Source organism: Streptomyces tauricus (assembly GCF_014650955.1).
GTDB lineage: Bacteria > Actinomycetota > Actinomycetes > Streptomycetales > Streptomycetaceae > Streptomyces > Streptomyces tauricus.
Genome location: NZ_BMVY01000003.1, coordinates 114,345 through 341,822, shown reverse-complemented (window position 1 = coordinate 341,822; position 227,478 = coordinate 114,345). Strand labels below are relative to the sequence as shown.

Genomic DNA, 227,478 nt, shown 5'->3' with positions numbered 1-227,478 from the left:
GCCGCGCTCGCCGAGAGCGGGGCGCCCATCGCGGCCGAGTGCGCGGGGCTCCTCTATCTCTGCCGTGAGCTCGACGGGCTGCCGATGTGCGGTGTCATCGACGCCGGGGCCCGGATGGACGCGCAGCTGACGCTCGGGTACCGCGATGCCGTCGCGGTGTCCGACAGCTCGCTGGCCGAGGCGGGCACACGGATGCGGGGGCACGAGTTCCACCGGACCGTCGTGGAGCCGGGCGCGGGCACGGCTGCCGCCTGGGGGCTGCGTACTCCGGTGCGGCGGGTCGAGGGATTCGTACAGCGGGGTGTGCACGCGAGTTATCTGCACACCCACTGGGCGGGCTCGCCCGGTGTCGCCCGGCGGTTCGTGGAGAGGTGCGCCGGGTCATGAGACCGGCTCAGGGCGCCGGGGCCCCGGGCTCACTCCGCGATGCCGACGACCAGCCAGATGAAGGCCACTCCGGCGAGTGTGCACAGCAGGGTGGAGCGGGCGGGGTGTTCGTGGTGGGCCTCGGGGAGGATCTCGGCGGCGGCGAGGTAGAGGAGCGCGCCGCCGAAGAAGCCGAGGTACCCGCCGAGCAGATGTCCGGGAATGCTGAACAGCATCGTCGAGGCGGCGCCGATCACCGGGGCCGCGGCGTCCGCGACGAGCATCGCGACCGCCTTGCGGCGGGCGTTCCCGTACAGGGTCGTGATCGTGTACGTGTTGAAGCCGTCCGCGAAGTCATGGGCGATCACCGCGACCGCCACGGCCGCGCCCATACCGCCGCCCACCTGGAAGGCCGCGCCGATCGCCACGCCGTCCATGGCGCTGTGGCCGACCATCGCGGCGGCGGCGGTCAGGCCCACCTGGGGCGTACGCCCGTCGTGTTCCCCGCCCCCGTGCGAGGCCTGGCGCACGGCCAGCAGCCGTTCCACCATGTGGGCCGCGAGGAAGCCGGCCACGAACAGCAGCAGCGCGGCCGGGACGCCGAAGATCTCCTCGCCCGCCGCTTCGAGTGCCTCCGGCAGCAGGTCGAGGCCGACGACGCCCAGCATCAGGCCGCCCGCCAGGCCGAGTACGAGGTGGCGGCGGTCGGTGACGCGTTGCGCCGTCCAGCCGCCGGCCAGCGTCATGAGGAACGCGCCGAGCGCGACGAACACCGCCATACGCCCTTGCTATCCGATCACAGCGCCTTCACGCACGTTCGCCGCACTTCGGAGCCCGTACGGCTTGCGGAAAGATCCCCGTCCGAGGCCGATCTCGTCGTCGGAGTCGGTGCCTCCGGAGGGGTCCGGGTAGGTGAGGTGCTGCGGCTCGTCGAGGACGCCCTGCGGGACGCCGGGCTGTCCGCGCGGTCCGTCGCCGAGCTGGCGACCGTCGACACGAAGGCCGGCGAGCCCGGCATCCTCGGTGCGGCCGAACGGCTCGGGGTGCCCTTGACGACGTACAGCGCCGAGGAGCTGGCACGGGTCGACGTGCCGAACCCCTCGGGGGCGGCCCTCGCGGCCGTCGGTACGCCCTCGGTCGCCGAGGCCGCGGCGCTCGCCCGCGGCGGTCAGCTCCTGGTCCCCAAGCGCACGTCGTCCGCGCGACCGGCGAGGGCGACCTGCGCGGTCGTACGCCGGACCGGGCGCGGGCCGCTCCCGGCGGTCGAGCCCGGGGCCGGGGTCGAGGTCGGGACCGAGGCGGGGCGGGACCGTGCGGCCGAGGGTGGGCCGGGGCCGGGGTGCACGAGATGAGTGTGGGCGGGACGGCGACCCGCGAGGCCCGCGGTCGTAGGGTGGCGCAGCGCGGCCACCGTCGGCAGGAGGAGCCCAAGTGAGCCACCACAACCGTCGTCAGGCATGCGTCGCCGACCCGCCCGCGGCCGGCGTACCGCCCTGTCGGCCCGCCCAGCCCCCTCACCCCCTTCCGTATCCCGAGGAGACACCGTGACCACCCCCGCCCCAGCCCTGCTCCTCGCCGGCCATGGCACCCGGGACGATGCCGGAGCCGAGGCGTTCCGCGACTTCGTACGGGAGCTGGGCCGGCGCAACCCCGGCCTGCCCGTGGCGGGCGGTTTCATCGGGCTGTCCCCGCCGCCGCTCGGCGACGCGGTGGCCGAGCTGGCCGCCCAGGGGGTGCGCCGGTTCGCCGCGGTCCCGCTGATGCTCGTGTCCGCCGGGCCCGCCGGGAGCGACCTGCCGGCCGCGCTCGCCCGGGAGCAGGAGCGGTATCCGGGGACCTCGTACGCGTACGGGCGTCCGCTGGGCCCGCACCCCGCGCTGCTCGCCGTGCTGGAGCGGCGGCTCGACGAGGCCCTGGGCGGGTCGGCGCGCACGCCGCAGGACCGGGCCGGGGTGACCGTGCTGCTCGTCGGCCGCGGCTCGACCGACCCGGAGGCCAACGCGGAGGTGCACAAGGCGGCGCGGCTGCTGTGGGAGGGGCGCGGTTACGCGGGGGTGGAGACGGCGTTCGTGTCGCTGGCCGCGCCGGACGTGCCGTCGGGCCTGGACCGCTGTGCGCGGCTCGGCGCGCGGCGGATCGTCGTGCTCCCCTACTTCCTGTTCGACGGTGTGCTCCCGGAGCGGATCCGGCAGCAGAGCGAGGGGTGGGCGACAGCGCACCCGGAGGTCGAGGTGGCCTCCGCCGACGTCATCGGGCCGGAGCCCGAACTGCTCGACCTGGTGATGGAGCGCTACCGGGAGACGCAGCCGGCCGACGACGACTCCGCCCCCTCTCATGCGTACTGACAGCGGCGACAGAGACGGGTCCGCGTCCACGAGCGACGGCGGGCAGGGGCAGGGGCACGATCTGCGGCATCACGGGGACGCCGAGGTGCGTGACGACGGCTCCGCGCTCGTCGACCTCGCCGTCAACGTCCGTGCCGGTACTCCCCCGGACTGGCTGCGTGGCCGGATCGCCGCGTCGCTGGGCGGGCTGGCCGCCTACCCGGACGGGCGGGCCGCGCGGGCCGCGGTGGCGGCACGGCACGGGCTGCCCGTGGAACGGGTGCTGCTCACGGCCGGCGCCGCCGAGGCCTTCGTGCTGCTCGCCCGTGCGCTGAAGGTCCGTCACCCTGTGGTCGTGCACCCGCAGTTCACCGAGCCGGAGGCGGCGCTGCGGGACGCGGGGCACACGGTGGACCGGGTGCTGCTGCGTCCCGAGGAGGGGTTCCGGCTCGATCCGTCGGCCGTTCCCGAGGACGCGGACCTGGTCGTGATCGGCAACCCGACGAATCCCACGTCCGTGCTCCATCCGGCCGGGCTGATCGCGGAACTCGCGTGTCCTGGGCGGACGTTGGTGGTCGACGAGGCGTTCATGGACGCGGTGCCGGAGGAACGGGAGGCGCTCGCGGGGCGGACGGACGTACCGGGGCTCGTGGTGCTGCGCAGTCTCACCAAGACGTGGGGGCTGGCGGGGCTGCGGATCGGGTACGTGCTCGCGGCCCCCGAGACGATCGGCGAACTCGAACGGGCGCAGCCGCTGTGGCCGGTGTCCACGCCCGCGCTGGCCGCCGCGGAGGCGTGCATGACGCCGGAGGCGCTCGCCGAGCAGGCGCGGGCGGCTCAGCGGGTGGCCACGGACCGGGCGCATCTCGTCGCGGGGCTGCGGGAGTTCGCGTCCGACGGGGTGCGGGTCGCGGAGCCCGCGGAGGGGCCGTTCGTCCTGGTGTCGCTGCCGGGGGCGGTCGCTGTGCGGGAGCGGTTGCGGCGGCTGGGGTTCGCCGTGCGGCGGGGGGACACGTTCCCGGGGCTCGACGGGACGTGGCTGCGGCTCGCCGTCCGCGACCGCTCGACGGTCAACCGCTTCCTCCAGGCCCTGGACCAGGCGGTCAGCTTGACGAAACCCTAGGGCGGGGGCGACGGGGGGTATGGCTGGTGCGGCCGGTGAGAGCTGGCCGCGCAGTTCCCCGCGCCCCTCAGGGGCAGGAGGTGCCGCCGGTATGGCTCGTGCGGGACGGTCGGGGCTGGCCGCGCCGTTCCCCGCGCCCCTTGAGGGCGCGGGGGTGCGGGGGTGCGGGGGTGCGGCGAGTATGACGTCTGCGGGGCGGTGGGGGGTGCTTGCGTCCTTGCCCGCGCGGCTGCGGGGCTGTTTGGGGGCGCGGGGAACTGCGCAGTCTTTTGGCTTTTAGGGGCGCGGGGAACTGCGCAGTCTTTTGGCTTTTAGGGGCGCGGGGAACTGCGCAGCCCGCACCCCCACCGGGGCCGCGGGGCAAGCCCGGGGTCAGGGCCTGTGGCGGCGGGACCGGGCCAGCGCGCCCGCCCCGGCGAGCAGTAGCGCCGCCGCCCCCGCCACCACGTACGGCGTCGCCGAACTACCCCCCGTCTCCGCGAGGCCGGGCGCCGCCGCGGACGACCCCTGCGGCTTCACCCCCGGCGCGGGCACCGCAGGCGACTCGCACGTCGCCTCCGCCAGAGTGACCGTTCCTTCGACCTCCGCCACGTTCAGCTTCAGCGGGTTCACGGACACCTTGAGCCGCAGCGCCGTCGCCGCCGCCGTACGGGACGTGGTCCGGGTCGAGGAGAGGTCCAGGCGGACCTCACCGACCCCCGGCACCTTCACCTCCGTCACCCCACCGGCGGTGAGCGTCGTCCTCTTGCCGAGCACCGTCACCGCGCCCAGCGGATTCGCCGAGGCGACCGGCTTCTCCCCCGCCGCGCAGACCGCCTTCGCGGTGACCTGGTCGACCTCGATGAGGGACAGCAGAGGCAGCCCCGGAATGTGCACCTTGGCATGGGCGAGGTGCACCGCCCCCTCGGCCTTCTTCGCCGACACGGTCGCGCTCGCTCTGGCGACCTCCGCGCCGAGCACGGTGAACGGCTGTCCGCCGTCGACCCCGTCCAGCTTCGCGGTGAGCGTGGTCTTCTCGGCGCTCCGCGGCGCCTGTACCTCGTTGAGCGAGACCGCGAGCGGGACGTTCACGGTCTTGTTGAGCAGGGAGACGTCGAGTCCGGTGCGGAGCACGACGGCCGAGGCACGACCGTGGTCGCCGGTCGCGTGGGCCGGGCCCGCGCCGGCCAGGACCGCGGGACCCGCCGCCAGGGCGACGGCGACCGCGAGGGCGGCCGGCCTGCGGACAGAGACGCGTGCGGGCATACGGAAATCGGTGCTGTTCAAGGTGGTGGGACCCCCACAGGAGACAGAACTGGAGACGCGACACCACCGGACGCTCCGCTCGCAGGGACATGCGGGGAGCGTCCGGCGGCGTCGATGACGGGAATCCTTACGCACGGAGAGTGAACAGTCAGCGAGCTGACGGGAGTTCACCCGTACGTGGACTTTCCGCGCACGCCTTCGATTCACCCTGCACGTACGTTCCTCAAGGCCACCCAGATCACTGAACTGGCTGGAAAGCGCCCGTCGACGCGCCGGAGCGCGGGGAGGAGTGCGCGCCGCTCGGACCCCGGCCCGCGGTCACTCTCCGTCAGCCGACGACCCTGCCCTCCAGGACCACCCGCCGCGGTGCCGCCAGAACCCTGACGTCCGCCCGCGGATCCTGCTCGTAGACGACGAGGTCGGCCGGAGCCCCCTCCTCCAGTCCGGGCCGGCCCAGCCACGCCCGCGCGGCCCACGTGGTGGCCGAAAGCGCTTCGAGAGGCGGGATGCCCGCCGTCACCAGCTCGGCGACCTCCCCCGCCACCAGTCCGTGCGGCAGCGTGCCGCCCGCGTCGGTGCCGACGAACACCGGGATCCCGGCGTCGTACGCGGCTCGCACGGTGTCGTAACGCCGCTCGTGCAGGCGCCGCATGTGCGCCGACCACCGGGGGTACTTGCCCTCGCCCCCGGCCGCGAGCCGCGGGAACGTCGCGATGTTCACGAGGGTCGGCACGATCGCGACGCCGCGCTCGGCGAAGAGCGGGATCGTGTCCTCGGTCAGTCCGGTGGCGTGTTCGACGCAGTCGATGCCCGCCTCGACGAGGTCCCGCAGGGAGTCCTCGGCGAAGCAGTGCGCGGTGACGCGGGCGCCGAGCCGGTGCGCCTCGGCGATCGCCGCCTCGACCGCGTCGCGCGGCCAGCAGGCGCCGAGGTCGCCGGTGCCGCGGTCGATCCAGTCGCCCACCAGCTTCACCCAGCCGTCGCCGCGCCGGGCCTCCCGGGCCACGTACGCGACGAGGTCCGCCGGTTCGATCTCGTGCGCGAAGCCGCGGATGTAGCGGCGGGTACGGGCGATGTGGCGGCCCGCTCTGATGATCTTCGGCAGGTCGTCGCGGTCGTCGACCCAGCGGGTGTCCGCGGGTGAGCCGGCGTCCCGGATGAGCAGGGTGCCGGCCTCCCGGTCGGCCAGGGCCTGCTTCTCCGACTCGTCGTCGGGGACGGCGCCGTGGGGGCCGAGGCCGACGTGGCAGTGGGCGTCCACGAGTCCTGGCAGGGCCCAGCCGGTGAGGGTGCGGACGTCCTGGGCGGCCTTGCCCTGGGGGCGGTCGTAGGTGACCTTGCCGTCGACGACCCAGAGTTCGTCCCTGGCGTCGTCCGGGGCGACCAGCACCCGGCCCTTCACATGCAGCACCACCGACTGATCGCTCATGTCCGGCAGCGTAGTTCCTCACGGTCGTCCGTCGCCTGCGGCCCCGGTGCGGCCGGTCGCGCAGTTCCCCGCGCCCCTGAAAGCCCAAGGACTGCGCCGTTCCCCGCGCCCCTCAAAGGCCAAAGACTGCGCCGTTCCCCGCGCCCCTCAAAGGCCAAAGACTGCGCCGTTCCCCGCGCCCCTCAAAGACCAAAGACTGCGCCGTTCCCCGCGCCCCTTGAGGGCGAAAGACCGCGCCGTTTCCCGCGCCTCAAAAAGCGCTGCCCTGGAGGGGGAAGAGCGGGGGCGCAGGCCCGGTTTTTGGGGGCGCGGGGAACTGCGCAGCCCGCACCCCGGCCGGGGCTGCGGACGGATTCAACCCCCGGGCTCTTAAACGGACTTGTCCGGCTCGGGCGGTGGGGTGTCTTCCACCTCCGCCATCGCCGGGTCCAGGAGGCGGGAGAGGAAGTGGCGGGTCCGCTCGTGGGTCGGGGAGCCGATCACCTGGGACGGAGGACCCTGCTCCACGATGACGCCGCCGTCCATGAAGACGACCCGGTCGGCCACCTCGCGCGCGAAGGACATCTCGTGCGTGACGACCATCATCGTCATGCCCTCGTCCGCGAGCATGCGCATCACCGCGAGGACGTCCCCGACCAGTTCCGGGTCGAGCGCCGACGTGGGCTCGTCGAAGAGCATCACCTGCGGGCCCATCGCGAGCGCCCGGGCGATGGCGACGCGCTGCTGCTGACCGCCGGAGAGGGAGCCGGGGTACGCCGTCGCCTTCTCCGATAGCCCCACGCGCCGCAGGTTCTCCGCGGCGACCTTCGCCGCGGCCTCCTTGTCGCGGCCCAGCACCCGCCGCTGCGGCAGCGTCAGGTTGTCGGTCACCGTCAGGTGCGGGAAGAGGTTGAACTGCTGGAAGACCATACCGATCCGGCGGCGTACGGCATCGATGTCGACGTCCGGGTCGGTGATCTCCGTACCGCCGACGAATACCTGCCCCTTGGAGGGCTCTTCGAGGAGGTTCACGCAGCGGAGCAGGGTCGACTTGCCGGAGCCGGAGGGGCCGATGACGCACACGACCTCGCCGGAAGCGACCTCCAGGTCGATGCCGCGCAACACCTCGTTGTCGCCGAACGACTTGTGCAGGCCGTGGACCCGGATCTCCGGCGTACCGCTCCTGTCGCCGTTCTCGGCGCCGTTGTTGCCGCCGGCGCTGTTGTCGGTGCTCACTTGGTGGCCTCCCCGGCCTTCGCCTCAAGGCGGCGTACGACGAAACCGAGCGGGATCGTGACCAGCAGGTAGCACAGGCCCGCCACCAGGATCGGTGTGGAGTTGGCGGTCTCGCTGGCCAGGTCGCGGCCGAACTTGGACAGTTCGCGCTCCTCCAGGGTGACCCCGAGGAACAGCACCAGCGAGGAGTCCTTGAAGAGGAGGACCAGTTCGTTGGTGAGCGGCGGGATCACGATCCGGAACGCCTGCGGAATGATGATGGAGACCATGGCCCGCGCGTGCGAGAAGCCCAGCGAACGGGCCGCCTCCATCTGTCCCTTGGGGACGGCCTGGATGCCCGCGCGAATCGTTTCCGCCATGTACGCGGCGGCCACCAGACCGAGCGCGAGCGCGACCTTCCCGTACGTCCCGCCGGGGATCTCCGTGCCGGGGAACGCCAGTGGCACGGCGACGCCCACGAAGATGAAGATCAGCAGGGCGGGCAGGCCGCGGAAGATCTCGATGTAGATGCCGGCCAGCCAGCGGTACGGGCCGACCGAGGAGAGCCGCATCAGGGCGACGACCACGCCGAGGGCGAGGCCGAAGACGAAGCCGGACACCGTGTAGAGGACGGTGTTCTTCAGGGCGAGCGTGATGATGTCCGGGAACATCCGCTCGGCCAGGTCGACCTGGGCGAACTGGTTCCGCAGCTGGTCCCAGTCGGCCGTGAGGCCGAGGGCGACCAGCGCGGCGACGAACACCGCGTACTGGACGCCCCGCGACACGGCACGCTTCTGGCTCCTGGTCAGTCCGCGCCTGCGGGGCTGGACCCGGGTGTCGGTCTCCGTCATGAGGAGGCGGAGGGCGAAGCGGAGGCGGCGGCCTCGTCGTACGGGCCGATCCACTTCTCGTACAGCTTCTTGTACGTGCCGTCGGCCTTGGCGTCCGCCAGCGCCTTGTTCACGGCTTCGAGGAGCTTGGTGTTGCCCTTCTTCATGGTGAAGCCGTACTCCTCACCGGTGTTGATGTTGTCGGCGACCGTGAAGGCGGCGGCGTTGGCCTTGTCCTTCAGCCAGCCCTGGACGACCGGGTAGTCGATGACGACGGCCTTGACCTGGCCGGTGCGCAGGCCGTTGAGGAGGGCGTCCGAGGACTCGAAGGAGACCGGGTTGAGGCCCTTGCTCTTCGCGAACTCCTCGCCGGTGGTCTGCGCCTGCGCGCCGACCTTCTTGCCCTTGAGGTCCGCGAGGGAGGAGATGCCGCTCTTCTTGTCGGCCAGGATGCCCTGGGTGGCCTCGAAGTACGGGTCGGAGAAGTCGACGTTCTTCTTGCGCTCGTCGGTGATCGTCATACCGGCCGCGGCGAGGTCGCACTGGCCGGAGTTGAGGGAGCCGCCGGTCTTGAAGTTCTCGAAGGGCTGGTCGAGGATCTCCTGCTTCACGCCCAGGTCCTTGGCGACCAGGTCGACGAGCGACACGTCGAAGCCCTGGACCTTGCCGTCGATCTCCGACTGGAACGGCGGGTACGGCAGGTGTGTGCAGGTGGTGAGCTGTCCGCCCTTGACGAGCTCGACCCCGTTCGCGGTGGTCTTCTTGCCCCCGTCGTCGTCCGAGGAGCAGCCGGCCACGAGCAGCAGCCCGGCCGTCGCGGTGGTGGCGGCCAGAATGCGGGCTCGGCGCCCGGGGACCATCTTCACGGGTGACCTCCTGTGGGGAAACTGTGACTGCTGATTATAAGGATTCGTTTGAGACGCTCAAACCAATCCCATGGCTGTCGGGCTGTCCGGCCTCGGAAGTCGCCGGTGGGCGGCCACGGGGACGGCGGTTACGCTCGTTGCTGCCTACCCAGTGAGTGACGAGAGCAACGTGAGTGTCGTGAGTGAAGAGAGCAACGCGGTGACCCATCCCTTCCTGGACCTGGCGCCGCTGAGCGCCGCGCGTTTCGCGGCGATCGAGGACCGCGTGGCCCGGCTCCTCTCCACCGAGCAGGACGTCGTGATCATGCAGGGCGAGGCGCTGCTTCCGCTGGAAGGAGCGATTCGCGGCGCGGCCGGTCCCGGTACGACGGCTCTCAACGTGATCACCGGCCCGTACGGGCAGACGTTCGGCGACTGGCTCCGGGACTGCGGCGCGACCGTGTACGACCTGGCCGTGCCCTTCCACACGGCGGTCACGGCCGCGCAGATCCGCGACGCTCTCACCGAGCACCCGGAGATCGACTTCGTCTCCCTGGTGCACGCGGAGGCGGCCACCGGGAACACCAATCCGGTCGCGGAGATCGGCGAGGTCGTACGGGCCCACGGCGCCCTCTTCTACCTGGACGCGGTGGCCTCGGTCGGCGCGGAGCCGGTACTGCCGGACGCGTGGGGCGTGGACCTGTGTGTGATCGGGGCGCAGAAGGCGATGGGCGGGCCCGCGGGGGTCTCCGCGGTGTCGGTGAGCGAGCGGGCGTGGGCCCGTATGGCGGCGAATCCGGCTGCGCCGCGGCGCTCGTACCTCTCCCTCCTGGACTGGAAGGAGCGGTGGGTCGACGCCGGGCGCAAGGTCCTGCTCCATGCTCCGGCGCAGTTGGAGATGCTGGCGCTGGAGGCGTGTGTGGAGCGGATCGAGACGGAGGGGCTGGACGCGGTGATGGGGCGCCATGCCGCTGCCGCGGCTGCCGTCCGGGCGGGGGCGGTCGCGTTGGGCGGGGGGCTTGAGCCGTATGTGCATGCGGCGTCCGACGCCGCGCCGGTCGCGACGACTCTGCGTACCCCTGCCGGGGTGGACGCGGCGGAGGTGGTGGCCGTTGCACTGGCCGCCGATCCTTCGCTTCCGTTGGCGGCGGGTGGGGGTGCGTTGGCTTCGACGATGATCCGGGTCAACCACTACGGGTCCGCTGCGAGCGCGGCGACTGTGGAGGCATGCCTCACCGCGCTGCGCGCGGCGCTGCCGACCGCCTGAGCCCCGGCGGGGGCCGTTCGCGCAGTTCCCCGCGCCCCTGAAAGGCAAAAAGACTGCGCCGTTCCCCGCGCCCCTGAAGGTGCGGCCCGGTGGGGGCTGGCCGCGCCGTTCCCCGCGCCCCTGAAAGCCAAAAGATTGCGCCGTTCCCCGCGCCCTGAAAAGCGGGGCTGCGCCCGTAAGGGGCGCGGGGAACTGCGCGGTCAGCATCCACTCGGCTGCGGGGAATGGATCGGGGAGCTTGAACGTTCACGCACCTGGCGGAGCTGTTCGGATTGGTTGTTGAGGGGAAGGTTCATCGCATGCGCGTCGAGATCTGGAGCGACATCGCCTGCCCATGGTGCTACGTGGGAAAAGCCCGCTTCGAGAAGGCCCTCACCGCCTTCCCCCACCGTGACGACATCGAGGTCGTGCACCGCTCCTTCGAGCTCGACCCCGGCCGCGCCAAGGGCGACATCCAGCCCGTCATCCCCATGCTCACCAAGAAGTACGGCATGAGCGAGGCGCAGGCCCAGGCCGGTGAGGAGAACCTGGGGACCCAGGCCGCCGCCGAGGGGCTGGACTACCGCACGAAGGACCGCGACCACGGCAGCACCTTCGACATGCACCGGCTGCTGCACCTCGCCAAGGAGCACGGCCGCCAGGACGAGCTGATCCAAGGGCTCTACAAGGCGAACTTCGCCGAGGAGCGGTCCGTGTTCGGCGACGACGAGCGGCTCGTGGAGCTGGCGGTCGACGCAGGGCTCGACGCGGACGAGGCCCGCAAGGTGCTCGCCGACCCGGCCGCGTACGCCGACGAGGTCCGCGCCGACGAACGCGAGGCCGCCGAGCTGGGCGCGAACGGCGTGCCGTTCTTCGTCCTGGACCGCAAGTACGGCGTCTCCGGCGCCCAGCCCGCCGAGGTCTTCGCGCAGGCACTGGAGCAGGCCTGGGCGAGCCACTCCCCGCTGAAGCTGATCCAGCCGGACGGCCAGGGCGACGCGGAGGCGTGCGGCCCGGACGGCTGCGCGGTGCCCCAGCAGCACTGAAGCGGCACTGAAGCGGCACTGACCTGCTTTTATAAGCGCTGCTTGGTGGAACCAGTTAAAAGAACGCAATGGACGGGGAGTTCTCCGCGCCGCAGAGTGGTGCCATGGAGACCTTCGAGAGCCTCGTCCGTGCCGAGTTCGCCCCGAAGAACACCTATCTGAACACCGCCAGTACCGGGCTGCTCCCGGCCTGCGCGGTGGCCGCCATGCGGGCCGGCGTTCAGTCCGTGGCGGACGGCCTGCCGCAGGACATGTTCGCCGATGTGGAGGCGGCCCGCGCCTCCTTCGCTCGGCTCGTCGGCGTCCCGGACAGCCGGGTCGCGGCCGGGGCGTCGGTAGCCGTCTACACCGGCCTGATCGCCGCCTCGCTGCCCGAGGGCGCCGAAGTCCTCACCGCTGAGGGCGACTTCACCTCCGTGGTGAACCCCTTCCATGTGCGCCGCGGCCTCAAGGTGCGCACGGTCCCGCTGGAGCGGATCGCCGAGTCGGTGCGCCCCGGCACCGCGCTCGTCGCGGTGAGCGCCGCGCAGTCCGCGGACGGCCGGATCGCCGATCTGCCCGCGCTGCGCGAGGCCGCCCGCACTCACGGCGCCCGTACGTACATCGACGCATCCCAGGCCGCCGGATGGATGTCGGTCGACGCGGACGCGTACGACTATGTCTCCTCCGTCGCCTTCAAGTGGCTCGTCTGCCCGCGGGGCGTGGCCTTCCTCGTCGTTCCGGAGGACTTCGGGGGACTCGATCCCGTCTTCGCGGGCTGGGTGGCGGGAGAGCACCCCTGGGACAGCTGCTACGGGCCGGTCGAGGAACTGGCCCACAGCGCGCGGCGGTTCGACGAGAGCCCCAGTCTCTTCTCGTACGCCGGTGCCCGCCACTCCCTCGCACTGGTCGAGGAGCTGGGCACGGACGCCGTACGCGCCCATGACCTCGGTCTCGCCGACCGTTTCCGGGCGGGGCTCGCCTCGCTGGGACACGAGCCGGTCCAGGCGCCGGGCTCGCCCATCGTGTCCGTGCCGGGCCTCGGCCACCGGCAGCCGGAGCTGAGCCGGGCGGGCATCGAGGTCTCCGACCGTGCCGGAAACCTGAGGGCCGCCTTCCACCTGTACAACTCGCCCGCGGATGCCGACCGGCTGCTGGATGTCCTGTCGGGCTGATTCCCCGACCCACTGGCGCGCGGCGCACGAGAACGCTAGGAAGGGCACCACGAGGTGGTGGTGCCGGTGGAGCCAACTCTCCACACGTCCGAACGGCCGTCCGCGGATGCGGAGTTGCACCGGCGGCTGGTGTACGGCGACGAGACCGCGCTGGCCGAGGCGTACGCGGCGTACGGCGGCCTGGTCCGGCGCGTCGCGGTCCGGGTCACGCGCAGCGCGGCGGCCGCCGAGGACGTGGCGCAGGAGGTCTTCGCCCAGCTGTGGAGCAGGCCGTACGCGTTCGACCCGGGCCGTGGCTCGATGCGCACCTGGCTGTCCCTGCTCGCGCACCGGCGGGCCGTGGACTGGGTGCGCAGCGAGGCCCGGCACCACAAGGACACCCGCGCGGACGACTCGGCGCTGCACTCCATCCCGGACACCGGCCCGGGGCCCGACGAGGCGGTCGTCGACCGCGAACGCTCGCTCCTGCTGCACTCCGCGCTCGCCGAACTCCCCAAGCCCCAGCGGGAGGTGGTCCACCTCGCCTATTTCGCGGGCCGCACCTACCGCCAGGCGGCCGTCGAGCTGGGTATCCCGGAGGGCACCGCCAAGACCCGATTACGGTCCGCGTTGCGCAAGCTGGCCGTGTCCTTGGGCGACCCGTCGGATCCGGCGTGGGAAAGGGGCGCATGATGGCGACAGGGAAAGGAGGCCTCCGGTGAGCGACGACCACGACGGCGTGCCCGAACTGCTGGCCGCCTGGGCCTTCGGCGCGCTGCAGCCCGCGGACGAACAGGCCGTGCCGCTGCATCTGGCCGGGTGCGAGAGCTGCGCCGCGGAGGCGGAGCGGCTGCGTGAGACGGTACGGCTGCTGGACGGGCCGCCGGGAGTACCGGAGCAGGCCGCCATGAACAACGGTTCCGCCCTGTCGGAGGGCGTACTCGGCGCCGCCCTGCGGGCGCGGCCCACCGCGCCGCGCGTCGCCCCGCACGCGGCTCCCTACGCGGCGGCGGTCACCGGTCTCAGCGCGCTGCTCCGCGAGGTGGACGGCCGCCGGCCGTGGGGCACTCCCGTCGTGCACGACTGGGACGTGCGGGACACGGTCGGCCATCTGATCGCGGCCGACGAGGAGTTGGCCCGGCTCCTCGGTGTGGAGGCGCGCACGCCGGCCTCGCGGAGCACGCAGGAGATGCCGTGGGAGGAGGCCTGGGAGACCAGGACCGCCGACATGATCGCGTACCAGCGGACGCGCTCCCCCGAGGAGACGGTGGCCGCGTGGTCCGCGCAGAGTGCCGCGCTGCTGGCCACGCCCGAGGCCCGGGACGCCGAACGGGCCTCGCACGCCACGACGATGCTGGGCGTACGGCTGCCCGTGGCCGACCATTTCCTGGGGCGCGCCTTCGAGACGTGGATCCACACGGTGGACATCGGCCGGGCGCTCGGGCTCGCCGTGCCGCCGCCGATGGAGGCTCATCTGGGGCAGATGGTCCGGCTGGCCGTCCGGATGCTCGGTATGGCGCTGGGGCCCGCGGCGCCGCCGGTGCTGTTCGCCGTGACGGGCGTCGAGGACGATCCCCAGTGGGTGCTCGGCTCCGAGGGCGAGCCGGTCCGGGGTGAACTCGCCCTCACGGCCGTGGACTTCTGCCTGCTGGTGGGGGGACGGCACACGGCCACGTCGGTACCGCGTGGCGCGGTGGGCGACGAGGACGCCGTGCACAACGTACTGGAGCGGGCGGCCTCCCTGGCCTGGCTCTAAGCCTCACCGGCCTGACTCTGGCCTCACTGGCCCGGTTCTGGCACGGTCTCGCTCTGGCCTCACGGTCTGGCTCTGGCCTCACGGTCTGGCTCTGGCCTCACGGTCTGGCTCTGGTCTCGCTGGCCGGGTTCTGGTCTCACCGGCCCGCGTCGACCGTGCCGGCCCGGCGCCGGGCCTCAGGGCCTGTCGCCGCCTGCCGGGCGGGCCGGGCAGTCGGCCGTCTCCGTGCACAGGTTCGCCTCGACGCGCGCGAGGAGTCCGGAGAGCTGTGCGCGCTCGTCGGGGCTCAGCCCGGCGAGGCTGTGCTCCTCCAGGCCGGTCCAGGCCCGCGTGACCTCGTCGTGCAGTCCGCAGCTGTCCTCCGTCGCCTCGACGAGGACCGCCCGGCCGTCCCTGGGGTCGGGGCGGCGGCGGACGTGTCCCGCCTGCTCCAGCCGCTGGAGCATCTTGGTGACCGTCGACGGGTCGAGGTCGACCGCCTTGATCAGCTCCGACTGACGCACCGCGCCCGCGTCCCACAGGTGCATCATCACGAACTCCTGGCCGGGGTAGAGCCCCGCCCCGCGCAGCAGCCTGCCCGCCGCGGCGCGGTGCATCCGGGCCACCCGGGAGATGGCGTAGCTGACCTCACCGCCGCACGCCGCGGAGGGCGTCTCCTCGGTACAGGCGGGGTCGGCCTGAGAGGCCGCGACCTCTTGGGTGGCACTCATCCTGGCTCCTGGTTGCGCGCGCGTCCGTATCGCCCAAGCTTTTCACGCGAAATAACTTGGTCGACCAAGGAATGGTCTACGGTGGGCTCTTGTTCCAATCATTGGCCGACCACATACATTCCCCGTACTCTCCTCAGGAGCAGCCGTGACCACCGCATACGACCCGATCGACCTGTCCGGCACCCCGCTCGCGAACCGCATCGTCATGGCGCCCATGACCCGCAGCCGGGCCGGCGACGGCGGCGCCCCGACCGACCTCAGCGTCGAGTACTACGCCCAGCGGGCCTCCGCCGGCCTGATCGTCACCGAGGGCGTCCAGCCGTCCGTGGTGGGCCAGGGCTACCCGGACACCCCGGGGCTGCACAGTGCCGAGCAGATCGCGGCCTGGCGCAAGGTCACCGACGCCGTGCACGCCGCGGGCGGCCGGATCTTCGCCCAGCTCATGCACGCGGGCCGGATCGGCCACCCGAGCCTGCTGCCCGACGGGCTCGTCAATGTCGGCGCCTCGCCCGTACGGGCCGAGGGGCAGGTCTACACCCACGAGGGCCCCCTCGACTTCGTCGTCCCGCGCGAGCTCACCGGCGACGAGGTCCGCGCCACCATCGGCGAGTTCGCGGCAGCCGCCCGGGGCGCGGTCGAGGCCGGCTTCGACGGGGTCGAGCTGCACGGCGCCAACGGCTATCTGATCCACCAGTTCCTCGCGCCGGGCTCCAACCTGCGCACCGACGAATGGGGCGGCCCGGTCGCGAACCGCATCCGGTTCGCGGTCGAGACCGTCAAGGCCGTCGCCGCGGAGATCGGCGCCGCGCGCACGGCCATCCGCCTCTCGCCCGGCAACCCGTACAACGACATCCAGGAGCCCGAGCCGGAGCCCACGTACACCGCGCTGGTGGACGCGCTGGAGCCGCTGGGTCTGGCCTATCTGCACATCACCGAGGCGACCGAGATCCGTGAGCTGACGCTCGCGCTGCGCAAGCGGTTCAGCGGTACGTTCATCCTCAACCCGGCGACCGAGGGGCCGACCGGTCCCGAGTCCCTGACGCTCGTCGAGGACGGTGTCGCCGACCTGGTCGCCTACGGTCAGCTGTTCCTGGCCAACCCCGACCTGCCCGCGCGGCTGAAGGCCGGCGGCCCCTTCAACGAGGCCGACCCCGCGACGTTCTTCGGTGGGGACGCGAAGGGCTACACGGACTACCCGGCGCTGTAAGGCAGTCGGCCCGGTGCCCGACTCGTCCGAGTCGGGCACCGGGCCGATCACCTTCAGGCGTACGTCACTTCACCCGCAGGTCACCTCACGGGGGTGAAGTCCGTCGACCCGATGAACTCGGGGCGGCGCACCGGCGCCGCGAACGGCTCCACGGCCGCGTTCTCCACGCTGTTGAACACGATGAAGACGTTCGAGCGCGGGAACGGCGTGATGTTGTCGCCCGAACCGTGCATGCAGTTGCAGTCGAACCAGGTCGCCGAGCCGGCCCGGCCCGTGAAGAGCTTGATGCCGTGCTGGGAGGCGAACTTGGTCAGCGCCTCGTCGGAGGGCGTGCCCGCGTCCTGCATCTGCAGCGACTTCTTGTAGTTGTCCTTCGGCGTGGCTCCGGAGCAGCCGAGGAACGTGTGGTGCGACCCCGGCATGATCATGAGGCCGCCGTTGGTGTCGTAGTTCTCGGTCAGCGCGATCGAGACGGACACCGTCCGCATGTTCGGCAGACCGTCCTCGGCGTGCCAGGTCTCGAAGTCCGAGTGCCAGTAGAAGCCGCTCGCGCCGAAGCCGGGCTTGACGTTGATCCGCGACTGGTGCACGTACACGTCGGAGCCGAGGATCTGCCGGGCGCGGCCCACCACGCGCTCGTCGCGCACGAGCTGGGCGAAGATCTCACTGGTCTTGTGGACCTCGAAGACCGAGCGGATCTCCTGCGACTGCGGCTCGACGATCGAGCGCTCGTCCGCGCGGATCGCCGGGTCGGTGACCATGCGCTCCAACTCGGCCCGGTAGAGGGCGACCTCGTCGTCGTCGATGAGCTGCTCGACAGCGAGGAAGCCGTCCCGCTCGTACCCCTGGAGGTCGGCCGACGGGATCGGGCCCGGCGCGCCCGGTTCGCTCCACACGACCGGGTCCTGCCGGGGTACGGACACCTCGCTGGTGCCGCGGCTGGGGTACAGGTCGGTGACGGTCGTCATCGTTCAGACCTCCTCGGGCTCGGTCAGCAGGGGGTAGACGCCGTTCTCGTCATGGTCCTCCCGTCCGGTCACCGGCGGATTGAAGACACAGATGCAGCGGAAGTCCTCCTTGATCCGCATCGTGTGCCTCTCGTGGCCGTCGAGGAGGTAGGTGGTTCCCGGTGTGATCGTGTACTTCTTGCCGGTCTCGTCGTCGGTGAGTTCGGCCTCGCCCTCCACGCAGACGACGGCCTCGATGTGGTTCGCGTACCACATCGACGTCTCCGTACCCGCGTACAGGATCGTCTCGTGCACCGAGAAGCCGACCTTCTCCTTCGCGAGGACGACGCGCTTGCTCTCCCAGGTGCCCGACGCCGACTTCACGTGTCGGTCGGTGCCTTCGATCTCCTTGAACGAACGGACTATCACGGTGGTACGAACCCTCCTTCAGGGTGGTGTGCGGGGAACGGGGTGGGTCAGGCCGTCTCGCGGACGGCCCGGGCGAGGGTACGCAGACCCTCGTCCAGCTCATCGGGGGTGATCGTGAGCGCCGGAAGGAGCTTCACGACCTCGCTCTCCGGACCCGACGTCTCGATCAGCAGGCCGAGTTCGAAGGCGCGGTGCGCCACGCGGCCCGCGCGCGCCTTGTCGTGGAACTCCATGCCCCAGACGAGGCCACGGCCGCGGTACTCCTTCACGTCGGCGAGGTTCTCCTCGGTGATGGAGATCAGCGCCTGCTCGACCTGCTCCCCGCGGGTGCGGGTCTGCTTCTCCATGGCCGGCCCGTCGGACCAGTACGCCTGGAGGGCGGCGGCGGCCGTCACGAACGCGGGGTTGTTGCCGCGGAACGTGCCGTTGTGCTCGCCCGGCTCCCAGATGTCCAGCTCGGGCTTGAACAGGCACAGGGACATGGGCAGGCCGTAGCCGCTGATGGACTTGGAGACGGTGACGATGTCGGGCACGATCCCCGCCTCCTCGAAGGAGAAGAAGGCGCCGGTGCGGCCGCAGCCCATCTGGATGTCGTCGACGATCAGCAGCATGTCCTGGCGCTCGCACAGCTCGGCGAGGGCACGCAGCCACTCGTTGCGGGCGACGTTGATGCCGCCCTCGCCCTGGACCGTCTCGACGATCACGGCGGCGGGCTTGTTGAGGCCGGAGCCCTGGTCCTCCAGGAGCCGCTCGAACCAGAGGAAGTCCGGGACCTGGCCGTCGAAGTAGTTGTCGAACGGCATCGGCGTGCCGTGCACGAGCGGGATGCCGGCACCGGCCCGCTTGAAGGCGTTGCCGGTCACGGCGAGCGAGCCGAGCGACATGCCGTGGAAGGCGTTGGTGAAGGAGACGATGGACTCGCGTCCCTTGACCTTGCGGGCCAGTTTCAGCGCGGACTCGACGGCGTTGGTGCCCGTCGGGCCGGGGAACATGACCTTGTACGGCAGGTCGCGCGGGCGCAGCACCAGGTTCTGGAACGACTCCAGGAAGCCGCGCTTCGCGGTCGTCGACATGTCGAGACCGTGCGTGACGCCGTCGCGTTCCAGGTAGTCGATCAGGGCCCGTTTCAGTACCGGGTTGTTGTGTCCGTAGTTGAGTGAGCCGGCACCCGCGAAGAAGTCGAGGTACGCATGGCCGTCCTCGTCGTACATGCGGCTGCCCTGCGCGCGGTCGAAGACGGTGGGCCAGCTGCGGCAGTAGCTGCGGACCTCCGACTCCAGGGTTTCGAAGACGCTCAGGTCGGGCTGGGTGATGGTCACGGCGGTACTCCTCGGGCGTGGGGGGTTCAGAAGGACAGGGGGCCGATGCGGTACAGCACTTCGGGATCGTGCGGGCCGTCGGGGAACTGTCCTGTCTCGAACAGGACCTCACGCTCGACGGTCGCGCCGTGGCGCGCGGCGTACGAGGTGAACAGCCGCTCGGACGCGGTGTTGCCCGGGGAGATCGTGGTCTCCATGGAGGTCAGCTCGTGCCGGCCGATGACCTGGCGGGTCAGGCCGTCGAGGAGCGCGGCGGCGAGGCCTCGGCCGCGCTGTGCCGCGTCGACGGCCACCTGCCACACGAGAAGCGTGTGGGGGCGCTCGGGCCGGATGTAGCCGGTGACGAAGGCGACGGGCTCGCCGTCGGCCGAACGCGCCACCGCGGAGGTGCCGGCGAAGTCACGGCACCACAGCAGGTAGCTGTAGGAGGAGTTCAGGTCGAGGGTCCCGGAGTCCTTGGCAATGCGCCAGAGTGCGGCTCCGTCGTCCACGTGCGGACGGTCGATCCGCAACCCTTCTGGCATTTCCAGGAATTCCGCTTGCAGGTCTGCTTGTGCGGCGGTCATGTCGATTGAATTTACCCAGCAAAAGTGGAAATTGCATCGCCGAGTGGGGTTACACAAGCAGACCGCATGTGTTATCACGCGGGCGCGGGCCGCGCGTGGAGCTGCTTGAAAGCGCCACTTTGTCCGGGAAATACCGGACAAAGCGGCGCGGTTGTGTATTGCGTCACAAGGACTTAACCGCCGTGAGACCTGCCCGAATTACGAGATCGATCTTCGCAAAACTTTGGTGTTTAGGTTCCGAGAAATCGGGCAGAAGCTTAAGGAAAACCCTAAGCAAATATAAAGCAGAATTGGGCTTGCATTCACAGCGGACCCGAATTGGGGAGGGTCCGGAAATCAGCGGCCGTCCCTCAGGTCCGCGGGCCAGTCCGGGCGGAACTCGATGTGGTCGTACGTGACCACGCAGCCCTCGCCCATGGGCGACTGGGTCATGAATCCGACGAGGGCGGCCCCGGTCTCCTTCTCCTCGCCCAGGGTGAAGAGCCGGACGAAGGTCCAGCGCTCGCCGTCCTTGGAGGCGTGGAAGGCGAAGGCGCGGCCGGTGCGGCTGATCCGGAGCCAGACGGAACTGCCGTCGACGGTGAAGGAGTTCGCGTCGTCGGAGTGGCCCCGGGTGACGACCGTGCAGACGGTGGGTACGTCCGGGGAGTTCTCCAGGCAGAGCTTGGCCCAGGCCCGCTCGCCCACGTGCGCGTAGAGGACGCCGGCGTCGAAGGCCCCGGCGAAGCCGACCGTGACGCGGGCGATGAGCTGGAAGTCCCCCTCGGGCGCCCCCAGCAGCCGGGGCGCGTCGGACGCGGGGTCCAGCCCTTCGTCGGTGGGCGGCACGAACCGGTCCTGCCGTGCACCGGCCCACCCGGTGAGCACCCCGTCCTCGTACGACCAGTGTCCGTCGGGCCCGTACGACCGAAGCGAAAAGGGAAGTTCAGGAATTTTCACGTCCATCCACAGAGTCTGCCAGCTCCCGGCCCCCCGGAGTGGGCCGCAGGCCTCTCGGGGCGTGGGGAACGGCGCAGTCTTTTGCCTTCAGGGGCGCGGGGAACGGCGCGAGCAACCACAGCGGGCCCGCAGCCGACACACCGGCCACGGGCCCGACGGTGGAACAAGCGGAGCGCTACCGTTCGAGCCGCCCGTCGTACCGCCGGGGCAGCCCCAGCGGGTTCTCGTCCCGCAACTCCGGCGGCAACAGCCCCTGAGGCGCGTTCTGATACGCCACAGGCCGCAGCCACCGCTCGATGGCCGTCCCGCCCACGGAAGTGGACGTGGACGTGGTGGCCGGATAAGGCCCCCCGTGCTGCTGAGCGGGAGCCACCGCGACCCCCGTAGGCCACGCGTTCACGACGACCCGCCCGGCCAGCGGCGTGAGCTCCGCGAGGATCTCCGCGCCACGCCCCTCCCCGGCCTCCTCCTCCGTGGACAGGTGCACCGTCGCGGTGAGGTTGCCGGGCAGCCGCGCGAGCACCGCGTTCGCCTCGGCCTCGTCCTCGTAGCGCGCGACCACGGTCACCGGTCCGAAGCACTCTTCGAGCAGCAGGTCGTACTCGCCCTCCGCGGCCAGCTTCTGCGCGGGGACCGTCAGGAAACCGGCGCTCACCGTGTGCTCACCGCCCGCACCCGGCGTCACCGGGGCGTCCACGCCGGGCAGCCCGGCACGCTCGGCGACACCCGCGACGAAGTTGTCGCGCATGCGGTGGTCGAGGAGGACTCCTGCCTCGGTGTCGCTCACCGCGTCCGTCAGCGACTTCAGCAGGCGGTCGCCCGCCGCGCCGGCCGGCGCCAGTACCAGGCCCGGCTTCACACAGAACTGGCCGACGCCCAGCGTCATGGAGCCCGCGAGCCCCGTACCGATCGCCTCGGCGCGCTCGGCTGCCGCGGCCTCGGTGATCACGACCGGGTTGAGCGATCCCAGCTCGCCGTGGAACGGGATCGGCGCGGGCCGCGCCGCCGCCGCGTCGAAGAGGGCGCGTCCACCGCGTACCGAACCGGTGAAGCCGGCGGCCGACACCAGCGGGTGCTTGACCAGCTCGACGCCCGCCTCGAAGCCGTGCACGAGGCCGAGGACGCCGTCCGGGATGTCGTGCTGGGCCGCGGCCCGGCGTACGACGGAGGCGACCAGCTCGGACAGACCGGGGTGGTCGGGGTGCGCCTTGACGACGACCGGGCAGCCAGCGGCGAGCGCGCTGGCGGTGTCGCCGCCGGCCACCGAGAAGGCGAAGGGGAAGTTCGAGGCCGAGTAGACGGCGACGACACCCAGCGGCACCTTGTAGCGGCGCAGATCCGGGATCGGCGGCGTCGCGGTGGCGTCGGGGTGGTTGATCACGACGCCGAGGAACTCGCCCTCGTCGACGATGTCCGCGAAGGCCCGCAGCTGATAGCAGGTGCGGGCGAGTTCGCCGGTGAGCCGGACCGGGCCGAGCGCGGTCTCCGCGTCGGCCGCCTCCACGAGGTGTTCCTTGGCGCCTTCGAGCAGGTCGGCCGCGGTACGCAGGAAGGCCGCGCGGACCGTGCGGTCGGCGAGAGCCCCCCGGGCGGCGTGCGCGGCGCGGACGTCCTCGTCCACCTCCTGGGCTGTGGCTTCCACCGCAACCTGCTCGCGCTGCTTCCCGGTTCGGGGGTCGACACTCCAGACTGGTGCTGCTGCCACCGCGGGTCCCTCCAGATGTAATGCCGAAGTACATGTGCCACTCACCAGGGGCGTTCGATATGCTGAACGCTGTCTCTGATGGTGAATATGCTGTCGAGACTATTTCCCGGCGAACTAGGGGGTCAAGGCCGATGTCGGCAGGCGAGACGGGCGGCGGAGCACAGGTCAAGTCCGCGGTGCGGACGGTTGAATTGCTCGAGTACTTCGCCGGACGCCCCGGCATGCACTCCCTGGCCGCCGTGCAGGAGGCCGTCGGGTATCCCAAGTCCAGCCTCTACATGCTGCTGCGCACGCTGGTCGAGCTCGGCTGGGTCGAGACCGACGCCACGGGCACGCGGTACGGCATCGGGGTACGGGCGCTGCTCGTCGGTACGTCGTACATCGACGGCGACGAGGTCGTCGCGGCGGCGCGGCCGACGCTGGACCGCCTCTCCGACGACACGACGGAGACCATCCACCTGGCCCGCCTCGACGGCACGAACGTCGTCTACCTCGCCACCCGCCAGTCCCAGCACTATCTGCGCCCCTTCACCCGCGTGGGGCGCCGGCTGCCCGCCCACTCCACGTCCCTCGGCAAGGCGCTCCTTGCGACCCACACCGACGAGCAGGTACGCAAGCTGCTGCCGGAGACGCTGCCCGCGCTGACCGAGCACACCATCACCGACCGGGAGAAGCTCATCGAGGAGCTGCACCAGGTACGGGAGCAGGGGTTCGCGGTGGACCGCGAGGAGAACACGCTGGGGCTGCGCTGCTTCGGCGTGGCCATCCCCTACCGGACGCCCGCGCGGGACGCGATCAGCTGCTCGGTGCCGGTGGCGCGGCTGACACCGGCGCACGAACAGATGGTGAAGGACGCGCTGTTCGACGCGCGCGACCGACTGACGCTCGCCACCCGGAGGCTCTGACATGTCCGCCCCGTCCCGTCCGTCCCCCGTCGAGGTCGAGCTCCGCGAGGTCCACGACAGTGACCTGCCGGTGTTCTTCCGGCAGACGAACGATCCCGAGTCCGCGCGGATGGCCGCCTTCACGGCCAAGGACCCGACCGACCGGGACGCCTTCGACGCCCACTGGAAGCGGGTGCTCGCCTCGTCCGCCGTGAACCGCACGATCCTCGTCGACGGGGATGTCGTCGGCAGCGCGGCGGTGTACGGGCCGCCCGAGGAGCGCGAGGTGACGTACTGGATCGATCGCGCGTACTGGGGACGGGGGATCGCCACGGCCGCGTTGCGGGCGCTGCTCGTCGTGGTGCCGGAGCGGCCGGTGTACGCGCGGGCGGCGGCGGACAACGCCGGGTCGTTGCGGGTGCTGGAGAAGTGCGGGTTCGTTGCCACTGGGCGGGATCGGGGGTTCGCGAACGCGCGGGGCGTGGAGATCGAGGAGGTCGTTCTCACGCTTCGGGAGTGACGGGGAGGTGCGTCGTGGCTGGTTGCGCCGTTCCCCGCGCCCCTGACAGCAAAAGACTGCGCCGTTCCCCGCGCCCCTAGGGGGCTGCGCCCCCTGGAAGCAAAGGATTGCGCCGTTCCCCGCGCCCCTGGAAGGTTGCGGTTTATGAAGCGTCGATGAGAAAACGGGGCGAAGGGAACCTTCGGGAGGTTGTTGGGCGTCCTTCTGGGCGGGATGAACAAAACGATCAGGCGCGCCTCCGTCTTCACTCTGCTGCTCGTGCTCGCTCTGCTGGTCAGAGCGACCTGGGTGCAGTTCTACGAGGGCCGGGCGCTCGCAGAGGACAAGGACAACCGTCGGAACGCGATCGAGCAGTACGCGTATCCGCTCGGGAACATCATCGTGGGCGGCGACGCGGTCACCGGTTCCGCGCGGACGTCAGGCGGCGACCTCAAGTACAAGCGCACGTACACCGACGGCAGTCTCTACTCGGCCGTCACCGGGTTCAGCTCGCAGGTGTTCGGGGCCACGCAGCTGGAGGGCGTCTACCAGCAGCTGCTCGACGGCACGGACAACCGGTTGAAGAACCCCCTCGACACGGTCACCGGCAAGCGTTCCGACCCGGGCGATGTGATCACCACCATCGACCCGGACGTACAGAAGGCCGCCTACAAGGCGCTCGGTGACAAAAAGGGCGCGGCCGTGGCGATCGACCCGGGGACCGGCAGGATCCTCGGTGTCGTGTCCACCCCGTCCTACGACCCCTCGGTGCTCAGCGCGGGCGACTCCGACGCCTGGAACAAGCTCACCAAGGACGCCGAGAAGCCCATGACGAACCGGGCGCTGCGCCAGCCGCTGCCGCCGGGCTCGACGTTCAAGCTGGTCGTCGCGGCCGCCGCGCTGGAGGACGGCCTGTACTCCTCGGTGGACGAGAAGACGGACAGCGAGAACCCGTACACGCTGCCGGGCACGACGACGGTCCTGGCGAACGAGAGCAAGTCGGCGCCCTGTGAGAACGCGACGATCCGGGTCGCGCTCCAGTACTCGTGCAACAACGTCTTCGCGAAGATGGCCGTCGACCTCGGCCAGGACAAGGTGAAGGAGATGGCCGAGAAGTTCGGCTTCAACGACACCTCGCAGGACGTGCCCGTGCGGGCGTACACGAGTGTGTACCCGTCGGACATGGACAAGTCGTCCACGGCCCTGACGGGTATCGGGCAGTTCGACGTGACCGCGACGCCGTTGCAGATGGCCATGGTGTCGGCCGCCATTGCCAACGGCGGGAAGCTGGTTTCGCCGCACATGGTGTCGCAGATCAGCGACGCGAACGGCGATGTGCTGGAGAACTACGACGACGATACGGAGAGCAAGGAGATCGTCGGTTCGTCCACCGCCGAGCAGCTTCAGTCGGCGATGCGGACGGTCGTCGAGGAGGGTACGGGGACGAACGCGCGGATCGACGGGGCGACGGTGGGGGGCAAGACCGGTACGGCTCAGCACGGCGAGAACAACAGCAAGACTCCGTATGCGTGGTTCACGTCGTACGCCAAGTCCGACTCCTCCGACAAGGAGGTCGCTGTCGCGGTGGTGGTGGAGCAGTCGGATGCTGCGCGGTCCGAGGTGAGCGGTAACGGACTGGCTGCGCCGGTCGCGGAGGCGATGATGCGGGCCGCGCTCGACGGGTGACCCCAGCGGGGGGGGCAGTCGGCTGCGGGCCGGTGGGGGCGCTCGCGCCGTTCCCCGCGCCCCTGAAAGCCAAAAGATTGCGCCGTTCCCCGCGCCCCCGAAGGGGCGCGGGTGAGCGCTACTTCACGTTCAGGATCTGTTCGATCGGGTCTATTGCGAAGTAGATCAGGAACAGCGCCGACGTTCCCCACAGCAGCCAGTGGACCTCCTTCGCCCGGCCCAGCACCGTCTTGATGAGGACGTAGGACACGAACCCCGCCCCGATGCCGTTCGTGATCGAGTACGTGAACGGCATCACCGCGATCGTCAGGAACGCGGGGATGGCGATCTCGTACTTGTCCCAGTCGATGTGCTTGACCTGCGTCATCATCAGGAACCCGACCGCCACGAGCGCCGGCGCCGCCGCCTGCATCGGCACGATCGTCAGCAGCGGGGTCAGGAAGAGCGCGCAGGCGAACAGCCCGCCCGTGACGAGGTTCGCGAACCCCGTACGGGCCCCCTCGCCGACCCCCGCCGCCGACTCGATGTACGACGTGGCGGAGGACGCGGAGGACGCGCCGCCCGCGACCGCCGCGGCGCCGTCGATGAGCAGGACGCGGCCCAGGTTCGGCACCTTGCCGTCCTCGTCCAGCAGTCCGGCCTCGGCGCTGACGCCGACGACGGTGCCCATGGTGTCGAAGAAGTCCGACAGGATCAGCGTGAAGACCAGCAGCACCACGGTGATCACGCTGACCTCGCCGAACGCGCCGAACAGGCTGAAGTCGCCGAGCAGTCCGAAGTCGGGCGAGGCCACCACGTCGTCGGGCACCTGGGGCGTGGTCAGGCCCCAGCTCTTCACGTCCGCGATCTCGTTGACGACGATCGCGACGGCCGTCATGGTCACGATGCTGATCAGGATCGCGCCCTTGACCTTGCGGGCGAGCAGCCCGATGGTCAGCAGCACCCCGACGCAGAAGACCAGGATCGGCCAGCCGGTCAGCGCGCCCGTGGCGCCCAGCTGCACCGGCACGGTGGTGTTGGCCGCGTCGGGTATGCGGCTGACGAATCCGGCGTCGACGAAGCCGATGAACGCGATGAACAGCCCGATGCCGACACTGATCGCCTGCTTGAGCGGCTGCGGGATCGCGTACATGACGGCCTCGCGCAGCCCCGTCACCACCAGTACGCAGATCAGCAGGCCTTCGAGGACGATGAGGCCCATCGCGTCGTCCCAGCTCATCAGCGGGGCGATCTGGAAGGCGACGACGGCGTTGAGGCCGAGGCCCGCGGCGAGCGCGAGCGGCAGGTTGCCGCCGACGCCCATGATGATCGTCATCACCGCGGCCACCAGGGCGGTGGCGGTGACCAGTTGGACGCTGTCGAGCTGGTCACCGAACTTGTCCTTGGCGCTGCCGAGGATGATGGGATTCAGGACAAGGATGTAGGCCATCGTGAAGAACGTGGCGAAGCCGCCGCGCACTTCCCGGCCGACGGTGGAGCCCCGGGCGGAGATCTTGAAGAACCGGTCGACGCTGTTGGCCGGCGGCGGTCCGGCGGCGGGCCGGTCCTCCACCTGCTGCGTTTCGGGCATGGCGGCTGCTCCTCGTTACCTGCGTGCCTGGTGTGCGGATGCTGGCTGGATTGTTCCCGCGTTGAACCAGTTTCAGGTTTTCATCGTGTTACAGAATGAACCGACAGGGAGAGGTCGCCCGTGGGCACTGTCGTCGACGACGCCGCCTCCGTGGAGTTCCATGACTTCTTCGAGCGGCACTACTCCGAACTGGCCCGGCTGGCCCATCTGTTGACGGGCGAGTCCGACGCGGCCGACGATCTCGCGGCGGACGCGCTGCTCGCGCTGTGGCACCGCTGGGACCGCGTGCGCGCCGCGGACCACCCGGTGGCGTACGCACGCGGTGTGGTCGCCAACATGGCGCGCAGCCGGATCCGCAGCGCGGTACGCGAACGAAGACGGATCACTCTGTTCTGGTCGCAGCGCGAGGACAGGACCGAGAACCCCGACGTACCCGGCATGGTGGACGTCCAGGAGGCGCTGCGCAGGCTGCCGTTCCGCAAGCGGGCGTGTGTGGTCCTGCGCCATTCCTTCGACCTCTCGGAGAAGGACACCGCGCTCGCCCTCGGTGTCTCGGTGGGTACGGTGAAGAGCCAGACGTCGAAGGGGATGGCGGAGCTGCAGCGGCTGCTGGGGTCGCGGGACGCCCCGCGGCGGATGCACGCGGCGGCGCTGCGTGCCGGGGGCACCGGGGGGATCGCCGGGGGGAGGGGGCGATGAGGGACGTGCACGACGAACCGGACGACGAACTGCGCGCCCGGCTGCGGGACTCGGCGCAGTCGTACGAGCCCGATCGCGCCCGCATCCTGGCCCGCGTCGAACGCGGTATGGCCGGTGCGGGGAGCACGCCGGATCCCGCCCCGCGGCCGACCGCCCTCGGCTGGTTCCGTGTCGTCGGCGCCACGGCGGCGGTCGCGGGTGTGCTCGCGGTCGGGGGTTACGCCGTCGCGTCGGCGCTGAGGGACGAGGCGCCGAACGACCAGACGGTGGCGGTCACCCCCAGTCCGGCCCCCTCGCCGGAGCCCGAGCAGGAGGCGTCGAGCCGCGCCCCGCAGCCGCCGGAGCGTTCGAGCCCTCCGGCCTCCCCCACCGCCGGAAACGGTGCCGGTACCGAGGACGGCCCGCTGTGGTCGGACGGGTCGGTCGACCCGCACAGCAACGAGTTCTGGGCGCAGAGCAATGTGACGGTGAAGACGGAGAAGCAACTCACCGCGCTGAGTGTGGTGTTGAAGGTCAGACAGACCGGCGGGGTCACCTCGGCGGGTTCCTGGCGCTCCGCCCCCGAGGACGACTTCACGGTGTCCGTCGCCGAGCGGGACGGCTTCCTCACCTACACGTGGACGCTCAAGCAGGGCCGTACGGTGTGGCCGGGCGAGTGGGTGTTCGCGGGCCAGTACGACCACGACCGCGGTGGCCGCGACGCCGGGGACGACACGTACACGGCCGGCGCCCGGGCCGACGGCCAGGAACTGGCCGTGGCGGGCGACTTCGCACGCGGCGGCTCGTAGGGCCGGGTTGCGTCGAAAAGAATTCCGGCGCGCGGCAACCCCTGCCGTCCGGGTGGCGACCAGGAGACGCAAGATCTCTCCCCACCTGAAGGAACCGGGACATGACCTCACGCGTGGAACCCCGTGCACGTCACCGCCGCAGGACCGACCGCAAGCGTGCCCTCGTCGGTGGCGCGTCCGCGGTCGCCCTGACGGGAGCCGCGATCTTCACCAGTACGACGATGTCGACGGCGAGCGCCGCCACCACCTGGCCGACCGCCACCGGCAGCGAGGCCGTCTCCTCGACGATCGCCGTCTCGGGCACCCGGGACGGGGGCTACAAGCGCTACTACGGCAGCGGCGAGCTGGCCGGTGACGGTCAGGAGGAGGGCCAGGACCCGATCTTCCAGCTCGCCGACGGAGCGACGCTGAAGAACGTCATCATCGGCGCGCCCGGTGCCGACGGCGTCCACTGCCAGGGCAGTTGCACGCTGCAGAACGTCTGGTGGGAGGACGTCGGCGAGGACGCCGCGACCTTCAAGGGCGGCAACTCCGCCGTCTACACCGTGTACGGCGGCGGCGCGAAGAAGGCCGCGGACAAGGTGTTCCAGCACAACGGCGGCGGCAAGCTCGTCGTCTCCAAGTTCGCGGTCCAGGACTTCAAGACGCTGTACCGCTCCTGCGGCAACTGCTCGACGCAGTACAAGCGCACCTCGATCTTCAACACCGTCGAGGTGACCGCGCCGGGCTCGCGGCTGGTCGGCATCAACACCAACTACGGCGACACCGCGGCCCTGCGGAACATCACGGTCGTCGGCGACAGCGGCAAGAAGATCGTGCCGTGCCAGAAGTACATCGGCAACAACACGGGCGCCGAGCCGACGACGAACGGTTCGGGCCCGGACGGAACCTACTGCGACTACACGGCATCTGACATCACGTATCAGTAGGAGCCACCCGGATCTGCTGGCCTGAGCCCCCCCTCGGCCAGTCAGAGCGACGCCCCTCACCGGTGACGACCGGCGAGGGGCGTTCGCACACCCGCTCAGTCCATGGTCGCGCCGATCGTGGTGCTGCCCGTGGTCAGGAAGGTGGTCACGGGCAGCGAGCCGTTCGACTGACGGGAGTTGTACGTCGTCGAGGCGTCCGTGGAGCGGAACGCGGGCGTCGAGACGCCGGAGTCCCAGTTGTTGCCGGCCGAGACCACCGAGCCGCCCTTGCTGACAGCGGTCCCGTTGCCCACGGCCAGGTTCTTGCCGAGCCTGGCCGCGCCGGTGGCGAAGTAGTAGCCGTACTTGACGTTGGCGTAGGCGGTGGTGCGGTTGATGACGATGGCGCCCTTGTTGCTGTTCTCGGTGAAGCCGCTGCCCGCGTTGTCCCAGGCCGCCGAGTTGTTGACGACGTGGGCCACCACCTCGCCGTCGCCGCCGAGTTTGTAGCCGTTGCCGTCGCCCGCGAACGCCGAGTCCGACCAGCGGTTCTTGCCGTTGCCCATGGCCCAGGTGTGCTCGACGGTGACCGGGGACGAGAACGACCAGAAGTCGAGCCCGTCGTCCGCGTTGTTGTAGAGACGCGCCCCGGTGATGAGGTTGCCGCTGCCGGAACCGAACTTCACGGCGATGCCGTCCGCGTTCTCCCCGTGGGTGGCGGCGTCGTAGTGGCCGTAGGAGTCGATGTTCCGGACGGTGTTGTTGGTGGTGCTGTCGCCGGTGAGCGTGAACCCGGAGTCGCCGCCGTTGATCGTCTTGATGTTCTCCCAGACCGTCGAGGCGCACGACTGGCAGACGACCGCGCTGTCGGGCGAGTTCTGGAAGGTGATGCCCGAGACGGTCCAGTAGTCGGCGGTGAGCTTGAAGATCCAGTCCCCGTCGGGGAGGTTCGAGCCGTCGATCTTCACGGTCTCGGAGCCGTAGGGCTGCAGGTGGATGCGGCTGGAGGAGTTGCCGTTGGCGGTCGACTGGAGGGTCGCCGTCGGGTAGTAGGTGCCGGCGCGCACCTGGATGACCGTACCGGCGGTGGCGTTCTTGATGGCGTTGGTCAGGTCGGTGGTGGTGCTGACGACCACGGTGGCGGCCTGGGCCTGCGTGGGGACCACGGCGAGTCCGGCACCGAGGGCGAGGGCCGCGGTCAGGGAGAGAGCGGTACGACGGGGCATGGTGGGGGGGACCTTTCGTCGAACGGCGGGTGAGGGGGGGCGGTACGGGCGGTGCCGGTGGTGTGGGGGCGAGCCGGTCAGAGGACGGCGTCGAGCCAGGTGAAGACCTCGTCCTGCTGGGGCGCGGTGAAAACATGGCCCAGTTCGGGCCAGACCTTGGTGTGCAGCTGCTCCCCGGCGTGCCGTGCACGCCAGACGGCGCGCAGCTTCTCGTACGCGACCCGGACCCCTTCCGCGGGGAACAGGGAGTCCTGGGCGCCGTGGAAGAAGAGCATCGGCCTGGGCGCGGCGATGCTCGCCACGTCGGGGAAGTCGAGGTGACGGGCGAGCCCGGGATGGAGCATGTAGTACGAGGACTGGCCGCGCAGGATGTTGTTGCCGGGCACCATGACCTCCTTCAGCCCGGTCATCCAGCACACGCTCGCCGCGGCCGCGATGTCGTCGCTGAGGGCGGCCGTCTGCCAGGCGCGGAAGGCGCCCATGGAGAACCCGACGGCCGCGACCCGGCGCCGGTCCACCCGGTCGAGACCGGCCAGGAAGCCGGCCGCGCGCACGTCCTCGCGGGCCATGAGCCCGGCGAGCGAGGACCCCAGGTTGAAGAAGTTGCTCGCCAGGGCCTGCTGCTGCTCGTACGTGGTCGGCCCGCGGTCGCCCCAGCCGAGCGCGTCCAGGGCGAGGACCACATAGCCGCGCCGGGCCAGTTCGTCACCGACGAACCGTCCGCCGAAGTAGCGGTCCGCCCAGGCCTGCGCCGAGGCCAGCCGTGTGTCGTCGTCCCAGGGCCGGACCAGCTTCTCCTTCCCTATGTCGAACTTGGCGCCGTGGTCGTGGAGCAGGAGGACGGCGGGGAAGGGTCCTGTGCCGTGCGGAGTGAGCAGGGAGCCGCGGACGCGCTCGTACCGGGTGAGGGAGAGCGTCACCGACTCCCGCGTGTACCCGTCGGCCGCCGACTGCGCCCCGTACTCGGGCTCGTAGGGGGTGCGGTCCCGGTCGACGCACAGGTGCTCCTCGACCTTCGAGCGGGCGGTGCGCCGCCAGGCCCTGAAGTCCCGGACCGGGGAGGTGCCGTAGGCGAGCGGGAAGCGCAGCTCGTCCTTGAGGAGGGGGTGGAAGTCGGGGAGGTTGCCGTCGACGATGCCCGTCACGTGTGCGGCATGGGCGGCGTGGGCCGGGGACGCTGCGGCTCCGGCTCCGGCGACACCCAGCAGCGCCGCCGCGCCCGCGCCGGCGCCTGTCACGAACGACCGCCGGCCCAGGGGCGATCGCTCAGTACCGCTGCTCATACGGCCTCCAGTCACCGAGGTAGGTCCTGCGGGTGTGCGAGGCGGCTTCCGCCGCCGTGAGCAGGGGCCGGTTCTCCGGCACGGAAACCACCGCGCCCGGACCGGAGTTGGCGTACTCCCGAAAGCGCATGGTCTGCCACGGATACGCCTCGCGCATGTCGATGTACGGCGCCACCGCGTCGATGCCCGGCCCGAGCCAGGTGTGCCTCACCACGAGCGACGGCCAGGCGGTCGTCTCGTAGGACGGCACCCACGGCCGGGCGAGCTTGTACGCGCCGTCCTCGGCGCCGGAGGTGACGCGGCACCGCACGGCGAGGAAGCCGTACGGATTCGCGCGGGCCGTGGCGGGGGCGAACACCATGCCCTCCGGCCGGAAACCCACGTCCCGGTCGAGCGTGTGGAGGCGGCAGCCGTCGAAGACCGCACGCCCCCGCCCGAAGACGAAGTCCACGTCCCCTTCGATGTGACAGTCGCGGTAGTACTGCCGGTCGAAGGAGTCCAGTGCGGTGGTGTCCGCGAACAGGGTGTCCTGGTGGGCCAGGAACCGGACCCGCTCGAAGCGCGACCGGTCCCCCGTGACGTACGCGGCGACCGCCTGGGTCCCGGTGATCTCCGGATGGTCGGCGCGCAGCCAGTCGTTGGCGATCGTCAGCCCCCGCACGGTCAGGCCGGGCGCCGCCGAGGTGAAGGTGGCGGAGCCCGCGGTGCCGTAGGTGCCGGAGCCGTCCGGCTTCGGCGTCCCGTTGGCGCGGTCGTACACGATGACCGTGTCCCGTGGGTCGCGGGTGGCCCCGAGAAGCGTCAAGTCCCGAGCACCTGCGGGAATGTTGACGACTTCGCGATAGGTGCCCGGATGCACGACGATCGTCCGGCCGTGTCCGTCGGCGGCTGCGGCGACCGCGTCGACGGCCGCCTGGACGGAGTCACCCGGGCGGACGTGCAGCACCCGGCGGCGCGGCCGGGCCGAGGCGGCGGCCGGGGAGGCACCGGCCGCCACGAGAGCACCGACGGCACCGGTGATCAGGGTGCGCCGACGCATCTCAGCACTCCTCCCGGGACCAGGGAGCCCAGTCACCGAGGTACGTCCGCGGGGTGTGCGAGGCGGCCTCGGCGCGGGTGAGCTGGGGCCGGTTCGCGGGGACGGTGATCTCGGCGCCCGGACCGCTGTTGCGGTACTCGGCGAACCGCTGGCTCTGCCACGGATAGGTGGCCGACATGTTGGTGTACGGCTCCACCGCGTCGATCCCGGCACCGAGGCGGGTCTCGCGCACGGTCAGCATGGGCCGGGCGGTGGGGTCGGACCCGGGCACCCAGGGCCGGGCCAACTTGTAGAAGGCGTCCGGGGCTTCGCTCGTCACGCGCGAGTCGGTCACCAGGTATCCGCGCGGGTTGGCGACGGCGGTCGAGGGCGCGAAGACGAAGCCGTACGGGGCCCCGGCGAGGTCGGTCCGCTCCAGGGTGCGGAAGTGGCAGTGCGCGAACACGGCGGTGGCCCGCCCGAACACGAAGTCCACGTCCCCCTCGACGTAACAGTGCGCGAAGTACTGGCGGGCGAAGGCGGTGAGCGCGAGGGAGTCGGCGTACAGCGTGTCCTGGTGGCCGAGGAACCGGCAGCGCAGGAACGCCGACCGGTCGCCCTGCACCTTGATGGCGACGGCCTGCGTGCCGGTGATCTCGGGATGGTCGGCGCGCAGCCAGTCGTTGGCGAAGGTGATGTCCCGGGCGGTGAACCCGTCGGCCTGCACGGTCGTGGTGGCCGAGCCGGTCGTGCCGTAGGGGCCGGAGCCGTCGGGTTTCTGCGTGCCGTTGGCGTTGTCGTAGACGATCACGACGTCACGCGCGTCCTCGGAGGCCCCGAGCCAGGTCAGCTCCGTACGGGCGGCGCTGACGGCGACCGTCTCGCGGTACGTTCCCGGGGCGATGACCAGGGTGTGTCCGCTGCCGTTCGCGGCGGTCACGGCGGCCTGGACGGTGGTGTGGTCGCCGAGGCCGCCGGGATGGACGTACAGGGTCCGCTCGTCGAGCCGGGTCGCCGGCGAACCGTACCGCCCGAAGGGGTGCCGGCCGTGCGCGTGGGCCCTCCCGCCGGCCCCCAGGGCGAGCGCGGCCCCGACGCCGGCGACGACGAAGGCTCGTCTGCTCGCCCCTCTCCGCAGGGTCATGATCAGCAGACCTTTCCGGCGCCCGCGCGGCCGTCGACGATGCCGGGCACGGCACGCGGTGAGTCGACCTTCGTCCGCAGGGTGGGTGTCCATCCGGCGCCGGACTGGAGGGTCTCGGCGGGGATCTCGGCGTTGTGGACGGCGATGAGGTCGGTCTTGCGGCCGTTGACGTAGTTGTTCTCGGCGGTGAGCGGCGCCTCGCTCCACTTCTTCAGGGTCTTGGCGGCGCTGACCCCGGCGGGCAGCGAGAACGCGTTGTCGGAGGCGTACAGCTGCGAGGAGATCCCGATGCCGAAGGTGTAGCCGTACGGCTGTCCCTCCCGCACCACGAAGTGGTTGTTGTACGAGTCGACCTGGCCGAAGCGGACCCGCGGTGCCCGCTCGACGACGCCCTCGAACTTGTTGTGGTGGAGCGTGACCTTGAGCTTGCCGGCGTCGGTCGCTCCGGCGCTGTCGCTGTTGCCGATGAGCATGGTCTTGTCGTGGTCCTCGACCGAGTTCCAGGACACCGTCACGTAGTTGGCGCCGCGCACGATGTCGAGCAGGCCGTCGTGCTGCTGGTAGGTCTGGCCGAAGTACGTGGGCAGGGTGCTGTCCGGGTAACGGCCGTCGGTCAGGGTGTTGTTGGCGACCCACACATGGGTGGAGCCATACACGACAACCGCGTCGTACTCGGAGTTCCAGGCACCGGTGGCCGTGTCGGTCGGGTCCCACTGCGGGAAGCAGTCCAGCGGGGCCTCGATGGTGAGGTTGCGCAGGATGACGTTGTCGACGCCCTTGATCTGCAGGCTGCCGCCTCTGATGCCGGCGCCCTTGCCGACGCCGACGATGGTGGTGTTGGCGGGGACGTTCACCTTGATGGCGGTGTCCTGGTTGGCGGCGGAGGCGGCCCGCAGCCCCTCGGGGCTGTCGGCGGGCTCCCCGGACAGGTCGGTGTCCAGGCCCCAGTTCTCGGGCGAGTACTTCTCCAGATAGGCGTCGAAGTCGTACCCGGGGGCCGCGAACGACGCACACCCCTCGGCGACCGGGTCGATGACCCCCTTGACCCTGACGATCTTCGGCGCGTCCCCGCCGGCCTTCAGCGCGGCCTTGAACGCGTCCCAGGTGGTGACGGTGTAGACGTGCGAGGCGTCGGCCGCGGCCCCGCCCTTGGTCCCGGCCCCCTCGGACCCCCACCCGTCCCCGACGGGAAGGGCCTCCCGCCCGAGATCCCGCCCGTGGGCGACCTGGGCCACCTGACCGACCTGGGCATGAGCGACGGTCCCGCCCACCCCGAGAGCGAGTGCGGTACACCCGACGAGCGCGGTAATGCCATGCACATGCCACACAGAAGAACGCATAACGACGGTTCCTTCCAAACAGAGAATGGGACAACTCACCCAGGGCCGCGGGGAACGGCGCAGCCTGTCGCCGTCCAGGGGCGCGGGGAACGGCGCAGTCTTTTGTCTTTTAGGGGCGCGGGGAACGGCGCAATCTTTGCGTCTTCAAGAGCGCGGGGAACGCCGCAACCAGCCACAACGCACCGGCAGACGCTCAGGCCTCAGGCCTCAGGCCTCAGGCCTCAGGCCTCAGGCCTCAGGCCTCAGGCCAAGTGATCCACGACTCCGGAATCACCTCACCCAACCGCCGAACATCCCGCGCCCCGATCACCCGGCGCCGGGACAACTCCCCCGCCACCATCCGGGCCACGGCAACCGCCCCGGGCGGATTGAAATGCGTGTTGTCCTGTTCGACATCGGTCCAGTTGAAGTACTTCTTCGTCTCCTCGACCCCCAGCTCCTGCCAGCGGGCGATCGACAGCGCCTGAACGTCGAGGAGAGCCACCCCCTCCTCCTCGGCGAGGCCCCGCATGGCCGCCGGATAGTCGCCGTGGGTCGCCACGGCATTCCCGTCGGTGTCGAACTTCCGCCGCTCCACGGACGTGGCGAGCACGGGCCGCACCCCCCGCGCCCGCGCCCCGTCGACGTACTGCCGGAGATAGTCCTGGTACGTCGTCCACGGCTCGGTGTACCGCGCGGGATCGGCGCTCTTGGAGTCGTTGTGCCCGAACTGGACGAGCAGCAGATCGCCTGGCCGGACCGCGGCGAGAATGACGTCGAGGCGCCCTTCGTCGATGAAGCTCTTCGAACTCCGCCCGTTCACGGCATGGTTGGCGACGACCAGGCCGTCCCGCAGGAAGAACGGCAGCGCCATCCCCCACCCGGTCTCGGGCGCGGCATCGGCGTACTTCTGAGCGGCGGTGGAGTCACCGGCGATGAAGAGCGTCCGGCCACGATGCCGCCCCTGCGAGGCGGCGACAGCGGGCCCGGTCCCGCCGACGGCAAGCGGAACAGCGGCAAGCGCAGCGGTGGTGACCTGTCTACGACTAAGGCTCACAACAATATGCCTTTCGCTTCTCAGGGACACGGGTCTTATGGGTCGCGGGGAACGACGCAGTCTTTCGCCCTTCAGGGGCGCGGGGAACGGCGCAGTCTTTTGTCTTTAGGGGCGCGGGGAACGGCGCAATCTTTACGCTTAAAGGGGCGCGGGGAACTGCGCGACCAGCCACAACGGCCCCGCAGTCACCCACAACCCCAACCAGCGGCCGGCGCTACCCCTTCTGCTCGTTCCACTCCGTCTGAGCCTCATTGAGCTGATCGGCCAACGTGTCCAGGAATTCCTTCTCGCTCAACGACCCGTTCAGCACCTTCTGGAAAGCCGGCTCATTGTCCGTCTTCGAGATGGTGTTCCAGTCGGGCAGGTAGTACGGCAGCTGAACGATCGTCGTGGAACCGTCGGTCAGCGCCTCGGCCGCCAACTTCGTCGGCTCGGCCTCGGAGACCCACGCGTCCTTCGCCGCGTCGGTGTTCGACGGCACCTGCCCCGCGGACTCGTTGAACTTGGAGTTCTGCGCCTTCGCCGTGGCGAACTCGATGAACTTCCACGCCGCGTCCTTGTTCTTGGACGTCTTGAAGATGCCCAGCCCGTCCACGGGGTTGGACACCTGAACCCGCTTGCCCCCGGGCCCGACCGGCTGCGGAATACCGCGGAACTTCTCCGCGCCCAGCGCCTTCACATGGTCCTGGTAGGAGCCCAGGTTGTGGTTGAGCATGCCGATCGTGCCGGAGTCCCACTGCGCGACCATCTTGGTGAAGTCGTTGTTGAGGTCGGCGGCCGGGGTGACCTTCTTGAAGAGGCCTGTGTACTTCTCCAGCGCCGCCACGTTCTTCGGGTCGTTGACCGTGGTCTTCTCGTTGCCCGAGTCCCAGAACGAGGTGATGCCGGACTGCCCGTACATCGCGTCGAGCGCCTGGGCGATGGAACCGGCGCCACCGCGGATGGTGTAACCGAAGGCGTTCTTGTCCTTGTCGGTGAGCTTGTCGGCGGCCTCGTAGAACTTGTCCCAGGTGGTCGGCGCGTCCAGGCCGGCGCTCTTGAACAGGTCGGTGCGGTAGTAGAGCACGCCGTTGTTGGCGGAGGTGGGCACCGAGTACAGGGTGCTGTCGTCGGCACCGCCGCCGCCCGCGGCCTTGAGCGACTTGACCATGTCCTCGTTGAGCTTGCCGTTCAGGGAGGACTTGCCGAGGCGGTCGTCCAGCGGCTCCAGCGCGTTCTGCGCGGCGAAGCCCGCGAGCATCGCCGCGCCGACACCGCCGACGTCCGGCAGCCCCTTGGCCTGGATGGAGGTGTCGACCTTGGACTGGTACTCGGTGGCGGCGATCGGGACGTACTTGACGTCGATGTCCGGGTTCGCCTTCTCGAAGTCGGCGATGATCTCCTTCCAGATGTCGGTGCGGACACCGCCGTTGTTGTCCCAGAAGGTGATCTCGCCCTTGCCACTGCCCTCGGCGCCCTTGTCGCCGGACGAACCGCTGCCGTCGTCACCGCAGGCGGTGGCGGTCAGCGCGAGGACGGCGCTCACGGCGACGGCGGCGGCGGAGCGGCGCGCTCCTCTACTGCTGCTGCGAATGCTGCTCTTCATGATCGGCTCTCTTCTTCTGGATCCAACGAGGGTTGTGTCGCTGTGGAGTGGTGACCGAGCTTCTTCTGCGGCCCGGAGAACCTGGACACGAGCGCGGGGACGGCCGCCGCGGGGTCGGGCCGGTAGTCGTAGAAGTCCTGCGGCTCGAAGGCCGCGCCCCATGCCTCGTGCCGGCCGGTGGTGTCCTTGAGGATCGACCCGCGCTGCACCAACTCGGCCGTCGCGTCGGCCTGGTAGGGGTGCTGGACGCCGTCGTAGTAACTGTTCTCGATGACCATCTTCGTCAGACCGCGGGACCAGTTGCCGTAGGTCCACACCGGGTCGCCGGGGTCCGCCTGCGCGGTCAGGTAGTTGTTGTAGAGGTGCGCGTAGGCGCAGTTGTCGGCGGACGGGTTGCGCTGCTTCGTCCCGCGGAACCAGTTGTGGTCGATGGTGATCTGCGTCCGCACGTTCGGCGTCCAGCCGATGCCGAAGGTCTTGTTGTTGTCCTCGAAGCGGTTGTAGGAGACGGTGACGTACTCGCTGTCCTTGCGGACGTCGAGCTGTCCGTCGCAGATCCGCGAGAAGCGGTTGTGGTCGATCCAGACGTGGTGGGCGGTGTCCAGCTGGATGCCGTCGAAGTCGGTGTCCTTGCAGTCCCAGTCGCCCTCGACGTACGAGTCGCGGATCGTCAGGTTGCGGATGATCACGTTGTGGGTGCCGGGGGCGAGGTGCAGTTCGCCCTGGACGAGTTCCCCCGCCGTGCCGACGCCGATGAGGGTCTTGTCCGAGGCCACGGCGATGTTCGCGCCGAACGGCTCCGCCTTGATCGTCCCGGCCACCCGGATGACGTACGGCTCCTCGGCCGCCGCGTAGCGCTCCAGGTCGGCCTGGGTGGTCACGGTGACGACCTCGCCGCCGGCGCCTCCGGTCGTACCGCCTTCGAGCGAGGCGAACCCGTGCGCGGTGTCGGCGGACCCCGCCGGAGCCCTCCCGGGGGCCGCCTCGGCCGGTGCCAGGGCCCCCAGCCCCAGTGCGGCCACGAGTGCGGCGACCGTGACCAGTACCCGGCCGGAACCGGGACCCAGCCTGGGCCCCGACATCGGTCCCGACCTCGGCCTCGGCCTCGGTCCTGGCTCCGGCCCCGGTCTCGGCAAGCGCTTGCTCCGGAAGTGTGTCATTGCGGCTCCCCACAGGCTTACATCGGTGATGACGTGGTGCGGTCAGACAGGTGACACAGTGCTGCGGCCGGCGGCGCCGCGGTCGGTCTCGCGGGCGGTGACGCGGAACCGCGTGAACGTGGCCGCCCCCGCGTGTCCCCCGCCGGACGGCGCGACCCCGAAGAGGCCGAGCAGGGCGCCGACCCAGCGCCAGGGGGTGGCCGCGAAGACCTGCCCCGAGGACTCCCAGCCGTCGCCGTCGCCGAGGTCGTACGAGAAGCGGCAGCGCGCCCCCGCTCCCACCTCGATCCGCAGCCGGACCCGTCCCCCGGGTGCCATCCGCGGATGCGCCGCGTCGCGCTCCCGCTCCGCGACCGAGTCGCCGAACCGGTGCACGAGGTGGACCGTCCCGTCGGCCCCCCGTTCGAGCCCGATCCAGCTGAACGCGTCGCCCAGTACGGCGAGTCCGGCCCGTGCGCCCGGCTCCTCGGCGTCGAGCCGCAGCTCGACCTCGACGGTGCACGGGGTGCCGGGCAGCCGCTGGGTGAGCACGTTCGCGAGCTTGCGCGGATCGTCCGCGTCCGCCGACCGTACGCAGCTCAGCCGCAGCCCGTCGCCGGAGTGCTGGGTCGCCCAGCCGTCCTGCGGGTTGGCGGTCCACTGCCACTGGCGTCCGAACCGCCCGCCGGGGAAGTCGTCGTCGGTGGCGGGCGCGGAGAGCGGCTGCCGCGGCAGGTCGGGCTTGCGGTGTACGGCCACGGGGGTGCCCTCGTCGCCGATGACCGGCCAGCCGTCCCGGCCCCAGCGCATCGGCTGGAGGTGGACGACCCTCCCGTACGCGCCCTTCTGCTGGAAGTGCGCGAACCAGTGCTCGCCGGACGGGGTGGACACCCAGCCGCCCTGGTGGGGGCCGTTGACGTCGGTGTCGCCCTGCTCCAGGACGACCCTCTCCTCGTACGGGCCGAAGAAGCCGCGCGAGCGGAAGGCGCCCTGCCAGCCGGTCTCTACCCCGCCCGCGGGGGCGAAGATCCAGAACCAGCCGTCGTGCCGGTACAGCTTCGGGCCTTCGAGGGTGAACCAGCCGGGGATGCGGTCGCCGTCCACGATCAGCTTGCCCTCGTCGAGCAGACCGGTGCCGTCGGGCCGCATGCGGTGGCCGGTGAGCCGGTTCTTGACGCCGGAGCGGGATCTGGCCCAGCCGTGCACGAGGTACGCCTCGCCGCTGTCCTCGTCCCACAGCGGGCAGGCGTCGATGAGTCCCTTGCCCGCCTTGATGAGGTGGGGGCGGGTCCAAGGGCCGCGTATCTCAGGTGCGTTGACCTGGAAGATGCCGTGGTCGGGGTCGCCCCAGAAGATCCAGAAGCGGTCGTCGTGGTGCCGTAACGAGGGTGCCCAGACCCCGCAGTCGTGCCGGGGCTTCCTGAAATCCCGTGCCGGTTCGAGGCGTTGGAGCGCGTGGCCGATCAGCGTCCAGTTGACCAGGTCGCGGGAGTGCAGCAGCGGCAGGCCCGGGGCCCGGCCGAAACTGGAGGCGGTGAGGTAGTAGTCGTCGCCGACGCGCAGGAGGTCCGGGTCGGACCAGTCGGCGTCCAGGACCGGGTTGCGGTACGTGCCGTCGCCGAGGTCGGCGGTGACGGCGGGCGCGTCCTGACCGCTGAGGGCCCTCTCCTGACCACTCAAGTCCTTCTCCTGACCTCGCAAGGGGTTGTCCTGGCCTCGCAACGGTGTGTCCTGGCCGTTCACGGGCTCACCGCCTTGCGGACGAGCGCCGCCGCCTCGGCCCGGTCGAGGCGGCCGTCGGCGACCACGGTGACGACCCGGCGTACGACGGTCTCCCCCGCCGGGACCGGCAGCCGCTCCTCGTGGGCCAGGGACGAGCCGACGCCCGGGTACTCGGCGCCGCGCACGAACCACGGGTCGCGCCGGGTGCGGTCCGTGGCCCCGGCGAACACCAGCGTCCAGCCGGTTCCCGCGAGCGCCACCCAGCCGGCGCGCGTGCCGTGCGCCGCGTCCTCGCCCTCGGTGTCCGCCGTGAACACGGCCGGCGGTTCGGCCTCCTTGCGGGCCCGCCAGAAGAAGCCGCCGTACGCCGCGCCGGGCCGGCCGTTGGTCGCCGGGCTGCCGATCGACAGGGGCCCGGAGGTGGTGTTGGTGAGCGAGAAGGTGAAGTCCAACGCCCAGGCGGTGTCGGTCAGTTCGGTCGCCGCGACCGTACGCCGTTCGCGCAGCAGCTCGGCTCCCCCGGCGACCCAGCGCAGCTCCTCCACGAAGCCGTCCGGGTCGCGCAGCTGGAACGCCGCGTGCCGCTGGGCGCCGTGGTTGTCCAGCTCGGTCGGCCCCTGGTCGCGTACGAAGGTGCGGCCGCCCCAGAAGTTGTGACCCTCGACGTCGGGAACGGCTACACCGACGCCGAGGTGATGGAGGTGGTCGGCGGGGCTGAGTTCGGTGACAGCCGTGCCGACCAGGGTGGTGACGGGATGGAGGTACGGACGCGGTGACAGGGTCGGCGCCAGTTCGGGCCGGGCGATGTAACGGCCGACCGGGCGGCCCGCGACGCGCAGGACCAGCGACTCGTTGTTCATCAGGTGCTCACCTCTTTCGACAGTGCCCACGAGGCGCCCAGCTCGGAGTAGAGGGCGAGGGTGTCGGCGGCGGCCGCGACGAGTCCGTCGACCCCGGGCACGACCCGGCGGTGCTCGTCGGCGTCGAGGTACCAGGCGCCGTCGGGCAGCGCGACCGGGTCGGGCGCCTGCCGGATCGCCTCGACGACCTTCATGAAGGCGCCGGTCTCGTCGGGGGTGACCAGCAACTCGGCCCGCCCTTCGAGATGTTCGACCAGGTTCTCCAGAAGGTCGGTCCTGCCGAGGCTGAGCTCCTGCGGGCCGTGCCCCGTGCGCTGCACGAGGACGCGGTCCTGCTTGTACCAGAAGGTGATGCGGCCGCTGGTGCCGTGCACGAGGACGTACGGCTCGTCGGGGTGTTCGGCGCACAGGGTCGCGGCGACGGTGATCCGGCTGCCGCGCGCGGTGGTGACGCGGACGCAGGAGGTGTCGTCGGACTCGATGTCGTTGGCGCGCAGCAGCTCGGTCTCGATGCCGGTGACGTCCTCGGCGCGGGTGGCGCCGTCGAGTGCGAGTGCGGTGGCCACGGCGTGGGCGAGGGGGTTCGTCAGGACGCCGTCGACGACGTCGGCCCCGTTCATCCGGCGCCGTCCCGCCCAGGGCGCGCGGCGGTAGTACTCCTCGGCGCGGCCCCAGGCCCCGGCCCCGCCGATGCCGTGCACGCTGCCGATCGTGCCCCGCGCGATCAGCTCCCGGATCGCGGGCACGGCGTGCGAGCCCATCGACTGGAAGCCGATCTGGCACACCACCCCGGCCGCCGCGACCCCGTCGGCCATCCGGCGGAACTCGGCGTACGACGGGGCCGGCGGCTTCTCCAGCAGGAGGTGTACGCCCCTGGCGGCGGCCGTCAGCGCCAGGTCGGTGTGGGTGGGGATCGGTGTGCAGATCACGGCGATCGCGGCGCCGGTGGAGTCCAGCAGTGCGCCGAAGTCGGCGGATTGCTCGGGGAGTTGCCCGGGTGTGAGGAAGCCGGCCAGTTCCTCGTCCGTGAGCGGGGTCAGTTCGCAGATGCCGGCGAGGCGGACCAGGCCCTTGTCCTGGAGGCGGCGGATGTTTTCCAGGTGCCAGCGGCCGTGCCCGCGGGCGCCCGCGAGGACGACGGGAAAGGGACATTCGAGGTCGCTCATCCCTTCACCGCCCCGGCGCTGAAGCCCGTGATCAGCCACTTCTGGATGAAGGCGAAGACGATCACGACGGGTACGGCCGCGATGATGCCGCCGGCGGCGAGCGCGCCGAGGTCGACGCTGTCGGCGCTCATCAGGCTGTTGAGGCCGACGGGGATCGTCTGCTTCTCCTGGTTGCTGAGGAACATCAGGGCGAACAGGAAGTGGTTCCAGGAGTGCACGAAGGCGAAGGAGCCGACCGCGATCAGTCCGGGCCTCAGCAGCGGCAGGACGACGACCCGGAAGCCGGTGAAGCGGTTGCAGCCGTCGACCCAGGCGGCCTCTTCGAGGGAGTACGGCACGTTCCGGATGAAGCCGCTGATGAGGATCATCGACAGCGGCAGCTGGAAGACGGTCTCGGCGATGATGACGCTGCCCAGCGAGTTGATCATCTGGAGTTCGGCGAAGATCTGGAACAGCGGCACCAGGAGCAGCGCGCCCGGTACGAACTGCGAGCAGAGCAGCGCCAGCATGAACGCGCGCTTGATCTTGAAGTCGAAGCGGGCCAGCGCGTAGCCGCCGGCCAGCGCGACCAGCGTGGTCATGAGGAGCGTGGCGAGGCCGACGTACACGCTGTTCTCGAAGTACGTGCCGAAGCTGCGGTCGTTCCACACCTTGTCGAAGTGCTCGAACGTCATCGGCCAGGGCACGAGCGAGGTCGAGCCGGTCGGCCTGAGCGCGAACAGCAGGATCCAGTAGAAGGGGACGAGGGTGAAGACGAGGTAGATGCCGAGCGGGAGGTAGATCTGCCAGCGCGGGGCCTCGTCCCAGGCGCGCCGATTCTTGCGGGGCCGCTGCGGCGGTTCGTCGGCCACCGGTGCGGACCGCTCGGCCGGGGTGATGGTGTCGATGTCCTTGGTGATCACTTGTCCCCACCCACTCCGAACTTGCTCAGCCGCAGATAGACCATCGAGCAGAACAGCAGGATCACGAACGCGACGGTGGTCAGGGCCGAGGCGTAGCCGAAGTTGTGCGCGTCGACGCTGGTGTTGGCGATGTACAGCGGGAGTGTCGTCGTCTCCCCCGCGGGTCCGCCGCCGGTGAGTGTGTAGAGCAGGTCGACGTTGTTGAACTCCCACACCGCGCGCAGCAGGGTGGAGAGGATGATCGCGTCCTTGAGGTGGGGCAGGGTGATGTGCAGGAACTGCCTCAGGCGGCTGGCGCCGTCGACCTCGGCGGCCTCGTACAGGTCCTTCGACACGGACTGGAGGTCGGCGAGGATGAGGATGGCGAAGAAGGGGACGCCGCGCCAGAGGTCCGCGACCACCGCCGCTGGGAAGACCGTCGAGGTGTCGGAGAGCCAGCTGGTGCCGTACTCCCCGATGCCCATGTCGGCGAGGTAACGGGTGATGCCCGTCTGGGAGTTGTAGAGCAGGACCCAGATCGCGGAGGTGAGCACGCCGGAGACGGCCCAGGGTGAGAAGACCATGGCGCGGCCGAGCGAGCGGCCCACGAAAGTCTGGTTGACGATCAGTGCGAGGGCGAGGCCGAACAGCAGCTGGAGCCCGACCTCCACGACGACCCACTTGGCGCTGAAGACCAGCGTGTCCCAGAACTGCGGGTCCTCGGTGAAGATGCGGGTGAAGTTGTCGAAGCCCGCGTAGCCGTTGCGCCACGGCTTGGTGGGGTTGTAGTGCTGCAGGCTGTAGTAGAAGACGCTGAGCACCGGGTAGGCGATGAAGCCCAGCATCAGCAGTCCCGCGGGGGCGATCAGCAGATACGGGAGCCTGCGGGGCGTCGCCGAGCCACGGCGCCGCCTCGGTGGCGCGGGCTGCTTCGCCACGGCTGCGGCTTGTGCCATGACTGTTCTCCGTTCTCGGGTGTGCGGGTCGAGCCGGTGGTACGGGTCGAGCCGGTCGTACGGATCGAGCCGGTGGTACGGGCGCGCGATCTTGACGGCAAGCGCTTTCACGTACGGCGTGCGGCATCCGGACCGCGAGAGGTGCGAGGCGGTTCAGGCGGTACGGGTCAGCCCGCGTACGGGTCCGGCACCTTGCCCGGCCGGGCCAGGAAGGCGAAGTCGCAGCCGGTGTCGGCCTGGGTGATCTGGTCGTTGTAGAGCGCGCCGTAGCCCCGCTCGTAGCGCTCGGGCGGCGCGGTCCACCGCTCCCGGCGCCGCTCCAACTCCGCGTCGTCCAAGTTGAGTTGGAGGGAGCGTGCTTCGACGTCGAGCGTGATGGTGTCGCCGGTGCGGACCAGGGCGAGCGGCCCCCCGATGTACGACTCGGGTGCCACGTGCAGCACACAGGCGCCGTAACTCGTGCCGCTCATGCGGGCGTCGGAGATCCGCACCATGTCCCGTACGCCCTGCTTCAGCAGGTGGTCGGGGATGGGCAGCATGCCGTACTCGGGCATGCCGGGCCCGCCCTTGGGACCGGAGTTGCGCAGTACCAGCACGGTGTCCGCGGTGATGCCCAACTCCGGGTCGTTGATGGTGCGTTGCATGGTCCGGTAGTCGTCGAAGACGACCGCGGGGCCGGTGTGCTTGAGCAGGTGCGGCTCGGCGGAGATGTGCTTGATGACCGCGCCGTCGGGGCAGAGGTTGCCGCGCAGGACGGCGACGCCTCCCTCGGCGGCGACGGGGTTCTCCCGGGTGCGGATGACCTCGTCGTTGTGGACCTGCGCGGTGGCGAGCTGTTCGCGCAGGCTGTCGTGCGAGACGGTGGGCCGGTCCAGGTGCAGCAGATCGGTGATCCGCGACAGGAACCCGGGCAGTCCGCCGGCGAAGTGGAAGTCCTCCATCAGGTATGTACGGCCGCCGGGCCGTACGTTCGCCAGGACCGGCACCGTACGGGCGATGCGGTCGAAGTCGTCGAGGGTGAGCCGGGCTCCGGCGCGTCCCGCCATGGCGATGAGGTGGATCACGGCGTTGGTGGAGCCGCCGAGTCCGAGGACGGTCGTCACGGCGTCCTCGAAGGCCTCCTGGGTGAGGATGTCCGACAACTTGCGGTCCTTGCGGACCAGTTCGACGATCCTGAGCCCCGAGGCGGCGGCCATCCGGTCGTGCCCCGAGTCGACGGCCGGGATGCTGGAGGCACCGGGCACGGTGACCCCGAGCGCCTCGGCGGCCGCGGTGAGCGTGGACGCCGTCCCCATGGTCATGCAGTGACCGGGCGAGCGCGCCAGACCGCTCTCCAGTTCGGTCATCTCGCAGTCGCCGATGAGCCCGGCGCGCTTGTCGTCCCAGTACTTCCACATGTCGGTGCCGGAGCCGAGGATCTCGTTGCGCCAGTGACCCGGCAGCATGGGCCCGGCAGGCACGAACACGGTCGGCAGGTCCACGGACGCGGCGCCCATCAGCAGGGCGGGCGTGGACTTGTCGCAGCCGCCCATCAGGACGGCCCCGTCCACCGGGTACGACCTCAGCAGTTCCTCGGTCTCCATCGCGAGCATGTTGCGGTAGAGCATCGGGGTCGGCTTCTGGAAGGTCTCACTGAGCGTCGACACCGGGAATTCGAGGGGGAAGCCGCCGGCCTGCCACACACCCCGCTTGACCGCCTGGGCGCGGTCCCGCAGATGGACGTGGCAGGGGTTGATGTCGGACCAGGTGTTCAGGATCGCGATGACCGGCTTGCCGAGGTGCTCCTCGGGGAGGTAGCCGAGCTGCCGGGTGCGGGCCCGGTGGCTGAAGGAGCGCAGGCCCTCGGTGCCGTACCACTGGTGACTGCGCAACTGCCGCTCCGCGGCGGGGCGTTGTCCGTCCCCGGACGTCGATGGGCTGACGTCGGTCATATGGACCACCCCCCGGCGATGGCGGCGACCTCGGCTCGTTCGGACTCGGGAAGCTGCCTGCTCGGCGGGCGGACGTCCCGGCGGCACAGGCCGAGCGAGGCCAGGGCCTCCTTCACGACCGTCACGTTGTTGGCGGAGCCGTTGGCCCCGCGCAGTTCCTCGAAGCGGCGGATCTGCTCCCAGACCTTCATGGCGCCCGCGTAGTCGCCGGAGCGCAGCGCCTCGATCATGTTCAGCGAGACGGCCGGGGCGACGTTCACGAGCCCGGAGGTGAAGCCGGTCGCGCCCGCCGAGAAGTACGAGGGCGCGTACGGCTCCGCGAGCCCGGCCACCCACACGAAGCGCTCCAGCCCCGCGTCCCGGGCGAACGCGGCGAAGCGGGCCGCGTCCGGCACGGCGTACTTCACGCCGATCACGTTCGGGCAGGCGTCGGCCAGTTCGGCGAGCCGGGCGCCGGCCAGCACCGGGTTGCGGATGTAGGGGACCACGCCCAGTTCGGGGACGGCCTCCGCGATCGCCCGGTGGTAGTCGACCCAGCCGCCCTCCGACACGTACGGGTGCACGGGCTGATGGACCATCACCATCTCGGCACCGAGCTGCCGGGCGTGGCGGGCGGAGGCGACGGCGGTCGGCAGGTCGTGTCCGACCCCGACCAGGACGGTGGCCCTCCCCCGCGCCTCGTCGACGGTCAACTCCGTGACCAGGCGCCGCTCTTCAGGGCTGAGAGCGTAGAACTCGCCGGTGTTGCCGTTCGGCGTGACGATGCGGACGCCGCCGTCGAGCGCCCGGCGCAGCAGCGCGCGGTGCGTGTCCTGGTCGATGGAGCCGTCCTCGGCGAAGGGGGTCACGGGGATCGCCACCACGTCGGCGAGGGCGGCCCGTTGGGCCTCGAACGTGGTCGTGGTCGCGGTCATTCCTGCTCACCCTTTCCCTGGGCCTCGGGGAAGGCCCGTTGCACGAACGAGGCGATGTGCGAGTGCAGGGCGCGTGCCGCGCCGTCCGAGTCGCCTTCGAGGGCGAGCCGCAGGATCTCCCGGTGCTCGGTGGCCTCGCGCTCCCAGGACGGGTCGGCGGCCCAGGCGACCGCGGAGACCAGGGCGGCCTGGTCCCGGACCTCGTCGAGCATCCGGCCGAGCAGCGGATTGCCGCAGCGGACGTACAGGGAGCGGTGGAACTCGCGGTTGGCGAGGGACCGCTGGGCGGTGTCGGTGGCGGCGTCGGCGCGCTCCAGCGCCTCGCGCGCCGTGTCGAGGGAGGTGCCGCGCAGGACGGAGCGCCGCAGGGCCTCCGGTTCGAGCAGCAGCCGCACGTCGTACACCTCGCGCGCCATGTCCGCGTCCACCATGCGCACCGTGACGCCCTTGTACTGGTTCATCACCACGAGCCCGGTGCCGGCCAGGGTCTTGAGCGCCTCGCGCACCGGGGTCTTGGACACCCCGAACTGCGCGGCCAGTTCGGTCTCGACCAGGGCCTGCCCCGGGGTCAACTGCCCGGTGAGGATGCGGTGTTTGATCCCTTCCTGCACGAACTGCGTGCGGGAGGGGATCGGCATGGGCACAGAGGTCATGCTCGCCTCTCGGTGGCACGGAGCCCTCAGGCTCCCCAGGTCTCCCCGGGGAAAGAGGGCTCGCGTATCTGATCTCGCGTATCGCGTCTCATATATGACGTACGAAGTACGACGCGATGAAGCTAGAAGCGCCTCTGTGTTTCGTCAATGCTTCCGACAAAAGAAGTTGCCGTTGACGTCCGGCGGCCGTGGGTTCACCGGTTGGTTCAGCAGTCGGCTCACCAGTCGATCGCGGCGGTCACCGGCAGGTGGTCGCTGCCGGTGGCGGGCAGCGTGCGCGCGCTCCTCGGCTCCACGCCGCGGACCAGTATCTGGTCGATCCGCGCCACCGGGAACTTCGCGGGCCAGGTGAAGCCGAAGCCGTCCCCGGCCGCGTCCTGGACCGAACGCAGCCGCGACGTGAGGCCGTCGAACGCGCGGTCGTCCATGGTGCCGTTCAGATCGCCGAGCAGCACCACCCGCTCGTTCCGCTCGGCGGCGACGGCCTCACCCAGCGCCTGCGCGTTCCTGTCCCGCGAGTCCGTCCAGAAGCCCGCCCTGGGATTCACCCGGGCCGATCCCAGGTGGGCCACGTACACCGCGAGCGGCCCGCGGTCCGTGGCGACCGTGGTGCGCAGCGCCCGGTTGTCGGCCAGCGTGACGTCGGCCGGCTTGGTCTTCGCCAGCGGTCCGACGTCCGTCCTGATGTCGACCGGCCGGGTGTCCGACAGCGGCAGCCTGCTCCACACCCCGACCGTGCCCAGTACCGCGTGGTGCGGGTAGGCCTTCGCCAGCCCCTTCTCGTACGTGCCCCGGTCCTGCGGCGTCAGTTCCTCCAGCGCCAGCACGTCCGCGCCGGAGGCGGCCAGGTCGCGGGCGGTACCGGCCGGGTCGGGGTTGCCGGCGCCGACGTTGTGGCTCGCCACGGTGAGGTCGCCGCCGGGGTGGGACCTGTCGCCGAGCAGCCCGCCGAAGAGATTCAGCCACACCGTGACCGGCAGCAGCAGCGCGAGCACCGCGGAGACGGAGCGGCGCCACAGCGCCCCGGCGAGCAGCACCGGGACGAACAGGCCGAACCAGGGCAGGAAGGTCTCGACCAGGCTGCCGAGGTTCCCGATCCGGTTCGGGATCCGCGCGTGCAGCAGCATGGACAGCCCGAGCAGCAACGCCAGCGCCGCGAGCACGGGGCCGCGCTTCCAGGGGTCCGGCCGCAGACCGGCGCGGACGGCTCGGGGGATGGCGCGGCGGACGGTGCGGGGGATGTGACGGCGACTTTCGGCCACAGCTGTCGCGCAGGCCGTGACGGTCACGCCCGCCGTGTAGGCCGCACCCGTCGTACCGGTCGCACCAGCCGTGTCGGCCGCGTCGGCCATGTCAGTCGCGTCCGCCATATCAGTCGCGTCGGCCATATCAGTCGCGTCGTCCGCGTCGGCCCGCGTCATCGTCCGTTCCCGCTCGCTGTCGGTCGTCACTGCCGCATCCTCGGGTCCTCGGTGGGGTTGGCGTACATGTCCGGGCACCGGTGCCCGATCGCCTGGGTCCGCAGTTCGAAGTGCCAGGGCTCGTTCCGGTAGATCCGGCACAGCCCGTGCTCGGCGCCGTGCTCGGCCAGCCACTGCGCCGCGTCGGAGTGGCCGATGTCGGCGGCGTCCCCCGACACGTGCGGGGACGTCGCCGCGGTGGCCACCCAGCGGGCGGCCTCGTCCTCGGACCCGTGCGCGGCGACCGCCTCGCGCAGGAGCTGGTTCTGGTACTCCGGGGAACGCCAGCCGCTGTTGACGTAGAACTCGACCCCGTCGGCCGCGGCGGCCGTCGCGGCCCGGCGCAGGGCGTCGAGCAGAGCCGGATCCAGCCGTGTCACGGCCTCGTACGTGTCGTCGAGGACGGTCACGCCCTCGGGGACGACACCGTCGGCCGCGGAGAGCGACGACTTCGACGAGTGCTTCGACGACAACCAGGACGTCGACAGCTGCGGGCCGACGGCGAGGGCGATCGCCATCACGCCCGCCAGGACGCCGGTCAGAACGGCTGCCGCGACGGCGAGAAGGAGCCAGCGGATCCGGCGGATCCGGCCGGCCGGTAATCGCGCGGGTGGCGGGTTTCGAGTCATGGCGCCAGTCAAGGCGGCGCGGTGTTGCCCGCGTGTATCCGGTTTTCGATACGCGGACGATAGGCGTCGGCTCGTAGCCTCGGGCGTATGCGTGTGCTGATCGTCGAGGACGAGCCCTATCTGGCGGAAGCCATCCGCGACGGCCTGCGTCTGGAGGCGATCGCGGCGGACATCGCGGGCGACGGCGACACCGCGCTGGAGCTGCTGGGCGTCAACGCGTACGACATCGCCGTCCTCGACCGCGACATTCCCGGGCCGTCGGGGGACGAGATCGCCAAGGGCATCGTCGCCTCCGGCAGCGGCATGCCGATCCTGATGCTCACCGCCGCCGACCGCCTCGACGACAAGGCCACCGGGTTCGAGCTGGGCGCCGACGACTACCTCACGAAGCCGTTCGACCTCCAGGAGCTGGTCCTCAGGCTCCGGGCTCTCGACCGCAGGCGCGCCCACAGCAGGCCGCCCGTGCGGGAGATCGCGGGTCTGCGGCTGGACCCGTTCCGCCGCGAGGTCTATCGCGACGGCCGCTATGTCGCGCTGACCAGGAAGCAGTTCGCCGTGCTGGAGGTCCTCGTCGCCGCCGAGGGCGGTGTCGTCAGCGCCGAGGCGCTGCTGGAGCGCGCGTGGGACGAGAACGCCGACCCGTTCACCAACGCCGTGCGCATCACCGTCTCGGCCCTGCGCAAACGGCTCGGCGAACCCTGGATCATCACCACCGTGCCGGGCGTCGGCTACCGCGTCGAGCCACGACCGGAGGCGGGACCTGCCGGAGCTGCCGGAGCTGCCGGACCTGCCGGACCCAGCGAGCACACCGGCCCCGGCGACAACGCCGGGCACACCGAGCACGCCGGGCACGCCGATCGCACCGGACACACCAGGCACACCAGGCACGAGGGAGACGCGTGTGGATAGGGCCCATGGGCTGAGCGTGCGCGCCCGGCTCACCCTCAGCTACGCCGGGTTCCTCATGCTGGCCGGTGTGCTGCTGCTCGCGGCGGTGTGGCTGTTCCTCCTGCGGTACGTGCCTGACCGCGCGATGCTCATCAACGCCGACGACAGCGCCATGAACGGTGTTTTCCCCATCCGGTCCAGTCTGCTGCGCGAGTTCGCTCCGCGGGCGGCCGCGGTGCTGGCCTTCCTGCTGGTGTTCGGGCTGGTCGGAGGGTGGATCCTGGCCGGCCGGATGCTCGCCCCGCTGACCCGCATCACCGGCGCCACCCGGCTGGCCTCGGCCGGGGCGCTCTCCCACCGCATCCGGCTGCCGGGCCGCAAGGACGAGTTCCGCGAACTCGCCGACGCCTTCGACACGATGCTGGCCCGGCTCGAGGAACACGTCGACGAACAGCGGAGGTTCGCGGCGGACGCCTCGCACGAGTTGCGCACCCCGCTGGCGATCTCGAAGGCCCTCATCGAGGTGGCCCGCACCGATCCGGAGCACGACAGGGCCGAGGTCATCGAACGCCTCCACGCCGTCAACACCCGGGCCATCGACCTCACCGAGGCGCTGCTCCTGCTCAGCCGCGCCGAGCGGCGGACCTTCACCCGGGAACACCTCGACCTGTCCCTGCTCGCCGAGGAGGCCACCGAGACACTTCTGCCCCTCGCGGAGAAGCGTGGCGTCACCCTGGAGACCGGCGGCGACATCGCGCCCATCGTCGGATCGCCCGCGCTCCTCCTGCAGCTGGCCACGAACCTCGTCCAGAACGCGATCGTCCACAATCTGCCCGACGGGGGCGAGGTGTGGGTGCGTACCGACGTCCGGCCCGGCGGTGTGTCGCTCACGGTCGAGAACTCCGGCGAGAGGATCTCCCCGGAGCTCGCCTCGACCTTCACCGAGCCGTTCCGGCGCGGCGCCGAACGCGTCCACACCGACCATGGAGGGGTCGGTCTCGGCCTGGCGATCGTCAGGTCCATCGCCCACGCACACGACGGGACGCTCGCCCTCACCCCGCGCCCCGCCGGCGGGCTCCGCGTCACGGTGGAACTGCCCCGGGCCTGAGATCCCTCAGCGCCCCCCGGCGGCGGCCCGCCACCCCGGGTCCCGCCCGCTCAGCCCGATCACCCGGTCCAGCAGGGGCGCGCTCTCCGGGACGGCCACGACCGGGCCGAAGATGCTGCCGCGCAACGGGTCGTCGACGGACGCGGCCAGCATCCCGTACGCCGCCAGCAGGGCCGCCTCGTCGGGCACGTACTCCTGTCCCGTCGCACGGGCCAGATCCCAGCCGTGCACGACGAGTTCGTCGGTGGCGACGATGCCCGCGATCTCGCCCGGCAGATCCACCCCGCCCGCCCGCGTCTGCCCCGTCCACGCGGCCGGGTCACGCCACGCCTCGGCCAACTCGGCGAGCAGCTTGGGCAGTTCGGCGCGCCAGCCGGGTGTCACATCGGGCAGCGCGGCCGTGGGCGCGGTGTCCGTCGTGGCGCCGAGCTCCTTGCGCCCGGCGTCCCGGAAGGCCGCGGAGAGGCCGGTCAGATGGCCGACGAGATGGCGTACCGCGTACTCCGGACACGGTGTGGCGTCCTCCAGCTGGTCCTCGCGCACCGCGTCCGCGATGCGCGCCACGATCAGGGCCTGCGGCCCCAGGTCAAGGGTGGTCGCGGTGCTCTCGCCTTCGCCCATGGTGGGCTCCTCTCGTCACGGGGTCGTCAGGGGGTAGACCGCAGGCCGTACGGAAACTCATCGCTTCCACCCTCAAGATCATGCTCAGGGCGCTGGCCAGGTGTTCGAACGGCCGTGATGCTCGGGATTGCCGGGATTCCCGGTGCCGGGGACCACGAGGGGAGCCACGCCATGAAGGCGATCGTCCAGGATGCCTACGGATCGGCGGACCTGCTGGAACTGCGGGAGGTCGAGCGGCCCGTCCCCCGCGACGACGAGGTGCTGGTCGAGATCCGCGCGGCCGGACTCGGCCCCGAGGTGTGGCACCTCATGACGGGCCGGCCGCTGGTGGCGCGGGCCGTCCTCGGGCTCCGCAAACCCAAGAACCCGGTACAGGGCTGGGACGGCGCCGGACGGGTCGAGGCCGTCGGGGCGAAGGTGACCGACTTCAAGCCGGGCGACGAGGTCTTCGGCAACTGCGAGGGCTCGTTCGCCGAGTTCGCGCGCGCCAAGGCCGCGAAGCTCGCCCTCAAACCGGCCGGCCTCACCTTCGAGCAGGCCGCCGCACTCCCCGTGTCGGGCATGACCGCCTTCCAGGCCCTGAGCGGCCCCGCCCGCCCGAAGCCGGGCCAGAAGGTCCTCGTCATCGGCGCCTCCGGCGGGGTCGGCTGCTACGCCGTCCAGCTCGCCGCGCTGTACGGGGCCGAGGTCACCGGTGTCTGCGGCCCCGGCGGCGCGGACTTCGTACGCGCGCAGGGTGCCGCGCACGTCATCGACTACACCACCGAGGACATCACCGGCGGCCCGCACCGGTACGACGTCGTCATCGACAACGCGGGCCAGCGGCCCCTGCCCGTGCTGCGCCGCGCGCTGGCCCCGCGCGGCACCCTCGTGATCGTCGGCGGCGAGGGCGGCACCGCGATGTTCGGCGGGCTGAGCCGCGGCCTGCGGGCGGTCCTGCTGTCGCCGCTCGTCGGCCAGAACCTCCGCAACCTCGTCTCCGTGGCCCGCCGCGAGGACCTCCTGGCCCTCAAGGACCTCGCCGAGAACGGCAAGCTCGTCGCGCCCGTCGACCGCACCTACCCCCTCGCCGAGACCGCCGAGGCCGTCCGCCACCTGGAGAAGGGCCACCCGCGCGGCAAGCTCGTCATCACCGTCCCTTAGCGGCCGGCCTCCGGGCGCCCCTGCCGCGTACCCCGTCTAAGGCACCTGCCCGATCCCTGCCCCGGGGCCTTAGACCCACGATGACCAGGCATGACGGAACAAACACCGCGGGCACCGCGGACGTCCCGGGCGGCCCGGCCTGCGTGGGCGGTGGTCCGGGTCCTGCGGGACCGCAACGCCGGCCTGTACCTGGGCGGGGTCATGGTCTCCGGTTTCGGCTCGTCGGCGATGTGGCTGGTGGCCGGGATCTGGGTGAAGGACCTGACCGGCTCCGACGGACTGGCCGCCCTCTGCGTCTGCGCCCTCTGGGCGCCCACGCTGATCGGCCCGGCCCTGGGCACCCTCGCCGACCGCACCCGCCGCAGACCGCTGCTGGTGTGGACGAACCTGGGCCTGGCCGCGCTGCTCCTGCCGCTGCTCGCCGTCGACTCGCCGGGCACCCTGTGGGTCCTGTTCGCCGTGCTCCTCGTCTACGGGGCGGCCGGCGTCGTCCATGACGCGGCGGAGGCGGCGCTGGTGGCGACCGCCGTCGACGGACAGCTCCTCGGTGACTTCAACGGGCTGCGGATGACGGCCGCCGAGGGCATGAAACTGATCGCCCCGCTCGCCGGAGCGGGGCTGTACGCGGCGTACGGAGGCGCCCGGGTCGCCCTCCTGGACGCCGTCACCTTCGTCCTGGCGGCGGGCCTCTACACGCTCCTGCGCGTCCACGAGCCGCCTCCGCGGCCTGCGGAGGGCGCCGCCGGGTGGCGGGCCCGGACCGCCGAGGGCGCCCGCTACCTGTGGGGCCACGCCGTCCTGCGCCCGCTCGTCCTGGCCGGCGGCACGACGATGCTCTTCGCGGGCGTCAACGGCGCGACGGTCTACGCGGTGGCGGAGGGCCTCGGCCACTCCCCCGCGTACGTGGGGCTGCTGTACGTCGCGCAGGGCGCCGGTTCGGTGGCGATCGGCCTGGTCTCGGGGCCGCTCCTGCGGCGGCTGGGCGAACGCCGTTTCGCGCGGTACGGCATCGCGCTGACCGCCGTGGCCGTGACGGCGCGCGCGCTCCCGTACGACGCGGTGGCGCTCGCCTCGGCGGTGGCGGTGGGCGTGGGGCTCCCGTGCGTCCTGGTCGCGGCCCTGACCGCGGTGCAGCGGGAGACCCCGGACGCGCTGCTCGGCCGTACGGCGGCGACCGCGGGGACGTTGCTGTTCGCGCCGAACGCGGTGGGGCTGGCGCTGGGCGCCGCCTTGGTGGAACTCGTTCCGTACCAACCGCTGTTGGTGGCGCTGGGTGTTACGCGACTCATCACGGTGCTGCCCTGCCGTGGCTGGACGCGCAGTTCCCCGCGCCCCTGAAAAACAGGCCCGCCAAGGGTCACGCGGCCCATCACCGCGCAGCCCCGCCGCCGCTGGCCGCGCAGTTCCCCGCGCCCCTGACACGCGGGGCTGCGCCCCGGCTTGTCATCCCTGCGGGGTCAGTCCAGCCTCGTCAGCGCGTCGGCCGTCAGTGTCAGGTCCTCTTCCGATGCCAAGCCCGCGTGGTACAGGCGCAGTTCGGTGGCGCCGGAGGCGGCCGCTCGTGTCGCGTCGTCGAAGAGGGTTGCGGGGGTGCCGCCCATCCCCGTCACCACGGGGAAGTTGGCCGCCAGCACGTTTTCCTCGGTGGCGTGTGCCGCGAAGGGGGGCAGCAGGGCGGGCCCTCCCGCGCACGGTACGACCACGCCGTCGGCGGCCGTCAGGATGTGCTCGGGGTCCACCCCGGCGTTCGCGCCCACGTGGTACGAGTCCGGGTCCGCGTGCAGCAGGATCCGGAAGCCCTCGGGCGCCGCCGCGCGGACGGCGGCGACGACGTCCGTCTGGAGGGAGCGGGCGACGGAGTCGCGCCACGCGCGCGTGGCCGTCGCGAGCTCGCCGCCCAGCAGCTTCTCCACGGCCTCCCAGCCTCCGGCAGGGGTCGCGCCGCGCCACACGGGCTCCAGGGCGCGCCGGACCGCCGACGCCAACTCATCGGCTTCGAGCCCCAGTCGCGCGTACCCCTCGCGGCACGAGGGGCAGAAGCACAGCGACATCAGGTACGTACCGGCGTCCCCGAGCGCCACGCCCGACGTCTTGTCGTGGGCGTGCAGATGCGGGAGCCCGTACCAGCCCAAGGACTCCAGTTCGGTTCCCCCCGCTCCCGGCCGTACCGCCGCCTCGACGGCCAGGTCGGTCAGGTACGCGCGCGTCTCGGGCTGCGCGATGCAGGGGGCCCACGGATAGCGGTCCCCGTAGGCGTTGACCACGGAGGTGTCCGGGAACTCCTCGCCCAGCCGGGAGTTGTGCGCGAGGACCACCCAGGTGTGCACGTCGAGCCCGGCCCCCGCGAGCGCCTCGGCGGCCTCCCCGTACGCGTCGCCCGGCGCCCAGTCCCCGGCCGCGTACGGCCGCAGCCTGCGCCCCTGCCAGCGCGCGGGGTCCACCGGGTAGAGGACGGCCGCGTGCGACGCGGTGACGATGCGGTGGCGGGGGTGCCGGGGGGTCAGCGCGCGCGTGGAGTGGTACGCGGACGCGAGGGTCGCCTGCCGTACCCCGAGCCCGGCGATGCGCGCCGCCGCCCCGGGGTCGCCGTTGACGTCCCACGGATAGACGAAGGCCGACGCCCTCACTTGCCCTCCTCCAGCAGCGCGTGGCCCCGCTCGATCAGCTGCGCGAGCTGCTTGAGGTGGTCCTCGGCCGGTTCGTGCAGCGGCGGCCGTACCTCGCCCACGTCGAGCCCCCGCAGCCGTACACCCGCCTTGACGAGCGAGACGGCGTATCCGCGGCCCTGGGCGCGCAGTTCGACGAGCGGCCGGTAGAAGCCGTCGAGGAGCCGGTTGACCGTGTCGTCGTCGCCGGAGCCCATGGCGCGGTGGAAGGCGAGGGCGATCTCGGGCGCGAAGCAGAAGACGGCGGACGAGTAGAGCGTGATGCCGATGCCCCGGTAGGCGAGGCCGGTGAGTTCGGCGGTGGGCAGTCCGTTGAAGTACAGGAAGTCGCCCGGGACCTCGGACCGTACGGCGCTGACGATGCGCTGCATGAGGTCGAGGTCGCCGGTGCCGTCCTTGAAGCCGATGACCCCCTCGGTGCGGGCCAGCGCGACCACGGTCTCCGGGGTGAACACGGCGTTGTCCCGCTGGTACACGATGATGTCGAGCGAGGTGGCGCCGGCCAGTTCCGTGTAGTGCCGCAGCAGCCCTTCCTGCCCGGCGACCACGAGGTACGGCGGCATGGCGAGCAGTCCGTCTGCGCCGGCCTCCTCGGCGAGCCGCGCGTACCGCACCGCGAGCGCGGTCCCGTAGCCCGCGCCCGCGACGACGGGCACCCGGCCCGCGGTCTCCTCGACGGCCGCCCGGACGCAGGCCTGGAACTCCTCGGGGGTGAGCGCGTGGAACTCGCCGGTGCCGCAGCAGGCGAAGACGGCGGCGGCGCCGGCCTCGACGCCCCGCCGGACGTGCTCGCGGTAGACGTCCAGGTCGACGGCCCCGTCACGGTCGTACGCGGTGACGGGGAAGAACAGCGGCCCACTGGGGATACTGAGTCGAGCGGCGAGGGGGGCTGACGACACGGGCTCTCCCTAGAGCATGTACGTACACGCCACCCGTGCACGTTTCTGATTTGCGTCCATATCTCTGAACTCGCCCACGCTAGAGCTCGCCGTCGGGACCGGTCAAGCGGGCCAACCCGCATTCCCCGAGCAATTCCGGAGCAAGAAAGGACCGGAAATGAGGCCGACCGCCGACGGATCACCACCCGCCGCGCGACACTTGACGCGAGCCGTGAACGATCCCTAGCGTGTCCATGGATGTGAATGCCGTACACGCTTACGCATATGCATACGGCTGCTGATTCTAGGAGACCCGAGGATGCCCGCTCCGCGCACCGCTCCCCGTACCGTCCTGCTCACCGGCGCCGCCGGAGGCCTCGGCACCCTGATGCGCGGGCTGCTCCCCGCCTACGGCTACGAACTGCGCCTCCTCGACATGCGGCCCATCGAGGGCGAGCCGGACGCGATCACCGCGGACCTCGGCGACAAGAAGGCCCTGCGCGAGGCCGTACGCGGCGTGGACGCCGTCATCCACCTCGCGGGCATCTCCCTGGAGTCCACCTTCGAGAAGATCCTGAAGGCGAACATCGAGGGCACGTACAACCTGTACGAGGCCGCGCGCGAGGAGGGCGTCGGGCGGGTCGTCTTCGCCTCCTCCAACCACGCCGTCGGCTTCACCCCGCGCCCCGAGGGCGACGCGCCCCACGAGCCGGGCGCGCTCATCCCCATCGACACACCCCGCCGCCCTGACACCTTCTACGGCCTGTCGAAGTCGTTCGGCGAGGACCTGGCGCAGTTCTACTGGGACAAGCACGGCCTGGAGACCGTCTCCGTGCGCATCGGCTCCTGCTTCCTGGAGCCGACCACCGTGCGCATGCTGTCGGTCTGGATGAGCCCCGGCGACGGCGCCCGCCTCTTCCACGCGGCCCTGACCGCCGAACACGTCGGCCACAGCGTCGTCTACGGCTCCTCCGCGAACACCCGTCTGTGGTGGGACCTGTCGACCGCCCGCGCGCTCGGCTACGAGCCGCAGGACGACTCCGAGCAGTACGCCGCGAAGCTGATCGCGGAACAGGGCGAACTGGACCCGGAGAACCCGGACCACGCCTGCCTCGGCGGCGCCTTCGTCACCAACCCGCCGGTGTGGCCCTACTGACGGTCCCCTCACCGACGCTCCCGGCCGGCCGCCGCACCGCGGCCCCGCCGACACTTCAAGCCACTCCACACGGACGACCCCACAGGGCGGACGGGCACCGAACGGGCCCGTCCGCCCCGCCGTTCGGGCACGCCCCCTGCCCGAATTACGCTCCGCCGCAGGTCCGCCGCGGGCCCGCGTCTCACCCAACGGGCACACACGGGCGCCATCGGACCCGCAACAGACCTGGTCAGTGGCGCGTACCCGCTGTAGAACTTCCCCCAAGGGTCGAACGGGCCCGAACGGGCAGTGGGTGAGGGAGCGGAAGCGGGTGTCGGGCATGAGCGCGGAAGAACGGCAACGGGCGATCGTGAAGACCGCCCGACGCACAGGTGCCGTCGACGTGAACGAACTCGCGGCCGAGCTGGGCGTCGCCCGGGAGACCGTGCGCCGCGATCTGCGCGCCCTGGAGGACCACGGCCTCGTCCGCCGCACCCACGGCGGCGCCTACCCCGTGGAGAGCGCCGGGTTCGAGACGACGCTCGCCTTCCGCGCCACCAGCCACGTACCCGAGAAGCGCCGGATCGCGGCAGCCGCGGCCGACCTGCTCGGGGACGCGGAGACGGTCTTCGTCGACGAGGGCTTCACCCCCCAGCTCATCGCCGAGTCACTGCCCAGGGACCGGCCGCTGACCGTGGTCACCGCGTCCCTGGCCACCGCGGGCGCGCTCGCCGAGGCCGACAACAAGACGGTCCTGCTGCTCGGCGGCCGGGTCAGGCCCGGCACGCTGGCCACCGTCGACCACTGGACGACGAAGATGCTCGCGGGCTTCGTCATCGACCTGGCGTTCATCGGCGCCAACGGCATCTCCCGCGAACACGGCCTCACCACCCCCGACCCGGCCGTCAGCGAGGTCAAGTCGCAGGCGATCCGGGCCGCGCGGCGCACGGTCTTCGCGGGCGTGCACACCAAGTTCGGCGCCGTCAGCTTCTGCCGCTTCGCGGAGATCAGCGCCCTGGAGGCGATCGTCACCAGCACGTTCCTCCCCACCTCCGAGGCCCACCGCTACTCGATGCAGGGCCCCCAGGTCATCCGCGTCTGACCACCCGATCCCGACCTTCGGGGCCAGGCGGAGAGTCCGAAAACCCAACCGACCCACTACAGAGGCACCACAACACCCTGCCAGGGCCTTGCCAGCCCTTTCGCCATCCTCTCGTCATCCCATTTGTGCTGATACATCCAGGAGTGATCCATGCGAACCCAGAGCCGACGGAGGCCGCGCGCGATGTTCGCCGCGGCCGCCGCAGGGACGCTGCTCGCCCCGCTGCTCTCCGGTTGCTGGGCCGGAGCGGGCGGTGCGGGCTCCGGTGGCAACTCCATCAACGTCCTCATGGTCAACAACCCGCAGATGGTGGAGCTGCAGAAACTCACCGCGGCCCACTTCACCAAGGAGACCGGCATCAAGGTGAACTTCACCGTGCTGCCGGAGAACGACGTCCGCGACAAGATCAGCCAGGACTTCGCCAACCAGGCCGGCCAGTACGACGTCGCGACGCTCTCCAACTACGAGATACCGATCTACGCCAAGAACGACTGGCTGCACGAGATGGACTCGTACGTCGCCAAGGACCCCGGCTACGACGAGCAGGACGTCCTCAAGCCCATGCGCCAGTCCCTCACCGCGGAGGACGGCAAGCTCTACGGACAGCCGTTCTACGGCGAGTCGTCCTTCCTGATGTACCGCAAGGACGTGTTCGCCGAGAAGGGCCTGAAGATGCCCGCCAACCCGACCTGGGACGAGGTCGCCGACCTCGCCGCCAAGGCCGACGGCGCCGAGCCGGACATGAAGGGCATCTGCCTGCGCGGCCTGCCCGGCTGGGGCGAGATCATGGCCCCGCTCACCACGGTCGTGAACACCTTCGGCGGCACCTGGTTCGACAAGGACTGGAAGGCGCGGCTCGACTCCCCCGAGTTCGAGAAGGCGACCAAGTTCTACGTGGACCTGGTCCGCGAGCACGGCGAGTCCGGCGCGGCCCAGTCCGGCTTCGCCGAGTGCCTCAACAACCTGACCCAGGGCAAGGTCGCCATGTGGTACGACGCCACGTCCGCGGCCGGCTCCCTGGAGTCGGCGAAGTCCCCGGTCAAGGGCAAGATCGGCTACGCGCCGGCGCCGGTCGACAAGACCGAGTCCTCCGGCTGGCTCTACACCTGGGCCTGGGGCATCCAGGACGCCTCCCGCAACCCCGACAAGGCGTGGAAGTTCGTCTCCTGGGCGTCCAGCAAGGAGTACGAGCAGCTGGTCGGCGACGAGATCGGCTGGTCCAACGTGCCGGCCGGCAAGCGCGCCTCGACGTACACGAACGCCGACTACCGCAAGGAGGCCGGCGCCTTCCAGGAGATGACCAAGGAGGCCATCGAGGGCGCCCGGCCGACCGACCCCGGCGTACAGCCGCGGCCCGCGCCCGGCATCCAGTTCGTCGGCATCCCCGAGTTCACCGATCTCGGCACCAAGGTCTCGCAGGAGATCAGCGCGGCCATCGCCGGACGCCAGTCCGTCGAGTCGGCCCTGAAGAAGTCCCAGAAGCTGGCCGAGGAGATCGCCGAGGAGTACGAGGGACGATGACCGCGACAACGACAGCCCCCGTGGCAGCACCATCCGTCCGCACGGAGAAGAAGCCCCCCTCCGACCGCCTGAAGGCCTGGGCGACGCGGGCCCCGCTCCTGCCCGCCCTGATCTTCATGATCGCCGTGACCCAGCTGCCGTTCGTGGCCACGCTGGTGATCTCCTTCTTCGACTGGAACTCCCTCTACCCGGACGCCCGCAGCTTCACGGGCTTCGGCAACTACACCGAGGTCCTCACCGACGCGGCCCTGCGCAAGTCGGTCTGGACGACCATCCTGCTGACGGTCTCCGTCGTCCTGGCCAGCCTGATCCTGGGACTGGGCCTCGCCCTCCTCCTGGACCGCAAGTTCCGGGGCCGCGGCGTGGTCCGCACGCTCCTGATCGCTCCCTTCCTTGTGGTGCCCGTCGCGGCGGCGCTGCTCTGGAAGCATGTGCTCTACAACCCCGAGTACGGCCTGCTCAATGGCTTGCTGCACTATGTGGGCGGCCCTGAACCGGACTGGATCTCCAACACCCCGCTGCTCGCCATCGAGATGTCCCTCGTCTGGCAGTGGACGCCGTTCATGATGCTGATCCTGCTGGCGGGCCTGCAGAGCCGCGACCACCAGCAGATCGAGGCGGCGAGGGTCGACGGCGCGAGCGGCTGGCAGATCTTCCGCTACCTCACACTTCCCCACCTGCGCCGCTACCTCGAACTGGGCGCCCTGCTCGGCTCGATCTACATCGTGCAGAACTTCGACGCGGTCTTCACGATCACGTCCGGTGGCCTGGGCACCGCGAACCTGCCCTACACCGTCTACCAGACCTTCTACCAGGCCCACGAGAACGGCCTCGCCTCCGCGGCCGGCGTCCTGGTCGTCATCGGCTCGATCATCATCGCGACCTTCGCGCTGCGCGTGGTCTCGTCCCTGTTCCGCGAGGAGGTGTCCCGCGCATGACCGCCACCGCCGTACAAGCCCGACCCAGCAGCACCCAGTCCGCCGATCCCACCCCCCGCCGCCCCAGGGGACGGGGCCTCGGCCTGGTCGCCTGGCTGGCCGGCATCGTCTTCTTCCTGCCCATCGCCTGGATGGCGCTGACGTCCTTCCACTCGGAGGAGGACGCGGCGACGAACCCGCCGTCCTTCGCGGCGCCCCTGACCCTCGACGGCTACCGCGAGTTCTTCGGCACGGGCGGCGGCGCGAGCCCCTGGCCGTCCCTGATCAACTCGACGGTGGCGTCCCTGGCCTCCACCCTCCTGGTCCTCGTCCTCGCCCTCCCCGCGGCGTACGCGCTCTCCATCCGCCCGGTGAAGAAGTGGACGGACGTCCTCTTCTTCTTCCTCTCCACAAAGATGCTGCCCGTCGTCGCGGGCCTCCTGCCGATCTACCTCTTCGCGAAGAACACCGGGATGCTGGACAACATCTGGCTCCTGGTCATCCTCTACACGTCGATGAACCTGCCGATCGCGGTATGGATGATGCAGTCGTTCCTCTCCGAGGTCCCGGTGGCGATCATCGAGGCGGCCCAGATAGACGGCGCGAAACTCCCCACGATCCTGACCCGGGTGGTCGCCCCCATAGCCCTCCCGGGCATAGCCGCCACCTCCCTCATCTGCTTCATCTTCAGCTGGAACGAGCTGCTGTTCGCCCGTGTGCTGACGGGCGTGGTGGCGGAGACCGCCCCGGTCTTCCTCACCGGCTTCATCACCAGCCAGGGCCTGTTCCTGGCGAAGGTGTGCGCCGCGTCGCTCGTCGTCTCCCTGCCGGTACTCGCCGCGGGGTTCGCCGCCCAGGACAAGCTGGTCCAGGGCCTTTCGCTGGGAGCCGTGAAATGAAGGCCGCCGTCATCGAGTCCGTGGGAAAGGCCGTCGTCTCCGAGGTCCCGGACCCGACGCCGGGCCCCCGCGAGGTCGTCGTGGAGGTCGCGGCCTGCGGACTCTGCGGTACGGACCTGCACATCCTCCAGGGCGAGTTCGCCCCCAAGCTGCCGATCGTCCCGGGCCACGAGTTCGCGGGCGAGGTCGTCGGCGTGGGCCGCCAGGTCACGGAACTCTCGGTCGGCGACCAGGTGGCCGTGGACCCCTCCCTCTACTGCTACGAGTGCCGCTACTGCCGTACGGGCCACAACAACCTCTGCGAGCGCTGGGCTGCGATCGGCGTGACCACGGCGGGCGGCGCCGCCCAGTACGCGGTCGCGCCGGTGGCGAACTGCGTCAAGCTCCCCGAGCACGTACGCACCCAGGACGCGGCCCTGATCGAACCGCTCTCCTGCGCGGTACGCGGCTACGACGTCCTCAACTCCCGCCTCGGCTCCCACGTCCTGATCTACGGCTCCGGAACGATGGGCCTGATGATGCTGGAGCTGGCGAAGCGGACGGGCGCGGCCAGCGTGGACATGGTGGACATCAATGCCGAGCGCCTGACGACCGCCCAGCAGCTCGGCGTCTCGGCGTCCGCGACCAGCGCCGACGAGCTGGACCGGCCGCAGGGGTGGGACCTGGTGGTCGACGCCACGGGGAACGCGGCGGCGATCCAGGACGGGCTTGGGCGGGTCGCCAAGGCGGGCACGTTCCTGCAGTTCGGGGTGGCCGACTACGCGACGCGGGTCTCCATCGACCCGTACCGGATCTACAACCAGGAGATCACCATCACGGGTTCGATGGCGGTGCTCCACAGCTTCGAACGGGCGGCCGAGTTGTTCGCGACGGGTGTCCTGAACCCGGACATCTTCATCAGCGACCGCCTCCCCCTGGACCAGTACCCCCAGGCCCTGACCCAGTTCGCCGCGGGCATCGGCCGAAAGACAGTGGTGATCCCGTAGGGGTCCTCGCCCCCGCCGCCCCTACCCATTCCCGTCAACGCCTGGGGGCTGCGCCCCCTCTCCCCCGTTGCGCAGTTCCCCGCGCCCCTAGGTACCTAGGGGCGCGGGGAACTGCGCAATCCTTTGCCCCCGCCCCCCTGACCCGGTCGGCCGATTACCCGCTTGGTAAGGGAACGGCAAAGCCGGTCCGCTCGTTCACCCGGCATGACAGCTATGACCCCCGGCTCGAACATCCCTCTCCCCGTCACCCGCGTGACGGTGGACGTCGCCGCCCCGGTGCGGCTCGACGTATCGGGCCTGCTGCTCACCGCCGACGGCAAGGTGCGCTCCGACGACGACTTCATCTTCTACAACCAGCCGTCCGGCCAGGGCGTGACGTACCGCTCCGGCGGCGGCACCTCCCCCGACTCGATCACGGTCGACACGACAGCCGTGCCCCAGGGCATCGAGAAGATCGTCGTCACCGCTAGCCCGGACGCGGCGGGCCAGTCGTTCCAGGGCATCGAGCCGACGGCGACGATCCGCAACGCGGACGACGGCTCCGTGCTGGCCTCCTTCACCCCGCCCCAGCTCGGCACCGAGACGGCCCTGGTCATCGTCGAGGTCTACCTGCGCAACGGCGCGTGGAAGGCCCGCGCGGTCGGCCAGGGATACGCGAACGGCCTGGCGGGCATCGCCACCGACTTCGGCGTCACGGTGGAGGAGCCGGCCGCCCCGGCCCCGGTGGCGGCCCCCGCCCCCACGCTACAGACGCCCCCGGCACCCCCGGTCACCGCACCGGCGGCCCCGCCCGCACCCCCGGCGCCCCCGGCAGCCCCCGCCCCGGGCACCGGCAAGATCAACCTCGACAAGGGCCGGGTGAACCTCCAGAAGAACCAGACCGTATCGCTCACCAAGGGCGGCAGCCCGTTCCTCTCCCAGGTGAAGATGGGCCTGGGCTGGGAGCCGGCGTACCGGGGCAAGGACATCGACCTCGACGCCTCCGTGATCGCCTACGGCCCGCAGCGCAACCACATCGACAGCTGCTACTTCGGCAAGCTCTCGATCGTGAACGGCGCGATCAAGCACTCCGGTGACAACCTCACGGGCGAGGGCGGCGGTGACGACGAGGTGATCGTCGTGGACCTCGGCCGGCTCCCCCAGGAGGTCACGGGCCTGGTCTTCACGGTGAACTCCTTCTCGGGCCAGAAGTTCACCGAGGTGGCCAAGGCCTACTGCCGTCTCCTGGACGCCGCCACGGGCGAGGAGCTGGTCCGCTTCGACCTCACCACCGCGGAGCCCCAGACCGGCGTGATGATGGCCAAGCTGATCAAGCAGTTCTCCGGCGAGTGGGAGATGACGGCGCTGGGCAACTTCGTCAAGTCCCGCACGGTCCGAGGCATGGTAAAGCCCTCAGCCCAGGCGCTCTGACCAGCCCTCACCCCCCGAAACCCCCGGGGCGCCCCCACCCGACAACGGCGGGGGCGCCCCGTTCAGAATCCCCCTCAGCAGCGGCACCCGCCGACGCGACCGGGGGCGGGGCCGTGCCGGTGTGTCACGTTCGCGGCACACGGCTCCCGCTGGAAACGTCCACCCGTGGAAACTCAGGGCCGTGCGCACGGGAGGCCGCGGACGGACATACCGGCACGGCCCCGCCCCCACCCCCACCGGACGTACGCGTCCCGTCACCCCACCCAGGGCCAGTCGGCATCCCGAGCGGACTCAAGCAGCGGAACCATCCGGAAAGCCGCATCCGACAGCCCCCCGAACACATGCCGGTTCCCAGCCCCGGCCCCGCGCCCAGCCCCGCTCCCCGACGCCGCATGCCCCGCCCGATACCCCGCGAGATTCCACGTGTACACGGGCACATGCGCCGGAACCTGCTCGGTCGGATCCCCGTAATGGCTGTACGAGGCCTGCTCGTCCGTGACGATGAGCACCCGGTCGTGCTTCTTGTAGTGCTTGCGCACCGCCTCACTCGTGTTGGTACCCCCGAGGTCACCGAACCGCCCCAACACCTTCAGCACCGACTCGCCCTTGCGGAACTTCACGGTGCCGCTACCCGTGCCGAACTCCACGAGATCGGCCTCCTCGGCCCGCAGCGCGAGCGCCGCACCGAAGATCGCCGCCGCGTCGGCCCGGTTGAGCTCCGAGCGGTCGGACATCCGCGAGTGGAACATCGACCCGGACCGGTCGACGAGCACGAGCGTCCGCCCGCCCAGCGCCGGCACGTTGGCCAGCGAATGCCCGAGCGCCTGCTCCAGCGGATAGGCCCACCGCAGCGAGGGCGCGTGCTGGTAGGCGGCGAGGTACCGGAACGGAAACTGCCGGGACCGGGCGACCTCAGCAGGGTCACTGAGCTTCGCGGCCACCCGCCGCGCCACCTCGTCCGAGACCCCGGCCTCATCGAAGTTCCGCAGATTCCGCACCAACGCCATGGCCCCCATGGACGGAATGACGGCCTCCCAGGCAGCGGCGTCCATCGGCCCCTGCAGCCACCCGGCCAGCGCCTCCCAGGTCATCCCGGCCTCCGCGAGCCGCGCGGCACCGCCCTCGGACGTCACGACCCCCCGCCGCTCCCCCACCGGCACGGCCATCAGCGCACGGTGCGCGGTGAGGACACGGCTGGACGCGGGTGGCACAGCCGTGTCCGGGTTGTGCCGCCGGTCGAGCGCGTACCGGAACAGCTCGCCCTGCCACGGCTTCTCCGGATCCGGCGAAGCGTGCACGAGATTGAGAACGTCCCCGAAGCGATACCCCTTGGACGCGGTGTCGTACTTCAGCAGCGACCGGCCGCCGTAGAGCCGCCGCACCGCGTCCGCGATACCGCGCTTCACGGGCTTGGGCACGGCCCGCCCGTACCGCGAGGTCCAGTACGCGAGCAGCTCACCCGGCTCGTCCGGGCGGCGCAGCACGGAGGCGACGACCTGCCGGTTCGCCGGACCGTCCGTGGCGCCCGCGTCGAGGCGCGCCTTGACGTACTCGGCGGCGCCCACGATCGACGCGGTCCGCATGTTGCCCTCGCCGCGCAGCCAGTCGAGCAGTCCGGCCGTCCACGACGGGTCCGCGACGGCGAGCTGCCGTACGAGCGCGGCGAACCGGTCGTCGCGCGCCTCGCCGCTCTCGTAGAAGGTCTTCTGCGCGACGAAGTTGGCGATCGACAGCAGGAAGAGCTCGGAACGCGGATCCCGCTCGACGCCCCGCCCGCCCTCGTGGGTCCGCAGCACACGCCCTGTGGAGGTGACACGCGAAGTGCCCTTGGCCTTCGCCGTCTTGGTGTTGAACCGCGCCATGATGAATTCCCCCGAATTCTCGGATGTTCCGGAGGGAGGCGCAGCAAATGGAGCGTGCCCGAGTTCAGGGGTCGGCGGCGGACTTGTTCGGATGCTCTACCGAATTGAGCTACACCGGCTCGAAGCCGATGACGGGACTTGAACCCGCAACCCTCTGATCCCATGAAGTAACCGCTGCCTGCGCACCGGGCACACACCATCTGCTGCGCCTCCCGAGATCAAGTCGGCTGCGGCGTGGATTCTTTGAGAGAGAAGTAGCCGCAGCCATCGCACCGGGAGGTGCATTGAATTGTGGGTGTCCAGAGTTCAAGGCCGGCGGAACCGACGTAGGTGCTCTAACCCCTGAGCTACACCGGCGCGTTGTGCCGGTGACGGGACTCGAACCCGCGGCCGCCCCATTATGAGTGGAAGTAGGTCCTGCCTTCGCACCTGGACGTTGTCCACTGTAGGAGGCGTGCCACGGGCCGGGCGAACGATTAAATACCCAAGTCGCTCAACGCTTCACGCTCGCGGTGAATGTGTCGCTTTCGGCGAACGTATGTCAGCGCCGCTTCTGCCGCTTCCAGGGCCCCTTGACGGCCACCATGATGCCCGGCTCCTGAATGTTGGCGTACAGGGTCTTTCCGTCGGGCGAGAAGGTGACGCCGGTGAACTCGCTGAACTCGGGCTCGTCCTCGGTGCCGATGTTCAGGTCGTTGCGCGCGATGGGATACGTACGGCCGCTGTCCGTCGCACCGAAGAGATGTGAGACACCCTCACCGTCCTCGGCTATGACGAGACCGCCGTACGGGGACACGGTGATGTTGTCGGGCCCGTCGAAGGCACCGTCCTTGGCCGGGTCGGGGTTCACGCCGAGCAGCACCTTGAGGGTGAGCGTGCGCCGCTTGGGGTCGTAGAACCACACCTGCCCGTCGTGCCGCACGGGACTCTCGTCGCGGGCGTACGACGAGACGATGTACGCGCCGCCGTCACCCCACCACATGCCTTCGAGCTTGCGGGCGCGGGTGACCTCGCCGGTGTCGAACTGCTCGCGCACCGGAACGGTCTTCCCGTCCCGGTCGGGCACGTCGACCCAGTCGACCCCGTACACCGTGCCGATCTTCGTGGCGCGGGACAGGTCGTCGACGTAACGGCCGCCGGAGTCATAGCACTTGGGCGCCTGGAGCACACCCGCGTCGTCGGCGAGGGTACGGAACTTGCCGCGGCCGTGGGTGAAGCCGTGCGGGGGCTTCCAGCGGAAGAACAGGCCGTTGGGCTCGGAGTCGTCCTCGGTGAGGTAGGCGTGGCCGCGCTTCGGGTCGATGACGACGGCCTCGTGGTCGTACCGGCCGAAGAACTTCAGGGGCTTGGGGTCGCGGTTGGCCCGGCGGTCGATCGGGTCGACCTCGAAGACGTAACCGTGGTCCTTGGCCATGCCGTTCTCGCCGGCCCGGTCGGAGTTCTCCTCACAGGTGAGCCAGGTGCCCCATGGGGTGCTGCCGCCCGCGCAGTTGGTGGAGGTGCCCGCGATACCGACCCACTCGGCGACCGCCCCGCCGGGACGCACCTCGACGACCGTGCAGCCACCGGAGGCGGCCGGGTCGTAGACGAGGCCCTCGGTCAGCGGCACCGGGTACTTCCAGTTGGCGCGCGGGCCCTTCAGCTCGTGGTTGTTGACGAGGAGGGTCGTGCCGCGCGGGCCGTCGAACGTGGCCGTGCCGTCGTGGTTGGAGGGGGTGTACTCGCCCGACTCCAGCTTGGTCTTCCCGCTGTACGTGACGACGCGGTAGGAGAACCCGGCGGGCAGCGCGAGGACGCCCTTGGGGTCGGGCAGCAGCGGCCCGTACCCGACGGCTCCGCCGTGCCGGTCGGCGTCGTGCCCGTGTCCGTCCCCGCCCTCCTCACCGTAGGAGTCGTCCCCCGCGGTCTCGGTGTCCGTGGACGCGAGGGCGCCGGGCGCGGTGGCGAGTGTGCCGACGCTGCCGATCAGGGCGACACCGGCACCGGTGACCGCGGATCGTCTGGCGAAGTCCCTGCGGGTGAGCGACATGCTGTCTCCTGTGGCGGTGGCGGGCCCGGCTGTCGGCCACACGGTCCCGCCCGTGACTTAACGCCGGTTGAACGCCGCCCGACATTCCAGGTCCCCCTTGCGTGAACGCGCCCCGATCCGTCCCTGTGGATCACCCGCACCCCATACGGCCCATCAGTCCTGGCGTCCGAACTGTTGCCCGGAATAATCTCGACACACAGGGACCGGCACGAGATCACGACCCATGGGAGGCGAGGCGAAGTGGACGCACGTCAGGCACGCCATCTCCATGAGGAGCGGTTGCTGGGGCTGGCCAATGTGAGCGGGGTCGGCACCGGGCGTGACGAGGAGTCCGGCGAGGACGTCATCGTCGTCTTCGTGACGCGGAAGCTCCCTCGGGACGGACTCCGCCCCGAGGACACGATCCCGGACACCCTGGAGGGCATCCCGGTAAGGGTCCTCTCCATGGACGACCCCGAAACCCCACCCGCCCCCTGACCCAAACGCTTCCTCGCCCCCCCCTGGGGCTGCGCCCCAGACCCCCTGTCGCGCTCCGCGCTCGTCCCCAAACGCCGGACGGGCCAGATATAGCCCCTCCGGCGTTTGAGGAGCGGGGGTTCGGGGGCCGGCCCCCGAGTACGTGACGGGACGGGTAGGGGCGGCGGGGGCGAGACCCCCCTACCCCCCTTGCTGCGACCGCGCCTTGAACGCGGCCTTCCGCGCCTCCTTCGCCACCCGCTTGTCGGGATGCAACCGCCCCATCGCCTCCAGCACATCCGGCGTAGCAGGATGCTCCACCCGCCAAGCCGCCGCGAAGAACGACCCGTGCTGCGCCGCAAGCCCCTCCACCAGCGCCTGCAACTCCTCCGAGTTCCCCTCGGCGGCGAGCTGCGCGGCAATCGTGTCGACGGTCAGCCAGAAGACCATCTCCTCGGACGGCGCGGGCACGTCCGGCACCCCCCGCTCGGCGAGCCAGACCCGCGCGAGCCCGCCCAGCTCGGCGTCGTCGAGCACCTCGTGCAGCGCGGGCGCGGCCGCCGTGCCGACGAGGGACAGCGCCTGCTGGCAGCGCAGCCGCCGCAGCGGCGCCCCCGCGTCGGCCCCACGCGCGGCGGCGAGCAACTCCCGCGCGGCTGCGAGGGGTTCGCGCCGGGCGAGCCACTGCTCGGTCTCCGCCTGCGCGGCCATGGGCGGGAACGCGGACGTGCTGTCGAGGAGTACGTCGGCGCCCTTGTCCGCGAGGTCGCCCACGGCGGGCGCCGCGAACCCGGCCTCCAGGAGCCGCGCCCTGATGCCGTACACCCCGAGCGGGGTGAGCCGCACCATCCCGTACCGGGAGACATCCGTATCGTCCACGGCACCGGCACCGGCACCGGCACCACCGGACGAGACCCCAGGTTCCTCCCCCGCATCGGCCATCAGCGCCTCGTCGACCGGCTGGAAGTCGACGAGCCCCACCGGCTCCAGCGCCCGGAACTGGTCGTCGAGCCGCATCATCGCGTCCGACACCTGCTCCAGGACGTCGTTGGTGGGCTCCCCCATGTCGTCCGGCACGATCATCGACGCGGCGAGCGCGGGCAGCGGTACCGGACCGTCGCCGGGCCCGTCCTCGCTGGCGGTCAGCAGATAGAGGTTGCCGAGGACCCCGTCGAGGAACTCGGCCTCGGCCTCGGGGTCCCAGTCCAGCGCGGAGAAGTCGATCTCGCCGCCCTCGTCCATGGCCTCCACGAGGTCGTCGAGGTCGGGCACGCTCGCGTCGGCCAGGACCGTCTCCAGGGCGCCGAGCCACAGCCCCAGTACGTCCTGCGGTGCTCCGGACAGGACGAGGGTCAGATCGGCGCCGGCGGCGACCGTGCCCTCCTCCTCGTCCACGACCGCGACGAGCCCGGTGTCCACGGCCACCCGCCAGGCCTCACTGGCGTACGCCGCGGCGTCATCGCCGTCGAGCCCCAGCTCAGCGGCGGCGGGCGCCAGCTGTTCCTCGACGAGTTCGCCTCCGGCGCCGACCCGGGTGTCGGGGCCGGCCCAGCGGGCGAGCCGCACGGCACGCGAGAGGAGCGGCGTGGCGAGCGCGTCCCGCGCGAGCTCCGCTTCGGAGTGCAGACGCACCGGCGGCAAGGGGGAGCTGTCTGACATCGGCTGGTTCTCCTAGGACGAACGTCGGACGTCGATCTCGTGTCTCGGCGCCCGTCTGGACGCACTACGCGTATCCGGCGCCCGTCCGGACGCACGACGCGGTGTCCCGGGGCCGCCCGGGAGAACACCCTCCGGCCGCCCGGAAACACGACCTCAGCCTAGACGGATTTGGGCCCATGCCGCCCGGTTCATGAACCTGTCAGAAGTGTTAAGCCAGGAAACCTTGACAAGTGCCCTGACCAGACACGAGATTGACGCGCGTAGATCTCACTCACGCCCCACCCTCGTTCCGCACTTCGCCCCACCCTTGCCCCACCCTCGTCCCGGCGCCCACGCACGTCCCCGGAGGGATTTCGTTGCCGAGCAAGTCTTCCGCACGCATCGCCGCGCTCACTGTCGCCGCCGTCTGTTCCACGGTCTCGTCGGTGGTCGTCACGTCGCCCGCCCACGCGGACACCGTGGCCGTCCACGACATCCAGGGCTCCACCCGGACGTCCCCGCTCGCGGGCCGGCAGGTCACGGATGTGGCCGGCGTCGTCACGGGCGTACGGACCTACGGTTCGTCCCGCGGTTTCTGGATCCAGGGCCCGTCGGCGGACGCCGACCCGGCCACCAGTGAGGGCGTGTTCGTCTTCACCAGCTCCACGCCGAAGGTGGCCGTCGGCGACTCGGTCACCGTCTCGGGCACGGTCACGGAGTTCGTGCCGGGCGGTGCCTCGACCGGCAACCAGTCGGTCACCGAGATCACCCGTCCGACGGTCACGGTCGTGTCGAGCGGCAACGCGCTGCCCGCGGCCGCCGTCGTCGACAGCCGTTCCGTACCCGCCGCGTACACGCCCGAGGGCGACACCGCGGCCGGTGGCTCGGTCAACGGTCTCACCCTGCGGCCGAAGAAGTACGCCCTGGACTTCTACGAGTCCCTGGAGGGCATGAACGTCGCGATCGGCTCGTCGCGCGTGGTCACCGCGACCGACCCGTACTCCGAGCTGTGGGTGACGGTCAAGCCGCACGAGAACCCGAACCGACGCGGCGGCACCGTCTACGGCTCGTACTCCGCGCAGAACACCGGCCGGCTGCAGATCCAGTCGCTGATACCGACCGCCACGCAGCCGTTCCCGACGGCGAACGTCGGCGACACCCTGAAGGGCACCACCGAGGGCCCGCTCGACTACAACCAGTTCGGCGGCTACACGCTGACCGCCCGCACCATCGGCACGGTCGAGGCCGGCGGCCTGGCGCGTGAGACGACCCGCAAGCAGTCGCGCTCCGAGCTGGCGGTCGCCACGTACAACGTCGAGAACCTGGACCCGACGGACGCCACGTTCGCCGATCACGCGGCCGCCATCGTGGACCACCTTCAGTCGCCCGACATCGTGTCCCTGGAGGAGATCCAGGACAACAACGGCGCGACGAACGACGGCACGGTCGCCGCCGACCTGACGATGAAGAAGCTGACGGACGCGATCGTCGCCGCCGGCGGACCGGCCTACGAGTGGCGGTCCATCGACCCGGTGGACCTCGCGGACGGCGGCGAGCCGGGCGGCAACATCCGTCAGGCGTTCCTCTACAACCCGGCCCGGGTCTCCTTCGTCGACCGCGCGGGCGGCGACGCCACCACCGCCGTCGGGGTCACGAAGGTGCGCGGCAAGGCACAGCTGACGGCCTCTCCCGGCCGTATCGACCCGGCGAACGCGGCCTGGACGAACAGCCGCAAGCCGCTCGCGGGCGAGTTCACCTTCCGCGGCGAGAGCGTCTTCGTGATCGCGAACCACTTCGCGTCGAAGGGCGGCGACCAGTCGCTGCACTCGCAGTTCCAGCCGCCGGTGCGCAGCTCGGAGACGCAGCGCCACCTCCAGGCGACCGCGGTGAACGCCTTCGTCAAGGACATCCTGGCGAAGCAGAAGAACGCGGACGTCGTCACGCTCGGCGACATCAACGACTTCGAGTTCTCGACGACGACGAAGCTCCTGGAGGCCGACGGCGCCCTCTGGTCGGCCGTCAAGTCCCTGCCGAGGAGCGAGCGTTACAGCTACGACTACCAGGGCAACAGCCAGGTCCTCGACCAGATCCTGATCAGCCCGTCGATCCGCAAGGGCGGCGACTTCACCTACGACAGCGTGCACATCAACTCGGAGTTCTCCGACCAGATCAGCGACCACGACCCGCAGGTGCTGCGCTTCCGTCCGTAGCCGCTTCGGTCCCGTCCGAAGTCACCGCGGCCGTACGCCGCCGAGCCCGGCCCCGATGTCAGGGGGGCCGGGCTCGGTCGTGTCCGCACCGGGCGCGGGACAGCGGGCTGTCAGCGGGCGGGTTCGTAGGAGAGCTGTTTGATCTGGCGCAGGGTGAGGACGGTCTCCACGGCCTGGACCCCGTCGAGGACCCCGATCCGCTCGCTCAGGTACGTGTACAGGGCGCCGGTGTCGCGGCACAGGACGGCGGCGACGATGTTGGCCTGGCCGGTGACGGCCGCGGCGAAGCCCACCTCGGGATGCCCCGCCAGAGCGCGTCCGACGCGGTCGAGGGCGGAGGGGGCCACCGTGAGCCAGAGCATCGCGTCGGTGGTGTGACCCAGGGGCGCGTAGTCGTTCTGTACGTCGAAGTAGAGGACCCCGCAGGCACGCAGCCGGTCCAGCCGCCGTTTGACGGCCGACTCGGTCTGCCCGGTGCTCTTCTGGAGTTCGGTGAGCGGAGTCCTGCCGTCGCGGCGGAGCACGGCGAGCAGTGCCTCGTCCGCCGCGTCGAGGGTGACGGGGTCGCTGGACGTCCCTACGGGCGACGGGGTCAGCGCGGCCTCCTCCTCGGGGTCGAGGGCCCGCAGCTTGTTGAGCCAGCCGAGCGGGCCGCCGTAGAAGGAGTGCAGCAGGCAGTGCGCGCTGACCGAGATGACGCGCGGGGTGCGCGGCAGCCGGTCGAAGAGCAGCTCGTCCCGTTCCTGGCTCGATCGTGGCTTCATCGCGCACATCAGCTCGGTGCCCCCCGAGAACAGCCCGATGTACGAGGTGTCGGGGCGCCGGGCCAGGGCGGCGGCCAGTTGTTCCGCCGCGTCGGGCGTGCAGCGCAGCCGGACGACCCAGCTCTGCCTTCCGAGCCGGCTCTCGTCGGTCATGCCGAGTACGCGCAGGCCGGCCGTGGTGCGCAGGCGCCGGTAACGCCGCGCGATGGTCTGGTCCGAGACGCCGAGCACCTCGGCGAGCTGGCTGTACGCCGCACGGCCGTCCAGCTGGAGCGCCTGCAGCAGCTTCAGATCGAGCGGATCGAGGGGGTCGTTCGTACGGGACTCCACGGCGCGCTCCCGCTCTTGTCGACGAGGACCGACACGGACGACGGACTCCCGGCTACGGACGATCATCGTATCGAGACCCCGAAGACGACGCCCGGGGCGCCGGACGGGCCCGTGTGCCTGGGCCTCGTGTGCCGGGGCTCCATGTGTCTGGGCTCCATGTGTCTGGGGCCCCACGTGTCTGGGCCCCACGTGTCTGGGCCCCATATGCCCGGGCCCCATGTGGCCGGGGCACATATGCCGGGAGCCCCTCGCGACGGAGGGCGAGCAGTGAGGCCCGGGCCCAGGAGTGTGTTCCTGGGCCCGGGCCTCGCACCGGCGCCCATCCCGTCCCCACGGAGGGCACCCGGTAAGACGCCGGATCACCGCAGGGGGTTCATCGTCACCGGCGGTCGAATTCCGGCTCGGGCACCACGGCCCCGCCCCGCGGAGGCACCTCGCCACCGCCGACCCCGGCACCGGCACCGGCACCGGCAGTGACGCCAGCAGCGCCGCCGGACCCGGCCGTCACCGTCGACGCCCGCCGAGGGGAGCGCAGCAGCACGGCCGCGACCACCGCCGCGAGCAGCGTCAGCAGCGCGGAGACGATCAGGCACAGGTGGAGGCCGTCGAGGAAGGACTCGGACAGCGCACCCAGGGCGCGCCCCTGGGCCGGGCCCAGGTCCATCCCGGCGACCGCGCCCAGTCCGCCCTCGTCCACCGCCGAGACGACACTCTGCCGCTGGGCCCCCGTCAGGCCCGCCTCGGCGAGGTGCCCGGACAGGGAGTCGGTGGCCCGGCTGGTCAGCAGGGCGCCCAGGACGGCGGGGCCGAGGGCGCCGCCGACCTGCCGGAAGGCGTTGTTCCCGGCGGCGGCCATGCCCGCCAGGTGGTGCGGTACGGAGGCGACCGCGGTGGCGGTCATGGGCGTGATGACCAGTCCCATGCCGAGGCCCAGCAGCGCCAGCCGCCAGACCAGCGAGACGTACGAGGTGTCGGCGTCGATCGTGGTCAGGGACAGCAGGGCGCCCGCGCTGACGAGCAGCCCGCCGGTGATCAGGAGACGTGCGGACACCCGGTGCATCAGACGGCCGACCGGCGCTCCCACCAGGATGGCCATGAGGCTGACCGTCACCAGCCGGGCGCCCGCCTCCAGGGTGGTGAGCTGCTGGACCATGCCGAAGTAGAGGCTGAGGGCGAAGAAGAACCCGATCAGGCCCAGGAAGCTGATCATGGCGACCAGGGTGGTGGCGCTGAAGGCCGCGCTGCGGAACAGGTTCAGGTCGAGCATCGGGCTGTCGCTGCGCCGCTCCACCATGACGAAGGCGACCCCGGAGACGACGGCCGTGAAGAGCGCCACCAGCACCTTGGCGTCCGTGAAGGACTCGGCGCCGCCCTCGATGACCCCGTAGACGAGTGCGGTGATCGCGAGCGCGGCGGTGAGCTGGCCGGGCCAGTCCAGCCGGCGCGACCCGGCAGCGCGGGAGTCGGACAGCAGCCGGGCCGCGAAGACCATGGCGACGAGCGAGGCGGGGACCGCCAGCAGGTAGATCCACCGCCAGGCGAAGTGTTCGAGGACGACCCCGGCGATGATCGGGCCGAGGGCCAGGGCCGACAGCAGGGACATCGCCCACAGGCCGATGAACTTGCCGCGCTCCCGGTGGTCGGGGACGACATGGCTGATCAGCGCGAGGGTCGTGGGCAGCAGGGCCGCCGCGCCCACGCCCGCGAGGGCCTGGCCGACCCAGAGGACCTCGATCGATTGGGCGGACAGGGCCGTGGCCGCGCCCGCGGCACAGAAGGCCAGGCCCGCCTGGAAGACCTTCTTGCGGCCGTGGACGTCACCGACGACACCGGCGGTGAGGATGAGGGCGGCCATGGGAAGGACGAACGCGTCGGAGACCCAAGCGAGTTGGGCGGTCGACGCATGCAGCGCCCGCTGGATGGCCGGCAGGCTCACCGAGACAGTGGTCACCGGCAGATAGGCGACGAACACGCCCACACAGGCCATGACGAGCGTGGCCGCCCGCCGGCTCTGCGGGACGCTCTCGGTAGTTGTGACGTTCACGGAACTCTCCCCCTCGCGGCGTCACACGCCGCGGTCGGCTGTTTCAGCGCCCACTTTCAGCCGCGCCACCGAGGTGGGGCCAGCCAGGCCCCCGGTATCCCGGAAATCCGACACCGATCCCACACCCGAGAGGGATTTCCGACCCACCCGACCCCGACAACGGGACCCACCAGGGCCCCGACGGGCCCTCGAGGGGCGCGGGGAACGGCGCACCCAGCCCCACCGGCCCCGCGGTGCGACACCGCTCACGCCGGCACAAGCCCCAGCGCATAGCTGTACCGGTTCACTGTGGCCCCCTTCAGCCCCGGATACGTCTGCACGCGCTCCCACTCCGGCGTGCGCGACCCCACGCCACCACCCGGCGCCGCCATCGCCTCGATGTGGGCCTCGGCGCTCTCCCACTCGGCGTAGTTGATGACCTTCGTGCCGTCGGTGCTCAGGTGGAAGTGGGCGGAGATCCCGCCGGGATGCGGTTCCGGCTCGCTCTCCAGGGCCTCGAACACCGCGTCCACCCAGGCCCGTTGCCGCTCGGGGTCCGCTCCTTCGAACTCGACCTCGACGATCACGAGGCAACCGGGCACCCGTGTCTCCGAGGGCCGGACAGCGCTGCGACAGCGCCGGTAGCGGTCGAGTCCGACCCGTTCGATGCCGGGCACGGCCACGTCGATCTCGTCCACCCGCTCCTGCCGGTGGACCTTCACGAAGGCCTCGTAGTCCTGCTCGCTGCGCCACTGCGACTGGTGCAGCAGGGTGCTGCCGTCGTTCCCGGTGTGCACGTAGTACCCGAGCAGCCCCTCGGCCGGCCACGGCCGCTTCTCCCAGGTGGCGGCGATCGCCTCGACCGTCGCCCGTTGCCGGTCGGGGGTCCCCACCCGCCAGGTGCTGAAGAACGGGGCTCCGACCTCGGGACGGGCCGGGTCAGGGTGTTCATCGGTACGACGGGTCATCACAATCTCCGGTGGTCGCTGCTCAACGCCTGCGACACCCACCCTCCGACCTCAACCAAACTTCAGGTCAAGCCCGTTCATCAGTTACCAGATACGCATCAGGGACCAGGGACCAGGGACCAGGGACGGGACCAGGGACCAGGTCAGAAGTTCGGCACATGGACGAGCGGCGGAACCGATAGATCCGGCTCCGCCGCTCGCTGTGATCCTCCCGCGCACCCGCGTGCCTCGCGCGCCCCGGCCCGCTCCGCCCGGCTCCGCCCGGTTCCGCCCGCTCAGCGGTGGCCGTTGTGACGCCGCCGCAGCAGTCCGGCCGCGACCACCACCCCGGCCCCGGCGATCAGTACGGGCTTGGGGTTGCGCCGTCCGGCCTGGACGACGGCGGTCGCGGCGTCGCGCACCGGCTGAGGCACCCGTTCCTGGACCGCGTGACCGGCCCAGGACGCCTTCTCCTGCACGACGTGTCCGGCCTCGGTGGCCTTCTCCTGCACGACGTGGCCCGCTTCGGTGGCCTTCTCCTGCACGACATGGCCGGCCTGTACCGCCTTGCCCTGGACGGTGTGGCCCGCATCGGACGCCTTGCCCTTCAGTTCGGCGCCCCGGGCCTTCGCCCGGCCCTTCACATCGGCCTTCGCGGCCAGCTCCTCCACGGTGTCGCCGAGCTGACTGCGGGTCTCCTCGATCTGGCGTCGCAGTTCCTCCGGCCCCTCGGCACCGGCGGCGGGCTTGTCCGAGGCCCCGCCGATCTCGACCGGCTCGTTCGTGTCCTTCATCGGTGGGCCCTTTCCTTGATCTCGTCGACGTCGGCCCGAACGCTGTCGAGCGTTTCCTCGGGCATCGGAGGGGTGGCGCGGCCGAGCTGCGTACGGCCGGTCTTCGCCAGTACGGCCGCGACCAGGAAGAGCACGGCTGTGACGATGAGTGCCGCCGCCCACACGGGCAGCACCAGGGAGAGTGCGGCGGCGCCGGTCGCCGCGAGGGCCATCAGCCCCACGTAGGCGACGGCACCGGCCGCGCCGAGCAGCCCGCCGCCGCGCCCCGCGCGCCGCCCCTTCTCGGTCAGCTCCTGTTTGGCGAGCCGCACTTCCTGTCGTACGAGTTCGGAAAGCTGTTCTGTGGCCTGCCCGACGAGTTCACCCACCGAGTGGTGCTCGTCCGGCCGCCGGTCCGTGGTCCCGGTCATGGCGTTCCGCCTCCTTTCGTCCGGGGGGAACGCCCGGGTACCCGGCTGCGCCGCGACTACCCCTTCCCGGAGCCCCGCTCACCGAGCCGGGCCAGCTGGCTCTGGAACCAGTCGAGCCGGGCCTGCAGAAGCGCGGCCTCGGCGACGAGCTCGGAGACGCCCGGCCCTTCGGGCAGACCGGCTCCGGCGGGCTCCACGGCCCCACCACCGGCCCGTACGCGCAGCCCCTCGCCGCCCAGCCGGGCGAAGGTCGCCAGGGACACGGCCGTACGCCGTCGTACGCATCCGGCGCAGGAGGCCGCCAGCCCTCGCCAGCCGGGCCTGCCCCAGCCGGCGTCGGCCAGCGCGACGGCGACCGCGCCGCACGCGCAGGGTCCGACCGTGGCGGTGCGCACCCGCTGCCGCGCGTAGCGGAATCCGAGTTCGAAGCGGATGTACGCGCCGAGGACCGTCACGTCGAGGAGCACGGCGGACCGGTGCTCGGCCGTGCACAGCATCGCCTCGGCGGCCGTGCGGTCGTGCACGCAGTGGAAGCCGCAGTCGCAGCGGCGGTGCGGCGCCCGGTGCCGCAGCCCGTAGACGCAGTGCGCCTCGTCGAGGACCCCGTACGGCAGCGCGCCGCCCAGCGAGACACCGGTGAACCCGGCCCGGCCGCCGTCCTGGGACAGCATCGGGTGGGCGATCTTGAATCCGGTCGGCGGCTCCGCCGGTCGTTCCTCGGGGAGCCGCACCCTCATCGCGCGACCGGAACCTCGTCGACCACGCGCGCCGCCCGCTCGGCCGCCTCGGTCTTCCCGGCCTCCGCGGCCTCATCGCCCCTCTCGCCGAGCAGCGTTTCCTCGTCCGTCACACGCGGTCGTTCCTCCGCGACTCCGGTGGCGAGCGCCTTGCCGAGCCTCATAACGCCTCCCGTGACCGATCATCACCGATATCACCGACTGCCGTCCCCGTCATGGTGACGCAAACCGCGGCGGGTGCCTAGGGTGCCCCTGAGCACCAACCCAGTAGCATCCCTTACCTATACGACATAGAAGAATTAAGTGGAACTTCCCCGTCGGCGGCCCGAGACTACGGCCATGACCCCAAGCTCACCCCCGTCTCCCCGCTCCCACCCTCTCCCCCGCCCCCGCCCTTTCGGCCGGGCGCTGTGCGCGATGGTCACCCCTTTCACCGAGGAGGGACTGCTGGACCTGGACGGCGCCCAGCGGCTGGCCGAGCGGCTGGTCTCGGAAGGCTGCGACGGGCTGGTCCTGTCCGGGACCACCGGGGAGTCACCGACGACGACGGACGCCGAGAAGTCCGCGCTGGTGCGAGCGGTGGCCGAGGCCGTCGGAGACAGCGCCGCGATCGTCGCGGGCATCGGCACCGCCGACACCCGCCACTGCGTCCAGCTCGCACTGGAGGCCGAAAAGGCGGGCGCGGACGGCCTGTTGGTCGTCACGCCCTACTACAGCAGGCCTCCACAGGACGCCGTCGAGGCCCACTTCCGGACGATCGCTGACGCCGGCGCACTACCGCTCGCGCTGTACGACATCCCGGGCCGCACCGGTACCCGTATCGAGCCGGAGACGATGCTGCGGCTCGCGGAGCACCCGCGGATCGTGGCGGTGAAGGACTGCGCCTACGACCTGCTCGGCACGCAGAAGGTACTGGCCGCAACGGAGTTGGCGTACTACACGGGCTGCGACGAGTACGTACTGGCGCTGTACGCGATCGGCGGAGCCGGATACATCAGCACGGTGGCGAATGTGACCCCACGTCACCTCCGCTCCGTCCTCCACGCGTTCGACGCGGGCGACACGGACGAGGCGGCCCGCCTCATGCAACTCACCATCCCTCTCACGGAGTTGATGATGGCGTCCGGGCTGCCGGGCACGGTGACGACGAAGGCGCTGCTGGGTGCGCTGGGACTGCCGGCCGGCCCGGTGAGGGCACCGCTGCAGCCCGCCGGCCGGGAGACGACCGACGGACTGCTGACCGCGTACGAGCGACTGACGGCAGCGGCCTGATCAGCGTTCGGCGAAGATCGGCTCCCAGCGCCCGGCCGCACCGTCGTTCCCCTGACGGAACCCGCTCAGCGGAACGGTCTTCTTGTTGCCGATCGTCACGAGCACGAGCCGGTTGTGGAACTCGTTGGCCCCGGGCGTGATGTCCCAGGCGATGAGCCGCTTGTTGTCGGCCCAGGCGAGCAGTTGCTGACCGGGAATCGTGAAGAGCCGCTCGCCGGTGTACGGATCGTTGATCGCGGAGGCGGTCGTCCTGGCGCCGCCCGCGAAGTCGCCCGCGGCGAGCTTGCCGTTCGGGGACAGGCCCGCGTCGACGAACCAGTGCAGGTACTTCTCGTTCGCCGGCTTGTCGACCTCCTTGCCCTCGAAGTCGTAGTACTGCATATGGGGTTCCGAGGTGAGCCCGGAGTAGACCAGCTTGCCGTCCGCGCTGAAGGCGAAGTCCTGACGGACGTTGAGGTCCTCCTCGTTGCCCGTGACCCTGCTCCAGGAGCCGTCACCCGAGTCGACGTCGAGAACGTAGAAGCCGGTCCGTTCCGACTGGCCGAACCGCGCCTCCCAGTCGTTCTTCTTGCCGTCCCCGTCACTGTCGTAGTCCGCCCGGTACCGCAGGTCGGGGTTCTTGCTGTACGTCGTCGCGACGAGCTTGCCGCCGTCGGGCGAGAAGCTGACCCCCGCGACGGCACGGTCGACGGTGATCCACCGCTCGACCTCGCCGGTCAGCAGGTTGAGCAGCCCGATCCGCTTGGTGGGCAGGCCCTTCTCCAGGACGGCCGCGGTACGCATGCCGGGGGCGACATCGAGGAAGGACCACTTGGTGGTCTTCACGTACTTTCCGGTCTTCTGGTCGAGGAGCCTGTAGGTACGCAGGTAGAGGCCCCGGTCCGGGGTCTCCTCCACCGTGGCGGACGTGAAGTAGGCGGCCATCGCGACGTCGCCCGCCGCGATGAGGTCGCGCGGCGGCGTCTGGTCCGGGTGGGCGATGATGTCGCTCCGGTTCATCTGGCTGGCGAGCCGCGGCTCGTCCCTGCCGTTCAGGACCGGCACCGCCACTCCCACGGCGACCGCGAACACCGTGGCCACCGCGGCGCCGGCCAGCGTTCGGGTCCGGCGGCGCCGCCGGACGGCGAGCACCCGGTCGGTGAAGCCCGCCGGGACGGACACCGTGTCCGCTGCGGTCTCACGGAGCGTGTCGCGCACGAGTTCGTCGACGTTCACGGACGTACCTCCACGGGCGAGAAGTCGCGGGACGGGCTCTGTTCGGCGTCGGCCGGACCGAGGGCGGTCAACTCCGGTGCGAGCACGCGCAGTTTGGCGAGCGAGCGGTGGGTCGTGGACCGCACCGTGCCGACCGAGCAGCCGAGGATCCGGGCCACGTCGGCCTCCGGCAGGTCCTCGAAGTACCGCAGGACGAGCACGGTCCGCTGCCGGGAGGTGAGCCGCGCGAGCGCTCCGCGCATCAGGATCCGCAGCTCGGTCGCGGAGGCGGCGTCCGTGCCGCCCGCCGTGCCGCCCGCTCCGTCCGCCGTCTCGGGCGGCTCGGCGACGGTCAGCTCCCGCCGGCGCCACTTCAGCCGCCAGCGGCTCACCTGCTGCCGGTACAGGATCTGGCGTACGTACGCCTCCGGCTCGTCGATCCGGTGCCATCGGCCGGCGGCCTTGATCAACGCGTTCTGCAGCAGGTCCTCCGCCGCGTGGCGGTCGCCGCCGCTGAGCAGCACGGCGGTCTTCAGCAGCGCCGTCGACCTGTTCTCCACGAACTCCCTGAACGCCTCATGCCCCTGGGCATCCATCGTCACCGCCTCTTCCCCGCGGGCATCGCCCCCGCTCCCACCCGTATGGACGCCTCCCGAAACCCCCCGCTATGCCGCCCCCAACACCCAATTTCCCACCCACTCCTGAGGCGCGGGCCCAAAAGACTGCGCAGTTCCCCGCGCTCCTAGGGATTGGGCTCACCCAAGCCGATCACGCAACCCCGATGAGGGCTCCCGCACAGCCCCCCACACCCCGGCTGCTCCAGGGGCACGGGGGGCGCAATCCTCTACCCCAGCCCCCGCCGACCCCAGGGGCGCGAGGAACGGCGCAATCTTCTACCCCAGCCCCCACCAACCCGCACAACCACCCCCCCCACCCCCGCCCACCCCAGGGGCGCGGGGAACGGCGCAATCTCTTAGCCCCGCCCCCACCAACCCGCAGCCGAAAACAAAGAGCGCCCTCCCGCACAGCGCAGCGCCGCGCAGCGGAAGGACGCTCGTGTCAAAGCCTCGGACGAGCTCAGTTATGGCTGTGAAGGATCTCGTTCAGCCCACCCCACACCGCATTGTTCGGCCGAGCCTCCACCTTCCCCGTGACCGAGTTCCGCCGGAACAGGATGTTCGACGCCCCGGACAGCTCACGGGCCTTGACGATCTGCCCGTCGGGCATCGTCACCCGCGTACCGGCGGTGACGTACAGCCCGGCCTCCACCACACACTCGTCCCCGAGGGCGATCCCGACCCCCGCCTCCGCCCCCACGAGGCACCGCTCCCCGATCGTGATGCGGACGTTGCCGCCCCCCGACAGCGTCCCCATCGTGGACGCGCCCCCACCGATGTCCGAGCCGTCACCGATCACGACACCGGCGGAGATGCGCCCTTCGACCATCGAGGTGCCGAGCGTCCCGGCGTTGAAGTTCACGAAGCCCTCGTGCATGACCGTGGTGCCCTCGGCGAGGTGCGCCCCGAGGCGCACCCGGTCGGCGTCGGCGATACGGACGCCCTTCGGCGCCACGTAGTCCGTCATGCGCGGGAACTTGTCGATGGACGTCACGGCCAGGTGCAACCCCTCGGCGCGGGCGTTCAGCCGGACCTTCTCCACGTCGTCCACGGCCACCGGCCCGAGCGAGGTCCAGGCGACGTTGGCGAGATGGGCGAACAGGCCGTCCAGGCTCTGCCCGTGCGGCCGCACCAGCCGGTGCGAGAGCAGGTGCAGACGCAGGTACGCGTCGTGCGCGTCGACCGGCTTCTCGTCGAGCGAGGCGATGACCGTGCGGACCGCGACCACCTCGACACCCCGGCGGGCGTCCGGGCCGATCGCTTTCACGGCACCTTCGCCGAGGAGTTCCACGGCGCGTTCGACGGGCAGCCGCTCGGAGCCGGAGGGGCCGGGTTCGGCGACCAGTTCGGGGGCCGGGAACCAGGTGTCGAGGACGGTGCCGTCGGTGGCGATCGTGGCGAGCCCGGCGGCGACGGCGCCGGTGGTGGTGCGTGTAGCAGTCGTGTCGGTCATGGCAGAAACCTAACTTGGGGGACCCCGCCCGAGCCAACCAGCGCACCCGCCGTCTCAGGTACCGGCCACCCGCGCCAGTACCTCCCGCGCGTACTCCTCGTCGTACGGCGCCCCCGTCAGCAGTACCTGCAGACAGATGCCGTCGATCAGCGCGACCAGCGCCCGCGCGGTGACCGGGTCGGTACGGCGGGCGAGGAGGTCGGCGAAGTCCCGGCCGCACTCGTCGGCGACGGGCCGCAGGACGGGCCGGCGCAGGGCGGCGAGGTACAGCTCGTACTCCACCTCGACCCCCGTGCGGTCGTCCGTGAGCCATTCCCCGACGAGTCCGGCCAGTTCGGTGGCGAGGTCGGTGCCGCAGCCGAGCAGGGCCTCGCGCGCGGCGACCGTCTTCGCGAAGCCCTCGTTCGCCTGGCGCAGCGTCGCGACCAGCAGCTCGTCGAGGGTCTTGAAGTGGTACGTCGTCGAGCCGAGCGGTACGTCCGCCTCGGCCGCGACCGAGCGATGGCTCAGCCCCTCGATGCCCTTGGCCGCCACGACCCGCAGCGCCGCGTCGATGATCCGCTGCCGCCGCTCGGGATCGTAACGCCGGGCCATCAGTGCGCCCCGCTCAGGTTCAGCACCACGACCCCGCCGATGATCAGCGCGACACCGGCGAACTTGGTGAAGCTCAGCCCCTCACCGAGGAACACCACCCCGATCACCACGATGGCCGCCGTGCCGAGCCCGGCCCAGATCGCGTACGCCGTGCCGACGGACACCGTCTTGAGCGTCTGCGCGAGCAGCAGGAAGGCGACGACGTAGCCGAGGGCGGTCAGCACGGAGGGCCAGAGCCTGCTGAAGCCGTCGCTGTACTTCATGGCGGTCGTGGCGGCCACTTCCGCGGCGATGGCTCCGGCGAGCAGTACGTATCCCATGTGTACGAGTGTACGCATCGATACGTACGCCCGTACACAGAACGGGACAGTCCCGCGCAACACCTGTGGAAATCTGCGCGGCACACACCCCTCGTTCGCTCACTTCCCTTATGGCACAAGGAAGTTACCGGTAGGTACCGTGCGGCACGCACCCCCGAGCACCGTCTCCGAGCCACCTCCCCTCCCCCTCACCGCCACTTCCCCTCCCCCTCCGATGGAGAGAACGATGAGCACAGGAGTCCCCCCTCGCCGTGCCCGATGGCCGCGCCCCCTCCTCGCGGGAGCGCTCGCCGTGGCCGCGCTGACCGCGACCCCCTCCGCCGGCGGGACACCCGCCGACGCGGCACCCGTCGACGGGGTCACGGCCGCCGCCGGCACGGCCCGCACCGAGACACCGGTGTCCTCCGCCTCCCCGGTCGCGGGCATCACCGAGACCCAGGTCTCCCTGCGCATCCCGCTGCCCGCCTCCGCGGGCAGCCACCCGGCGCGCTGCGACCGGCTGTCGTACCTGCGCTACCGCTCCTCGGACGGACCGTCGGAGTCGGCCGGTGCCGACCGGATCCTGGTCGCCCAGCCCGGCATCCTGGAGGGCGCGGGCGCCTTCGACAGCGTGGCCCGCAACACGGTGCGGGCGGCGGCCGACCGGGGCGAGCACATCGAGTTCTGGGCCCTGGACCGGCGTTCCAACTGCCTGGAGGACAACGCCGGTGTAGCGACGGGCAGCGTGAGCCGGGCGGTCGGCTACTACTACGAGGGCCAGAAGGTCGACGGCCGCGCCTTCGACGGCTTCCTGACCAGCGATCAGGTCGGCTGGCTCGGTGAGGTCGGTCTGGAGCAGACCGTCCGGGACCAGTACGACCTGCTGACCGCCGAACTGCCCGACCAGCGACTGCGCAAGGAGAAGGTGCTGTGCGGCGGGCACTCGCTCGGCGGGGTGCTCACCGGCGTCTTCTCCACCTGGGACTTCGACGGGAACAGCGCGACGAAGGCGGACGCGGGCTTCAACCAGTGCGCGGGCTACTTCGCCCTGGACACGACGATCGCCGTCGATCTCGGTGATCTGCAAGGCGGTTCGGGCACGCTCGACGGCGGTCTGCTGCCCAGGGGCACGGTCCCGGAGACGGGCCTCGGCTACACCGTCGTACAGGCTGGTCTGCGCTCCGGCGCCCTGCCCCGCTTCCTGGCGCTGCCCGCGGTGATCAACCCGGAGATCATGAACCTGCTCGCGATCAGCGGCCTCGCCGCACGCACCGCGCCCGGCGCCGAGTCGACGCTCCAGGGCTCCCTGCCGGCGAACTCCAACATCGAGACGACGACCCGCACGATGTTCTCGAAGAACGCGGCCGTGTTCCTCAGCGGCAAGCCGACGATCCGCGACTTCCGGCTCACCAACGAGGCCGTCCTCGGCGCCTTCATGGACGACAACGCGGCCCCGCTGTCCTTCATCCAGACCAGCGTGGGCCTCTTCGACGGCGGCCGCCTCGCCGACAAGGACTTCCCCGTCTCGAACGACGTCCAGGGCTCCCCCGCCCTGTTCGGTACGGAGCTGAAGGCGATCCCGGACGAGCCGGGCGGCCCCCTCTACACCTGGCGCGACTTCGACCGGATCGGCGCGCCGGACGACCCGGTGCACCGCTCGGCCGACGGCACGCCGTTCACCACGGCCGCCAAGGAGGTCTCGGACATCGGGGAACTGGCCCGCAGCCTCTCCGAGCAGCCGCTGGACTTCACCGAGGACTACTTCCCGACGAAGCTCGTCACGGACCTCTCCCTGGTGGACGACGCGCGGATCGCCCGGCACATGGCGCATCCCGAAGGCCCGACCGCCCGGCCGGTGATCACCTTCGTCGCCGGTGACGGCATCCTGGCGGACCGCGTCCCCACGGACAAGAACCCCGTCGTGCTCCCCGGCTACCAGCACCTGGACGTCCTCACGGCGGCCCCGGTCCAGAACGGCGGAGGCCGCGAACGGATCGCCACGCTCCTGTCCGCCTTCGGGCGGCGATAGACAGGCCCCGTCCGGCCTGCCGAGGCTCCGCCCACCGGCCCCGTCCGGTCGGCCGAAGCCCCACCCACCGGCCCCGTCCACCGGCCCCGTCCGGCGGGCCGAGGCCCCGACCGCCGACCCCGCTCACCGGCTCCGTACGCGTTAGGCCCTGAGAGGAAATCTTCCGGCCGTACCGGAAGTTCCCCTTCGGCGCCCGGGCTTCCCCCTCGGGCGCCGAAACCCCCTCCTCAGGGCCCTGATCTCGAATCCTTAAGCCTTGAACTATCTTTCCCGGCCGCCGAGTCCGGAGCCCGCCGCCAACTCGTCCGCGAGCGGCGCCAGTTCGGGCAGAAACCGCTCTCAGGAACGCTTACTCGACCCGCACGAGTTCCACTAATGTTCCCCTCGTCGCGCACACGGACCGCCCGGCCATGGCCGTCCCGTGTGCCCGCGGCCTCCGCCTCCTCATGCTCCTCATGTGCCACGACCACTGACCGAACCGCGTCCGCCATCGGCGACGCCGGGGGGAACCGCGCATGCCCGAAAGAAACACCGAGTCCGCTCCCGACCCGTCCCCCCACCTGCCGAAGGTGTGGGAGACCGGCGAGACCCTGGACCAGACCCCCATACCCGGCACCCGTCGGCTCTGGCTGGCCGGAGCACTGCTGCTGGCGGTACTCGCCTCCACGGTGACCGCGGTCACCGTGCTGGACGAGGACAGGGGGACCTCGCCGAAGGACCGGACGGAGAACACCGCCGCGAAGGACGAGCCGCTGGTCGCCGCTCCGCCCGTCGCCGCCACCGCTCCCAGCGGGAAGAGCGGGCTGGCCGCCCCCTCGCCCTCCGCGAGCACCCCGGACGGCTCCGCGTCGCCCGCGCGCCAGCAGGGCGGCGCCGACACCGACCCCGTACCGAAGCCGTCGGCGTCGAAGTCGAAGGCCCCCTCCGGCGGCAAGCCTCCGGCGTCCGAGCCCTCGTCCTCGCGGAAGTCCGTCCAGGCGGTCAACTACCCCGACCGCTACTGGCGTCTCGACCACGACTCCGTGCGGCTCGACCGGGTGGACTCCCGCAACTCCTCCCGGGCCGGGCAGGATGCCTCCTTCACGCTCGTCCCCGGACTCGCCGACGCCGGCTGCGTCTCGTTCTCGCTGGGGAACGGCCGCTATCTGCGGCACTCGCAGTTCCGGTTGCGCGCCGACCGCCACGACGGCTCCGAGCTGTTCAAGAAGGACGCCACCTTCTGCCCGCGCCCCTCCGCGTTCTCCGACGCCGTCATGCTGGAGTCGGTCAACTACCGCGGCCGCTTCCTGCGCCACCGCGACTTCCGGCTGCGCCTGGACCCGTACGAGAACAGCCGCATCTACCGGGCCGACTCGGCGTTCCGCCTGGTCAAGGGCGTGGGCTGAGCCGCACAGCAAGCAGCCGACGCACCACGCACGCGGCCCCCGGCGCAATCGCCGGGGGCCGCACACCTACGCGTAGAAAACGGGCTCAGACGTTGAAGCCCAGCGCACGGAGCTGGTCACGGCCGTCGTCCGTGATCTTGTCCGGGCCCCACGGCGGCATCCACACCCAGTTGATGCGGAGCTCGTTCACGATGCCGTCCGTGGCGGACTTGGCCTGGTCCTCGATGACGTCGGTGAGCGGACACGCCGCCGACGTCAGGGTCATGTCGATCGTCGCGATGTTCGCGTCGTCGATGTGGATCCCGTAGATCAGTCCGAGGTTGACGACGTCGATGCCCAGCTCGGGGTCGACGACGTCGTACAGCGCCTCACGGACTTCCTCTTCGGAGGCCGGTTTCATCTCGATGGTCTCGCTCATGCCGTCTTCCTCTCGGCGCCGGCCTCGCCCAGGGCCTGGGCCGTCGCGTCCTTCCAGGCCATCCAGCTCAGCAGCGCGCACTTCACACGGGCGGGGTACTTGGAGACCCCGGCGAACGCGACCGCGTCCTCCAGGACCTCCTCCATGGCGTCGTCCGGCTCGATCCGGCCCTTGGACTGCATCAGCTCCAGGAAGGTCTCCTGGATCTTCTGCGCGTCGGCCAGCTCCCTGCCCACGAGCAGCTCGTTCAGCACGGAGGCGGAGGCCTGGCTGATGGAGCAGCCCTGGCCCTCGTACGAGACGTCGCTGATCGTGGTGCCGTCGTACTTGACGCGCAGTGTGATCTCGTCGCCGCACGTCGGGTTGACGTGGTGCACCTCGGCGTCGCCGTCCCGGAGACCGCGCCCGTGGGGGTGCTTGTAGTGGTCCAGGATGACTTCCTGGTACATCGAATCAAGCCTCACGACTCAGCCAGCTCCTCAGCCGAAGAAGTTCCGTACGTGCTCCAGTCCGTCGACCAGTGCGTCGATCTCGGCCGGCGTGGAGTACAGATAGAACGACGCTCGTGTGGTCGCAGGAATTCCGTACCGCAGGCAGACCGGCCGTGCGCAGTGGTGTCCGACCCGGACCGCGATGCCCTGTTCGTCGAGAACCTGACCCACGTCGTGCGGGTGGATGTCACCCAGCGTGAACGAGATCGCCGCGCCGCGGTCCTCGGCGGTCGTCGGGCCGATGATGCGCAGGCCCGGGACCTCGGAGAACCGCTTCACCGCGTACTCGGTGAGCGCGTGCTCATGGGCGAGGATCTTGTCCATGCCGATCGCGTTCAGGTAGTCGATGGCAGCGCCGAGACCGACCGCCTGGGCGATCGGCGGGGTGCCCGCCTCGAACTTGTGCGGGGCGGGAGCGTACGTCGACGAGTGCATCGACACCGTCTCGATCATCTCGCCGCCGCCGAGGAACGGGGGCAGGTCCTCCAGCAGCTCCTGGCGGCCCCAGAGGACGCCGATGCCGGTCGGGCCGCACATCTTGTGGCCGGTGAACGCCACGAAGTCGGCCTGGAGGGCCTGTACGTCCAGCGGCATGTGCGGGGCGGCCTGGGAGGCGTCGATGCAGACCAGCGCGCCGACCTCCTGCGCACGGCGCACTATCGCCTCGACCGGGTTGACCGTGCCCAGGATGTTCGACACCAGCACGAAGGAGACGATCTTCGTCTTCTCGGTGATGATCTCGTCGATGTTGGACAGGTCGAGCCGGCCGTCGTCGGTGAGGCCGAACCACTTCAGCTTCGCGCCCGTGCGCTGCGCGAGCAGCTGCCACGGCACGATGTTGGAGTGGTGCTCCATCTCCGTGATGACGATCTCGGTCTCGTGGTCGACGCGGTAGGGCTCGTCGGCCCAGCCGAGCATGTTGGCCACGAGGTTGAGCGACTCGGAGGCGTTCTTCGTGAAGATGACCTCGTCGCGGCTCGGCGCGTTGATGAACGCGGCGACCTTGTCCCGCGCGCCTTCGTACAGCGCCGTGGCCTCCTCCGCGAGCACATGCACACCGCGGTGGACGTTGGCGTTGTACTGCTCGTAGTAGCCACTGAGTGCGTCCAGCACCTGGCGCGGCTTCTGCGAGGTCGCCGCGTTGTCCAGGTACACGAGCTTCTTGCCGTCATGGACCTGCCGGTCCAGGATGGGGAAGTCCTTGCGGATCGCCTCGGTGTCGAGGAGGCCCGACAGCTGCGTCACGCGGATGCGCCACCCTTCACGTACTTGTCGTAGCCCTCGGCCTCGAGCTGGTCGGCGAGCTCGGCGCCGCCGGACTCGGCGATACGGCCGTTCGCGAACACGTGCACGTGGTCGGGCTTGATGTAGCGCAGGATGCGCGTGTAGTGCGTGATCAGCAGGGTGCCGACCTCGCCGCTCTCACGGACGCGGTTGACGCCCTCGGAGACGACGCGCAGGGCGTCGACGTCCAGACCGGAGTCGGTCTCGTCGAGGATCGCGATCTTCGGCTTGAGCAGCTCCAGCTGAAGGATCTCGTGGCGCTTCTTCTCGCCGCCGGAGAAGCCCTCGTTCACGTTGCGCTCGGCGAAGGCCGGGTCCATGTTCAGCCGCTGCATGGCCTCCTTGACCTCCTTGACCCACAGGCGGAGCTTGGGGGCCTCGCCGCGGATCGCGGTGGCGGAGGTGCGCAGGAAGTTGGAGACGGAGACACCGGGCACCTCGACCGGGTACTGCATCGCCAGGAACAGGCCCGCGCGGGCGCGCTCGTCGACGGACATCTCCAGGACGTCCTCGCCGTCGAGGGTGACGGTGCCGCCGGTGATCGTGTACTTCGGGTGTCCCGCGAGCGAGTAGGCGAGAGTCGACTTGCCGGAGCCGTTCGGGCCCATGATGGCGTGCGTCTCGCCCTGCTTCACGGTGAGGTCGACGCCCTTGAGGATCTCCTTCGTGGCGTTGTCGGCCTCGACGGTGACGTGCAGGTCGTGGATTTCAAGCGTTGCCATGGGTTCCTCAGGACTCCTGGGTGAGGGAGACGAGCACGTCGTCCCCTTCGATCTTTACGGGGTATACGGGGACGGGGCGCGTCGCGGGAAGGCCGGACGGCTTGCCGGTTCTGAGGTCGAACGCGGAGCCGTGCAGCCAGCACTCGATCTGACAGTCCTCCACCTCGCCCTCGGAGAGCGAGACGTTCGCGTGCGAGCAGATGTCGTTGATCGCGAACACCTCGCCCTCGGTGCGCACGACCGAGACCGGCGTGCCGTCGAGTTCCACCCGTTTCGGGGTGTCCTCCTCCAGCTCGCTCAGTCCGCAGGCGCGTCGGAAGGCAGTCATCAGACGGACGCCTCCAGCTCCTCGTCGATCCTGGCGAGAAGGCGTTCCTGGATGTCGGGGACGCGGATCTGCTGGACCAGCTCGGCGAAGAAGCCGCGGACCACCAGACGGCGGGCCTCGTCGGCCGGGATGCCACGCGCCATCAGGTAGAAGAGCTGCTCGTCGTCGAAGCGGCCGGTCGCCGAAGCGTGTCCGGCGCCGACGATCTCGCCGGTCTCGATCTCCAGGTTCGGCACGGAGTCGACCCGGGCACCGTCGGTCAGAACCAGGTTGCGGTTCATCTCGTAGGTGTCCGTGCCCTCGGCGGTGGCCTCGATGAGGACGTCGCCGATCCACACCGCGTGGGCGCCGTCGCCCTGGAGCGCGCCCTTGTAGGCGACGTTCGACTTGCAGTGCGGGGTGTTGTGGTCGACCAGGAGGCGGTGCTCCTGGTGCTGGCCGGCGTCCGTGAAGTACAGGCCGAACAGCTCGGCCTCGCCGCCGGGGCCCGCGTAGGCGACCCGCGGGTGGAGGCGTACGAGGTCGCCGCCGAAGGTGACCACGAAGGACTTGAAGGTGGCGTCACGGCCGATCAGCGCGTTGTGCTGGCCGACGTGGACGGCCTTGTCGTCCCAGTCCTGGACGGAGACGACGGTGAGCTTGGCGCCGTCGCCCAGGACGTAGTCGACGTTGGCGGCCAGGACCGCGTCACCGGTGTGGTCGATGACGACGACGGCCTCGGCGAAGGCTCCCAGCTCGATGACCTGGTGGCCGTAGGCGACACCGCCCGCGCCGTGCACGGCGATGCGGATCGGCTCGGTGAGGACCGTCTCCTTGGGGACGGTCACGACACCGGCCTTCTCGAACGCCGAGTAGGCCTGGGCGGCGACGCGGTCGACCGGGGTCGCCCGGCCGAGCCGCGCGTCGTCACGGCCGACGGTCTCGACCGTGACGCCCTCGGGCGCCTCGATGTCGACCTTCACGCCGTCGCCGGTGGCGACCGCGGTGCCGTCGTGCAGCCCGCGCAGGCGCTCCAGCGGGGTGAACCGCCACTCCTCCTCACGGCCGTGGGGGACGGGGAAGTCCGCCACGTCGAAGGACGGGGGCGCGCTCATGCGCGTGGCGACGGTCGACTCGGCGGCCACCGCGATCTGGCCGGCGGTCGTACTGCCCACCGGGATGTTCTGAGCCTCAGCCATGGCTGTGGGTCTGCTCTCTTCCTACGTCTACGTCAGAAATCTGGCGACTGCTTCGGGGCGGGTCTTAACCGACCGCGCCTTCCATCTGCAGCTCGATCAGCCGGTTGAGCTCCAGGGCGTACTCCATGGGCAGCTCCTTCGCGATGGGCTCGACGAAGCCGCGCACGATCATGGCCATCGCCTCGAACTCGGAGAGACCGCGGCTCATCAGGTAGAAGAGCTGGTCGTCGGAGACCTTGGAGACGGTCGCCTCGTGGCCCATGGACACGTCGTCCTCGCGGACGTCCACGTAGGGGTACGTGTCCGAGCGGGAGATGGTGTCGACGAGCAGCGCGTCGCAGAGCACGTTCGACTTGGAGCCGTGGGCGCCCTCACCGATCTCGACGAGACCGCGGTAGGACGTACGGCCGCCGCCGCGCGCCACGGACTTCGACACGATGTTCGAGGACGTGTTCGGCGCCATGTGGACCATCTTGGAGCCGGCGTCCTGGTGCTGGCCCTCGCCCGCGAAGGCGATGGACAGGGTCTCGCCCTTGGCGTGCTCGCCCATCAGGTAGACGGCCGGGTACTTCATGGTGACCTTGGAGCCGATGTTGCCGTCGATCCACTCCATGGTCGCGCCCTCGTACGCCACGGCGCGCTTGGTGACCAGGTTGTAGACGTTGTTCGACCAGTTCTGGATGGTCGTGTAACGGCAGCGGCCACCCTTCTTGACGATGATCTCGACGACCGCGGAGTGCAGCGAGTCCGACTTGTAGATCGGGGCGGTGCAGCCCTCGACGTAGTGCACGTAGGCACCCTCGTCGACGATGATCAGGGTCCGCTCGAACTGGCCCATGTTCTCCGTGTTGATACGGAAGTAGGCCTGGAGCGGGATCTCGACGTGGACGCCCTTGGGCACGTAGATGAACGAGCCGCCGGACCACACCGCGGAGTTCAGCGACGCGAACTTGTTGTCGCCGACCGGGATGACGGTGCCGAAGTACTCCTTGAAGAGCTCCGGGTGCTCCTTCAGCGCGGTGTCGGTGTCCATGAAGATGACACCCTGCGCCTCCAGCTCCTCGTTGATCTGGTGGTAGACGACCTCGGACTCGTACTGGGCCGCGACACCGGCGACGAGGCGCTGCTTCTCCGCCTCGGGGATGCCGAGCTTGTCGTACGTGTTCTTGATGTCCTCGGGCAGGTCCTCCCACGACTGGGCCTGCTTCTCCGTGGACCGCACGAAGTACTTGATGTTGTCGAAGTCGATGCCCGACAGGTCCGAGCCCCAGTTCGGCATGGGCTTCTTGCCGAACAGGCGCAGGCCCTTGAGACGGAGGTTGGTCATCCACTCCGGCTCGTTCTTCTTCGCGGAGATGTCCCGGACGACGTGTTCGTTGATACCGCGCTTGGCAGAGGCACCAGCCACGTCGGAGTCGGCCCAGCCGTATTCGTAGTTGCCCAGACCCTCGAGCTCGGGGTGGGCGGTCTCCTCGATGGGGAGCGTCATGCGGGGTTCCTCCCGGCGGTACTTACGGATGCGTTATCGGTGGTCTTGGCAGGCGTGGAAACTGGTGGAGCCTTGGAAATCTGCGGGGCGTGGGAATTCTTGGGGATAAAGGTCGTGCAGACGCCGTCGCCGTGGGCGATGGTCGCCAGCCGCTGCACGTGAGTACCCAGCAGCTGGGAGAAGAACTCGGTCTCCGCTTCGCACAGCTGCGGAAACTGCTCGGCGACATGGGCTACCGGGCAGTGGTGCTGGCAGAGCTGCTCACCGACCGGTGCGCTGCGCGCCGTAGCAGCGTACCCGTCCGCGCTCAGGGCCTTGGCCAGGGCTTCGGCTCGCTTCTCCGGCGCGGCGGACTCGACGGCCTCGCGGTAGGCACCGGCCTGGGCGGCCATCCGGGCGCGGGCGAAGGCGACGAGCGCCCCCTCCCCGCCCTCGCGCTCGGCGATCCAGCGCAGGGCGTCCGCGGCGAGCTTGTCGTAGGACTGGTCGAAGGCGTCCCGGCCGCAGTCGGTCAGGGCGAACACCTTGGCGGGCCGGCCGCGCGTACGAGCGCCGTAGACCCGCTGTTCGCGGGGCTCCACGACGTCGTCGGAGACGAGGGCGTCGAGGTGGCGGCGGACGGCCGCCTGGGTCAGCCCCAGGCGTCCGGCGAGATCGGCGACGGTCGACGGGCCGTGGTCCAGGATGGATCGCGCGACCCGGTTGCGCGTGGAGCGCTCCCCGGTCGCGAGTTCCTCCTGAGGGGCCCCCGTGGGGGTCTCCTGAGCCTCGCCGACGTTTTTCACAACACCATTGTTGCGTAATTCCTCAGAGACTGACAAGCCGTGTCCACGCCCGAGGGGGTGCGGTGCATCACTTAGGTAAACCTAATCTGACCTGCGGGAACGATCTTTGATCGATCAATTCGGTGGCACGGCCGGGGGCCGTCGGCAAGACTGGCGAACCATGCCGACACCCCCTCCCACCGGCCCTCTCGTCACGCGCGCCACCCTCGCCGCGGACCTGAGCGCACTGGGCGTACGCCCCGGCGAGACGCTCCTCGTACATTCGTCACTCCGTTCCCTCGGATGGGTCAACGGCGGCGCGGTCGCCGTCGTCCAGGGGCTCCTGGACGCCCTCGGCCCCGACGGCACACTCGTGGTCCCCACCCAGTCCGGCCACCTCTCCGACCCGGCCCTGTGGAGCAGCCCGCCCGTGCCCGAGGAGTGGTGGCCGACGATCCGCGCCACGATGCCCGCGTACGACCCGCTCGTGACGCCCTCGCGCGGGGTGGGCGTGGTCCCGGAGACCCTGCGCTGCTGGCCCGGCGCCCTGCGCAGCGCGCACCCGCAGACCTCCTTCGCGGCCGTCGGCCCGGCCGCCGGGGCGATCGTCGAGGGCCACGCGCCGGACTGCCGGCTGGGCGAGCGCAGCCCGCTGGCGCGCCTGGAGGAGAGGGGCGCCCGGGTCCTGCTGCTCGGCGCGGGCTACGACTCCTGCACCGGCTTCCACCTCGCCGAGTACCGGATACCCGCACCCCGCGTCGAGGTGGGACGGCCCGTCCTCACGCCGGAGGGGCCCCGCTGGGAGACGGTCACGGAGGTCGCGATCAGCTCGGACGAGTTCGACACCCTGGGCGCCGACTTCGAACGGGACCGTCCCGTCGTACGGGGCCGGGTGGGCGCGGCCGACACACGGCTGTTCCCGCTGGTGGACGCGGTGGCCTACGCGCAGCGGTGGCTCGCGACGCACCGCTCGCGCGAGGAGTGGATCACCAATGACGTGTCCGTCCCGCGCACCGTCCCGGGCCGCTCGTGACGCGCCCCGCCCGTCGGCACCCACCCGGCCGTCCCTAGACTTGGCGACCATGCGAAGTGAGGCCGCCCATGCGAAGTGACCCCGTCGTCCAGGTCAGCGGTCTGGTGAAGCGTTACGGCGGGAAGACCGCCGTGGACGGCCTGGATCTGGTGGCCCGGGCGGGCATCACGGCCGTACTCGGACCCAACGGCGCGGGCAAGACGACCACCGTCGAGAGCTGCGAGGGATACCGGCGCCCCGACTCCGGAACGGTCCGGGTGCTCGGCCTGGACCCGGTGCGCGAGGCCTCGGCCCTGCGCCCCCGGATCGGCGTGATGCTCCAGTCCGGCGGCGTCTACTCCGGCGCCCGCGCCGACGAGATGCTGCGGCACATGGCCGCACTGCACGCGCATCCGCTGGACGTGGACGCGCTGATCGAACGCCTGGGCCTCGGCAGCTGCGGCCGGACCACCTACCGGCGGCTGTCGGGCGGCCAGCAGCAGCGGCTCGCGCTCGCCATGGCCGTCGTCGGGCGCCCCGAACTGGTCTTCCTGGACGAGCCGACGGCTGGCCTCGACCCGCAGGCGCGCCGGGCCACCTGGGAACTCGTACGCGAGCTGCGCGCCGACGGCGTCTCGGTGATCCTGACCACGCACCACATGGACGAGGCCGAGCAGCTCGCCGACGACGTGGCGATCATCGACGCCGGCCGGGTCATCGCCCAGGGCTCCCCCGAGGAGCTGTGCCGCGGCGGCGCCGAGAACACCCTGCGGTTCGGCGGGCGCCCCGGCCTGGACGTGGCCTCCCTCCTCAAGGCCCTCCCGGCGGACTCCACGGCGGCCGAGCTGACCCCGGGCTCGTACCGGGTGGGCGGCAAGATCGACCCGCAGCTGCTCGCCACGGTCACCAGCTGGTGCGCCCAGCACGGGGTGATGCCGGAGAAGATCTCCGTGGAGCGGCACACCCTGGAGGACGTCTTCCTGGAGCTGACCGGTAAGGAGCTGCGCGGATGAGCGCGGAAACGACGGGCCCGGGGCCGTCGGCGGACGCCCGGTCGACGGCCGCGGGCACCTACGCGCCGAAGCCCGGCGCGGCCCCGCTGCCCCGCATGATCGTGACGCAGGCGGCGCTGGAGACGAGGATGCTGCTGCGCAACGGCGAGCAGCTGCTGCTGACGGTGATCATCCCGACGCTGCTGCTCGTGCTGTTCAGCGCGGTGGACATCGTCGACACGGGCGACGGCGAGGCCGTCGACTTCCTGGCACCCGGGATCCTCGCGCTGGCCGTGATGTCGACCGCGTTCACCGGTCAGGCGATCGCCACGGGCTTCGAGCGGCGCTACGGCGTGCTGAAGCGGCTCGCGGTCTCGCCGCTGCCCCGCTGGGGCCTGATGACGGCCAAGACGCTCTCCGTGCTGGTCACGGAGATCCTCCAGGTGGTCCTGGTGACGGTGATCGCCCTCGCGCTGGGCTGGTCCCCGCACGGCAACCCCTTCGCGGTGCTGCTCCTGCTCGTCCTGGGCACGGCGGCGTTCTCGGGGCTCGGTCTGCTGATGGCGGGGACGCTGAAGGCGGAGGCCACGCTGGCCGCCGCGAACCTGGTCTTCCTGCTGCTGCTCATCGGCGGCGGCGTGATCGTCCCGCTGGACAAGTTCCCGCAGGGAGCGCAGGACGTCCTCGGTCTGCTGCCCATCTCGGCCCTCTCGGAGGGCCTGCGGGACGTGCTCCAGCACGGGGCCGGGATGCCCTGGGGCAACCTCGGGATCCTGGCCGTGTGGGCCGTCGTGGGCCTGGCGGCGGCCGGGAGGTTCTTCCGCTGGGAGTGACGGCACGCGGCGGTCCGGAGGGGCCTCGTGAACGCGTGCACAAGCGGCCCCCTACGATGGAGCCCGTGCCAAACGTGACCCGAGCGGACGCCGCTCAAGCCGTGCGCAACCCGCTCGCCTTCATCGCAGGGCGCTGGACCCCCTCACCCCGGACGGTCCGGCGCGCCGCTCTCGCCGCGCTCGTCATGGCGGTACTGATCGTGGTCACCGGTGGTGCCGTCCGGCTGACCGGCTCGGGCCTCGGCTGCCCGACCTGGCCCAAGTGCACCGACGACTCGCTCACCACGACGAGCGCGATGGGCGTGCACGGCGTCATCGAGTTCGGCAACCGCATGCTGACGTACGTCCTGTGCGCCGCCGTCGGCTGGGCGATCATCGCCGCGCGTTCGCAGAAGCCGTACCGCCGCAGCCTCACCCGGCTCGGCTGGACGCAGTTCTGGGTCGTCATGAGCAACGCGGTCCTCGGCGGGATCGTCGTCCTCGTGGGCCTGAACCCGTACACGGTCGCCGCCCACTTCCTCCTGTCCACCGCGCTGATCGCCGTCGCCACGGTGATGTGGCAGCGCACCCGGGAGGGTGACGACTCACCCCGCCCGCTGGTCGGCAAGCCGGTGCGGCAGCTGGGCTGGATCCTGGTCGCCGCCACCGTCCTGCTGATCGCGGTGGGCACGGTCGTGACCGGCGCCGGCCCGCACGCGGGTGACTCCAGCGAGGTCCACCGCATTCCGCTGAACTGGGAGAACGTCACCAAGCTGCACGCCGTCCTGGCCTGGATCGTGGTGACGCTGGCCTTCGCCCTGTGGTTCGTCCTGAAGGCCGTCGACGCGCCCCGCGGCCCCCTGCACCGCACCCGCGACCTCTTCCTGGTGCTCCTCGCGCAGGGCGCCATCGGCTACGTCCAGTACTTCACCGACCTGCCGGAGGTCCTGGTCGGCCTCCACATGTTCGGCTCCTGCCTGGTGTGGATCGCCACGCTCCGCGTCCTGCTGGCACTGCGGGAACGCCCGGAGACCGTGGCGGACCTGCCGGGCCAGTCGACGGAGTCGGCCCTGAGCCGCACCTGACCGACCCGTCACGGGCACGGACACGGGTCACCCGTACGCGGCCACCAGCCGGTCGATCGCCGGGCCGAGGTATTCCCTGGTCAGCTGCCCTCTGCGGGCCGTCCACCCCTGGGCAGGCGCGGGCGCCTCCGGCTCGTCGTACCGGCGCCGTCTGATGTCCGCGACCACCTCGACGGGCGCGCCCAGATCGGGCAGCAGGTCCAGGGCCTCGCGCTTGGTGATCAGCCGCCCGTCCTTCACCGTGGTCGCGGCACGCGCGTGGGTGGTCATCCCGACGTCGACCCAGGCGTCCTCGGTCCAGTTGGCGACGCGGTCCACCTCGCGTCGCCAGAAGTCCCGCTGGTCCCGCACGACGAACGCGGCGAGTTCGTCGTCCGTCACCGGCGGCAGCAGGGTGTCGGGCCGCTCGCCTGACAGCACCAGCCCGAAGGCGTGCAGCTCGCGCCGGGTCACCGGCGTGACGGGCCGCGCGAAGAGCTGCTGATGCGCCCAGGTGAGGTGCCGCCGCCCGGGATCGGCGGCGGTGGCGGGCGTCAGATAGCTGCAGTGCAGCTTGGCGACGAGCGGTTCGTCGCGCAGGCGGGCGTGCAGCCGGGCCACCCGCCAGACCGTCCTCGCGGTGATCGGGCCTTCCAGGACGGCGATCAGGTCCAGGTCGCTGCGGCCCTCCTGGTAGTCGTCACCGCCCTCGGAGCCGAGCGAACCGTGGGCCCACACGGCCAGGGGGTCGAGGTCGCGCAGTTCGGTGCGGAAGCGGTCGAGGAGCCGGTCGGTCGCGTCGCTGCGAGTCATACGTACAGTCTGTACACCTCACTCCACCCCGTACACCCGCTTCGCGTTGCCCGCCGCGATCAGTCCCGCCACCCGCTGTGCGTCGCCCGGCGACCAGGCGCCCTCGGCCACCCAGGCGCCCAGTACCCGGGCGAGCGCCTCGCGGAAGAGACGTGCGCCGACCACATGGAGTTCGGGCAGTCCATGGGCCCCGCTGGAGAAGAGGAGCTTGCCGAACGGGGCGAGTTCCAGGATCTCCGAGAGCACGCCCGCCGCCCGCGCGCCGGTCCGCACGAGCGCCGCGCCCAGATCGGCGTACACATGCGGGAACACCCCGGCGAGATGCGCCGCGTGCCGGTGGTACGGGTAGCCGTGCAGCAGGACCAGATCGGTGCCGAGCCCGGCCGTCGCGCGGGCGAAGTCGGTGAGCAGGACGGGGTCGGTGCGGTCGATACGCAGTCCCGGCTCGCCGAGCCCCGCGTGCAACTGGAGCGGCCGGCCGGAGGCGACGGCGATCCACAGCAGGTGTCTGAGCAGCACCGGGTCGCTCAGCGCGCCGCCCACCCGGCGGCCCGCCAGCCAGCGGCCGGCCGCGCCCCGCACCTCGCCGGGTCCCGGCGGTTCGGGCGCGAGCGCCAGTCCGTGCCGTACGCCCGCCACCGACGTGAAGGCCACGGCGGTCGCGGCGGCCCCGTGCACCGACTCGGCGAGGTTGGCGAGGAACGACTCGACGGTGCCGGAGGTGTCGGCGACCTGCTCGGCGAGGAGTTCGAGACGGACGATCTCGTGGGCGTCGGCGGCTCCCGTGGAGGCCATCTCGCCGGGTCCGGTCAGATCGCCCGGCAGCCCGGTGTCGACCAGATACGTCGTGATGCCGCTCCCCCGCAGCAGCTTGCGCCCCGCCTCCAGGACACCGAGCTCCCGGCGGCGCGCCAGGTAGTGGGCGGGCGGACAGTGGGGTTCGAGGCCGAGCAGCGGGGGGCACCAGCGGCGTACGGCGAAGCCGGTCTGGGTGTCGAAGAAGGTGGTGCCGGCGGCGGGCAGGCCCTCGCCGCGGGCCAGGTGGGCCTCGAAGGTGCCGAGGCCCAGCTCCGTCCGCAGCACGCCGTGGCAGTACTGGTCCACCAGCGACGGCGTTTCGATCATCCGGACCTCCCCCACGTGTGGCTCCGCCTGGCCGCAGGGCTTAACGGGGGAGGTACGTCCGGGGGTGCGGGTGCGTCGTGGCCGGCCGCGCCCCTTCGGACGCGGTCAGCCGTTGCTGGGGCCGCCCAGCTGGATGCCCGCCATGCGGGTCCACTCGTACGGGCCCGTCCTGACCTTGTTGGCGAAGTCGCCGTCGAAGTCCTCGTGGACGGTGATGCCGGACTGCTTCACGGCTTCCTCGGCGAGGGCGTAGGTGGGGGCCACGAGGTCGCCCCACTCACCGTCCTCCCCCACGAGGACGATCCGGGCACCCTTCTGCCCGAGATACGCGATCTGCCCCTCGGCCCCGCCATGAGCCTCGGCGAACGAGGAGATCTGCTTGGCGAGCTTCGCCGTCTGCTTGATGTCTGCCATGCCCAGATGCTACCGACGGGTAGCCAGACTGCGCTTCCGGGGGCGCCCCTAAGGGGCGCGGGGAACGGCGCAGTCTTTATGTCTTTAGGGGCGCGGGGAACGGCGCAGTCTTTGTTTTTCTGGGGGCGCGGGGAACTGCGCGGGCAACCCCCACCGGCCGGCCGGCCGACAACGCACCTCAGCCGCCCCGACAGAAAGACCGCGCGTCAGCGCAGGAAGGGGTCCACAGCCACGGCCACGAAGAGCAGCGACACGTAAGTGATCGACCAGTGGAACAGCCGCATCTCCTTCAGCTTCGCCCCCACGGCCCCACCCTTGGCCCGCGACTGCAGCCCGTGTGCCTCCCAGAGCCAGAACCCCCCGGTCACCACGGCCACCACGGTGTAGAACCACCCCGTGTAGCCGAGCGGGGTGAGCAGCAGGGAGACCCCGACCATGGCCCAGCTGTAGAGGACGATCTGCCGCGCGACGACCTTGTTGGAGGCGACGACCGGCAGCATCGGCACGCCCACGCGCGCGTAGTCCTCGCGCACCTTCATGGACAGCGGCCAGTAGTGCGGCGGCGTCCAGAAGAACATGACGAGGAAGAGGATGACCGGCGCCCACGACATGGAGTTCGTGACGGACGACCAGCCGATGAGGACGGGCAGACAGCCGGCGATCCCGCCCCAGACGATGTTCTGCGACGTACGCCGTTTGAGGATCATCGTGTAGACGACGACGTAGAAGAGGAGGGCTCCGAGCGACAGCCAGGCCGACAGCCAGTTGACGGTCAGCCCGAACAGGAGCGTGGACACCACGGCGAGCGTGATGCCGAAGGCCAGGCACTCACGGGGGCTCACCATGCCGGTGACCAGTGGGCGCTGCGACGTACGTTCCATGAGCGCGTCGATGTCGCGGTCGATGTACATGTTCAGCGCGTTGGCGCCACCGGCGGAGAGGTAGCCGCCGAGGCAGGTGAGGAGCACCAGCTTCAGGTCGGGCACCCCCTGCTGCGCCAGGAACATCACCGGCACGGTGGTGATCAGCAGCAGTTCGATGATCCGTGGCTTCGTGAGAGCGACGAACGCCTTGACCCGGGCCCCGAACGGCCGGTGGTTCGTGCCCTGACTCGTCCCGAGCACTCCCGCTGGACGGGATTCAACGGCCGTCACGCACACCCCTGACAGAGACATCCCAGCGAGCCCCGGGTGTGAACTCCCGGTAAAGGCTCGCGCGTACCACGCCACTGTAGACGTTGCCCAGACCCCGGCCCTCGCGGGGGTCAGGTCGTGTTGAAAGGGCCCCGCGAAGGACTGATCGGCCGCGGATTGAGCAGTCGGATGAGCGGCTCCGTATTCACTTGCCGAATACGGAACCCGCCGGTCGGGAGGCGGAAGAGGACAAGTCCCGGCAGTCTGGAATGACTCGAAAAAATGCGCGTTGCCACGGGGGTAGGCTCGACAGCGAGCCGGTGGGCGCCACGTGCACCGGCATTCGACATGTGCAACATGTGGAGAGGAGCCCTGACCCAGGGTGAGCACCAAGCCGACCACAACAGACATCGAGTGGACCGAATTGGACCAGCGGGCGGTCGACACCGCCCGCATCCTGGCCGCCGACGCCGTACAGAAGGTCGGTAACGGCCATCCGGGTACGGCGATGAGTCTGGCACCCGCCGCGTACACCCTCTTCCAGAAGGTGATGCGGCACGACCCGGCGGACGCCGACTGGACCGGCCGCGACCGCTTCGTGCTGTCCGCCGGCCATTCGTCCCTGACTCTCTACACGCAGCTGTACCTGGCCGGCTTCGGCCTGGAGCTGGACGACCTGAAGTCGTTCAGGACGTGGGGTTCGAAGACCCCCGGACACCCCGAGTACGGGCACACCACCGGTGTGGAGACGACGACCGGGCCGCTCGGCCAGGGTGTCGCCAACGCGGTGGGCATGGCGATGGCCGCCCGCTACGAGCGTGGTCTGTTCGACCCGGAGGCGGCCCCCGGCACCTCCCCGTTCGACCACTTCATCTTCGCGATCGCCGGTGACGGCTGCCTCCAGGAGGGCATCTCCGGCGAGGCGTCCTCGATGGCGGGCCACCAGAAGCTCGGCAACCTGGTCCTGCTGTGGGACGACAACCACATCTCGATCGAGGGCGACACCGAGACGGCCGTCTCCGAGGACACCGCCAAGCGGTACGAGGCCTACGGCTGGCACGTCCAGCGCGTGGAGCCGAAGGAGAACGGCGACCTCGACCCGGTCGCCCTGTACGCGGCGATCGAGGCCGCGAAGGCGGTCACGGACAAGCCGTCGTTCATCGCGATGCGCTCGATCATCGCCTGGCCCGCCCCGAACGCGCAGAACACCGAGGCCGCGCACGGCTCGGCGCTCGGCGACGACGAGGTCGCGGCCACCAAGCGGGTCCTCGGCTTCGACCCGGAGAAGTCCTTCGAGGTCGCCGACGAGGTGCTGGCGCACGCGCGCAAGGCGCTCGACCGCGGCCGTGAGGCCAAGGCCGAGTGGGAGAAGGGCTTCGCCGCGTGGCGGACCGCCAACCCGGAGCGCGCCGCCGAGTTCGACCGCATCGCCGCGGGCGAGCTGCCGGCCGGCTGGGAGGAGAAGCTCCCCGTCTTCGAGACCGGCAAGGGTGTCGCCACCCGTGCCGCGTCCGGCAAGGTCCTCCAGGCCCTCGGCGCGGTCATCCCCGAGCTGTGGGGCGGCTCCGCCGACCTCGCGGGCTCGAACAACACGACGATCGACAAGACGTCGTCGTTCCTCCCGGCGGACAACCCGCTGCCGGAGGCAAACCCGTACGGCCGCACGATCCACTTCGGTATCCGCGAGCACTCCATGGCCGCGGAGATGAACGGCATCGCGCTGCACGGCAACACCCGTATCTACGGCGGCACCTTCCTGGTGTTCTCCGACTACATGCGCAACGCCGTGCGTCTGTCCGCGCTGATGCACCTGCCGGTGACGTACGTGTGGACGCACGACTCCATCGGTCTGGGCGAGGACGGCCCGACCCACCAGCCGGTCGAGCACCTGGCCTCGCTGCGCGCCATCCCGGGCCTGAACGTCGTGCGCCCGGCCGACGCCAACGAGACCGCGATCGCGTGGCGCGAGATCCTGCGCCGCTACACGAAGGTCTTCGGCAAGGGCAACCCGCACGGTCTCGCGCTGACCCGCCAGGGTGTTCCGACGTACGACGCCAACGAGGACGTCACGAAGGGCGCTTACGTGCTCTTCGAGGCCGAGGGGTCCGACGGGCAGAGCGCCGAGCCCGAGGTCATCCTCCTTGCCACCGGCTCCGAGGTCCATGTGGCCGTAGAGGCGCGTGAGCAGCTCCAGGCCGCCGGCACCCCGACGCGGGTCGTGTCCGTGCCGTGCGTGGAGTGGTTCGACGAGCAGGACCAGGGGTACCGGGACTCGGTGCTTCCCCCGTCCGTGAAGGCGCGGGTCGCGGTCGAGGCCGGTATCGGTCTGACCTGGCACCGCTTCGTCGGGGACGCGGGCCGCATCGTTTCCCTGGAGCACTTCGGTGCTTCGGCCGACGGCAAGGTCCTCTTCCAGGAGTTCGGCTTCACTGCCGAGAACGTCGCGAACGTCGCCAAGGAATCGATCGCCGCAGCCCAGCGCTGACGCTGACAGCTGACGCTGACATACGACACGTAGGAGATGCATTTTCCATGACAGACGCACTCAAGCGCCTCTCCGAGGAGGGCGTCGCGATCTGGCTGGACGACCTGTCGCGCAAGCGGATCACGTCCGGCAACCTCGCCGAACTGATCGACCAGCAGCACGTCGTGGGCGTCACCACCAACCCGTCGATCTTCCAGAAGGCGATCTCGCAGGGCGACGGCTACGACCAGCAGCTCTCCGACCTCGCCGCCCGCAGGGTCACGGTCGAAGAGGCCATCCGCATGATCACGACGGCGGACGTCCGTGACGCCGCCGACATCCTGCGTCCGGTCTTCGACGCGACGCAGGGGCAGGACGGCCGGGTCTCGATCGAGGTCGACCCGCGCCTCGCGCACAACACCAAGTCGACCGTCGCCGAGGCCAAGCAGCTCGCCTGGCTCGTCGACCGGCCGAACACGCTCATCAAGATCCCGGCGACCATGGCGGGCCTGCCCGCGATCACCGAGACGATCGCGCGCGGCATCAGCGTCAACGTCACGCTGATCTTCTCCCTTGAGCGCTACCGCCTGGTCATGGACGCGTACCTGTCGGGTCTGGAGAAGGCCAAGGCCGCCGGCCTCGACCTCTCCAAGATCCACTCCGTGGCGTCGTTCTTCGTGTCCCGGGTGGACGCCGAGATCGACAAGCGGCTTGACGCGCTGGGCACCGACGAGGCCAAGGCCGCCCGCGGCAAGGCCGGTCTCGCCAACGCGCGGCTCGCCTACCAGGCGTACGAGGAGGTCTTCGCCTCGGACCGCTGGGCCGCCCTGGACAAGGCGCAGGCCAACAAGCAGCGTCCGCTGTGGGCCTCGACCGGCGTCAAGGACCCGGCCTACAAGGACACCCTGTACGTCGAGGACCTGGTCGCGCCGAACACGGTGAACACCATGCCGGAGGCGACCCTGTTCGCCACCGAGGACCACGGGAACATCACCGGCGACACCGTCACCGGTACGTACGAGCAGGCCCGCGCCGAACTCGACGCGGTCGAGAAGCTCGGCATCTCGTACGACGAAGTGGTCCAGCTTCTGGAGGACGAGGGCGTCGAGAAGTTCGAGGGCGCCTGGAACGACCTGCTCAAGTCGACCGAGGCGGAGCTCCAGCGCCTCGCCCCCTCGGAGGGCTGAAATCTTGTCAAGCAGCAATCCGCTGCGTGACCCGGCGGACCGACGGCTCCCGCGTATCGCGGGGCCGTCGGGCCTCGTCATCTTCGGGGTCACGGGCGATTTGTCCCGTAAAAAGCTCATGCCTGCTGTTTATGACCTTGCCAACCGCGGCCTGCTGCCGCCGGGCTTCTCCCTCGTCGGCTTCGCGCGCCGCGAATGGGAGAACGAGGACTTCGCCCAGGAGGTCCACGACGCCGTCAAGGAACACGCCCGCACGCCGTTCCGTGAGGAGGTCTGGCAGCAGCTCGTCCAGGGGATGCGCTTCGTCCAGGGCACCTTCGACGACGACGACGCGTTCGAGCGGCTGCGCGACACCATCGGGGAGCTGGACAAGGCACAGGGCACGGGCGGCAACTTCGCCTTCTACCTGTCCGTGCCGCCGTCCGCGTTCCCGGTGGTCATCCAGCAGCTGAAGAAGCACGGCCTCGCCGACCAGACGGGCGGCTCCTGGCGGCGCGCGGTCATCGAGAAGCCGTTCGGCCACGACCTCAAGTCGGCCGAGGACCTGAACACCACCGTCGAAGAGGTCTTCGCCCCGGACCAGGTCTTCCGCATCGACCACTACCTGGGCAAGGAGACGGTCCAGAACATCCTGGCGCTGCGCTTCGCGAACCAGATGTTCGAGCCGATCTGGAACCGGTCGTACGTCGACCACGTACAGATCACGATGGCCGAGGACATCGGCATCGGCGGCCGGGCCGGCTACTACGACGGCATCGGCGCCGCCCGTGACGTCATCCAGAACCACCTGCTCCAGCTGATGGCCCTCACTGCCATGGAGGAGCCCGCCTCCTTCGACGCGGACGCGCTCGCCGCCGAGAAGACCAAGGTGCTGGGCGCGGTCAGGCTGCCCGCCGACCTGGGCGCGAACACGGTCCGCGGCCAGTACGCCGAGGGCTGGCAGGGCGGCGAGAAGGCCGTCGGCTACCTCCAGGAAGACGGCATCGACCCGAAGTCGAAGACCGACACCTACGCGGCGATCAAGGTCGAGGTGGACAACCGCCGCTGGGCGGGCGTCCCCTTCTACCTCCGTACCGGCAAGCGCCTGGGCCGCCGGGTCACCGAGATCGCCGTCGTCTTCCAGCGTGCCCCGCACTCCCCCTTCGACCACACGGCCACGGAGGAGCTGGGCCAGAACGCGATCGTCTTCCGCGTCCAGCCCGACGAGGGCATCACGGTCCGCTTCGGCTCCAAGGTGCCCGGCACCTCCATGGAGATCCGGGACGTCTCGATGGACTTCGCGTACGGCGAGTCGTTCACGGAGTCGAGCCCCGAGGCGTACGAGAGGCTGATCCTCGACGTCCTCCTCGGCGACTCGAACCTCTTCCCGCGCACCGAGGAGGTCGAGCTGTCCTGGAAGATCCTCGACCCGATCGAGGAGTACTGGGACAAGCACGGCAAGCCCGCGCAGTACCAGTCGGGCACGTGGGGGCCCGTCGAGGCCGACGAAATGCTCGAGCGAGACGGACGGAGCTGGCGTCGGCCATGAAGATAGATCTCACGGACACCACGGCCAGCAAGATCAACAAGGCGCTCGTCAAGGGCCGCCGGGCGATCGGCACCCCGGCCGTCGGCATGGTGCTCACCCTCGTCATCGTCACCGACGAGGAGAACGCCTACGACGCCCTCAAGGCCGCCGACGACGCCTCGATGGAGCACCCCTCACGCACCCTCGTCGTCATCAAGCGGGTCTCGCGCTCACCCCGCGACCGCACGAAGTCACGGCTGGACGCCGAGGTACGGGTCGGCGCGGACGCGGGCACCGGTGAGACGGTCATCCTGCGCCTGTACGGCGAGGTCTCGGACCACGCCCAGTCCGTCGTCCTGCCCCTGCTGCTGCCGGACGCCCCGGTGGTGGTCTGGTGGTCGGCGGACGCGCCCCGCGACCCCGCCGACGACCCGCTGGGCGCCCTCGGCCAGCGCCGGGTCACCGACAGCTACGCGGCGGAGAAGCCCGTCGAGGAGCTGAAGGCCCGCGCCGAGAGCTACGAGCCGGGCGACACCGACCTGGCCTGGGCCCGGATCACCCCGTGGCGTTCCATGCTGGCCGCCGCCCTCGACCAGGTCGACTGCGAGGTCGTCTCCGTCGAGGTGGCGGGCGAGGAGGCCAACCCGAGCGTCGAACTGCTCGCCATGTGGCTGGCCGACCGCCTCCACGTGCACGTCCGTCGTGCCGTGTCCGCCGGTCCCGGTCTGACCCAGGTCCGCCTGGAGACGACCGGCGGCCCCATCACCCTGCACCGCTCGGACGGGGCGATGGCCACGCTGGCGCTGCCCGGCCAGCCGGACCGCGCGGTGGCGCTCAAGCGCCGCGAGACGTCCGAGCTGCTCGCGGAGGAACTGCGCCGGCTCGACCCGGACGACACGTACGCGTCCGCGCTGCGGTTCGGCGTGGACCGGCTGGGCGGCATCCAGTCGGCCTCGCAGCGGCCGGAGGCGGCCACGTGGACGCCGGGCGAACTTCCCGTCCGCCCGGTGCACGACTCCTCGGAGCAGGCCGCGAAGCCGGCCGGGGCATCGGCTTCGGCTTCGGCAGGCGAGGGGGACTCGGGGCGCCCCACCCCCGCCCAGATGCCCCCGGTCAAGAAGGCGGACCCGCAGTGAGCACTCCCCAGCTGGTCGTCCACCGCGACAAGGAACTGATGGCCCAGGCCGCCGCGGCCCGGCTCATCACGAAGGTCGTGGACGCGCAGGCCTCCCGCGGTCACGCCTCGGTCGTACTGACCGGTGGCCGCAACGGCAACGGCCTGCTGGCCGCGCTCGCGGCGGCGCCCGCGCGGGACGCCGTCGACTGGAGCCGGCTCGACCTGTGGTGGGGCGACGAGCGGTTCCTGCCCGAGGGCGACCCCGAGCGGAACGTCACCCAGGCCCGCGAGGCACTCCTCGACTCGGTACCGCTGGACCCGAAGCGCGTGCACGCCATGCCCGCGTCGGACGGCCCCTGGGGGTCCGACGTGGACGCGGCGGCGGAGGCCTACGCGGCGGAACTCGCCGCGGCGGCCGTGCCGGAGAACCACGGTCAGGTCCCCTCCTTCGACGTGCTGATGCTCGGCGTCGGACCGGACACGCATGTCGCGTCCCTCTTCCCCGAGCTGCCCGCTGTCCGTGAGACGGAGCGGACGGTGGTGGGGGTGCGCGGTGCGCCCAAGCCGCCGCCTGTGCGTGTCACGCTCACGCTGCCCGCGATCCGGGCGGCGCGGGAGGTGTGGTTGCTCGCCGCGGGTGAGGACAAGGCGGAGGCTGCGGCGATCGCGCTCTCCGGTGCGGGGGAGGTTCAGGCGCCGGCGGCCGGGGCGCAGGGCCGGGCCCGCACGCTGTGGCTCCTGGACGTGGCGGCTGCGTCCCAGCTGCCGCGCGCCCTGTACCCCCCGGCTTCCCCCTGACGGGCGGGGGCGGCAGGGCCTTTCTTCGCCCCCGCCGCCCCTACCCGTTCCCGTCCACGAAGGGGGCTGCGCCCCCTCGCCCCCCTTTGCGCAGTTCCCCGCGCCCCTGGGGGCGGTCTTTAGGGGCGCGGGGAACTGCGCAGCGGGGGCGAGGGGGGCGCAGCCCCCATGTGGTGACGGGTTGGGTAAGGGCGGCGGGAGCGAGGGGAATTCGGCTATTTGACCGAGCCCGCCATCACCCCCTGCACGAAGTGCCGCTGGAACGCGAAGAACACCGCGACCGGCACCACCAGCGACAAGAACGCCCCCGGCGCGAGCACATCGATATTGCTCCCGAACTGCCGTATCTGCGACTGCAGTTCAACAGTCAACGGCTGCGCGGAACTGTCCGCGAAAAGCAGCGCGACCAGCATGTCGTTCCACACCCAGAGGAACTGGAAGATCGCGAGGCTCGCAAGCGCCGGCCGCCCCACCGGCAACACGAGCCGAGTGAAGATGCGCCACTCCCCGCCCCCGTCCATCCGCGCGGCCTCCAGCATCTCCTTGGGCATCTCCGCGAAGTAGTTCCGAAGAAGGAAGATCGCGAACGGCAGCCCGTACGAGACGTGGAAAAGGATGACCCCGGGAATCGTGCCGAACAGCCCCAGCTGCCCGAAGAGTTTGGCGACGGGCAGCAGCCCGATCTGCACGGGCACCACCAGCAGCGCGACCACGACCAGGAACACGGTGTCCCGCCCCGGGAAGTCCAGCCACGCGAACGCGTACCCGGCGAGCGCGGCGATCACGACGACCAGCAAGGTCGTCGGCACCGAGATCAGCACGGTGTTCCAGAACGCCCGCGTCATCCCCGAATTGCCCAGCAGCGCCGAGTAGTTGTCGAAGGACAGCTGCCGAGGGCTGGTCAGCACGGTCCACCAGCCCCCCGTCGCGGTGTCCTGCGCGGACCGCAGCGACGACAGGAAGAGCCCGGCGAGCGGGGTGAGCCAGACCAGGCCGATCACCACCAGGAACGCCTGGACCAGGCTGTTGCCGAGCCCCCGCCTGAGCGCGTTCATCGTTGACTCCCTCGGAAGCGGCGGACGTTGAAGACCATGGCGGGGATCACCAGGAGCAGGAGCAGGACGCCGAGCGCACTGCCGAGGCCCTGGTTGTTGCCGCCGCCGAAGGACACGAGCCACATCTGGGTGGCGAGCACGGTGGCGTCCTCCTGCACGGGCCCCGGCGCGATGATGTAGACGAGGTCGAAGACCTTCATCACGTTGATCACCAGGGTCACGAAGACCACGGTGAGGACGGGTGCGAGCAGCGGCACGGTGATCCGGCGGAAGATCTGCCACTCGTTCGCGCCGTCCATCCGGGCCGCCTCCAGCGCGTCACGCGGCAGCGCGGCGAGCCCGGCCCCGATCAGCACCATGGCGAAGCCGGTCCAGATCCACAGGTAGGCGCCGATGATGGCGGGCGTGACCAGCGCGGGTCCCAGCCAGGAGATCCCCTCGTACGGCGGGGCGAAGTTGGAGCCGGGCAGCCGCACGGTGTACGAGCCGGGGTCCAGGTCGCCGAATCCGAACGACCCGTCGGCCGCGGTGGTGGTGCTCGCGACCGTCTTCCCGTCGCGCACCGCCTCTACGGCCATCCCCGGCAGCCCGCTCTCGGCCTTGTCGACCTCGCCCTGCTTGCCTCCCCCGCCGCGGGTGAAGTCCAGGTAGACGACACCACGCAGCTCGTCGGCGGACGCCTTCCGTGTCGCCGCCGGGAGCGCGGGCCGCGCGTCCACCGGAAGGTCCTCGGCGCGTACGCCGACCAGACCGAGCCCGACCGTGTCGCCCGGGGAGGCGCCGGCGCTCGTACCGTACGAGCCGTCGGCGCCCTTCGTCAGGCCCTGGCCGTCGCGGGCGCGGGCGGTCGGGTAGGACGACGCGTCCTTGAACGCGTCGTGCACGGAGACGACGGCCGCGTTCAGGACGCCCTTCTCGGGGTCCTCGTCGTAGGCGAGCCGGAAGATGATGCCCGCGGCGAGGAAGGAGACGGCCATCGGCATGAAGAGCAGCAGCTTGAACGCCGTCGCCCAGCGCACCTTCTCGACCAGGACGGCGAGGACCAGGCCGAGACCGGTGAGCAGGGTCGGCGCGATGACGACCCAGATGGCGGTGTTCCGGACGGCCTTGAGCGTGGCGGGATCCTGGAACATCTCGGTGTAGTTGTCGCCGCCCACGAACCGGTCGCCGGAGGCGTCGAAGAAGCTGCGGCCCACGGAGAACAGCACGGGGTAGACGACGAGGGCGCCGAGCAGGAGCAGCGCGGGGAGGACGAACGCGACGGCGATGATCCGGGCCCGGTGCCGCGCGCGCCGTCTGCGGTCACGGTCGGCCTGCGAGGCGGGCGCCGGACCCGCCTCTTTCTGGTCTCTCCGGTCTTTCACATCTGTGGAGGTCATGGCGATCAGTCCTGGTACGCCTTGGCGGCGGCCTTCTCCAGGGCGGCGGCGGTCGCCTTCGGGTCGGACGGGTCGCGCAGGAAGTCCTGGAGGAGCTTCCACTCGCCCGCGCCCTTGGTGCCGCCGAACGCGGCCGGGGCCTGGTCCGACATGTCGAAGCGGACCGAGTCACCGGCGTCCACCAGGGACCTGGCGGTCTCGCGGGTGATGTCGTCGCCGTAGGAGGCGAGGTCGAGCTCCTTGTTCGGGGAGAGGAAACCGCCGACCTCGGCCCAGACCGCGGACGCCTCGGGGGTCGCGAGGTACTCCAGGAACGCCATGGCGGCCTTCGGGCTCTTGCCGTCCTTCAGGACGACCGCCGCGTCGCCGCCGCTGACCACGGGCGCCTTGCCGTCGCCGACCGCGGGGAAGGGGAAGAAGTCCGCGTCCTCGCCGATCTTCCTGCCGAACTGGTCCTTGGCCACACCGGCCACGAAGTCGCCCTCGTAGACCATGCCCGCGGCGGGCTCGGGTCCGAAGACCTTCTCGACGGAGCCGGGGAAGTCGGTGTTCAGGGCGCCCTTCTGGCCGCCGGCTATCAGCTCCTTGTCCTTGAAGAGCTTGCCGAGGGTGGTGAGGGCGTCGACCACGGTCGGGTCGGTCCACTTGATCTCGTGGGCGGCCAGCGCGTCGTACTTCTCGGGGCCCGCCTGCGAGAGGTAGACGTTCTCGAACCAGTCGGTGAGGGTCCAGCCGTCCTGTCCGGCGACGGAGAAGGCCGCGAGGCCCGACTCGGAGACGGTCCGTCCGGCCGCCAGCATCGCGTCGTACGTCGTCGGCGTCTTGACGCCCGCCTCGTCGAGGGCGGCGGGGCTGTACCAGACCGTCGACTTGTGGGCGGCCTTGAAGTACAGGCCGTACAGGCTGCCGTCGACACTGCCGTAGTTCTTCCACACGTCGGCGTAGTTGGCGTCGACGGACTTCTGGGCGGTCGTGGACAGCGGCTTGAGCCAGCCCTCCTTCGCGAACTGCTGGAGGACGCCGACCTGCGGGACCATCACCACGTCGGGAGCGTTGCCGCCCTCTATCTTGCTGCCGACGACCGTGGAGACGTTGTCGCCGGTGGAGGTGAACTGCGTCTTGGCGCCGGTCTTCTCGGTGAACGCGTCCAGGACCTTCTGGAAGTTCTTCTGCTCGCTGCCGGACCAGACACCTGCCACGTTGATCGTCTGGCCGCTGAGCGGCTTGTCGCCGCCGCCCGCGGAGACATCGCCGCCTCCACAGGCGGTGGCACCGAGGGACAGGGCGAGGGCGGTGCAGCTCGCGAGCAGGGTGGTACGTCGTCGCATCATCGTTGATGTTCCTTCGTGAGAGCGGTAGCGGCCGGTGCGGCCGGTTCAGGGGTTGGTGCAGTCGCTGATCCACCAGGCGGCCGTCGAGCCGGGCAGGACGCCGGGCGCGCAGGGGCCGCTGGACAGCAGGGGGGTGCCGGAGACCGGCGCGGGCGTCGGCGCCGTACCGAAGTTGACGGCGCACACCAGGCCGTCGCCGCGGACGAATCCGAGGACGCCGGGCGGGGTGTCCAGCCAGCGCAGCGGCCCTTCGCCCAACTGGGGCATGCCGGCCCGCAGTTGGAGTCCGTCGCGGTAGAGGTGCCAGAAGGAGCGGGTGTCGGCGAGGGCGCGGTCGGTGGCGTACTCGGCGAAGTAGGCGGGCTGCGGCAGCCAGGGTTTGGCGCTCTCGGTGCCGGTGGTGAAGCCGAACGGCGAGGCGTGCCCCGACCACGGCAGCGGCACCCGGCAGCCGTCGCGGACCCGGGCCCTGCTGCCGGTACGGCGGTAGATCGGGTCGGTGAGCACGTCGTCCGGCAGATCGACGACCTCGGGCAGCCCCAGCTCCTCGCCCTGGTAGATGTACGCGGCGCCGGGCAGCGCCAGCATCAGCAGCGCGGCGGCGCGGGCGCGGGCGGCGCCCAGGCCGCTGCCCTCGGTGCCCAGTTCGCCGTAGCGGGTGACGGTGCGGACCTGGTCGTGGTTGTTGAGGACCCAGGTGACCGTCGAGCCGGTGCCCGCGATGTCCTGCATGGCCTCGGAGATGACCTTGCGGAAGGCGTCGGCGTTCCAGGAGGCGCTGAGCAGGTCGAAGAAGAAGGCCTGGTGCAGTTCGTCGTGGCGTACGTAGTGGGCGTGTTCGCGGGCGGAGGGCACTGAGACCTCGCCGACGAGCAGCCGCTCCCGGCCGTCGCGCGCGGTGTACTCCTGGCACACCGACCGCCAGTGCCGCCAGACGCCGTGCACCTCGGGCTGGTTCCAGGCGAGCGGGTTGACGGAGTCCCGGGTGCGGGCGTCGGCCATGGGGTCGGGCGAGTCGGGCAGGTCGGGGTGCTTGTAGAGGCCGGCGGCGACGTCGACGCGGAAGCCGTCCACGCCCCGGTCGAGCCAGAAGCGCAGTACGTGGTCGAAGTGGGTGCCGACCTCGGGGTTGCGCCAGTTCAGGTCGGGCTGCTCGGGCGTGAACATGTGCAGGTACCACTGGCCGGGCGTGCCGTCCGGCTCGGTGATCCGGCTCCAGGCGGGGCCGCCGAACATGGCGTGCCAGTTGTTGGGCGGCTGCGCCCCGTCGGGGCCGCGGCCGTCGGCGAAGTGGAAGCGGGCGCGGTCCTCGCCGCCCGGTGGCCCGGCGAGCGCCTGCCGGAACCAGGGGTGCTCGCTGGAGCAGTGGTTGGGGACTATGTCGAGGAGCACCTTGATGCCGAGCCGCCGGGCGTCCGTCATCAGCAGGTCGAACTCGCCGAGGTCGCCGAAGAGCGGGTCGACGTCGCAGTAGTCGGCCACGTCGTAGCCGTGGTCCTGCTGCGGTGAGGGGTAGAAGGGGCTCAGCCAGATCCCGTCGACCCCGAGCTTCTTCAGGTACGGCAGTCCGGCGCGTACCCCGGCGAGATCGCCGATGCCGTCGCCGGTGCTGTCGAGGAAGCTGCGGACGTAGACCTGGTAGATCACTGCGTCGCGCCACCAGTGGTGCGTGTCGATCGTCACCCGTTGACCTGTCTGTGCGTGCCTCCAGTTATGCATGCATGTTAAGTAGGCATGTCGCACGAGTGTCAACGAGTAGGCGGGAACGTCCCGCGCGTCGATGGTCTGTATGCGCTGCTATATCCGTACTTTTCAGCACGCGAGGGCGCCAGATGAGACGGGCGCGTTACCTAACATGAAACTATGAACTGCCGAGAGGGGGCGGGCGGGCTCAGCCTCGGCGGGAGATCTCCGCCAGCTCGCGCGCCAGGCGGCGCACCGCCGCCTCGGGCGTCTGATGCCCGGTCATCGCGTCGTGCACCACTGCCTGCACGGCCAGGCTGACCTGGTCGTAGCGCGGGCTCTTCGGGCGTGGCGCCGCCGCGAGGACGCTCGCGCGGAGCGTCGGCAGATAGGGGAAGCGCCGGATCAGCTCGGGATCCTCGTACAGCGCGGCCCGTACGGGCGGCAGCGCGCCCTTGGTGAGTACCTGGCGCTGTGTCCGCTCGCTGGTGAGGTAGGCGATGAGCCGGGCGGCGGAGTCGGGGTGCCGGGTATGCGCGCCGACCGCGAGGTTCGAGCCGCCGAGCACGCTCGCGCCCGGTCCGTCGGGCCCCGGCAGCGGCACCGCGCCGATCTTCCCGGCGACCGGCGAGCCCTCGGCGGAGGCGCCGACATAGGCGTACGGCCAGTTGCGCAGGAAGAGGAGGCGGCCGTCCTGGAAGGCCTGCTTGGACTCCTCCTCCTTGTACGTCAGCGCCCTTTTCGGGATCCAGCCGTCGCGTACTCCGCGGGCCAGGAAACCGATGCCCTCGCGCGCCGCGGCCGAGTTGACGGTGACGCGTTCGCCCTCGTCGCCGAGGATGGAGCCGCCCGCCGAGTAGACCGCCTCGGCCGCGTTCACCGTGAGCCCCTCGTAGGGCAGGAACTGGCCGGCGTAGCCGTCGAGTCCGTACTCCGGAGCGATGGTCCGCGCCTGTTCCTCCAGCTCGGCCCAGGTGCGCGGCGGGGCGACGCCCTCCTTGTCGAGGAGGTCCTTGCGGTAGAGGAGCAGTCCCGCGTTGGTGACGTAGGGGACGGCGTACAGCCGGCCGTCGTAGGTCGCGGTGTCCACGACCGGCGGCAGGAAGCCGTCGAGCGGGAAACGGTCCGCGGGCAGCGGGGAGATCCAGCCCGCGGCGGCGAACTCCGAGGTCCAGGCGACGTCGATGTTCAGGACGTCGAAGCGGCTCCGGCCGCCGCCGCGCAGGTCGGTGGCCATCTGCGCGTGGGTCTCGTCGGCGGAGTCCGGGAGTTCGACGAGGGTGACCCTCTCGCCGGGATGATCACGGTTCCAGCCGTCGAGCAGCGGTTCCAGATAGCCGGTGAGATCCCCGGCGGTGGCCAGCGTGAGCGGGCCCCGGCCGCCGCCGCGCGCCCCGTCACCCTGGGTGCCGGACGTGACGTAACCGGCCAGAACGACCGCCGCGACCAGGAGCCCCCTACCCGCGGCATGGATCCACCGCATAGGTTCCTCCCTGGTACACCCGGCTGCCGGGCACCTTCGCCCGGAGTCAGAGGCCATGTATACCCGTTAGGTATGGGCGATACTAGGGCCCGCGGCACATTGGCCCCGGACACGCGGGTCTGCGGCGCCTTTGAGGACTCTCGGGATCTACAGCGGAGGAAGGGGAGAGCACGAGTGCGGCTGCCCCTCCTGGCCCTGCTGGCACGCGGCCCGGCCCACGGCTACGAGCTCAAGCAGGACCTTGAGCAACTGCTGGGCTCCGCGTACCCTCAGCCGAACGTCGGCCAGATCTATGTGACCCTCGGCCGCCTCGAGAAGTCGGGACTGATCGAGGGCGAGGAAGTCGAGCAGTCGAGCCGGCCCAACAAGAAGATCTACCACCTCACCGACGCCGGACGCGAAGCACTGCGCGCCTGGTACGAGGAGACGGCGGACGAGCCACGCGTACGGGACGAGTTCTTCATGAAGCTCGCCCTGGCACCGCGGACCGGACTGGCCGACCAGATCGCCCTGATCAACAAACAACGGCGCGAGTACCTGAACACCATGCGCAATCTGTCGAAGCTCGCCGCGGCCGAGAGCCGGGACAACCGCATCTCCCAGCTGCTCATCGAGGGCGCCATGCTGCATCTGCAGGCCGACCTCGACTGGCTGGAACGCTGCCAGGAGGAACTGGAGGAGCTGGAATGAAGCGCGTCACTCCCCGCGCCACTTCCCGTAGCGCCACCTCCCGTACCGCTCCTTCGCCGGACGCCGAGGACACGCGCTCGCCGGGCGGCGAGGACACCCCGCTCCTTCGGGCCGAGGGCCTGGTCAAGACCCACTACGGCGAGGGCGCGCCCGCGCACGCCGTACGGGGCGTGGACCTCTCCGTACGGCAGGGCGAGTTCGTGGCCGTCACCGGCCCCTCGGGTGCGGGCAAGTCGACGCTGCTGCATCTGCTCGGCGGGCTCCAGCGGCCGGATTCGGGCAGCCTGTGGCTGGACGGCGAGTGCACCGACGCGTACAGCGAGGCGCGCTGGGCGGTCGAGCGCCGGCGCCGCATCGGCATCGTCTTCCAGTTCTTCAACCTGGTCTCGAACCTGTCGGTCGCCGACAACGTCGAGCTGCCCGCCCTGCTCGCCGGCCTCTCCCCCCGGCAGGCGCGCGCCGAGCGTGAACTGCTCCTCGACGAGCTGGGCCTCGCGGGCAAGGAGCGCAGCATGCCGGGCGAGCTGTCCGGCGGCGAGCAGCAGCGGGTCGCGCTCGCCCGCGCCCTGGTCAACCATCCGCAACTGCTGCTGGCCGACGAGCCCGCGGGCAGCCTCGACAGCAAGGGCACCCGCGAGGTGACCCGGCTGCTGTCGCGGTTCCACCAGCGCGGCCAGACGATCGTGCTGGTCACGCATGACGCACGGCTCGCGAGCGCCGCGGACCGGGTGATCAGCTTCTTCGACGGCCGGATCGCCGACGACGCGGTCCTCGACACCACGCCCGCGCGCGGCACCGGGATATCCGGCGTGCTGGAACTGAGGGACTGAGCGGCGTGCCCGAGCCCCTGCCGACGGCCTCCCGCCGGGCCCTGTCCGTCGTGACCGTCCCATCCGTAGCGTCTGTCCTGTCCGCCGTGTCCCGCGTCCCCGAGCCGAAGGGCTGAGGCGGCGTGCGGGCCACCCTGCGCTGGGCACACGCCGATCTTCGCTCGCATCGCGGCGAGGCACTGTTCATCGTGCTCGCCACCGCCGGGATCGTCGCCTCGCTGCTGCTGGCCACGGCGCTCTTCGGGTACGCGACCAACCCCTGGCAGCGGGTCTTCACCCAGTCCCAGGGCGCGCACATATGGATCCACACCAACCCCTCCGCCGACGCGGCCGGGCTCGCCGAACTCGACGGTGTCGCGTCCGTCGCGGGCCCGTATCCCACCGCCGCCGCGACACTCGCCTCACGCGGCACCCGCGCCTCCGTCGAACTGCGCGGCACCGCCGACCGGCCCACGACCGGCCGCCCGCTGCTCGCCTCGGGCCGCTGGCTCGACTCCGGCGTCCCGGACGGCGTGGTGCTGGAGAGCGGCCTCGCGCGGGCGCTGTGGGCCGAGCCCGGGGACACGCTCACCGTGCCCGGCACCGACCGGACCCTGACCGTGCTGGGCATCGCGGACAGCGCCGAACCCCGCTACAGCCCCGGCGAACGGCCGGGCCTCGTCTGGGCGCCCCCCGCCGTCGTACGGGACACCGACGGGCGCGGCGGCCAGGTGACCGGGCTACGGCTGACCGACCCCGACGACACGGACTACGCCGTCCAGCGCGCCGTCACCCTCCTCGGCGCCAAGGCCGTCACCGACGTCTCCCCCTGGCAGCAGGCCCGGGCCGAGGCGCAGGGCGGCAACCGGCTGCTCGGCCAGGTCCTCGGCCTGTTCGGCCTGGCGGCCCTGCTGGCCGCCGCGCTGGCCGTGCACGGCGCGATCGGCACCCGGATCCGCGGTCATCTGCGGGACATCTCGGTCCTGAAGGCGATCGGATTCACCCCCGGCCAGGTGGTACGGATCTTCCTGCTCCAGCATGTGGCGTTCGCGCTGCTCGGCGCCGTGCTCGCCGCGACCCTCATCCAGACCCTGGGCAGCCGCACACCGGGGCGTCTCGGGGACGCGGTCGGGGTGTGGCAGGGCCTGCCGGGGCACACGGCCGCGCTGCTCGGCGTACCCCTGGGCGCGGTGCTGTTCATCGCGGCGACGACCGGACTCGCCGCCTGGCGCGCCGGCCAGGTGCCTCCGGTCCCGGGGCTGCGGGCCGCGGCGCCGCTGGGCGGCGGCCTGTCCGGTCTGTCGCGCGGGGCGCTCGGACTGCGGCTGCCGTCGGCGCTGGTCCTGGGCTGGCACAAGGCGTTCACGCGCCGCTCCCGCTCGCTGGCCGCGGTGGCCCGGCTGGCCCTCCCCCTGCTCCTCATCGTCGTGGCCATGAGCGCCTGGACCACCATCGACCGTTTCCAGCACAGCCCGGACCGGATCGGCCTGGCGGCCGCGCTCACCGTACGCGCGGACGACACCCTCACCGATCCGGACGTACGGGCCCTGCTCGCCCGCAACCCGCAGGTCGCCGCGGTCCATCCGGGCGTCGAGGTGGCCGCGCTGGTCCCGGGCCAGACGGGCACGATCGCGCTGCGCGGGCTCGGCACCCGAGCGGACCCCTATCCGTTCGCGCTGGCCGAGGGCCGTCCCGCGCGCGGCCCCGACGAGGCGGTGGCCGGTCAGGGGCTGCTCGACCTGCTGGACGTACGGGTCGGGGACTGGGTGCGGATGACGGTCGGCGCGCAGCCGCAGATCCTGCACATCGTGGGGCGCAGCATCGAGCCGGAGAACGGCGGCCGGGTCATCTCCACCTCGCTCGACACCCTCCGGGAGAACGACCCGGGGCTCGAAGCGGCGCTCTACCAGCTCCAGCTGCGTCCCGGCGCCGACCCGCACCGGGTGGGCGCGGAGCTGACCGAGGCCGCGCACGGCGACCTCAGCGCGCACGCCGTGCCGAACCCGGCCGACGGGCTCTCACCGCTGCGCGGGGTCGTCGTGGGGCTCATCGCCGTACTGGCCCTGATCGGCCTCATCGAACTGCTCACCGCGATCGGGGGGACGGTCCGTGAGGGCGAGCGGGATCTGCTGGCGCTGAAGGCGATCGGGCTGACCCCGCGGCAGATCACCGCGATCACGGTGACGGCCACGGGGTGCACGGCGCTGGCCGCGGTCGTCGTCGGTACGGCCCTGGGGGTGCCGCTCGCGCACTGGCTGATCGACGCGCAGGGGAGGTCGAGCGGTATCGGCGCGGGGATCGCGCAGGGGCCGTCGCCCGCGCTCCTGCTCCTCTTCGCCGCAGCCGCCGTACTGGGCGCCGCGGCCCTCGCCGCGCTCCCCGCCTCCCGCTCGTCCCACCGCCGCCTCGCGGACACGCTCAGCGCGGTGGCTTGAACGGCCTCGTTCGGGTCCGGCGCAACTCCGCGGGCCGGTAAGGGGAACCGTTCGCGCAGTTCCCCGCGCCCCCAAGATGAAAGACAGGGGCGCAGCCCCGTCTTTCAGGGGCGCGGGGAACTGCGCGTCCAACCCCTACCGACCCGCGCGATCGACACGGCCCCGCCCCCACCCCCAAGGGGCGCGGGGAACTGCGCAACCGGCCCCGCCGCCCCGCAGGTCAGGTACCGGCCCGAGCTCCTAGGCCCGCCCGCGCAGCGCCCGGTACCTGTTCACCAGCGCCTTCGTGGACTCGTCCAAACCAGGAACGTCGGCCCCCTCCGTGAGCGCCGGCTCAACCCGCTTCGCGAGCACCTTGCCCAGCTCGACACCCCACTGGTCGAACGAATCGATGTGCCAGATCGCCCCCTGCACGAACACCTTGTGCTCGTACAGCGCGATCAGCTGCCCGAGGACCGACGGCGTCAACTCGCGCGCGAGAATCGTCGTCGTCGGGTGATTGCCCGCGAACGTCTTGTGCGGCACCAGCTCCTCCGGCACCCCCTCCGCCCGGACCTCCTCCGCCGTCTTGCCGAAGGCCAACGCCTGCGTCTGCGCGAAGAAGTTCGCCATCAGCAGGTCGTGCTGCGCCTTGAGCCCGTCGCTCAGCTCGGCGACCGGCTCGGCGAAGCCGATGAAGTCCGCCGGGATGACCTTCGTACCCTGGTGGATGAGCTGGTAGTAAGCGTGCTGCCCGTTGGTGCCGGGCGTGCCCCACACCACCGGGCCCGTCTGCCACTCCACCGGATTCCCGTCCCGGTCCACGGACTTGCCGTTGGACTCCATGTCCAACTGCTGCAAGTACGCCGTGAACTTGGACAGGTAGTGCGAGTACGGCAGCACCGCGTGCGACTGCGCGTCGAAGAAGTTGCCGTACCAGACCCCCAACAGACCGAGCAGCAACGGCACGTTGGACTCGGCGGGAGCCGTGCGGAAGTGCTCGTCGACCAGGTGGAAACCGTCGAGCAGTTCCCGGAAGCGCTCCGGACCGATCGCGAGCATCAGCGACAGGCCGATCGCGGAGTCGAACGAGTACCGTCCGCCGACCCAGTCCCAGAACTCGAACATGTTCGCCGTGTCGATACCGAAGTCGGCGACCTTCTCCGCGTTCGTCGACAGCGCCACGAAGTGCTGGGCGACGGCTTCCTGACCGGCCTTCAGCTCGGTCAGCAGCCAGTCGCGCGCCGAGGTCGCGTTGGTGATCGTCTCGATGGTGGTGAAGGTCTTCGAGGCGATGACGAACAGCGTCTCGGCCGGGTCGAGGTCCCGTACGGCCTCGTGCAGATCGGCCCCGTCGACGTTCGACACGAACCGGACCGTCAAGTCCCGGTCGGTGAAGGACCGCAGCACCTCGTACGCCATCGCCGGGCCCAGGTCGGAGCCGCCGATACCGATGTTGACGACGTTCTTGATGCGCCTGCCGGTGTGCCCGGTCCACTCGCCCGAGCGGACGCGCTCGGAGAAGCCGGACATCTTGTCGAGGACCGCGTGCACGGCCGGTACGACGTTCTCTCCGTCGACCTCCACGACCGCGTCACGCGGGGCGCGCAGCGCGGTGTGCAGGACCGCCCGGTCCTCGGTGACATTGATGCGCTCCCCGCGGAACATCGCGTCGCGCAGACCGGCCACGTCCGTCGCCGCGGCCAGCTCACGCAGCAGCCGCAGCGTCTCGTCGGTGACCAGGTGCTTGGAGTAGTCGACGTGCAGATCGCCCACCTGGAGCGTGTATGCGGCGCCGCGTCCCGGGTTCCGCTCGAACAGCTCGCGCAGGTGCGCCTCGGCGAACTCCTCCCGGTGCTCCGCCAGAGCGGTCCACTCGGGCGTCTGGTTGAGCCTGGTACGGCTTTCTGCGTTCATCTCGGACTTCCGCCTCTTTCTTGCCAGTGCTGCGTACCTTGCCCCGCTACCGGTCCCAACCTAATGGAGCGGGGTGACGCGAGTTGTCGTCCCGCCGTCGTCCGGCTCAACAACAGATACGTGCGGTTCACTCGCAGGTGTCAGCACGGCGGCGGAGAAGCCACGCGACCGGGGGCGTACGAAAAATACGCCGCGAAAAAAGAGCGTCCGGCACGAGACACAGCCGGCCGGACACCTCTCGGTGTCCGGCCGGCTCGCAACTCCTGGATCTCGCGCCGCTCCTGGATGCCGCGCGTCGCTCCTAGATCTCGCCCCGCAGTTTGGCGAGCGCCTCGGCGAGGATCGCCTCGCCGTCCGCGTCGCTGCGCCGCTCCCGTACGTACGCGAGGTGCGTCTTGTACGGCTCGGTGCGCGGCGGGTCCGGCGGGTTGTCCCGGTCCTGTCCGGCGGGAAAGCCGCAGCGGGGGCAGTCCCAGGTGTCGGGGACCTGCGCGTCGCTGGCGAAGCTGGGCTGCGTCTCGTGCCCGTTGGAGCACCAGAAGGAGATGCGCAGCCGGGGCGCGGACTCGCCACGCTCGGCCTCGCCCATCGGCCCCGCCCCGACCCGGCTTCCTCGGATCGCGTTGCCACTTGCCACGGTCGTAACTCCCTGCGTGATGGTGCCGCGAAGCGAGTCGGCGTGACGCTTCGCTGCGGGCGCCTCAGTCTACGTAAGGCCCAACGCGCGTCCAGTGATAGGAGTTACACCCCCGCGCACAGACGCAAGCCCCATGATAGGCCGCGCCTGCGGGCGCGTACCGGACATGGGGCCTTACGTGCGGAATGTGCTTGCGTAATGTGCGTTCGTGCTGTGGTGCCGGTGTCGGCCGGTGGTCAGTTGTTGACCTTCATCAGGATGCCGAGCACCACGATGCAGGCGAACCACAGCAGACCGACCACGAGGGTGATGCGGTCGAGGTTGCGCTCGGCGACCGAGGAACCACCGACGGACGACTGCATGCCGCCGCCGAACATGTCGGACAGGCCGCCGCCCTTCCCCTTGTGCATCAGCACCAGCAGCATCAGCAACAGGCTGAAGACGATCAGGGCGATCGAGAACCCCATAACCACGGCTGGACCAACTTCCTCGGACTTGGACGGACGAGTCTTGGACGGACGACGGGGGCCGGTGCTTCGGGTACGAAGCCGCCCGGCCCCCGCAAGGGTACGACGTAACACCGCTACCGCATACTCGCAGCTCGGCGCTTCACATCCGGAGCGCGCTCTACTGGTCGCGGAACCGGACGATCTTGACGAACTCGTCGGCGTCCAGGGAGGCGCCACCGACGAGGGCGCCGTCGATGTCGGGCTTCGCCATGATCTCGGCGACGTTGCCGGACTTCACCGAGCCGCCGTACTGGATGCGGACGGCGTCGGCGACCTCCTGCGAGTACAGCTCGGCGACCTTGCCGCGGATCGCCGCGCAGACCTCCTGGGCGTCGTCGGCGCCGCAGACCTTGCCGGTGCCGATGGCCCAGACGGGCTCGTACGCGATGACGATCGACTCGGCCTGCTCGGCGGGGACGTCCTTCAGGCCGCCCTCGACCTGGGTGAGCGTGTGCGTGACGTGGTTGCCCGCCTCGCGGACCTCCAGCTCCTCGCCGACACACAGGATCGGGGTGAGGCCGTGCTTGTGGGCGGCCTTCACCTTGGCGTTGACGATCTCGTCGGTCTCGGCGTGGTACTGGCGGCGCTCGGAGTGGCCGATCGCCACGTACGTGCACTTGAGCTTGGCCAGCATGGCGCCGGAGATCTCGCCGGTGTAGGCACCGGAGTCGTGCGCCGAGATGTCCTGGGCGCCGTACTTGATCTTGAGCTTGTCGCCGTCGACCAGGGTCTGTACCGAGCGCAGGTCCGTGAAGGGCGGCAGGACCGCGACCTCACAGGCGTCGTAGTCCTTGTCGGCCAGGGCGAAGGCGAGCTTCTGGACGTGGGCGATGGCCTCGAGGTGGTTGAGGTTCATCTTCCAGTTGCCCGCCATCAGCGGCGTGCGAGTGGTCATACGGGGTCAGTCCTCCAGTGCGGCGAGACCGGGGAGCGTCTTGCCCTCGAGGTATTCGAGGGAGGCGCCGCCACCGGTGGAGATGTGGCCGAATGCGTTCTCGTCGAAGCCCAGGATGCGGACGGCCGCGGCGGAGTCGCCGCCGCCGACGACCGTGAAGGCCTGGGAGTCGAGCAGGGCCTGGGCGACCGCCTTGGTGCCCTCGGCGTAGTCGGGGTGCTCGAAGACGCCCATCGGACCGTTCCAGAACACGGTGGCCGCGTCGGCGAGCTTCGATGCGTACAGGGAGCCGGTCTCGGGACCGATGTCCAGACCCATCCGGTCGGCCGGGATGGCGTCCGCGGCGACGGTGGACGGGTCGGACGGCGCCTTGGTCTTCAGGTCGGGGAAACCGGCCGCGACCACGACGTCGACGGGGACGACCAGCTCGACGCCGTTCTTCTCGGCGCGCTCGACGTACTCCTTGACGGTCGGCAGCTGGTCGTCCTGGACCAGGGAGGCACCGATCTCGTACCCCTTGGCCTTGAGGAAGGTGAAGGCCATGCCGCCGCCGATGAGCAGCCGGTCGGCCTTGCCGAGCAGCTCGTCGATGACGGCGAGCTTGTCGGAGACCTTGGAGCCGCCGAGGGCGACCACATAGGGGCGCTCGACGTCCTCGGTGAGCTTCTTCAGGACGCCGACCTCGGTGGCGATGAGGTAGCCGGCGTAGTGCGGCAGCCGGGCCGGGAGGTCGAAGACCGAGGCGTGCTTGCGGTGCACGGCACCGAAACCGTCGCCTACGTAGACATCGGCCAGGGCGGCCAGCCGGTCGGCGAACTCGCCGCGCTCGGTGTCGTCCTTGGAGGTCTCGCCGGCGTTGAAGCGGAGGTTCTCAATGACCGCGACCTGGCCGGGCTGCAGCCCGTTCACGGCGTCGTGGGCGGCCGGTCCGACGGTGTCCTGGGCGAACGCGACGGGCGCGCCGAGGAGCTCACCGAGCCGCTCGGCGGCGGGCAGCAGCGAGAAGGCGGGGTCCGGGTTGCCCTTGGGGCGGCCCAGGTGCGAGGCGACGATCACCTTGGCACCGGCCTCGGCGAGCGCCTTGACGGTCGGCAGGACGGCGCGGATGCGGCCGTCGTCGGTGATGAGACCGTCCGCGAGCGGCACGTTCAGGTCGGCGCGCACGAAGACCCGCTTGCCGTCGACCCCTTCGGAGAGAAGTTCGTCGATCGTCTTCATAAGTGGACTCCTAGGGAAGCTCTTTTGTCCGAGAGAGGGCTGATCGCTCAGCACGTGCCACAGGGCCCGGGGTGCGCGGCGGTGCGCTGCCCGGGCCCTGTGCTCACACGAGGTGCCTTGCTTCTTGGACCTAGAGCTGTTCGCCGACGAAGACCGTGAGGTCGACGAGGCGGTTGGAGTAGCCCCACTCGTTGTCGTACCAGCCGAGGATCTTCACCGTGCTGCCTTCCTGGACCATGGTCAGGGAGGAGTCGAAGGTGCAGGAGGCCGGGTCGCCGACGATGTCCGAGGAGACGATCGGGTCCTCGGTGTAGGTCAGGTAGCCCTTGAGGTCGCCGTCGTCGGAGGCCTTCTTGAACGCGGCGTTGACCTCGTCCTTGGTGACCTCGCGCTGCAGCGTCACGACCAGGTCGGTCGCGGAGCCGGTCGGGACCGGGACGCGCATCGCGATGCCGTCGAGCTTGCCCTTGAGCTGCGGGAGGACCAGCGCGGTGGCCTTGGCGGCACCCGTGGTGGTCGGGATGATGTTCTCGGCGGCGGCGCGGGCGCGGCGCAGGTCCGAGTGCGGGAAGTCCAGGATCCGCTGGTCGTTCGTGTACGCGTGGACCGTCGTCATCAGACCCTTGACGATGCCGAAGTTCTCGTCGAGGACCTTGGCCATCGGCGCCACACAGTTGGTGGTGCAGGAGGCGTTCGAGATGACGTGGTGGTTGGCCGCGTCGTACTTGTCCTGGTTGACGCCCATCACGATGGTGATGTCCTCGTCCTTGGCCGGAGCCGAGATGAGGACCTTCTTGGCGCCGCCCGCGATGTGCTTCTCGGCGTCGGCCTTCTTGGTGAAGATGCCGGTCGACTCGATGACGATGTCGACGCCGAGGTCGCCCCACGGGATGTCGGCGGGGTTGCGCTCCGACAGCACCTTGATGGTGTGGCCGTCGACGGTGATCGTGTCGGCGGTGTGCGACACCTCGGCCTTGAGACGGCCCAGAATGGTGTCGTACTTGAGCAGATGCGCGGTGGTCGCGGTGTCACCCAGGTCGTTGACAGCCACGATCTCGATGTCTGCACCCTGCTCCAGCAGCGCGCGGAAGTAGTTACGACCGATGCGGCCAAAGCCGTTGATGCCTACGCGGATCGTCACGAACCGATCTCCTCGTTAGGTACGCCGGCGTTGGATGCCGGCGAGTTGTATGGGATGTCCCCGACCGCCTACGACCCTACCTCTCCGAGGCTCCCGGGGTGACATCGAGATGCCCCATACACGGCAGGGCGGTCCGTACCCGCCAGTAGGGGTACGGACCGCCCCAGGGTCGACGCCTGTCGGAGCCGGGTCAGCCGCGCAGGGCGGCCAGTGCCTTGCCCAGCAGGGCGTTGCGGTCGGCCGCCGCGGTGACGTGCTCCAGGCCGAAACCGAACAGCACGGTGTCACGGGTGGAGACCGCGCCGTACGTCTTGAAGAGCTCGCCCGACAGGCCCCAGTCCCGGACGACCGCGGGGCTGCCCGCGGGCGGCCCGGCGACCTTCCAGGCGCCGAGGGAGGTCTCGAAGCCCTCGGTCTGCGTCGCCGTGCCGCCGATCACGACGGAGGCGTTGTCGGCGAGGACCCCGTGCCCGCCGGAGCCCGGGTCGGTGATGTAGCTCAGCGACACCTCCACGGTCTTCCCCGCGTAGGCGGACAGGTCGAACTCGACCTGCTGCCAGCCCGCGGAGGCCCCGGTGAAGCTGTTCCAGGAGCCGCTCGTACCGCTCGGGGTGCACGCGGTCGCGCCCCGGGTCAGGTACCGCGCGAGGGCGGGGTGCCCCTGCATGAAGAACCCGGCCTCGCACTCGGCGGGCACGGCGGTACTGGTGGCGCCGCCCTTGTCGGGAAGCGTGGTCCAGTCGTCGGCCCCGACGGTGTGCGCCTCCAGCACCGCGTGGTCGTAACCCTCCTCGGTGTCCCACAGGAGCTGGGTGCGCAGGGTGGGCGCGTCGGCCGCGCTCACCCCGGTGAGGTCGATGGTGCGGGTGAGCCGGTTCCAGGCGTAGTCGGTGTGCGTGACGGCGGCCATGGAAGCGCCCTCGTACGGGCCGTACGGGTTGACGGTGCCCGGGTACACGCCTGCGCCCGCGCTGGCGAACTGCGGGAACCGCTCGACGGGGAGGGTGTCCGAGGTGACGCTGTAGGCGCCCGCCGCGTTCAGCGGGTTGCCGGGCGTGTCGCCGAGCGGTCCCCCTGCGCCGGCGAGCTTCCCCGAGCCGGTGAAGGCGCCGGCGTCCGGAGTCGTCGTACGGGTGTAGGCGCCCAGGTAGTACTGGCTGAAGTCGTTCGTCAGGGCGCCCGGCAGCGCGACCTGGCCGCCCGCCTGCTCGCCCGCCTCGATCAGCTTGCCGCCCTCGTTGAGGTAGGCGCGCAGCTGCAGCTGGGTCAGGTATCCGGGCCGGTCGGCGCCGGTGTAGTGGACGACGGTCCCGAAGTGGCCGAGGACCCCGAGCGCGTCGGGCGCGCCCTGGGCGGCGACGTCCCAGACGACGGCCTTGCGGCCGTTGGCCGCCAGCGCGTCGACGTAGGTCCGGGCCTTCGTCGCCGTCGCGCCCTCCTCGGCGATCACCAGCGTGTCGGCACGCGGCCGTTCGGCGACCGTGTACGTGAAGTGCGGGCTGGAGGTGGGCTTTCCGGCGCGGGTCCTACCCGTGAACCAGACCTCGACCTTGTCGCCGGGCTCGCCGTCCCGCACCTTCGCGCGGTACTCGTCGAAGTAGAGGTTGTCCTCGCCGCCGTAGGTCTCGCCGCCCTTCCAGGCCCGGAGGTCCTGGTCCTTCGTACGGCCGTTGTTGACGCGGTACTTCAATTCCTTGTCGCGTACGGACTTGCGGGCGACGACCGAGACCTCCTGGTCGGCGCCGCGGGAGTACGAGGTCGCGAAGGGCGCCGGGGTGAAGTCAGGGGCGTCGATGCCGACCGAGGACTTCGGCTGGTCGGGCCTGAGCGCCGCCTCGGCGACGGAGAGCGCGAACGGGATGTTCTTGACGAACTCGTCCTGGATCAGCTTCTCGTCGTCCGGGAAGGTGAAGACGGACGCGCAGTCCGCGGCGTTCCAGGGGTCGTCCGGGTAGAGGTTCGAGATGGTCTGGCAGGTCGACATCTCGGGGGTGAACATCGCCGTGCCGTTGACGTTGGACGCGTGTCCGTCGGCCTCGCCGTTGGTCGTGTAGAGCTCGGAGGAGACCTGCGGGCGGTAGCCGGGGATCGCCGAGTTCTCGGGGGTCCCGGCGAGGGACTTGTAGAGCACGTCGTCGGGGCTCGGGGTCGCCACCTGCCAGCCGACTCCGTAGAGGAGCAGTTCGGCGGCGGAGTGGTAGTTGATGCCGTACTCGAAGCCGATGCGCCTCTCGAAGGAGTCGATCGCCTTGGTCTCGGGCTCCGAGCCGGGACTCGCCCCGCGATAGGTCTGGCTGGTGGGGTACGGGGACGAGCCCTCGTCGTCGTAACCCCACTTGTAGGAGAAGTTGCGGTTGAGGTCGACACCGTCGCCGACGGTCAGCGCCCCGTCGCCGTTGACGTCACGAAGGTTCTTCCGCCACTGGCGATCGCCCTCGGGCTTGAAGGTCCAGTCGTAGCCGTCCGGGTTGGCGGACAGCACGAACCACAGCTCGGTGGAGTCCACGAGCTTGGTGATCCGCTGGTCCTTGCCGTAGTTGTCCAGGTAGTGGTGCATCAGGCGCCGGGTCATCTCGGGCGTGATCCACTCACGGGCGTGCTGGTTGGACATGTACAGCGTGGACGGCTTGGCGCCGTCCTTGGTCTTCTTGGCGCCCTTGGTGAGCTTGAGGGCCAGGATGTCCTGCCCCTGGAGGGTCTTGCCGATGGAGACGACCTTCGTCAGGTTCGGATTCCGCTGTCCCGTCCTGACGATCTCCTCCTTGAGGTTGCCCGCACCGCTGTACGGGCGGAAGACGCCGTCCCCCGCGGCTGCGACGCGCGCCTGCGCCTTGGCCGAGAGCTTGTGCTCGGCGAGGTCGACGCCCTTGTCCTCCAGCTGATCGGCCTGCTTGTCGGTGAGGTACACCTCGACGGAGGCCGTGCCCTTCTGCGGTACGCGTTCGCTCAGCTCGTGGCCGTCCTGTCCGGCCGCGAGGAGCAGGGGTACCTGCTCCTTCGTGACCTCGGCGCGGAACACCTTGACCTCGTCCGCGCCCGGGTCGGGCGTCGCGCCCGGTTCCGCCTGCGCCATGGGTGCGACGGCGACTCCGCCGAGCAGGAGTGCGCCGGCAGCGAGGATCGATCTCGCTCTTCGTCTCATGAGCCCCCCTTGCAGTAGTTCGCCACTGCGGCGAACAGATGCCAGGCTTATGACAGTCCATGGTCAAGTCAATAGCGCGTGACACCCCTCGGGCGGGCACCCGACTAGCCCAAATGGGTCTGGGCGGGGGTTAGTTGGGGGTGACCGTGACTGGCGGGTGCGGGCCGCTGGGGGTTGCCCGCGCAGTTCCCCGCGCCCCTGGGTGGGTGGGGGCCGGCCTGGATCGCCCCGCGGGCCCGCATTCGGCCGCGCGCTCCGTTCCCCGCCGCCCCTGAGGTGGGTGGGGGCTCGCGCGGAGTGCCCCGCGGGCCCGCATTCGGTTGCCCGCGCCGTTCCCCGCGCCCCTTGGGGGTGGGGGCTCACGTGGGCTGTCGGGTGCGGGCAGCCATGGCAAGGGGCGCGAGCCATGTCGATCGCCTCGACCCCGACCCACCCAGGGGCGCGGGAACGGCGCACTCAGCCCAGACCTACAGAAACCCGACGACAAACCCGAACCCCCACCCCTCAGGGGCGCGGGGAACTGCGCGAGCAACCCAGGTAGACCGGAAGCCGACTACTCACCCCGACCCCCTCCCACCTCAGGGGCGCGGGGAACGGCGCGAGCAACCCCAGGTCGACCGCAAGCCGACCACCCCCAGGGGCGCGGGGAACGGCGCAACCCGCAGGGACGTCACCCCACCAGGTTGTCGGCCATCTCCTCACTGAGCGTGGACTCCGTACCCGGAATCCCAAGATCCTGCGCCCGCTTGTCGGCCATCGCGAGCAGCCGCCGAATCCGCCCCGCCACCGCGTCCTTCGTGAGCGGCGGCTCAGCAAGCGCCCCCAGCTCCTCCAGCGACGCCTGCTTGTGCTCCATCCGCAACCGCCCAGCAGCCGCGAGATGCTCAGGAACCTCGTCCGCGAGAATCTCCAGCGCCCGCTGCACCCGAGCCCCCGCGGCCACCGCCGCCCGAGCCGACCGCCGCAGATTCGCGTCGTCGAAGTTGGCGAGACGATTCGCCGTGGCGCGAACCTCCCGCCGCATCCGCCGCTCCTCCCACGCCAGCACGGACTCGTGCGCCCCGAGCCGCGTCAGCAGCGCCCCGATGGCGTCCCCGTCCCGCACGACGACCCGGTCCACACCCCGCACCTCGCGCGCCTTCGCGGCGATGGACAGCCGCCGGGCCGCCCCGACCAGCGCGAGCGCCGCCTCCGGCCCCGGGCAGGTCACCTCCAGCGAGGACGAGCGCCCGGGCTCGGTGAGCGAACCGTGCGCCAGGAACGCCCCGCGCCAGGCCGCCTCCGCGTCGCAGGTGGCCCCCGAGACCACCTGCGGCGGCAGACCCCTGATCGGGCGCCCCCTGCCGTCCACGAGACCGGTCTGGCGGGCCAGCTGGTCACCGCCCGCAACCACCCGGACGACGTAACGGGAACCGCGGCGCAACCCGCCCGGCGCCATCACGATCAGTTCGGAACTGTGGCCGAAAATCTCAAGAATGTCCCGCTTCAGCCGTCGCGCCGCCATCGCGGTGTCCAGCTCCGCCTCGATCACGATCCGGCCGCTCACCAGGTGAAGGCCGCCCGCGAACCGCAGGATGGCGGAGACCTCCGCCTTTCTGCAGCAGGTCCGGGTGACGGGAAGCCGGGAGATCTCGTCCTTCACCGCTGCCGTCATCGCCATGGGCCGATCCTTCCATGCATCCGAAAAATACGGTCGTACGCGGCGGCCAACAGCTCCGGATCGTGCCTCGGAGTCCCGTCGGTCCTCGCCACGGGCGCCAGCTCGACCGCCGCGCCGAACCGCTTGGCGGCGTCGGCGAGTATCTCGCGGTCGGGCACGGCGGCCTCGTCGGCCAACACCACGTCCAGGGCGAGTTTAGGGGCGTGTCGTCCCAAAACCTCCAAATGACGCTGCGGTGAGAAGCCTTCTGTTTCTCCGGGCTGCGGAGCGAGGTTCAGCGGGAGGACCCGGCGCGCCTTCGTCTCGGTGAGGGCGTCGAGCAGTTCGGGTACGAGCAGATGCGGGATCACGGAGGAGAACCAAGAGCCGGGACCGAGGACCACCCAGTCCGCGTCGAGGACCGCGGCGACGGCTTCGGGGACCGCCGGCGGGTCGTGCGGTACGAGGTGCACGGACTGCACCTCGCCGGGGGTGAGCGCCACGGTCGCCTGGCCCCGTACGGTGTCGACGTCCTCGGGCCGGTCCGGGTCGTGGCCCTTGACCAGCGCCTGGAGCTCCAGGGGTACGGCGGACATGGGCAGCACCCTGCCGTGCGCGCCAAGCAGCCTGCCGACCAGGTCGAGCGCCTGGACGTGGTCGCCGAGCTGCTCCCACAGGGCGACGATCAGCAGATTGCCGACCGCGTGCTCGTGCAGTTCGCCCTGGGACTGGAAGCGGTGCTGGATGACCCGGGCCCAGGTCTGGCCCCAGTCGTCGTCGCCGCACAGCGCGGCCAGCGCCTTGCGCAGGTCGCCGGGCGGCAGCACGCCCAGCTCGTCGCGCAGCCGGCCGCTGGAGCCGCCGTCGTCCGCGACCGTGACGACGGCGGTGAGGTCGCCGGTGATGCGGCGCAGGGCGGCGAGCGAGGCGGACAGGCCCATGCCCCCGCCCAGCGCGACGACCTTGGGCTGGGCGCCGCGGCGGCGCGGCTTGGCGCCGCGGGCCTCGGCGGGCCTGGCGGCGCGGGCGTCGACGGGCCTGCCGCCGGGCCCGTCGATACCGCGCCCGTCGATACCGCCCCGCCGCAGCCGGTCCAGCCGCAGAGAACGTCGTGTCATTCGCGGCCCATGTCCCGGTGGACGACGACCGTCTCCACTCCCTCGGACACCAGGCGGGCCGCGAGCTTCTCCGACATGGCGACGGAGCGGTGCTTGCCGCCGGTGCAGCCGACCGCGATGGTCACGTAGCGCTTGCCCTCGCGGCGGTAGCCCGCCCGGATGAGCTGCAGCAGTTCGGCGTACCGGTCGAGGAACTCCTTGGCGCCGGGCTGGTTGAAGACGTACCCGGCCACCTCCTCGTTGAGGCCGGTGTACTGGCGCAGCTCCGGGACCCAGTGCGGGTTGGGCAGGAACCGCATGTCCACGACCAGGTCGGCGTCGACCGGCAGGCCGTACTTGAAGCCGAAGGACATGACGGTGGCCCGCAGCTCGGGCTCCTCCTCCCCGGCGAACTGGGCGTCCATCTTGGCGCGCAGCTCGTGCACGTTCAGGCTGGAGGTGTCGATCACCAGGTCGGCGTCACCGCGCAGCTCGCGCAGCAGTTCGCGCTCGGCGGCGATGCCGTCGACGATGCGGCCGTCGCCCTGGAGCGGGTGCGGCCGGCGCACTCCCTCGAAGCGGCGCACCAGGGCGTCGTCCGAGGACTCCAGGAAGACGATCCGCCGGGTGACGTGCTTGGTCTCCAGGTCGGCGAGGGACTCGCGCAGGTTGTCGAAGAAGCGGCGGCCCCGGACGTCGACGACGACCGCGATGCGTGCCACGTTCCCCTGCGAGCGGGCGCCGAGCTCCACCATGGTGGGGATCAGCGCGGGCGGCAGGTTGTCGACGACGAACCAGCCCAGGTCCTCCAGACACTTGGCGGCGGTGGACCGGCCCGCGCCCGACATCCCGGAGATGATCACCAGCTCCGGGATGGCCGCCTCGGGGACGCCGGCCTTCTCGATCGTGCCCGTATTCACTTCCGCTCCGTCTTCCTGTTCCGCTTCGCCCTCACCGGCCGTGCCGTCGGCCGCGTCGCCGGGCGCGTTGTCAGGCGCACTGTCGGCCGTGCCGGCCGCCGCCGTCCGCTGCGGCCGATCTTCGCGTGCTTCCTTGTGCGATGCCTCGGTCCCAGCTGTGCGCGACACGTCGGTTCCGGTGTCCGCCGTGCGCGGCGTCACCGGTTCTTCCTGCTCGTACCCGGTCATCTTTCCTGCCCCCGTCGCTCGTCCGAGGCGCCCGCGGACACGGGCTCCTCTGCGACACCCGCCGTCGTTTCGGGTGCCGCGTCCTCCACGTGATCCTCGTCTTCCATGATCTCTCCGGTGGCGGTGTTCACGGCGGGAGCCGCCGGAGCCGCCTGGGCGAAGGCCACGGCGATGGACTCGGCCGTCTTGCGGCCTATGCCGGGAACCTCGCAGATCTGGTCGATTGTCGCGGATCGCAGCTTTTTCACCGAACCGAAATGCTTGATCAATGCCTGCTTGCGAGTCTCACCCAGGCCCGGCACGTCGTCGAGCGGGCTCGCCCTGAAGCGCCGGGCCCGCTTGGTGCGCTGGTAGGTGATCGCGAAGCGGTGCGCCTCGTCGCGCACACGCTGAAGAAGATAGAGCCCTTCACTGGTACGTGGCAGTACCACCGGGTCGTCGTCGCCGGGCAGCCACACCTCTTCGAGGCGCTTGGCGAGGCCGCAGACGGCGATGTCGTCGATGCCCAGCTCGTCCAGGGCCCGCCGGGCCGCCGCGACCTGCGGCTTGCCGCCGTCGACGACGACCAGCTGCGGCGGGTACGCGAACCGCTTGGGCCGCCCGTCCTCCTCGGTGAGACTCACCTCGCCGTCGGCCCACTCGCCGGTCTTCTCCTTCTCGCCGAGGTACCGCCTGAAGCGGCGGGTGATCACCTCGTGCATGGAGCGGACGTCGTCCTGGCCCTCGAAGCCCTTGATCTGGAAGCGCCGGTACTCGCTCTTGCGCGCCAGCCCGTCCTCGAAGACGACCATCGACGCCACGACGTCGTCGCCCTGGAGGTGCGAGATGTCGTAGCACTCGATCCTCAGGGGGGCACTGTCCAGGTCGAGGGCCTCGGCGATCTCCTCCAGCGCGCGGGAGCGGGTCGTCAGGTCGGAGGCGCGCTTCGTCTTGTGGAGGGCGAGCGAGTGGAGGGCGTTGCGCTCGACCGTCTCCATGAGGGCCTTCTTGTCGCCGCGCTGCGGGATCCGCAGCGACACGTTCGACCCGCGCCGCTCGGTGAGCCACTCCTGGACGGGCTCCACGGGGTCGGGCAGCGCCGGGACGAGCACCTCCTTCGGTACGGAGTCGCCGGTCTCCTCCCCGTACAGCTGCTGGAGCGCGTGCTCGACCAGGTCTCCCGTCGTGACCGCCTCGACCTTGTCGGTGACCCAGCCGCGCTGGCCGCGCACCCGGCCGCCACGTACGTGGAAGATCTGCACGGCGGCTTCCAGCTCGTCCTCGGCGAGGGCGATCAGATCGGCGTCCGTCGCGTCGGCGAGCACGACGGCGCTCTTCTCCATGGCCTTCTTCAGGGCCCCGATGTCGTCGCGCAGCCGGCCGGCGCGCTCGTACTCCATGTCCTCGGCGGCGTCCGTCATCTGCCGCTCCAGGCGGCGGATGTACGTGCCCGTGCGGCCGGTCATGAAGTCGCAGAACTCCTCGGCGAGTTCACGGTGCTCCTCGGGCGTGACGCGGCCGACGCAGGGGGCGGAGCACTTGCCGATGTAGCCGAGCAGACAGGGGCGGCCCGTCCGCTCGGCGTTCCGGAACACGCCCGCGGAGCATGTCCGCACGGGGAAGACGCGCAGCAGCAGGTCCACGGTGTCGCGGATCGCCCACGCGTGTCCGTAGGGACCGAAGTAGCGCACGCCCTTCTTCTTCTGGCCGCGCATCACCTGCACGCGCGGAAACTGCTCGTTCATGGTGACCGCGAGGTAGGGGTAGCTCTTGTCGTCGCGGTATTTGACGTTGAACCGGGGGTCGTACTCCTTGATCCAGGAGTACTCCAGCTGCAGCGCCTCGACCTCCGTGGACACCACGGTCCACTCCACCGACGCGGCCGTGGTGACCATCGTGCGCGTACGCGGGTGGAGGTTCGAGAGGTCCTGGAAGTAGCTGGCCAGGCGCTGGCGCAGGCTCTTCGCCTTCCCGACGTAGATCACCCGGCGGTGCTCGTCGCGGAATCTGTAGACCCCTGGCGAGTCGGGGATCTGTCCCGGCTTGGGGCGGTAGCTGGAGGGGTCGGCCATGTCTCACACCCTACTGGCGGGGTGTGACAGCGCGACGGCCCGCCGTCCCCCGGCCGGGCCCGATCCGGACCGCTCCTGGCCTCGCCCGGGCCCCGCTCCGGCCAGATCCGGCCCCAAAGGTCGCCTGACATGCCCCGATCAGCGCGGCGCCGGCCGCCGGCACCCCCCGCCCGCCCCCTCGACCGGCCGATGCCGCACCCCTCCGAGGGCACGCCGCCACGCCTTCCGACCAACACCCCTTCGGACGTGGACGGTTACGGCTGGCGCGAGGTGGGCAATTCAGGTGGACCGGAACCTGTTTCGGGGGCTGGCCGTGACGACACGAAGACAATTCGGGGCAATGCTCGTAGCAGTGCAGATGCAGGTGGATCCACCGCCCCGGACAAGGGCGTCGGGTCGATGACCGAAGGGCTGCGGAAGATGCGACAGACACGGATCGAGAAATCACGACGGTCGGTCCGGGTCCGCCCGTACCAGGACGAGGAGCAGTACGGCGACAGCCTGCTGTCCGGCCTCGACCCCCGCGACCCCGACATCGTGCGCGCCAAGCGCCTGCGATCGACACAGCCCGTCGAGGACGCCCGCCCCTGAGCCGGACGGTCACCTCTTCCGTTCCGCAGCACGAAGACGGCCCGGAGCGCACGCGTGTCATCGGGTCCAGGACGCCTACGCGTCGGACCCGCACCGCCCGCGGTCCGGGCCGCCGCATGTCCGGGCACGACCTGCTGCCCGCCTCCTGAGGGCGCCGCTGTCGCCCGTCACCCCCGCCGCCGGCCTTGAGCCACCGCTCGGCCAGGGGTCGCCACGCAGCCGCCGTACATCCGCGCCCGCGAGTCCTGGCCCCCGTCGACGCCCGCCTTCACGCGCGCGTGCCCGTGATCGCCTTCGCCGATGAAGGGTTCGGAGACCGGTCGGGGGCGCCAGTGAAAGCCGAGTTGCGCATCAGGTGTTGTCCGGGCCTGGTCAACAGGCTTCAATGCGGGATTACTTGGGCCGGGCACCACGGCGTACGCATGTGACCCTCCCCCGTACGCCGACCGGGGCGACCCCTCCGAGCAGTGCGAACGGCCCGACCAGCCGTTGTGAGCTTCAAAAGAAAGGCCCCTGCATGCGGCACGGCACCCAGCACGCGGACGCGGACGTGGACGTCCACGTCGTCGCGGCGGAACTGGACACGGCTCTGCGGGCCGGCCCCTTCCATGTCGCGCTGCGCGCCGCGATCACCGCTCGCGGACTGCCGCTGCAGCGCGTACAGCACCATCTGACGCGGTACGGGGTCAAGGTCGGCGTGACGAGCCTGAGCTACTGGCAGCAGGGCGCCCGGCGCCCTCAGCGGGCCGAGTCCCTGCGGGCCGTGCGCGCCCTGGAGGAGATACTCCAGCTGCCGGACGAGTCGCTGATCCGCCTGCTCACGACGGCCGACGAGTCCGCCCCGGCGGAACGCCCCTCGGCCCGCTCGTACCGCTCGCTGGTCGAGGCCTCCGGAGCGCTGGAGAAGCTGCTGGCCGAACTCGACTCGCCGCTCGACGGCGGACTCCTCGCCCTCGGCCAGCACGAACGGGTACGGATCGGCGCCCGCCGCGAGCTGGCGGGGCGCGACTCCCAGCACATCGTGCGCGCCCACAGGGACGGCGTCGACCGTTATGTGGCCGTCCACCACGGCGATCCCGGCTGCGTCCCGGAGCGCATGACCGTGCACGCCCTGGAGAACTGCCGCACGGGACGCGTGCTCCGGCACCACGAGACCGGCGTGCTCGTGGCCGAGCTCCTCTTCGACACGGTGCTGAGGGCGGGCGACACCTTCCTGTTCCGCTACGGCGTCGAGGACGGCACGGCCGGCGCGTCCGGCGAGTACGTCCGCGGGTTCGGCTTCTCCGGCGGGCAGTACGCCCTTGAGGTGCGGTTCACCGAGGGGACGCTGCCCGTGCGCTGCCACCGGTTCGCCCAGCACTCGGCGGCGGCGCCCCGCAGCGGCCGCCAGGAGCTGGCCCTGAGCGGCCGCCACCGCTCGGTCCACATGGTGGAGCAACGGGTGCGGTCGGGGATCGTGGGCATCGGGTGGGACTGGGAGTGAGCGACCGCCACCGCCGTGCGTAAACGCTTACGCAATCGTTTACGCGCACCACCGGATGGGGTACTTTCGCGGGCGGGCAGCCTGTTCCGCACCGGGCACCCGGTTCCGGGCAGGGCTGCGGGGAGGACCGCGGGAGGACAGCATGGCGACGATGGCCGATGTGGCCCGGCACGCGGGCGTGTCCGTCGCGACGGTCTCGCACGTGCTCAACGACACGCGCCCGGTGCTGCCGCACACCCGTCAAGCCGTGCTCGATGCCATCGAGACACTGGGCTACACCCCGAACGGCCTGGCCAGATCCCTGGTCACCGCGCGCACCCGGTCCATCGGGCTCGCGGTGTCGGCGATCAGCAACCCCTATTTCACGGAGATCCTCCAGGGTGTGGAGGCGAGCGCCCTGGAGCACGGCTACAGCCTGTTGATCGCGGATCCGCACGACGACCCGGTCCACGAGCGCAAGGTGGTCCAGCTTCTGCACGAGCGGCGCGTGGACGGCATGATCGTCGCGCCCTCCGCGGATCCGCGGGATCTGATCGGCTACCTCGGACGGCACGGCGTACCGACGGTGTTCCTGGACCGGCTCGTCGACGACATTCCGGCGCCCGGGCTCCCCTTCGACCAGGTGTCCGCGGAGAACACCGAGCCGGTCACACGCCTGGTCACCCACCTCGCCGAACGGGGCCACCGGAGGATCGGCCTGGTCGCGGGCCTCGCGGGCCTCAGCACGACGAGCGAGCGCGTCACCGGCTACCGGCTCGGCCTGGCGCACGCGGGACTCGCCTACGAGGAGCGGCTCGTGATCCCCGGCAACTCGGAGGCGGCAGGCGCCGAGCGGGCGACCGAAGCTCTGCTGTCCCTCCCGGCACCGCCCACGGCGCTCGTCACCGCCAACAACGCGATGACCATCGGTGCGCTGCGGGCCGTCCGCGCGGGAGGCCTGTCCGTGCCCGGCGATCTGGCTCTGTGCTGCTTCGACGACTTCTCCTGGGCGGACCTCTTCTCGCCCCGGCTCACCGCGGTCTCCCAGCCCAGCAAGGAGATCGGGGCCCAGGCCGTACGGCTGCTGCTGGAACGGCTGGACTCCCCCGGCCGGCCCACCCGTACGGTGCGGCTGCCCTCCGCGTTCGTACACCGCACCTCGTGCGGTTGCCCCGAGAAAGGAACCGACTCGTGATCGTCGTCGCCGGTGAGGCCCTGATCGACCTGGTGCCCAGTGAGTCGGGCGCGCTCGCCGCACTCGACCCGCGCCGCGGCGGCGGCCCGTACAACACGGCGGTCGCGCTGGGCCGGCTCGGCTCCCGCACGGCCTTCTGTTCCCGGATCTCGACCGACGCCTTCGGTGAGGCCCTGATCGGCGGGCTGCGCGAGGCGGGCGTCGACGTGTCGTCCGTGCAGCGGGGCTCCGAACCCACGACCCTGGCCGTCGCGTCCATCGCCGCGGACGGCTCGGCCGGGTACTCCTTCTATGTCGAGGGCACCGCGGACCGCCTGTTCTCGGCGCCCGACCGGCTCCCCGACGGGACGCGGGCCGTCTCCTTCGGTACCTGTTCGCTCGTCCTGGAACCGGGCGCGAGCGCGTACGAGGAACTGATGCGGAGCGCGTCCGCCCAGGGCGTGTTCACCACGCTGGATCCGAACATCCGCGCGGGCCTCATTCCCGATGCCGACGCCTATCGGGCCCGGTTCAAGAGCTGGCTGCCCTCGGTGTCACTGCTCAAGCTGTCGGAGGAGGACGCCCGCTGGCTGGGCGGATCCCCGCGCGAGTGGCTGGCCTCCGGCCCCTCGGCCGTCGTGATCACGCGGGGCGGCGACGGGCTGACCGCCTTCACCCGCGACGGCGGCGAGTACTCCGTGCCGGGCGAGCCGGTCGACGTGGTGGACACGATCGGCGCGGGCGACACGGTCAACGCGGCGCTGCTGCACGGCCTCGCCGCCCGCGACGCGCTGTCCGACGCGGGGCCGGCGGGCCTGGGGGCCGACGGCTGGGGCGAGTTGTTGCGGTTCGCCGCCCGGGCCGCGGCGATCACCTGCTCCCGCGCGGGCGCGGAACCGCCGTACGCACATGAACTGGACGCCTTCTGAGCGACCTCGGCAGCGCTCCGAAGGGGCGGGCGCGGGGAACTGCTCGCTCGCCACCACGGGCCCGCAGACAGACGACGGACTGACCCGCCCCCTGGACGGCACGCCCGGCAGGGTTCCGCAACGCGCCGCGCCCCACGGGGGTTCCCGTGGGGCGCGGCGCGTGACGGTGACGAAGTACAGGACCCCAAGGCCCTGAATCCGGTTCAGGCCTTACGAGCCCGGGTCGTCTTCTTCGCCGGGGTCGCCTTCTTGGCGGTAGCCGTCTTCTTGGCAGCCGCGCCGCCGGCACCCTTGGCCGCGGTGGTCCTGGCGGTGGTGGTCTTGGCCGCCGCGGACTTCGCCGTCGTGGTTTTGGCCGTCGCCGTCTTCCGCGTCGTGGCCGTGGCCGCCACGGCCTTCTTCGCGGCGGTCTTGCGCACGGGCTTCGCCGGTGAGGCGTCGCTGACGCGCTCGGCGCCCAGGACCTCCCGCAGGAACTTGCCGGTGTGGCTGGTCGACACCCCGGCCACTTCCTCGGGCGTGCCCTCGGCGACGACGATGCCGCCGCCCGCGCCACCCTCGGGGCCCATGTCGACGACCCAGTCGGCGGTCTTGATCACGTCGAGGTTGTGCTCGATGACGATGACCGTGTTGCCCTTTTCGACCAGCCCGGACAGCACGACGAGCAGCTTGCTGATGTCCTCGAAGTGCAGACCGGTGGTCGGCTCGTCGAGGACGTACACCGTGCGTCCGGTGGACCTCTTCTGGAGCTCGCTGGCGAGCTTCACCCGCTGGGCCTCGCCGCCGGACAGGGTCGTCGCGGACTGGCCCAGCCGGACATAGCCGAGGCCGACGTCGTTGAGAGTCCTGAGGTGACGGGAGATCCCCGGGACGGCGTCGAAGAAGTTCATGGCTTCCTCGATCGGCATGTTCAGGACGTCGGCGATGGACTTGCCCTTGAAGTGGACGTCCAGGGTCTCCCGGTTGTAGCGGGCACCGTGGCAGACCTCGCACGGGACGTACACGTCCGGCAGGAAGTTCATCTCGATCTTGATCGTGCCGTCGCCCGAGCAGTTCTCGCAGCGGCCGCCCTTGACGTTGAAGGAGAAGCGGCCGGGCAGATAGCCGCGGACCTTCGCCTCGGTGGTCTCGGCGAACAGCTTGCGGACGTGGTCGAAGACACCGGTGTACGTCGCCGGGTTCGACCGGGGGGTGCGGCCGATCGGCGACTGGTCGACGTGCACGACCTTGTCGACGAGGTCGTCGCCCTCCACGCGCGTGTGGCGGCCGGGCACGCTCCTGGCGCCGTTCAGCTCGCGGGCCAGGTGCGTGTACAGGATGTCGTTGACCAGCGTCGACTTGCCGGAGCCCGAGACCCCCGTGACGGCCGTGAGGATGCCCAGCGGGAACGACACGTCGATGTCCCGGAGGTTGTTCTCGCGGGCGCCGTGCACCGTGAGCTGCCGGGAGGGGTCGCGCGGGCGCCGGACGTCGGGCAGCGGGATGGCCTTCTTGCCGGACAGGTACTGACCGGTCTGCGACTCCTCGTTGGCGAGGAGCTCCTTCAGGGAGCCGCTGTGCACGACATGGCCGCCGTGCTCGCCCGCGCCGGGACCGATGTCGACGATCCAGTCGGCGACCTTGATGGTGTCCTCGTCGTGCTCGACGACGATGAGCGTGTTGCCCATGTCGCGCAGCCGGACCAGGGTCTCGATGAGGCGGTGGTTGTCCCGCTGGTGCAGTCCGATGGAGGGCTCGTCGAGGACGTACAGGACGCCCACGAGGCCGGAGCCGATCTGGGTGGCCAGCCGGATGCGCTGGGCCTCGCCGCCGGAGAGGGTGCCCGCCGCGCGGTTCAGCGACAGGTAGTCGAGGCCGACGTCGACCAGGAACCGCAGCCGTTCGTTGACCTCCTTCAGGACGCGCTCGGCGATCTTCTTGTCGCGCGCGTCGAGCCTCAGCTTGCCCAGGAAGTCCGCGCAGTCGCTGATGGACATGGCGGAGACCTCGGCGATGGACTTCTCCATGACCGTGACCGCGAGGACGACCGGCTTGAGGCGCGTGCCCTCACAGGTGGGGCAGGGCACCTCGCGCATGTAGCCCTCGAAGCGCTCGCGGCTCGTGTCGCTCTCGGCCTCGCTGTGCCGGCGCTTCACGAAGGGGACGGCACCTTCGAAGGGCGTGGTGTACACGCGCTCCCTGCCGTACCGGTTGCGGTAGCGGACCTCGATCTGTGTCTTGTGCCCGTACAGGAGGGCCTTCTTGGCGCGCTGCGGGAGACCGGCGAAGGGGATGTCGGTCCGGAATCCCAGCGCGTCCGCGAGGGCTCCGATCAGGCGCGCGAAGTAGTCCTTGGTGTGCCCGTGCGACCAGGGGTGGATGGCGCCCTCGTCGAGCGACTTGTCCTCGTCCGGGACGATCAGCTCGGCGTCGACCTCCATGCGGGTGCCGATGCCCGAGCACTCCGGGCAGGCGCCGAAGGGCGAGTTGAAGGAGAAGGAGCGGGGCTCCATCTCCTCGAAGGACAGGTCGTCGTACGCGCAGTACAGGTGCTCCGAGTACATGCGCTCGCGCTCGGGGTCGTCGGCCGGGAGGTCGACGAAGTCGAGCACGACCATGCCGCCGGAGAGGCCGAGCGCGGTCTCCACGGAGTCGGTCAGGCGGCGCTTGGCGCCCTCCTTGACCGTGAGGCGGTCGATGACCACCTCGATGGTGTGCTTCTCCTGCTTCTTCAGCGTGGGCGGCTCGGTGAGCTGGATCGTCTCGCCGTCGACCCGGGCCCTGCTGTAGCCCTTGGTCTGGAGGTCGGCGAAGAGGTCGACGAACTCTCCCTTGCGCTCGCGCACCAGCGGCGAGAGCACCTGGAAACGGCTGCCCTGCGGAAGCTCCAGGACCTTGTCGACGATGGCCTGCGGCGACTGGCGCGAGATGGGGCGGCCGCACTCGGGACAGTGCGGCTTGCCGATGCGCGCGAAGAGCAGACGCAGGTAGTCGTAGACCTCGGTGATGGTGCCGACCGTCGAGCGCGGGTTGCGCGAGGTCGACTTCTGGTCGATGGAGACAGCCGGGGAGAGACCCTCGATGAAGTCGACGTCCGGCTTGTCCATCTGGCCGAGGAACTGCCGGGCGTACGAGGACAGGGACTCCACGTAGCGCCGCTGTCCCTCGGCGAAGATCGTGTCGAAGGCCAGCGAGGACTTGCCCGACCCCGACAGGCCCGTGAAGACGATGAGCGAGTCGCGCGGAAGGTCGAGCGAGACATTCTTCAGGTTGTGCTCGCGCGCTCCACGGACGATGAGACGGTCGGCCACGCCGGGTCCGCACCTTTCTAGAGAGAAGTGACAGGGCCGAGGCCCCGCGTCTTTTCTCAGACTAGGGGGAGCCACTGACAACGCCGGTTCGGTTCGCCTCGATGAGAACAATCCCGGGCTTCCAAGAATGCCCGGCGCCGCCTCCGACCTTATAGCACGCACATTCGATTTGCGGACGTCGTCCGCAACCTTCACCCGAACGTGTGGCGGAGCTATCGTCGGACGCATGAACGATCATGTGCGCGACCTGGCGTCTGTACGTGACGCGACCGAACGGCTGCTCAGCGCAGTCGCCGAACTGGACAACGCCGATGTGACCGAACCGTCACGGCTGCCCGGCTGGAGCCGCGGACACGTCCTGGCTCATCTCGCCCGCAACGCGGACGCCCTGGTGAACGTCCTGGAGGGCCGGCCGATGTATTCCTCCGGGGACGCCCGGGACGCCGACATCGAGCGGGATGCCCCCAGACCTCTGAAGACCCAGCTCACCGACCTGCGCGACAGCGCGGCCCGCTTCCAGGAGACCGGGGCCGCGCCCGCCGACTGGTCGCGGACCGTGGAGCTGCGCAACGGGGTCACCGACGCGGCGGCCCGGGTGCCGTTCCGGCGGTGGGCCGAGGTCGAGCTGCACCGGGTGGACCTGGGGATCGGCTACGAGCTGGAGGACCTGCCGGAGGAGTTCGTGGAGCGGGAGGTCGCCTTCCTCGCGGACCGCTTCGCCGGGCACCCCGAGGTCCCCTCCGCACGCGTCACGGACGGCACGCGCGCGTGGAGCACGGGACGCGACTCAGCAGACGCCGGGAACGCCCCCGAGGTCACCGTGACGGGTCCCGCACCCGCCCTGCTCGGCTGGCTCGCCGGACGCCGGGACGGGGCGGATCTGCACGTCGAGGGCGGACCGCTTCCCGTACTGCCCCCGCTATAGGCTGAGCGGTATGACGTACAGCGGAGCGGTGAGGGTCGGCGGCCCTGCGGATGTGCACGAGCTGCGGGACCTGATGATCTCCAAGGTCGCGGTCGGCCCGATGGACAACAACGCCTATGTGCTGCGCTGTCGGGCCACGGACGAGCAGCTGCTGATCGACGCGGCGAACGACGCCGGCACCCTGCTCACCCTGATCGGCGCCGACGGAATCGCCTCCGTCGTGACCACGCATCAGCACGGCGACCACTGGCAGGCCCTCGCCGAGGTCGTGGAGGCCACGGGCGCGCGTACGTACGCGGGACGGGACGACGTCGACGGCATCCCCGTGCCGACGGACGTACCGGTCGGGGACGGCGACACGATCCGGGTGGGGCACGTGGAGCTGACCGCGCGCCATCTGGTGGGCCACACCCCCGGCTCGATCGCGCTGGTCTACGACGACCCGCACGGCCACCCTCATGTGTTCACGGGGGACTGTCTCTTCCCGGGTGGTGTGGGCAACACACGTAAGGATCCGAAGGCCTTCGCCAGTCTGATCGACGATGTCGAGACGAAGATCTTCGGCGCTCTGCCCGACGAGACCTGGGTGTACCCGGGCCACGGCAACGACACCTCCCTGGGCGCCGAGCGGCCCCACCTGCCGGAGTGGCGCGCCCGCGGCTGGTAGGCATCCGCGCCCCGCGCCCTGAGGGCGCGCGGGGAACCGCGTGCCCGGCCCGGGTCCGCGGTCGGATCACACGCGACCGCAACCAGGACCGGGGGCACGCGCCGACGCCTCGCGTGCCCCGTGTGAACAGAGCGCTCACTCCGGTGCCCCGCGTGCGCTCCCCGCGCTCGAGCGCACGCTGTCCACTGGGAGCAGTCCCGCACAGGATGACGGCTCCTGCGCCGGACGGGTCGCCGGCCCTTCGTTCCCCGCCCTCGGCCGGCGGCCCCGCCCGGCAGCGGTGGCCGACGTCCGGCGGCCACCGCCCCGGGCGCCGCGTCGAGAACACCCGTCGCTGTCGCCCCAGTTCACAGCACTGCAACACCCGTTCCCACTATGCGGACGGTTGTCGCCGCGACCTCGACAGCCAGGCCCGCGTCCTGTCACTCTCCCGCCATGCATCCTGCTCGCAGCACCCTGCGCGGAGCTCTCACCTCCGCCACCGTCGCTCTGCTCGCCGTCGCCGCCGGCTGTGCGCCGCAGTCCGAGGACAAGGCCGCCGACCAGTCCTCCCCCGCGTCGTGCGCCAAGGGCGCCCTGGCCACCGAGGTCTCCGGGAAGCTGACGATCGCGACGGACGAGCCCGCGTACGAACCGTGGTTCAAGGACGGCAAGCCGGCCGGCGGCGAAGGCTTCGAGTCGGCCGTCGCGTACGCCGTGGCGAAGCAACTCGGCTACGACAAGGGCGATGTCGTCTGGCAGAGCGTGCCCTTCAACAAGGCCTTCGCTCCCGGCGAGAAGACCTTCGACTTCGACATCAACCAGGTGTCGATCAGCGACGAGCGCAAGAAGGCCGTCGATTTCTCGTCCGGCTACTACGACGTGCGCCAGGCGGTCGTCGCGCTGAAGGGCTCGAAGGCCGCCGGGGCGAAGAGCGTCGCCGATCTGAAGGACGTCGAACTGGGCGCCCAGGTCGGCACGACCAGCCTCGACTACATCAACGACGTGGTGAAGCCGAAGGAGGATCCGGCCGCGTACGCGAAGAACGACCAGGCCAAGTCCGCGCTGAGGAACGGGCAGGTGGACGCCATCGTGGTCGACCTGCCGACCGCCTTCTACATCACCGCGGCCGAGGTCACGGACGCGACGATCGTCGGGCAGTTCGAGAACCAGGGCGGCACACCGGAGCAGTTCGGGCTCGTCCTGGACAAGGGCAGTGCGCTCACATCGTGTGTGACCGACGCGGTGGACGCCCTGCGCGAGGACGGCTCCCTCGCCGCCATCGAGAAGCAGTGGCTGTCCGACGCCGTGGACGCGCCGGTGCTCAAGTGACCTTCGCGAAGGAGGAGTCGGGCGGGGAACCCGCCGAGGACCCCGCCGACAAGGACGCGCACGATCCGTACGTCCCTTCGCGGCGGCGGATCGAGCGGGAACGCCACAAACGCTCCCGTGCCCGGCGCGCGACGGCGCTCGGCGCGCTCTCCACCCTGGTGACGGGCGTCGTCCTCTACCTCGTCGTCGTCAACGCGCCCGGCTGGCCGCGCACCAGGGAGACGTTCTTCGACGCCCAGTACGCGCGTGAGGCGCTTCCCAAGGTCCTCGAAGGTCTGTGGCTGAACGTCCGGCTGCTGTCGGTGTGCGGCGCGGCGGTCCTCGTCCTCGGCATGCTGATCGCCGTCGCCCGTACCCTGCGCGGCCCGGTGTTCTTCCCGCTGCGGGCGCTGGCCGCCGCGTACACCGACTTCTTCCGTGGCCTGCCGCTGATCATCAATTTGATGATCGTGGTGCTGGGGGTGCCCGCGCTGCGGTTGCAGGGCATCACGGTGGATCCGGTGCTGCTGGGCGGCACGGCGCTCACACTGACGTACTCCGCGTATGTCGCCGAGGTGTTCCGCGCCGGCATCGAGTCGGTCCACCCCTCGCAGCGCGCCGCGGCACGCTCGCTCGGGCTGAGCAACCGTCAGGCACTGCGGTACGTGGTCCTCCCCCAGGCGGTACGCCGTCAGGTGCCGCCGCTCCTCAACGACCTGGTGTCCCTGCAGAAGGACACCGGGCTCGTCTCGATCGGCGGCGCGGTCGACGCCGTGCGCGCCGCGGACATCATCGTGGGCCGCAGTCTCAACTACACGCCGTACATCGTCGCGGGACTCGTCTTCGTCGCGCTGACCATTCCGATGGCCCGTCTCACGGACTGGATCACGGCGCGGATGGACCGCCGGCGAGCACAGGGAGGAAGCATATGAGCGGGCCGGACGGCGGGACGACCACGGACTCCGCGGCACCGGGGCCGCGTCCCGTGCTGCGTATGGAGGCCGTCCGCAAGACCTTCGGCGGTGCGGTCGTCCTGCGTGACGTCGACCTGGAGGTCGCTCCGCACACGGTGACGGCGCTGATCGGGGCCTCCGGCTCCGGCAAGTCCACGCTGCTGCGCTGCGCGAACCTCCTGGAGGAGATCGACGACGGCGCCATCTGGCTGGACGACGAGGAGATCACCGACCCGAGGGCCGACCAGGACGCCGTGCGCCGCCGGATCGGCGTGGTCTTCCAGGCGTACAACCTCTTCCCGCACATGACCGTCCTGGAGAACATCACGCTCGCCCCGCGGCGCGTGCACGGCACGGGGCGGGCGGAGGCCGAGGCGCGTGCCCGTGAGCTGCTCGACCGGCTGGGGCTGGGTGCCAAGGCCGACGAGTACCCGGACCGGCTGAGCGGCGGCCAGCAGCAACGGGCCGCGATCGTCCGCGCCCTGGCCGTACGCCCCCGGCTGCTGCTTCTCGACGAGGTCACGGCCGCCCTCGACCCGGAGCTGGTGGGTGAGGTCCTGAACGTCGTCCGGGACTTGAAGGAAGAGGGCATGACCATGGTGCTGGCCACGCACGAGATGGGCTTCGCCCGGGATGTCGCGGACCAGGTCTGCTTCCTCGACGGCGGGGTCGTACTGGAGCGCGGCACGGCCGAGGAGGTCTTCGGCGAGCCACAGGAGGAGCGCACCCGGCGCTTTCTGCGCCGGATCGTGGAGGCGGGACGGCTCTGAGCGGCCCTCAGGCCTGCGCCTGCCCCGTCCCCGCCAGCGCCGCGACCCGCTCCACCCCGAACACGTACCCCTGCACACCGCAGCCCGCGATGACACCGTCGGCGCGGAGGGAGACGTACGAGTGGTGCCGGAACTCCTCGCGCTGGTGGATGTTGGAGATGTGGACCTCCAACACAGGCAGGCCGTCACAGGTGTTGAGCGCGTCCAGGATCGCCACGGAGGTGTGCGAGTAGGCGCCCGGGTTGATCACGATGCCGGAGTGGCCGAGACGTGCCTCGTGGATCCAGTCGACCAGTTCGCCCTCGTGGTTGGACTGCCGGAAGTCGACCGTCCCGCCGTGCGCCGCCGCCGCCTTGGCGCACAACTCCTCTACGTCGGCGAGGGTGTCGGAACCGTAGATCTCCGGCTGCCGCTGGCCCAGGAGGTTCAGGTTGGGGCCGTTGAGAATCATGATGGGGGCGTTGGCGAGGGTGCGGGGCACGGTTCCTCCGGTCCGGTCGGATGGCTCGGTCCGTTGAGGACCGCTGCTCGGACCCGGTCTATCACGGGGCGTGGCAACCGGAACGGGCCCCTGGAGTGCCCGGCGCGTGACGGTGGCGTACTGAGGCCTGCCGGGCCCCCGCGCGCCCCCGTAACCCATGGTGACTGTGGGTAGTTGACGCGGCATGCACCGTGCACGCACAGTAAAAACCCCTTCCATGCTGCGACTCGCGGCCGCGGCACTCGCCGGGACGGCCATCGAGTTCTACGACTTCTTCATCTACGGGACGGCGGCGGCGCTCGTCCTCGGCCCGCTGTTCTTCCCGACGTTCTCGCCGCTGGCGGGGACCCTGGCGGCCTTCGGAACCTTCGGTGTCGGCTTCGTGGCGCGGCCCCTCGGCTCGGTCCTGTTCGGGCACATCGGGGACCGGCACGGACGGCGGCCCGTGCTCGTCGCCTCCCTGCTGCTGACCGGCGCCTCGACCGTCGCGGTCGGCTGCGTACCGACGTACGCCTCCATCGGTACGGCGGCTCCAGTGCTGCTTCTTGTGCTGCGTTTTCTGCAGGGTCTCGGGCTCGGCGGGGAGTGGGGCGGTGCGGTGCTGCTCACTGCGGAGCACGCGCCCGCCGACCGTCGCGGACTGTGGTCGAGCTTCCCCCAGATCGGACCGGCACTGGGGTTCGTCCTCGCCAACGGGGTGATGCTGGGCCTGTCGGCGACGCTCTCCGACGCGCAGTTCGCGTCCTGGGGCTGGCGTGTGCCGTTCTGGGCGGCGGGTGTGCTCGCGGCGGCCGGACTGTGGCTGCGCTCCTCGCTCGCCGAGAGCCCCAGATTCCTCGAAATGCGGGACCACGCGCGCGTGCCGCTCGTCGAGGTCGTCCGCGGCCACTGGCGCCTCGTCCTGCTGACGGCCGGCGCGCTCTCCGTCGGCTACGCGCTGTTCTACGCGGTGACGACCTGGTCCCTCGCCTACGCGACCGAACGGCTCGGGGTGAGCCGTACCGTCATGCTGGCCATCATCATGGCGGCCGTCGTGGTGAAGGGTGTGCTCACTCCGCTGGTGGCCGTTCTGAGCGACCGGTACGGGCGGCGGCCCCTGTGCCTGGCCGGCTGCGCGGGTGCCGCCGTATGGATGTTCCCGATGATCGCGCTGCTGTCGACGGGCGAACCTCTACTGATGTTCCTCGGCTTCCTCGTGGCGCTGATCGCGTTCGTGACGATGTTCGCCGTGATCGCCGCGTATCTGCCGGAGCTGTACGAGCCACGGGTGCGCTGCACGGGCGCGGCGGTCGGCTACAACCTGGGCGGGGTGCTCGGGGGCGCGCTCACCCCGATCGTGGCGACGGCGATCGCCGACCAGAGCGGCCGGGTCCCGTGGGGCGTGGCCGCCTATCTGACGGGCGTCGCGCTGCTGAGCCTCGGCTGCTTCGCGCTGCTCCCGGAGACACGGTTCGTGAAGGTGGCGACGGTGGAACCGGCGACGGGCTGAAGGGCCCGCGGGTCAACCCCTCGCCCGCCCGGGTGTGCGAGCGCCGTTCCCGGCATCGGTTCCGGTTCGGGCGCCGGCCTCGGTTCCGGTTCTGGTTCGGGCGTCGGCCTCGGTTCCGGTTCTGGTTCCGCCGCCTGCGTCGGTTCCGGTTCCGGCCCCCGCCTCGGTTCCGACTCCGGTTCTGGTCCCTACGGATTGATCGCGAGCTCCAGATACGCCGCGAACAGCACCAGATGCACTCCGCCCTGGAGCGGGGTCGCCCGGCCGGGGACCACGGTGAGCGAGCTGACCACCACGGTCAGCGCGAGCAGCACCATATGGGTTGAGCCCAGGCCGAGGACGAGTGGTCCGGAGAGCCAGATGGACGCGACCGCCACGGCCGGGATGGTCAGGCCGATGCTCGCCATCGCCGAGCCCAGGGCGAGGTTCAGGCTGGTCTGCACACGGTCGCGCCGGGCGGAACGCAGCGCGGCGATCGTCTCGGGGAGCAGCACGAGCAGAGCGATGATCACGCCGACCACGGAGTGCGGCATCCCGGCCGCCTCCACCCCGGACTCGATGGTGGGCGAGACGCCCTTGGCGAGGCCGACCACGCCGACGAGTGCCAGGCCGAGGAAGCCCAGGCTGATCAAGGCGGTCCTGGAGGCCGGGGTGTCGGCGTGGTCGTCCGCGTCGATCACTTTTCCCTGCCGGGTGATCGGCAGGAAGTAGTCGCGGTGCCGCACTGTCTGGGTGGCCACGAACATGCCGTACAGGACGAGCGAGGAGAGAGCGGCGAAGGTGAGCTGGGCCGTGGAGAACTCCGGGCCCGGCTTGCTGGTGGTGAAGGTCGGCAGCACCAGGCTGAGTGTCGCCAGGGTCGCCACGGTCGCGAGAGCTGCGCCGGTGCCCTCCGCGTTGAAGACGGCCAGGCCGTGCCGCAGGGAGGCGACCAGCAGGCTCAGACCGAAGATGCCGTTGCAGGTGATCATCACGGCCGCGAAAACGGTGTCACGGGCGAGCGTGGAGCTCTTGTCCCCGCCGTCCGCCATGAGAGTGACGATCAGCGCCACCTCGATGATCGTGACGGCGACGGCGAGGACCAGCGAGCCGAAGGGCTCCCCGACGCGATGGGCGACCACCTCGGCGTGGTGGACCGCGGCCAGCACGGCGCCGGCCAGCACCAGCGTCACCAGGGCCACGACCGCGCCGGGCAGATCACGTCCCCAGGTGAGGGCCAGCAGGACGATCGCGATCACGGGCACGACGGCTGTCCACTGCGTCATGAGTGACCGAAGCCGAACGATCATGCAGCGATCGTCGCAGTCACACGCGAGCCCCGCACTCCGGCGGCACACGGCACGCGCCGTGGCCGCCCGCGCTACTTCAGCTCGGACGACTCCCGTACGTCGCAGTCGGTGAACTGCGGCGGACGGCTGCACAGCGCCGCCATGCGCTCCGCCATCCTGGTCGTCTGCGGGTCCTCGTTGTTGCGCATCGCCTCGTCGAACGACTCGAACTCAAGGACCACGAGGTAGCGGTTCGGTGTGTTCCGGTCGTGCAGGACCATGCGGTGCGTGGGGCCGCCGCTGCGCCCGGCCGAGCCCTGCTCCGCCTCGCGGACCAGCTCCCGCATCTCGTCGATGCGCTCGGTCTCGAAGTCGATGATCTGCGCGAACTTCATGGGTACCTCCACTCGGCCGGGCGCCCCCGGGCCGGGGACCGCTCAGCACACAAGCAAGCACCGGGAGCGGTCGTCGGCAATTCGCCGAGCGTCGCTCCCGGTGCTGGTTGTTTCTACGTCCGACGCGGTCAGACGTCGATGCTGTCCTTCTGGGACCCTTCGCCCTTCTGGGTTCCTTCGGCCTGCTGCGCCTCTACGGCCGCCTGCTTCTTGGAGGCCATGAGGCTGGTGATCGTGGTGATCACCAGGACACCGCAGATCACGCCGAGGGAGACCGGGATGGAGATCTCCGGGACATGGACGCCGGACTCGTGCAGCGCGTGCAGCACCAGCTTGATGCCGATGAATCCGAGGATGACCGACAGGCCGTAGCTGAGGTGGACCAGCTTCCTGAGGAGTCCGCCGATGAGGAAGTACAGCTGTCGCAGACCCATCAGCGCGAACGCGTTGGCCGTGAACACGATGTACGGGTCCTGCGTCAGACCGAAGATCGCGGGGATCGAGTCGAGCGCGAAGAGCACGTCGGTGGTGCCGATCGCGAGCATCACGACCAGCATCGGGGTCATGACCCGCTTGCCGTTCTGCTGGATCCACAGCTTGGTGCCGTGGTAGCGGTCGGCGACACCGAAGCGGCGCTCAGCCGCCTTGAGCAGGCGGTTCTCCTCGAACTCCTCGTCCTCGTCGTCGGCGCGGGCTTCCTGGATCAGCTTCCACGCGGTGTAGATGAGGAACGCGCCGAAGATGTAGAAGACCCACGCGAAGTTCGCCAGGACCGCGGCACCCGCGGCGATGAAGATCGCGCGCAGGACGAGGGCTATCAGCACGCCCACCAGCAGCACGCGCTGCTGGTACTGCGTGGGCACCGAGAACTTCGCCATGATCAGGACGAAGACGAAGAGGTTGTCGACGCTCAGCGACTTCTCGGTGATGAAGCCGGCGAAGAACTCTCCGGCGGGCTGGCCACCGGAGAAGAGCAGCAGTCCGAGTCCGAACAGGGCGGCCAGGACGATCCAGACGACCGTCCAGATCCCGGCTTCCCTGATGGATACGTCGTGCGGCTTGCGGCCGATGAAGAAATCGACCGCGATGAGGGCTGCGAGGCCCACGATCGTCAGGACCCAAAGGGTCACGGAAACATCCACTGCGCCTCCGGCAGTTCGTAACGGCAAATGTCAGCGTCGTCGCTGCTGGAGGTCTCTTCCACCCGATGTGTCCGGGGCGCTCGACGCGCCCGGGGTTATCCGGGCCGACGCCCCGGGATCCGGCCGGATCCGTATTGACGGGTACGTCGCAGTAGGTAGGGAGTACTCCCCTCCGCACTAACGACAGTACCCCAATCACCAAGGAAAGGTAAAGAGATTGGTAAAAGAAGTGCCAAGTTCGCTGGTCAGGGGATTTGACGAACCCTTGGGGAAGCCGGGGAAGTCCTGACGGGGCTCAGCGGGTGAACCCCGTCAGGACCTCAGCGGTTCCAGGAGCGACGGGCGGTCGCGACCTGGGTGAGGACGTGCTGGAGCACCTGGCTGCCCGGCGGAACGCGCGAGGGGTCGTAGGTCCAGGTGTGTCCGACCCAGGGGTCGGCGAGGTGATCGTCGGGCACCGGCGTGAGCCGGAGCAAAGACCGCCACAACGGGTCGAGCAACGGCCCGTAGGCGGCGGCGTCCTCCCGGTCGGCGACCAGCATGAGGTGCACCCCGACGGCCGGCCCCTCGTCCGCGAGATAGCGCAGCTGGGTCACGGCACGGTCGTCGAAGCCGTGCGGGAAGTCGTTGACGATCAGCAGTTGCTCGGCCGGGTCGAGATCGGACGGCAGTGCGTCGGCCGCCCCGCCGCGGACGGCCATCTGCACCAGGTCCACCCGCTGGGTCAGCCGGGCCAGTACCTCGTTCACTCCGGCCGCGCCCACGGCGGGCGGCGCACCGAGCACCCCGGTGCTCACGAGGGGTGCGAGGGACGAAGCCGCCGAGCCCGCCGCGTCGATGACGTGCACGGTGTATTCGCCCGCCGGATAGACGGCGAGCAGCCGGGCCGCGTGCGCCACGGCCGTGTCCATGGCGAGGCGGCGCAGGTCGTCGGAGTCAGCTATCGAACCCTCGAAAGATCCCGTACGGCCGCTGTCGATCCACAGTCCGCGCTCCAGCGGCAGCCGCACCAGCATCGGAATGCTGAGGCCGGCGCTCTCGGGCAGGTGCAGATCGCCCAGGCGCACGGCCATGGGGATCTCCATCGGGACGCGGTAGCCGTGCCAGGCGGGGTTGTCCCAGCGCGCGAACGCCGGGGGCAGCGCGGGTTCGACGACCTCGGCCTCCGCGGTGAGCTGGGCGAGGTCGCGGTCGAGCGCCTCCCTGGCCCGGTCGACCAGCTCGGCCTGCTTGGCGCGGGCCGCCTCGCGGGCGGCATCGCCGTGCCCGCCGATCCGGGCGCGCGGGTCGGACAGAACCTTGTCGAGCTCCTGCTCCATGCGGGACTCGGCGAAGTCGACCGCGCTGCGGTACGCGGCGGTGGTGCGGGCCAGGTCCTCGAACATGCCCCACACCTGGTTGTACAGGCGCTCCTCCATGGACCAGCCGGTCGCGTCGCCCGCCACGGGCCGGGCCGGCTGCCCCGGCTGGGCCGGAGGCGCGGTCGGCGGAGGCGGAGGCGGTGCGGCGGCCTGGCGGCCGGGGTGGCTGTAGTTGACGGGGCCGCCTGCTCCGGGCCCGGCGGGCTGTGTGACGGCGGACGGGTCCCCCGGTGCGGAAGCCGCGGGGTAAGCGGGCTGCGGCGCCCCGGGGCCGACGCCGGGCGCGGTGGATCCCTGCCCCCCGGGGTGGCCGTGCTGCGGTGCCACCTGGCCGGGCGTGCCGGGGGACGTCGAGCTGCCCTGGTCCTGACCCAGCGCGGGGGTCGCGGCGTGCCGGGAACGGCCGCCGTCGGCCGCACGCGGCGGGGGCGCGGCCACCGAACGCGCGAGGCCCTGGACGACCGCTTCGTTGATGCTGCCCGCGAGTTGACGGGCCTGGGGAAGGCCCTGGTCGGTGAGGAGCTCGGCGAGGCCGCCCGCGTACCCCTGGCCCACGGCGCGTACCTTCCAGGCTCCCTGCCTGCGGTAGAGCTCCAGCGCGACGACGGCCGACTCGGCGTCGAGACCGGTCACCGTGTAGCTGGCGACTTCGGAACCGTCGAGTCCGGTGACCGCGACGAAGGGGGCGGCGACGGCTCCGAACCGGACCGGACCGCCCACTCCGGACGGCAGGGCCAGGAGCACACTGACCCGGTGCACGGTCTCCGGCAGGGCGTCCAGGTCGCACGCGAGCCGGTGATCGGCCGCCGCCTGCTTGGACACCTCTATGCCCGGCAGAGTGGGTGAGCCCGGATGGGCCACCCACTCGACCCCGTGCACCTTGCCCCGCTCGTCGCTGAGCGTGGCCCCGGCCACGATCGGCTTGCCGGCCGACACCCGGATCTCAAGTCGGGCCTGGGAGAGCGGGTGGTTCTGCCCCCGGACCAGCTCAGCCGTCATCGCCTTCGTTCCCCCTGTGTACTCGTGTGCCGGCGCGGGGCCGACGGGCCGGTCTTGACTACAGGTGCGGCAGGATCGCCGGCATCAGGTCCTGGAAGGTACGGCCGTTGGCAGGCGTACCGATGGCGGTCATCTGCCAGCCCGCGCCCGCGCGGTGGACCTTCGCCATGATCTGCGCGGTGTACTGCCCGCCGCCCGCCAGGGTGTAGCGGGCCAGCTCCTGGCCGTTGGTCTCGTCGACCAGACGGCAGAACGCGTCCTGCACCTCCTGGAACGTCTGGCCCGTGAACGAGTTCACGGTGAAGACGATCTGGTCGATGTGGACCGGGATGCGCGCGAGGTCGACGAGGATCGCCTCGTCGTCGCCGCCCTGGCCCACACCGCCGACGAGGTTGTCACCGGTGTGCCGCACGGAGCCGTCGTCGCTGACGAGGTGACGGAAGAACACCACGTCGACCGGCTGCTTGTCCGCGAACAGCACGGCGGACGCGTCGAGGTCGATCTCGCGGGTGCGGGAACCGAACAGGCCACGTCGCGGGGCTGCCTGCCAGCCGAGCCCCATGCGCACCGCGGTCAGCGTGCCTCCGTCGTTCTTCTGCAGACTGATGGCCTGACCCTTGGTCATGTTGACCGTCACGCGCTGTTCCCTTCTCGGACTGTCTCCCCTGTTGCCGCAGAATCCTGCGGTTGACCAGCAACCCTACGCAGAGCCACTGACAGCCCCGAAGCCCGGTGCACACTTTGTGTCGGTCTTGCAACACTGTGCGGTGACCGGGACGTCAGGCGATACCCGCCTCCTTCATCTGCCGCAGCTCCTTCTTCATCTCCGAGACCTCGTCGCGCAGCCGCGCGGCGATCTCGAACTGCAGGTCCGCGGCGGCGGCGCGCATCCGCTCCGTCATCTCCTCGATCTGCCCGGTGAGTTCCGCGACGGGGCGATCGGTCGGCACGGTCGCCTTGTCCTTCGCGGACTTGGCTCCCTTGGCCGCCTTGGACCCCAGCGCGGGCACGGGTGCCTTGGCGCTCTTGCCGTCCTTCGACTTGCGGTAGCCCGAGCCGAGCAGCTGCTCCGTGTCGACGTCCTCGCGGGCGATCTGCGCCACGATGTCGTTGATCTTCTTCCGGAGGGGCTGGGGGTCGATGCCCCGCTCCGTGTTGTACGCAACCTGCTTCTCCCGGCGGCGGTTGGTCTCGTCGATGGCCTTCTCCATCGCCGGGGTGATCTTGTCGGCGTACATGTGGACCTGGCCGGAGACGTTGCGTGCCGCGCGGCCGATGGTCTGGATCAGCGAGGTGCCGGAGCGCAGGAAGCCCTCCTTGTCGGCGTCGAGGATCGACACCAGGGAGACCTCGGGCAGGTCGAGGCCCTCCCTGAGGAGGTTGATGCCGACCAGGACGTCGTACTCACCGGCGCGCAGCTCACGCAGCAGTTCGACCCGGCGCAGGGTGTCGACGTCGCTGTGCAGGTAGCGGACCTGGATGCCCATTTCCAGGAAGTAGTCGGTGAGGTCCTCGGCCATCTTCTTGGTGAGCGTGGTGACCAGGACGCGCTCGTCCTTCTCGGTGCGCTTGCGGATCTCGTGCACCAGGTCGTCGATCTGGCCCTCGGTGGGCTTGACGACGACCTCGGGGTCGATGAGGCCGGTGGGACGGATGATCTGTTCGACGAAACCGTCGCCGCGCGAGAGCTCGTACTTGCCGGGTGTCGCCGACAGGTAGACGGCCTGTCCGATGCGCTGCTGGAACTCCTCCCACTTCAGGGGACGGTTGTCCAGGGCGGAGGGCAGCCGGAAGCCGTGGTCGACGAGGGTGCGCTTGCGGGAGGCGTCGCCCTCGTACATCGCGCCGATCTGGGGCACCGTGACGTGCGACTCGTCGATGACGAGCAGGAAGTCGTCCGGGAAGTAGTCGAGCAGTGTGTTCGGCGGGGAGCCGGGCTCGCGGCCGTCGAAGTGCATCGAGTAGTTCTCGACGCCGGAGCAGGAGCCGATCTGGCGGAGCATCTCCAGGTCGTACGTCGTGCGCATGCGCAGCCGCTGGGCCTCCAGGAGCTTGCCCTGCTTCTCCAGCTCGGACAGGCGCTCGCCCAGTTCCTTCTCGATGTCGTTGGCGGCGCGCTCCAGGCGCTCGGGCCCCGCTACGTAGTGGGTGGCCGGGAAGATGTACAGCTGCTGGTCGTCGGTGATGATCTCGCCGGTGAGCGGGTGCAGCGTGGACAGGGCCTCGATCTCGTCACCGAACATCTCGATGCGGACGGCCAGCTCCTCGTAGACCGGGAAGATCTCGATGGTGTCGCCGCGGACGCGGAAGGTGCCGCGGGTGAAGGCCAGGTCGTTGCGCGTGTACTGGATGTCGACGAAGCGGCGCAGCAGCTCGTCGCGGTCGATCTCGTCGCCGACCTTGAGGTTGACCATGCGGTCCACGTACTCCTGCGGCGTACCCAGGCCGTAGATGCAGGAGACCGAGGCGACCACGACGACGTCGCGCCGGGTGAGCAGCGAGTTGGTGGCGGAGTGGCGCAGCCGCTCCACCTCCTCGTTGATCGAGGAGTCCTTCTCGATGTAGGTGTCCGACTGCGGGACGTAGGCCTCGGGCTGGTAGTAGTCGTAGTACGAGACGAAGTACTCGACCGCGTTGTTCGGCAGGAGCTCGCGGAACTCGTTGGCGAGCTGGGCGGCCAGCGTCTTGTTCGGCGCCATCACGAGGGTGGGGCGCTGAAGCTTCTCGATCATCCACGCGGTGGTCGCGGACTTTCCTGTGCCGGTGGCACCGAGGAGGACGACATCCTTCTCACCCGCGAGGATGCGCCGCTCGAGGTCAGCGATGGCAGCGGGCTGGTCGCCGCTGGGCTGGTAGGGACTGACGACCTCGAAAGGCGCCACCGTGCGTTCGATCTTGGATACGGGCCGCATGGAATCAACCGTACGACCCCGCACTGACAACGGGGTCCTCTCACCAGTTCTGCGGGGTCCGCGAATCGTCGTGGTGGCGGGAGCGCGGGCCGGGCACGCGCCCGCGACCGGTGGGGTGGACGGTGTGGGCCGGGATGCCGGGTTTCTGCTCGGCGGCGCTCCAGTCGGGCTTGCCCATGACCATCAGCGGGTCGAACATCACGACGACGCCGGCTAGCAGCAGGAAGGCCAGCGGGCCGATCATCAGGGGCGCCAGCAGGGAGGCGGGAGAGTCCCCGGCGGGGGCGCTGGCGGCGCCGTGCAGATGGACGCTGAGGGCTGCCATCCCCGTGTAGTGCATGCCACTGACGGCGAGGCCCATGACGAGGCTCGCGCCCACGCTCCACAGGAAGCCGCGGACCTGGCCCGCCGCCCACAGGGCCGCGATCGCGGCGGCGACGGCGATGACGACCGAGGCCGCGACGGTGAGGGTGTTGTACTCGAGCTTCCCGTTGAGACGCATTCCGGCCATGCCCAGGTAGTGCATGGAGGCGACGCCGAGTCCGGTGATGGTGCCCCCGGTGAACAGAGCCGTTCCGGAGGCTCCCCGGTATCCGACGATGAAGATCCCGATGCCGACCATGACGATCGCGACGCCGAGACTCGCGAAGGTCATCAGCATGTCGTAGTTCACCGGGGTCTCCCGGACGGAGAACCCCATCATCGCGATGAAGTGCATGGTCCAGATGCCGGAGCCGATCGCCGCGGACCCGAGGGCGAGCCAGCCCGGGCGCCAGGAACGGGTGACGAGCATCGACCTCGTGGTGCAGCGCAGACCGAGCGCTCCGCCGAGGCACGCCATCAGGTACGCCACGAGCGGCGTGACGAGTCCGTAGCTGAATCCGTCGACCGTGCCCTGCATGCGCGGTTGCCTTTCCGCCCTGTTACATCCCGGAATTTCGTGAAATGCCCCCGCCCCAGGAGCGCCGCAGCGACCAGGGTTGTCGCAGAGAGTATGACTCGCACCTGAACGGTCGAACGATTTTCCGGCAAAGAATCACGACCTTGCCCCAGTTGTGCGGCACACGTGATCGGGCTCGGGCAACTCCATTCAATTTATGGCCATCCTGTACCCCCCTGAAGTTGACCCCCTGCTGTCACGCTGAGACCGTCCGTGATCGCAGACGCTAGGAGTACGCATGCACGCGCGCGCTGCCGCCGCCACGACCACCGCGCTCCTGGGAGCCGCCGTCGTTCTCCCCGCCCACACCGCTCACGCGGCCGTGAGCACCGACCAGCCCCTGGTCATCGCACATCGCGGAGCCTCGGCCCAAGCCCCGGAGAACACCCTCGCCGCCATCGACCGCGCGGCCCGTCTCGGGTTCACCTGGGTCGAGAACGACGTCCAGCGCACCAAGGACGGCAAGCTCGTCGTGATCCACGACGACAGCCTGGCCCGCACGACCGATGTGGAGAAGGTCTTTCCCAAGAGGGCCCCCTGGAAGGTGAAGGACTTCACCGCCGCGGAGATCGCCCGCCTGGACGCGGGCAGCTGGTTCAGTCCTCGCTACAAGGGGGCTCGCGTTCCGACGCTGAAGCAGTACATGAACCGGGTCTCGCGCAACCACCAGAAGCTCGTCCTGGAGATCAAGAACCCCCAGCTGTACCCGGGCATCGAGCGGGAGACCCTCAAGACCCTCAGCAACGAGGGCTGGCTGGGCCCGGCCCATGTGCGGAGCAAGCTGGTGATCCAGAGCTTCAGTGCGGCCAGTGTGCGCAAGGTGCACGCCCTGCGGCCCGACATCAGGACGGGGTTCCTGGGCACCCCGTCGGTCGCGGAGCTGCCCGTGTACGCGCGGTTCGCCGACCAGATCAACTCGTCGCACACGACGATCTCCCGCGCGTACGTCGCGACGATCCACGCGCTCGAAGGGCCGCACGGCAGGCCGCTGGAGATCTCCACCTGGACCGTCGACACCCCTGCGGACACGCGGCGTGTCGCGGGTCTCGGTGTGAACGGCATCATCACGAACAAGCCCGACGTGGTGCGGAAGACCCTTCGCGAGAACTGAGCGCCCGCGCTGAACAGCCCGTAGCCGATGACCGGTGGCCGGTGGCGTGGCCGCCCGTACGCGTCCGCGCCACCGGCGTTGTCAGTGGTGCGCCGTACCGTGGAGCGCATGAACAGCCATGGGCAGGACGAGCAGCGGGTGGTGTGGGCCGTCGTCGACAGCGGCATCGGCCCGCTGCTGCTGGCGGCGACCGGCGAGGGCCTGGTCAGCGTTGTCTTCCACGCCACGGACGAGGTGCGCGACAAAGCCCTGGAGCGGCTCGGATCGCGGTTCGCCACCGAGCCCGTCGAAGCGCCGGGGTCCCCGCTGCTGGCCGAGGCGATACGACAGTTCGCGGCGTACTTCGCGGGCGAGCGTCGCGACTTCGAGCTGCCCTTGGACTGGTCCCTGATCTCCGGCTTCAACCGCCAGGTGCTGCGCGAGCTGGCGTCCGGCGTTCCGTACGGGGCGGTGGTGGGCTACGGCGACCTGGCGCGGCGTGTCGGCCAGCCGGGGGCGGCCCAGGCGGTGGGGATGGCCATGGGATCGAATCCGCTGCCGGTCGTCGTGCCCTGCCACCGGGTCGTGGAGCGGGACGGCGGCATCGGCGGGTTCGGCGGCGGCGTGGAGACCAAGCGGAAGCTGCTGGCACTGGAAGGGGTGCTGCCGGAGCCGCTGTTCTAGGGGCATCTCCGTCGTCCGTGGGGTGTTCCGGGTTCACGACCAGGGGGAGACTGCGCCGGTGACCACGCCCGAGTTCACTCATGTGCACGCGTCCGTCCCGGTGCTCTTCGCGGACCAGGCGGACCCGTCGGACCCGGCCGACGCGTTCGCCCTCCCTTCCGTCGCTCGGATCTCCCTCCCCCGGGCGTGTTCGCGGTGACCGCCGTCGAGCGGCCGGTCGCCGTGCCCGTCGACGCGGCCGGACTGCCCGCGCTGCGGCGCCGGACCTCCGCCGTCCTCATCGCCAGTCAGATCCTCGGCGGGCTCGGTGTGGCCACGGGCATCGCGCTCGCCGTGGTCCTGGCCCAAGAGGTCGCCGGTACCGAATCGCTCGCCGGGCTCGCACCCACCGCGACCGTCACCGGCACGGCGGTGCTCTCGGTGCCGCTGGCCGCCCTGATGACCGCGCGCGGTCGCCGGCCGGGGCTCGTGCTGGCCTACCTCATCGGCGCGTTGGGGGCCGGGGTCGTGGTGGCGGGAGCGGTCATGGGGAGCTTCCCGCTGCTGCTGGTCGGCATGGCGGGTTTCGGCGCGGCCTCGTCGGCGAATCTGCAGGCCCGCTTCGCGGCCGCCGATCTGGCCGAGCCGACGCGACGGGCACGAGCCATCTCGAACGTCGTGTGGGCCACGACGATCGGCGCGGTCCTCGGCCCCAACATCGCCGCGCCCGCGGGCCGCAGTGTCTCCGGGCTCGGCATACCGGAGGCGGCGGGCCCTTTCGTGTGGGCGGCCGGGGTGTTCCTCATATCCGCGCTGCTGGTCGCGGTGCTGCTGCGGCCCGATCCCCTGCTCACCGCCCGCGCGCTGGCGCCGGTCGACGAGCAGTCCCCCGCCGCGCGGTCCATCAGAGCGGGGGCCGCCGCCGTCCGGGCATCCCCGCGTGCGCGGCTGGCCCTGGTGACGGTGGCCGTCTCGCACACGGCGATGGTGTCGGTCATGTCGATGACCCCGCTGGACCTCGGCCACCACGGGGCGGGCATCGATCTGATCGGGCTGGTCATCAGCGTCCACATCGCGGGGATGTACGCGTTCTCGCCCCTGATGGGGCGGCTGTCCGACCGGTTCGGCCGGCTCTCGGGGATAGGTCTGGCCGTGGCCCTGCTGGCCTGTGCGGCCCTCCTCGCGGGTACCGCGGGCGCCGACCATCGGCAGACCGCCGCCGGACTGTTCCTGCTGGGCCTCGGCTGGTCCGCCGGTCTCGTCTCCGGCTCGGCGCTGCTGACCGACTCCGTTCCCCAGCCCGCGCGCGCCGCCGCGCAAGGGCTCTCCGACCTGACCATGAACACCTCTGCGGGGCTCGGCGGGGCCGCCGCGGGCCTCGTCGTCGCCCAGGCGGGCTACGGCTGGCTGAACGCCGTCGCCGCCTGCCTGCTGCTGCCGCTCGGCGCGCTGGCGCTGTTCACCCGGGGCAGGAAGCCCCGTCCGTGATGTGCCCGACGGGGCCCCGCGCGAAGGCTGGCCGGAACGGTTCGCCGGTAGCAGACTCCGCCGTGCGCACAGCCACTGGCATCCGAAGGCACGGGGGCCGAAGGGACGGCGATCACGTATGAGCGGGAACAGGGCAGTCGCGTACCTCAAGCCGGGCGCGGTGGAAGTCAGGACCATCGACTACCCGACGCTCGAACTGCGGGACGGACCAGGCGTGGCCTCCGCGAACGTCGGCCGCAAGTGCCGGCACGGAGTCATCCTGAAAGTACTCGCCAGCAACATCTGCGGCAGCGACCAGCACATGGTGCGCGGCCGTACGACCGCGCCCGAAGGGCTCGTCCTCGGGCACGAAATCACCGGAGAGGTCATCGAGCGGGGCCCGGACGTCGAGTTCATCGAAGTCGGGGACATCGTCTCGGTGCCCTTCAACATCGCCTGCGGGCGGTGCCGCAACTGCAAGGAGCGCAAGACCGGCATCTGTCTGAACGTCAACCCGGCGCGCCCCGGGGCGGCCTACGGCTACGTCGACATGGGCGGCTGGGTCGGCGGCCAGGCGGAGTACGCGATGATCCCGTACGCGGACTTCAACCTGCTGCGGTTCCCGGACCGGGACCAGGCGCGCGAGAAGCTGCTCGACCTGACCATGCTGTCGGACATCTTCCCGACGGGCTTCCACGGCGCGGTGAGCGCGGGCGCCGGGGTCGGCTCGACGGTGTACGTGGCCGGCGCTGGGCCGGTCGGTCTCGCCGCCGCGGCCTCGGCGCAACTGCTCGGCGCAGCCGTCGTCATCGTCGGCGACCTCAATGCCGAACGGCTCGTGCAGGCCCGGAGCTTCGGCTGCGAGACGGTCGACGTCAGCCAGGGCGACGTGGGCGAGCAGATCGACCAGATCCTGGGCGAGCCGGAGGTGGACGCGGCCGTCGACGCGGTCGGCTTCGAGGCGCGGGCCCACGGCCCCGACGCCCCGGAGGCGCCCGCCACGGTCCTCAACTCGCTGATGGGCCTGACGCGCGCGGGTGGCTCGCTGGGCATCCCGGGCCTGTACGTCACGGACGATCCCGGTGGGGTCGACCAGGACGCGCGGACGGGCACGCTCAAGGTGCGGCTCGGCCTGGGATGGGCGAAGAGCCACCACTTCACCACAGGGCAGTGTCCGGTGATGCGGTACCACCGGGGGCTGATGCAGGCGATCCTCCACGAGCGGGTGCACATCGCCAAGGCCGTCAACGCGACGGTGATCGGCCTTGAGGACGCGCCGCGCGGCTACGCCGAGTTCGACCAGGGCGCCAGCCGTAAGTACGTCCTCGATCCGCATGGCGCGCTGACCGGGATACGCCCCGTCTGAACGTTGCCGGAGGTGTGAAAAGGGGTGTCCACGCGCTCGTGGGCACCCCTTTTCGCACCTCCGGTGTGCGCGGGGGTTTGGCCGGGCGCGCCGCCCGCCAGGGATGAGGGGAGAACCGACAGACAGGAGGCACGCGCGTGCTGATGGTGTCCGAAGAGGTTCGGGAGGCGCTGGCCACGGGCCGGCCCGTGGTGGCTCTGGAGTCCACGATCATCGCGCACGGGCTGCCACGTCCACGCAATCTTCAGGTGGCGCTGGAACTGGAGGAGGCCGTACGCCAGGAGGGGGCCGTTCCGGCGACGATCGCCGTACTCGACGGGCAGCCCCATGTCGGCCTCGACAAGGAGCAGGTGGAGCGGATCGCCAACGAGGAGGGCATCCGCAAGCTGGGACATCGCGATCTGCCCCTGGCGATCGCCGCCGGGGCCAGCGGGGCGACCACGGTGTCGGCGACGGCTCTGCTGGCCGCGCGGGCCGGAGTACGGGTGTTCGCCACGGGAGGCCTCGGAGGTGTCCACCGGGAGTGGACGCTGACGCAGGACGAGTCCGCCGACCTGGGACTCCTCGCCCGCACCCGGATCACCGTGGTGTGCGCGGGAGTGAAGTCGATCCTGGACGTGCCGGCGACCCTGCAGCGCCTGGAGACACTGGGCGTCGCGGTCGCCGGATACGGCACGGACCGCTTTCCCGGCTTCTATCTGTCGGACTCGGGACACCCGGTGGACTGGACGCTGGAGTCGCCGGGCGAGGTGGCGGCCGTGATGCGCGCGCAGGACACGCTGGACGGGCCCGCAACCGCACTGATCGTCGCCAATCCCGTGCCCGAGGCGCAGCAGCTGGATCCCGCGCTGCACGCGCGTGTGCTCGCCGACGCGCTGCACGCGTGCGAGGCGGAGGGTGTGAGCGGCCAGGCGGTCACACCGTTCCTGCTCGACCACCTGGTGCGTCACACCGACGGGGCGTCACTTGAGGCCAACCTGGCGGCGGTACGCGGCAACGTACGGCTCGCGGGGCGGATCGCGGCGGCCTGGACACAGGGGTGACGGGAGCGGGCGGTGCCGACGGGGCTCTCCTTGTCGTCGGTGATGTCATCACCGACGTCGTCGCCCGGCATCACGGACCACTCGCCCCGGGCACCGACACGGCCGCGGCCGTCCGGACCGTGCCGGGCGGTGCGGGCGCCAACGTCGCGTGCTGGGCGGCCCGTCGAGCCGGCACGGAGGTGCGGTTCCTCGGCCGGGTGGGCGCCGACTCGGCGGCGTGGCACGAGCGGGAACTGGTGGCTTCCGGGGTACGCCCCCTCCTGGTCGTCGACCCGCGGGCACCGACGGGGACGGTGATCTGCCTGGTGGACGCGGCGGCCGCGGCGGAGCGCACCTTCCTCACGGACAGTGGTGCTTCCCTGCGTCTGGACGCCGACGACTGGTCGCCCGCGCTGCTCGACGGTGTCGCACGGCTGCATCTGTCGGGCTATCTGTTCTTCTCCGAGCCATGCCGGGCCCTGGTGTCGGTGGCGGTGGAGTCGGCACGCGCGCGTGGAGTACCGGTGAGCGTGGATCCGGCGTCGGCGGGGTTCCTCGCCGAACTGGGCGTGAACCGTTTTCTCTCGCTCGCCGAGGGGGTCGACGTCCTGCTGCCGAGCCGGGACGAGGCCCGTCTGCTGACGGGCCTGCCCGATACGGCGGACGCGGCGGCCAAGTTGAGCCGCCTCTTTCCGCTGGTGGTGGTCAAGCAGGGCGAGGCCGGAGCCCTTGTCGCCCGGTCGGGGGCGGTCCGGTCCCGGGTTCCGGCGCAGGCGGCGACTCCTGTCGACACCACGGGCGCCGGTGACGCCTTCACCGGGGCCTTCCTGGCCGCCCTGCTCGCGGGCGGCCGACCGGAGGAGGCCGCCGCCGAGGGGTGCCGGGCCGGCGCCCGGGCGGTGCAGCAGGTGGGCGGCAGGCCGCAGACCCGGGCCGCAAAGTCCCTGCACGCAAAGGCCGCGGACGCACCGGACGCACCGGACGCGAAGGCCTAGCCCGACCGCCGCCCCACGGCATCCGCCTCACACGGCACTACACCTTGCGCCCCCATGCCGAGATCAGCGGTGGCGTGGCCAGGTCCATGCCGCCCGCGGCCACGTTCGCCAGGTGGCGGTCGATGTCCTGGTCGGTGGCGAGGCCCGCCGTGACGAGCTGATCGCGGACCTGACCGACCGTCGCGGACTCCAGGGCCCCGCAGGCAGGCGAGGTGAGCGGGAAGTACGCGTCCGCCTCGACCTGCCGCAGTCCGGCCTCGCGGAGCAGCCGGGGAAGGCGACGCCCGTACGAGAGTTCGGCGCCCCGCTCGGCGAGCGCGTCGCGCATCGCATGGCGCATCCGGTTGGCCAGCTGCTGCTCGGGGCCCCGCTCGTCCGGGCAGGCCAGCGGCTGCAGGGTCGGGTCGGCGTCCTCGACCAGGAGCCGGCCGCCGGGTCGCAGCGCCCTGATCATCGTGTGCAAGGCCCGCTCCCTGTCCGGCACATGAGCGAGGACGAGCCGGGCGTGCACGAGGTCGAAGCCCTCCGCCGGCGGCTCGTCGACGCCCACGTCGTGGACGCGCAGCTGAATCGGCGGCCGTACGGCCAGGGGTGCCCAGGAGGTGTCGAGGTCGGTCGCGAAGACCCGGCCGGTGGGCCCGACTCTCTTGGCGAGCCAGGACACCACCGACATGCCGGCCGCTCCCACCTCCCAGCAGCGCCAGCCGGATCCGATGCCGAACCGTTCGATGTGCCGGAACGTCGTGGGGTCGAAGAGAGCGGCGAGGGCGTCGAATCGCTGCCCCGCCCCGGGCGGGCGGTTGTCGAGGAGAGGTCCATCGGTTCGCGTCATGCCCTGATCATCCCATTTGTCAGGCTTTCTCCGGATGGTCGACGCTCCCGATGTGGGCGCGTCGAACCCGAGGGCCCCATGGCGTCGAGGCCGCTTTCGCGCTGTGTCGCCCGGCGGATTCCGGAAAGGTTCCGAACGGAATCCGGAGCGGAACGTTCCGTTCCCACAGGCCGAACCGGCCGTCGAAACATCCTGGCAGACTGGCCGCGGCAAGGCGCAGAGTGCGGCGCGAGGAGATCCACGCAAGGAGATCCAGATGTCCATGGCAGGGAATCTGCGGAAGGTCACGGGCCTGCGAAGGGTCGGCGGCCTCCGCACAGTGGCACGGCTGACACGACGGCGTGCCCGTGTCGACCTGAGCCACCCCGCCCGGTCACCGCTGGGCTCCGCGGTGGTGAACTGCGTGGCGTACGAGGAAGGGGCCAGGGTCCCCGCCGGCCGCGATCTGGTCGAGACGGTGGAGCGGGTCCGCAAGGCCGACGGCGGTTTCGTCTGGCTCGGGCTGCACGAGCCGACCGAGGTGGAGTTCGCGGGCATCGCCGAGCTCTTCGACCTGCACCCGCTGGCGGTCGAGGACGCGGTGGACGCCCACCAGCGCCCGAAGCTGGAGCGGTACGGCGACACGCTGTTCGCGGTGTTCAAGACGGTCTGCTACGTCGAGCACACCGAACTGACCGCGACCAGCGAGGTGGTGAACACCGGCGAGATCATGGTGTTCGTCGGCCGGGACTTCGTGGTGACGGTCCGTCACGGCCGGCATGGTTCGCTCGGTCCGCTACGCGAGGAGCTGGAGGCGAACCCCCAGCAGCTCACCAAGGGGCCTGCCGCCGTACTGCACGCGATCGCGGACCACGTGGTGGACGACTATCTGAATGTCACGGCCTCCGTGCAGGAGGACATCGACGAGGTCGAGACGGCCGTGTTCGCGGCGGACGGCGCGCGGGCCGACCCCGGGCACATCTACCAGCTCAAGCGCGAACTTCTGGAGCTGAAGCGGGCGGTGGTCCCGCTGGGCCGCCCCATCATGGATCTCGCCACACGGCCGATACGGGTGATCGACCCGGAGATACAGGCCTACTTCCGGGACGTCTCCGACCACCAGCTGCGGGCCGCCGAGCAGATAGCCGCGTTCGACGAGCTGCTCAACTCGATCCTGCAAGCACACCTCGCGCAGGTGAGCGTGGCGCAGAACGAGGACATGCGGAAGATCACGGCATGGGCCGCGCTGATCGCCGTGCCGACCATGGTCTGCGGTGTCTACGGCATGAACTTCGAGCACATGCCGGAGCTGCACTGGAAGTTCGGGTATCCGCTGGCGGTCGCAGTGATCGCCGTCGCGTGCTTCACCCTCTACCGCGGATTCAAGCGGAACGGCTGGCTGTGACCGCGCTCGCCCGGCACGGCTTGCCGGACGAGCGAAGTGCACGGTGTGCCCGTAGGACAGCGGGGGTTCACGGTGTGCCCGCAGGGCACGGAGTCATCGGTTCCCGCCGCCCGCGCGCCTGGCTCCTCAGCGCGAGTCGCTCCTCGCGTAGACGCTCTCGACCCAGCTCGCCAGTTGTTCGTCCGTCAGGTGCGAGGCCAGGTCGGCCTCGCTGATCATTCCGACCAGGCGCTTGTTCTCGATCACAGGGAGGCGACGGATCTGATGCTCCTGCATTTCACCGAGTACGTCGCTGACGTCGGCGTTCGCGTCGATCCAGCGCGGGGTGCCCTTGGCCATCTCTCCCGCGGTGACGCGGGCCGGGTCGTGGCCCATGGCCACACAGCCGATCACGATGTCGCGGTCGGTGAGGATGCCGCAGAGCCGTTCGTTCTCGTCGCTGATGGGCAGGGCGCCCACCTTGAGTTCACGCATCAGCTGGGCGGCCCGGTCCAGGGTCTCGTGAGCGGGGATCCACTGGGCGCCGCGGTGCATGATGTCTCCGGCGGTGGTCATGTAGTACCTCCCGATGCCGGACGGCCGGCGCGGCGCGGAGACGCACCGCTAGTCCCGGCGCCCTACATTCTCGCCGGGTACGAAGAGATACGCACCCGGACGGCCACGGCTCGGGCTTGACTGCCCCGCCCCACCGCCCCCCCCTCGGCTCTCACCTCACTCCTCCGCGCACGCCACCCCGCCGCCCGCTCACACCGTAGAAGCCGACGACCCGCTCGGGCAGGTGCCGCGGATCTTCATCGACGTGCCTGTGAGGCGGGGCGTTCGCGTCGGGGGCGGCCGTCCGTCAGCCGTTCCATGCCGGGTGGCGTGGGTCGTCCGCCCGTACCAGGACGTCGGCCGTGTCGCCCGGCGCCGTCTCGGTCTCGTACCGCTCGTACGCGGGGAGCGTCCAGTGCTCCTCCTGCGGGGTGCGGCGGCGCAGCGCGGCCGGCGAGAGGCGTACATGGACAGTGAGGTCGAAGGGGAACCAATGGTGCAGGAGCAGCGGTCCGTGCAGCAACAGCATCGCGCCGGGCGGCAGTTGGACATACGGGCTGCGGGTGGCGCGGTCGGTGGCAGGGTCCAGGAGGTCGGGCAGGACACGCCCGTCACCACCGGGTTCCAGGGGGCCGAAGACCTCCCGCCACAGGGCGCCGGTGTCGAACCAGCCGTCGTAGTAGGTGTCCACGTCCTGGCGGCCGTACTCGAACCGGAGCGAGGCGGGCCGCAGATAGCCTTCCGTGCCGACGACCAGGGCGGAGCGACCGCGTGGGCGGAGGGCCTCGGCGACGCGTTCGGCGAGGTCACCGGGGCGGGCCGCGGGGGCCCCGTCGAAGGCGACGCGCGGCCATGGGCCGCCGTCGGCCGGCTTCAGGTCGAGCAGGCGCTCGGCGATGAGGTCGCCGAGCCGGTCCCAGGTGATCGCTTCGAGTCGCACCCGGCCCATGATGCCGCGCGGACACACCTGTACGACGACCGCGTGCCCGTGCGGGGCTGTTCGAGGACATCGGTGGCCCGGCGGGCGGTGCGGCGATATCACGTAGGCGTGACGGGCGGTGCGGCGGCGAGAGGAGAAGGGGTGCACGGGTCGGCGTACGGGCGGGTGTCGTTCGGGAAGGAACCGCCTATGGCGACCATGGTGCCTCCCCCGCCCCGCACCGGGCCTCTTGTCGTCCAGCCTCTGAAGAGGCGGCACTGCGGCGAGTGCGGGGCCGGGCCGCTCGCGCTGCTGGTACTGGAGGAGGGGGCGCCGAGATGCCTCGACTGCGCCGACCTCGGACATCTGGTGTTCCTGCCCCGGGGGGACACGGCGCTGACGCGCAGGTCGCGGGAGGAGAGCGGGTTGTCGGCGGTCGTGGTGCGGTTCAACCGGCGGCAGAGCCGGTACGAGCGGCAGGGGGTGCTGGTCGAGGAGGCGGCGCTCGCGCGGGCGGAGGAGCGCTGCCTGGCGGACGCCGAGGCGAGACGTCGGCGCAGACTGCGGGACGCGCGGCGGCGGGCCGCCGAGGACGTGCGGTTCACGGAGGCGTTCGCGCGGAACATCCGGCGGCTGTTTCCCGGCTGTCCGGCCGACCGGGCGCACGCGATCGCCGCACACGCCTCGGTGCGGGGCAGCGGGCGGGTCGGGCGGAGCGCCGCCGGGCGGGCCCTGTCCGAAGCCGCGGTGGTCTCGGCCGTGCGCGCGGCGGTCCGCCACACGGAGACGCCGTACGACCAGTTGTTGATGAGCGGTGTCGCCCGCCACGAGGCCCGCCGTCGGATCGCCTCCGCGGTCGAGGCGACGCTGGCGGGCTGGCGCGAGGGCGGTCCAACCGGGGAGGGCGATCCGGCCGGAGAGAGTGGTTCGACCGGGGAGGACGGCGCGGGGGCGGAGTGAGACCTTCCGTGGGACGGCGTGTCTGAGACGCGCGGACATGGCGTCGAGCCCTTCGGCCATGGTCGCCCTCCCCGGCCGACAGTTCACTTGTGGGGGCAGGGGGTGCCGGGCAGGATCTTGAGGTTCGGGGTGGTCCGGCCCTCACGGTTTCGGGAACAGTGCGCGAGTTGTTGACCAGAGGTTCTGCTTACGCGGGAGTTGCCATGATCGAGGGACCGTACTTCGTGCTCACCGTGGTGGGCGTGCTCGGCACGGGGCTGGTGGCCGGGGTGTTCTGCGCGTTCTCGACGTTCGTCATGAAGGGACTGGCCTCGTTGCCGCCGGCACAGGGTGTCGCGGCGATGCAGGCGATCAATGTGACCGCGCTGATGCCGGCCTTCATGCTCGTGTTCATCGGGTCGGCCGTGCTGTGCGCCGTGATCGCGGTGGTCACCTTCGTGCTGTGGCCCGACGAGGGCACGGTGGAACTGCTGCTGGGCAGCGCGCTGTATCTGTTCGGCTGCTTCGGGGTCACGATCGCGGCGAACGTCCCGCGCAACAACAAGCTGGCCGAGATGGATCCCGGTACGCCGGAGGCCATCGCGTACTGGCCCACGTATGTGAGCGAGTGGTCGATGTGGAACCACATACGGATGGTCGCCTCCGCCGCCGGAGCGGTCCTGTACGTGCTGGCGCTGACCTGAGGGCACGAGGGCGGCGTCCACCTGGGGCGGATGCGGCCGCGGCGTCGTATCGTGGCGGGAAGAGTCTGCCAACAGGCCTCGCGGCCCACCGCCCCGACGACGGCGTCGCACATGGTGGAGCCGAAGACGGTGGCGAGCGCCGTACGGGGCCCCGTGCGTGTACGTGAGGGAGACGGCCATGGCCGATCCCAGGGGTTTCCTGAACTCCTCCCGCGAGGAATGGCCGCGTCGGCCCGTCGAGGACCGGGTCCGCGACTGGAACGAGGTGTACGTCCCCGGGGCGCTGCTGCCGATCGTCCGGACACAGGCCGACCGGTGCATGGACTGCGGCATCCCCTTCTGCCACGACGCCTGCCCGCTGGGCAACCTGATCCCCGACTGGAACGACCTGGTCGCGCGCGACGACTGGCGTGGGGCGAGCGACCGGTTGCACGCGACGAACAACTTTCCCGAGTTCACCGGGCGGTTGTGCCCCGCGCCGTGCGAGGCGGGCTGTGTGCTGGCGATCAACCAGCCCGCGGTCACCATCAAGAACGTCGAGGTCGCCATCGCCGACCGGGCCTGGGCGGACGGGTTGGCGCCGCCGCGGCCGCCGGACCGGCTGTCGGGGCGAACCGTCGCGGTGATCGGCTCGGGTCCGACCGGGCTGGCGGCGGCGCAGCAGCTGACCCGGGCCGGGCACACCGTCGTCGTCTACGAGCGCGACGACCGGATCGGCGGGCTGATGCGGTACGGCATCCCCGAGTTCAAGATGGAGAAGCGGCATCTGGAGCGGCGGATCACGCAGATGCGGGCGGAGGGTACGAAGTTCCGTACGTCGACCGCCGTCGGCCGGGACATCGGGGCGGCCGAACTGAAAGCGCGCCACGACGCGGTCGTCCTCGCCGTGGGCGCCACGGCATGGCGTGAACTGAACGTGGAGGGGAGGGAGTTGGGCGGTATCCATCAGGCGATGGAGTATCTGCCGCTGGCCAATCGGGTGTGCGAGGGGGACCTGGAGGCGTCTCCGTTGTCGGCAACGGGCAGGGATGTCGTGATCGTCGGCGGTGGTGACACCGGCGCCGACTGTCTGGGTACGGCGGTGCGTGAGGGCGCGAAGTCCGTGACCCAGCTGGACATCTACGCGCAGCCCGGTACGGAACGCGACGAGGCCTCCGAACCGTGGCCGGTGTACCCGAAGATCTACCGGGTGTCGGCCGCGCACGAGGAGGCCGGAGCCCTGGAGACGTCGCCCGCGGCCGACGCGGACGCCCGGCTCTTCGCGGCGTCCACGCTCCGTTTCACGGGGGACGGGTCCGGGCGGGTGTGTGCGCTGCACCTCGTCGAGGTCGACGCCGAACGCCGCCCGCGTCCCGGCAGCGAGCGCGCGCTCCCCGCCGACCTCGTGCTGCTGGCCCTCGGGTTCTCGGGCCCCGACCGTTCCGACGGCCTCGTCGACCAGCTCGGTCTCGACCTCGGGCCGCGCGGCACGATCGCCCGGGACGCGGACTTCGCGACCAACGTGCCGGGGGTTTACGCCGCCGGGGACGCGGCGCGCGGCCAGTCCCTCATCGTGTGGGCCATCGCCGAGGGCCGGGCGGTGGCGGCGGCGGTGGACCGCCGGCTGACGGGCGACTCACGGCTGCCCGCACCGATCGGGCCGCACGACCGGCCCATGACGGCCTAGCCTGCGTTCGCACGGGCCCGCCTCCGTCCCGCCTTTGTCCCCCGCCCCGGCAGGCCCTCGCCGGGACGGGCGCCGGCTCGGTGCGCCCCTCCCCCGGCGGCGTTCAGCGCTGGTCCGTGCCCGCCCTCTTCGCCGTCGACAGGGCGACGCGGTTCCAGGTGTTGATCGCGAAGATCAGGGCCAGGGTCTGGGCCAGTTCCCGGTCGTCGAAGTGCGCGGCGGCCTCGGCGTAGACGTCGTCCGGTACACCGTCGGCCGCGACCAGGGTGACCGCCTCCGTCAGCGCGAGGGCCGCCCGCTCCCGCGCGGAGAAGAAGTGCGGGGCCTCGCGCCACACCGCGACCATGTGCAGCCGGTCCTCGCTCTCGCCGGCCTTGCGGGCGTCGTTGGTGTGCATGTGGAGGCAGTACGCGCAGTGGTTGAGATGCGAGGCGCGTATCTGGATCAGTTCGACGAGGGCCGGGTCGAGCCCTTCGCGGGCCGCGGCGTCGAAGCCGATCAGGGCGCGGAAGACCTTGGGGGCGGACTTCGCGAAGTCGAGGCGGACATTTTCGGCCACCCCGGAGGCCCCAGCCGCCCCAACCGCCTCAGCCACACCAGCCGTGCTCGCGTTCCTCTCGTTCGTCGTGTTCATCGTGTTCGTCGTTTTCGTCGTCATGCATATGAGTCTATGAGGGATGGCGACCCTCAGTAGGGTGCACTTTTGTGGCTGATTCATGGGTCAATTCCGCGGAGCGCATCGGCGCCGACCTGCATCTGGAGCTGTCCGGTCCGGGTGGCCGTCGTGCCGCCCTGACCCGGGCGCTGCGCGAGGCGATCCGCAGCGGGCGGCTCGCTCCGGGCACCCGCCTTCCTCCGTACCGTTCGCTCGCCGCCGACCTCGGAGTCGTGCGCAACACGGTGGCCGACGCGTACGCCGAGCTGGTCGCGGAGGGCTGGCTCACGGCGCGCCAGGGCTCGGGCACCCGGGTCGCCGAGCGCGCCGAACCGCTGGGGGCCCGGGCCCGCGTACCCAAGAAGGCACCTCCACGCGCGCGTGGGCCGCGGCACGACCTGCGGCAGGGCACCCCGGACGCGTCGGCGTTCCCGCGTACCGCCTGGCTCGCCTCGTACCGGCGGGCTCTTCAGCGCGCCCCCGCGGAGGCGTTCGGACCCGGCGATCCCGCGGGGCGGCCCGAGCTACGGGAGGCGCTCACGGAGTACCTGGCACGCGCGCGTGGGGTCCGTACCGAGCCGGGACGGATCGTGATCTGTTCGGGGTTCGCGCACGCTCTGCGGCTGCTCTTCCCCGCGGTTCTGCGGGGCTCCCTGGCCGTCGAGTCGTACGGGCTCCCCTTCCACCGCGAGCTGCTTGCGGCGGCGGGGGTACGGACCGTCCCACTGGACCTCGACGAGGACGGTGCCCGGGTCGGTGATCTCGGCAGGGAGCGGGCGGTGCTGCTCACGCCCGCGCATCAGTTCCCGACCGGCGGGCCGTTGCATCCCGCACGGCGTGCCGCAGTGATCGACTGGGCACGCGCGCGTGGAGGGGTGATTCTGGAGGACGACTACGACGGGGAGTTCCGTTACGACCGCAAGCCCGTCGGAGCCTTGCAGGGCCTGGATCCGGAACGGGTCGTCCACATCGGTTCGGTCAGCAAGAGCCTGTCACCCGCGTTGCGACTGGGCTGGATGGTCCTTCCCGAGCAGTACGTCGACGACGTGCTGGCGGTCAAGGGCGAGCGGGAGGCGTGGGCGAGCGTCCTGGACCAGTTGACGCTCGCGGACTTCGTCGAGTCGGGCTCGTACGACCGTCATGTACGGCGGATGCGGCAGCGGTACCGAAGGCGGCGGGACCGGCTGGTCGAGGCGCTCGCCGCGCAGGCACCGCATGTCGAGGTCACCGGGATCGCGGCCGGGCTCCACGCGGTGCTGCGGTTGCCGCCCGGCAGCGAGCGGTCCGCGGTGAAGGCCGCCGTGTGGCAGGGGCTCTCGCTGGACGGGCTCGCGGAGTTCCGGCACCCGGAGGCGGCGATGACCACGCCGGACGGCCTTGTCGTGGGCTATGCCACGCCGGCGGAGCACGCCTACGGAGCCGCGCTGAACGCGTTGTGCGCCGCGTTGCCACCTCCGTAGGCCCTTCCTGAGAGGGCACACACCGCCGCCGTACGGATGGAGGGCGGGCGGGTGGCCGGAAGGTGACCCTGGGCCGGCGTGCATGACAACACGCGGTGGGATCATCGTCTCAGGAGGCGCGTTGTTGGCGCGGCCGTTCTACCGGTCGGTCCGGCAGGAACCCGCCCCCATCCTTCGTTCCGCCGTCAGGCGCAGGGCCACCCCCGCGCGTCCCCCCTGTTGGCGGTCGGTCCTGGAGGGTGCTCGATGACGACGGTTGACGAACGTCACGGAGAACGTCGCGAAGAACGTCACGGAGAACGTCGCGAAGAGCGTCGCGAAGAGGGTGCGTACGACGGGGAGGAACGGCGCGCACTCCCTGCCGCCGACGCCCTCCCCCTGAGCGATCCGCAGGCCACGCGCATCGTGCTCGCCGGATCCAAGGCCGCGCATCTCGCACGAGCGGCGAGGGCCGGACTGCCCGTCCTGCCGGGGTTCGTCCTGCCGTGGGGCAACGGACCGTGGCCCGTCACGCCGGACGGCAACAGCAACAGCAACAGCAACAGCAACAGCAACGAACCATGGCAGGACGAGCCGTGGCAGGCGGCGGACGCGGACTCCGAGAGGGCCGAAAGCCTGCGCCGCGCCTGGCTGCGGCTTTCCGACGGCGGCGCCCTCCCCCTCGTCGTACGGTCCTCGTCGCCGCAGGAGGACACCCAGGAATCGTCCCTGGCGGGCCAGTTCGCGTCCGTGCTGGACGTACGGGGCTGGCGCGCCTTCCGCGCGGCCGTACGGACCGTGCTCGACTCGGCCCACCGGCCGGACGGCTCGGTCGCACCGATGGCCGTGCTGGTGCAGCCCATGCTCACGGCCCGGGTGGGCGGGGTGCTGTTCGGCGCCGACCCCCTGGCGGGGCGGTCCGACCGGCTACTGGTGAGCGCGGTGCGAGGCGGACCGGACTCACTGGTCAGCGGCGAACAGCCGGGCACCAACTACTGGCTGACCCGTCGGGGCCGTCTGTCGCACACCGCGCCGGAGGGCGCCGAACCGCTGCTCGGGGCCTGCGAACTGCGCCGGCTCGCGCGGCTCGCCCGGCAGGCGCGCGGGGTCTTCGGCGGGCCGCAGGACATCGAGTTCGGGTTCGACACGGCGGGGCGGCTGTGGCTGTTCCAGAGCCGCCCCATCACGGCGATGGCGGCGCGGCCCGCGCGCGGGGCACGGCTGCTCGGCCCCGGGCCGGTCGCGGAGACCCTGCCGGATCAACTGGAACCGCTGGAACAGGATTTGTGGGTGTCCCCCATGGCACGCGGACTTGCCGCCGCGCTCGACATCGGCGGCACCGCGCCACGGCGGCACCTGCGGACGTCGCCGGTCGTCACGACGGTCGGCGGGCGGGCCGCGGCGGATCTGCGGCTGCTGGGCGCCGTCCCGCCACGGCACCGGTGGCTTGCGTTGCTCAATCCGGCGCCCGGTGCCCGCAGGCTGGCCGCCGCGTGGCGGATGGGCCGGCTGGCCGCGGCGCTGCCCGGTCTCGCCACGGACCTCGTCGCCGATGTCGACCGGCGGCTCGCCGAGACCCCGGCCCCGGACCGGCTCACCCGCCGCGAACTCGTCGCCGCCCTGCGCTGGACCCGAACCGCCCTGGTCTCCCTGCACGCCCAGGAGGCCCTGGCCGGCGCCCTGCTGCCCGAGCCCCGGGCAACGGCGGCGGGCACGGCCCTCACCGTCCTCGCCGAGGCCCGCGCTCTCGGCGTACCGGACCGGCGGGTGGTGGCCACGCAGCCGGTGGTGCTGGCGTTGGCGGCACCCAGCCTGAGCCGGGAGTTGAGGCTCCCGGAGGACCCAGGTGCGCACCGGGCTCCGGCGGACCCCGTGGTCACTGACCGCAGGAGCCCCATCGGGTCCGCGGCAGCCGCGCTCCCTCCTCGTGAAGCCCTGCGCCTGCGTGTCCGCTGGGTGCAGGAGTTCCAGGTCCGGCTGGTCCGGGACGCCGCGCGACGCCTGGCCGTGCCCGGAGATCCGGCCCACGCTCCGGACGGATCGAAGGTGGGGCTGTTGCGCTGGCCGGAACTCGTCGACGCGCTCGAACACGGCTTCCTGCCCGGTGATTTCGGCGAGCGGCTGCCGATGACCGCGTCGGCGCCGCTGCCCGACGCGTTCCGGCTCGCGGAGGGCGGCGCGCTCGTCGCCGAGCGCACGTCACACAAAGGCCGCGCGGACAGGGGTGCGGACAGGGGTGAGGGGCAGGGCGTGTCCGGCGGTCGGGCCGCGGGGACGGCCTGGGACGGAACGGGCCCACGGCCACCGGACCCCGTGCTCGTCGTCCGCGCGCTCGACCCCGCGCTCGCCCCGCTCCTGCCGGGACTCGCGGGACTCGTCGCGCAGACCGGCAGCCCTCTCTCCCATCTGGCCGTCCTGGCGCGGGAGTTCGGACTGCCCACGGTCGTCGGCGCCACGGACGCCGTACGCCGATTCCCACCGGGCTCGCACCTCACGGTCGACGGCGCCACCGGTGACGTACACACGGACGGCGACGTACACACGGACAGTGACGTACACACGGCCGGCGGCGGACACCCAGCCGGCGACGCACCCGCCCCCACCCCCGCCCGGGGCCCGCGGTGAGGCGCGTCGCCTACTTCTTCGGGGGTGCGGCGGCCGCCGGCGCCGGTACGTACGTCGTCGTCTATCTGTACCGGTGGCAGTGGCAACGAGCCATTCTGTGCGGGGTGTTGCTGCTCGTCGTCGAGGTGCTGCTCCTCGGGATCGTGCTGCTCGGGCGGCTCGCGCGGATCGAGGAGCGCATGCGCGACGCCGACCGGCGCCAGGAGGACGTGCTCGCGCGGTTGCGGGAGAAGGAGGCACCGGCGGGTACGGGCGGGGACCGGTTCCGCTGGCTGGACGACGAGCCGGCGAGCCCCACCTACGTCTTCGTACCGGTCCTGATGGTCACCGGTGTGCTGCTTTCCGGCCTCGCCTGGCTGGTGCAGCGGATCGCGGCCGCCACGGCCAGGCCCACGGCGGAACGGCGGCTGGCCGGGCGCCTCTCCGTCCTGGCCGCCCCCGATCCGGACGGCGGTACGGACCTCGACGACCTGCCGCCGCCCGGCGCCCGGCCGGACCGCGCCCGCACCCTGCGCGTCCTCGCGGCGGGCGTGGTCGGGAGCGCGTTGCTGGCGGCGCTCGTCGTCGGGCTCGCCGACCTCACGCAGACCCGCGAGGAGGAGGCGTCGGACTCCGAGGCGACCTCCCTGCTCCTGCGGGTCGACATGCGCGGCGCGGACATGACCGCCGAACGGCAGTCCCTCGCCGCGCGCCAACTCTGGGAACGCTGCCGGGACTCGACGTCCGTGCCGCTCAACCGGGCCAGCCTCGGCGAACTGGGCGACGGCCTCTTCGCCGGAGTGGTGCGGCCCGCGCTGGGCGACCACGACCGTATGCGCCTGCGCGGCTGCCTGGAGGACACCGGCCTCGACCGTACGCATCTCACGGTGGTCGGTATCGGCGACGCGGACGCGGACGACGACTGAGCCGTTCCGGGCACCGCCCGTTGTCGGTGTCCGGGGTTACGATGCCGACGCGCGCCTCGTCCCCGAGCCTCCGGGTCGCCCATGGCTGTCCTCGCTCCGCCTCCGCCGCCCCGCCTCACGCTGCCCGGGAGCCGTTCCCGCCGCATCCTGCGCCGGACGCTGCCGCGCGCGCTCGCCGCCCTCGGCCTCTGCTACCTCGCCCTCTGGGCCACCGGCGCCCTGGGCATCCTCGCGCTGTCGTACTGGGCGCGCGAGCGGACACCGCCGCCCGAAGGGACCCACCCGGTGCGGGGGATCCACCACTTCCAGCCGGTGGACGCCGCGGGCGGGCTGTGGCGCGGCGCCGCCCCCTCACCCGCGGGCTACCGGGAACTGGCCCGGCTCGGCTTCACCACCGTGATCGACCTGCGCGCCGAGGACCTGTCCGCCGAGCAGCTCGACGGACCGCGCAGGGCGGGCCTGGACGTCGTACGGCTGCCCGTGCGGGACGGCCAGACCCCGGCGCCGCACCAGGTACGACGCTTTCTCGGCGTCGTCGGAGCGGCCCCGGGGCCGGTGTTCGTGCACTGCGGGGCGGGGGTGGGCCGGACGGGGACGATGGCCGCGGCCTACCTCGTGCGGGCCGGGCAGGAATCCCCGCCGGGCGCGGTCCGCCGCAATCTCGCGGTCGGACCGCCGTCCATCGAGCAGATCTACTACGCGCTGAGCCTCGGCCCGGGCCGGGCGGAGCAGCCGCCGCTGCCGGTGGTGGCGGTCAGCCGGCTCGTGGACGCACCACGCCGCATGTGGTCCTGGTTCTGAAGCGGTTTTCTGGCGTCCGGTTCTGAAGCGGTTTCATGGCGGCGATGTGTCATGTGCCGGAGGCTGCGGCGGGCCCGATCGCCGGACCGCACCACACGGGACCGCCCCGCCCGCACCACACTCAGGAGAATCGGTTCTGCAACAACCGGCCGGCCGTTTCGTCGGCGGCCTCAGGAGAGCAGGAAGTCCGCCTCCCCCGCCTTGGCACCCTGAATGAACGCGGTCATCTCGCCGGGGGTGTAGATGAGAGCGGGACCGTCCGGGTCGGCCGACTGACGGACCGCGATCCGCCCGTCGGCGAGCTTCATCGCCTCCAGGCAGTTGCCGCCGTTCCCACCGCTCCACGGCTTGTGCCAGCCTTCGCTGCCCAGTTCCCTGGCGGGCATGCCGTTGTAGATCCGCGCGAGGCGTATCCGGGACTTGATGCGATCCATTCACAGCTCCTTGCGGAGATCCAGCAGGATCTCCTTCGTGCGATGTGCCGTGGCGGCCTGAGCCGCCATGCGGTCCATGACCTCGAGGTGGGTCGCCACCTCGGTACGCGCGTCCAGGTAGACGGCGCCGGTCAGGTACTCGCTGTAGACCATGTCCGGCAGTTCGGGCATGGCAAAGCGGAACAGCACGAACGGCCCGTACGTGCCCGCGTGCGGCCCCGAGGAGAAGGGGGCGATCTGCAGCGTCACGTTGGGCAGTGTCGTGGCTTCCAGCAGTCTGTCGATCTGGCCGCGCATGACCTCGGGGCCGCCGACCGGGCGGCGCAGGGCGGTCTCGTCCATCACCGCCCAGAACCGGGGCGCGCCTTCACGTGTCAGCAGCTCCTGGCGTTGCATGCGCAGCGCCACATGCCGCTCGATGTCCTCGGGTCTGGTCTGGCCGACGGCGCCGGACTGCATGACGCCACGCGCGTACTCCTCGGTCTGCAGGACTCCGGGCACGAAGTGGGGTTCGTACGAGCGGATGAGGGCGGCGGCGCCCTCCAGGCTGACGTACATCGAGAACCAGCCCGGCAGGATGTCGTGGAACCGCTGCCACCAGCCCGGCTGGTTCGCCTCCTCGGCGAGCATGACGAAGGCGTCGGCCTCGTCGTCGGAGACGCCGTACGACTTCAGCAGGAGCTGGAGGTACGGGATCTTGAGGGTTACCTCGGCCATCTCCATACGGCGGACGGTGGCGGCGGTGACACGCAGGATCCGCGCCGCCTCCTCACGCTTGAGCCCCGCGCGTTCCCGCAGGTCCAGCAGGCGCCGTCCGAGGACGACCTGCCCGACCGTCGGCGCGGACCGCGGCTCGCTCACGTCCACCTCCACTTTTGTCCAGACAGCCGGGGCGGCGCCCGTTCGGGCCCCGTACGGGTACCCAACTGACGCCGCGCCACGTGCTGTTGCGAGCAGTGTGCCATGGCCATACCGCTCAGAACACTGCACTCTGCAATTTTCAGAGTGACACTTGCCAAGTGTTCACGACGGGGAGATAGTGGCAAGCGTGATTCCGTCCGCGCCGTTAGGAACAGCCGCAGCCGTGAACCGAGACCGTCTTACCGCCACCGCCGGGGTACGCCCCGAGACGGCGGCCGAGCGCCGGTTCCGCTTCGAGCTGGCCGCACATCCGGGCTCAGCAGCACAGGCCCGGCACCTGACGCGGGCCCGACTCTCGGGCTGGGCGGTCTGCGAGGACACCTGCGACACGGCAGAGCTCGTCGTCTCCGAACTGGTCACCAACGCCATCGTGCACACGGCGAGCCGCCATGTGGTGTGCGAGCTGCACGACGGCGAGGACCTGGTCCGGATAGCCGTCCGTGACGAGGGATGTGCGCCGGGTGAGCCCCACCCGTCGCCACAGCGTCCCGATGAGGAGCATGGGAGGGGACTGCTTCTCGTGGCGGCGATGTGCACTGCCTGGGGCGCCCAGGAAACCGGTCCCGGACTGCTGGTCTGGGCGGAACTGCCGCGGACGGCGAACAACGGCGTCGAGCCGCGGTCGGACCTGGGCTGGAGTGCGAGGAGCCGGCCGGCCCCAGCCGGCTCCTCGCCGGCGGGGGTGCACATACCCCCGGCCGGGAACGAATGGTTCTGACCTGAATCGTCACAGTTCCCGGCCGGACAAAGCCGGACCGACCGAACCAGAGCGACCGAACCGACCCGAACGGGACCGACCGACCCGAACGGGACCGAAGACATTGGGAACACGAGCGGGGGCTGAATGGGTGTGAGGGCTACCTCGGCCGGTACGCCAAGGGTGCTGAACCTGAACACGCTGGTACGCATCGAGCGCGGCCGGACGGCTTCGGGCCCGGGCGCTACGCGCCCGCTGGCGGTCCCGGAGGGGATGCAGGCCCCGCTGGGCTGTGACGCGGTGGCGATGCCCGCGAGACTCGGCCCGCTGCTGATGCCCCGGCTGCCGCGCGTCGGCTGTGTGTACGCCGACAGCACGCACTGGTGGTGGCTCGTGCCCTCCGACTCGGACGTCGCCCTGGAATGGCCGTCGCCCGCGCACTACGCCACGGGAGCGCTCGTTCCCGCCTCGCCCACGTTCCCCGGGCTGATCCACACGCCGGACGGCACGCTGCCGTACACCCCGCCGATCCCCCTCTACCTGGCCCTGTGCCGGGTGACCGGAACACCACCGGCCTGGTCCCGGCCGATCAGCGCCTGATCCGTACGACGCGCTCCGTGCGACGTGATCCGTACGGGCTGATCCGTACGACCTGATCCCGTACGGGCTGACAGGCGCGCGGCCTCTCAGCCAGGCCGACGTGCCGGCTGGTGCCCCGGCCGGCATCCTGGTCGGCCGCCCCACACCCGAACCGTACGTTCGCCGCGGTCATTCCTCGGTTGGGCGGTGCGTGGAAGCACGCGTTCCAGGGCATGGCACATCGCGCGGCCCCAAGCGCCGGGCGTGCTCCGGATACGCCGTGCCGGAGCGGGCGCGCGCCCTGCCCGAGAGCGCCCGGCGCCGCGATAGTGGCCGTTCGCCCACGATCGGGGAGGTCATCGATGGCGTCTGCTGAGTCGGCGGGACCGTCGAAAAGGATCACGTCCGACAGTACGGAACCCGGTGCGGACGGGCCCGAGCCCTCCGAGTCCGAGCGGCTGCTCTTCGGCGGTCCGCTGCGCTACGACATGGGCTGGTCGCAGCACTCGGACGCGTTCATGGAGCTGAACTTCCGCGCCATGGTGACGCGGCTGCCCGCACTGCTCGCGCTCAGTTTCCGGCTGGCGTGGCAGGCGGACCGCCAGGCCGCGCGGACCGTGCTGTGCGCGGAGGTGGGCCGCGGTCTGGCGCAGGCGGTGAGTCTGCTGGCGGTCAACAGCGTCCTGGGCCGCCTGATGGCGAGCGGCCCGGTCGCGGACCGGCTGCGCGACGCGGCACCCGCGCTCGTCACGGTCGCCGTGGTGACCCTCCTCGCCGCCCTGCTGCGGGGCGCCTCGACGTACGCGACCGGCCGGCTCGAACCGAAGGTGGAGCGCGTCGCGACGGAGCTGTATCTGGAACGGGCCGCGACGGTCGAACTGTCGGCGATCGAGGACGAGGCGTTCCACAAGCTGCTCGACACCGCGCAGTACGGTGCCTCGTCCGCCCGGCGCATGATCGGGATCGCCACCCGTGTGGTGAACGCGATGATCTCGCTGATCGCGGCGGCCGGCGTCCTCACCGTGCTGCATCCGGCGCTGCTGCCCCTGCTGATGACGATGACGCTGCCGAGCGCCTGGAGCGCGCTGACCATCGCCCGGCGCCGGTACGCGTCGTGGCACGCCTGGGTGCAGCACGCCCGCGCCGGCCGGCTGATCGGCAACCTGCTCACGGAGCCCGCCGCCGCGCCGGAGATCCGCGTCCACGGCGTGGGCCCGTTCCTGCTGCGGCACTTCCGCTCGATGTCGGAGGCCGCCGAGGCCGAACAGGCCCGGCTCGCCCGTCTGGAGGCCCGGACCGGCCTGATCGCGGCCGCCTGGACGGGCCTGGCCACCGTGGCGACGTACGCGACGCTCGGCGGGCTGCTGCTGGCCGGGGCGATGGCCCTGTCCGTGGCGGGCACGGCGGTCATCGCGATCCGGACCGGTTCGGCGAACCTCGACACACTCGTCCTGGAGGTCAACACCCTCCACGAGGAGGCCCTGTTCGTCGGCGATCTGCAACGCCTGCACACGGAGGCCGCCGAGCGCACGATCCCGCTCGGCGGCGCCGCACTGCCCGAGGAGCCGCGCGAGATCCGCTTCGAGAACGTCACGTTCACGTATCCGGGCAGCGCGGCCCGGCCCGCGCTGTCGGACCTGACGCTCAGCGTGCCGCTCGGCAAGATCGTGGCACTCGTCGGGGAGAACGGTTCCGGCAAGACCACCCTGGTCAAGCTGCTGTCGGGCCTGTACGCCCCGCAGCGCGGCCGGATCCTGTGGGACGGCGTGGACGCGGCGACCGCCGACCGGCATCAGCTTGCGGAGCGGATCGCGATGGTGGCACAGGACTTCAAGCGGTGGCCGTTCACGGCCCGGGTGAACGTCGCGATCGGCCGGGCCTCTGCGCCGCTGACCGACGAGCGGCTGGACGCGTCCGTCGCGGAGGCCGGCGCCGAGGACGTGGTGGCGGATCTGCCGCGGGGCCTCGACACGCTGCTGGCCCGGATGTTCAGCGGCGGGCACGAGCTGTCGGGCGGCCAGTGGCAGCGGCTCGGTATCGCGCGGGCGGCGTACCGGCGGGGCGCGATCCTGGTCGTGGACGAGCCGACGGCGGCCCTCGACGCGCGCGCCGAACTGGAGGTCTTCGAGAAGATCCGGGCCCTGGCGGGTACCGGTCAGACGGTCATCCTCATCACGCACCGGCTGGCGTCGGTGCGCCACGCCGATCTGGTGCATGTCCTCGACCAGGGCCGTCTCGTGGAATCCGGCACTCCGGACGAGCTCCTCTCCACGGGCGGCGTCTACGCCGAGCTGTACGGGCTGCAGGCCGGGCAGTTCGCGGCGAAGGTGCCGGCGCCCAAGGCGGGGTGAGCCCCTGACAGCCGGACCCGACGGCCGACCCGGCGGCCGACTCGACTGCCCACGGCTCGCTCGGTCTACTCGACGAGTTCCCGCACGACGACCAGGAAGGTGTCCGTCGACAGGTCCATCACCACGTCGACGTGCTGCCCCTCAAGGCGGCGCGCCTGCGCGAACTCCTCCGCGGGCCAGGAACCACGCGGCCCACCGGCCGGAAAACGCTCCAGCACCGTTCGACCGTTCAACATCCTGTACCTCCATGTAGCGCTGCTCTCGTCGAGAGCCCTTGAAGAGTTAAACGCTCATCATGGGGTGAAGGTCTCGCGAAGTGACGTTACTGAGACGTAGTCGACACACGGTCACGACGGATGGGGGAACATCCGGGCAGTCCCGCTCAGTCCTCGTACTCGTCGTGGTAACGGATGCGTTCGCTGCCCGCGGGCGCCCCCAGTGCCGACGCGCGCCCCTCGGGTTTCTCCCACTCCTCCTGCCGGCCGAGCGCCGTGAGGTCCAGGAGGCTGGTGGTGGAGCCCAGCCCGTCGAGTCCGCGCCCGTACGTCGAGTACGTGTGGAAGATCCGTTCCCGCTCCCGCAGGAAACAGCTCACGCCGGGGCGCTCGTAGGACTCCCCTCCCCCGCCGCCCTCGCCCTCCTTGCCTGCCTCGCCTGCCTCGAACGACGCCTGGAAGTCGTGGTTGAAGTCGTTGTCGTACGACGAGTACCAGGGCAGCGTCCACCCCATCCGCGCCTTGAAGGGCAGGATCTTCGTGTACGGCGCCCTGGAGATCACCGCGAACTCGGTGCCCCGCGCGCGCAGATGCGCGAGATGCCCGATCTGGTCGACGAACGCCGAGCAGCTGCGGCAGCCCGCGTCCCACTCGGGCGCGAACATGAAGTGGTAGACGACGAGTTGCTGCCGGCCCTCGAAGAGGTCCAGCAGCGTCGCCTTGCCGTCGCCGCCCTCGAAGGCGTACTCCTTGTCGATCTCGACCATGGGCAGCCGTCGCCGGTCGGCGTTGAGCGCGTCCCGGGCCCGGGTCGCGGCCTTCTCCCTGACCAGCAGCTCCTCGCGCGCGGCCTGCCATTGCTCGCGCGACACGATCCGCGGAAGCGTCATCGCTACTCCTTCGGTGCGGTGCCTTGTCAGGGGTGGACCGAAGGAAGCACCGGAACTCATCGGTGGGCCGGGGATTTCTTTTCCGGCCGCGATCGAAGCAGTACCTGAGGCCGGTCCGAGCGGCCTCCTCAGGTGTCGTAGTCCTGGATGCGTTTGCCGTGGCTGCGGTCGATCAGCGCGGGCATGCGCGCGTTCATCTCCCGTACGACCGCCGGGACATCGAGGGTGAGGAGTTCGCGGTCGCGCATGAGGATCCGTCCGTCGACGATCGTCGTGCGTACGTCACCGGCGCGGGCGCTGTGCACGAGGGTGGCCGCGAGATCGTGCACGGGCTGGGTGTGCGGCCCGGTCAGATCCACCAGGATGATGTCGGCCCGGCGCCCCGGTGCGAGGCTGCCGATCCGCTCGCCGAGCCCGACCGCCCGGGCGCTCTGCAGCGTCGCGTGGTGCAGGGCCTGACGGGACGTGAGCCGGCGCGGATCGGCCTCGGTGAACTTCTGCGCCAGCGCGGTGAGCGCCATGGACTCCCACACGTCCAGGGAGTTGTTGGAGGCGGCCCCGTCCGTGGCGAGTCCCACGGGGATGCCGAGTTCCCGCAGGGCGCGTACCGGAGTGGTCGTGGGCCAGGCGAACTTGAGGTAGCCGCGGGGCGCGCTGGCCACGCCGACACGGCCGCTCGCGCGGGCGAGGACGGGCAGGTCGCGCTCCACGATCCCGGTGCCGTGCGCGATGAGCAGATCGGTGTCGAGGAGACCGGCGCCGGCCAGGATCTCGATGGGCGTACGGCCGTGGCGGGCGAGGCTCGCCTCGGTCTGGTCGCGGTTCTCGGCGGCGTGGATGTGCACGAGCAGACCGTGTTCGCGGGCGAGCCGGGCGGTCGCGGCGAGGTCGGCGACGTCCACGGTGTAGGGCGCGTGCGGGGCGAGCGAGGTGGTGATCCGGCCGTCGGCGGTGTCGCGGTGCCGGAGGGCGAAGTCGAGCGACCGCTCACGGCCTTCGGCGCCCTGGGAGGAGAAGAAGGCCTGCCCGAGGTTGGCGCGCAGCCCGCTCTCGGTGGTCACGGCGGCGACGGTGTCCATCGAGAAGTAGTGGTCCGCGAAGCAGGTGACCCCGCCGCGGATCATCTCGGCGCAGGCCAGCCGCGCCCCCAGCTCGATGTCCCGCTCCTGGAGGTTGGACTCGATGGGCCAGACGAATTCGTTGAACCACTCCTCGATGGGCAGGTCCTCCGCGATGCCTCGCAGGGTCACCATCGGGCTGTGGGTATGGCAGTTGACCAGGCCGGGCAGCGCGACCTGGCCACGGGCGTCGATGTGCTCGGCGGCGGCGAGGCCGGTGGCGGTCAGGTCGACCGTCCCGCCGATGACCGGCCCGGCGGTGACCGTCTCGATACGGCCGCCGCGTACGACGATGGTGGCGTTTTCGACGAAGCCGACCTCTTCGCGTTCGTCGTGCACGAGGGCGGTGCACCCGGTGATGACGAGATCGGCGGGGCCCCGCGTCGACGGGCCGGTCCTTGCGTCGGGCGTGGGCTCGGGCCGGGTCATCTCGCCACGGTACGGCGGGATCGTGCCGTCGGGTGACGTGAACCGCGCATCTCGTCCCCGCCCTGTCGCGCGGGCGGTCGCGCGAGCAGTCTGAGCTCCGAGGGCCGTCCCTCGGCCTCACCATTCGACGGGCGGTGCCCCTGGGAAGGCCCGTCCGGCCCCTGGGGAGACTCGTCCGGGAAGGAGCCCGGCATGCTCCTCGGCACCTGGAACCTGGAGAACCTGTACCGGCCCGGCGGGGCGTTCGGCCCGCGCACCGAGGCCGCGTACAAGGCGAAGCTCACCACGCTGGCCGGGGTCATCAGGGAACTCGATCCCACGCTGCTCGGTGTGCAGGAGGTCGGCGACCCGGCCGCGCTGGAGGACCTGGCCGGGATGCTGGACGGCGACTGGCACATCGTGCTCTCGGCACATCCGGACAGCCGGGGCATCCGGGTCGGCTTCCTCAGCCGGCCGGCACCGCGGACGATCATCGACACCAACGAGTTCCCGGCGCCGCTGCGGCCCGTCCAGGGCGACGACGACGGCGAACCGGTGTCCCGTACGGGCCGCGGTCTCCTGGCGGTGGAGGCGGTGCTGCCAGGCACGGACGTCACCCTGTCGGTGGCGGTCTGCCATCTGAAGTCGAAGCTGCTGACGTACCCGGGCGGCCGGTTCCAGCCACGGAACGAGGGCGAACGGGCCCGCTGCGGCGCGTACGCCCTGTACCGGCGGGCCGCCGAGGCCACCGCTCTGCGTGCCGTCGCCGACAGTCTCCTCGGCGGCGCGGGCACAACGCGGGACGTGGCCGTGCTCGGCGACCTCAACGACGAGGTCACCGCCGCGACGACACAGATCCCGCAGGGCCCGCCCGGCTCCGAGATCGGCACTCCCGGCTTCGACCGGCCCGACAGGGGGGACGCGGCGCGGCTCTGGAACATCGCTCCCCTCATCCCGGAGAAGCAGCGTTTCTCCCGCGTCCACTCCGGGCGCCCCGAACTGATCGACCACATCCTGGTCAGCCACCGGCTCCTCGACCGGGTGACCGGGGCGGGGACGGGGGCGCCGCTCCAGGAGGCCCCGTTGCCGTCGGTCGACGAGGACCCGAACGCCCGCCGGGACGCCACGGGGTCGGACCACGCACCGGTATGGGCGCGGATAGCCCCCTGAGCGCCTGAGCCCGCGCTCCGCGGACTCAGGCGCTGCGCAGGCCGGCCGGGGAGGCCGCCGCGAGCCCGGCGTACTCCCGCCGGTCGACGAGTTCGTCGAGGAGTGCGGCCAGGCGCTCGGTGTGCCGCGGGGTGAGCCGTCCCGTGTCGTCGAGGTGCACGGCGCAGGCGGTGGTGGTGTCCACCAGTCGTTCGAGGGTGGCCGCGACCTCGTCGGTGCCCGCCGTGTGACGGGCCAGGGTGGGAAGTTCGGCGGCGGAACGGTCGCGCGGGCCTCCGCCAGCGTCCGGTAGGCCTCACGGCGCAACGCCCAGCGGGTGGCCCGGTCGTCGGCATCTCCGTCCAGAGCTACGTCACTCAGGACGTGCGTCAGATAGGCGTGCGCCGCGTCGGTGGCGGTCGCCAGCCGGGCCCGTACGTTCCCGCCGCGCTGCCCCGGCGCCGGGAGGTGCCCGACGACCAGCACGATCGCGCAGGCCAGCAGCGTCTCGCCGATCCGGCTCCAGGACGCCTCCGGCTCACCGCCGACCATGACGAGGGCGAGCACGAGGACGGTGACGACGGCCGTCTGCGCGGCGAAGTGCCGGGTGGCGACGGGGATGAGGGCCCCGCTGATCGCCACGAGCGCGACGAGCCCTTCGGGCCGGGGCAGCACGGCCGCGAACCCCGCGAAGACGAGGGCGCCCAGGACGGTACCGGCCGCCCGGTTCAGTACGCGCGAGACGAGCGGACCGAGATCCGGCTTCACGAGGAACACGGCGGTCGCGGGAAGCCAGTACCAGTGCACGTGGTGCAGTGCCTGCGCGACGGCGACGGCGGCGCCGTAGCAGAGGGCCACGCGGAGGCCGTACTCCCGCCCTCCGGTACCGGTGACGGTGCGCAGGAGCGCCTTGGCGCGCAGGGGCCGCAGATGCAGGCCCTTCCGCGCGGTCCGCTCGGTGCCGCGCCCCAGCGGATGCGGGTGCGGGTGCGGGTGCGCATGTGTACGGCTTTCGGCGGCCCTGCGGGGGCGCGGGCCTCCGTGGTCGAAGGTCTCGGCGGCGTGCAGCAGGGCGTCGTCGAGGGCCCGTAGTCCGGGAACGGTCCGGGCGGGCGCGGGCAGCGGCCCGCAGGGCTCCCCGGTCCGTACGGCGACGGCGAGCCGCCGCGGACCCTGAGCCGTGCGGGCGGGCAGCGCCTCCCCGGACCACGCCAGCGCGGTCGCGGCCTCGGCGAGGGGCAGCGCGGCGGCGTACTGCGCCCGCAGCCGCCGCTCGGCCGCGGAACTGGCGTACCGCCGCAGCCGTGGCCCCGCGAGCGCGTCCTGCGCGTGATCGAGCGCGGCGGTCAGCGCGGCGCGCCGGCCACCGGCCTGCTCCCCGCCCACGGCGGCGAGCAGTTCGGCGATCGCGTCGTACACGCCGGCGACCCCGGCACGCTCGCCGTCGAAGCGGAAGTCGTTGGCCAGGGCCCCGGGGGTGGGCAGCGCAAGCCGCAGCACGATCAGCCAGCCGGTACCGGCGAGGAAGAACAGGGCCCGCTGCCAGCCGGGTTCGGGCAACGGCATCCCCGCCCCGACGGCCGCGGCGACGAGCAGCTGGGTCCCGGCCCCGGACGCCACGGGCCCCACCGCGCTGACGGCCCCGGCGAGCAGCCCGAGCGCGGTGAGGGTCAGGGTCAGCGGGGCGGCGCCGAGGCCTTCCCCTGCGTACGTGCCGACGGCGATGCCCGCGGCTCCGGCCAGCCCGGGTACGCCGATCCGGGGCACGGCGGTGCGGCGGCTCCCCGGCCGGTCGTTGATCCCGGCGAACATGGCTCCGAGCGCGGCCATGACCCCGAGGGGCTCCCGCCCCACGAGGACGGCCACGACCAGCAGGGGCCCGGCGGCGAGCACCCCGCGCACCACGGCGTTCCATGGGACGGGCCCCCGTTGGGCCCGCAGCGCGTGCGTGAGCCAGGGCGGGAGGGCTGTCGGCGGAACGCTGAGGAACGGTCGCGGCACGGGCACGGGGCTCCTGTCGGGACGAGGGCGGTTGCGGGTGGCATGCCTTCGGGCGACGTCGGCCGGGCGGTGGGTGCGGTCGGTTCTCTGTGGCGGGTCGGGCCTCTACGGAGGATCGGTTCTCCACGGTAGATCGTGTCCGGCGCCGGAACCGGACATGAGCGTTTCCACGGTGTGACGATTTCGGCGAGAGCCGGGTTCTTTATGAACGCAATCGCAAGTGCGGGCCCGCCGAGGCGACCGCACGCCGGAAGCAGGAGCGGGCCCGGGGGCGTAGCCGGCCCCCGAGCCCTGTGATGCCACCCATGCGGCACGCCGGCACGCTTGAGGACCCAGGTCAGTTTCATGTCGCCGCGTCCTGCCTTTGGACCACCGCACATCGAGCTGTGCGGGCCGGACTTGAACCGGCATTTCGACGCCCGGAGCCTGGGTCCGGTCGATCCGGCGATCGGCGGCGAATGCTGAGTCTGGAGCAATAGTCTGAGATTGAGCGCGGTCTGCCTCTGCCTATTGGGCTACCGCGGCGCGTAGGCACCTGCGGGACAGATGCCGGGCTGGTGCCGCGGGGAGGACTCGAACCTCCACTGGAACCGCGCGGTCACGACAAGCTTCAGGTTCAGCTTGCGCTCCTCGCGCACCCCGGCCGTCATGAGTGATGGCCGGGGAGTTCTTGAGGCTACCCGAACAGGTAGCCGAACACAGCGTCTCCGACGCGCTCGTCGGTGACCTCCGCGCCGTTCGCCTCTTCCCTGGCGAACTTGACGGCCTGCTGCAGCTTCTCGACCCGGTCGAGCAGCTCGTTGACGCGCCGCGCGGGCAGGGCGCCGGAGAACTTCACGGTCGTCCAGTACCCGACGGGAATGTCCTCGTAGTACACCTCGACCTGGGCGGGGTGCTTGTCGGTGGCCTCGGCCTTGACGTGGTTCCGCGGGACCTTCTTCGTACGGAGCGTCCGCACCGGCTCGGTCTTCCACGCGTCGGTCGACGGGTCCTGGACCCACGACTCGGAGGCGTCGAGCACGGGCAGTTTCCGTACGAAGGTGTTGAGATCGGTGAGCTGCTTCTCGAGGAAGAGCAGGTACGACACCGGGACGTCGGCGACGAGCACCCGCCCGTCGACCTTCACGTCGGCGCGGGCCGTGCAGTTGGCCCAGTCCTTGGTGGCGGTCACGTCGAACAGCCGGGTCAGCGTGGCCGCGGTGTCCCGCAGCACGTTCTCGGCCTGCACCTGCACCCGGGTCGACTCGGGCGGCAACTGCTCGCCCTCTTCGTCCTTGGGCTGGTACGTCCGCGAGATCCCGGCCAGCAGGGCGGGCTTCTGCAGCCCGTGATGAGCGGCCGTCAGGTCCTGGTGCGACTTGGACTTGACGCCCTTCTCCACTGCGATGATCTGATTGAGTTTCGCCACGTCGGTGACGGTAGCAGTGCCGACGGGGGCCGATCGAAGGGTTATTCGACGAACCCGGCCAGAACCCGGTCAGGTACGAGGCCAGGACTCCCCGATCGTCTGGCCCCCGCTGAACGTGCCTCCCTGGACCACGACCCCTCCGGGCACCCCTCCACTGACACTGTTGTGGACAGTGAGCGACGAGGGAGCCGTGGACGGCGGCGGGCTCAACTCGTCGAGGAGCGCCCGCAGTTCGGCCGCCGCCTCCGGATCGTCGCGCAGGGTCCGCCGCAGTCTGACGCGCCAGGACGCCCGGACATCGTCCGCGGCGTCCTCGTCGTCGGCGTCCCGCGCCGCGACCAGATCGGCGCGCGACTCCTCCAACTCCCCCTGGACCACATCCTCGTCCCGCCCTCGCGCGAAGAAGGCGACGACCCGGTCCCGTACGTTCCCCCATCCGTCCGTCACCATCTGCTGCACGAGAGCCGTCGCCCCCGCCGCCGCCAGCGCCGCCAACTCCGCTTCCATCGGTCCCCCTCGGTCGCTCGCCCGCCGGACGTCATACGTCCGGAGAGCCACGGTAGCGGGGCCCGGTGCGGCGGCAACCCCCGATACGGACCCGATGCGGAAGGGAAGCCACGCCGCGTGCGGGCAGGGCACGCCGCGTGGAGCGTGCCCTCGCGGGCTCGGCTAGCCGCTCGCCGCTGCCTTCCGCAGAGCCGCCAGCTCCCCGTACATCACCTCGCCCGGGCACTCCGTCGCCATCCAGTCGCGGTGGCCGCTGATCTCGTCGACTTCCCTCTTCTTGCCGTTGATCGGGCTGACGTACGTGACCTTCGCCTGCGGGTCGACCCCGTGCATGCGGACCAGGGACCGGACCAGGTTGGTGAGGGCTTCGCGGGCGGCCGGGGTCGGGCCCTGCTTCACCAGGTTGCCGATCAGCGCGATGCCGAGGTTGCCCGAGTTCCAGCCGCCCGTGTGGAAGCCGGTCACGAGCTTGCCGTCCGCGTCGTGGGCCGGCGTGGCGCCCTCGCCCGAGTACCGGCCCTCGTAGATCTCGCCCTTCTCGTCGACGAGGAAGTGGTAGCCGATGTCGCCCCAGTCGTTGGTGATCGCGTGCACGTGGTAGAGCGCGCGCACCGTGGCGGCCGGGTCCGGGTCGCCGTTGGACGTGGCGGTGTGGTGCACCGTCAGGGTCTGGAACGGGTGGTACGTCTGCGGCGAGTTCTCCGTGCCGTCCGGCTTGAAGCGGAGCTTCTCGTCCGCGCCCCAGGCCGCGCGGGACAGGTACGCGACGCCGCGCACCCGTGTGCTGTCCTGCGGCACGGCGACCTCGCGTGCCGGGCCCCGGGTCGTGTCGACGGCCAGCGACCGCAGGTCCGTGGCACCGTACGGGGCCCTCAGCTCGTAACCCGAGGCCTGGTCCACGGGGATGAGCAGCGCGCCGCCGTCGCTGTCCCGGCAGCTGTCCTCGCCCAGGGCCTTCCAGTTCCCCTTGCGGCCGTCGGCGTACGTCAGTCTGATGGCGCCGCCGGTCGCCTCGCGGGTGCCGGTCCAGCGCACTCCCACGTAGCCGATGGGGAACGCGGTCTCGACCGGCGCCTCGCCGGTGGCGGCCTGCGCGCGGGTCCCGGGGAACGTCCTGGAGGTCGTACCGGGGCCGGGCCCGGGGTCGGGGTCGGAGAGGTGCGCGTCCACCGATCGCCGCGAGCCGGCGCGAGCCGACGTGACGGGAGTGAGCGCGACACCCGCCGCGACCGCGCCCGCGGCGCCGACCAGCCCACGCCGCGTGAGGCGTGCCCCGGCACTGCAGGAGGTGGTGGCGGCGGAGGGAACCTGAGGGGGGAGGGTGGGGGGAACAGTCATGGGGGTTCCTTCGGTGTTTGCTGATCGTTCCTGACTGCCGCGGAGACCCGTGAGGGGTAAGGATCCACGCCGCAGTCACGTTTGAAGACGCAAATACGCAAAGGATCATAGGTCTCCGACCCGTCGGATATTCGGATGCGGCGCCGTGCACCGGGACCGCATCATCGGCACCGTCGCCCGCCCACACCCACCGACCCGCCACGAAAGGCCCCCGCCGTGCTGAAGCGCGTCACCGTTCCCAGCCTCTTCACGCCGCCCACCTACTCCCACGCCTCCGTGGTCGAGGCCGGCACGCGCCTCGCCCTGCTCGCCGGGTCCGTGCCCCTCAACGCGGACGGCGAACTCGTCGGCCCCGGCGACCCCGTACGGCAGGCCGAGCAGGTGATCGCGAACCTGGGCGAGCAGCTCCGGGCGGCCGGCAGCGACTTCGAGCATGTCGCGTACACCGACGTGTACGTCGTGAGCGCCGATCCCGCCGTGCTCTCCCAGGTCTGGGACGTCGTGGAGGCGTCCCGGCTCAGCGTGGGCCCGCACGCCTCCACCCTCCTCGGCGTCGCCTGCCTCGGTTACCCGGGCCAGCTCGTGGAGATCACGGCGACTGCGGTGGTCCCGGGACCCGGCGGCGAACGCGCCTAGAGTCGTCCCATGTTGATCGAGCATCGCGGGCAGCGCCCCGTCGTCCCGGCCTCCGCCTATGTCGCGCCGACGGCCGTCCTCTGCGGCGCCGTCACGCTCGGCGAGGGCGCCCGCGTCCTGCACGGGGCCGTCCTCACGGCGGAGGACGGCGAGGTACGGACCGGCGCGGACGTCGTCATCATGGAGAACGCCCTCGTACGGGGCCGCCGCCGACACCCCGCACTCATCGGGAACGCCGTACTCATCGGCCCGCACGCCCACGTCAACGGCGCCCGCGTCGAGGACGAGTCCTTCGTGGCCACCGGCGCCTCCGCCTTCCCCGGGGCCGTCGTGGGCGCCGGTTCGGAACTGCGGATCAACAGCGTGCTGCACGCGAACTCGGTGCTGGCGCCCGGCACGGTCGTCCCCATCGGATGGATCGCGGCCGGTGCCCCGCGGGCCCGGCTCTTCTCCCCCGACCAGCACGACGAACTGTGGGAGGTGCAGCGGGAACTGGACTTCCCGGGCACGGTCTACGGCGTCCCCCGCGGCACCTCGATGCGGGACATCATGGCCCGGCAGTCCGACCACTTCGGCGCCCACCTCGACGACCGCGTCATCGACGACCGCGTCATCGATGACCGGCCCGCCGAGGACGGCCCCGGCGACGGCCCCTCGACCGACTGAGATCTCGGCCCCGCTCATCCCCGGGCGTTGCGCGCGAGCTCCAGCGCGTACGACGGCCACCACTGGCCGGCGGCCGGGCCGCCCCGGCAAGTGCCGTCCGACTCGCCCGGCCGCTTGACCCACAGATAGGCGTCGATCAGCGGCGCGCCCGTGACCGTGGTGGGCGCCACGCCCAGGGCCCGGCCCGGCGGGTTGCACCAGGAATCCGTGCCGGTCCGGGGCCCGTTGCCGTTGCGGCTGCTGTCGATCACGAAGTGCTTGCCGCCGAGAGCCGCGGACAGCTTGTCGCCGTACGCCGAACTGTCCGCGTCGGTCTGGAAGTTGGAGACGTTCAGCGCGAAGCCGTCGGCGCGGGCGAGGCCCGACTGCTTCAGCGGCGCGATCAGCCTCGATGTGTCCGGGTGCCAGGCGGGGTTGCCCGCGTCGAGGTAGACACGGGTGTTCGCCTGCCGCTTGAACTGGTCGACGGCGTACGCCAGCAGCGCGTACCGCTCCTCCGGTACGACCGGGCCGCAGCCGTCGATGGCGTGCGCCACCGCGTCCGGTTCGACGATCACGTACGCGCCCCGGTCCCCGAGCCCCGCCGCGAACTCGTCGACCCATTCCCGGTATCCCGCCGCGCTCCGGGCGCCGCCGCCCGAGTACGAGCCGCAGTCGCGGTGCGGGACGTAGTAGGCGACGAGGACCGCCGTACGCCCTTCCCGCGCGGCGGCGGTGGTGCGGGCCTCCACGACGGCCCGTGGTCCCGAACCCGTCAGCCACTCGGCCTGGGGGCGGGTGGAGATACGTTCCATCAGCAGGGCGTCCGCGGTCCGTCCCGTGCGGCGCCATTCGGCTGCCTGCCGGGCGGCGCCGGACTCGGGGTTCACCCAGAACGACACCGGGGAGGCCTCGTCGGCCGCCTCCGAGACCCCACCGGCCCACAGTCCGCCCCACAGTCCGGCCGACGCGAACGCCCCGAGCGCGACCAGCCCGACAGCGGACATCCGGACCCGGCCCCTTCCTCGAAGACGGACACGGGCTCTTCCCCGAAGACGGACACGGACGCGGGCAACGACAGCTGGGGGCACGACCGACTCCGTTCCCACCGCCGCGGCGCCGGCGGCGGCTCGTCCGCGAGCGGCCGGCCGGGTGCCGGCGGCTCTCTGACGGAGTCTGCGGTCCCCCGCAATCCACCGCCGTGCCCGCCGCATCCGTGGCACCCGGAATCACTCCGACGGCGGCGCCCCCGGCCTCGCCCAGGTCCGTCGTTTCGGCAGCGGCTTCGCGTAGCCGCCGGCGCGGCTCGTCGTGAGTCCGAGCGACACGAGCGACTCGGCGAGCTTCACCGCCGCGCCCACGCCGTCGACGACCGGCATCCCCAGCTTCTCCCCCACCGCCCGCTGCAGGCCGGTCATCCCGGCGCAACCGAGGACGAGGACCTCGGCGCCGGCGTCCCGGGCCCGTTCGGCCGCGGCGACGAAGGCCGCCTCCGTACGCTCCTGGTCTCCGAGGTCGAGCACACCGAGCCCGGTGCCCACGACCACAGCGCAGTTCCGGGCGACCCCCGCCGTGTACAGACTGTCCTCGATCTGCCCGGCCGAGCGCTCCAGCGTGGTGACGACTCCGTACCGCCGACCGAGCAGGCACGCGAGATGGGCCGCGGCCTCGGTGATGTCGACGACGGGGACGTCCACGAGTTCCCGTACGCCCTCGCGCCCGTGCTCCCCGAAACCGGCCATGACGACGGCGTCGTACGGGTCATGGTCCTCCTGTTCCTGGTACGTCCGCAGGGTGTCGAGGACGGCGGCGGCCGACAGATAGCTGTCGAGCCAGCCCTCCGCGGACTCGGGCCCCCACGCGGGGGTGAGTCCGAGCACGGTGGTGCCCGGGCCTGCCGCGGCCCGGGCACCTCGCACGATCTCCTCGGTCATCGACTGCGTCGTATTGCAGTTGGTGACGACGATCCGCACGCTCAGCCCTCCTGAGGAGCGGTGGCCGGAGCCGCGAGCGGTTGCGGCACGGCGGTGTCGGTGGCGGCGCGTTCGGAGCGGCACAGGAGCGCGTACAGCCCGGCGGCGAGCGCCGTCCCGATGAACCAGGAGTACGGGGCCACGTCGCTGAAGGTCTTCACCAGCGCGAGGACCGCCGAGACCGCCGCCGCGGGCAGGAACGCCCACAGGGCCTTGGGGTTGACGCCCTTGCGGTAGTAGTAGCGCGATCCGGGCCGGGCGTCGAACAGTTCGTTCACGTCGACACGGCCGCGCTTGACCCAGAAGTAGTCGAGCATGATCACGCCGAACAGCGGGCCGAGGAAGGCGCCGAGGCCGCCGAGGAAGTAGTTGACGACGGTGGGGTTGGAGAAGAGGTTCCAGGGGGTCACCACCAGCGCGGCGACCGTGCTGATCATGCCGCCGACCTTGAAGGTGATCTTCTGCGGCCAGACATTGGCCAGGTCGTACGCGGGCGAGACGAAGTTGGCGACGATGTTGACGCCCATGGTGGCGATGGCGAAGGTCAGCGCGCCCAGGATCAGTACCCACTTGTTGCCGATCTCGGCGACGAGGTGGGCGGGGTCGGTGATGGCCTTGCCGAACACCTCGATGGAACCGGCCGTGACGATGACCGACACGATCACGAAGGCGGTCGAGTTGATCGGCAGACCCCAGAAGTTGCCGCGCTTGACGGTCCGGTAGCTGGGCGCGAAGCGCGAGAAGTCGCAGAAGTTGAGCATCAGGGTGCCGTACGTGGCGAGGATCAGCCCGATCGCGCCGAACCACTGCCGCCACTGCTCGCCCACGGAGACCGGGTTCGGGGTCGAGGTGAGCGAGATGGTCCAGCCGGCCTTGGCGAGGATCCAGACGGCGAGGGCGATCATCACGAGCCAGATCGCGGGCCCGCAGAAGTCCTGGAACTTCCGTACGGACTCCATCCCCTGGCTGATGATCAGGGCCTGGACCAGCCAGAGCGAGACGAAGGACAGCCAGCCGAGCGCGTCGAGGCCGAGGAAGGAGCTGTGGGTCCAGGACTCCAGGCCCGGCCAGGCCGCGAGCAGCATGATGTTGACGGCGACGGAGGCCAGATAGGTCTGGATGCCGTACCACATGATGGCGATGACGGCCCTGATCAGCGCCGGGATGTTGGCGCCCCAGACGCCGAAGCTGATGCGGCTGACGACGGGGAAGGGCACACCGTGGGCCTGTCCGATCTTCCCCATCCAGTTCATGCCTATGTAGATGAGCACGAAGCCGACGAGCAGGGAGCTGAAGATCTGCCAGACGTTCATGCCGAGGACCAGCAGTCCGGCCGCGAACGTGTAGTTGCCGAGGTTGTGGACGTCCGACATCCACATGGCGAAGAGGTCGAAGACCTTCCAGTTGCGCTTGCCCGCGGGGGCGAGGTCTTCGTTGGTGAGCCGGGGATCGGGGACGAACGCCGGCGTACCGGTGGCCGCGGCGGGATCGGCGAGGGACACAGGGCCTCCAGGAGCGTGGTCGGGGACGACGGGAGGACTGGGCGGCTGCAGACCGTGTTTGGTATACCAAACTGTGGTCATGGTCCCGCTCCCGATGACATCTGGCCATGTCCGGGCGGTAACAGCTCGGTAAAACAGTCCCGGGGTCGGCGAGGATGGACGCATGACGACGGTGGAACCGCTGGGGGCGGTGCGCGAGCGAGTACTCGGCTCGCTGCGGCAGGAGATCATCGCGGGGCGGCTGCTGCCCGGCGACCGGCTGGTCGAGCGCGAGCTGGCCGAGCGGTTCGGGGTCTCCCGGGTGCCGGTCCGCGAGGCGATCCGGGCCCTGGTCACCGAGGGTTTCGTCCTCTTCGAGACCCCGCGCCGCACGGTCGTACGCCGGCTGACCCGCACGGACGTCGCGGAACTCTTCGAACTCCGCGAGGCCCTTGAGGTGTACGCCACCGGGCTGGCCGCCCAGCGCGCCACCCGGGCCGACCTGGCCGAACTCGACGAACTCCTCGACCGCGCGGCGGACGCGACCGCCGCCGACGACGCGGAGACGATCACCGACATCAACACCCGTTTCCACGACCGGATTCTGGCGATGGCCGGAAACAGCCTGCTGATCTCCGTGATGGAACCGGTCGACGGCCGCCTGCGCTGGCTCACCCGCCAGAACGAGGAGTGGCCGCAACTCCTGGCCGAACACCGGGAGCTGTACGCGGCCATCGCCTCCGGCGACCGCGAACGGGCCCGTGCCCATGCCCTCGCCCACGTCCGGGCCAACTACCGCTCGACGGTGCGCCACCTCTTCGGCGACCCGGACACCCCCGTCCCCACCGGTACCGATCTCGCAGGATTCGACAGACCCCGAGGAGAAGCGTGACTGCCCGTACGGCGATCGGCGCCGCGAGGACCCGGCCCTGCACGCTCGTCGTCTGCCGCGGCTGCTGCTGCGGCGACGCGCGCAAGTACCCCGGCTACGACCACGACTGGCAACTGGAGCGCCTGCGCGCCGCCGCGGACGCCTCCGGCGGGCGCCTCGCGATCCGTACGGCGGACTGCCTCGGCCCCTGCGACCAGGCCAACATCATCGTCGTCCAGCCGTCGGGCGAGGGCCGCAGGCGAGGCGGCCGGGCCGTCTGGATCGGCTGGTCGATGGGCGACGACTGCACCGACGAGATACTCCGCTGGGCGGAATCCGGCGGCCCCGGCATCACCGCTCCCCCGGCCACCCTCGCCCTGCAGTTCGTCCAGTCGGCGGGCGAACGGGACCGGGCGCGTCGGTAGTCGCTCCGCGGCGGAGATCGGCGGGGATCGACGGGGCCGGGGTCTGCGGCCGGGCCGGTGTGGCTGGGCGCGCGGTTCCCCGCGCCCCTCGACGTTCTCCGCGCCCCTCGACGGGGCCCTAGGTCCGGTACGGAGCTGTCGGCAGCCCCGCTGCCTTCGCCGCCGTCCGCAGTACGTCCCGGAGCATGTCCGGGGTCAGCCGGCCGGTGAAGGTGTTGCGCTGGCTGACGTGGTAGCAGCCGAAGAGGTGCAGCGGCCGGACCTCCGGGCCCTCCAGATCGACGTGTGCTCCGTGTGCGAAGGCCGGCCGGGGCCGGGGCACCTGCCAGCCCGCCTCGGTGAACGCGGGCAGCGCCGCCTGCCAGCCGAAACCGCCGAGCACGACGACCGCGCGGAGGGTGGGCGCGAGCAGTCGCAGTTCGTTCACCAGCCAGGGGCGACAGGTGTTCTGTTCCTCGGGCGTCGGCTTGTTGGCGGGCGGCGCGCAGTGCACGGGCGCGGTGACGCGGACGCCGTACAGGGCCAGTCCGTCGTCGGCGCTCTCGGCCGTGGGCTGCGAGGCGAGGCCCACGTCGTGCAGCGCCGCGTACAGCACGTCCCCGGACCGGTCTCCGGTGAACATCCGGCCGGTACGGTTCCCGCCGTGCGCCGCGGGCGCGAGCCCGATCACGAGGAGCGAGGCGTCCGGCGGGCCGAACCCCGGCACCGGGCGGCCCCAGTACGTCCAGTCCGCGAAGGCGGCCCGTTTCGTCCGGGCCACCTCCTCCCGCCACTCGACGAGCCGCGGGCAGGCCCGGCACCCGGCGATCCGCTGGTCCAGTTCCGCCAGGCTGCGCTCCTGCTTCATTCGGCCACGGTATGCCCGGCGAGAACACCGGCTCCACGCGGCGGAAAACGATTCCGGCCCCACGCCCGCCGAGGACTAAGGTCGGACCATGGCTTCAGGGACTCAGAGGAACGAGGCGGGGCGGCGCGGGGACGCCGGGCCGAGGGCTGCGGACGGCATTGGTGACCCTGCCCATTCAGGTACCAGTGCCGGTGCCGCCACCGACGCCTCCGCGACCGACGGCAGGACCGGCGACGCGACCGGTGACACGGGCGGCGGCCCGACCGATGCCGTGGCCGTCGCGAAGGCGGCGGCGCCCGCGAGCGGTGAGACCGTGCGCGTCGACAGCTGGATCTGGTCCGTACGCCTGGTGAAGACCCGCTCCATGGGCGCCACCGCCTGCCGTGGCGGGCACGTCCGGGTGAACGGCGAACGGGTCAAGCCCGCGTACGCCGTCCGCGTGGGCGACGAGGTCCGCCTCCGGCACGCGGACCGGGAGCGGATCGTCATCGTGAAGCGCTTGATCCGCAAGCGGGTCGGGCCGCCGGTCGCCGCCGAGTGCTACGTCGACAACAGTCCCCCGCCGCCGCCCCGCGAGGCCGTCGCCCCCGCGGGCATCCGCGACCGGGGCACGGGCCGCCCCACCAAGCGCGACCGCCGCGAACTGGAACGCCTGCGGGGGCTCGGCTCGGCCGAGTAACCCGAACGGTCCGGAGAGCCCGAACGGTCCAGGGAGCCCGACCGATCCGGGGACCCCAACCGGTCCAGGGACCCCGAACGGTCCGGGGACCCCGGGCAGCCCCCCGTGTCAGGGGCGCGTCGTGCGGTCCGGGGTCGTGGACGGGGGCGAGTCCTTGGCGGCCGGGCGCGCAGTTCCCCGCCGCGCCCCTGCGGAAGTCGGGCCGCTCCCCCGCTTTCACGCGCGCGACAAGCCGCCGACGGGCAGCTGCTCCCGCCGTGCCCAGGCGATCAGTGCGAGCGGCACGATCAGGATGAGCGGGGTCGCCGCGTACTCCCCGTCGAACACGGTGACCTGGGTGATGAACGCGCCCACCATCAGCGCGCTCAGCGACACGGCGGCCACGGAGGCCAGCACGGGTATCAGCAGCGCGATGCCGCCGGCCAGTTCGAGAAGTCCGATGGCGTACATCCCGGCGCTGCCCCAACCGATCTCGTCGAACGACTCGACCGCCGAGGAGTGCGCGACGAGCTTGGGCAACGCGCTCGCGATCACATAGAAGAGCGCGAGCAGTATCTGCAGCCCCTTCAGGGCGAGGCGGGCGCGGCGCCCCCGGGCGGTCGCCGACTCAGCGACGACGACGCCGGCCGGGGCGGATGCGGCGGCCGGAGCGGAGGCGGCGGCCGGAGCGGAAGTGGCAGGGACGGCCGGGGCAGAGGCGGCGGGCACGGTGGTCTCGGACATCGGGTTCTCCTGAGTTCTCCGGGAGCAACGGCTCGCGTTGCTGTCACAGAGGTAGACCGGCCCCCCTCCCAAAACTCATCGCCCCACGGCAACTCGCCCCGCGGACCGCGAAGGTCACGCCTCCACCGGCACCGCCCGCACCCACACCCGGTCCTCCGTCAGATACCGGTCGACCCGCAGCCCAGCCTCTCCCAGCGCCCCCTCGAACTCCTCCTTGCTGAGCGGCCGGGCAAGGAACGTCTGCGTCCATACGGCGTCCGGGAACGCATACTCGGCCCGCACCGAGTTGACCCCGTCCCCCACCGGCTCCGCGGACAGCATCCGTATCGTGAACCCGCTCGGATCGTGCCGCTCCCGGGGCAGGTCGGTGTGGTAGTTCTCGCCCTCGCGCTGGATCAGCACACAGCCGCCGTCCGCGACATGACTCCGGCACACGTCCAGCATTCCGCGCCGGACCTCGACGTCTCCGGCGTGCACGAGGAACGACGCGAGCATCACCACGTCGAACTTCTCGTCCAGGTCGAGCGTCTCGATGGCGCCGCGTATCGTGCGCGCCCCTCGCACCCGCTCCAGCATCTCGGCGGACTCGTCCACGGCCGTCACCGTGAAGCCCCGCTCCAGGAGCGGATGGGTCATACGCCCCACGCCACTGCCCAGTTCGAGGATGTGCGCCCCCGCCGGCACGGCGGAGGCGATGATGTCCGGCTCTTCCCCGACGGGCAGCCGCGAGTACAGCTCGACTGCGCAGCCGTCCGGCGTGATGGCGCCGGGCCCCGTCCCTTCGTACCCCTCACGCATCTCGATCGTCATACCCGCCCAACGGCCCACGTCCGCACGCACGTTCCCACGTCCGCCCAACTCACCCGTTCGAGTGAGACGCGTCCAGGACACGGAGCGGTCGGCCCGCGGAAACCGTGGTCCGCTCAGCCGACGGTCACAGCGCGAACCAGCCGTGGCCGCCGTACCAGTGGCCGCCCGCCCGCAGATGGTCCCCCACCGCCCGCTCCACACCGGTCCGCCGCGGCAGGTCCGCCACGGGCAACTCGGGGTCGCCGAAAACGAACGCGACGGGTGCCTTGTCGTCCGCCTTCGTCTCCTCGTAGGCGATCCGGAACCGCTCCTGGAAGCGCACGATGTTGGAGTCGGCGGACAGATACCGCGTCAACTGCCGGTCGAGCAGCCAGGAGTGGCAGACCGCCACCGCGTAGTGCTCGTCCGGGTAGTGGCGCGCGAAGAACTCCCGCGCCCGGCCCAGCGACCGGTCGATGGCCTCCGGCGACAGCGGTCCCCTGAAGTCGGCGATGTGCAGACTCAGACAGGGCTCGCCGGGCCCGGTGCCGAGCCCCGCGTCCGCCGCCGCCTGCCCGGTGCGCCCGCCCAGCCGGGCGCGCTGGAACTGCAGCCGCCCCAGCTGGTACAGCTCCCCGTGGAAGTGCAGCCCGATCCACCACGGCACCAGCAGCCCTGTCGTGCCCGTCCGCCGCCGGTGCACGGCCAGGTTCCGGCCCAGGTCGGCGAGGGTGCGCCGGGACACGTCCGCGGGGATGTCCCGCTCCCGGTGGTAGGCGCGCACGTACGGCAGCGCGGCGATGAAGACGAACACCTGGAAGGTACGGCCCAGCGCCCCGGTGGACTCCGGGAACGGCGGCGGTTCCCACCCCCCGCCGATCTTCCCCATGTCGCGTACGAACCGGTCGACGCACAGGCTGAGCAGCGTCAACGCCTCGGGGTCCGCGACCAGCCGGGCGCGCAGTGCGACCAGCTCGTTGACGCACTCGTGCGGTACCGCCAGGTCGAGCAGGACGTCCGGCAGCTCGATGGCGTCGGGAAGGACCGCCTCCGTGCGCGGTGCGCCCCCGCTCTCCAGATCTCTCAGCCATCCGGCGAGCTTCTCGTCCGCCCGCAGCTCCTCCACCAGCACAGCCGTTCCCCGTCCGCTCGCCCGCCCCAGGTGAATGTGCACTACGAAGAGTACGTTTTTCCGGTAGGAGTAGTGATCCCTATGCGTACGGGCAGTGAACCGACAACCGCGCGCAGTGCGCTGCGAGCGCGCCTGTGGCTGAGTGTGTGGGGGTTCGTCTGGGCGATCGCGGGGACAGCCGTGTTCGCGCTCGTCGGACGGACGGGCTGGGCGGTCGCGTGCGGGGTGCTGTGGCTGATCGTCACCGTCGATCTGGCGATGATCCTCAGGCATCTCCGCCAGGGGCCGCACTATCAGCCGGGCCCCGACATCCCGCCGTACCCGCCACCGGACCATCGCGTCTAGATCTGGCCGAGCCCATCACCCGCACCGAGGCCGAGGAGTGGGCCCGGTCCAGGACCAGGAGCGGACCCGGCTCAGGAGTCGAACCGCGCCGCGGCCAGGTACTCCGGCTGCGGGTCCAGCGCCGCCGCGAGCCGGAAGTGGCGCTTGGCCTGCGCCGGCTGTCCGGAGCGCTCGTAGGTGCGGGCCAGCGCGAAGTGCGCGAAGGCGTTGTCCGGTTCGCGCTCCAGCACGATGGTGAACTCCAGCTCGGCGGGGCGCAGCTGCGCCGCGGCGAAGAAGGCCCGCGCGCGCAGCAGCCGGGCAGCCGTGTTCTCCGGGTAGGCGGCGATGACGTTGTCGAGCAGCTTCACCGCGCCCCTGGGGTCCCGCGCGGCGAGCAGCTGCTCTGCGGCGCGGAAGTCGATGACATGCGTCTCCGGAGTACGTCCGGCGAATCCGCTGGTCTCGGGCACGGCAAATTCCTTCCCTCACTGCGGGGAGTCAACGCCTCGCGGACACCCACTATTCCGAGGACGCCTCCTGCTGCCCGGCCTCCCGGGCCCGCCGATCGAGGTCCGCCCACACAGCCCGCACGCGCCGCCGCAGCGTTTCCAGGGGCACGTCGTTGTCGATGACGACGTCCGCGATCTCCCGGCGCTTCTCGCGGGTGGCCTGGGCCGCCATACGGGCGCGGGCGTCCTCCTCGGTCATGCCGCGCAGCCGGACGAGCCGGTCGAGCTGTGTCTCCGTGCTCGCGTCGACCACGATCACGAGGTCGTACAGCTTCGCGAGGCCGTTCTCCGCGAGCAGGGGCACGTCGTGCACCACGACGGAGTCCGCCGAAGCGGCCTCTTCGAGCTCTCGGGAGCGGGCGCCCACCAAGGGGTGCACGATCGAGTTCAGCACGGCGAGCCTGTCCGCGTCGGCGAAGACGATGGAGCCGAGCTTCGGCCGGTCGAGGGTGCCGTCCGCGGCGAGCACTTCCTTACCGAAGGCGTCGATCACGGCCGCCAGCCCGGGTGTTCCCGGAGCGACGACCTCCCGCGCGATCCTGTCGGCGTCGATCAGCACGGCACCGTGCTCCACGAGCAGCCGCGACACCTCGCTCTTGCCGGCCCCGATCCCACCGGTCAGTCCCACCTTCAACATGCCCAGCAGCATAAGCCCGGCGAGTGCCCCGAAGGGGCGCGGGGAACGACGCGATCAGCCCCCACGCACCCGCGGCCGACCACCGGCCCGCCCGCGAGGCGGTACCGCGCAGCCGCTCGGGAAGAGCGAGCTACGCGTCACCCTCCCGCTCGGCCAGGAACTTCTCGAACTCCATCCCGATCTCGTCCGCGGACGGGATGTCCACCGGCTCGGCGAGCATGTTGCCCCGTGTCTCGGCGCCCGCTGCGGCGTCGTACTGGTGCTCAAGTCCCTGGACCAGGGCGACGAGTTCCTCGTCGCCCTCCTGGATCTGCCGGTCGATCTCCGTCTGCGTACGGTGCGCCTCGGTGCGCAGCCCGTGCGCGATGCCCGGCAGGACCAGGCCGGTCGCGGCCGTGATCGACTCCATGACCGTCAACGCGGCGTCCGGGTACGGGGAGCGGGCGATGTAGTGGGGCACGTGCGCGGCGACTCCGAGGACGTCGTGTCCGGCCTCCATGAGGCGGTACTCGACCAGGGACTCGGCGCTGCCGGGCACCTGGGCCTCGTCGAAGGGGCTGCGGTGGCCGGGGACGAGGTCCGTGCGGTTGCCGTGCGGGGTGAGGCCCACGGGGCGGGTGTGCGGGACGCCCATGGGGATGCCGTGGAAGTTCACGGACAGCCGCACACCGAGGCGCTCCACGATCTGCTGGACGGCCGCGGCGAAGCGCTCCCACTCCACGTCCGGTTCGGGCCCGGACAGCAGCAGGAAGGGCGCGCCGGTGGCGTCCTGGACGAGCCGCACGTCCAGCGTGGGCTCCTCGTAGTCGGCCCAGCGGTCGCGCTTGAACGTCAGCAGCGGGCGGCGGGCGCGGTAGTCCACGAGCCGGTCGTGGTCGAAGCGCGCGACGACCTGGTGGGGCAGCGAGTCGAGCACCCGGTCGACGATCTGGTCGCCGGTCTCGCCCGCGTCGATGTATCCGTCGAAGTGGTAGAGCATGACAAGACCGGCCGACTCCTGGGCCAGTGCCACGTCGACCACGGCCAGGCCCTTCGGCTCCCATGCGTACAAACCCTGCGGATCAAGCACTGTGACCGCTCCTCCTCGTGTTCGTATGCGACAACACGGGCCAGGACAGGGGCATTCCCGGTTCACACCGCTCCGCTGCCGCCTCTTACCGGCTTCTCATGCCCACGACGGGCACCCGCGCGAGGCGCACGAGGCGGGGAGAACGCACCGCGGGCCGGTCGGGGACAACGCACCGCGGGCCCGCACCCAAGAGGGTGCGGACCCGCGGTTACCAGCTAGCTACCGCTGGCGGTGAGCTTTCAGCTCTGGCCGCCGGCGAGCTTCTCGCGCAGAGCCGCCAGGGCCTCGTCCGACGCCAGGGCGCCGGAGTTGTCGTCCGACTCCGAGGAGTACGAACCGCCGCCACCGCCACCGCTGCCACCGGAGGCGGCCGGAGCCGCACCGGGGGTGGCGACACCCTCGGCCTCGGCCTGGGCGTCCGCCTCGCGGGACTTGATGACCTGAGCCTGGTGCTGCTCGAAGCGCGTCTGAGCCTCGGCGTACTGGTTCTCCCACACCTCACGCTGGGACTCGTAACCCTCGAGCCAGTCGTTGGTCTCGGGGTCGAAGCCCTCGGGGTAGATGTAGTTGCCCTGGTCGTCGTACGACGCGGCCATGCCGTAGAGCGTCGGGTCGAACTCGACCGAGGCCGGGTCCGCGCCGAAGGACTCGTTGGCCTGCTTCAGCGAGAGGCTGATGCGACGGCGCTCGAGGTCGATGTCGATGACCTTGACGAAGATCTCGTCGTTGACCTGGACGACCTGCTCCGGGATCTCCACGTGGCGCTCGGCCAGCTCGGAGATGTGCACCAGACCCTCGATGCCCTCGTCCACGCGGACGAACGCACCGAACGGAACCAGCTTCGTGACCTTTCCGGGCACGACCTGGCCGATCTGGTGGGTGCGGGCGAACTGCTGCCACGGGTCTTCCTGCGTCGCCTTCAGCGACAGGGAGACACGCTCGCGGTCCATGTCCACGTCGAGGACCTCGACGGTGACTTCCTGGCCGACCTCGACAACCTCGGAGGGGTGGTCGATGTGCTTCCAGGAGAGCTCCGAGACGTGCACCAGGCCGTCGACGCCACCCAGGTCCACGAACGCACCGAAGTTGACGATCGAGGAGACGACGCCGGAGCGGACCTGACCCTTCTGCAGGGTGGTGAGGAACGTCTGGCGGACCTCGGACTGGGTCTGCTCCAGCCAGGCACGGCGGGACAGGACCACGTTGTTGCGGTTCTTGTCCAGCTCGATGATCTTGGCTTCGAGCTCCTTGCCCACGTAGGGCTGGAGGTCACGGACACGGCGCATCTCGACGAGAGATGCCGGCAGGAAGCCACGGAGGCCGATGTCAAGGATGAGTCCACCCTTGACGACCTCGATGACGGTGCCGGTGACGATGCCGTCCTCTTCCTTGATCTTCTCGATGGTGCCCCAGGCGCGCTCGTACTGGGCGCGCTTCTTCGAGAGGATCAGGCGGCCTTCCTTGTCCTCCTTCTGGAGAACAAGGGCTTCGATCTCGTCGCCGACCTTGACGACCTCGTTCGGGTCGACGTCGTGCTTGATCGAGAGCTCGCGGCTCGGGATGACACCTTCGGTCTTGTAACCGATGTCGAGCAGGACCTCGTCCCGGTCGACCTTCACGATGACGCCATCGACGATGTCGCCGTCGTTGAAGTACTTGATCGTCTCGTCGATCGCGGCGAGGAAGGCTTCCTCGTTGCCGATGTCGTTGACCGCTACCTGCGGCGTGGTAGAGGTGGTCTCGGTGCTGCTCGTCATGTGGGAAAGGGCTCCGGTACGGACAGTGAGTCGTAGGTACTGCTTACGCCGGGAGCCCGTTTCGCTCTGAAGAAGGCCGGACAGCCAAGGAAGCGCCGAATCCGGGCCGTGTTCGATGAGAACACTCGCCGGTGGCGCCTCGAAAACCGAGGGGACATACGACAGATGCGAGCGCAGCCTGCTACGTCTGAGGAGCGCAGGCCCGCAGCGCAACTTGTAGCATACGGGGGCAGCCGGACAGGGTCAATGCGCGAAGGCGCACACCCGGGGCGGATCGCCGCATACCCGGCACAAGACCCACGCGGCGGCAGCCGTACATCGGGCACCGCCACGGGGTCACGCGGATTCCGTGGTGCCACTTTCGTGACCGCCGCCAGGACGTTCCGCGCGACGGACCGCACGGAAGTGACCGCAGATTAATACGAGGGAGCCGATCATCCAAGAGCCCGAACCGTCCCGGTCCGAAGCGTCCTCACCCGAGGTGCCCGAGCTCGAAGCGTCCGAGCCCGAGGCGACCCGGCGCGCGGCCGGGGGCTCCGAGAGCTCCCGTGCCAATCGCGGCTGGTGGGACCGGAACGCGGACGACTACCAGGTCGAGCACGGCACGTTCCTCGGCGACGACCGTTTCGTGTGGTGCCCCGAGGGCCTAGACGAGATCGAGGCCGAGCTGCTCGGCCCGATGGAGGACCTCAAGGACAAGGACGTCCTGGAGATCGGCGCGGGGGCCGCCCAGTGCTCGCGCTGGCTGGCCGCCCAGGGCGCCCGCCCGGTCGCCCTGGACCTCTCCCACCGGCAGCTCCAGCACGCCCTGCGGATCGGGGCCGACAGTGTCCGGCTCGTGGAGGCGGACGCCACGGCGCTGCCCTTCGCGGACGGCTCCTTCGACCTCGCGTGCTCCGCGTACGGGGCGCTGCCCTTCGTCGCCGAGCCCGTGACGGTCCTGCGGGAGGTGCACCGGGTACTGCGGCCGGGCGGCCGGTTCGTCTTCTCCGTCACGCATCCGGTCCGCTGGGCCTTCCCCGACGAGCCGGGGCCCGAAGGGCTGAGCGTGGCCTCCTCCTACTTCGACCGCACTCCGTACGTCGAGCAGGACGAGGACGGGAACGCGGTGTACGTCGAGCACCACAGGACGGTCGGCGACCGCGTCCGGGACGTGGTGGCGGGCGGTTTCCGGCTGGTCGACCTGGTCGAGCCCGAGTGGCCCGCCTGGAACACCCAGGAGTGGGGCGGCTGGTCGCCCCTTCGGGGAAACCTGATCCCGGGCACGGCGATCTTCGTGTGCGAGCGAAGTTAGATCTGCGAGCGAAGCCAGACGGGGGCACCCCCGGCCTGAGGCGGGGGGAGAGACTGAGCGGGTGACCCGTACCGAGCATGTGATCGTGTGATCCGTTACGACGCCCTCGACCTGTTGCCCGTCCGCGGTGCGCTGCCCGGTCTGGGCGACGCCCTGGAGGCCCATGGCGCGGCGGTGCTCGTCGCGCCGCCCGGCACGGGCAAGACGACCCTCGTGCCGCTGGTACTGGCCGGGCTCGTCGGCGACGGTCCCGCGCGGCGGGTCGTGGTGGCCGAGCCGCGACGGATCGCGGCGCGGGCCGCCGCCCGGCGGATGGCGTGGCTGCTCGGCGAGAAGGTCGGGGAGAGCGTCGGCTTCACCGTCCGCGGGGAGCGGGTGGTCGGGCCACGCGCGCGCGTGGAGGTCGTCACGACCGGGGTGCTGCTGCAACGGCTGCAGCGGGACCCGGAACTGGCGGGCGTCGACGTGGTCGTGCTCGACGAGTGCCACGAACGCCATCTGGACGCGGACACGGCGGCGGCGTTCCTGCTGGACGTCCGGGCCGCCCTGCGCCCCGAGCTGCGGCTGGTGGCCGCCTCGGCGACAACCGACGCCGAGGGCTGGGCCCGGCTGCTCGGCGATGTGCCGGTGGTCGAGGCGGCGGGCGTCTCCCATCCGGTCGAGGTGGTGTGGGCGCCGTCCGTGCGCCCTGTGCGGCCACCCCATGGGATGCGGGTGGATCCGGTGTTGCTGACCCATGTGGCGTCGGTGGTGCGGCGGGCGCTCTCCGAGCGGGACGGGGACGTCCTGTGCTTCCTCCCCGGCGTCGGGGAGATCGCGCGGGTCGCGGGGCAGCTCGGCGGGCTCGACGGATTCGGTGATGTCGAGGTGCTCCAGGTGCACGGGCGGGCGCCGACGGCCGTGCAGGACGCGGTGCTGTCCGGCGGTACGCGGCGCCGGGTGGTCCTCGCCACGTCGGTGGCCGAGTCGTCGCTGACGGTTCCGGGTGTGCGGGTGGTCGTGGACTCCGGGCTGGCGCGCGAGCCGAGGGTGGACCACGCGCGCGGCCTGAGCGCGCTGACGACCGTTCGGGCCTCGCAGGCCGCCGGAAGGCAGCGCGCCGGGCGGGCGGGGCGCGAGGCTCCGGGAGCGGTGTACCGGTGCTGGGCGGAGGCGGAGGACGGGCGTCTGCCGCGCTTCCCTTCGCCGGAGATCAAGGTCGCCGACCTGACGGCGTTCTCGCTCCAGGCGGCCTGCTGGGGCGATCCCGACGCCTCCGGGCTGTCTCTCCTCGACCCGCCGCCGGCGGGCGCCATGGCGGCGGCCCGGGGTGTTCTGGAGGCCATCCGGGCGGTGGGCTCCGACGGTCGGCCGACCGATCGGGGGGTACGGATGTCCCGGCTCGGGCTGCACCCGCGGCTGGGGCGGGCGCTGCTCGACGCCGGGGCGGTCCTTGGTGCCGACCTGGCGGCCGAGGTGGTCGCGCTGCTCAGCGAGGAGCCGCCGCGGGAGTACGGCGACGACCTCGCCGGTTGTCTGCGGGTCGCGCGGCGTGGGGGTGACGCGTATGCCGGGCGGTGGCGGGCGGAGGTGCGGCGACTGCGGGCCGTCTCGACGCCGAAGGCCGCGCCCGGCGCGTCCGGACGGCCGTCCGCCGACCGCGGGTCCGCCGCGGCCGGTCGCGCAGTTCCCCGCGCCCCTGAAGAGCCGGCGTCGCTCGACGAGTGCGGGTCCGTTGTGGCTGGACGCGCAGTTCCCCGCGCCCCTGAAGAGCCGACGTCGCTCGACGACCGCGGGTCCGCCGCGGCCGGTCGCGCAGTTCCCCGCGCCCCTGAAGAGCCGACGTCGCTCGACGAGTGCGGGTCCGTTGTGGCTGGGCGCGCCGTTCCCCGCGCCCCTTACGGGGCCGGGGGTGGGGATGATCATGCTGTGGGGGTTGTTGTTGCGCTTGCTTTTCCTGAGCGGGTGGGGCGGCGGCACGGGGGGTCTTTTCTCATGGTGTCCGGAACCCGGGCCGAGGCGGCCGAGGGCAGTGCGCTGCGGGATGCCTCCTGGATCGCCGTCGCGGTCGCCGACCGGCCGCTGAACGCCGGACACGCGCGCGTGCGCCTCGCGGCCGTGATCGACGAGGAGGTCGCGCGCGAGGCGGCGGGAACCCTGTACGCGGAGGGTGACGAGGTGCGCTGGGACGGCGGGGACGTCGTGGCGCGGCGGGTCCGGCGGCTGGGAGCCGTGGAGCTGGCGGTACGACCGCTGCGGAACGCCGACCCCGGACTCGTACGGGAGGCGTTGCTCGAAGGGCTGGCGGCGGAGGGGTTCGGGCTGTTGCGGTGGTCCCGGGACGCCGAGGTGCTGCGGCAGCGGCTCGGGTTCCTGTACCGGCGGATCGGCGCCCCGTGGCCCGACGTGTCGGACGACGCGCTGCACGCGCGCGTGGACGAGTGGCTGGAACCGGAGCTGAGCCGGGCGCGGCGGCGGGCCGACCTGGAGCGCGTCCAGGCCGGGCAGGCGCTCGGCCGGCTGCTGCCGTGGGCGTCCGGGGAGGCGGCCCGGTTCGACGAGCTGGCGCCGGAGCGGTTCGAGGTGCCGAGCGGGTCCAGGATCCGGATCGACTACGCGGACCCCGAGCGGCCGGTGCTCGCGGTGAAGTTGCAGGAGATGTTCGGGGCGCAGGAGTCGCCGAAGGTCGCGGGGGTGCCCGTACAGGTGCATCTGCTGTCGCCCGCGGGGCGCCCGGCCGCCGTCACCTCGGACCTCGCGTCCTTCTGGAAGGACGGCTACCGGAGCGTACGGGCGGAGTTGCGCGGGCGGTATCCGAAGCACCCCTGGCCCGAGGACCCGGCGGGCGCGCGGCCGACCCGGCACACGAACGCCCGCCTCAGCAGGGGCTGAACCCGCCTCAGGCGCTCAGCGGCGCGGGCTCCCGGGCCTGCGTCGGTGACGGGTCGCCGGGGCGGCGGCCACGGGCCTCCAGGTAGAGGGAGAGCGCCAGGAGTCCGACGCCGAGGAAGAGGAAGCCCCAGGGCAGGTACGAGGACATCAGCGCGACGACGAGCCGCTGGGACTTGACCAGGTCGACGGTCGAGCGGATGTAGTCCTCGCGCATCTTCACGTGGCCGGCGAAGGCGGTCACCTTGTCGCGGTCGCCCAGGAGGGTGCCGCCGCGCAGCTCCTCGCGGTGGATCTCCTCTCCGTAGACGGGCGCCCCGGTGACGGGTTCGACCCAGAACTTGCGGACCGTGGTGTACCAGCGGGTCGTGCCCGTCCCGGCGAGCGACTCCGGAGTGATGCCTTCGACGGGCATGGTCTTCGGGAAGGGCACCTTGGTCCACGGGATCGTCTGCTCGAAGTAGTAGACCTCGACGCCCCGGAAGTCCTGGGTGCCCTTGTAGTGGATGGGTTCGGTGATCCGGGCCTGCGCGTCGAAGTACTCGTAGTCCCTCTTCTCCGTGAGGAAGGGCCACTTGAACTCGATGCCCTCGCGCCTGACGGGGTCGCCGTCGACGCTCTCACCGGTGGCGTGGACGGGTTCCTGGGTGTGCGCGTCGAAGATGTACCGCTCGGGGATCCTGGAGACCATCTCGCCGTCGGGGCCCTCCACGTAGGAGAGGCCGTCCCAGACGACGACATCGCGGCCGGCGGTCCTCTCGATCCGCTCGGAGGCCTCGACGTTGCCCTTGAGGGTCTGGACGACGGTCACCTTGTCGACCTTCTCGGCGGTCATCGTGCCGTAGTCGAGAAGGGTCGCGTCCTTCGCCTCCAGGACCATGTCCTGGTACTGGCCGGCGGGGACCTTGGCCACGCGCGGGAAGGCGTACCAGCGCAGCAGCGGGGACAGCGCCGCGAAGAACACGGCGAGGGCGAGCAGGATCAGGCTGGCCTTGCGGCGCATCTCGGCGGCCCTCCCTGTGCGTTGTGGGTGTGCTTCACGGATGTGCGCCACAGGCGTGCACGGCTGTGCGCTACGGGTGGCTCGGGACGGTGGTGAGCAGCGGTTCCGGTGAGGTCTCGCCCGCCGGTGAACCCAGGGCCGTGAGGAGGAGGACCAGCGCGAACGCGAGGGCCAGACCGGTCGCGGCGGCGATCAGGGCGCGCATGCGGGCCTCCCGGCACAGGCGGAACGGACTCCATGGAACTGATACATCGTCAGGTCGGGCACCGTAGCAACGGGCGGGCCAGATGAGAACACGTTGCGCGCACAACAAGCCGCGCCCCCTCACCGACGGGTGAGGGGGCGCGGCTGACGCGGCTTCGCGACTACGAGGCGGCGGCCGCCACCTTCAGCTCGACGGTCAGGGTCGCGCCGCCGGTCGTGGTGATCCGCAGCAGGTACGTGCCCGCCGTGTCGTCCGCGAACAGCTTCGGCAGCTTCAACAGGCCGTCCTTGCCCGTCTTGAGGCCCGTGAGGGTGCGCAGGGGCTTGTCGTCCGCGTCCTTGAAGTACGGGCCCTTGTCGTTCACGGTCGCGTCGTCCGCGGCCTTGATGAGCGTCGCGGTCGCCGCGACACCGTCCGCGACGGCGCCCTTGTACGTGGCCTTCACCTCGACCTGGTCCGCGAACTCGCCGCCCGGGACGCAGGTCAGCGCGGTGTCGGTGGTGCGGGCCAGGGCGTCCGCCTGGCGGGCGGTGACGGTCGCCGCGTAGTCGAGGCCCGAGACGGTGCGGCCGACGACGGTGGCGCGCACCTTGAAGCCGCCGGTCTTCTCGCCCGCCAGGAGCGCGGGGGCGGTCGCCACACCGGAGGCGTTGGTGACGACGGTCGCGACGCTCTCACCGCCGGTGAAGGTCGTGTCGGTGTCGCCGGTGATGGTGAACCGCACCCGGACCTTCGCGACGGCCTTGCCGGCCTTGGTCTCGGTGCGGGCGCTGATCTTCTCGGCGAAGGTGTCGCCCGCGGTCGCGGTGAGCTTGCCGGTGCCCGCGTCCTCCAGGTGGTCCACCGTCTCGGTGGGCGTCTGGGTCGGGGGAGGCGTCGTGGCGGGCGGGGTCGTGGCCGGCGGAGTCGTGGTCGGCGGCTTCGGCTTCGGGCTCGTGGTGCCGCCGCCCGGCTTCTGGCTGCTGGGCGGGGTGGAGGCCGGAGGCGTCGTACCGGAGTTCGCGCCGCCGGTGCCACCGCCGGTGCCGATGCCGTTGTCGCTGCGGTTGGAGGGCAGCGAACCCGTGCCGTCCGGGACCTCGTGGGTGCCCTTGCGGTAGTACTCCAGCCACGACAGGACGGTGTTGAGGTAGTCCGTCGAGTTGTTGTAGCTGAGGATGGCGCGCCTGAGGTCGCCGCTGTCGGACAGGTCCCAGTTGAACCGGCACAGGTAGTGACCGGCCGCGAGGGCCGCGTCGTAGATGTTGTTGGGGTCCTTCTTGCCGTCGCCGTTGCCGTCGCGGCCCGACCATTCCCAGGTGGAGGGGATGAACTGCATGGGGCCCACGGCGCGGTCGTGCGTGGTGTCCCCGTCGTACGCGCCGCCGTCGGTGTCGGTGATCCGCGCGAAGCCGACGCCGTTGAGGACCGGGCCGAGGATCGGCGAGCTGGTCGTCCCGTCGGCGTTGACACGGCCGCCGCGGGCGTGCCCGGACTCGACCTTGCCGATGGCCGCGAGGAGTTGCCAGGGGAGGTTGCACCCGGGCTTGGACCCGGCCAGCGACGTCTCGGCCTTCTTGTAGGCGGCCAGGACGGTGGCGGGTATGCCCGCTTCGGTGTCGCCCCCCGAACCGGGGATGTCACTGCTCTCGCTGGGTGACGGTGTCGGGGTGTTGAGCGGCGGGAGGTCCGTGTAATAGGGCGAGTTGCCGGTCGCGCTGTCGTCGGCGTTCACATCGGGCGAGGGCTGGGAGTTGGTGTTCTGCCGGCCCTTCGCGGTGTCCGTCACGCCCGGGGCCTGGGATGCGGACAGAGCCGCGACCGCGACCGCGGCCACGGCGGTGGTTGCCGCCCCCTTGACGACCCGCCTGCCGAATTGCGCCGCCATTGCGTGAATCCCTCCCGTGGACGTCCGTCCGTGCTCCGCGCGTTCCCCTGCTGTCCGCTCGTGCGGCCGTGTGCCCCCATACGGCAACCCAGGCGACCCTACGACAACTTCTGCCGCGTAGATACCTGTTCGGACCCGGTCTTCACCGGTTGGCCATATCCCGTTTGTCCGACCCCCGTGCCCTTACGAGGATGCGGAATCGCCGGGAACCGTTCCCTCATACTGGGCGTCACCATGGGCGTCACCGATCAAGGAACGGCCAGGATCGTTCAGAGACCGTCAGGTCCGTCGCATCCGTCGCACCCATCCAGAGTGCCACCGGATCCGTCGGCTCCGGTCACCGTCCTTCGCGGGGAGCCCAGTTGCCGTTCACTCTCAGCCATGCCGCGGCCGTCCTGCCCGCGGTGCGCGCCGACGGATCCGGACGGGGCCGGCTGGTTCCGGCCGTGCTCGTGGCCGGTTCGTTCGCGCCCGACATGACCTATTACGCGGCGAGCGTGCTGCCGGAGGCCATGGAGTTCGGCGACTTCACGCACTCCTTCACCGGAGTGTTCACCTTCGACGTCCTGGTCGCCTGGGCGCTCGTGGGCGCCTGGCTGGTGCTGCGGGAACCTCTGGTGGCGCTGCTGCCGCGGGGCCGCCAGGGACGGGTCGGCGCCCTCCTGCGCTGCGGTGCGCCGCGCGCCCGTCCGCGCCTCTCGCTCGTCCTGTGGTGGTACGTGTCCGCGGTGTCCGGGGCGCTCACCCATGTCGTGTGGGACGCGTTCACCCATCTCGACCGGTGGGGCATGCGGCTCCTGCCCGTGCTGGGGCGGGAGATCGCGGGCTCTCCCCTGTACTGGTACCTGCAGTACGGCGGTTCGGCGCTCGCGGCCGTGGTGATCGCGGTGTTCCTGGTGGTGGCCCTGCGGCAGCAGACCGACGCCGAACCGGTGGGGGTGCCCGTGCTCTCGGTGCGTGACCGCTGGCTCGCGGGGGCCCTGATCGGTGGCTGCGCGACGGTGGCGGCCGTGCGGCGGGCGACGCGGTGGTGGGACCACTGGGGGTCGCGGGCCGAGCCCTGGGAACTGATTCCCACCGTCTGCTTCGGGGCGGGGGCCGGGCTGGCCGTCGGGTTCGCCGCGTACGCCGTGGCGGTCAGGGTGTGGCGTCCTGCTCCGGTTCGTCCCAGCCCGGCAGCGGCTCGTACGGAGCCGAGCCGTCCGGTTCCTCGCTGACCGCCGCCTCCGGCGTCTCCGGCGTCTCCGGCGTCTGCGGGCTCTCCGGGGTCGGCGGTGTCTCCGGGGTGAGCGCGCGGCCGGGACCGCGTCCCTGCCCGAGGCCCCGGTGCACGACCTGGGCGATGCGTTCGATGGTGCGGACGCCGTACGCCTTCGTGGGGTTGTCGTGGGTCAGGACGACGATCCGATAGGCACGGCCCTCGCCCGAGAAGGCACCGACGCTGTGGACGCGCCAGCCGTGGGTGGAGCGGGGCAGCCAGCCGTTCTTGACGTGCGCCTTGAAGCCGCGCGGCATGCCCGCGGGGACGCCCCAGCGCTGGTCCGCGCGGACGTCGGCGAGCAGTCTGAGGCCGTAGGCGCGGGTGCGGAGGAAGGAACGGGTGTTCGTCAGGACGCCCAGCAGGCGCATCTGGTCGGTGGCCGTGGTGCGGGTGAGGCCCCAGTAGCCGCCGGGGCCCAGGACGGTGGCGCGGGTACGGACCCGGGCGAGGAAGCCGTTCAGGTGGCTGTGGCCCTGGGCGGCCCACAGGCGCCGGGCGGCGGTGTTGTCGGAGCGGACGATCATGGGGCGTACGTTCGCGGCCTCCCAGCGGGTGAGGGAGCGGCCCAGCTTCTCGGCCCGCCGCAGCAGCCCTTCCATGATCAGCACCTTGGCGACGCTCGCGGAGTCGTACTGCCGCTCGCCGGCCAGTTCGCAGACCAGGCCCAGGTCGTCGCGCACGGCCACGGAGACCGTGCCGCGTCTGGACGACAGCGCGGCGTGCAGGTCGTGCGACAGGCGGGCGGCGAGACCGGGGGCGTGGGGGGCGTGACAGGTGGGGGTGTCGCCGGAACCGTCGGGGCCGCCGCCGGGCCGGAGGGCGTCCCGCAGGGGGACGTCCGGCGGGAGGGCGTCCGGCAGGAAGCGGTGGATGGTGGCGTCCGCCGGCCGGGACCCGTCGAACGTGCCCGCCGGGAATCTCGGGCTGGCGGCGGTGGCCGAGACGGCGGAGACGGGGGTGAGGAGTGCGGAGGCGAGGGCTGCGACCAGTGCGGTGCGGCAGTGTCGTACGTACGGTACGTACCGCGTGTGTCGCGTGTTCCGTATGTGAGGACCCATGCCCGCATCCTGGCGGGGGGCTCCGCGGGGGGCGCCCGGTCGGGGTCCACGCGGGTGACGGGCCCTCCGCGACCCCCCAAAAAAGACTGCGCAGTTCCCCGCGCCCCTAAAAGATTGCGCCGTTCCCCGCGCCCCTGAAAAGGGGCGCGGGGAACGGCGCAAACGGAGGAGTGGCCCACCCCCGCGGGGCGGCTAGTGTGCCGCTGACTCCCAGTTCGGGCCCGAGCCGACCGAGACGTCCAGGGGGGCCCGCAGCTGTACCGCCGCGGCCATCTCCCGGCGGACCAGTTCCTCCGCCTTCGCCCGCTCCCCGGGAGCGATCTCCAGGACGATTTCGTCGTGGACCTGGAGGAGCATCCGGGACGCCAGCCCCGCCTCGCGCAGCGCCTTGTCCACATGCAGCATGGCGATCTTGACGATGTCCGCCGCCGTGCCCTGGATCGGCGCGTTCAGCGCCATCCGCTCGGCCGCCTCCCGCCGCTGCCGGTTGTCGCTGTTGAGGTCGGGGAGGTAGCGGCGGCGCCCGAAGAGCGTCGCCGTGTACCCCGTGGCCCGCGCCTCGTCGACCGCCCGGCGGAGGTAGTCCCGGACCCCGCCGAACCGCTCGAAGTACGTGTCCATCAGGCCACGCGCCTCACCCGCGTCGATGTTGAGCTGCTGGGAGAGGCCGAAGGCCGACAGCCCGTACGCGAGCCCGTACGACATGGCCTTGATCTTGCGGCGCATCTCCGCGTCGACGGCGTCGCGCTCCACGGAGAAAACCTGGGAGGCGACGGTGGTGTGCAGGTCCTCGCCGGAGGTGAAGGCCGCGAGCAGGCCCTCGTCCTCCGACAGGTGGGCCATCACACGCAGTTCGATCTGGCTGTAGTCGGCGGTCATGAGGGATTCGAAGCCCTCGCCGACCACGAAGCCGCGGCGGATGGCGCGGCCCTCCTCGGTGCGCACCGGGATGTTCTGCAGGTTCGGGTCCTGCGAGGAGAGGCGGCCCGTCGCGGCCACCGTCTGGTGGAACGTGGTGTGGATGCGGCCGTCCGCGGCGATCGTCTTGATCAGGCCCTCGACGGTCACCCGCAGCTTCGCCTGCTCGCGGTGGCGGAGCATGATGACCGGCAGTTCGTGGTCGGTCTGGGCGGCGAGCCAGGCGAGCGCGTCGGCGTCCGTCGTGTAGCCGGTCTTCGTCTTCTTCGTCTTGGGCAGGCCCAGTTCACCGAAGAGGACTTCCTGGAGCTGCTTGGGCGAGCCGAGGTTGAACTCGTGCCCGACCGCCGCGTGCGCCTCCTTCACGGCCTGCTGGACCGCGCCCGCGAACATCTGCTCCATGGCCTCAAGGTGCGCCCTGTCCGCCGCGATGCCGTGCCGCTCCAGACGCGCGAGCAGTTCGGAGGTGGGCAGCTCCATGTCCTGGAGCAGGTCGGCCGCGCCGACCTCCTTCAGCCGCTCCCCGAAGGCTTCGCCCAGGTCGAGGATGGCGCGGGCCTGCACCATGAGCGCGTCGGCCTCGGCGCCCTCGTCGGCGCCGAAGGCGAGCTGTCCGTCGGCGGTCGCGGCGGGCGCCAGCTCCCGGCCGAGGTACTCCAGGGACAGCGCGTCCAGGTCGAAGGAGCGCCGGCCCGGCTTGACGAGGTAGGCGGCGAGCGCGGTGTCCATGGAGATGCCCGCGACGCTCCAGCCGTGCTCGGCGAAGACCCGCATGACTGCCTTGGCGTTGTGCAGCACCTTGGGGCTGTCGGCGTCGGCGATCCACCGCGCGAAGGCGTTCTCGTCGCTCTCGTCGAGGGTCGAGGGGTCGAACCAGGCGGCGGCCCCGTCGGCCGCGGCGAGGGCGATCTCGGCGACCGAGCCCGTGCCGAGCGCCCAGGTGTCGACCGTGGCGACGCCGAGGACCGTCGTGCCGTGCTCGGTGAGCCAGGGGCCCAGCTCGCCCGCGGCGAGGACCGTGCCGTCCACGGCAACGCCCGCGGCGACCGGAGCGGCGTCCTCGGCCTGCTCCGCCCCCGGGTCGACGGCCAGCAGCCGCTCGCGCAGCGACGGGTTACGGATCTCCAGGGTGTCCAGGACCATCGCGAGCGCCGTGCGGTCGTACGGAGCGCGCTCCAGGTCGGGCACCGCCTTCGGCAGCTCGACGTCACGCACCATCTCGGTGAGCCGGCGGTTGAGCTTGACCGACTCCAGGTGGTCGCGGAAGTTCTGCCCGGCCTTGCCCTTGACCTCCTCGGCGCGCTCGACCAGCTCCGCGAACGAACCGAACTGGTTGATCCACTTCGCGGCGGTCTTCTCGCCGACGCCGGGAATGCCCGGCAGGTTGTCGGACGGGTCGCCGCGCAGCGCCGCGAAGTCGGGGTACTGGGCGGGCGTCAACCCGTACTTCTCGAAGACCTTCTCCGGGGTGAACCGGGTCAGCTCGGAGACGCCCTTGGTCGGATAGAGCACGGTGGTGTGCTCGGAGACCAGCTGGAAGGAGTCGCGGTCGCCGGTGACGATCAGCACGTCGAAGCCCTCGGCCTCGGCCTGCGTGGCGAGCGTGGCGATGATGTCGTCCGCCTCGAAGCCGTCGACGGCGAACCGCTCGGCGTTCATCGCGTCCAGGACCTCGCCGATCAGCTCGACCTGGCCCTTGAACTCGTCGGGCGTCTTCGACCTGTTCGCCTTGTACTCCGTGAACTCCTCGGAGCGCCACGTCTTGCGCGACACGTCGAACGCCACCGCGAAGTGCGTGGGCGACTCGTCGCGCAGCGTGTTGGCGAGCATCGACGCGAAGCCGTAGATCGCGTTCGTCGGCTGGCCCGTCGCCGTCGTGAAATTCTCCGCGGGCAGCGCGAAGAACGCGCGGTACGCCAGCGAATGCCCATCCATGAGCATCAGCCGCGGGCGTCCCCCGCCGGAGGTCTTCTCGGTCTTCTTCGATGCTGTCTCTGCCACACCCCCGATCCTGCCACGCCCCACTGACAGTCGGTCCCGCCCCGCCGCCCGCGGCCGTGTTCCCGCGCAGGTTCTCCCCGGCCTCCGCTCCTCGCGCACCGCGCGCGCTCGTTGCCCGGGCCTGGCCCCGATAGGTGTCAGCACCACGTGGGAGTATCGGAGACGTACCTCACACATGTGCTCGAAGAGGAGGCCGAGATGGCCGGCAAGCCGCCCCAGAGTGATCCGGTTCAGGACGCGCCGCAGGTCGCCGAGCCGAAGCACGCCGCGGCCGGGCTGCCGGCCATCGGGCACACGCTGCGCATCGCCCAGCGGCAGATGGGTGTGAAGCGCACGGCGCTGACGTTGCTGCGGGTCAATCAGAAGGACGGTTTCGACTGCCCGGGCTGTGCCTGGCCCGAGCCGGAGCACCGGCACACGGCGGAGTTCTGCGAGAACGGCGCGAAGGCGGTCGCGGAGGAGGCCACCCTGCGCCGTGTGACCCCGGACTTCTTCGCCGCGCACCCTGTCTCCGACCTCGCGACCCGCAGCGGCTACTGGCTGGGCCAGCAGGGCCGCCTCACGCACCCCATGTATCTCGCGGAGGGCGCCGACCGCTACGAGGCGGTGCCGTGGGAGCGTGCCTTCGACATCATCGCCGAGGAGCTGACCGGCCTCGACTCCCCGGACGAGGCGCTGTTCTACACCTCGGGCCGCACCAGTAACGAGGCGGCGTTCCTCTACCAGCTGTTCGCCCGCGAGTTCGGCACGAACAACCTCCCCGACTGCTCGAACATGTGCCACGAGTCGTCCGGTTCCGCACTGAACGAGACCATCGGGATCGGCAAGGGCAGCGTCCTCCTGGACGACCTCTACCAGGCGGATCTGATCATCGTGGCCGGGCAGAACCCCGGCACCAACCACCCGCGCATGCTCTCCGCCCTGGAGAAGGCGAAGTCGAACGGCGCGCGGATCATCACGGTGAACCCGCTGCCCGAGGCGGGCATGGAGCGCTTCAAGAACCCGCAGACCCCCCAGGGCATGTTCAAGGGCGCCGCGCTCACCGACCTCTTCCTGCAGATCCGCATCGGCGGCGACCAGGCCCTCTTCCGCCTCCTGAACAAGCTGATCCTGGAGACGGAGGGAGCCGTCGACGAGGCGTTCGTCGGCGAACACACCCACGGCTACGAGGAGTTCGCCGAGGCCGCCCGCGCCGCCGACTGGGACGAGACGCTCACCGCGACGGGCCTCACGCGCGCGCAGATCGACGAGGCGCTGTCCATGGTCCTCGCCTCGAAGCGCACCATCGTCTGCTGGGCGATGGGCCTCACCCAGCACAAGCACTCCGTGCCGACGATCCGCGAGGTCGTCAACTTCCTGCTGCTGCGCGGCAACATCGGCCGGCCGGGCGCGGGCGTGTGCCCGGTGCGCGGCCACTCGAACGTGCAGGGCGACCGCACGATGGGCATCTTCGAGCGTCCCGCGCCCGCCTTCCTGGACGCCCTGGAGAAGGAGTTCGGCTTCGCCCCGCCGCGCGGCCACGGCTACGACGTCGTCCGCGCGATCCGCGCGATGCGCGACGACAAGGCCAAGGTCTTCTTCGCGATGGGCGGCAACTTCGTGTCGGCCTCCCCCGACACCGAGGTCACCGAGGCCGCGATGCGCCGCGCCCGCCTCACCGTGCACGTGTCGACGAAGCTCAACCGCTCGCACGCCGTGACGGGCGCGCGCGCCCTGATCCTGCCCACCCTCGGCCGTACCGAGCGTGATCTGCAGGGCGGCGGCGAGCAGTTCGTGACCGTCGAGGACTCCATGGGCATGGTGCACGCCTCCCGCGGCCGTCTGGACCCCGCGAGCACGCAGCTGCTGTCCGAGCCGGCCATCGTGTGCCGGCTCGCACGCCGGGTCCTCGGCGAGGACTCCCGCACGCCCTGGGAGGAGTTCGAGAAGGACTACGCGACCGTCCGCGACCGTATCGCGCGCGTCGTGCCGGGCTTCGACGACTTCAACGCGCGCGTGGCCGACCCCGCGGGCTTCGCCCTGCCGCACGCCCCGCGCGACGAGCGCCGCTTCCCGACCGCCACCGGCAAGGCCAACTTCACGGCCGCGCCCGTCGAGTACCCGAAGCTCCCCGAGGGCCGCCTGCTCCTGCAGACCCTGCGCTCGCACGACCAGTACAACACCACGATCTACGGGCTCGACGACCGCTACCGGGGGATCAAGAACGGCCGCCGGGTCGTCCTGGTGAACCCCGAGGACGCCCGTGAGCTGGGCCTCGCCGACGGCTCGTACACCGATCTCGTGAGCGAGTGGAAGGACGGGGTGGAGCGCCGCGCCGCCGGTTTCCGCGTCGTGCACTACCCGACGGCCCGCGGCTGCGCGGCCGCCTACTACCCGGAGACGAACGTGCTGGTGCCGCTGGACGCCACCGCCGACACCAGCAACACGCCCGCCAGCAAGTCCGTCGTCGTCCGTCTGGAACAATCGACAACCAACTGAGCGTTCGCTTAGACGCGTGGTCCGGACACGGGCTCCGGACGCACGACCGACGACGTAAGGAAACGGACCCATGGGCGAGCAGCACCACGTGAAGTTCCCGCAAGAGGTCATCGACGAGTACTCGGCGCTCGGCGTGGACCTGGTCGCCATGTTCTCCGCCGGACACCTCGGCACCCGCATGGGCGTCCAGATCATCGAGGCCTCCGCGGACCGCGTCGTGGGCACCATGCCGGTCGAGGGCAACACCCAGCCCTACGGACTCCTGCACGGCGGCGCCTCCGCCGTGCTCGCCGAGACCCTCGGTTCGGTCGGCGCCATGCTGCACGGCGGCAGCTCCAAGATCGCCGTCGGCGTCGACCTCAACTGCACCCACCACCGGGGCGCCACGTCCGGCCTCGTGACCGCCGTGGCCACCCCCCTGCACCGCGGCCGCTCGACGGCCACGTACGAGATCGTGATCAGTGACGAGGACGGCAGGCGGGTGTGCAGCGCCCGGCTCACCTGCCTGCTGCGCGATGTACGGCCGAGCGACGCGGAGCGGGTCGGCGCCACCGGCTGAGCCACCGGTCGGCCCGTCCGAAAACCGTTGTCCGGCACGGGCGTTGATCCCGGGCACCCGGCGGCCTAGCGTCAGGGCATGGGAAAGGGCGGGCCCCCCTGGCGGGGGACGGTGCTCGGACTGGCGCTCCTGACCGGCGTCCTGACCGCCGGCGCGACCGGGTGCGACGGGTCCGGCACACACAGCGGCACGACCGGCGCGCCGGAGGTCACGCGCACGGCTCCCGGCACCCGGTCGTCGCCCCCGGCGACCCCGCCCGAGGACCTGTGCGCGCGCCTCGTCGCGCACTGGTCGCGCAAGGTCCTGGCCGGCGACACCTACGGGGACTACCAGTCGATGGGCCTGTCCAACAGGCAGTACGAGATCCTGCTGGACGTCGTGGACGCCGCCCGGGCCGAGAAGAGGCGCGAGGGCGCACACGCGGCGGGAGAACTGATCGACCGCACCGCGCGCGAGCGCTGCGAGGAGCGGTACCGCAACGGCAACCCGACGGAAAGGCCCTGGAGTTGAGTGGCGTCGGCCCGGTCGAACCGGGTGAGGGAACACGCGCGTGGGACGACATCGAACCGCCCCCGCCGACCGGCCACGAGCAGGCCCAGGGACACCCGGCGGCCCTCTACTACGCCCGGCACCGCCGCGCCGTGCTCGCGTCCGCGGTGGCCGCCGTCCTCCTGGCGGGCGGCGGCTACCTCTACGCGACCCGGCCGCAGCCACCGCCGCCCGCCGTCGGGCCGTACCCGTCCCAGGTCGTCGACGTCACCTACCTGGGCGAGGAGGGCTCGCCCAGGAACGCGCCGCGGGGCAGTTTCACCTTCGCGGTGCGGGTCACCGCGCTGTCCGGCCCCACCATCACCGTCGTGGAGGTCTCCCAGCCCTATGCCGGGCTCAGTCTGACCTCGATGCCCAAGCCACCGTTCCGCATGAGGACGGGTTTCGGCCACAAGATCGTTGTCACTATGAATGTCACGGAATGCGCGAATACGCCGAGGAACGCCGGACTTCCTTTCCTGGACGTAACTCTGCGTAATACGCGCGCAATAGAAGACCACAGCTACATCTTGGGTGAGCGATATGCGCACGACCTGTCCGAAGCCCTGCAAGTAGCCTGCAGCAACGACCCGTCGTCACTAGCAAAACGCTAGAACGCTGCTGAAATCACCACCGCACGATCTGCGGGTTCTCACAATGTGGACCGGACGAATCGGCCGTAATTCCCCCCATCCGCCCACCGAGTACCGCTCTGCATTACCTCGTGTCATAACAAGAGCGTCACAGCATTCGTCAGACTCTCCTCCACGTTCCCTCCACCCGCTTAGAGTCACGGCCAGTCACCGCGCCATCGGATTCGAAGAATTTTCGGCCCAGCGCTCGACTCGGCCCGTTCCACGAGGAACGGCCGTGCCAGGGAAAGGACTGCTGATCGTGCGTCAACGTTCGCTCATCGCCATCACCGCCGCGCTGGCGGCGGGAGCACTCACCCTCACCGCCTGTGGCTCGCGCGACGACGACGGCGGCTCGGACTCCGGCAGCGACGGCACCACTGTCGTCATCGGCGTCGACGCCCCGCTCACCGGCGACCTCTCCGCGCTGGGCCTCGGAATCAAGAACTCCGTGGACCTCGCCGCCAAGACGGCCAACAAGGAGAAGACCGTCGAAGGCATCACCTTCAAGGTCGAAGCCCTCGACGACCAGGCGCAGCCCTCCTCGGGCCAGCAGAACGCCGTCAAGTTCGTCGCCGACAAGGACGTCATCGGTGCCGTCGGCCCGCTGAACTCCTCGGTCGCCGAGTCCATGCAGAAGGTCTTCGACGACGCCAAGCTCGTCCAGGTCTCCCCCGCCAACACGGGCCCGACCCTGACGCAGGGCACGGACTGGCAGAACAAGAAGGTCCGCACGTACAAGTCGTACTTCCGCACCGCGACCACGGACGCCATCCAGGGCCCGTTCGCCGCGCAGTACGTCTACAACGACGCGAAGAAGAAGAAGGTCTTCGTCATCGACGACAAGAAGACCTACGGCGCCGGCCTGGCCGCCACCTTCACCGGCGAGTTCAAGAAGCTCGGCGGCAAGGTCGTCGGAACCCAGCACATCGACCCGGACTCCAAGGACTTCTCCGCGGTCGCCACCCAGGTCAAGAGCTCCGGCGCCGACGTCGTCTACTACGGCGGCGAGTACCCGCAGGCCGGCCCGCTGAGCAAGCAGATCAAGGCCGCCGGTTCCAAGATCCCCGTCGTCGGTGGCGACGGCATCTTCGACCCGACCTTCATCCAGCTGGCCGGCAAGGACAGCACCGGCGACCTCGCCACCTCGGTCGGCGCGCCCGTCGAGGACCTGCCCTCCGCCAAGGAGTTCGTCGCCAACTACAAGGCGGCCGGCTACAAGGAGGACTTCGCGGCATACGGCGGCTACTCCTACGACTCCGCCTGGGCGATCATCGAAGCCGTGAAGAAGGTCGTCGAGGACAACGACGGCAAGCTCCCGGACGACGCCCGCGCCAAGGTCACCGAAGCCGTCCAGGGCGTCTCCTTCGACGGTGTGACCGGCAAGGTCTCCTTCGACGAGTACGGCGACACCACCAACAAGCAGCTCACCGTCTACTCGGTCGAGGGCGGCGCCTGGAAGCCGGTGAAGTCCGGCACCTACACCGGCTGACCCACACCCCGCATCACCTGAGCCGCGCGGGGCGCCGCACCACAGGCGCCCCGCGCGGACCCACATCCGGTCACATCCCTCGACTATCCGAACGTCTCGGAGGACATGCGGTGAACGAACTGCCGCAGCAGCTGGTCAACGGCCTGCTACTGGGATCCATGTACGGGCTGGTCGCCATCGGCTACACGATGGTCTATGGCATCGTCCAGCTCATCAACTTCGCCCACGGCGAGATCTTCATGACGGGTGCCTTCGGCGCTCTCACGGTCTATCTGTACATCCTGCCCGACGGCACCAGCATGTGGCTCGCGCTGCCGCTGATGCTCGTGGGTGCCGTCATGGTCTCGGTCACCGTCGCCGTGGGCGCGGAACGGTTCGCCTACCGCCCTCTGCGCACCGCACCACGACTCGCCCCGCTCATCACCGCCATCGGCCTCTCCCTCGCCCTCCAGCAGGCGGTATGGGCCTGGTACCCCGAAGCCGACTCCCCGATCACCTTCCCGGAGATCGAAGGAGGCCCCTTCGAAATCGGCAGCGTCACCATCCAGACCGGTGACGTCTTCCTGCTGATCGCCGCCCCCATCAGCATGGCGATCCTCGCCTACTTCGTCATGAAGACCCGCACCGGCCGCGGCATGCAGGCCACCGCACAGGACCCCGACACGGCCAAGCTCATGGGCATCAACACCGACCGCATCATCGTGGTCGCGTTCGCCCTCGGCGCCGCGTTCGCCGCCGTCGGAGGCGTCGCCTACGGCCTCAAGTACGGCGAGATCAACTTCCGTATGGGCTTCATCCTCGGCCTCAAAGCCTTCACCGCGGCCGTCCTCGGCGGCATCGGCAACATCTACGGAGCCATGATCGGCGGCCTCGTCCTCGGCCTCGCCGAGACCCTCGCCACCGCCTACATCGCCGACGTCCCCGGCATGGAACAGCTCGGCGGCCAGACCTGGGCCAACGTCTGGGCCTTCGTACTCCTCATCCTCGTGCTCCTCTTCAGGCCACAAGGCCTGCTCGGCGAGCGCGTCGCGGACAGGGCGTGACACCGATGACCACACAGACCAACACGTCCCGGACTCCCGCCGCCAAGGAGCCCACCGGCAACAACGCCGGCCTCATCGGCATCCCGCCCCACATCGGACGCGCCCTCGCCACCGGCGGCGGCATCCTCACCATCATCTCCACCTTCCTCGCCTGGACCTGGACCGACGAGTTCCCCGGCGACCTCACCTACTACGGCTACCCCGGCGGCCTCCAGGTCCTCGTCCTCATCGGCGGCCTCCTCACCACGCTCTTCGCCCTCGCCTCCTACGGCATCAAGGGCCTGCGCTGGCTGACACCCGCCGGCGCCGACAGCGCCATCAAACTCGCCGCACTCGCCGCGTTCGCCACCGCCTGGTACACGGTCATCGCGATCAGCGCCCAGCTCGGCGGCCTCGCCAACCTCGAACCCGGCGGCTGGGTCGCGGCCGTGGCCACCCTCGCGGCCGTCCTCGGCGCGCTCTCCCTGCCCTTCGAGCGCCCGGCACCCGACCCCTTCGACCCCGAAGACACCTCCTGGGAGCAGTTCCGCCACAAGGCACGGCACACGGGCACCGTCATCAAGGCCGCCTTCGCCGCCGGCACCACCAAGCCGGCCCGCAAGCTGCCCCCGTACGCCGAGATCCTCATCATCGTCGCGGCACTCGCCCTCGGCCTGACCGTCTTCACCTACGGCATCGGCACCGAGTACGACGAACTCTTCGTCGGCT

At 71.0% G+C, this 227,478-nt stretch carries 202 protein-coding genes, 1 tRNA gene and 2 pseudogenes (2 of these 205 running past the window's edge); 88 read left to right on the top strand and 117 right to left on the bottom strand.

Going from position 1 to position 227,478, the window contains the following annotated elements; all coding sequences use genetic code 11:
• Positions 1–387, top strand: partial view of a cobyrinic acid a,c-diamide synthase CobB gene (locus tag IE278_RS08615; protein ID WP_189770518.1) — the 3' portion only. Its footprint begins 1,116 nt before the window's first position; the window shows 387 of its 1,503 coding nt (coding positions 1,117–1,503); its start codon lies beyond the left edge, outside the window; its stop codon occupies positions 385–387.
• 29 nt (positions 388–416) lie between these two features.
• Here the strand turns inward: IE278_RS08615 and IE278_RS08610 are convergent, their stop codons facing one another.
• Entirely contained in the window at positions 417–1,145 is a 729-nt protein-coding gene (locus tag IE278_RS08610) for a ZIP family metal transporter (RefSeq protein WP_189770368.1), read from the bottom strand.
• A 72-nt stretch (positions 1,146–1,217) separates the two neighbouring features.
• On the opposite strand from IE278_RS08610, the pseudogene IE278_RS08605 reads away from it, so the two are divergent.
• From IE278_RS08605 to cobC, 3 genes and pseudogenes are all read left to right on the top strand, one after another.
• A pseudogene (locus IE278_RS08605) lies at positions 1,218–1,646 on the top strand (cobalamin biosynthesis protein); the annotation flags it as partial.
• A gap of 264 nt (positions 1,647–1,910) precedes the next feature.
• Positions 1,911–2,711: a sirohydrochlorin chelatase gene (locus IE278_RS08600; protein WP_189770366.1), complete on the top strand. Its 801-nt coding sequence runs from the start codon at positions 1,911–1,913 to the stop codon at positions 2,709–2,711.
• On the top strand, positions 2,701–3,813 hold the full coding sequence (cobC, locus tag IE278_RS08595; protein WP_189770365.1) for an Rv2231c family histidinol phosphate aminotransferase CobC: 1,113 nt from the start codon (positions 2,701–2,703) through the stop codon (positions 3,811–3,813). Before IE278_RS08600 ends, cobC begins: the two co-directional genes overlap by 11 nt.
• A 372-nt stretch (positions 3,814–4,185) precedes the next feature.
• Here the strand turns inward: cobC and IE278_RS08590 are convergent, their stop codons facing one another.
• The 5 genes from IE278_RS08590 to IE278_RS08570 all read right to left on the bottom strand — a co-directional run bounded on the left by IE278_RS08590 (position 4,186) and on the right by IE278_RS08570 (position 9,377).
• Entirely contained in the window at positions 4,186–5,079 is an 894-nt protein-coding gene (locus tag IE278_RS08590; RefSeq protein WP_189770364.1) for an SCO1860 family LAETG-anchored protein, read from the bottom strand.
• 307 nt (positions 5,080–5,386) lie between these two features.
• Positions 5,387–6,487 (bottom strand): amidohydrolase family protein, encoded by a 1,101-nt coding sequence (locus tag IE278_RS08585; RefSeq protein ID WP_189770363.1) that lies wholly within the window; start codon positions 6,485–6,487, stop codon positions 5,387–5,389.
• Between the two features lie 369 nt (positions 6,488–6,856).
• The gene (locus IE278_RS08580; RefSeq protein ID WP_189770517.1) at positions 6,857–7,633 is read right to left on the bottom strand and encodes an amino acid ABC transporter ATP-binding protein; all 777 of its coding nucleotides are present in this window, start codon (positions 7,631–7,633) and stop codon (positions 6,857–6,859) included.
• Positions 7,634–7,698: 65 nt separating this feature from the next.
• The gene (locus tag IE278_RS08575) at positions 7,699–8,532 is read right to left on the bottom strand and encodes an amino acid ABC transporter permease (protein ID WP_189770362.1); all 834 of its coding nucleotides are present in this window, start codon (positions 8,530–8,532) and stop codon (positions 7,699–7,701) included.
• The gene (locus IE278_RS08570; protein ID WP_189770361.1) at positions 8,529–9,377 is read right to left on the bottom strand and encodes a transporter substrate-binding domain-containing protein; all 849 of its coding nucleotides are present in this window, start codon (positions 9,375–9,377) and stop codon (positions 8,529–8,531) included. The genes IE278_RS08575 and IE278_RS08570 overlap by 4 nt, the downstream gene beginning before the upstream one ends.
• Before the next feature lie 178 nt (positions 9,378–9,555).
• Here IE278_RS08570 and IE278_RS08565 point away from each other — a divergent pair, with 178 nt between their 5' ends.
• The 5 genes from IE278_RS08565 to IE278_RS08545 all read left to right on the top strand — a co-directional run bounded on the left by IE278_RS08565 (position 9,556) and on the right by IE278_RS08545 (position 14,537).
• Positions 9,556–10,623 carry a pyridoxal-phosphate-dependent aminotransferase family protein gene (locus IE278_RS08565; protein WP_246570156.1) on the top strand — a complete coding sequence of 356 codons (1,068 nt, stop codon included), beginning with the start codon at positions 9,556–9,558 and terminating at the stop codon, positions 10,621–10,623.
• A gap of 299 nt (positions 10,624–10,922) precedes the next feature.
• Positions 10,923–11,648: a DsbA family oxidoreductase gene (locus IE278_RS08560; RefSeq protein ID WP_189770359.1), complete on the top strand. Its 726-nt coding sequence runs from the start codon at positions 10,923–10,925 to the stop codon at positions 11,646–11,648.
• A 104-nt stretch (positions 11,649–11,752) separates the two neighbouring features.
• The gene (locus tag IE278_RS08555; RefSeq protein ID WP_373311940.1) at positions 11,753–12,802 is read left to right on the top strand and encodes an aminotransferase class V-fold PLP-dependent enzyme; all 1,050 of its coding nucleotides are present in this window, start codon (positions 11,753–11,755) and stop codon (positions 12,800–12,802) included.
• A 54-nt stretch (positions 12,803–12,856) separates the two neighbouring features.
• Positions 12,857–13,474, top strand: coding sequence for an RNA polymerase sigma factor (locus IE278_RS08550; protein WP_189770356.1), 618 nt, complete (start codon positions 12,857–12,859; stop codon positions 13,472–13,474).
• A gap of 25 nt (positions 13,475–13,499) precedes the next feature.
• Entirely contained in the window at positions 13,500–14,537 is a 1,038-nt protein-coding gene (locus tag IE278_RS08545; RefSeq protein WP_189770355.1) for a maleylpyruvate isomerase family mycothiol-dependent enzyme, read from the top strand.
• Positions 14,538–14,713: 176 nt separating this feature from the next.
• Here IE278_RS08545 and IE278_RS08540 read toward each other — a convergent pair whose 3' ends face one another.
• Entirely contained in the window at positions 14,714–15,247 is a 534-nt protein-coding gene (locus tag IE278_RS08540; protein WP_189770354.1) for a MarR family winged helix-turn-helix transcriptional regulator, read from the bottom strand.
• A gap of 145 nt (positions 15,248–15,392) precedes the next feature.
• Between IE278_RS08540 and IE278_RS08535 the strand changes: the two genes are divergently transcribed.
• Positions 15,393–16,454 carry an alkene reductase gene (locus IE278_RS08535; protein ID WP_189770353.1) on the top strand — a complete coding sequence of 354 codons (1,062 nt, stop codon included), beginning with the start codon at positions 15,393–15,395 and terminating at the stop codon, positions 16,452–16,454.
• Between the two features lie 80 nt (positions 16,455–16,534).
• On the opposite strand, the gene thpD is transcribed toward IE278_RS08535, so the two are convergent.
• The 6 genes from thpD to IE278_RS08505 all read right to left on the bottom strand — a co-directional run bounded on the left by thpD (position 16,535) and on the right by IE278_RS08505 (position 22,359).
• Positions 16,535–17,422, bottom strand: a complete 888-nt coding sequence (gene thpD, locus IE278_RS08530; RefSeq protein ID WP_189770352.1) for an ectoine hydroxylase — start codon at positions 17,420–17,422, stop codon at positions 16,535–16,537.
• 3 nt (positions 17,423–17,425) lie between these two features.
• Positions 17,426–17,830: an ectoine synthase gene (locus IE278_RS08525; protein WP_189770351.1), complete on the bottom strand. Its 405-nt coding sequence runs from the start codon at positions 17,828–17,830 to the stop codon at positions 17,426–17,428.
• A gap of 47 nt (positions 17,831–17,877) precedes the next feature.
• Positions 17,878–19,149 (bottom strand): diaminobutyrate--2-oxoglutarate transaminase, encoded by a 1,272-nt coding sequence (gene ectB / locus IE278_RS08520; RefSeq protein ID WP_189770349.1) that lies wholly within the window; start codon positions 19,147–19,149, stop codon positions 17,878–17,880.
• A 26-nt stretch (positions 19,150–19,175) separates the two neighbouring features.
• Complete coding sequence (gene ectA / locus IE278_RS08515) at positions 19,176–19,715, bottom strand: diaminobutyrate acetyltransferase (protein ID WP_189770347.1); 540 nt, start codon at positions 19,713–19,715, stop codon at positions 19,176–19,178.
• Between the two features lie 336 nt (positions 19,716–20,051).
• Positions 20,052–20,660 carry a DUF1349 domain-containing protein gene (locus IE278_RS08510; protein WP_189770345.1) on the bottom strand — a complete coding sequence of 203 codons (609 nt, stop codon included), beginning with the start codon at positions 20,658–20,660 and terminating at the stop codon, positions 20,052–20,054.
• Positions 20,661–20,829: 169 nt separating this feature from the next.
• Positions 20,830–22,359, bottom strand: coding sequence for an aldehyde dehydrogenase (NADP(+)) (locus IE278_RS08505; protein WP_189770343.1), 1,530 nt, complete (start codon positions 22,357–22,359; stop codon positions 20,830–20,832).
• A gap of 131 nt (positions 22,360–22,490) precedes the next feature.
• On the opposite strand from IE278_RS08505, the gene IE278_RS08500 reads away from it, so the two are divergent.
• The 3 genes from IE278_RS08500 to IE278_RS08490 all read left to right on the top strand — a co-directional run bounded on the left by IE278_RS08500 (position 22,491) and on the right by IE278_RS08490 (position 25,428).
• The gene (locus tag IE278_RS08500; RefSeq protein ID WP_138048348.1) at positions 22,491–23,264 is read left to right on the top strand and encodes an IclR family transcriptional regulator; all 774 of its coding nucleotides are present in this window, start codon (positions 22,491–22,493) and stop codon (positions 23,262–23,264) included.
• Position 23,265: 1 nt separating this feature from the next.
• Positions 23,266–23,763, top strand: a complete 498-nt coding sequence (locus tag IE278_RS08495; protein ID WP_189770341.1) for a GNAT family N-acetyltransferase — start codon at positions 23,266–23,268, stop codon at positions 23,761–23,763.
• A gap of 213 nt (positions 23,764–23,976) precedes the next feature.
• The gene (locus IE278_RS08490) at positions 23,977–25,428 is read left to right on the top strand and encodes a peptidoglycan D,D-transpeptidase FtsI family protein (protein WP_189770339.1); all 1,452 of its coding nucleotides are present in this window, start codon (positions 23,977–23,979) and stop codon (positions 25,426–25,428) included.
• Positions 25,429–25,546: 118 nt separating this feature from the next.
• On the opposite strand, the gene IE278_RS08485 is transcribed toward IE278_RS08490, so the two are convergent.
• Positions 25,547–26,998 (bottom strand): NCS2 family permease, encoded by a 1,452-nt coding sequence (locus IE278_RS08485; protein WP_189770337.1) that lies wholly within the window; start codon positions 26,996–26,998, stop codon positions 25,547–25,549.
• 120 nt (positions 26,999–27,118) lie between these two features.
• Here IE278_RS08485 and IE278_RS08480 point away from each other — a divergent pair, with 120 nt between their 5' ends.
• The 3 genes from IE278_RS08480 to IE278_RS08470 all read left to right on the top strand — a co-directional run bounded on the left by IE278_RS08480 (position 27,119) and on the right by IE278_RS08470 (position 29,414).
• Positions 27,119–27,697 (top strand): SigE family RNA polymerase sigma factor, encoded by a 579-nt coding sequence (locus IE278_RS08480; RefSeq protein WP_189770335.1) that lies wholly within the window; start codon positions 27,119–27,121, stop codon positions 27,695–27,697.
• Entirely contained in the window at positions 27,694–28,485 is a 792-nt protein-coding gene (locus tag IE278_RS08475; protein WP_189770332.1) for a hypothetical protein, read from the top strand. The genes IE278_RS08480 and IE278_RS08475 overlap by 4 nt, the downstream gene beginning before the upstream one ends.
• A gap of 101 nt (positions 28,486–28,586) precedes the next feature.
• Positions 28,587–29,414, top strand: coding sequence for a pectate lyase (locus tag IE278_RS08470; RefSeq protein ID WP_189770330.1), 828 nt, complete (start codon positions 28,587–28,589; stop codon positions 29,412–29,414).
• A gap of 95 nt (positions 29,415–29,509) precedes the next feature.
• Here the strand turns inward: IE278_RS08470 and IE278_RS08465 are convergent, their stop codons facing one another.
• The 18 genes from IE278_RS08465 to IE278_RS08380 form a co-directional block, all read right to left on the bottom strand.
• Positions 29,510–30,619: a right-handed parallel beta-helix repeat-containing protein gene (locus tag IE278_RS08465; RefSeq protein ID WP_189770328.1), complete on the bottom strand. Its 1,110-nt coding sequence runs from the start codon at positions 30,617–30,619 to the stop codon at positions 29,510–29,512.
• Between the two features lie 77 nt (positions 30,620–30,696).
• The gene (locus tag IE278_RS08460; protein WP_189770326.1) at positions 30,697–31,902 is read right to left on the bottom strand and encodes a dienelactone hydrolase family protein; all 1,206 of its coding nucleotides are present in this window, start codon (positions 31,900–31,902) and stop codon (positions 30,697–30,699) included.
• Positions 31,886–32,941: a pectinesterase family protein gene (locus tag IE278_RS08455; protein WP_189770324.1), complete on the bottom strand. Its 1,056-nt coding sequence runs from the start codon at positions 32,939–32,941 to the stop codon at positions 31,886–31,888. The genes IE278_RS08460 and IE278_RS08455 overlap by 17 nt, the downstream gene beginning before the upstream one ends.
• 1 nt (position 32,942) lies before the next feature.
• Complete coding sequence (locus IE278_RS08450; RefSeq protein WP_189770322.1) at positions 32,943–34,064, bottom strand: pectinesterase family protein; 1,122 nt, start codon at positions 34,062–34,064, stop codon at positions 32,943–32,945.
• A gap of 2 nt (positions 34,065–34,066) precedes the next feature.
• A complete protein-coding gene (locus IE278_RS08445) occupies positions 34,067–35,404 on the bottom strand; it encodes a pectate lyase family protein (RefSeq protein ID WP_189770320.1) in 1,338 nt (445 codons plus the stop codon).
• Between the two features lie 235 nt (positions 35,405–35,639).
• Positions 35,640–36,440: a rhamnogalacturonan acetylesterase gene (locus tag IE278_RS08440; RefSeq protein ID WP_189770318.1), complete on the bottom strand. Its 801-nt coding sequence runs from the start codon at positions 36,438–36,440 to the stop codon at positions 35,640–35,642.
• Positions 36,441–36,654: 214 nt separating this feature from the next.
• Positions 36,655–38,025 carry an ABC transporter substrate-binding protein gene (locus tag IE278_RS08435; RefSeq protein ID WP_189770316.1) on the bottom strand — a complete coding sequence of 457 codons (1,371 nt, stop codon included), beginning with the start codon at positions 38,023–38,025 and terminating at the stop codon, positions 36,655–36,657.
• Positions 38,022–39,107, bottom strand: a complete 1,086-nt coding sequence (locus IE278_RS08430; protein WP_246570144.1) for a pectate lyase family protein — start codon at positions 39,105–39,107, stop codon at positions 38,022–38,024. Before IE278_RS08430 ends, IE278_RS08435 begins: the two co-directional genes overlap by 4 nt.
• A gap of 120 nt (positions 39,108–39,227) precedes the next feature.
• Positions 39,228–40,844 carry a glycoside hydrolase family 43 protein gene (locus tag IE278_RS08425; protein WP_189770312.1) on the bottom strand — a complete coding sequence of 539 codons (1,617 nt, stop codon included), beginning with the start codon at positions 40,842–40,844 and terminating at the stop codon, positions 39,228–39,230.
• A gap of 59 nt (positions 40,845–40,903) precedes the next feature.
• Positions 40,904–41,746: a DUF6807 domain-containing protein gene (locus IE278_RS08420; protein ID WP_373311938.1), complete on the bottom strand. Its 843-nt coding sequence runs from the start codon at positions 41,744–41,746 to the stop codon at positions 40,904–40,906.
• Positions 41,746–42,912, bottom strand: a complete 1,167-nt coding sequence (locus IE278_RS08415; RefSeq protein WP_189770310.1) for a Gfo/Idh/MocA family protein — start codon at positions 42,910–42,912, stop codon at positions 41,746–41,748. The genes IE278_RS08420 and IE278_RS08415 overlap by 1 nt, the downstream gene beginning before the upstream one ends.
• The gene (locus IE278_RS08410; RefSeq protein WP_373311949.1) at positions 42,909–43,799 is read right to left on the bottom strand and encodes a carbohydrate ABC transporter permease; all 891 of its coding nucleotides are present in this window, start codon (positions 43,797–43,799) and stop codon (positions 42,909–42,911) included. Before IE278_RS08410 ends, IE278_RS08415 begins: the two co-directional genes overlap by 4 nt.
• An 11-nt stretch (positions 43,800–43,810) precedes the next feature.
• The gene (locus IE278_RS08405) at positions 43,811–44,749 is read right to left on the bottom strand and encodes a carbohydrate ABC transporter permease (protein WP_189770514.1); all 939 of its coding nucleotides are present in this window, start codon (positions 44,747–44,749) and stop codon (positions 43,811–43,813) included.
• A gap of 167 nt (positions 44,750–44,916) precedes the next feature.
• Positions 44,917–46,680: an L-arabinonate dehydratase gene (araD, locus tag IE278_RS08400; protein ID WP_189770306.1), complete on the bottom strand. Its 1,764-nt coding sequence runs from the start codon at positions 46,678–46,680 to the stop codon at positions 44,917–44,919.
• Positions 46,677–47,594 carry a dihydrodipicolinate synthase family protein gene (locus IE278_RS08395; protein WP_189770304.1) on the bottom strand — a complete coding sequence of 306 codons (918 nt, stop codon included), beginning with the start codon at positions 47,592–47,594 and terminating at the stop codon, positions 46,677–46,679. The genes araD and IE278_RS08395 overlap by 4 nt, the downstream gene beginning before the upstream one ends.
• Positions 47,591–48,247 (bottom strand): GntR family transcriptional regulator, encoded by a 657-nt coding sequence (locus tag IE278_RS08390; protein ID WP_189770302.1) that lies wholly within the window; start codon positions 48,245–48,247, stop codon positions 47,591–47,593. Before IE278_RS08390 ends, IE278_RS08395 begins: the two co-directional genes overlap by 4 nt.
• 218 nt (positions 48,248–48,465) lie before the next feature.
• Complete coding sequence (locus tag IE278_RS08385) at positions 48,466–49,635, bottom strand: endonuclease/exonuclease/phosphatase family protein (protein ID WP_373311948.1); 1,170 nt, start codon at positions 49,633–49,635, stop codon at positions 48,466–48,468.
• Between the two features lie 59 nt (positions 49,636–49,694).
• A complete protein-coding gene (locus IE278_RS08380; RefSeq protein ID WP_189770300.1) occupies positions 49,695–50,336 on the bottom strand; it encodes a M15 family metallopeptidase in 642 nt (213 codons plus the stop codon).
• 87 nt (positions 50,337–50,423) lie between these two features.
• On the opposite strand from IE278_RS08380, the gene IE278_RS08375 reads away from it, so the two are divergent.
• Positions 50,424–51,245 carry a response regulator transcription factor gene (locus IE278_RS08375; protein WP_246570142.1) on the top strand — a complete coding sequence of 274 codons (822 nt, stop codon included), beginning with the start codon at positions 50,424–50,426 and terminating at the stop codon, positions 51,243–51,245.
• Positions 51,238–52,332: a sensor histidine kinase gene (locus tag IE278_RS08370; protein ID WP_189770299.1), complete on the top strand. Its 1,095-nt coding sequence runs from the start codon at positions 51,238–51,240 to the stop codon at positions 52,330–52,332. Before IE278_RS08375 ends, IE278_RS08370 begins: the two co-directional genes overlap by 8 nt.
• A 6-nt stretch (positions 52,333–52,338) precedes the next feature.
• On the opposite strand, the gene IE278_RS08365 is transcribed toward IE278_RS08370, so the two are convergent.
• The gene (locus IE278_RS08365) at positions 52,339–52,953 is read right to left on the bottom strand and encodes a TIGR03086 family metal-binding protein (protein WP_189770298.1); all 615 of its coding nucleotides are present in this window, start codon (positions 52,951–52,953) and stop codon (positions 52,339–52,341) included.
• A gap of 171 nt (positions 52,954–53,124) precedes the next feature.
• Here IE278_RS08365 and IE278_RS08360 point away from each other — a divergent pair, with 171 nt between their 5' ends.
• Together IE278_RS08360 and IE278_RS08355 are read left to right on the top strand one after the other, a co-directional pair.
• Positions 53,125–54,096 carry an NAD(P)-dependent alcohol dehydrogenase gene (locus IE278_RS08360; protein WP_189770297.1) on the top strand — a complete coding sequence of 324 codons (972 nt, stop codon included), beginning with the start codon at positions 53,125–53,127 and terminating at the stop codon, positions 54,094–54,096.
• 90 nt (positions 54,097–54,186) lie between these two features.
• Complete coding sequence (locus IE278_RS08355; protein ID WP_189770296.1) at positions 54,187–55,434, top strand: MFS transporter; 1,248 nt, start codon at positions 54,187–54,189, stop codon at positions 55,432–55,434.
• 119 nt (positions 55,435–55,553) lie between these two features.
• On the opposite strand, the gene IE278_RS08350 is transcribed toward IE278_RS08355, so the two are convergent.
• Positions 55,554–56,723 carry a hypothetical protein gene (locus IE278_RS08350; RefSeq protein WP_189770295.1) on the bottom strand — a complete coding sequence of 390 codons (1,170 nt, stop codon included), beginning with the start codon at positions 56,721–56,723 and terminating at the stop codon, positions 55,554–55,556.
• Entirely contained in the window at positions 56,720–57,661 is a 942-nt protein-coding gene (locus IE278_RS08345; RefSeq protein ID WP_189770294.1) for a 5-dehydro-4-deoxyglucarate dehydratase, read from the bottom strand. Before IE278_RS08345 ends, IE278_RS08350 begins: the two co-directional genes overlap by 4 nt.
• A gap of 298 nt (positions 57,662–57,959) precedes the next feature.
• Here IE278_RS08345 and IE278_RS08340 point away from each other — a divergent pair, with 298 nt between their 5' ends.
• From IE278_RS08340 to IE278_RS08310, 7 genes are all read left to right on the top strand, one after another.
• Positions 57,960–58,796, top strand: coding sequence for an NAD-dependent epimerase/dehydratase family protein (locus IE278_RS08340; RefSeq protein WP_189770293.1), 837 nt, complete (start codon positions 57,960–57,962; stop codon positions 58,794–58,796).
• A gap of 310 nt (positions 58,797–59,106) precedes the next feature.
• Positions 59,107–59,877 (top strand): DeoR/GlpR family DNA-binding transcription regulator, encoded by a 771-nt coding sequence (locus IE278_RS08335; RefSeq protein ID WP_189770291.1) that lies wholly within the window; start codon positions 59,107–59,109, stop codon positions 59,875–59,877.
• A 150-nt stretch (positions 59,878–60,027) separates the two neighbouring features.
• Positions 60,028–61,398 (top strand): ABC transporter substrate-binding protein, encoded by a 1,371-nt coding sequence (locus tag IE278_RS08330; protein ID WP_189770289.1) that lies wholly within the window; start codon positions 60,028–60,030, stop codon positions 61,396–61,398.
• Positions 61,395–62,336 (top strand): carbohydrate ABC transporter permease, encoded by a 942-nt coding sequence (locus IE278_RS08325; protein WP_189770287.1) that lies wholly within the window; start codon positions 61,395–61,397, stop codon positions 62,334–62,336. The genes IE278_RS08330 and IE278_RS08325 overlap by 4 nt, the downstream gene beginning before the upstream one ends.
• Positions 62,333–63,214 (top strand): carbohydrate ABC transporter permease, encoded by an 882-nt coding sequence (locus IE278_RS08320; protein ID WP_189770285.1) that lies wholly within the window; start codon positions 62,333–62,335, stop codon positions 63,212–63,214. Before IE278_RS08325 ends, IE278_RS08320 begins: the two co-directional genes overlap by 4 nt.
• Positions 63,211–64,200, top strand: a complete 990-nt coding sequence (locus IE278_RS08315) for a zinc-dependent alcohol dehydrogenase family protein (protein ID WP_189770283.1) — start codon at positions 63,211–63,213, stop codon at positions 64,198–64,200. The genes IE278_RS08320 and IE278_RS08315 overlap by 4 nt, the downstream gene beginning before the upstream one ends.
• Positions 64,201–64,413: 213 nt before the next feature.
• Positions 64,414–65,610, top strand: a complete 1,197-nt coding sequence (locus tag IE278_RS08310; RefSeq protein WP_189770512.1) for a TerD family protein — start codon at positions 64,414–64,416, stop codon at positions 65,608–65,610.
• Positions 65,611–65,864: 254 nt separating this feature from the next.
• Here IE278_RS08310 and IE278_RS08305 read toward each other — a convergent pair whose 3' ends face one another.
• From IE278_RS08305 to IE278_RS08295, 3 genes are all read right to left on the bottom strand, one after another.
• Positions 65,865–67,472 (bottom strand): TROVE domain-containing protein, encoded by a 1,608-nt coding sequence (locus IE278_RS08305; RefSeq protein WP_189770281.1) that lies wholly within the window; start codon positions 67,470–67,472, stop codon positions 65,865–65,867.
• Between the two features lie 366 nt (positions 67,473–67,838).
• A tRNA-Met gene (locus tag IE278_RS08300) sits at positions 67,839–67,908 on the bottom strand.
• A 105-nt stretch (positions 67,909–68,013) separates the two neighbouring features.
• A complete protein-coding gene (locus IE278_RS08295) occupies positions 68,014–69,501 on the bottom strand; it encodes an alkaline phosphatase PhoX (protein WP_189770279.1) in 1,488 nt (495 codons plus the stop codon).
• A gap of 240 nt (positions 69,502–69,741) precedes the next feature.
• Here IE278_RS08295 and IE278_RS08290 point away from each other — a divergent pair, with 240 nt between their 5' ends.
• Complete coding sequence (locus IE278_RS08290) at positions 69,742–69,978, top strand: hypothetical protein (RefSeq protein WP_189770278.1); 237 nt, start codon at positions 69,742–69,744, stop codon at positions 69,976–69,978.
• Between the two features lie 180 nt (positions 69,979–70,158).
• On the opposite strand, the gene IE278_RS08285 is transcribed toward IE278_RS08290, so the two are convergent.
• Positions 70,159–71,616 carry a hypothetical protein gene (locus IE278_RS08285; RefSeq protein ID WP_189770277.1) on the bottom strand — a complete coding sequence of 486 codons (1,458 nt, stop codon included), beginning with the start codon at positions 71,614–71,616 and terminating at the stop codon, positions 70,159–70,161.
• Between the two features lie 356 nt (positions 71,617–71,972).
• Between IE278_RS08285 and IE278_RS08280 the strand changes: the two genes are divergently transcribed.
• The gene (locus IE278_RS08280) at positions 71,973–73,805 is read left to right on the top strand and encodes a DUF8508 domain-containing protein (RefSeq protein ID WP_189770276.1); all 1,833 of its coding nucleotides are present in this window, start codon (positions 71,973–71,975) and stop codon (positions 73,803–73,805) included.
• Between the two features lie 110 nt (positions 73,806–73,915).
• On the opposite strand, the gene IE278_RS08275 is transcribed toward IE278_RS08280, so the two are convergent.
• The 7 genes from IE278_RS08275 to IE278_RS08245 form a co-directional block, all read right to left on the bottom strand.
• Complete coding sequence (locus IE278_RS08275; protein ID WP_246570140.1) at positions 73,916–74,899, bottom strand: Lrp/AsnC family transcriptional regulator; 984 nt, start codon at positions 74,897–74,899, stop codon at positions 73,916–73,918.
• A 379-nt stretch (positions 74,900–75,278) separates the two neighbouring features.
• Positions 75,279–76,886 carry a DHA2 family efflux MFS transporter permease subunit gene (locus IE278_RS08270; RefSeq protein WP_189770511.1) on the bottom strand — a complete coding sequence of 536 codons (1,608 nt, stop codon included), beginning with the start codon at positions 76,884–76,886 and terminating at the stop codon, positions 75,279–75,281.
• A gap of 302 nt (positions 76,887–77,188) precedes the next feature.
• Positions 77,189–77,890, bottom strand: coding sequence for an antibiotic biosynthesis monooxygenase (locus IE278_RS08265; protein ID WP_189770274.1), 702 nt, complete (start codon positions 77,888–77,890; stop codon positions 77,189–77,191).
• 275 nt (positions 77,891–78,165) lie between these two features.
• Positions 78,166–78,663: a DUF3618 domain-containing protein gene (locus tag IE278_RS08260; RefSeq protein ID WP_189770273.1), complete on the bottom strand. Its 498-nt coding sequence runs from the start codon at positions 78,661–78,663 to the stop codon at positions 78,166–78,168.
• The gene (locus IE278_RS08255) at positions 78,660–79,073 is read right to left on the bottom strand and encodes a phage holin family protein (protein ID WP_189770272.1); all 414 of its coding nucleotides are present in this window, start codon (positions 79,071–79,073) and stop codon (positions 78,660–78,662) included. Before IE278_RS08255 ends, IE278_RS08260 begins: the two co-directional genes overlap by 4 nt.
• A gap of 56 nt (positions 79,074–79,129) precedes the next feature.
• A complete protein-coding gene (locus tag IE278_RS08250; RefSeq protein WP_189770270.1) occupies positions 79,130–79,810 on the bottom strand; it encodes a hypothetical protein in 681 nt (226 codons plus the stop codon).
• Positions 79,807–79,974 carry a hypothetical protein gene (locus IE278_RS08245; protein ID WP_189770268.1) on the bottom strand — a complete coding sequence of 56 codons (168 nt, stop codon included), beginning with the start codon at positions 79,972–79,974 and terminating at the stop codon, positions 79,807–79,809. The genes IE278_RS08250 and IE278_RS08245 overlap by 4 nt, the downstream gene beginning before the upstream one ends.
• Before the next feature lie 175 nt (positions 79,975–80,149).
• Between IE278_RS08245 and dapA the strand changes: the two genes are divergently transcribed.
• On the top strand, positions 80,150–81,082 hold the full coding sequence (dapA, locus tag IE278_RS08240; protein ID WP_189770266.1) for a 4-hydroxy-tetrahydrodipicolinate synthase: 933 nt from the start codon (positions 80,150–80,152) through the stop codon (positions 81,080–81,082).
• On the opposite strand, the gene IE278_RS08235 is transcribed toward dapA, so the two are convergent.
• From IE278_RS08235 to IE278_RS08215, 5 genes are all read right to left on the bottom strand, one after another.
• Positions 81,083–82,297, bottom strand: a complete 1,215-nt coding sequence (locus IE278_RS08235) for a WD40 repeat domain-containing protein (RefSeq protein ID WP_189770264.1) — start codon at positions 82,295–82,297, stop codon at positions 81,083–81,085.
• The gene (locus IE278_RS08230) at positions 82,294–82,872 is read right to left on the bottom strand and encodes a SigE family RNA polymerase sigma factor (RefSeq protein ID WP_189770509.1); all 579 of its coding nucleotides are present in this window, start codon (positions 82,870–82,872) and stop codon (positions 82,294–82,296) included. The genes IE278_RS08235 and IE278_RS08230 overlap by 4 nt, the downstream gene beginning before the upstream one ends.
• A 481-nt stretch (positions 82,873–83,353) precedes the next feature.
• Positions 83,354–84,346 carry a 2,3,4,5-tetrahydropyridine-2,6-dicarboxylate N-succinyltransferase gene (dapD, locus tag IE278_RS08225; protein ID WP_189770262.1) on the bottom strand — a complete coding sequence of 331 codons (993 nt, stop codon included), beginning with the start codon at positions 84,344–84,346 and terminating at the stop codon, positions 83,354–83,356.
• A 54-nt stretch (positions 84,347–84,400) separates the two neighbouring features.
• Positions 84,401–84,940, bottom strand: coding sequence for a TetR/AcrR family transcriptional regulator (locus IE278_RS08220; RefSeq protein ID WP_189770260.1), 540 nt, complete (start codon positions 84,938–84,940; stop codon positions 84,401–84,403).
• Entirely contained in the window at positions 84,940–85,260 is a 321-nt protein-coding gene (locus tag IE278_RS08215) for a DMT family transporter (RefSeq protein WP_189770258.1), read from the bottom strand. Before IE278_RS08215 ends, IE278_RS08220 begins: the two co-directional genes overlap by 1 nt.
• Before the next feature lie 226 nt (positions 85,261–85,486).
• Here IE278_RS08215 and IE278_RS08210 point away from each other — a divergent pair, with 226 nt between their 5' ends.
• Both IE278_RS08210 and IE278_RS08205 read left to right on the top strand, forming a co-directional pair.
• Positions 85,487–87,268, top strand: coding sequence for a hypothetical protein (locus IE278_RS08210; protein WP_189770256.1), 1,782 nt, complete (start codon positions 85,487–85,489; stop codon positions 87,266–87,268).
• A gap of 515 nt (positions 87,269–87,783) precedes the next feature.
• The gene (locus tag IE278_RS08205) at positions 87,784–88,653 is read left to right on the top strand and encodes an AbfB domain-containing protein (RefSeq protein ID WP_189770254.1); all 870 of its coding nucleotides are present in this window, start codon (positions 87,784–87,786) and stop codon (positions 88,651–88,653) included.
• Between the two features lie 85 nt (positions 88,654–88,738).
• On the opposite strand, the gene IE278_RS08200 is transcribed toward IE278_RS08205, so the two are convergent.
• From IE278_RS08200 to IE278_RS08165, 8 genes are all read right to left on the bottom strand, one after another.
• A complete protein-coding gene (locus IE278_RS08200; RefSeq protein WP_107017666.1) occupies positions 88,739–89,071 on the bottom strand; it encodes a metal-sulfur cluster assembly factor in 333 nt (110 codons plus the stop codon).
• Positions 89,068–89,535 carry a Fe-S cluster assembly sulfur transfer protein SufU gene (gene sufU / locus IE278_RS08195; RefSeq protein WP_189770252.1) on the bottom strand — a complete coding sequence of 156 codons (468 nt, stop codon included), beginning with the start codon at positions 89,533–89,535 and terminating at the stop codon, positions 89,068–89,070. Before sufU ends, IE278_RS08200 begins: the two co-directional genes overlap by 4 nt.
• 15 nt (positions 89,536–89,550) lie before the next feature.
• A complete protein-coding gene (locus IE278_RS08190) occupies positions 89,551–90,807 on the bottom strand; it encodes a cysteine desulfurase (protein ID WP_189770250.1) in 1,257 nt (418 codons plus the stop codon).
• Complete coding sequence (sufC, locus tag IE278_RS08185) at positions 90,804–91,568, bottom strand: Fe-S cluster assembly ATPase SufC (RefSeq protein ID WP_107017663.1); 765 nt, start codon at positions 91,566–91,568, stop codon at positions 90,804–90,806. The genes IE278_RS08190 and sufC overlap by 4 nt, the downstream gene beginning before the upstream one ends.
• 7 nt (positions 91,569–91,575) lie before the next feature.
• Positions 91,576–91,896: a non-heme iron oxygenase ferredoxin subunit gene (locus tag IE278_RS08180; RefSeq protein ID WP_189770248.1), complete on the bottom strand. Its 321-nt coding sequence runs from the start codon at positions 91,894–91,896 to the stop codon at positions 91,576–91,578.
• Positions 91,896–93,074 carry a Fe-S cluster assembly protein SufD gene (sufD, locus tag IE278_RS08175; RefSeq protein ID WP_189770246.1) on the bottom strand — a complete coding sequence of 393 codons (1,179 nt, stop codon included), beginning with the start codon at positions 93,072–93,074 and terminating at the stop codon, positions 91,896–91,898. Before sufD ends, IE278_RS08180 begins: the two co-directional genes overlap by 1 nt.
• A 64-nt stretch (positions 93,075–93,138) precedes the next feature.
• The gene (sufB, locus tag IE278_RS08170; protein ID WP_107017660.1) at positions 93,139–94,563 is read right to left on the bottom strand and encodes a Fe-S cluster assembly protein SufB; all 1,425 of its coding nucleotides are present in this window, start codon (positions 94,561–94,563) and stop codon (positions 93,139–93,141) included.
• The gene (locus IE278_RS08165) at positions 94,560–95,348 is read right to left on the bottom strand and encodes a helix-turn-helix transcriptional regulator (RefSeq protein ID WP_189770244.1); all 789 of its coding nucleotides are present in this window, start codon (positions 95,346–95,348) and stop codon (positions 94,560–94,562) included. The genes sufB and IE278_RS08165 overlap by 4 nt, the downstream gene beginning before the upstream one ends.
• A gap of 160 nt (positions 95,349–95,508) precedes the next feature.
• Here IE278_RS08165 and IE278_RS08160 point away from each other — a divergent pair, with 160 nt between their 5' ends.
• The 4 genes from IE278_RS08160 to IE278_RS08145 all read left to right on the top strand — a co-directional run bounded on the left by IE278_RS08160 (position 95,509) and on the right by IE278_RS08145 (position 99,228).
• A complete protein-coding gene (locus tag IE278_RS08160) occupies positions 95,509–96,360 on the top strand; it encodes an AAC(3) family N-acetyltransferase (protein WP_189770242.1) in 852 nt (283 codons plus the stop codon).
• A gap of 68 nt (positions 96,361–96,428) precedes the next feature.
• Complete coding sequence (locus tag IE278_RS08155) at positions 96,429–97,352, top strand: ABC transporter ATP-binding protein (RefSeq protein ID WP_189770239.1); 924 nt, start codon at positions 96,429–96,431, stop codon at positions 97,350–97,352.
• On the top strand, positions 97,349–98,164 hold the full coding sequence (locus IE278_RS08150) for an ABC transporter permease (RefSeq protein ID WP_189770237.1): 816 nt from the start codon (positions 97,349–97,351) through the stop codon (positions 98,162–98,164). The genes IE278_RS08155 and IE278_RS08150 overlap by 4 nt, the downstream gene beginning before the upstream one ends.
• A 56-nt stretch (positions 98,165–98,220) precedes the next feature.
• Positions 98,221–99,228 carry a COX15/CtaA family protein gene (locus IE278_RS08145; protein ID WP_189770235.1) on the top strand — a complete coding sequence of 336 codons (1,008 nt, stop codon included), beginning with the start codon at positions 98,221–98,223 and terminating at the stop codon, positions 99,226–99,228.
• A 27-nt stretch (positions 99,229–99,255) separates the two neighbouring features.
• Here IE278_RS08145 and IE278_RS08140 read toward each other — a convergent pair whose 3' ends face one another.
• The 4 genes from IE278_RS08140 to IE278_RS08125 form a co-directional block, all read right to left on the bottom strand.
• Positions 99,256–100,020, bottom strand: coding sequence for a nucleotidyltransferase (locus IE278_RS08140; RefSeq protein WP_189770233.1), 765 nt, complete (start codon positions 100,018–100,020; stop codon positions 99,256–99,258).
• 18 nt (positions 100,021–100,038) lie between these two features.
• Positions 100,039–101,145: an amidohydrolase family protein gene (locus IE278_RS08135; protein ID WP_189770231.1), complete on the bottom strand. Its 1,107-nt coding sequence runs from the start codon at positions 101,143–101,145 to the stop codon at positions 100,039–100,041.
• A 105-nt stretch (positions 101,146–101,250) separates the two neighbouring features.
• Positions 101,251–101,559 carry a hypothetical protein gene (locus tag IE278_RS08130; RefSeq protein WP_189770229.1) on the bottom strand — a complete coding sequence of 103 codons (309 nt, stop codon included), beginning with the start codon at positions 101,557–101,559 and terminating at the stop codon, positions 101,251–101,253.
• Positions 101,560–101,765: 206 nt separating this feature from the next.
• On the bottom strand, positions 101,766–102,719 hold the full coding sequence (locus tag IE278_RS08125; RefSeq protein WP_189770507.1) for a heme o synthase: 954 nt from the start codon (positions 102,717–102,719) through the stop codon (positions 101,766–101,768).
• Positions 102,720–103,074: 355 nt separating this feature from the next.
• On the opposite strand from IE278_RS08125, the gene tkt reads away from it, so the two are divergent.
• From tkt to pgl, 5 genes are read left to right on the top strand one after another with little or no spacing between them, the layout of a single operon-like run.
• Positions 103,075–105,177, top strand: coding sequence for a transketolase (tkt, locus tag IE278_RS08120; protein ID WP_189770227.1), 2,103 nt, complete (start codon positions 103,075–103,077; stop codon positions 105,175–105,177).
• A gap of 47 nt (positions 105,178–105,224) precedes the next feature.
• Entirely contained in the window at positions 105,225–106,343 is a 1,119-nt protein-coding gene (gene tal, locus IE278_RS08115) for a transaldolase (protein WP_189770225.1), read from the top strand.
• A 4-nt stretch (positions 106,344–106,347) separates the two neighbouring features.
• Positions 106,348–107,871: a glucose-6-phosphate dehydrogenase gene (gene zwf / locus IE278_RS08110; protein ID WP_189770223.1), complete on the top strand. Its 1,524-nt coding sequence runs from the start codon at positions 106,348–106,350 to the stop codon at positions 107,869–107,871.
• On the top strand, positions 107,868–108,986 hold the full coding sequence (gene opcA / locus IE278_RS08105) for a glucose-6-phosphate dehydrogenase assembly protein OpcA (RefSeq protein ID WP_189770220.1): 1,119 nt from the start codon (positions 107,868–107,870) through the stop codon (positions 108,984–108,986). The genes zwf and opcA overlap by 4 nt, the downstream gene beginning before the upstream one ends.
• The gene (gene pgl / locus IE278_RS08100) at positions 108,983–109,765 is read left to right on the top strand and encodes a 6-phosphogluconolactonase (RefSeq protein ID WP_189770217.1); all 783 of its coding nucleotides are present in this window, start codon (positions 108,983–108,985) and stop codon (positions 109,763–109,765) included. The genes opcA and pgl overlap by 4 nt, the downstream gene beginning before the upstream one ends.
• Positions 109,766–109,980: 215 nt before the next feature.
• On the opposite strand, the gene IE278_RS08095 is transcribed toward pgl, so the two are convergent.
• The 5 genes from IE278_RS08095 to IE278_RS08075 form a co-directional block, all read right to left on the bottom strand.
• Positions 109,981–110,820, bottom strand: coding sequence for a carbohydrate ABC transporter permease (locus tag IE278_RS08095; RefSeq protein WP_189770215.1), 840 nt, complete (start codon positions 110,818–110,820; stop codon positions 109,981–109,983).
• Positions 110,817–112,199: an ABC transporter permease gene (locus tag IE278_RS08090; protein ID WP_189770213.1), complete on the bottom strand. Its 1,383-nt coding sequence runs from the start codon at positions 112,197–112,199 to the stop codon at positions 110,817–110,819. The genes IE278_RS08095 and IE278_RS08090 overlap by 4 nt, the downstream gene beginning before the upstream one ends.
• Positions 112,200–112,204: 5 nt before the next feature.
• Positions 112,205–113,530 carry an ABC transporter substrate-binding protein gene (locus tag IE278_RS08085; RefSeq protein WP_189770211.1) on the bottom strand — a complete coding sequence of 442 codons (1,326 nt, stop codon included), beginning with the start codon at positions 113,528–113,530 and terminating at the stop codon, positions 112,205–112,207.
• Positions 113,531–113,575: 45 nt separating this feature from the next.
• Positions 113,576–115,249, bottom strand: coding sequence for a glycoside hydrolase family 13 protein (locus IE278_RS08080; RefSeq protein ID WP_189770210.1), 1,674 nt, complete (start codon positions 115,247–115,249; stop codon positions 113,576–113,578).
• Between the two features lie 172 nt (positions 115,250–115,421).
• The gene (locus tag IE278_RS08075; RefSeq protein ID WP_189770209.1) at positions 115,422–116,696 is read right to left on the bottom strand and encodes an ABC transporter substrate-binding protein; all 1,275 of its coding nucleotides are present in this window, start codon (positions 116,694–116,696) and stop codon (positions 115,422–115,424) included.
• A 174-nt stretch (positions 116,697–116,870) separates the two neighbouring features.
• On the opposite strand from IE278_RS08075, the gene IE278_RS08070 reads away from it, so the two are divergent.
• The 3 genes from IE278_RS08070 (at position 116,871) to IE278_RS08060 (ending at position 120,630) form a co-directional block, all read left to right on the top strand.
• The gene (locus IE278_RS08070; protein ID WP_189770208.1) at positions 116,871–117,386 is read left to right on the top strand and encodes a PadR family transcriptional regulator; all 516 of its coding nucleotides are present in this window, start codon (positions 116,871–116,873) and stop codon (positions 117,384–117,386) included.
• Entirely contained in the window at positions 117,383–118,216 is an 834-nt protein-coding gene (locus IE278_RS08065) for an ABC transporter ATP-binding protein (protein ID WP_246570136.1), read from the top strand. The genes IE278_RS08070 and IE278_RS08065 overlap by 4 nt, the downstream gene beginning before the upstream one ends.
• Before the next feature lie 122 nt (positions 118,217–118,338).
• Positions 118,339–120,630 (top strand): ABC transporter permease, encoded by a 2,292-nt coding sequence (locus IE278_RS08060; RefSeq protein WP_189770207.1) that lies wholly within the window; start codon positions 118,339–118,341, stop codon positions 120,628–120,630.
• 240 nt (positions 120,631–120,870) lie between these two features.
• Here IE278_RS08060 and pgi read toward each other — a convergent pair whose 3' ends face one another.
• The 11 genes from pgi to uvrC all read right to left on the bottom strand — a co-directional run bounded on the left by pgi (position 120,871) and on the right by uvrC (position 136,003).
• Positions 120,871–122,526 carry a glucose-6-phosphate isomerase gene (pgi, locus tag IE278_RS08055; protein ID WP_189770206.1) on the bottom strand — a complete coding sequence of 552 codons (1,656 nt, stop codon included), beginning with the start codon at positions 122,524–122,526 and terminating at the stop codon, positions 120,871–120,873.
• Between the two features lie 301 nt (positions 122,527–122,827).
• Complete coding sequence (locus IE278_RS08050; RefSeq protein ID WP_003957010.1) at positions 122,828–123,163, bottom strand: RNA polymerase-binding protein RbpA; 336 nt, start codon at positions 123,161–123,163, stop codon at positions 122,828–122,830.
• Between the two features lie 236 nt (positions 123,164–123,399).
• On the bottom strand, positions 123,400–123,630 hold the full coding sequence (gene secG, locus IE278_RS08045; RefSeq protein WP_189770205.1) for a preprotein translocase subunit SecG: 231 nt from the start codon (positions 123,628–123,630) through the stop codon (positions 123,400–123,402).
• Positions 123,631–123,790: 160 nt separating this feature from the next.
• The gene (gene tpiA / locus IE278_RS08040) at positions 123,791–124,567 is read right to left on the bottom strand and encodes a triose-phosphate isomerase (RefSeq protein ID WP_189770203.1); all 777 of its coding nucleotides are present in this window, start codon (positions 124,565–124,567) and stop codon (positions 123,791–123,793) included.
• A 6-nt stretch (positions 124,568–124,573) separates the two neighbouring features.
• Positions 124,574–125,785: a phosphoglycerate kinase gene (locus tag IE278_RS08035; protein ID WP_189770201.1), complete on the bottom strand. Its 1,212-nt coding sequence runs from the start codon at positions 125,783–125,785 to the stop codon at positions 124,574–124,576.
• 130 nt (positions 125,786–125,915) lie between these two features.
• Positions 125,916–126,926 carry a type I glyceraldehyde-3-phosphate dehydrogenase gene (gene gap, locus IE278_RS08030; RefSeq protein ID WP_107017636.1) on the bottom strand — a complete coding sequence of 337 codons (1,011 nt, stop codon included), beginning with the start codon at positions 126,924–126,926 and terminating at the stop codon, positions 125,916–125,918.
• Between the two features lie 190 nt (positions 126,927–127,116).
• Positions 127,117–130,068 (bottom strand): M14 family metallopeptidase, encoded by a 2,952-nt coding sequence (locus tag IE278_RS08025; RefSeq protein WP_189770199.1) that lies wholly within the window; start codon positions 130,066–130,068, stop codon positions 127,117–127,119.
• A gap of 670 nt (positions 130,069–130,738) precedes the next feature.
• On the bottom strand, positions 130,739–131,728 hold the full coding sequence (whiA, locus tag IE278_RS08020; protein ID WP_107017634.1) for a DNA-binding protein WhiA: 990 nt from the start codon (positions 131,726–131,728) through the stop codon (positions 130,739–130,741).
• Positions 131,719–132,825 (bottom strand): gluconeogenesis factor YvcK family protein, encoded by a 1,107-nt coding sequence (locus IE278_RS08015; RefSeq protein ID WP_189770197.1) that lies wholly within the window; start codon positions 132,823–132,825, stop codon positions 131,719–131,721. The genes whiA and IE278_RS08015 overlap by 10 nt, the downstream gene beginning before the upstream one ends.
• On the bottom strand, positions 132,822–133,952 hold the full coding sequence (rapZ, locus tag IE278_RS08010) for an RNase adapter RapZ (protein WP_189770195.1): 1,131 nt from the start codon (positions 133,950–133,952) through the stop codon (positions 132,822–132,824). The genes IE278_RS08015 and rapZ overlap by 4 nt, the downstream gene beginning before the upstream one ends.
• On the bottom strand, positions 133,949–136,003 hold the full coding sequence (gene uvrC / locus IE278_RS08005) for an excinuclease ABC subunit UvrC (protein WP_189770194.1): 2,055 nt from the start codon (positions 136,001–136,003) through the stop codon (positions 133,949–133,951). The genes rapZ and uvrC overlap by 4 nt, the downstream gene beginning before the upstream one ends.
• A 420-nt stretch (positions 136,004–136,423) precedes the next feature.
• On the opposite strand from uvrC, the gene IE278_RS08000 reads away from it, so the two are divergent.
• The 4 genes from IE278_RS08000 to IE278_RS07985 all read left to right on the top strand — a co-directional run bounded on the left by IE278_RS08000 (position 136,424) and on the right by IE278_RS07985 (position 140,159).
• Entirely contained in the window at positions 136,424–136,594 is a 171-nt protein-coding gene (locus tag IE278_RS08000) for a hypothetical protein (RefSeq protein WP_189770193.1), read from the top strand.
• Between the two features lie 517 nt (positions 136,595–137,111).
• A complete protein-coding gene (locus IE278_RS07995; RefSeq protein WP_189770192.1) occupies positions 137,112–138,077 on the top strand; it encodes a hypothetical protein in 966 nt (321 codons plus the stop codon).
• A 142-nt stretch (positions 138,078–138,219) separates the two neighbouring features.
• The gene (locus IE278_RS07990; RefSeq protein WP_189770191.1) at positions 138,220–139,251 is read left to right on the top strand and encodes a LacI family DNA-binding transcriptional regulator; all 1,032 of its coding nucleotides are present in this window, start codon (positions 138,220–138,222) and stop codon (positions 139,249–139,251) included.
• Positions 139,248–140,159 (top strand): carbohydrate kinase family protein, encoded by a 912-nt coding sequence (locus IE278_RS07985; protein ID WP_189770190.1) that lies wholly within the window; start codon positions 139,248–139,250, stop codon positions 140,157–140,159. Before IE278_RS07990 ends, IE278_RS07985 begins: the two co-directional genes overlap by 4 nt.
• Positions 140,160–140,362: 203 nt before the next feature.
• Here the strand turns inward: IE278_RS07985 and uvrA are convergent, their stop codons facing one another.
• Positions 140,363–143,449 (bottom strand): excinuclease ABC subunit UvrA, encoded by a 3,087-nt coding sequence (uvrA, locus tag IE278_RS07980; RefSeq protein WP_189770189.1) that lies wholly within the window; start codon positions 143,447–143,449, stop codon positions 140,363–140,365.
• A 226-nt stretch (positions 143,450–143,675) separates the two neighbouring features.
• Between uvrA and IE278_RS07975 the strand changes: the two genes are divergently transcribed.
• The 5 genes from IE278_RS07975 to IE278_RS07955 all read left to right on the top strand — a co-directional run bounded on the left by IE278_RS07975 (position 143,676) and on the right by IE278_RS07955 (position 148,054).
• On the top strand, positions 143,676–144,374 hold the full coding sequence (locus IE278_RS07975; RefSeq protein WP_189770187.1) for a maleylpyruvate isomerase family mycothiol-dependent enzyme: 699 nt from the start codon (positions 143,676–143,678) through the stop codon (positions 144,372–144,374).
• 10 nt (positions 144,375–144,384) lie between these two features.
• Complete coding sequence (locus IE278_RS07970; RefSeq protein WP_189770185.1) at positions 144,385–145,041, top strand: MBL fold metallo-hydrolase; 657 nt, start codon at positions 144,385–144,387, stop codon at positions 145,039–145,041.
• A gap of 435 nt (positions 145,042–145,476) precedes the next feature.
• The gene (locus tag IE278_RS07965) at positions 145,477–146,352 is read left to right on the top strand and encodes an ABC transporter substrate-binding protein (protein WP_189770183.1); all 876 of its coding nucleotides are present in this window, start codon (positions 145,477–145,479) and stop codon (positions 146,350–146,352) included.
• Entirely contained in the window at positions 146,349–147,263 is a 915-nt protein-coding gene (locus tag IE278_RS07960) for an amino acid ABC transporter permease (protein ID WP_189770181.1), read from the top strand. The genes IE278_RS07965 and IE278_RS07960 overlap by 4 nt, the downstream gene beginning before the upstream one ends.
• Entirely contained in the window at positions 147,260–148,054 is a 795-nt protein-coding gene (locus IE278_RS07955; RefSeq protein ID WP_220451672.1) for an amino acid ABC transporter ATP-binding protein, read from the top strand. The genes IE278_RS07960 and IE278_RS07955 overlap by 4 nt, the downstream gene beginning before the upstream one ends.
• Before the next feature lie 7 nt (positions 148,055–148,061).
• On the opposite strand, the gene aroQ is transcribed toward IE278_RS07955, so the two are convergent.
• On the bottom strand, positions 148,062–148,535 hold the full coding sequence (aroQ, locus tag IE278_RS07950; protein WP_189770179.1) for a type II 3-dehydroquinate dehydratase: 474 nt from the start codon (positions 148,533–148,535) through the stop codon (positions 148,062–148,064).
• 217 nt (positions 148,536–148,752) lie between these two features.
• Here aroQ and IE278_RS07945 point away from each other — a divergent pair, with 217 nt between their 5' ends.
• The gene (locus IE278_RS07945; RefSeq protein WP_246570133.1) at positions 148,753–150,024 is read left to right on the top strand and encodes an MFS transporter; all 1,272 of its coding nucleotides are present in this window, start codon (positions 148,753–148,755) and stop codon (positions 150,022–150,024) included.
• A 188-nt stretch (positions 150,025–150,212) separates the two neighbouring features.
• Here the strand turns inward: IE278_RS07945 and IE278_RS07940 are convergent, their stop codons facing one another.
• The 7 genes from IE278_RS07940 to IE278_RS07910 form a co-directional block, all read right to left on the bottom strand.
• Positions 150,213–151,313 carry a calcium:cation antiporter gene (locus IE278_RS07940; protein ID WP_189770177.1) on the bottom strand — a complete coding sequence of 367 codons (1,101 nt, stop codon included), beginning with the start codon at positions 151,311–151,313 and terminating at the stop codon, positions 150,213–150,215.
• A gap of 71 nt (positions 151,314–151,384) precedes the next feature.
• Positions 151,385–151,687, bottom strand: a complete 303-nt coding sequence (locus IE278_RS07935; RefSeq protein WP_189770176.1) for a hypothetical protein — start codon at positions 151,685–151,687, stop codon at positions 151,385–151,387.
• 128 nt (positions 151,688–151,815) lie between these two features.
• Positions 151,816–152,829, bottom strand: coding sequence for a TerC family protein (locus IE278_RS07930; RefSeq protein WP_189770175.1), 1,014 nt, complete (start codon positions 152,827–152,829; stop codon positions 151,816–151,818).
• Positions 152,830–153,149: 320 nt separating this feature from the next.
• Positions 153,150–155,189, bottom strand: a complete 2,040-nt coding sequence (locus IE278_RS07925) for a TerD family protein (protein ID WP_189770174.1) — start codon at positions 155,187–155,189, stop codon at positions 153,150–153,152.
• 58 nt (positions 155,190–155,247) lie between these two features.
• The gene (locus IE278_RS07920; protein ID WP_189770172.1) at positions 155,248–155,826 is read right to left on the bottom strand and encodes a TerD family protein; all 579 of its coding nucleotides are present in this window, start codon (positions 155,824–155,826) and stop codon (positions 155,248–155,250) included.
• Between the two features lie 142 nt (positions 155,827–155,968).
• Positions 155,969–158,101, bottom strand: a complete 2,133-nt coding sequence (gene uvrB, locus IE278_RS07915) for an excinuclease ABC subunit UvrB (RefSeq protein ID WP_189770170.1) — start codon at positions 158,099–158,101, stop codon at positions 155,969–155,971.
• 40 nt (positions 158,102–158,141) lie between these two features.
• A complete protein-coding gene (locus IE278_RS07910) occupies positions 158,142–159,002 on the bottom strand; it encodes an MHYT domain-containing protein (RefSeq protein WP_189770168.1) in 861 nt (286 codons plus the stop codon).
• A 277-nt stretch (positions 159,003–159,279) separates the two neighbouring features.
• On the opposite strand from IE278_RS07910, the gene IE278_RS07905 reads away from it, so the two are divergent.
• The 6 genes from IE278_RS07905 to IE278_RS07880 all read left to right on the top strand — a co-directional run bounded on the left by IE278_RS07905 (position 159,280) and on the right by IE278_RS07880 (position 165,644).
• A complete protein-coding gene (locus IE278_RS07905) occupies positions 159,280–160,152 on the top strand; it encodes a glycerophosphodiester phosphodiesterase (protein ID WP_189770166.1) in 873 nt (290 codons plus the stop codon).
• 108 nt (positions 160,153–160,260) lie between these two features.
• Positions 160,261–160,815 (top strand): methylated-DNA--[protein]-cysteine S-methyltransferase, encoded by a 555-nt coding sequence (locus tag IE278_RS07900; RefSeq protein ID WP_189770164.1) that lies wholly within the window; start codon positions 160,261–160,263, stop codon positions 160,813–160,815.
• Positions 160,816–161,010: 195 nt separating this feature from the next.
• Positions 161,011–162,282, top strand: a complete 1,272-nt coding sequence (locus tag IE278_RS07895; protein ID WP_189770500.1) for an MFS transporter — start codon at positions 161,011–161,013, stop codon at positions 162,280–162,282.
• A gap of 118 nt (positions 162,283–162,400) precedes the next feature.
• Positions 162,401–163,627 (top strand): formaldehyde dehydrogenase, glutathione-independent, encoded by a 1,227-nt coding sequence (gene fdhA, locus IE278_RS07890; RefSeq protein ID WP_189770162.1) that lies wholly within the window; start codon positions 162,401–162,403, stop codon positions 163,625–163,627.
• A 143-nt stretch (positions 163,628–163,770) separates the two neighbouring features.
• Complete coding sequence (locus IE278_RS07885) at positions 163,771–164,670, top strand: pseudouridine-5'-phosphate glycosidase (protein WP_189770498.1); 900 nt, start codon at positions 163,771–163,773, stop codon at positions 164,668–164,670.
• Complete coding sequence (locus tag IE278_RS07880) at positions 164,667–165,644, top strand: carbohydrate kinase family protein (protein ID WP_246570130.1); 978 nt, start codon at positions 164,667–164,669, stop codon at positions 165,642–165,644. The genes IE278_RS07885 and IE278_RS07880 overlap by 4 nt, the downstream gene beginning before the upstream one ends.
• A 37-nt stretch (positions 165,645–165,681) precedes the next feature.
• On the opposite strand, the gene IE278_RS07875 is transcribed toward IE278_RS07880, so the two are convergent.
• Positions 165,682–166,476, bottom strand: coding sequence for a methyltransferase domain-containing protein (locus IE278_RS07875; RefSeq protein WP_189770160.1), 795 nt, complete (start codon positions 166,474–166,476; stop codon positions 165,682–165,684).
• A gap of 256 nt (positions 166,477–166,732) precedes the next feature.
• Here IE278_RS07875 and IE278_RS07870 point away from each other — a divergent pair, with 256 nt between their 5' ends.
• Positions 166,733–167,860 (top strand): magnesium and cobalt transport protein CorA, encoded by a 1,128-nt coding sequence (locus IE278_RS07870; protein ID WP_189770159.1) that lies wholly within the window; start codon positions 166,733–166,735, stop codon positions 167,858–167,860.
• Positions 167,861–167,986: 126 nt separating this feature from the next.
• Here IE278_RS07870 and IE278_RS07865 read toward each other — a convergent pair whose 3' ends face one another.
• A complete protein-coding gene (locus tag IE278_RS07865) occupies positions 167,987–168,415 on the bottom strand; it encodes a CBS domain-containing protein (protein ID WP_189770158.1) in 429 nt (142 codons plus the stop codon).
• A 286-nt stretch (positions 168,416–168,701) separates the two neighbouring features.
• On the bottom strand, positions 168,702–169,343 hold the full coding sequence (locus tag IE278_RS07860) for a nucleoside/nucleotide kinase family protein (RefSeq protein WP_189770153.1): 642 nt from the start codon (positions 169,341–169,343) through the stop codon (positions 168,702–168,704).
• A gap of 180 nt (positions 169,344–169,523) precedes the next feature.
• On the opposite strand from IE278_RS07860, the gene IE278_RS07855 reads away from it, so the two are divergent.
• The 3 genes from IE278_RS07855 to IE278_RS07845 all read left to right on the top strand — a co-directional run bounded on the left by IE278_RS07855 (position 169,524) and on the right by IE278_RS07845 (position 172,622).
• Positions 169,524–170,273: a DUF2293 domain-containing protein gene (locus IE278_RS07855; RefSeq protein WP_189770151.1), complete on the top strand. Its 750-nt coding sequence runs from the start codon at positions 169,524–169,526 to the stop codon at positions 170,271–170,273.
• Positions 170,274–170,476: 203 nt separating this feature from the next.
• Positions 170,477–170,956 (top strand): anthrone oxygenase family protein, encoded by a 480-nt coding sequence (locus IE278_RS07850; RefSeq protein ID WP_189770149.1) that lies wholly within the window; start codon positions 170,477–170,479, stop codon positions 170,954–170,956.
• A gap of 178 nt (positions 170,957–171,134) precedes the next feature.
• Positions 171,135–172,622: a glutamate synthase subunit beta gene (locus IE278_RS07845; RefSeq protein ID WP_189770147.1), complete on the top strand. Its 1,488-nt coding sequence runs from the start codon at positions 171,135–171,137 to the stop codon at positions 172,620–172,622.
• Between the two features lie 103 nt (positions 172,623–172,725).
• On the opposite strand, the gene IE278_RS07840 is transcribed toward IE278_RS07845, so the two are convergent.
• Entirely contained in the window at positions 172,726–173,280 is a 555-nt protein-coding gene (locus IE278_RS07840) for a carboxymuconolactone decarboxylase family protein (protein ID WP_373311936.1), read from the bottom strand.
• A gap of 47 nt (positions 173,281–173,327) precedes the next feature.
• On the opposite strand from IE278_RS07840, the gene pdxR reads away from it, so the two are divergent.
• The 4 genes from pdxR (at position 173,328) to IE278_RS07820 (ending at position 179,047) form a co-directional block, all read left to right on the top strand.
• A complete protein-coding gene (pdxR, locus tag IE278_RS07835) occupies positions 173,328–174,737 on the top strand; it encodes a MocR-like pyridoxine biosynthesis transcription factor PdxR (RefSeq protein WP_189770146.1) in 1,410 nt (469 codons plus the stop codon).
• Positions 174,738–174,983: 246 nt separating this feature from the next.
• On the top strand, positions 174,984–177,341 hold the full coding sequence (locus tag IE278_RS07830) for a PEP/pyruvate-binding domain-containing protein (protein WP_189770145.1): 2,358 nt from the start codon (positions 174,984–174,986) through the stop codon (positions 177,339–177,341).
• Complete coding sequence (locus IE278_RS07825; RefSeq protein ID WP_189770144.1) at positions 177,338–178,246, top strand: hypothetical protein; 909 nt, start codon at positions 177,338–177,340, stop codon at positions 178,244–178,246. The genes IE278_RS07830 and IE278_RS07825 overlap by 4 nt, the downstream gene beginning before the upstream one ends.
• An 81-nt stretch (positions 178,247–178,327) precedes the next feature.
• On the top strand, positions 178,328–179,047 hold the full coding sequence (locus tag IE278_RS07820; protein ID WP_189770143.1) for a protein tyrosine phosphatase family protein: 720 nt from the start codon (positions 178,328–178,330) through the stop codon (positions 179,045–179,047).
• A gap of 170 nt (positions 179,048–179,217) precedes the next feature.
• On the opposite strand, the gene IE278_RS07815 is transcribed toward IE278_RS07820, so the two are convergent.
• Positions 179,218–179,481, bottom strand: coding sequence for a DUF397 domain-containing protein (locus IE278_RS07815; protein ID WP_107017598.1), 264 nt, complete (start codon positions 179,479–179,481; stop codon positions 179,218–179,220).
• On the bottom strand, positions 179,482–180,342 hold the full coding sequence (locus tag IE278_RS07810) for a Sco1979 family transcriptional regulator (RefSeq protein ID WP_189770142.1): 861 nt from the start codon (positions 180,340–180,342) through the stop codon (positions 179,482–179,484).
• Between the two features lie 178 nt (positions 180,343–180,520).
• Between IE278_RS07810 and IE278_RS07805 the strand changes: the two genes are divergently transcribed.
• The 3 genes from IE278_RS07805 (at position 180,521) to IE278_RS07795 (ending at position 184,029) form a co-directional block, all read left to right on the top strand.
• Complete coding sequence (locus tag IE278_RS07805) at positions 180,521–181,120, top strand: ATP-binding protein (RefSeq protein WP_189770141.1); 600 nt, start codon at positions 180,521–180,523, stop codon at positions 181,118–181,120.
• Between the two features lie 126 nt (positions 181,121–181,246).
• A complete protein-coding gene (locus IE278_RS07800; protein ID WP_189770139.1) occupies positions 181,247–181,699 on the top strand; it encodes a hypothetical protein in 453 nt (150 codons plus the stop codon).
• A 467-nt stretch (positions 181,700–182,166) separates the two neighbouring features.
• On the top strand, positions 182,167–184,029 hold the full coding sequence (locus IE278_RS07795) for an ABC transporter ATP-binding protein (protein ID WP_246570181.1): 1,863 nt from the start codon (positions 182,167–182,169) through the stop codon (positions 184,027–184,029).
• Between the two features lie 65 nt (positions 184,030–184,094).
• Here the strand turns inward: IE278_RS07795 and IE278_RS07790 are convergent, their stop codons facing one another.
• The 3 genes from IE278_RS07790 to IE278_RS07780 form a co-directional block, all read right to left on the bottom strand.
• The gene (locus IE278_RS07790; protein ID WP_107017824.1) at positions 184,095–184,262 is read right to left on the bottom strand and encodes a DUF8839 family protein; all 168 of its coding nucleotides are present in this window, start codon (positions 184,260–184,262) and stop codon (positions 184,095–184,097) included.
• A gap of 149 nt (positions 184,263–184,411) precedes the next feature.
• Positions 184,412–185,134: a DUF899 domain-containing protein gene (locus IE278_RS07785; RefSeq protein WP_189770132.1), complete on the bottom strand. Its 723-nt coding sequence runs from the start codon at positions 185,132–185,134 to the stop codon at positions 184,412–184,414.
• 128 nt (positions 185,135–185,262) lie between these two features.
• Positions 185,263–186,681, bottom strand: coding sequence for an amidohydrolase (locus tag IE278_RS07780; protein ID WP_189770130.1), 1,419 nt, complete (start codon positions 186,679–186,681; stop codon positions 185,263–185,265).
• A 192-nt stretch (positions 186,682–186,873) separates the two neighbouring features.
• Here IE278_RS07780 and IE278_RS41945 point away from each other — a divergent pair, with 192 nt between their 5' ends.
• Positions 186,874–187,830 (top strand): endonuclease/exonuclease/phosphatase family protein, encoded by a 957-nt coding sequence (locus tag IE278_RS41945; RefSeq protein WP_220451673.1) that lies wholly within the window; start codon positions 186,874–186,876, stop codon positions 187,828–187,830.
• Between the two features lie 25 nt (positions 187,831–187,855).
• Here IE278_RS41945 and IE278_RS07775 read toward each other — a convergent pair.
• The 4 genes and pseudogenes from IE278_RS07775 to IE278_RS07760 form a co-directional block, all read right to left on the bottom strand.
• A pseudogene (locus IE278_RS07775) lies at positions 187,856–189,810 on the bottom strand (FUSC family protein).
• 676 nt (positions 189,811–190,486) lie between these two features.
• Entirely contained in the window at positions 190,487–191,218 is a 732-nt protein-coding gene (locus tag IE278_RS07770; protein ID WP_189770126.1) for a DUF7873 family protein, read from the bottom strand.
• Between the two features lie 69 nt (positions 191,219–191,287).
• The gene (locus IE278_RS07765) at positions 191,288–191,725 is read right to left on the bottom strand and encodes a hypothetical protein (protein ID WP_189770124.1); all 438 of its coding nucleotides are present in this window, start codon (positions 191,723–191,725) and stop codon (positions 191,288–191,290) included.
• A gap of 162 nt (positions 191,726–191,887) precedes the next feature.
• Complete coding sequence (locus IE278_RS07760) at positions 191,888–193,063, bottom strand: peptidoglycan recognition protein family protein (RefSeq protein ID WP_189770122.1); 1,176 nt, start codon at positions 193,061–193,063, stop codon at positions 191,888–191,890.
• A 216-nt stretch (positions 193,064–193,279) separates the two neighbouring features.
• Here IE278_RS07760 and IE278_RS07755 point away from each other — a divergent pair, with 216 nt between their 5' ends.
• Positions 193,280–193,699, top strand: coding sequence for a RidA family protein (locus tag IE278_RS07755; RefSeq protein ID WP_189770120.1), 420 nt, complete (start codon positions 193,280–193,282; stop codon positions 193,697–193,699).
• 9 nt (positions 193,700–193,708) lie between these two features.
• The gene (locus IE278_RS07750; protein WP_189770118.1) at positions 193,709–194,365 is read left to right on the top strand and encodes a gamma carbonic anhydrase family protein; all 657 of its coding nucleotides are present in this window, start codon (positions 193,709–193,711) and stop codon (positions 194,363–194,365) included.
• 14 nt (positions 194,366–194,379) lie between these two features.
• Here IE278_RS07750 and IE278_RS07745 read toward each other — a convergent pair whose 3' ends face one another.
• From IE278_RS07745 to IE278_RS07735, 3 genes are all read right to left on the bottom strand, one after another.
• Positions 194,380–195,351 carry a glycoside hydrolase family 6 protein gene (locus tag IE278_RS07745; RefSeq protein WP_189770116.1) on the bottom strand — a complete coding sequence of 324 codons (972 nt, stop codon included), beginning with the start codon at positions 195,349–195,351 and terminating at the stop codon, positions 194,380–194,382.
• Positions 195,352–195,573: 222 nt separating this feature from the next.
• Positions 195,574–196,317 carry an aspartate/glutamate racemase family protein gene (locus tag IE278_RS07740; protein ID WP_189770114.1) on the bottom strand — a complete coding sequence of 248 codons (744 nt, stop codon included), beginning with the start codon at positions 196,315–196,317 and terminating at the stop codon, positions 195,574–195,576.
• A gap of 2 nt (positions 196,318–196,319) precedes the next feature.
• Positions 196,320–197,819 (bottom strand): NCS1 family nucleobase:cation symporter-1, encoded by a 1,500-nt coding sequence (locus IE278_RS07735; RefSeq protein WP_189770112.1) that lies wholly within the window; start codon positions 197,817–197,819, stop codon positions 196,320–196,322.
• A 163-nt stretch (positions 197,820–197,982) separates the two neighbouring features.
• On the opposite strand from IE278_RS07735, the gene IE278_RS07730 reads away from it, so the two are divergent.
• A complete protein-coding gene (locus IE278_RS07730) occupies positions 197,983–198,690 on the top strand; it encodes a GntR family transcriptional regulator (RefSeq protein WP_189770110.1) in 708 nt (235 codons plus the stop codon).
• Entirely contained in the window at positions 198,687–199,094 is a 408-nt protein-coding gene (locus IE278_RS07725; RefSeq protein WP_189770108.1) for a (2Fe-2S) ferredoxin domain-containing protein, read from the top strand. Before IE278_RS07730 ends, IE278_RS07725 begins: the two co-directional genes overlap by 4 nt.
• Before the next feature lie 118 nt (positions 199,095–199,212).
• Here IE278_RS07725 and IE278_RS07720 read toward each other — a convergent pair whose 3' ends face one another.
• Entirely contained in the window at positions 199,213–199,941 is a 729-nt protein-coding gene (locus IE278_RS07720) for a uracil-DNA glycosylase (RefSeq protein ID WP_189770106.1), read from the bottom strand.
• 88 nt (positions 199,942–200,029) lie between these two features.
• On the opposite strand from IE278_RS07720, the gene IE278_RS07715 reads away from it, so the two are divergent.
• The gene (locus IE278_RS07715) at positions 200,030–200,620 is read left to right on the top strand and encodes an RNA-binding S4 domain-containing protein (protein ID WP_246570128.1); all 591 of its coding nucleotides are present in this window, start codon (positions 200,030–200,032) and stop codon (positions 200,618–200,620) included.
• 216 nt (positions 200,621–200,836) lie between these two features.
• Here IE278_RS07715 and IE278_RS07710 read toward each other — a convergent pair whose 3' ends face one another.
• The 3 genes from IE278_RS07710 to IE278_RS07700 form a co-directional block, all read right to left on the bottom strand.
• Complete coding sequence (locus IE278_RS07710; protein WP_189770104.1) at positions 200,837–201,343, bottom strand: DoxX family protein; 507 nt, start codon at positions 201,341–201,343, stop codon at positions 200,837–200,839.
• 114 nt (positions 201,344–201,457) lie between these two features.
• The gene (locus IE278_RS07705) at positions 201,458–202,141 is read right to left on the bottom strand and encodes a class I SAM-dependent methyltransferase (protein WP_189770495.1); all 684 of its coding nucleotides are present in this window, start codon (positions 202,139–202,141) and stop codon (positions 201,458–201,460) included.
• 136 nt (positions 202,142–202,277) lie between these two features.
• Complete coding sequence (locus tag IE278_RS07700; RefSeq protein ID WP_189770102.1) at positions 202,278–203,264, bottom strand: acyltransferase domain-containing protein; 987 nt, start codon at positions 203,262–203,264, stop codon at positions 202,278–202,280.
• A gap of 81 nt (positions 203,265–203,345) precedes the next feature.
• On the opposite strand from IE278_RS07700, the gene IE278_RS07695 reads away from it, so the two are divergent.
• A complete protein-coding gene (locus IE278_RS07695) occupies positions 203,346–203,609 on the top strand; it encodes a DUF6343 family protein (RefSeq protein ID WP_189770100.1) in 264 nt (87 codons plus the stop codon).
• Positions 203,610–203,680: 71 nt separating this feature from the next.
• Here the strand turns inward: IE278_RS07695 and IE278_RS07690 are convergent, their stop codons facing one another.
• From IE278_RS07690 to rpsA, 4 genes are all read right to left on the bottom strand, one after another.
• Positions 203,681–204,061 carry a tetratricopeptide repeat protein gene (locus IE278_RS07690; RefSeq protein ID WP_107017579.1) on the bottom strand — a complete coding sequence of 127 codons (381 nt, stop codon included), beginning with the start codon at positions 204,059–204,061 and terminating at the stop codon, positions 203,681–203,683.
• Positions 204,062–204,110: 49 nt separating this feature from the next.
• A complete protein-coding gene (gene coaE / locus IE278_RS07685) occupies positions 204,111–204,737 on the bottom strand; it encodes a dephospho-CoA kinase (RefSeq protein ID WP_189770098.1) in 627 nt (208 codons plus the stop codon).
• Between the two features lie 130 nt (positions 204,738–204,867).
• The gene (locus tag IE278_RS07680) at positions 204,868–205,806 is read right to left on the bottom strand and encodes a PAC2 family protein (protein ID WP_189770096.1); all 939 of its coding nucleotides are present in this window, start codon (positions 205,804–205,806) and stop codon (positions 204,868–204,870) included.
• A gap of 239 nt (positions 205,807–206,045) precedes the next feature.
• Positions 206,046–207,563, bottom strand: coding sequence for a 30S ribosomal protein S1 (gene rpsA / locus IE278_RS07675; RefSeq protein ID WP_107017577.1), 1,518 nt, complete (start codon positions 207,561–207,563; stop codon positions 206,046–206,048).
• 415 nt (positions 207,564–207,978) lie between these two features.
• On the opposite strand from rpsA, the gene IE278_RS07670 reads away from it, so the two are divergent.
• Together IE278_RS07670 and IE278_RS07665 are read left to right on the top strand one after the other, a co-directional pair.
• On the top strand, positions 207,979–208,857 hold the full coding sequence (locus IE278_RS07670) for a class I SAM-dependent methyltransferase (RefSeq protein WP_373311947.1): 879 nt from the start codon (positions 207,979–207,981) through the stop codon (positions 208,855–208,857).
• Positions 208,858–208,944: 87 nt separating this feature from the next.
• Positions 208,945–211,728: an ATP-dependent RNA helicase gene (locus tag IE278_RS07665; protein WP_189770093.1), complete on the top strand. Its 2,784-nt coding sequence runs from the start codon at positions 208,945–208,947 to the stop codon at positions 211,726–211,728.
• Positions 211,729–211,735: 7 nt separating this feature from the next.
• On the opposite strand, the gene pgfA is transcribed toward IE278_RS07665, so the two are convergent.
• From pgfA to IE278_RS07650, 3 genes are all read right to left on the bottom strand, one after another.
• Positions 211,736–212,728, bottom strand: a complete 993-nt coding sequence (gene pgfA / locus IE278_RS07660) for a cell envelope lipid trafficking protein PgfA (RefSeq protein WP_189770092.1) — start codon at positions 212,726–212,728, stop codon at positions 211,736–211,738.
• A 70-nt stretch (positions 212,729–212,798) separates the two neighbouring features.
• Complete coding sequence (locus tag IE278_RS07655) at positions 212,799–212,933, bottom strand: SPW_0924 family protein (RefSeq protein ID WP_189770091.1); 135 nt, start codon at positions 212,931–212,933, stop codon at positions 212,799–212,801.
• A 160-nt stretch (positions 212,934–213,093) separates the two neighbouring features.
• On the bottom strand, positions 213,094–214,800 hold the full coding sequence (locus IE278_RS07650; RefSeq protein ID WP_189770090.1) for a lytic transglycosylase domain-containing protein: 1,707 nt from the start codon (positions 214,798–214,800) through the stop codon (positions 213,094–213,096).
• Positions 214,801–215,162: 362 nt separating this feature from the next.
• On the opposite strand from IE278_RS07650, the gene IE278_RS07645 reads away from it, so the two are divergent.
• Positions 215,163–216,017, top strand: a complete 855-nt coding sequence (locus tag IE278_RS07645; RefSeq protein ID WP_189770089.1) for a DUF4184 family protein — start codon at positions 215,163–215,165, stop codon at positions 216,015–216,017.
• On the opposite strand, the gene IE278_RS07640 is transcribed toward IE278_RS07645, so the two are convergent.
• Both IE278_RS07640 and polA read right to left on the bottom strand, forming a co-directional pair.
• Positions 215,938–217,119, bottom strand: a complete 1,182-nt coding sequence (locus IE278_RS07640; protein ID WP_189770088.1) for a serine hydrolase — start codon at positions 217,117–217,119, stop codon at positions 215,938–215,940. The two genes, IE278_RS07645 and IE278_RS07640, sit on opposite strands and share 80 nt — an antisense overlap.
• A gap of 192 nt (positions 217,120–217,311) precedes the next feature.
• Positions 217,312–220,038 (bottom strand): DNA polymerase I, encoded by a 2,727-nt coding sequence (gene polA / locus IE278_RS07635; protein ID WP_189770087.1) that lies wholly within the window; start codon positions 220,036–220,038, stop codon positions 217,312–217,314.
• A gap of 198 nt (positions 220,039–220,236) precedes the next feature.
• Here polA and IE278_RS07630 point away from each other — a divergent pair, with 198 nt between their 5' ends.
• From IE278_RS07630 to IE278_RS07600, 7 genes are all read left to right on the top strand, one after another.
• A complete protein-coding gene (locus tag IE278_RS07630) occupies positions 220,237–222,516 on the top strand; it encodes an FdhF/YdeP family oxidoreductase (RefSeq protein ID WP_189770493.1) in 2,280 nt (759 codons plus the stop codon).
• Between the two features lie 70 nt (positions 222,517–222,586).
• Entirely contained in the window at positions 222,587–223,075 is a 489-nt protein-coding gene (locus IE278_RS07625) for a PaaI family thioesterase (protein ID WP_107017568.1), read from the top strand.
• A 78-nt stretch (positions 223,076–223,153) separates the two neighbouring features.
• The gene (locus IE278_RS07620; RefSeq protein WP_189770085.1) at positions 223,154–223,585 is read left to right on the top strand and encodes a hypothetical protein; all 432 of its coding nucleotides are present in this window, start codon (positions 223,154–223,156) and stop codon (positions 223,583–223,585) included.
• Complete coding sequence (locus IE278_RS07615) at positions 223,582–224,217, top strand: Tat pathway signal sequence domain protein (protein WP_189770083.1); 636 nt, start codon at positions 223,582–223,584, stop codon at positions 224,215–224,217. Before IE278_RS07620 ends, IE278_RS07615 begins: the two co-directional genes overlap by 4 nt.
• 280 nt (positions 224,218–224,497) lie before the next feature.
• Positions 224,498–225,727: a branched-chain amino acid ABC transporter substrate-binding protein gene (locus IE278_RS07610; protein WP_189770492.1), complete on the top strand. Its 1,230-nt coding sequence runs from the start codon at positions 224,498–224,500 to the stop codon at positions 225,725–225,727.
• A 110-nt stretch (positions 225,728–225,837) separates the two neighbouring features.
• Positions 225,838–226,770 carry a branched-chain amino acid ABC transporter permease gene (locus IE278_RS07605; protein WP_189770081.1) on the top strand — a complete coding sequence of 311 codons (933 nt, stop codon included), beginning with the start codon at positions 225,838–225,840 and terminating at the stop codon, positions 226,768–226,770.
• Between the two features lie 5 nt (positions 226,771–226,775).
• On the top strand, positions 226,776–227,478 hold the 5' portion of the coding sequence (locus tag IE278_RS07600; RefSeq protein WP_189770079.1) for a branched-chain amino acid ABC transporter permease. The gene runs 1,127 nt beyond the window's last position; only the first 703 of its 1,830 coding nucleotides appear in the window; it begins with the start codon at positions 226,776–226,778; its stop codon lies beyond the right edge, outside the window.

What these genes read in the sequence shown, in the direction of transcription:
- IE278_RS08610 (WP_189770368.1), bottom strand. Translation starts at nt 1,145, where the DNA reads ATGGCGGTGTTCGTCGCGCTCGGCGCGTTCCTCATGACGCTGGCCGGC.
- cobC (WP_189770365.1), top strand. Translation starts at nt 2,701, where the DNA reads ATGCGTACTGACAGCGGCGACAGAGACGGGTCCGCGTCCACGAGCGAC.
- IE278_RS08585 (WP_189770363.1), bottom strand. Translation starts at nt 6,487, where the DNA reads ATGAGCGATCAGTCGGTGGTGCTGCATGTGAAGGGCCGGGTGCTGGTC.
- IE278_RS08575 (WP_189770362.1), bottom strand. Translation starts at nt 8,532, where the DNA reads ATGACGGAGACCGACACCCGGGTCCAGCCCCGCAGGCGCGGACTGACC.
- IE278_RS08560 (WP_189770359.1), top strand. Translation starts at nt 10,923, where the DNA reads ATGCGCGTCGAGATCTGGAGCGACATCGCCTGCCCATGGTGCTACGTG.
- IE278_RS08555 (WP_373311940.1), top strand. Translation starts at nt 11,753, where the DNA reads ATGGAGACCTTCGAGAGCCTCGTCCGTGCCGAGTTCGCCCCGAAGAAC.
- IE278_RS08540 (WP_189770354.1), bottom strand. Translation starts at nt 15,247, where the DNA reads ATGAGTGCCACCCAAGAGGTCGCGGCCTCTCAGGCCGACCCCGCCTGT.
- thpD (WP_189770352.1), bottom strand. Translation starts at nt 17,422, where the DNA reads ATGACGACCGTCACCGACCTGTACCCCAGCCGCGGCACCAGCGAGGTG.
- ectA (WP_189770347.1), bottom strand. Translation starts at nt 19,715, where the DNA reads ATGACCGCCGCACAAGCAGACCTGCAAGCGGAATTCCTGGAAATGCCA.
- IE278_RS08510 (WP_189770345.1), bottom strand. Translation starts at nt 20,660, where the DNA reads ATGGACGTGAAAATTCCTGAACTTCCCTTTTCGCTTCGGTCGTACGGG.
- IE278_RS08500 (WP_138048348.1), top strand. Translation starts at nt 22,491, where the DNA reads ATGTCGGCAGGCGAGACGGGCGGCGGAGCACAGGTCAAGTCCGCGGTG.
- IE278_RS08495 (WP_189770341.1), top strand. Translation starts at nt 23,266, where the DNA reads ATGTCCGCCCCGTCCCGTCCGTCCCCCGTCGAGGTCGAGCTCCGCGAG.
- IE278_RS08490 (WP_189770339.1), top strand. Translation starts at nt 23,977, where the DNA reads ATGAACAAAACGATCAGGCGCGCCTCCGTCTTCACTCTGCTGCTCGTG.
- IE278_RS08485 (WP_189770337.1), bottom strand. Translation starts at nt 26,998, where the DNA reads ATGCCCGAAACGCAGCAGGTGGAGGACCGGCCCGCCGCCGGACCGCCG.
- IE278_RS08475 (WP_189770332.1), top strand. Translation starts at nt 27,694, where the DNA reads ATGAGGGACGTGCACGACGAACCGGACGACGAACTGCGCGCCCGGCTG.
- IE278_RS08470 (WP_189770330.1), top strand. Translation starts at nt 28,587, where the DNA reads ATGACCTCACGCGTGGAACCCCGTGCACGTCACCGCCGCAGGACCGAC.
- IE278_RS08465 (WP_189770328.1), bottom strand. Translation starts at nt 30,619, where the DNA reads ATGCCCCGTCGTACCGCTCTCTCCCTGACCGCGGCCCTCGCCCTCGGT.
- IE278_RS08460 (WP_189770326.1), bottom strand. Translation starts at nt 31,902, where the DNA reads ATGAGCAGCGGTACTGAGCGATCGCCCCTGGGCCGGCGGTCGTTCGTG.
- IE278_RS08455 (WP_189770324.1), bottom strand. Translation starts at nt 32,941, where the DNA reads ATGCGTCGGCGCACCCTGATCACCGGTGCCGTCGGTGCTCTCGTGGCG.
- IE278_RS08450 (WP_189770322.1), bottom strand. Translation starts at nt 34,064, where the DNA reads ATGACCCTGCGGAGAGGGGCGAGCAGACGAGCCTTCGTCGTCGCCGGC.
- IE278_RS08445 (WP_189770320.1), bottom strand. Translation starts at nt 35,404, where the DNA reads ATGCGTTCTTCTGTGTGGCATGTGCATGGCATTACCGCGCTCGTCGGG.
- IE278_RS08435 (WP_189770316.1), bottom strand. Translation starts at nt 38,025, where the DNA reads ATGAAGAGCAGCATTCGCAGCAGCAGTAGAGGAGCGCGCCGCTCCGCC.
- IE278_RS08430 (WP_246570144.1), bottom strand. Translation starts at nt 39,107, where the DNA reads ATGTCGGGGCCCAGGCTGGGTCCCGGTTCCGGCCGGGTACTGGTCACG.
- IE278_RS08420 (WP_373311938.1), bottom strand. Translation starts at nt 41,746, where the DNA reads ATGAACAACGAGTCGCTGGTCCTGCGCGTCGCGGGCCGCCCGGTCGGC.
- IE278_RS08415 (WP_189770310.1), bottom strand. Translation starts at nt 42,912, where the DNA reads ATGAGCGACCTCGAATGTCCCTTTCCCGTCGTCCTCGCGGGCGCCCGC.
- IE278_RS08405 (WP_189770514.1), bottom strand. Translation starts at nt 44,749, where the DNA reads ATGGCACAAGCCGCAGCCGTGGCGAAGCAGCCCGCGCCACCGAGGCGG.
- araD (WP_189770306.1), bottom strand. Translation starts at nt 46,680, where the DNA reads ATGACCGACGTCAGCCCATCGACGTCCGGGGACGGACAACGCCCCGCC.
- IE278_RS08395 (WP_189770304.1), bottom strand. Translation starts at nt 47,594, where the DNA reads ATGACCGCGACCACGACCACGTTCGAGGCCCAACGGGCCGCCCTCGCC.
- IE278_RS08390 (WP_189770302.1), bottom strand. Translation starts at nt 48,247, where the DNA reads ATGACCTCTGTGCCCATGCCGATCCCCTCCCGCACGCAGTTCGTGCAG.
- IE278_RS08385 (WP_373311948.1), bottom strand. Translation starts at nt 49,635, where the DNA reads ATGGCCGACGCGACTGATATGGCGGACGCGACTGACATGGCCGACGCG.
- IE278_RS08380 (WP_189770300.1), bottom strand. Translation starts at nt 50,336, where the DNA reads ATGACTCGAAACCCGCCACCCGCGCGATTACCGGCCGGCCGGATCCGC.
- IE278_RS08375 (WP_246570142.1), top strand. Translation starts at nt 50,424, where the DNA reads ATGCGTGTGCTGATCGTCGAGGACGAGCCCTATCTGGCGGAAGCCATC.
- IE278_RS08365 (WP_189770298.1), bottom strand. Translation starts at nt 52,953, where the DNA reads ATGGGCGAAGGCGAGAGCACCGCGACCACCCTTGACCTGGGGCCGCAG.
- IE278_RS08360 (WP_189770297.1), top strand. Translation starts at nt 53,125, where the DNA reads ATGAAGGCGATCGTCCAGGATGCCTACGGATCGGCGGACCTGCTGGAA.
- IE278_RS08355 (WP_189770296.1), top strand. Translation starts at nt 54,187, where the DNA reads ATGACGGAACAAACACCGCGGGCACCGCGGACGTCCCGGGCGGCCCGG.
- IE278_RS08340 (WP_189770293.1), top strand. Translation starts at nt 57,960, where the DNA reads ATGCCCGCTCCGCGCACCGCTCCCCGTACCGTCCTGCTCACCGGCGCC.
- IE278_RS08330 (WP_189770289.1), top strand. Translation starts at nt 60,028, where the DNA reads ATGCGAACCCAGAGCCGACGGAGGCCGCGCGCGATGTTCGCCGCGGCC.
- IE278_RS08325 (WP_189770287.1), top strand. Translation starts at nt 61,395, where the DNA reads ATGACCGCGACAACGACAGCCCCCGTGGCAGCACCATCCGTCCGCACG.
- IE278_RS08320 (WP_189770285.1), top strand. Translation starts at nt 62,333, where the DNA reads ATGACCGCCACCGCCGTACAAGCCCGACCCAGCAGCACCCAGTCCGCC.
- IE278_RS08315 (WP_189770283.1), top strand. Translation starts at nt 63,211, where the DNA reads ATGAAGGCCGCCGTCATCGAGTCCGTGGGAAAGGCCGTCGTCTCCGAG.
- IE278_RS08310 (WP_189770512.1), top strand. Translation starts at nt 64,414, where the DNA reads ATGACCCCCGGCTCGAACATCCCTCTCCCCGTCACCCGCGTGACGGTG.
- IE278_RS08305 (WP_189770281.1), bottom strand. Translation starts at nt 67,472, where the DNA reads ATGGCGCGGTTCAACACCAAGACGGCGAAGGCCAAGGGCACTTCGCGT.
- IE278_RS08295 (WP_189770279.1), bottom strand. Translation starts at nt 69,501, where the DNA reads ATGTCGCTCACCCGCAGGGACTTCGCCAGACGATCCGCGGTCACCGGT.
- IE278_RS08285 (WP_189770277.1), bottom strand. Translation starts at nt 71,616, where the DNA reads ATGTCAGACAGCTCCCCCTTGCCGCCGGTGCGTCTGCACTCCGAAGCG.
- IE278_RS08270 (WP_189770511.1), bottom strand. Translation starts at nt 76,886, where the DNA reads ATGGCCTGTGTGGGCGTGTTCGTCGCCTATCTGCCGGTGACCACTGTC.
- IE278_RS08265 (WP_189770274.1), bottom strand. Translation starts at nt 77,890, where the DNA reads ATGACCCGTCGTACCGATGAACACCCTGACCCGGCCCGTCCCGAGGTC.
- IE278_RS08260 (WP_189770273.1), bottom strand. Translation starts at nt 78,663, where the DNA reads ATGAAGGACACGAACGAGCCGGTCGAGATCGGCGGGGCCTCGGACAAG.
- IE278_RS08255 (WP_189770272.1), bottom strand. Translation starts at nt 79,073, where the DNA reads ATGACCGGGACCACGGACCGGCGGCCGGACGAGCACCACTCGGTGGGT.
- IE278_RS08250 (WP_189770270.1), bottom strand. Translation starts at nt 79,810, where the DNA reads ATGAGGGTGCGGCTCCCCGAGGAACGACCGGCGGAGCCGCCGACCGGA.
- IE278_RS08245 (WP_189770268.1), bottom strand. Translation starts at nt 79,974, where the DNA reads ATGAGGCTCGGCAAGGCGCTCGCCACCGGAGTCGCGGAGGAACGACCG.
- dapA (WP_189770266.1), top strand. Translation starts at nt 80,150, where the DNA reads ATGACCCCAAGCTCACCCCCGTCTCCCCGCTCCCACCCTCTCCCCCGC.
- IE278_RS08230 (WP_189770509.1), bottom strand. Translation starts at nt 82,872, where the DNA reads ATGGATGCCCAGGGGCATGAGGCGTTCAGGGAGTTCGTGGAGAACAGG.
- dapD (WP_189770262.1), bottom strand. Translation starts at nt 84,346, where the DNA reads ATGACCGACACGACTGCTACACGCACCACCACCGGCGCCGTCGCCGCC.
- IE278_RS08220 (WP_189770260.1), bottom strand. Translation starts at nt 84,940, where the DNA reads ATGGCCCGGCGTTACGATCCCGAGCGGCGGCAGCGGATCATCGACGCG.
- IE278_RS08215 (WP_189770258.1), bottom strand. Translation starts at nt 85,260, where the DNA reads ATGGGATACGTACTGCTCGCCGGAGCCATCGCCGCGGAAGTGGCCGCC.
- IE278_RS08210 (WP_189770256.1), top strand. Translation starts at nt 85,487, where the DNA reads ATGAGCACAGGAGTCCCCCCTCGCCGTGCCCGATGGCCGCGCCCCCTC.
- IE278_RS08205 (WP_189770254.1), top strand. Translation starts at nt 87,784, where the DNA reads ATGCCCGAAAGAAACACCGAGTCCGCTCCCGACCCGTCCCCCCACCTG.
- IE278_RS08200 (WP_107017666.1), bottom strand. Translation starts at nt 89,071, where the DNA reads ATGAGCGAGACCATCGAGATGAAACCGGCCTCCGAAGAGGAAGTCCGT.
- sufC (WP_107017663.1), bottom strand. Translation starts at nt 91,568, where the DNA reads ATGGCAACGCTTGAAATCCACGACCTGCACGTCACCGTCGAGGCCGAC.
- IE278_RS08180 (WP_189770248.1), bottom strand. Translation starts at nt 91,896, where the DNA reads ATGACTGCCTTCCGACGCGCCTGCGGACTGAGCGAGCTGGAGGAGGAC.
- sufD (WP_189770246.1), bottom strand. Translation starts at nt 93,074, where the DNA reads ATGGCTGAGGCTCAGAACATCCCGGTGGGCAGTACGACCGCCGGCCAG.
- sufB (WP_107017660.1), bottom strand. Translation starts at nt 94,563, where the DNA reads ATGACGCTCCCCATCGAGGAGACCGCCCACCCCGAGCTCGAGGGTCTG.
- IE278_RS08160 (WP_189770242.1), top strand. Translation starts at nt 95,509, where the DNA reads ATGCCGACACCCCCTCCCACCGGCCCTCTCGTCACGCGCGCCACCCTC.
- IE278_RS08155 (WP_189770239.1), top strand. Translation starts at nt 96,429, where the DNA reads ATGCGAAGTGACCCCGTCGTCCAGGTCAGCGGTCTGGTGAAGCGTTAC.
- IE278_RS08150 (WP_189770237.1), top strand. Translation starts at nt 97,349, where the DNA reads ATGAGCGCGGAAACGACGGGCCCGGGGCCGTCGGCGGACGCCCGGTCG.
- IE278_RS08145 (WP_189770235.1), top strand. Translation starts at nt 98,221, where the DNA reads ATGGAGCCCGTGCCAAACGTGACCCGAGCGGACGCCGCTCAAGCCGTG.
- IE278_RS08140 (WP_189770233.1), bottom strand. Translation starts at nt 100,020, where the DNA reads ATGACTCGCAGCGACGCGACCGACCGGCTCCTCGACCGCTTCCGCACC.
- IE278_RS08135 (WP_189770231.1), bottom strand. Translation starts at nt 101,145, where the DNA reads ATGATCGAAACGCCGTCGCTGGTGGACCAGTACTGCCACGGCGTGCTG.
- IE278_RS08130 (WP_189770229.1), bottom strand. Translation starts at nt 101,559, where the DNA reads ATGGCAGACATCAAGCAGACGGCGAAGCTCGCCAAGCAGATCTCCTCG.
- tal (WP_189770225.1), top strand. Translation starts at nt 105,225, where the DNA reads ATGACAGACGCACTCAAGCGCCTCTCCGAGGAGGGCGTCGCGATCTGG.
- opcA (WP_189770220.1), top strand. Translation starts at nt 107,868, where the DNA reads ATGAAGATAGATCTCACGGACACCACGGCCAGCAAGATCAACAAGGCG.
- IE278_RS08095 (WP_189770215.1), bottom strand. Translation starts at nt 110,820, where the DNA reads ATGAACGCGCTCAGGCGGGGGCTCGGCAACAGCCTGGTCCAGGCGTTC.
- IE278_RS08090 (WP_189770213.1), bottom strand. Translation starts at nt 112,199, where the DNA reads ATGACCTCCACAGATGTGAAAGACCGGAGAGACCAGAAAGAGGCGGGT.
- IE278_RS08085 (WP_189770211.1), bottom strand. Translation starts at nt 113,530, where the DNA reads ATGATGCGACGACGTACCACCCTGCTCGCGAGCTGCACCGCCCTCGCC.
- IE278_RS08080 (WP_189770210.1), bottom strand. Translation starts at nt 115,249, where the DNA reads ATGCATAACTGGAGGCACGCACAGACAGGTCAACGGGTGACGATCGAC.
- IE278_RS08075 (WP_189770209.1), bottom strand. Translation starts at nt 116,696, where the DNA reads ATGCGGTGGATCCATGCCGCGGGTAGGGGGCTCCTGGTCGCGGCGGTC.
- IE278_RS08065 (WP_246570136.1), top strand. Translation starts at nt 117,383, where the DNA reads ATGAAGCGCGTCACTCCCCGCGCCACTTCCCGTAGCGCCACCTCCCGT.
- pgi (WP_189770206.1), bottom strand. Translation starts at nt 122,526, where the DNA reads ATGAACGCAGAAAGCCGTACCAGGCTCAACCAGACGCCCGAGTGGACC.
- secG (WP_189770205.1), bottom strand. Translation starts at nt 123,630, where the DNA reads ATGGGGTTCTCGATCGCCCTGATCGTCTTCAGCCTGTTGCTGATGCTG.
- tpiA (WP_189770203.1), bottom strand. Translation starts at nt 124,567, where the DNA reads ATGACCACTCGCACGCCGCTGATGGCGGGCAACTGGAAGATGAACCTC.
- IE278_RS08035 (WP_189770201.1), bottom strand. Translation starts at nt 125,785, where the DNA reads ATGAAGACGATCGACGAACTTCTCTCCGAAGGGGTCGACGGCAAGCGG.
- IE278_RS08025 (WP_189770199.1), bottom strand. Translation starts at nt 130,068, where the DNA reads ATGAGACGAAGAGCGAGATCGATCCTCGCTGCCGGCGCACTCCTGCTC.
- whiA (WP_107017634.1), bottom strand. Translation starts at nt 131,728, where the DNA reads ATGGCGATGACGGCAGCGGTGAAGGACGAGATCTCCCGGCTTCCCGTC.
- IE278_RS08015 (WP_189770197.1), bottom strand. Translation starts at nt 132,825, where the DNA reads ATGACACGACGTTCTCTGCGGCTGGACCGGCTGCGGCGGGGCGGTATC.
- rapZ (WP_189770195.1), bottom strand. Translation starts at nt 133,952, where the DNA reads ATGACCGGGTACGAGCAGGAAGAACCGGTGACGCCGCGCACGGCGGAC.
- uvrC (WP_189770194.1), bottom strand. Translation starts at nt 136,003, where the DNA reads ATGGCCGACCCCTCCAGCTACCGCCCCAAGCCGGGACAGATCCCCGAC.
- IE278_RS08000 (WP_189770193.1), top strand. Translation starts at nt 136,424, where the DNA reads ATGCGACAGACACGGATCGAGAAATCACGACGGTCGGTCCGGGTCCGC.
- IE278_RS07995 (WP_189770192.1), top strand. Translation starts at nt 137,112, where the DNA reads ATGCGGCACGGCACCCAGCACGCGGACGCGGACGTGGACGTCCACGTC.
- IE278_RS07990 (WP_189770191.1), top strand. Translation starts at nt 138,220, where the DNA reads ATGGCGACGATGGCCGATGTGGCCCGGCACGCGGGCGTGTCCGTCGCG.
- IE278_RS07975 (WP_189770187.1), top strand. Translation starts at nt 143,676, where the DNA reads ATGAACGATCATGTGCGCGACCTGGCGTCTGTACGTGACGCGACCGAA.
- IE278_RS07970 (WP_189770185.1), top strand. Translation starts at nt 144,385, where the DNA reads ATGACGTACAGCGGAGCGGTGAGGGTCGGCGGCCCTGCGGATGTGCAC.
- IE278_RS07965 (WP_189770183.1), top strand. Translation starts at nt 145,477, where the DNA reads ATGCATCCTGCTCGCAGCACCCTGCGCGGAGCTCTCACCTCCGCCACC.
- IE278_RS07955 (WP_220451672.1), top strand. Translation starts at nt 147,260, where the DNA reads ATGAGCGGGCCGGACGGCGGGACGACCACGGACTCCGCGGCACCGGGG.
- IE278_RS07945 (WP_246570133.1), top strand. Translation starts at nt 148,753, where the DNA reads ATGCTGCGACTCGCGGCCGCGGCACTCGCCGGGACGGCCATCGAGTTC.
- IE278_RS07940 (WP_189770177.1), bottom strand. Translation starts at nt 151,313, where the DNA reads ATGATCGTTCGGCTTCGGTCACTCATGACGCAGTGGACAGCCGTCGTG.
- IE278_RS07935 (WP_189770176.1), bottom strand. Translation starts at nt 151,687, where the DNA reads ATGAAGTTCGCGCAGATCATCGACTTCGAGACCGAGCGCATCGACGAG.
- IE278_RS07925 (WP_189770174.1), bottom strand. Translation starts at nt 155,189, where the DNA reads ATGACGGCTGAGCTGGTCCGGGGGCAGAACCACCCGCTCTCCCAGGCC.
- uvrB (WP_189770170.1), bottom strand. Translation starts at nt 158,101, where the DNA reads ATGCGGCCCGTATCCAAGATCGAACGCACGGTGGCGCCTTTCGAGGTC.
- IE278_RS07910 (WP_189770168.1), bottom strand. Translation starts at nt 159,002, where the DNA reads ATGCAGGGCACGGTCGACGGATTCAGCTACGGACTCGTCACGCCGCTC.
- IE278_RS07905 (WP_189770166.1), top strand. Translation starts at nt 159,280, where the DNA reads ATGCACGCGCGCGCTGCCGCCGCCACGACCACCGCGCTCCTGGGAGCC.
- IE278_RS07900 (WP_189770164.1), top strand. Translation starts at nt 160,261, where the DNA reads ATGAACAGCCATGGGCAGGACGAGCAGCGGGTGGTGTGGGCCGTCGTC.
- fdhA (WP_189770162.1), top strand. Translation starts at nt 162,401, where the DNA reads ATGAGCGGGAACAGGGCAGTCGCGTACCTCAAGCCGGGCGCGGTGGAA.
- IE278_RS07885 (WP_189770498.1), top strand. Translation starts at nt 163,771, where the DNA reads ATGGTGTCCGAAGAGGTTCGGGAGGCGCTGGCCACGGGCCGGCCCGTG.
- IE278_RS07875 (WP_189770160.1), bottom strand. Translation starts at nt 166,476, where the DNA reads ATGACGCGAACCGATGGACCTCTCCTCGACAACCGCCCGCCCGGGGCG.
- IE278_RS07870 (WP_189770159.1), top strand. Translation starts at nt 166,733, where the DNA reads ATGTCCATGGCAGGGAATCTGCGGAAGGTCACGGGCCTGCGAAGGGTC.
- IE278_RS07865 (WP_189770158.1), bottom strand. Translation starts at nt 168,415, where the DNA reads ATGACCACCGCCGGAGACATCATGCACCGCGGCGCCCAGTGGATCCCC.
- IE278_RS07860 (WP_189770153.1), bottom strand. Translation starts at nt 169,343, where the DNA reads ATGGGCCGGGTGCGACTCGAAGCGATCACCTGGGACCGGCTCGGCGAC.
- IE278_RS07855 (WP_189770151.1), top strand. Translation starts at nt 169,524, where the DNA reads ATGGCGACCATGGTGCCTCCCCCGCCCCGCACCGGGCCTCTTGTCGTC.
- IE278_RS07850 (WP_189770149.1), top strand. Translation starts at nt 170,477, where the DNA reads ATGATCGAGGGACCGTACTTCGTGCTCACCGTGGTGGGCGTGCTCGGC.
- IE278_RS07845 (WP_189770147.1), top strand. Translation starts at nt 171,135, where the DNA reads ATGGCCGATCCCAGGGGTTTCCTGAACTCCTCCCGCGAGGAATGGCCG.
- IE278_RS07840 (WP_373311936.1), bottom strand. Translation starts at nt 173,280, where the DNA reads ATGACGACGAAAACGACGAACACGATGAACACGACGAACGAGAGGAAC.
- IE278_RS07830 (WP_189770145.1), top strand. Translation starts at nt 174,984, where the DNA reads ATGACGACGGTTGACGAACGTCACGGAGAACGTCGCGAAGAACGTCAC.
- IE278_RS07820 (WP_189770143.1), top strand. Translation starts at nt 178,328, where the DNA reads ATGGCTGTCCTCGCTCCGCCTCCGCCGCCCCGCCTCACGCTGCCCGGG.
- IE278_RS07815 (WP_107017598.1), bottom strand. Translation starts at nt 179,481, where the DNA reads ATGGATCGCATCAAGTCCCGGATACGCCTCGCGCGGATCTACAACGGC.
- IE278_RS07800 (WP_189770139.1), top strand. Translation starts at nt 181,247, where the DNA reads ATGGGTGTGAGGGCTACCTCGGCCGGTACGCCAAGGGTGCTGAACCTG.
- IE278_RS07795 (WP_246570181.1), top strand. Translation starts at nt 182,167, where the DNA reads ATGGGCTGGTCGCAGCACTCGGACGCGTTCATGGAGCTGAACTTCCGC.
- IE278_RS07785 (WP_189770132.1), bottom strand. Translation starts at nt 185,134, where the DNA reads ATGACGCTTCCGCGGATCGTGTCGCGCGAGCAATGGCAGGCCGCGCGC.
- IE278_RS07780 (WP_189770130.1), bottom strand. Translation starts at nt 186,681, where the DNA reads ATGACCCGGCCCGAGCCCACGCCCGACGCAAGGACCGGCCCGTCGACG.
- IE278_RS41945 (WP_220451673.1), top strand. Translation starts at nt 186,874, where the DNA reads ATGCTCCTCGGCACCTGGAACCTGGAGAACCTGTACCGGCCCGGCGGG.
- IE278_RS07765 (WP_189770124.1), bottom strand. Translation starts at nt 191,725, where the DNA reads ATGGAAGCGGAGTTGGCGGCGCTGGCGGCGGCGGGGGCGACGGCTCTC.
- IE278_RS07760 (WP_189770122.1), bottom strand. Translation starts at nt 193,063, where the DNA reads ATGACTGTTCCCCCCACCCTCCCCCCTCAGGTTCCCTCCGCCGCCACC.
- IE278_RS07750 (WP_189770118.1), top strand. Translation starts at nt 193,709, where the DNA reads ATGTTGATCGAGCATCGCGGGCAGCGCCCCGTCGTCCCGGCCTCCGCC.
- IE278_RS07745 (WP_189770116.1), bottom strand. Translation starts at nt 195,351, where the DNA reads ATGTCCGCTGTCGGGCTGGTCGCGCTCGGGGCGTTCGCGTCGGCCGGA.
- IE278_RS07730 (WP_189770110.1), top strand. Translation starts at nt 197,983, where the DNA reads ATGACGACGGTGGAACCGCTGGGGGCGGTGCGCGAGCGAGTACTCGGC.
- IE278_RS07720 (WP_189770106.1), bottom strand. Translation starts at nt 199,941, where the DNA reads ATGAAGCAGGAGCGCAGCCTGGCGGAACTGGACCAGCGGATCGCCGGG.
- IE278_RS07715 (WP_246570128.1), top strand. Translation starts at nt 200,030, where the DNA reads ATGGCTTCAGGGACTCAGAGGAACGAGGCGGGGCGGCGCGGGGACGCC.
- IE278_RS07710 (WP_189770104.1), bottom strand. Translation starts at nt 201,343, where the DNA reads ATGTCCGAGACCACCGTGCCCGCCGCCTCTGCCCCGGCCGTCCCTGCC.
- IE278_RS07705 (WP_189770495.1), bottom strand. Translation starts at nt 202,141, where the DNA reads ATGCGTGAGGGGTACGAAGGGACGGGGCCCGGCGCCATCACGCCGGAC.
- IE278_RS07695 (WP_189770100.1), top strand. Translation starts at nt 203,346, where the DNA reads ATGCGTACGGGCAGTGAACCGACAACCGCGCGCAGTGCGCTGCGAGCG.
- coaE (WP_189770098.1), bottom strand. Translation starts at nt 204,737, where the DNA reads ATGTTGAAGGTGGGACTGACCGGTGGGATCGGGGCCGGCAAGAGCGAG.
- rpsA (WP_107017577.1), bottom strand. Translation starts at nt 207,563, where the DNA reads ATGACGAGCAGCACCGAGACCACCTCTACCACGCCGCAGGTAGCGGTC.
- pgfA (WP_189770092.1), bottom strand. Translation starts at nt 212,728, where the DNA reads ATGCGCCGCAAGGCCAGCCTGATCCTGCTCGCCCTCGCCGTGTTCTTC.
- IE278_RS07655 (WP_189770091.1), bottom strand. Translation starts at nt 212,933, where the DNA reads ATGCGCGCCCTGATCGCCGCCGCGACCGGTCTGGCCCTCGCGTTCGCG.
- IE278_RS07650 (WP_189770090.1), bottom strand. Translation starts at nt 214,800, where the DNA reads ATGGCGGCGCAATTCGGCAGGCGGGTCGTCAAGGGGGCGGCAACCACC.
- IE278_RS07640 (WP_189770088.1), bottom strand. Translation starts at nt 217,119, where the DNA reads ATGGGTCCTCACATACGGAACACGCGACACACGCGGTACGTACCGTAC.
- IE278_RS07630 (WP_189770493.1), top strand. Translation starts at nt 220,237, where the DNA reads ATGGCCGGCAAGCCGCCCCAGAGTGATCCGGTTCAGGACGCGCCGCAG.
- IE278_RS07625 (WP_107017568.1), top strand. Translation starts at nt 222,587, where the DNA reads ATGGGCGAGCAGCACCACGTGAAGTTCCCGCAAGAGGTCATCGACGAG.
- IE278_RS07620 (WP_189770085.1), top strand. Translation starts at nt 223,154, where the DNA reads ATGGGAAAGGGCGGGCCCCCCTGGCGGGGGACGGTGCTCGGACTGGCG.